This window comes from Klebsiella sp. 141251, assembly GCF_050600725.1.
Lineage (GTDB): Bacteria > Pseudomonadota > Gammaproteobacteria > Enterobacterales > Enterobacteriaceae > Klebsiella > Klebsiella aerogenes.
The window spans coordinates 57,524-242,903 of the sequence record NZ_JAQIRG010000009.1 but is presented as its reverse complement, the minus strand read 5'-3'; the positions used below and the strand labels follow the sequence as shown (position 1 = coordinate 242,903).

Sequence of the window (185,380 nt, the reverse complement as noted above, 5' to 3'; positions counted from 1 at the left end):
GACTTGGTATTCATTTTTCGTCCGAGGACGTTAAGAATCCATGTCACTTTGAGTGCCCACACAGATTGTCTGATAAATTGTTAAAGAGCAGTTGCGACGCGCTTTAGCGCTCTGTCGCGAGGTGGCGTATATTACGCTTTCCTCTTTCAGAGTCAACCCTGAATTTCAGAATTTTTCTCTTCAACCGAACCGGCTGTTTGTGTGAAGTGATTCACATCTGCCGTGTCAGTGGGTGCGCATTATAGGGAGCTGCTGAGATATAGCAAGCCTTAAAATACAAAAAACTTATCAAGCGCTCATTAATTAAACTTTTCACGTTTATCCTCGTTAAGACAGAACCGATAAAACCCAGTATTCATGCGGCCTGCAGCGCATTCTCTACCGAAACTACTTTTTTGCGAAAACGCGATTTTTCTCGTTCACCCACCGCCGCTATCACGCCAATGGTGAATTAAGCACCACTCTTGACCCATGACAAAGCGCTCAACTTCCTCTCCTTTCTATAATCAGAGCCGTTTCTTCCTATTGGTAATAATCTATGGCTTATCAACTCAACATTAACTGGCCCGAGTTTTTAGAGAAGTACTGGCAAAAGCAGCCGGTCGTATTAAAGAAGGCGTTTCCGAACTTCATCGACCCCATTACGCCAGACGAACTGGCCGGGTTAGCCATGGAGCCGGAAGTCGATAGCCGGCTGGTCAGCCTGGTTAACGGTAAATGGCAGGCCAGTAACGGTCCATTTGAGCATTTCGACGGGCTGGGCGAAAGCGGCTGGTCATTGCTGGCCCAGGCGGTAAACCACTGGCATATGCCGGCCGCCGAACTGGTGCGCCCGTTCCGCGTGCTGCCTGACTGGCGTTTAGACGATCTGATGATCTCCTTCTCCGTCCCCGGCGGCGGTGTGGGCCCGCATATCGATCAGTATGACGTCTTTATTATTCAGGGCATGGGCAGCCGCCGCTGGCGCGTGGGCGATAAGCTGCCGATGCGTCAGTTCTGTCCGCATCCGGCACTGCTGCACGTCGATCCGTTCCCACCGATCATTGATGAAGATCTGGAGCCGGGCGACATCCTCTATATTCCACCGGGATTCCCGCACGACGGCGTGACCCACGAAACGGCACTGAACTACTCCGTCGGCTTCCGCGGGCCAAACGGCCGCGACCTGATCAGCAGCTTCGCCGACTATGTGCTGGAAAACGACCTCGGCGGCGAACACTACAGCGATCCTGATCTCACCTGCCGCGAGCATCCGGGCCGGGTTGAAGAGTATGAACTCGAACGTCTGCGCAACATGATGATCGACATGATTCGCCAACCCGAAGACTTCAAGCAGTGGTTCGGCAGTTTCGTCACCACGCCGCGTCACGAGCTGGACATTGCTCCGGCGGAACCGGCATATGAAGAAGCGGAAGTGGTCGATGCGCTGCTGGGCGGCGAAAAGCTTTCTCGCCTGAGCGGCCTGCGCGTTCTGCATATCGGCGACAGCTTCTTCGTACATAGCGAACAGCTGGATACCACTGATGCCGAGGCGCTGGATGCATTGTGCCGCTATACCTCATTAGGTCAAGAAGAGCTCGGCAGCGGCCTGCAAAATCCGGCATTCGTTAGCGAACTGACGCGCCTGATTAATCAGGGCTACTGGTACTTCGAAGAGTAAGAGAACGGCAATACTGCGGGCAGCCGCCTGGCGCTGCCCGCTATCTCTCAGACATTATCCAGACAACTCGCCCCCATCACCTCCACCACTGATTAGAGAGCTGGAATTTGTTGGCGATGCGCTTTTGCTTCCGCCTGATGGGCAAACGCCTGGCCATTATTCAGCGATTCATGAAATACCGCAGCCTGTTCATGTTCATTCATTTGTGAAAAAGAACGCGGCTGTTTCGGGGAGGCAGGATTGTCGCCCACCTGCGCAAGATGCCCCTGCGCCATCTGCTGATGGGCCGGCGACTGCCCGTTATTTATCATCTCATGCGCCAACGCCGCGTTGTGATGGGTCATTTCCGCAGCATTCGCCACACTTGCTGCAAAAATAACGCTGATAGCCACGATAGTGCGTACTGTGTTCATTCTATTACTCCCTGCAGATTAACAAATAGTGAGTCATCAACAGGAAGGATAAAATAATGGCTCTGTCGCCAGCGTGACCGCATTATGACGAAGCCGTCAGATGAGGTCGTTATTGCGCATATTTTGGTAATACCACAATAAAACGCGTAGATCGTTGATCGGACTGCACCGTCACGCTGCCGTGATGGGCGCTGACAATAGATTTCACAATCGCCAGACCGATGCCGCTGCCCTCGCCTTTGCGCTGGCGCGAGGGGTCGACGCGATAGAAACGGTCAAACAGGCGCGGCAAATGTTCAGCGGCAATCGGCGCGCCGGGGTTCTCCACCACCAGGCGAATCTTCTCGGCGCTTTCGCTCAACTGAATGGTCACCGCCTGGCCGGCAGGGGTATAGCGGATCGCGTTCGACAGCAGGTTGCTGATTGCCCGCCGCAGCATCAGCGGGTCGCCAATCACCCGGCAGTGGCTACCGACAAAACGCAGCGCCACCTCTTTCTCTTCCGCCCACGCTTCAAAGAACTCAAACACCTTATTCACTTCCTCGGCCAGATCCAGCGCCCGCTGTTCAGGGATCAGCTGGTTATTATCCGCCTGGGCGAGGAACAACATATCGCTGACCATCCGCGACATGCGCGAAAACTCTTCGAGGTTGGAATAGAGCACTTCTTCCAGCTCCTGCTGGCTGCGGCTCTGGCTTAAGGCGATTTCGGTTTGCGTCACCAGGTTGGTAATCGGCGTACGGATTTCATGGGCGATATCGGCGGAGAAATTAGACTGGCGGGTAAAGACATCCTCTATCCGCTCCAGCATATGGTTAAACGACAGCGCCAGCCGTTCCAGCTCGATGGGCACCGCCTGTGGGTCAAGGCGTACATCGAGATCCCGCGAGGTAATATTCTGGATCTGGCGGCTGATCTGGCGAATCGGCTTATGCCCCTGATAGACCACAAACAGCACGATGGCGATAATCAACAGGCTGATTATCGACGCCGCGGAAATCAGCTTTGCTTTGAGCTCATTAATATAGTGCAGGTGAAAGTCGATCGATAAAGCCATCAGCAGATGCCAGGCCGGTTTACCGTCCGCCTGTTTGCCCAGCGGCAACATGATTAGCCGCCAGGAGCGGGTCTCCATTTGATGATTATCATGAACCATTTCCCGCGGCTGCGGGTCGGTCCATGAAATCACATTACCGTCGCGCAACTTCATCGCCAGCCCCGGCGTGCTCATAATATGGCTGAGTTCCGGGCCGTCTGGCGACTGAAACAGAATATTGCCCTCGGCATCATCCAGACAGATAAAGACGTTAGCGTAGCCGCCGATCACGTTTTTTAAGATCTCCAGCCGCCGCTCCTGCGGATAGTCGGCATGGTTGAGCACCGTCTCAAGCGTGGTACTGAGCTGCTTGAGGTCGTGAACGTCGCGCTCTTCAAAGTGAGCCTTCACCGAATGGATCATGATCCAGGTGAAGGCAAAGAAAGCGATGATGGTGGCGAGGCTGATAAAGAAGGTCAGCCGGGTGGCCAACGAAAAGGGGCGCTTAGCGGCCATCCGGCACCTCAAGCATATAGCCGACGCCGCGCACGGTCTGGATAAGCTTCGGCTCGAAGTCGTTATCGATTTTGGCGCGCAGCCGCTTCACCGCCACGTCGATGGCGTTAGTGTCGCTGTCGAAATTCATATCCCACACCTGCGACGCGATCAGCGAGCGGGGTAGCACCTCGCCCTGATGGCGCAAGAAGAACTCCAGCAGAGTGAATTCTTTACTGGTCAGGGTGATACGAGTCGCGCCGCGCATCACCTTGCGGCTGACCAAATCAACGCTGAGATCGGCCGCCTGAAACTGGCTTTCTACTATTACCGCCGCCCCGCGACGCAGCAGAGTACGTACCCGCGCCAGCAGTTCCGCAAAAGCAAAGGGCTTCACCAGATAGTCGTCGGCGCCCAGCTCCAGCCCCTTCACCCGATGCTCGATAGTGCCAAGCGCGGTGAGCAGCAGGATCGGCATCCCTTTATTGGCGGCGCGCAGCATGCGCACGATATCCCAGCCGTTGACGTCCGGCAGCATGATATCGAGGATCAGCAGATCGTAATCGCTGGTCATCGCCAGGTGATAACCGTTAAGGCCGTTGTCGGCCAGGTCGACGACTAATCCGGCTTCGGTAAGACCTTTGGTCAGGTACTCCCCGGTTTTCTTCTCATCTTCGACAATCAAAATCTTCACGGCTGGCTCCTTCACGCGCGCTCTGTGCGGGTATTCAATTTTAGAGGAGCCCCTCCGGATAGCAATGAAATATCAGGAAAATGACAGCTTTGTCATTTTCCTGTCACGCGTTGAACAGAGCCCGCTGCGTAAAGTATCCGCCATTGATAAATCGCCGAAAACCGTCTGTCGCCATGCGCCCAATTAAGCTTCTTTCTCTCAGCGTGATATTCGCCTTAACAGGCTGTCTGTCACTTGCTCCGGACTACCAGCGCCCCGCAGCGCCGGTGCCGCAGCAGTTCTCTCTCAGCCAGAACAAACTGGTTACTGCGACAGCGGGCTACCAGGAGACTGGTTGGCGCACCTTTTTCGTCGACCCACAGGTAAAAAGCCTGATTAGTACCGCGCTGACCAACAATCGCGATCTGCGGATGGCGACGCTGAAAGTGCAGGAGGCCCGCGCCCAGTACCGGGTCACCGACGCCGACCGCTACCCGCAGCTTAACGGCGACGGCAGCACCACCTATGGCGGCAAGCTCAAAGGCGACACCACCACCAGCAGCGATTATGCCGCTGGCTTGAATCTCAGCTACGACCTCGACTTCTTTGGCCGGTTGAAAAACCTTAGCGAGGCCGACCGACAGAACTTCTTCGCCAGCGAAGAGGCGCGGCGCGCGGTGCATATCCTGTTGATTGCTAACGTTTCACAAAGCTACTTCAATCAGCGGCTGGCGGCGGCGCAGCTGCAGGTGGCGAACGACACCTTACAGAACTATCAGCAGTCTTACGCCTTCGTCGAAAAACAGCTGCTGACCGGCAGCACCACCGTTCTGGCGCTGGAACAGGCGCGCGGCATGATCGAAAGCACTCGCGCCGATATCGCCAAACGGCAAGGTCAACTGGCGCAGGCCAATAACGCCCTGCAACTACTGCTCGGCAGCTATCAACGGCTGCCGGACGATAGCGCCAGCAGCGCGGTGGATCTGAAAGGCGTAACCCTGCCGCCGTCGCTCTCCTCAGAGATCCTGTTGCAGCGGCCGGATATTTTAGAGGCCGAACACAGCCTGTTGGCAGCCAACGCCAATATCGGCGCCGCGCGGGCGGCTTTCTTCCCATCGATTACCCTGACCAGCTCGCTCTCCGGTAGCAGCAGCGAGCTCTCCAGCCTGTTTAACGCCGGCAGCGCGATGTGGAACTTCATCCCCAAAATCGAACTGCCGATTTTCAACGCCGGGCGTAATCAGGCCAACCTCGATCTGGCGGAGATCCGCCAGCAGCAGCAGGTGGTCAACTATGAGCAAAAAATACAGTCCGCCTTTAAAGAGGTGGCCGACGCGCTGGCCCTGCGCCAAAGCCTGGCCGATCAGATTGCCGCCCAGCAGCGCTATCTCGCTTCACTAAATATCACCCTGCAGCGCGCGACTGCGCTCTATCGTCACGGCGCGGTCAGCTACATCGAAGTCCTGAGCGCCCAGCGCGACATTTTCACCACCCGACAAACCCTGCTGGAACTCAACTATTCCCGTCAGGCTAATGAAATCACCCTGTTCACCGCCCTCGGCGGCGGCTGGATGGAATAACCCGAGGAGTCTTGATTATGAATTCACTGTCTAAAATCGCCCTGTTCACCCTGTTCTCTGGCGCAGTGTTCGCGGCCCAGGCCGCCGACCCGCACGCCGGTATGGCAATGCACGAACAGCCCGCAGCCACGCAGACGCAAAGCATCACTGGCAAAGGCGTCATTAAAGCCATTGACATGGATAGTAAAAAAATCACCATCGCCCACGACGCCATCCCGGCGGTGAACTGGCCGCCGATGACCATGCGCTTCACCATCACCCCGCAGACGCAGCTCAACAATGTGAAGAACGGCGACAGCGTGGACTTCACCTTCGTTCAGCAGGGCAATCTGTCGCTGTTACAGGATATCCGCGCCCAATAACGGCCCGGCGACGGTAGGCTCCTCAACAACTGAATGGACGACACATGGCATCCCTGACACTGAAAAATACGGCTCTGATCCTCGGCAGCATGGTAATTGGCGGCGCGCTTACCGCGGCGCTGTATACCCGACTGACGCCGCCCCTGACTAGCGCATCCGCGACCGAGCAGCAGCGCAAAGTGCTGTTCTGGTACGACCCGATGTACCCGAATACTCGCTTTGATAAACCGGGTAAATCGCCGTTTATGGATATGGATCTGGTGCCGAAATACGCTGATGAGGAGAGTGCCGCCGCCGGTGCGCCGGGGGTGCGTATCGACCCGACGCAGACCCAGAATCTCGGCGTAAAAACCGCCGCGGTCAGCCGCGGGCCGTTGCGCTACGCCCAGACCTTCCCGGCCAACATCAGCTATAACGAGTATCAGTACGTGATTATGCAGGCGCGGGCGGCGGGCTTTATCAATAAAGTCTATCCGCTGACCGTCGGCGACAAAGTCAAGCAAGGCACGCCGTTACTCGAGCTGACCATCCCGGACTGGGTGGAAGCGCAGAGCGAATATCTGTTGTTGCAGGAGACCGGGGGCACCGCCACGCAGGTCGAGGGGATCCTCGAGCGTTTGCGCCTCGCCGGAATGCCTGATGACGATATCCGCCGCCTGAAAACCACACGTAAAATCCAGACCCGCTTTACCCTCAAAGCGCCGATCGATGGCGTTATTACCGCCTTCGATCTGCGCGCCGGAATGAATATCGCCAAAGATAATGTGGTGGCGAAAATTCAGGGCATGGACCCGGTGTGGGTCAGCGTGGCGGTGCCGGAATCCATCGCCTGGCTGATTAAAGACGCCTCGCAGTTCGCCATTCAGGTTCCCGCCTGGCCGGGAAAAACCTTCAGCATCAACAAATGGACCATTCTCCCCAGCGTCGATAGCGCCACCCGTACCCTGCAGCTGCGCCTGCAGGTCAACAACCCGGATGAAGCGCTGAAGCCGGGGATGAACGCCTATCTGAAACTGACCAGCGAAAGCGCGCCGATGCTGCTGATCCCATCAAAAGCGTTGATCGACAGCGGCAGCGAGCAGCGAGTGATTACCGTGGATAACGAGGGGCGCTTCGTGCCGAAACGCGTGCAGGTATTCCATGAATCCGCCGGCGTTACGGCCATTCGCAGCGGTCTGCAGGAGGGCGAAAAAGTCGTCGCCAGCGGCCTGTTCCTGATCGACTCGGAAGCCAATATCTCCGGCGCGCTGGAGCGCATGCGCGCGCAGGCTTCTGATGTCACGGCTCCTGCCGCCCACGCGCACTGAGGAACGGAACAATGATTGAATGGATTATCCGCCGCTCGGTGGCCAACCGTTTCCTGGTGATGATGGGAGCGTTGTTTCTCAGCATCTGGGGAACCTGGACCATCATCCACACCCCGGTAGACGCCCTGCCGGACCTTTCCGACGTGCAGGTGATCGTCAAAACCAGCTATCCGGGGCAGGCGCCGCAGATCGTCGAGAACCAGGTCACCTGGCCGCTGACCACCACCATGCTGTCGGTACCCGGCGCCAAAACGGTGCGCGGCTTCTCGCAGTTCGGCGATTCCTACGTATATGTAATATTTGAAGACGGCACCGATCCTTACTGGGCGCGCTCGCGGGTGCTGGAGTATCTCAACCAGGTGCAGGGCAAACTGCCCGCCGGGGTCAGCGCCGAAATGGGCCCGGACGCCACCGGCGTCGGCTGGGTCTTCGAGTACGCGCTGGTCGACCGCAGCGGCAAACATGACCTCGCCGAACTGCGTTCGCTACAGGACTGGTTCTTAAAATATGAGCTGAAAACCATTCCTAACGTCTCGGAAGTGGCGTCGGTAGGCGGCGTGGTCAAGGAGTATCAGATTGTCGTCGACCCGATGAAGCTGACCCAGTACGGCATCAGCCTCGGCGAGGTGAAATCGGCCCTGGACGCCTCTAACCAGGAGTCGGGCGGCTCTTCCGTCGAACTGGCGGAAGCCGAATATATGGTGCGCGCCAGCGGCTACCTGCAGACGCTCGACGACTTCAAAAATATCGTGCTGAAAACCGGTGACAACGGCGTGCCGGTGTATCTCGGCGACGTTGCGCGGGTGCAGATAGGCCCAGAGATGCGCCGCGGTATCGCCGAGCTTAACGGCGAGGGCGAAGTGGCCGGCGGCGTGGTGATCCTGCGCTCCGGCAAGAACGCCCGCGAGGTGATCTCGGCGGTAAAAGAGAAGCTGGCGTCGCTGCAAAGCAGCCTGCCAGAAGGGGTTGAAGTGGTCACCACCTACGACCGCAGCCAGCTTATCGACCGCGCCATCGACAACCTCAGCCACAAGCTGCTGGAAGAGTTTATCGTTGTCGCGCTGGTCTGTGCCCTGTTCCTGTGGCACGTGCGCTCGGCGCTGGTGGCGATTATTTCGCTGCCGCTCGGCCTGTGCTTCGCCTTTATCATGATGCATTTCCAGGGGCTCAACGCCAACATCATGTCGCTGGGCGGGATCGCCATTGCGGTGGGGGCGATGGTCGATGCCGCCATCGTGATGATTGAGAACGCCCATAAGCGGCTGGAGGAGTGGGAACATCAGCACCCGGGAGAGAAACTTAGCAACGACATCCGCTGGAAAATCATTACCGATGCGTCGGTGGAGGTCGGCCCCGCGCTGTTTATCAGCCTGCTGATCATTACCCTGTCGTTTATCCCGATTTTCACCCTCGAAGGCCAGGAGGGCAAACTGTTCGGCCCGCTGGCCTTCACCAAAACCTGGTCGATGGCCGGGGCGGCGCTGCTGGCGATCGTGGTGATCCCGATCCTGATGGGCTTCTGGATCCGCGGCAAGATCCCAGCGGAGAACAGCAACCCGCTGAACCGCTTTTTAATCCGCATTTATCACCCGCTGCTGCTGAAGGTGCTGCACTGGCCGAAGACTACCCTGCTGATTGCGCTCCTGGCGATCCTGACGGTGATTTGGCCCCTTAACCGGGTCGGTGGCGAGTTTCTGCCGCAGATTAACGAAGGCGATCTGCTCTATATGCCGTCAACGCTGCCGGGGATCTCCGCTGCGCAGGCGGCGGATATGCTGCAGAAAACCGATAAGCTAATTATGACGGTGCCGGAAGTGGCGCGGGTGTTCGGCAAAACCGGCAAGGCCGAAACCGCCACCGACTCGGCGCCGCTGGAGATGGTAGAGACCACGATTCAGCTCAAGCCACAGGATCAGTGGCGACCGGGGATGACTATGGAGAAGATCATCGAGGAGCTGGATAAAACCGTGCGTCTGCCGGGGCTGGCGAACCTGTGGGTGCCGCCGATCCGCAACCGCATCGACATGCTCTCCACCGGCATCAAGAGCCCGATTGGCATTAAAGTTTCCGGCACTAATCTGGCCGATATCGACACCATCGCCGAACAAATTGAAGTAGTGGCGCGCACCGTGCCGGGAGTCACTTCGGCACTAGCCGAGCGGCTGGTCGGCGGGCGCTACCTCAACATTGATATTCATCGTGAGAAGGCGGCCCGTTACGGCATGACCGTCGGCGACGTGCAGCTGTTCGTCTCGTCCGCCATCGGCGGCGCGATGGTTGGTGAAACGGTAGAGGGCGTCGAGCGCTATCCGATCAACATCCGCTACCCGCAGAGCTATCGCGACAGCCCGGAGACCCTCCGCCAGCTGCCGATCCTCACGCCGCTGAAGCAGCAGATCGTGCTCGGCGACGTCGCCGAGGTTAAAGTCGTTACCGGGCCATCGATGCTGAAGACCGAGAACGCCCGCCCGACCAGTTGGATCTACATCGACGCTCGCGGCCGCGACATGGTGTCGGTGGTGCGCGATCTGCAGCAGGCCATCGGCAAAGAGGTGAAGCTGAAGCCGGGCATCAGCGTTTCCTACTCCGGGCAGTTTGAGCTGCTCGAGCGTGCCAATCAGAAGCTGAAGCTGATGGTGCCAATGACGCTAATGATTATCTTCGTGCTGCTGTACCTGGCGTTCCGCCGCTTCGGCGAGGCGTTGCTGATTATCACCAGCGTGCCGTTCGCCCTCGTCGGCGGGATCTGGTTCCTCTACTGGATGGGGTTCCATCTGTCGGTGGCCACCGGTACCGGCTTTATCGCCCTCGCCGGGGTGGCGGCGGAGTTTGGCGTGGTGATGCTGATGTACCTGCGCCATGCCATCGAGGCGGAGCCATCGCTGGAGAACCCGCAGACCTTCAGCGCCGATAAGCTCGACGAGGCGCTGTACCAGGGCGCGGTGCTGCGCGTGCGGCCAAAGGCGATGACCGTGGCGGTGATTATCGCCGGCCTGCTGCCGATTTTATGGGGCACCGGCGCCGGGTCAGAAGTGATGAGCCGTATCGCCGCGCCGATGATTGGCGGGATGATCACCGCGCCGCTGCTGTCGCTGTTTATCATTCCGGCGGCATATAAGCTGATGTGGCTGTATCGGCATCGGGGCAAGCGCGGAGAATAAATAAAGGCAGGCCCGTTGGTATTTCACCGGCGGGCCTTTTTATTATTAGACCCACAAGCAATTACCTCATTTAACCCTCACCCGCTCTCATATTATCTCATCCTCTGCGCCAATCGACCTTCACTCCTCGTTATCCCCTTTAGCTTCATTGATTTTCCTGCTCACCCAGGCTGCGTATTTATCACGCGGAGAAAAGGTGGGCCTTAAATTAATGAGCGCTATCGATGAACCTGAATCCTTTTCCACCCTGTTTATTTTTGCTGTTATTACTTTCCACCCTGAGCACGATATCCCCCTGCCATGCCGCGACAGTAAAGGTGGATAATTGTGAAGTTGGCTGCCCGACCGGCGGCAGCCAACAAACGCTTTTCCGCGCGGCCTACACGCTGAACAATAACCCCAGTCGTAAACTGGCCAACTGGGTAGCGTATAAAATCACCCGCGCCAGCGAGGCCAGTAACCGTAAGAGAGTGTGGAAACAGGATCCCGATTTACCTGCCGCCGATACCCTGGCGCCCGCCGACTATCGCCGGGCCAACACCTTACTGGCGGTCGATCGCGGCCATCAGGCGCCGCTGGCGAGCCTCGGAGGCGCGGCGGACTGGCCTGCGCTGAACTATTTGTCGAATATCACTCCGCAGGAAGCGGCGCTGAATCAGGGGGCATGGGCGCGGCTGGAAGACGCGGAGCGCGCGTTAGCCGAGCGCCCGGAGGTGACGGTGGTTTATGCGGTCACCGGGCCGCTGTTCGAGCGGCATATTGCCACGCTGCCCGCCGCGCCGGACGTGGAGATCCCCAGCGGTTACTGGAAGATTATTTTCCTCGATAGCGGCCCACAGAGCGGCCAGTACGCGGCATTTGTGCTGGACCAGGCAACGCCGCGCGATGCCAATTTTTGCGACCATCAGGTGACGGTGGAAGAGATCGAGCGCCGCACCAGTCCGCACTTGACGCTGTGGTCGGCACTGCCGGCCTCTGTTTCTACATCGCTAAAGACTCTGCCGGGGACGCTGGCGCGGGAGATGGGTTGCAGGTAGGGAACGGAGGGGTAAAGTTGTCGACCTGTCGCGATTAACAATCGGCGTCTTACCGCCAGCCAGCAAACCAGGTATAGTTGCCGTCTCTGCCACCGCTAAGCGCTGTTGATATCGTATGAAGCTCGGTTATTTTTGTTACTTCCTGCTGGCCATCGCCGCCGTCGGCAGCCTGTTGCTGCCCCATTCCATCGCCATGTGGTTCCTGCTGGCGAACGTGCTGACCTGGCTTATCTACGGCATCGACAAATTAGCCGCCCGTAAAGCCTGGAGCCGGATCCCGGAATCCACCCTGCTGACGTTCGGCCTGCTTGGCGGATGGCCGGGCGCGATTGCCGGGCAGCAGTGTTTTCGCCACAAAACCCAGAAGCAGCCATTTAGGACATATTTCATTATTAGCATCGTGCTGAATGTTGTGGTGCTGGTTGGCGGATATTGGCTGTATCGGGATTATGGGGTGTAAGGTTGGTTAGTTGAATCATAGCTAAGCAAACTATTAACGAGAAAGCGGAAGTAGATCGACAGGTTTATTGGATGATGGGCGAGAATCGTAACTAAATGAAGATGAGGACTGGGACAGTTACTACTTTTAGCCCACCCGCTGATAATCGTTCTCCCTTGATCCCACGGCCACACAGCATGCGCTCACCATACTGATGTAATAATGAGAAGGATTAGGAAGTTGTTCCATCAGCCACGGCTGCTCAGTTGAATATTCGCAATCAGTGGTAGCAACCCACCACACCGGCTCGCCATCCAGCATCATCGGCTGGGCTTCATGATAATGTTCATCCCAACCGCGACCACTCGTATCAGCATAGGCTTTAGCTATAGCAATAGCCTGTTCGCGGGAAATCATCGTTGGACTCCGTACCAAACACTATACATTATTCCTCCCACCGTGATTGGCCCTAAAAGCATGCCAGCAGCTTCATGCCTCAATAAGGAGAATGTTATCTCATAAGTATTACCTAGCGGAAATTTAAATCCCTGAATGATGTACTCTCTACTCATACCTCTGGCTCTTAACAAACCAATAGTTTCAGCAAGGGCCTCTTCAAGATAACGTAATATATAGGATTTAGAATAAGCCGACTGCCTCATGAATACACGCAACTCACGTAATAAATAAAACTTAGGTGCGATCGCCATATGAACTCGTTCATGATACAACGTCGTCAGCATTTTCAGATAGGCTTCATCCTTTGACATTACGTTAGGATAATAGTTACGCCCAATAGTTGCATCCCCCCAAATTTTCGTCGCCCCCTGCTCCACATCCTTATATTTGGTTATTTTTATAGTGGGTGTATAACGCCAACCTCCATTTCTTGGAAGACTCATGCGTTTAGCTATTTCGTTACTATATTGGGGCATCGAAGCCCCCCTGAAAGGCCTTTTAAACGTATCGGCTGGTTTCGCTTTAAGTAAAATGACAAAAATAGTATTCACTCCAACCAACATGATTGCTTCTGAAAGATCTCTTGCCGCATCCTCAAGCTCATCTTCTGTTTTAGCATTGATGGTTTTTATTGCAAAGGTATACAATAACTTCCCTGCATTAAGAGCAACTCCACCTATTGCAACCCATCCTGCACAGAGGAGTATCACATCAGCGATTTCACCAACTCCAAAAAAATGAGCACTTCCCCAAACTATTAATACTCCAGACATTGTCGCTAATGCCTGCGGAGTTAACATCGTTAAAAGATAGTTTCCAATATCGACAGGTAGGTGATTAGCTGTTTTTGTTAGGACAATCTGTAACTTTGCTTGCAAATCCATGCGCAAAACATCCATTTAGACCCCTGGGTTAAGTTATAATTTCAGCTCTATTCCATTCAGAGAGAACACTATGATAGAACACAAACACCATACTAACTGATTAATAGTTATGATTTCATGCTTTATTTTCCCTTGCTCTTATCAAAAACAAGCTATCAAAGATGATAACTAACGGATCATTTTATATAAATAATTAATCAACCACATCACAGAACTATTAGCAGATTAGTTAACAGTAACTTTTATCTGCAATCGTAGGGGAATAATAGACTCATATTTATTATACAAAAAAGGGCAATTATAATGACTATCAAAGAAAGAGATCTATTCGATGCCGGATTCACTGAGAGCGATGTCGAGAGTCTGCATCGCAGGCTTGCAGCAGCAGAAGGAACTTTGGATGAACTGATTTCGGTGCTATCCCGCCGATTTCGGGTGGCATTTTGGGTTACCGTTACCCTGGTTGTGGTTATGTTCGTCACCACCTTATGCGGCCCCCAGAAATACCTCATCTCTGGAGGTCTGGGTACTGTTGTAGTACTGGCTATTACCTGGGGTACATTCTCACCATTCCTGGCCTGGAAGGCTAACCGGCTGCAGAAAAAAATATCTCATCAAACAAATAGATAGTGGTCTCTCTGTATAACAACGCCATTCAGTCGCTACCTCACTCTGCCAGCATCTGCGCTTTAAGCTCGTCCGGCGTATATGGCGGGTTTCGCCGATGCAGCATCGCGTGACAGTTGGGGCAAACTGGGATCAGGTCAGTTTTCGGATCCAGACGATAGTCCTGTTTAATCTCCGATAGCGGCACCAGATGATGAATGTGGATAAAGCCCTGGCCGATGTCACCGTAGCGCTTAGCCATATCAAGGCCGCACACCTGACACCGAGTACCGTGATAGCGCAACGCGGCCTCGCGGGCCTGGCGATCGCGCTCATAGCGGTTAACCATAACCTGAACCGCAGCCCCTTCCATAAACTCACTTTTCGTCTGTAGCTCGTCGGGAAAAAGGGTAATGCCGGCATCATCTACTCGCTCCTGAACGATCTTGAATCCTTGTTCCAGCAACAGACGGACGCATTTGGATTTGATCCCACCGCTGAAATCCGCCGGCGTGAACTCCGTTTTCGTCGCCATGGTGGCCGCTATCCCAACGATAGCTTTAGAGGGATAACGACGTCCTTCGAATTCGACTTCATACAAACGCGCATCTTTAAACTGATGCGCTATACCCTCGTCGTACGCGCAGATGGCTTCGATGATGCATTCTCGCGATAGATGATCTGGCAACCGTTTCATATGGCTGAGCTATTTGATGATGAGTGACTTCATTATAGATAGAAAGCGGAATAAATTTCGAATAGATAAATCATGGTGATAGTTGAAAAGAGACCTGGGTTGGATATCGAATCCCGGTGGCTTGATCGGCAGCAGTTTTGCGAGCATCATCGCAATTATTTAGCAAAAAACGTAACGCGATGCCTTCCAGTAAAACTCTGCAACAAGCGATCGGCAATATCACTATCTGGCGCAAAGGCGAACAGCGTGCGCCGCATAAACCTCTGCTGTTGTTGCACGTGCTATCGCATTACCAGCACGGACATACGCGGATGTTCGATTACGCCTCAGAGGTTCGTGATGAGTTACATAGCCTGCTGGAGCGTTTTGGTCCACAGCGCGCGCAATACCGCCCCGATATGCCTTTCTGGCGTCTAAAAGGCGACGGCTTCTGGGAATTACGCAACGCTGAGCAATGCTCAACTGAAGGCAGCAGACAGCCTCCCTCTAAAGAACTGGAAACCTATCACGTCGCGGGCGGCTTTGACGAAGAACACTTCGCGCTGCTGAGCAAGAATAAGAGGCTGATTAACACCCTGGCGCATCAGATCCTGCAGGCCCATTTCCCGGAGAGTATTCAGGAAGAGATCGCCGATGAGATGGGGTTTGATATCCAGCAAATTCGCAAAGAACGCGACCCGCTGTTCCGCCAGCAGGTGCTACGCGCTTATAACTATGAATGCGCTATCTGCGGCTTTAATATGCGCCATGACAACACCTCCGTCGCGCTGGAGGCTGCGCATATCAAATGGAAGCAGCACGGCGGCCCATGTGAAATTCCCAACGGCCTGGCGCTATGCGCCATTCACCACAAAGCATTTGATAAAGGTTCGATTGGCCTGGATGAGCATATGCGGGTACAGATTTCTCCCGCGGTTAACGGCGGCGGGATTGTCGGAAAGCTGTTCTGGGATTTTGATGGTAAGCAAATTGGATTGCCTCAGGGGAAGGACTGTTACCCGAAAGAGGGATTTGTGGAGTGGCACAGGAGAGAGGTATTTAGGGGGTGAGGTAAGGCACGCGACTATATGTCACGGAGTCACCCCTCCGCTATTTAGTCAACGTCCCAGCACTATCAATAAAGAATTCATGAACATATTTTTTATTATTTAAACCGTAGTTAATGACATAAGTATGATTCTTCTTCCATTCAATATCGATGCAATTGTCAGGATATGATGACATTAACTTGTCATAACCAGAACTCATTACCGTTTGCGTCTTACCGTTTTCGCCTGAATCAATAGTGTAGTAATTCAATACATCCCTTTTATCCAAACTAAAGCAAAGATGCTCTCCATTAATAATGGTATCTCTTGGGTGTGGCGCAGGATTACCACCAGGACAACCGGAAATAAGAAAAGTTAAAGGTAAGATAGCGAATCTCTTCATTGTGGAAATCCCTTCATAACTAATTTATATTTTTGAAGCAATGTATAGTCAGATTCTTTATGATCATAATCTCGTAATGCAGGCAGATACAGATAATTTTTAAAACCGTAAGCTTGCAACAACCAGTAATCACTAACTAATGAAGCCTGCTGTTCTAAGCTATAATGTCGTATGTTCTCCTTGTCTAAACTGTAACTGTAATCAGCAAATCGGGAGAACAACCCTCTGGTTCTAACAAACATTCCGTGCTGCGCTTGCCATACATGCATTAACTCATGCATGAATCTATGTTTTTTCTGCACATCAACTTCCATTGAAAAATCATGGGAGTAGGTGTCTTCCCTAAACCACATTTCTCCGTTAGGACTCATAGCAATATCAGTAGGCTGCAGATTGAACGGCAAATAACTTTCCCGATGAATCCACACTGTATTGTACCGGAGACCGTAGCTGTATAGCGTTCTTGCTAACCCAATCTCACCAGTGGTTATAAGCCTCGTTCCACCGGGCTTAATACGTGTCCCGGATGTCGCGTTAATCCTCTCGTTTACAGGCATTCAAAATCCCTCTGAATTGCAGCGGTATTGTTTATTTATCGTACGCCAATGCAATCGACAAGGGAAAGATTTTTATCCGAAAAAATTTGCAGCTGACTTAGCATAGTTAATGGGAATACAATACTCACATGCGTTACACGAAGTGTTTAAACAGATACTGAATTTCCGGCACAAAAAGATGCCTTCAGGTGAATTGGTTGCCGATTGGGTGCGAAGGCCGGACTCGCCTTTTCGTTTAATTCATTGAAAATTAATGGGTTGTGAGATTTTATTTTGGGGATTTGCCCCCAAAATGGGACATAAAATTGAATACTGGGTGGAAGATCACAAAGTTGCGTGATTATTTTCCAGGACCGAAACGCATTCCAAAGTAAGGCTTCTCACGGCATTGCGCCAGTCGAGATGCTAAATCTCCCATATGTAGCTCCAGCTTGTGGCCATCCGGGTCAAGAAAATAAAAAGATTGCCCTTCGCTTTTATTGTCTTTCCAGACCGTCACCCCCGCCTGTTTCAGCTTATACGAGAACGGCTCAAAATCCTCTGGCGCGATGCTGAATGCGTAGTGGGTATAGTCGCTTTCCTGAGGAGTTACGTAGTTACGGGATACGTCGTAAGAAAGGCGGACCCAAAGGTCACCACAGGTAAGGTAAGCACCGATATCGAGACTTCGGACTGCTCACTGACGCAGGTTCGTAAAGCCCTACCGCTAGCAAGAAGCTCTTATCAAAAGTACAATCAAAACCCTAAAACAGCCCTTTTCGAATTAGAATTGCTTTTAACAGGATTTATAGTGAATAAACAACAGCTTGCTGCAAAAATCTGGGAATCTGCCAACCAGATGCGGTCTAAAATTGAAGCCAACGAATACAAAGACTACATACTCGGCTTTATCTTCTACAAGTATCTAAGCGATCAGTTGGTGCAGTTTGTCACCAGACAGGGGATGACACCCGAAGACATCAAAGCCCTCAATGAAGAAGATGCTGACATCGTTGAATACGTGCAAAGCAACCTGGGTTACTTTATTGCCTATGATAATCTGTTTTCTACATGGATTGATCCAACGTCCGAATTTAACGAATCTAACGTGCGTGATGCACTTTCGGCCTTTAGCCGTTTGATTTCGCCAACTTACAAAAAACTGTTTGACGGTATCTTTACCACCTTAGAAACAGGTTTAAGCAAACTGGGTGAAAGTGCGGGTAAACGTACCAAAGCTATCAGCGACTTACTACACCTGATTAAAAGCATCCCCATGAATGGCAATCTAGGGTATGACGTACTGGGCTATATTTACGAATACCTGATTGAAAAATTTGCCGCCAATGCTGGTAAAAAAGCGGGGGAGTTTTATACGCCTCATGAAGTTTCTGTATTGATGTCGAACATCATCGCCCATGAGTTGAAGCACAAAGATACTATTAAAATTTACGACCCGACTTCCGGCTCTGGTTCGTTGCTGATCACTATCGGTGAAGCATTCGAGAAATACGCGAAAAATAAAGACTGCATCACCTATTACGCCCAAGAGTTAAAAGCCAACACCTACAACCTAACCCGTATGAACCTCATCATGCGCGGTATTAAAGCCAGCAACATTAAGACCCGTAATGGCGACACCCTGGAAGACGATTGGCCGTATTTTGACGAAAGCGATCCACAAGGTTCTTACTACGCCTTGCATGTCGATGCTGTGGTGTCCAACCCTCCTTACTCACAAAATTGGGACCCCAGCTTTAAAGACAGCGATCCACGCTATTCACGTTTTGGCCTAGCACCTAAAACTAAAGCCGATTTTGCTTTTTTGCTGCACGATCTCTATCACCTAAAGCCCGATGGCATTATGGCTATCGTGCTACCTCATGGTGTCTTGTTCCGTGGCGGTGAAGAAGGTGAAATTCGCAAGCAATTGATTGAACAGAATCATATTGATACTGTTATTGGACTACCAGCCAATATCTTTTTTGGCACCGGCATTCCCACTGTGATTTTGATACTCAAGCAAAAACGCCAAAATACCGATGTATTGGTGGTCGATGCCTCCAAACATTTTATGAAAGAAGGCAAAAACAACAAATTGCAAGCCAGTGATATCAAGCGCATTACTGATGCGGTGATTAACCGAGAAAGTATCGACAAGTTCTCGCTACTGGTGAGCAAACAAACCCTGCGTGACAATGGTTACAACCTCAACATACCGCGCTATGTAGATTCCTCTGCGGCAGCAGAAAGCTGGGATTTACACGCCACTATGCTCGGCGGTATTCCCAATAGCGAGATTGCCGAGTTAGACAGCTTTTGGCAAGCCTTCCCACAATTGCGCAGGACTTTATTTACGCCAAAATCTGCCGCTTACAGTGAACTGGCCATTGCCAGAAAAGACGTTAACGCCAGCATTAGCGCGCATCCGCAAGTGCTACAGTTTATCCGCGCCTACAACCAAGCCTTTGATGGCTTTGATGACCACCTAAACACCGAGTTAATACAAAACTGGAAAAACGTACAGCGTAACCAACAAGAGGCAGTGTTAAGTACCGAGTTATTTGCTCGCTTAGCCCCGATTACCTTGATCGACAAATACCAGGCTTATCAATGTCTGAACAACCAATGGCAACTCATCAGCGCTGATTTAGAAATGATGCAAACCGAAGGCTTTGCTGCCACTAAACAAGTTGATCCTAACATTATTATAAAGAAAAAAAACGGCCAGGACAGTGAAGTACAAGATGGCTGGAAAGGCCACATATTGCCATTTGATTTAGTGCAACAAATCTACTTAAGTAATGACTTACAAGCTCTGGCGGCTAAAGAATCTCGCCTGACGGAAATCGCTAGCGCTCTGGAAGAAATTTTAGAATCCCTGACCGAGGAAGAAAAAGAACAAGATACGGTCAAAGAAAACAAAGATGGCTTTGCCAATGCCGAATTAAGCAAAGCCGCTAAGGCCTTCCTGAAAGAACAGAAAGACAGTAAAGTTGAATTCGCAGATGAAAGTTATGAAGCCAAAATCATTCGCGCGAACGAATTAATTGATGAAGAAAAAACTCTGAAAAAAACGGTCAAAGATGCCGCAACTACATTGCACTCAAAAACCAAAACGACCATCGAAACATTAACTGATGAGCAAGTTAACAACCTGCTGCACCTTAAATGGATTGCTCCATTAAGCACCGAACTCGCAGCCATGCCAAACGCAGTGATTAGCCAACTCACTAGCCAAGTACAAGCCCTTGCCGATAAATACGCCGTCACCTATTCGCAAGTCTCCCATGCGATAAAAACCACTGAGCAAGAGCTAGTGGAAATGATGAATGAACTCACAGGCAATGAGTTTGATATGCAGGGCTTAGCTGAGCTCAACAGCTTATTGAAGGGTGAATAAGATGATTATGGATAATATGGTACCGGAAATTCGGTTTAAAGAATTTAGTGGGGAGTGGGTTGAAAATAACTTGGGAGAATTAATTGATATTAGGTCCGCTGCAAGAGTACACAAAAAGCAATGGACTGACACAGGTGTGCCATTTTTTAGAACAAGCGATGTTGTCTCTATTTATAAAGGAGAAGAGAATACTAAAGCCTATATTTCTCACGAAATTTACCAAGAGCTATCTGAGAAAATCGGCAGGGTGACAAGAGATGATCTACTTATAACTGGCGGTGGTTCCATTGGTATTCCTTACCTAGTTCCGAACGATAATCCTTTATATTTCAAGGATGCAGATTTACTTTGGCTAAAGAACAATAAAAAATGCAATGGATACTTCCTATATACATTTTTCTTTAGCGAAACTTTCAAAAAACACATTAAAAGTATTTCTCATACAGGAACGATTGCACACTACACAATTGAACAAGCTAAAGCAACCCCAATAAATACATGCAATGACGAAGAACAAACCCAAATCGGCAACTACTTCCAAAAACTTGACACGTTCATCAACCAACACCAACAAAAGCATAACAAACTCAGCAACATTAAAAAAGCAATGCTGGAAAAAATGTTTGCCAAACAAGACGAAACCATTCCAGAAATACGTTTTAAAGGATTTAGTGGTGAGTGGGAAATGAAAGAATTGAGTGAAATTGGTAGTTTCTCATCTGGAGTGGGATTTAGCGAAAGTGAACAAAGTGGTAAGTCAGGCATCCCATTTTTTAAAGTTTCAGATATGAATCTTATGGGGAATGATTGTTATATGACTAGCGCCAATAATTATGTAAATGAAGAACAAATTTTACGTCTAAATTATACTCCGATCCGCGAAAACTCAATTTTATTTGCCAAGGTTGGTGCTGCGATATTTTTGGAACGCAAGAGGATTGCCAAAGATTTTTTAATTGATAATAACATGATGGCATTTTCACCCACTCAAGATATTATTTTCATGAAGCAGTGGTTCGATAGTATTAGTTTATCAAAGCACACACAGGTCGGGGCATTACCTTCACTTAAGGCATCCGATTTAGGAAAGATAAAAATTAGAATTCCAAAGCGAGAAGAGCAAATTAAAATCGGCAACTACTTTCAAAAGCTCGACGCACTGATTAATCAACACCAACAACAAATCACCAAACTCAATAACATCAAGCAGGCCTGCTTAAGTAAAATGTTTGTCTAACAGGGAGCGCCATCATGATCACTTTTAAAACAGAAGCGCAATTTGAGCAAGCCTTTATTGAGGTACTGACCCACAAGGGTTGGGAAACAGAGATACTCAAAAACAAAACCGAAGCAGATTTGCTACAAAACTGGGCATCCATTTTGTTTGAAAATAATCGCCAGCGGGATCGCTTAAACGATGTCCCGCTTACCGCGACTGAAATGCAACAAATTATTGAGCAAATTAAAGAACTTAAAACACCGCTCAAGCTCAACGGCTTAATTAACGGCAAAACCGTGGCCATTAAGCGCGATAATCCAGCCGATACTTTGCATATGGGTAAAGAAGTCAGCTTAAAAATATACGATCGCCAGGAAATTGCCGCAGGTCAAAGCCGTTACCAAATTGTACAGCAGCCTAAATTTGAACGCGGCAGCCCTTTGCGTAACGACAGACGAGGTGACGTGTTGCTACTGATTAACGGCATGCCGGTGATCCATGTAGAGTTAAAGCGTAGCGGGATCCCGGTTAGCCAAGCCGTAAACCAAATTGAAAAGTACAGTACAGAAGGCTTATTTAACGGCCTGTTTTCGCTCATCCAAGTGTTTGTAGCTATGGAGCCAAACGAGACCAAATACTTTGCCAACCCGGGACTAGACGGCAAGTTTAACCCCGATTATCAGTTTAACTGGGCCGATTTTAATAACGAACCCATGAACTACTGGAAAGACATCGCCTCTACCTTGCTTTCTATCCCTATGGCGCATCAGTTGATTGGTTTTTATACCGTCGCCGACGATACCGACGGCGTGCTTAAGGTAATGCGCAGTTATCAGTATTACGCCGCCAATGCGATATCAGACAAAGTAGCCAAAACCAACTGGCAACAGCTGGGTAGCGCTAATAACCCTGATCGTCTCGGGGGTTATGTGTGGCATACTACCGGTTCGGGAAAAACCATGACCAGTTTCAAATCGGCACAGTTAATTGCACAATCGAAAGATGCCGATAAAGTGATTTTTTTAATGGACAGGATTGAGCTGGGTACCCAATCTCTGACGGAATATCGCAATTTTGCTAGCGATGGTGAAACCGTTCAAGCTACAGAGAATACTCATGTACTCATTACCAAATTAAAAAGCAGTGCAACTTCCGATACGTTAATTGTTAGCTCCATTCAAAAAATGAGTAATATTTTTGAAGAAGCTGATGATGAGGGAACAGCAACAAATTCAGCTGATATAGAAAACATCCGTGCTAAGCGCCTGGTATTTATTATTGATGAAGCACATCGCTCAACGATGAGCGGAGGCAAAGAAAATAAACTAGGCATGCTGGTAAGCATTAAAAAAACATTCCCTAAGGCACTCTTTTTTGGTTTTACCGGCACGCCAATTCATGATGAAAATAAAATCAATAGCAATACTACCGCTGATGTATTTGGTAACGAGTTGCATCGCTATAGCATAGCAGATGGTATACGTGATGGTAACGTTTTGGGATTTGATCCTTACAAAGTACCTACTTTTAGAGATAGCGAACTAAGGAAAGAAGTTGCATTAGAACAAGCTAGGGCTGAATCGGTTGCTGATGCGATGGCTGAACCAGCAAAAAAGAAAAAGTTTAATCACTTTTTATATGACGTACCGATGGCTGGCTATAAAGATGCCACAGGCAAATACCATAAAGGCATTGAAGATTATGTACCCAAAAGCCAATATTTAACGGCTACCCACCAGGAAAAAGTCGTCAGTGACATTTTAGATAAATGGGATGTACTCAGTCAAGGCAATAAATTTCACGCGATTTTAGCCACAAATAGCATCGCTGAAGCGATTGACTATTACCGGCGTTTAAAAGCGGCCAAACCTGAGCTAAAAATCTCAGCCTTGTTTGACCCAAATATTGATAACGACGGTAGTGGTGACCGAGGCCCAACCTTTAAAGGCGATGGGCTGGATGAAATTATGAGTGACTACAATAAGCGCTATGGTCACGATTTTGATTTTTCCCGCCACGCGGCTTTTAAAAAGGATTTAGCGGCACGTCTGGCACATAAAAAACCCTACGAACGTATTCATACCGAGTCTTCGAAGCAATTAGATTTATTGATTGTAGTGGATCAAATGCTTACTGGTTTTGATTCTAAATGGCTTAATACTTTGTATTTAGACAAGGTAATTAAATACCAAAATATAATTCAAGCGTTCTCACGTACCAACCGCTTGTTTGGTCCCGACAAACCCCACGGTATCATCCGTTATTACCGCTATCCGCATACAATGGAGCAGCACATTAATGCTGCAGTAAAACTCTATTCCGGCGATAAGCCTATCGGCTTGTTTGTTGACAAGTTAGAAAGCAATCTTAAAGCCATAAATGAATTAGTAGCTGAAATTACCGAGCTGTTTGTTACCGCTGGCGTAGAGAATTTTGAAAAACTGCCAGACGATATAGAAGCCTGTGCCCAATTTGCCAAGTTGTTTAATACCTTTAGCCAGCACCTGGAAGCGGCTAAAGTACAAGGCTTCCATTGGGAACAGTCGGTCTATTCCTTTACTGAAAATAATGCAGAACATGAAGTAACGCTAGCTATAGACGAACAAACTTACCTGAGTCTGGTCCTGCGCTATAAAGAATTAACAGCCAAAGGTGAGCACGATGGTGCAGGTGGTGGCGATGTGCCTTTTGATATCAGTGGTTATTTAACTGAAATAAATACCGGCAAAATCGATGCCGACTATATGAACAGCCGCTTTGATAAATACTTAAAAGAGCTGAACAAACACCAGGACCCAGCGAGCATTGAAACTACATTAAATGAGTTGCACAAGTCGTTTGCATCGCTCACCCAAATCGAGCAAAAGTATGCCAAACTCTTCTTGCACGACTTACAGCGCGGTGATGCACAGTTAATTGAAGGCCATACTTTCAGAGACTACATCAACATCTACAAAGATAACGCTGAAAATGCGCAAATAAACGCCGTTGTTAATGCTCTTGGTTTAGATATAAGATTACTCACAGCATTAATGGCTGATAATGTTAATGATAAGAATCTCAATGATTTTGGTCGCTTCGACGCATTAAAAGAATCGGTAGATAAGGCAAAAGCAAAAATCTATTTTGAAAAACAAGATGGCGTAAGCATACCTTTATTTAAGTTGAATATACGCATTGAACAATTTTTAAAACAGTTTATTTTTGCACAAAAAAATGATTTTTTAAATGACACTGATGTTGTTGGTGATGTGATGTGATGTGATGTGATGTGATGTGATGTGATGGATTTTATTCACTCGGCATAAATCTTACCACATTTATGCTGAGTGTTCTTATTTCAGAGGTACTGCATCATGAACTCGATAAAAGTTATTGGTATCGTTCTGGTTAAATCTGCCTTTCAGATCTGCATTTACTTTTTTGCCCAATACGTCTTTGATGGTGGAGACAGTAACGCCTGTTTAAAAAACAGGCGTCAAAACTCATGCAGGTAAATACGTTTTCTTAAGTGGAACCAATAACTTAGTCTCAATATCCACTTGCTCATAGTTTTCCACTAACGCGCGTACTAAATCGTCCAGAGTCCATAGCGTCAAAGGGATTGTAGAACGATCGGCCTCATAACGTGCATCCTTGCTGAATCCGCCTGTGCTGACATACAGCCCGCGATCGTCTTTATGACGGCCACCAATAAAGCTACGGATTTGCTGGCTGCTCATCTGTTCCCGCCGGTGCTTCACCTCCACAATAATGCGCGGATTTTCGAAGCCAAAACCGTCAGGGGAAGCAATGATATCTTTCCCACGGTCAGCACCAGCAGGCGATACCTGAGTTTTATATCCCATGCTGCGTAACACGCCTGCGACCAGGTTCTGCATCTCATCCCAGTCGAGACGGTTGATACGATCCTTGATACCTTCAAAAGCGATCATCTCCATGTCGCGCAGAGGATTAGAAACAACCTCATCCTCTCCATCTGAAACAGGTACTTCCGGCACGACATCTGAGACAGGCTTTTTGCCCTGCACTAATTCATTCACGGCAAAATCAGGCACCTGAAAAACCGTCAGCGTAGAGCCAAGGGTGTTTCTGGTTGCATCGCTCAGACTATCGCGCTTAATCTCTTCCGCGTTCCACTTCACTTTACGGGCGATGCCCATGCCATCTTCAAGCCACTCGGCATGAAACTCAAAATCTGAGGCGATTTTCCCTATTAAATAAGTCCGATTAGAAGGTGAATAAGTGATAGCCCAGTCACCTTTCTGCATTTCATTCACAAAGCGCCAGACCTGGGAAGCACCGGAACGAACTGTCCCTGGCTTAGTCTGTGGCTCAAGCTCCTGATACCGGGTAATCAACTGCTCTCTTGAGCATCCCGGTTTCACATAGGGAGCGAGCTGCGACCAGCCGATTGCAACAACCTGTTTGTCCCTGAAGTCATCGTACAATTTTCCGCCATCACCGCGGATCATCCACATTTTAGTCGCCACAATAATTCCTTCTGAAAATGCCTCACCGTACGGGCAGAAACTGTCTACCAGGATATGGTCATTCCATTCAGCCATCTTACGCTGGAAAACAGTCGATAAGATGGCCAATCAAATTCCTACCCTAAACCTGACGCCTCTCAAGGCTACTATAAATAGCCTCAATTTCACCTTTCAGGTTATCACCGCAATAAACCATCGATGTATCGTATCGTTCATATCGCGCTTCACGTGTCGCGCTAAACCAGTTGAACGATCCCACGCACAGCAAACCTTCATCACCAATAACAATTTTGCTATGAACACGATTGACCAGTTTTGTCGCAATACCAAGGGCATTCAGTTTCTCCAGCGCCGCTTTGAGGTTCTGCTGCTTCTCTTTTCGCTTCTCAAAATCATTATGTTCAGTGTTGTAGCTTCTGTCAGTGACAATCGTGACGTTAATACCACGTGAACACGCCGCAATCATAGAATCAAGAAAACCGGTTTGTTCAAGCTTTTGCCAGGTTAGCCACGGAGAAACTATCGTGATGTGTTTACCAGTATTTTCAAACGTCTGATTCAGGAAATTATCATGCTGCTCCACACCATGGAGTGTGTAGATTTTGGTCTCGGAAGTTTTTAAATCCTTACGCTCTTTATAATCAAAAGTGAGCGCATTCTTCTCTGACTCAAAGAGATATTTTGCCAGTAATCCCCGCGGAGATGAGGCTGGCTGGATCTCAAACAGGTCCATATCGCCGAAGACCAGGAAACTATCCTTCGCACGGGAGACAGCAACGTTCAGCATGCTGTTATCGCTATCAATAAACCCGCCATCCTCATGCTTTGAATAGACTGGCGAGAATATAACAATCGCTCTTTCCGCCCCCTGAAGAGAATGCACGGTGCCCACCGTGAGCGACTTTTCATTCGCGCCTGTACTGATACCTTGTTTACCCAGCGCCTGTTTGATGGTCGATACCTGCGCGCTAAAAGGCGTCACGATACCGACAATTTCATGAAGCGATTTGCCGTAATGCGCTTCAATATCTTGCTGGTTATCTGTCAGCCAGGCAGCTATCGTTTCAGCCTCCAGCAAATTATATCGACTACCGCTACTTACCAACTCTCCTTTACCATCTATATGGAGATAACCCATTGCGGGCATTAAATTACTCTCTTCACGCCCTCTTTTAGGCAACAACTTACCGTGATAGCAGAGCGTATTGCAGTATCCAATAATATTATCGAAACACCGGCGGTGCTCATATAAGTACATACCACGAGCCAGTTCAGGATCATATTGATAGCGTGAAGCACACTGCGCTATTTTCATGACGCTACCAGATGCGGCGCTTTTACCAAGCTCTGCGATTGCCGTATATTTCTCAGTAATCTCTTCTTGTGTACTGCCTGACAGAATTTTTTCCGCCAGCATGTTACCTATATCAATAGCAGGAGCAATACTCCATATTGGCGGGATCTGTACCGTATCACCAATCACTAATGCCTTTTTAGCTAAGGCAAACGAGGCAGCAGCCACTTCAGGAAGCACCTGCCCGGCTTCATCGACAATGAGTAAATCGGCAAAATCATATAAATAACTTTTCTCGAATTTACGCTGACCTTTGTGTTCGCTTATCTGCATATTGCCGGGCAACATATAGCAGGTCATGACTACGCATGGAGTAAGTTTCATTCGGCGTTGCCAGCGAGCAGTTGCCCCTTTAGCACCTTTCTTGCCCTTCTCTTTCTGCAGATCATCAATCTTCGCCATATCCATTAGCCAACGACCTTCCCAGTAGTGGGTCGTCAGTAAGAATGCAGGGAAGCGAATCTGCGTATCAGCCAGTTCATCTACCTGTGAGAAGCTCAGTTCCTTGTCGCCCTCATACCCTAAATCGAGTGCCAGCCTCTGCCATTCCTGAGCCGCCTGCTGTTCTTTAAGAACAATTTCATGGGCGGAGTCAATCTGCTGCCGGTATGTTGTTTGCTCGCGCTCAGCGGAGTTGAGCAGTCCATCTATATTACGTTCGATGGTTTCAGGATCAGACAACTTATTTCCCGCAATCAGCGCACCTAATTTATCTTCGAGAAACAGTTGTATTTGGTACTGCCGTTTACTGCGAACCGCTGGGAGCCAAGAAAATAATGAATAGACCAGTGATTCACTGGCCCGATATTTTTTCCATTCCGCTTTAGCACTCTTCAGTAGCGTAATTTTTTGTTCTTGCCCGGAGAGTAATTTATTTAGATTATCGAGATATTGCTCAATGTCGTTAGCAATAAGCTCACGCGCAGTCCGAACCTGGCTTAACGTTTGCCATGTTGCGTTCAGTCTTACCAGTTGCTCGGATTTTGCTGCCAACTGACCGTGCAGGAGTTCAATGACCTTTTCAGGGGAAGAACAATCTTTTTCAGGAAAGGCTGCCTTAGCTTTCTCCAGATAAAACAGCAGTGCATCTTCTACATACTCTTTCGACTCAACCTGGTTGAAGAAATCTTCAGTTTGGTATTTTTTGGCTGCCTCGGCTTTACGAGTGCTTGAGGGGAAATAAGCGCCGAAGCTTTTCAGCTCTGGCAACCATCGTCCGGCCATTGCACCAGTACCCTGGGAAAAGTCTTTCCCGAACGCCTCGATAATGTTCGTTACAGCCTGGTTATTCGTTGAAGTCGCGATAATAACCGGAGGTTCCGCTTTTTCGAGAGCCGCTCTGGCCCACTGCGTGGCGATAATAGAAAGCACCAGCGTGGTTTTCCCGGTTCCCGGAGGGCCGTTAACGGCAAGGATATCGCCATGCCTGGCATCCAGAAAATGGCTTAAGGCATCGCGCTGAGCCTTTGCCAGTGGGAACTTATCTCCGGAGTGTCCAAGCCTGTCGCTGAATTTTGCTTCCGGAGCGAGCAAAGACTCTGCTGCATGAACCTCCCGCGAGGCGAAACGATTGAAAAGCGGCACATCCTTTTTGCAAACAAGCAGGTGATCATAAAGAGAAAGAATATGGAAACTGGCACCGCCAGATTGCGCCGTTTTAACAATATAACCGTGCTCAGCGAGTTCATATTGCTCGGGATTTTTAATCCAGTCGCCGACAACGTTCTTCAGTAGCCTCTCTGAATCATCCAGATATTGACGCCAATCCTGCTGCCAGGCTGCATATCGTGCTTCTCGTTCTTCATCCGTTTCGGCGGTCTTATCAACGCCATCATCAAAGTCGATAGAGAATGACGTATGGGTCGTTTTGTATTTGTCATACTGCTCAATCTCACCAATCGAAAATGCCCCTTTTGGCAAAGGTTCAAGCAGGTCTCTGGGAATGGAAGTCGCTGGCGTCGGATATAAAAAACCTTCACGGCTCAACAGGGCTGGCGTCACTATCGGGGTAACAATATCAGGCGCACCAGCGGAACGGTCCTTTCCATGCTGCAGTAACCGGAAATAAACCTTTGGCCGCAAGATGACATCGACTGTATCGACGTCGTCTTTTTCTCCTTCAAAAAATTTATCGACGATCTCTTCGTCAAGACGTCCCGCCGCTATCCCATGCCAGTGAGTGAAATTTTTGGCGTCTTTCCGTTCAAAACTGCCCTTTCCTGACTCAGCATCTGCCAGCGAGTTGCGCCAGTATGAGGCAAACCCTAAAGCATTTTCATCCATTACCAGTCCTATGACTCAATGAAATCCATTGATTTATCGAATATAAAATCACCGTATGGATAACTATTGTCCACGTTGAAAGGCTGGCTGCAATGTTTTGTTCACGCTTCGATACAAATACTCAGGTTATACGGAGTTCAGAAAACGACCATATCCTGCTGCATGGCACATAAAAGCTGTATAACTGAAGCAGCAGAGGACTACCGGTTGCACAGCACGCTCCAGAAGCCCGTGAGCCCTACTGGACAACGTTCAATGCAATATTGGAACTTGTAATTTCAGAAAATAGCGCTGTCGAAGATGGTTCTGTACGTAGGCTCTCCAGCTATTGTTTTGTCCGATGCTTACGAATAAAAGCATTCAAAATGTCGCCTTCACCATGCATGACAGAAAAAGAATATTCACATTCTTTCTTTATCAAGATTCCACATAATTCTTTGTGCAAATCTACATTAACACCCTTTCCTTTCTGCGCTTTCTTCACACCGAGCTCACATGAACTGATTAATTCAACGTTACAGGGTTTCTTCAAACAATTCACACCATCAATAAAGCCCTGGAGAATGCATCTATTTGCGGTTGTATCACTGTAGGAGAAGGTCAGATATTTTATTTTCCCTTCACATTCCAGCACAACTTCCGCCGAACCTTCACGTGTTGCAGCATCACAACTTCCTGTTGAATATATTTTTACCATCTTCATTTTGTACCTTGCCCCTTACCAAACGAATCACGACATCCTATATCAAAGGCATTTTCGTCAAAACTTAATTATCTCAGTAGTCACTGAGCTTATACGGCTTGCCACAAGGCTTGGCGTGGACTATAGCGCGATCTGTTAGTGCCATTTGGGGGCCTCACTATTATCGAACTACGTCTAAGCCCCCAATTTGGCCCCCAAATCTTGTGGATGTCAATGGATGAAAAATGACCAACACGGAAATACCACAAAACACATATGGTTATTATCGAAAAATAAATTATCTTTGAATTACAGACGGATATGGACGAATTTGGACGAAAATGGACACAAAAAAAGCCACCCTTAGGTAGCTAATTATTGCATCACTTGGTGCCGAAGGCCGGACTCGAACCGGCACGTATTTCTACGGTTGATTTTGAATCAACTGCGTCTACCGATTTCGCCACTTCGGCACTGAAGGGATACGGAAAACGTTTTGGATTATACCTGTCGATAGCCGCCATGCAAGCGACAGCGTGCATCAGTAGTGCTAAGTGTTGAAAAAAACAGCGTAATCCTACAAACGAGCGGTGTGGCGTCACATTTTTCAGCCATCAATGCGCAACAAACCGGCTCCCTGGCCTTCACTTCCCTGCCCCTACGACCAACACATCACCAATCCCGCCCCAATTTTTCTCAAATCCATCTCACATTACACCCTCATCGCGCCAACGTTTTATCGCCGCCCACCATAAGTATTTACGCTTCCTCGAGCACTCAATATAAGATTCCAGAATAATTAATGTAATTAATTTATATATTCCATAAAAAACTACTCCATCGCTTTTTCTTATTACCGCAATCCTTAAGAATTTATTAATTACGTCAATATTTTTATAACTTTACATTAATGAAAAGTTTTGTGTTCGTACTTTATTCCAGGATTTTCCTCAGGCGTGAAAGTTCCGGTAAATACTATTTTTACTAGTCGCTGTACGAGTCTCGATGGACATCTTCACTCGGTGAATTAAATCAGGAGAAAGACTGTGACTACCCTAAAACCTTTACTGGCGCGTAACCGCAGCTGGGCGCTGCAGAAGTGCCAGCATGACCCGGAATATTTTGAAAAACTGGTGGCCGGGCAGCGGCCACATTCGCTGTGGATTGGCTGCTCCGATAGCCGCGTTCCCGCCGAAGTGCTCACCGGCAGCCATCCCGGCGAACTCTTCGTCCACCGTAATATCGCTAACATGATTGACCCTGCCGACGACAACTTTATGAGCGTACTGCAATATGCCCTCCACTATCTCGAGGTCGAACGGGTGGTGCTCTGCGGCCACTACGGCTGCGGCGGCGTGCAGGCGGCGCTGTCGTTGCCGGAGATGCCGCTGGCCCACGAGTCCTCGGCGCTGGCCCGCCGCATCGGCTCACTGCGCGATACCCTGCAGGGTGATATTGCTGCTCTGACGCCCACTGACACTGACGCCGACGCGGCCGAAGCGCTCAACGCCCTGGTGGAGGCCAACGTTCGCGCCCAGTTCAGCCACCTGCTTGACTGTGAACCCGTACAGACGCTGCTCGCCAGCGGACGGCCGCTCAGCCTGCACGGCTGCGTCTACGATCTGGCATCCGGCCATCTGACCACTCTCGTCGAACACCTCTCACCTCAGGAGCATGCCCCATGAATACTCTTCGTCAGGACTCTCTCGCAGGCATTGTCGTCTTCCTTGTCGCCCTGCCGCTGTGCCTCGGCATCGCCCAGGCCAGCGGCTTACCGCCCTTTGTCGGTCTGTTGACCGGTATCATCGGCGGCCTGGTCGTCACCGCCCTCAGCCCTTCCCGCTTCGCCGTCAGCGGCCCCGCCGCCGGACTGGTCACCATCGTCGTCGCCGCCATCGAATCCCTAGGTTCCTTCTCCGTCTTCCTGATGGCGCTGGTGCTGGCCGGCGTGCTGCAGCTGCTGTTCGGCATCCTGCGGGCCGGGCGCTTTATCTCGCTGGTTCCCGCTAGCGTCATCAAAGGTATGCTGGCGGCGATCGGCATCCTGCTGATTATGCAGCAGATCCCCGTCGCGCTTGGCAGCGCAGAAGAGACCGGGCTCACCGATATCGTGCAGGGTAACGCCACCTTCTCCCTCAGCGCTATCGCCGTCGCCCTGGGCGGCCTGCTGGTGCTATGGCTGTGGGGTTCGCCGCTTATCCGCCGGGTGAAGAGCCTGCGCTGGATCCCCGGCCCGCTGATCGCTGTCCTGCTCGGTTGTGTCACCACCGTATTAATGACCCAGGCCGCGCCGCAGCAGCTTGCCGCCCTGCCGCGCATTACCCTGCCGGAGTTCGGCACCCTCGGCGGCCTGCTGGGCGAGCTGGAGTCTCCTGCGTGGAGCGCGTGGCGTAATCCGTCGGTGTGGGTGGTGGCGCTGACCCTAGCGCTGGTCGCCAGCCTCGAAACTCTGCTCAGCCAGGAGGCGCTGAAAAAACTGCGTCCGCAAAATCCGCCGTCTTCGCCGAACCGCGAAATGGTCGCCCAGGGCGTCGGCAACCTGCTCTCCGGCGTACTCGGGGCGATGCCGATCACCGCGGTCATCGTTCGCAGCTCGGTCAACGTCAGCAACGGCGCGCAGAGCAAACTGTCGATCTTTATCCACGGCGTGCTGCTACTGATCTGCGGACTGTGGTTTAGCGGCCTGCTGACGTTAATCCCACTCGCCAGCCTCGCTGCCGTGCTGCTGTATACCGGCTATAAGCTGGCGACGCCGCGGCTGTTCATTGAACAGTTTCGCCAGGGCGCTGCACAGTACGTCCCCTTCCTTGCCACCATTGGTGGGATTATCGGCTTCGGCATGCTGGCGGGGATCGGGATTGGCCTCGCCACCCAGGTGGCATTCAGCATCTGGCGTAGCCATCGCCATTCGCTGCAATTGGCCCGTTACGACGACCACTACGTGCTGCGCATCCAGCAGAACCTGACCTTTTTACACAATCCACATCTGCTGGCGCTGCTGGCGAAAATTCCGGAAAAGAGCGTGGTGATCGTCGAGCACGATAACGTCGGCTACCTTGACCCGGATGTGCAGGCGGTGCTGGATGATTTTGCCGAGAGCGCGCCGCAGCGCGGTATCCGCCTCAATCAGTGGCCACTTGCCAGCCGCTGACCGTCTCCCGGGCGGCTGGTCCGCCCGCTTATCCACCCCTCCTAATGCCAAGCGACGCCTGTTGCCATGCTCTACACTTTCTTCGTTACTACGCCAACCCCAAGGAAACAAACATGAGCATCATTAAAAGTTACGCCGCCAAAGAAGCGGGCGCCGATCTGTCGCTGTGGGAGTACGATGCCGGCGAACTGTTGCCGGAAGATGTTGAAGTCGAAGTGGAGTACTGCGGGATTTGTCATTCGGACCTGTCGATGATCGACAACGAATGGGGCATGTCGAGCTACCCGCTGGTCGCCGGTCACGAGGTTATTGGTCGGGTGGCGGCGCTGGGCAGCGCGGCGCAGGATAAAGGGCTGAAGATTGGTCAGAAGGTCGGGATCGGCTGGACGGCGCGCAGTTGCGGCCACTGCGACGCCTGTATCAGCGGCAATCAGATCAACTGCCTGGAAGGCTCTGTGCCGACCATTATGAACCGCGGCGGCTTCGCCGATAAGCTGCGCGCCGACTGGCAATGGGTGATCCCGCTGCCGGAGAGCATCGATCTAGCTTCCGCCGGCCCGATGCTGTGCGGCGGTATCACCGTCTTCAAACCACTGCTGACCCACCACGTGACCGCCACCAGCCGCGTCGGCGTGATTGGTATCGGCGGCCTCGGCCATATCGCGATTAAACTGCTGCGGGCGATGGGGGCGGAAGTGACCGCTTTCAGTTCCAACCCGGCTAAAGAGCAGGAAGTGCTGGCAATGGGCGCCGATCGCGTGGTGAACAGCCGCGATCCGCAGGCGTTAACCGCGCTGGCCGGTCAGTTCGATCTGATCATCAACACCGTGGCGGTGGATCTCGACTGGCAGCCGTACTTCCAGGCGCTGGCTTACGGCGGCAACTTCCACACCGTCGGCGCGGTGATGAAGCCGTTCCCGGTACCGGCCTTTACCCTTATCGGCGGCGACCGCAGCATCTCCGGCTCGGCGACCGGTAACCCGTCCGAACTGCGTAAGCTGATGAAATTCGCCGGGCGTAGCAAAGTGGCGCCAACCACCGAACTGTTCCCGATGTCGCAAATTAACGAAGCGCTGAAACACGTGCGCGAAGGTAAAGCCCGCTATCGCGCGGTACTAAAAGCCGACTTCTGATTGGTATTTACCGCCGGGCGTCCCATGCGCCCGGCGCTTTTCTTCTTGCTTCATCAAACCGTCATCTCCCCGCCATTCCCCTGTAGTCATCGCTTCCCACAATCCGGGCTTCCATAAACGCCTGAACGAGACGCCCGTCACCATGAATAAGCGCTGGCTCCCCTGGCTGATACTGTCGCCTTCCCTGTTGTTTTTACTGCTGTTTACCTGGTTTCCGCTTGGCCGTTCGGTCTATGACAGCCTGTTTGATACCCGCATGGCCAGCGACGGCGCACAGTACGTCGGGCTGGATAACTTCGCCCGCCTGTTTGCCGACGGCGTTTTCTGGCAATCGCTGGTCAATAATCTGCACTATATCCTGCTGACGGTGGTACCCGGCGTGACGCTCGCCCTGCTGCTGGCGGTGGCGCTGAGCGAGAATCACCGCGTCAACCGCTGGCTGCGCACCGCCTTTTTCTTCCCGATGATTATCCCGATGGTCAGCGCCGCCGCGCTGTGGCTGTTTATTTTTATGCCCGGCCTCGGCCTGCTCGATCACTATCTGGCGAAGCTATTTGGCCCTCAGAACAACAACTGGCTGGGGCGCAGCAACAGCGCGCTGCTGGCGCTGGCGCTGATTGGCGTGTGGAAATTCGCTGGCTACTACATGCTGTTTTTCCTCGCCGGGCTGCAGAGCATTCCGGCCTCAACGCGGGAAGCAGCGCTGATGGAAGGGGCCAGCCGCACCCAGGTGTTTTTTAAGGTCACGCTGCCGCTGCTGCGCCCGACGCTGAGCTTTGTTATCACCACCGCGCTGATTTACTCCATTACCCAAATTGATCACGTCGCGGTGATGACGCGCGGCGGGCCGGATAACGCCACGACCGTGCTGCTCTATTACATCCAGAATCTCGCCTGGGATACCCACGACCTCGGCAAAGCCTCCGCCGCCACTTTCCTGACGCTGGCCGGGCTGTTTGCCTTCTCGCTGATTAACCTGAAATTGCTGGAAAAAGGAGCCCACTATGAGCGCTGAAATCTCGCCGCTGATGGTCCGCTCGCCCGCCGCTGCGCGTCCGCTGTGGTTGCGCCTGCGTCGCTCACAGCCCTTTACCCTGACGGTAATCATGTGCTGCCTGGCGCTGCTATGGGTGAGCCCGTTTATCTGGATGCTGGCGACCTCGTTCAGCGCCACCACCTTCGGCGAAGATATGGCCTCATTGCTGCCCCGTCTGCCGCTGACTCTCGATAACTTCCGCGACGCCTGGGACAGCGCCGACTGGCTGAGCCTGTACGCCAACACCCTTATCTTTACCTTCGGCACTTTCTTCGTGCAGCTACTCACCATCACCACCGCCGGCTACGTCTTCGCCTGCCACGAATTTCGCGGCAAGAAAACGCTGTTTCTGCTGTTCCTCGTCCAGCTGATGATCATGCCGGTGGTGATGATGGTGCCGAACATGCTGACTCTGAAAACCTTCGGCCTGCTCAACACTCTGACCGGCGTGATGATGCCTTACTTTACCTCGGCGTTCGGCGTGTTTCTGATGCGCCAGGCGTTCCTCGCCATCCCGAAAGAGCTGGAAGAGGCAGCGTTGATGGAGGGCTGCCTCTGGTGGCAGGTGCTATTCCGCGTACTGCTGCCGATCTCCTGGCCGTCGGTGCTGGCCTTCGCCACCGTCAGCATTACCTACCACTGGAACGAGTACCTGTGGCCACTGATGATGCTCAACGATCCCGATAAGCAGGTGCTGACCGTCGGGCTGGTCTCTTTCGCCATGGGCGCTGAATCCGGCGGCCAATGGGGCACCATCGGCGCCGGGACGCTGATGGTCTGCCTGCCGCTGATGCTGGCGTTCATCCTTTTCCAGAAACAGTTCCTGCGAAGCTTCGGCTTCTCCGGGATCAAATAAGGAGTTATTCATGCTGTTAGCGCACATTTCCGATACCCATTTCCGCAGCCGCGGCGAAAAGCTGTACGGTTTTATCGACGTCAATGCCGCCAATGCTGATGTGGTTTCTCAACTTAACGCGCTGCGCGAACGCCCGGATGCGGTGGTGGTGAGCGGCGATATCGTCAACTGCGGCCGCCCGGAGGAGTATCAGGTCGCTCACCAGATCCTCGGCAGCCTGAATTATCCGCTGTATCCGATCCCCGGCAACCACGATGATAAAGCGCTGTTTCTGGAGTACCTGCAGCCGCTGTGCCCGCTGCTCGGCAACGATGCCAATAATATGCGCTATGCGGTTGACGACTTCGCTACCCGCCTGCTGTTTATCGACTCCAGCCGCGCCGGCACTTCAAAAGGCTGGCTGACCGACGAGACCATCAGCTGGCTGGAGGAGCAGCTGTTCGAGGGCGGCGACAAACCGGCAACGGTGTTTATGCACCACCCGCCGCTGCCGCTGGGCAATGCGCAGATGGACCCGATTGCCTGTGAAAACGGCCACCGTCTGCTGGCGTTGGTGGAGCGTTTCCCGTCGCTGACGCGCATCTTTTGCGGACATAACCATAGCCTGACCATGACCCAGTATCGCCAGACGCTGATCTCCACCCTCCCCGGCACTGTCCATCAGGTGCCTTACTGCCACGAAGACACTCGCCCGTATTACGATCTCTCGCCGGCTTCGTGCCTGATGCACCGCCAGGTCGGCGAGCAGTGGGTAAGCTACCAGCACTCGCTGGCCCACTACGCCGGGCCGTGGCTGTACGACGAAAACATCAGTTGTCCAACGGAAGAGCGCTAACCGCCATGCTCAGTCTGCAAAACATCAGTAAACATTTCGACGGTAAACCAGCGCTCAGCGCGCTGTCGCTTGATATCCACGAAGGCGAATTTGTGGTGCTGGTCGGCCCGTCGGGCTGTGGTAAAAGCACCCTACTGCGCCTGCTTGCCGGGTTGGATCAGGTCAGCGAAGGCGAAATCTGGCTGCATGATGAGAACATCACCGACACCACGCCGCGCGAACGCAATTTTGCGATGATCTTCCAGAACTATGCGCTGTTTCCACATCTCTCTGTGCGCGACAACATCACCTTCGGCATGAAGGTACGCAAGGAAGAGAAAAGCGGCTGGCAGCCGCGGGTAGATAAAGTCGCGCAGATGCTGCAGCTGGAGGCGCTGCTCGATCGCAAACCGGCGAAGCTCTCCGGCGGCCAACGGCAGCGGGTAGCGATGGCGCGGGCGATCGTGCGTAATCCGCGGCTGTTCTTAATGGATGAACCGCTGTCCAACCTCGACGCCCGCCTGCGCAGCGAAGTCCGTGACAGCATTATGGACCTCCACCAGCAGTTGAAAACCAGTACCGTCTACGTCACCCACGATCAGACCGAGGCGATGTCGATGGCCGACCGCATCGTGGTGATGAACGGCGGCCACGTGCAGCAGGTAGGACGGCCAGAATATCTGTATGCCAACCCGGCCAATCTGTTCGTGGCCGGATTTATCGGTTCGCCAGCGATGAACCTGCTATCGCTCCCCTGCGTTGACGGCAACGTTCAGCTTGGCGAACTACGCCATCCGCTACCGCCGCGCCACCGCAGCCAGACCCGCGTCTGGCTGGGCATTCGCCCGGAACATATTACCGACCGCGTGGAGCAAGGCCATCTGCGCCTGCCGGGCACCGTCCTGCAACGAGAACTGATGGGAGCCGATTATTTGCTCCACGTCAGCACCCCGATCGGCACCCTGCGCTTTAGCCGCCGCCACCGCGGCGCAGTGCCGGAAAAAGGCGAATCGCTGATCCTCGGCTTCTCGCCTGCCGATGTGCATCTTTTTCATGCTGAGACCCAGCATAATTTACTGATGGAGACAGACCATGTTTAACCCCCTCACCGCCCTGACGGTTGGGCTCAGCCTCGCTCTGAGCGGCGCGGCGCTGGCGAAAGAGAAAATAGACTTCATGTTCCCGGCCCCGGTAGACGGCAAGCTGACGATGGAGATGACACGCGTTATTAAAACGTTCAACGACTCGCAGCAGGATGTCGAAGTTCGCGGCATCTTCACCGGCAACTATGACACCACCAAGATCAAAGCCGAATCCGCACAGAAGGCCGGGCAGCCGCCGGCGCTGGTGATCATGTCCGCCAACTTCACCACCGATCTGGCGCTGAAGGATGAGATCCTGCCGATGGATGAGCTGTTTAAATACGGCGATCAAAAGGCTGGCGATTTTCTGCAAAAGGAATTCTGGCCCGCGATGCATAAGAACGCCCAGGTGATGGGCACCACCTATGCGATCCCGTTCCATAACTCGACGCCAATTCTCTACTACAACAAGACGCTGTTCGATCGGGCTGGGATCGCCCAACCACCGCAGACCTGGGCCGAGCTGCTGTCTGATGCCAAAAAGCTGACCGATGAGAGCAAAGGCCAGTGGGGGATCATGCTGCCGTCGACCAACGACGACTACGGCGGCTGGATCTTCTCGGCGCTGGTGCGCGCCAACGGCGGTAAATATTTCAATGAAGACTATCCGGGTGAGGTTTATTACAACTCGCCGACCGCTATCGGCGCTCTGCGCTTCTGGCAGGATCTGATCTACAAAGACAAAGTGATGCCTTCCGGGGTACTGAATTCGAAACAGATCAGCGCCGCATTCTTCTCCGGCAAGCTCGGAATGGCGATGCTCAGCACCGGCGCGCTGGGCTTTATGCGCGAGAACAGTAAAGATTTTGAACTCGGTGTCGCCATGCTACCAGCCAAGGAGCAGCGCGCGGTGCCGATCGGCGGCGCCAGCCTGGTAAGCTTTAAAGGCATCAACGACGCGCAGAAGAAAGCGGCCTACCAGTTCCTGACTTATCTGGTAAGCCCGCAGGTGAACGGCGCGTGGAGCCGCTTTACCGGCTACTTCTCGCCGCGTAAGGCTTCGTATGATACGCCGGAGATGAAAGCATATCTGCAGCAGGACCCGAGGGCGGCGATCGCCCTTGAACAGCTGAAGTACGCGCATCCGTGGTACTCCACCTGGGAGACCGTCGCCGTGCGTAAGGCGATGGAGAACCAGCTGGCGGCGGTGATCAACGATGCCAAAGTAACGCCGGAAGCAGCGGTACAGGCGGCGCAGAAGGAAGCTGACGCGCTAATGAAACCTTATGTTGATAAGACCGCGCTGGGAGAAGTGAAGTAGCGCAGTTCTGTAGCGGGGCGCCCGGCTTGCGGCGTAAACGCCCAGGCCGGGTGACCAACCGCCCCCAGCGCAGGATGCGCCGGGGAGATTTTGCGAAGCCTTAGATTTTATCCGCCTGCGACGAAGCCCAGGATTTACGCGCGTAGGCTTTTCCCGCCGGGCTGGTATCCAGCTTCTCGCGCAGATAGTGCTCGATCTGCTCAAGGCTGCGGTTGCGCGTTTCCGGCACGCATTTGATCACGAAGATCGCGCCGAAGATGCCGATTGCCGCAAAGATAAAGAAGGTTCCGGACAGGCCGACCCACGACAGTAGCATCGGGAAGAACAGCGAGATCAGGAAGTTGGCAATCCACATTGAGAACACCGCCCCGCCCATAAACATCCCGCGCATCCGGGTTGGGAAAATTTCCGACAACAGCAGCCAGGTCACCGGCGACAGCGCCCCCTGCTGGAAGCTCAGGAACAGCAGCATTCCCGCCAGTACCATATAGGCGCGCAGCGCATCCGGCTGACCATTGACCGTTTCCGGCAGCAGGTAGCTCACCGCGCCGATAAACACCAGGCAGGCGGTACAGCCGAACTGGCCGATCATGGTCATCGGGCGACGGCCTATCTTCCCCAGCATCCAGATGCCGACAAAGGTCATCAGTACCGAAACCACGCCGTTGGCAATGGTGGCGAACAGCGCGGCGTTATCGGTCATACCGACCGAGGTCAGCACCGTCGGCGCATAGTACATAATGGTATTGACGCCGGTAAGCTGCTGAATAACCGCCACGCCGATACCGATCATGAACAGCTTAAACAGCCACGGAGTCATGATTTCACGAATTTTTGGCTTACCGAGATTGCGCTGCTCGTCGAGAGTTTCCGTAATCTCCATTAGCTCCCATTCGACATCATCTTTACGCCGCGTACGCTCCAGCACCCGGCGCGCTTCCGCCAGTCGGCCTTTCATCGCGTACCAGCGCGGGGTATCCGGCATAAACATCATGCCAAACCACAGCAGCACGGCAGGCAGCGTCGCCACCGCCAGCATCCAGCGCCAGGTGCTTTCTCCGCCCCACAGCTCATGGAAGGTGGCGTTAGAGATATAGGCCAGCAGTTGACCGGAGACGATCATCAGTTCCTGCAGCGTGACCAGTTGCCCGCGTTTGTTGGCGGGCGCCATCTCAGCGATATATACCGGCACCGTTGCCGCCGCGCCGCCAACCGCTACGCCGAGAACCAGGCGGAAGAAAATCATCCAGTTGACGTCCGGCGCGAGGGCAGTACCCACCGCGCCGATAGCGAAGATCACCGCCAGCCAGAGGATGATTTTCTTTCTGCCTGCGGCGCTGGCCAGATGGCCAGAAAGCAGTGCGCCGAATGCGGCGCCGAACAGCAGCGAGCTGGTCACCAGCCCAGTGGTAAACGGCGTAAGGTGCAGTTCCTTACCCATAAACAGCAGGGCGCCGGAAATCACCCCGGTGTCGTAGCCAAAGAGTAAACCGCCTAAGGTCGCAATCAACGCAACGATCTTAACAAACGGCGTTGCCGGGGCGTCGCTATTCGGCCCCGACGCTTTATTGAGTGTGAGATATTGTTCCTGTGACATAGAAGACTCCAGTAACCTACCTTGTAGGGGGAAGATATGCTCTTGTCTGAATACAGAGGCCTCCTGCCTCACGGACGTGTCGTTCTCGTGTGGTTCTCTTGAGGTTTAGAAAAAGCAGGCCACGCAGCTGTGTGGCCCGAAATGCATCAACGATCAGATTCCTGCCGTTTCGCGGATGTACTTACGCGCCTTTACGGCGTATTCGAAGGGGTTCGCCAGCGCGGGGTCTTGTTCGGCTTCCACCACCATCCAGCCCTTGTAGCCGTAGTCATCCAGCAACTGGAAAACCGGACGGAAATCGATGGCGCCATCTCCCGGTACGGTAAAGGTGCCTTTCTTGACGCCGTCGAGGAATGAGAGCCCTTCGCGGCGCACCTGCTCAATCACCGCGGGGCGGACATCTTTCAGATGCACGTGGTTGATGCGCGGCAGATATTTTTTCAGGATCGCCAGCATCGGCGCCTCGCCGCCCTCTGAATACCAGGCGTGACCGGTGTCGTAGAGCAGGAAGACGCGTTCGTCCACCAGCGACATAAACTTGTCGATCTCCGCGGCAGTCTGAATGCCGGTGCCCATATGGTGGTGTAGGCAAACCTGCATCCCCTTCTCTGCCGCCAGTTTGCCAAGCGCGTTATAACCTTCAGCTACCCGCTGCCACTCTTCGTCGCTAAAGCACGGTTTTACATCGCCGAGAATCGGTTTATCGAGCCCCTGGATACTGCCGCTTTGTTCAGAGCAGCCAATCACCTTCGCGCCCATCGCATGGAGGAAATTCATGTGGTTAACGAATTCATCGATGGTTTTTTCTCTTTGGCCATTCGCGAAGAAGGTGCTGAACCAGGCGTTGCAAATCTGCATGCCGCGAATATCCAGCATCGGCTTCAGCACCGCCGGATCGCGCGGATATTTGCTGCCGACTTCGCTGCCGGTAAACCCGGCCAGCGCCATTTCGCTGACCGTTTGCTGGAAGGTGTTTTCGCTCCCCAGCTCAGGCATATCATCGTTAGTCCAACCGATAGGGGCGATAGCCAGTTTGACGTTGTCTTTGTTCATTTTGATGCTCCTGCCGCTGCGCCTTACCGGCGCAGCAGTTCACGTTCGATAAGTTCACGCGTTTCCACGGCCTGGTATGTCATCTTTTCCGGGTAACCAAACAGCGAGGTGCAGACGATCGGTTCACCGCCAACTTTGAAGGTCTGTTCAGCGAAGCGCATATCTCGCAGGGTGCGGAACAGAGCATCGAAATCGACATCCCCCTCGCCGACGCCGACGTGCTGGTGTACGGCGGCGTCAACGCCCGGCGGATTAACGATATAGCGGCAGTGTTTGGTGTGATTGCGGGTATCGGCAATCAGCACGTGCGACAGGTCCTGACCGGCATAGCGCAGCATCTTCTCGACTTCACCTTTACCTTTGTCGTAGAAGAAGGTGTGCGGCACGCTGTAGACGTACTTCACGTTGTCGCTACGGAAGGACTTCACGATATCCACCGTCTCGTTGTTTTCTTCGCAGAAGTCCCACGGGTGGGCCTGGATTTCGACGCGGATACCTTCACGTTCGAATATCGGCAGTAATTCTTCCATCGAGCGGTAGAACATTTCTTCGCAAATTTCCGGCTGGTTAGGATCGCCAGAAAATTCGGTGTTGATAACCTGCACGCCCATCTCTACCGCTACTTCGATGAGCCGCTTCCAGTTCTTCACCGCCGCCTGACGGCGCAGCTCATCCGGGCCGGACCAGCGATAAACGCAGATGAACGAGGAGAGTTCAACGCCGTTGTCACGCAGCGCCTGCTTATACTCGGCCATGATCTCCCGGCTGGCGCGCGGATGTTTGTAGAATGGGTTAATCTGCGGGTGCGGCGACTGTTCAATGTATTTGTAGCCCCACTCCGCCACCTGCTGAACCATTCTGGTGATCCCGAGATCGCGAATCACATCGACATCAAAAGCAATTTTCATCGTCGTTACCTGTTTGAAACGTTACGTCGGTGAAGGAGGATTTAGCGTTGGTAGAATGCCGGGCACTCAGGTAGCGATACTGCTACCGGTTCGTTGCACTCTTGCGCCTTCAGACAGGCGTCGGCGGCAACCGATGCCGCATAGCCGTCCCAGGCTGAGGGGCCCTGCAGCTTGCCGGCTTTCACATCATTGATAAATGCCTGCAGTTCGACGTCGTAGGCTTTGATGAAACGGTCTTTCCAGTCGGTAAGGATGGCTGTCGACAGGCTGGCGGCTTTACGCATCTCCACCGCCGACGGTTCCGGCAGGCGCGCAATGCCCGTTTCGCCAACGACTTCGCACTGGATGTCGTAGCCGTACTGGCAATTTACGAAGACTTCGACGTCGATCAGGGTGCCCTTTTTCGTTTCAAACGAGACGATCTGTGGGTCTTTCAGCCGCGCATGGGTATGGGAGGTCGAGCGCGGGAAGCGTACCTGTACGGAGCGGTAGTCGTCATTTAGCAGCCAGCGCAGCACGTCCAGTTCGTGGATCAGGGTGTTGGTGATCGCCATATCGGTGGTGTAGTTCTCGCCGACCGACTGGTTGCGGTGGGCGCAGCGCAGCATCAGCGGCGCGCCGATATCGCCGTCATCAATGACTTTCTTCAGCGCCAGATAGCCTTCATCGTACGGGCGCATAAAGCCGACCTGAACGAGGCGACGCCCGGCTTTCATTTCAGCATCAACGATGCGGCGGCAGCCTTCCGCGCTCATCGCCAACGGCTTTTCGCAAAAGACGGGCTTACCGGCCTCAATAGCCGCCAGGGTGTACTCTTCATGGGTTGGATCCCAGGAGGTCACCAGCACGGCGTCAACGTCGCTGGCTTTAATCACATCATGACCGTCGGCGTAGACTTCCGCCTGCACGCCCGGCAGCGCTACTGCCGCACGGGCGTTATCGGCGTTGATATCGGAAACGGCGACCACAGTCGCCCCCTGTAAGACCTGGGTGCAGCGACGGATATGTTCTTTACCGATGGCGCCTGCGCCGATGACACCTAATTTGAGTGACATGATGGTTCTCTCCGTAGTTCTGTAGGGTTCAGGGTTCGTGTTCTTTGTTAGTAATCCCGCGCCTGGGCGCGTTTTTCATTAATCATTTCAGCGACTTTACGGATACGTTCCGACAGCGCCGCCTGCGCCACGCCAACGTTCCACCAGCTACCGTATTTGTGGACCATGGTTTTCGGCAGTACTTTAATGTCGATAAGCGTGCTGACGGTTTCACGGCGAGCGGCATCCAGCGCGTGGCGAAGCTCATCGAGGGTGGTGACCCGCCAGGTCTTGCAGCCGTAGCCGGAAGCGATCGTGGCGAAATCCACCGGTACCAGCCCGCCCTGCAGCTGGCCGTTTTCCGCCGAGCGGTAGCGAAACTCGGTGCCGAAGCTATCCATACCGTGTTCCAACTGCAGGTTGTTGATGCAGCCGTTCGCCATGTTGTCGAGCAGGATGACGTTGATCTTCGCCCGCTCCTGCAGGGAGGTGACCAGCTCAGAGTGCAGCATCATGAAGGAGCCATCGCCGACCAGCGAATAGACCTCGCTCTGCGGCTGCGCCAGCTTCACGCCGAGAGCGGCGTTGACTTCATAACCCATGCATGAGTAGCCGTACTCGACGTGATAGGTATTCGGCGCCCGGTTGCGCCAGACGCGTTGTAAATCCCCCGGCAGGCTGCCCGCCGCCGCCACAATGACCGCATCCGCCGCCAGCGACTCGTTCAGCAGGCCAAGAACGCTGCTTTGCGTCAGGGTAGAATCCGTGATTTGACGGAATTCGCGATATACCGATTCGCGGTCAATATGGTCATCAATTTCTGGTACGAAATCCGTTTCCTGCCAGACCGCCTGATAGACGCGCTGGGTCTCTTTCATCTGCCGGCTCTGGACGCTTGCAATCTGCGCGCCCCATTCTGCCTGCCAGGGCTCGTTCGACAGCGCAGCGCTGAGCGCGCTTAGCGCCTCGCGGGCGTCCGCCAGCATTGGGATGCCGTCCAGCTTCCAGGCATCAAAATTACTGACGTTAACGTTAAGAAAGCGCACGCCAGGGGATTGGAATATCCATTTCGAGGAGGTAGTGAAATCGCTAAAGCGTGTGCCGATACCGATGACCAAATCGGCCTCTTTCGCCAACAGGTTGGCAGCCAGACAGCCCGTTTCGCCAACGCCACCGACGTTCAGCGGATGCGATGAAACCACCGTGCCCTTACCGGCCTGCGTTTCCGCAAACGGAATCCCGTAACGTTCGGCGAAGCTCACCAGCGCATCGCCTGCCGCGGAATATTTCACGCCGCCGCCGCAGACGATGAGCGGTTTACGGCTGGCTTTTATTGCCGCTACCGCATCAGCCAGCTGCGCCGCGCTTGGCGGACGGCGATCCAGACGGTGGACGCGGCGGGCAAAAAAGGACTCGGGATAATCCCAGGCTTCACCCTGCACGTCCTGCGGCAGACACAAGGTGACGGCGCCGGTTTCCGCCGGATCCGTCAGCACGCGCATGGCATTAATGCAGGCGCTCATGAGCTGTTCCGGGCGGGTAATACGATCCCAGTACTTACTCACCGCGCGAAATGCGTCGTTAGTCGTGATACTCAGATCGTGGCTCTGTTCGATTTGCTGCAGTACCGGATCCGGCTGACGGGTGGCAAATACATCGCCCGGCAGTAATAACAACGGGATACGGTTGGCCGTAGCCGTCGCCGCGGCGGTGATCATGTTGGCCGCCCCGGGACCGATGGAAGAAGTGCAGGCAATGATCTGCCGGCGCAGTGATTGACGGGCGAAGCCGGTGGCCGCATGGGCCATGCCTTGTTCATTACGCCCCTGGAAAACCCGCAGTTCGCCGCTGTTCTCTTCCAGCGCCTGGCCTAAGCCCAACACGTTGCCGTGACCAAAGATAGCGAAAATCCCTTTCACGAATTTCTGCGCTTCGCCGTCCACCTCCAGATACTGGTTATCAAGGAACTTCACCAGCGCCTGCGCCATTGTCAGTCTCAGTTTGCCCATGTTGCCTAATCCTTATCGTTCAGTATTTGTCGTGTGAGTTAGCGCTTTGCTCGCCAAAGAAGATGGCGTAGGTGCGGGAAAGCCGTTAACGTCCACTGGAATATTTTTGGATTATAGGCAAACATTTTTTTCATTAAACACAAATACAGAAGAAATGTTTCATTTTGCGAGAAGGATCAAACTCTCTACCCATTTCACACGTTTCACTTACATCTCCTTCGCGAGAAGGCTTCCAAACAAAAGAGGAAAAACAAAATTATCTACATGAAAATTATGGATAATATTGATATTAAAAAAAGGGGAACATGGGTAAACGGGACACAGACAGCATGTATGAGCAGGCAGCTGCTCAGCCGCGCAGAGTGGTAGATCCTTCACACTTTTGGTTTTTTAATTTCGATTAGATTTGAAAATGAAATATTTATTTCTCAAACTAGAGATAACCAATAACCATCAGGCTGTTCACGGCAGACCGTCACTCGAGCGACCTTCTCCTGGCAGCAAATATGCAAAAGGAAACCCAAGCGATGAATGCAGCAGTTAAGCGGCTCGACGTCATCTGTATTGGCCGGGTGGCCGTCGATCTCTACGCCCAGCAGATAGGGGCAAGGTTGGAAGATGTGGCGAGTTTCGCCAAATATCTCGGCGGCTCCTCAGGCAACGTCGCCTTTGGCACCGCGATTCAGGGGTTGAAATCAGCGATGCTGGCCCGCGTTGGCGATGAACACAACGGTCGCTTCCTGCGTGAAACCCTCAGCCGCGCAGGGGTCGATACCGAATACCTGATCACTGATAAAGACCGGCTGACCGCATTGGTGATGCTGGGAATCAAGGATCAGGATACCTTCCCGCTCATTTTCTACCGTGACAACTGCGCCGATATGGCGCTGACGCCTGACGATATTAATGAACAGTACATCGCTTCTTCCCGCGCTCTGGCGGTGACCGGCACGCATCTTTCACATGCCAATACCCGCGAAGCGGTGCTGAAAGCGCTGGAATACGCCCGCCGCCACGGTCTGCGTACCGCACTGGATATCGACTATCGCCCGGTGCTGTGGGGGCTGACTTCACTTGGCGACGGTGAAACGCGTTTCATTGAATCCGGACCGGTGACCCGCCAGCTGCAGGAAGTTCTGCATCTGTTCGATTTAGTCGTGGGCACCGAAGAGGAGTTTCATATTGCCGGCGGCAGTACCGACACCCTCACCGCGCTGAAAAACGTGCGCCACGCCACTAACGCGACGCTGGTCTGCAAGCGCGGGCCGATGGGTTGCGTGGTGCTGGAAGGCGCGATCCCGGATAGCTGGGATAGCGTCCCGCTGCAGCAGGGCGTTCGCGTCGAGGTGCTTAACGTGCTCGGCGCCGGCGACGCCTTTATGTCCGGCCTGCTGCGCGGCTGGCTGAATGATGAAGGCTGGGAACAGGCCTGCCGCTACGCCAACGCCTGCGGCGCGCTGGTGGTTTCGCGCCACGGCTGCGCGCCGGCGATGCCGACGAAAGTCGAACTTGATGATTATCTATCGCGGGCAGATGCCGTTCCGCGCCCGGATATCGATGCGCGGCTCAATCACTTGCACCGGGTGACCAGCCGCCGCCAGCCGTGGCCAGAGCTATGTATCTTCGCCTTTGACCACCGCAAACAACTGGCGGACCTGGCGTTAGAAACCGGCCGCGATCCGGCCTGCATTCCCCGGCTCAAGCTGCTACTGTTGGCAGCCGCCGAAGCCGCAGCCGCTGAGGCCGGGCTTGAACAGCGTAGCGGTATCCTGGCCGACGGCACCTACGGCCAGCGTGCGCTTAACGCCATTACCGGTAAAGGCTGGTGGATCGGCCGGCCGATCGAGCTCCCCAGTTCACGTCCGCTGCGCCTTGAGCATGGCAATATTGGCTCGCAGCTGATCGACTGGCCGCTGGAGCACGTCGTCAAATGTCTGGTCTTTTACCATCCGGACGATCCGGCGGCGCTGCGCGCCGAGCAGGACGCGCTGCTGCTGGAAGTATGGCAGGCCTGTAATAAGTCCGGGCACGAACTGCTGGTGGAAGTGATCCTACCGGAGAACGGGCCAGACAAAGACGAACGCCACTACCACACCATGCTGGAGCACTTCTATCAGTTAGGCATCCAGCCAGACTGGTGGAAGCTGCCGCCGCTGGCCAGCGCGCAGTGGGAGCGGATCTCCGCGCTTATCGAGCGTGAAGACCCGTGGTGTCGCGGGATCCTGCTCCTGGGGCTGGATGCGCCATCGGATCGTCTGCGCGCCGGTTTTGCCGAAGCGGCCAGACACCCAATGATCAAAGGCTTCGCCGTCGGCCGCACCATCTTTGGCCAACCTTCGCGCCGCTGGATGCAGGGCGAACTGGATGATGCTGCGCTGATCGATGAAGTAAAGCGTAACTATCTGCGGCTCATTGGCTACTGGCGCGAAGCGCGCGGCTAACCTCCTTCAGGCCCGCCTCTTCCTTGAAAATGGCGGGCCTGCGGTTTCTTCGTGAAATGAATCGCGTATTTCATCGCAAAAAATGAAAAATTCGCTTCATTTGGTACACTGGAAGCCATATTCCTTCCATTTTCTCAGAGCGCAACTTATGGCTAATAATCCGACCCAACTGACCATCCTGCAGGATGAAATCAGACGGCGCTACGACACGCTCAGCAAACGTCTGAAGCAGGTGGCGCGCTATATACTGGATAACAGTAATAGCGTTGCTTTCGATACCGTAGCCTCCATTGCGCAACAGGCTGACGTTCCGCCCTCAACGCTGATTCGCTTCGCTAACGCCTTTGGCTTTAGCGGCTTTAACGAAATGAAGCAGATGTTCAGGCAGCATCTGATGGAAGAGACCGCCAACTACACCGAGCGCGCGCGTCTGTTCCGCCAGACCACTAACGACGAAACGACGCCGCCGGAAACGCCGACGGAAATCCTCAACATGTTCAGCATGGTCAATACCCAGGCGCTGCAGCAACTGGCAATGCAGACCTCCGGCGAAGACCTCAACCGCGCGGTAGATTTACTGGCGGATGCGGAAAATATCTATGTCATCGGCCTGCGTCGTTCGTTCAGCGTCGCCTCTTACCTGACCTACGCGCTGCGCCATCTGGATCGCAAAGCCTTCCTGATTGACGGCCTCGGCGGGATGTTCACCGAGCAGCTCAGTCTGGTGGGGCCGAAGGATGTGGTCGTGGCGGTGAGTTTCTCGCCTTATGCCCGTGAAGTGGTGGAGCTGGTTGAGCTTGGCGCCCAGCGCAAGGCGCGACAAATCGCCATTACCGATAGCCAGGTAAGCCCGCTTGCCGCCTTCAGTGATGTGTGCTTTGTGGTGCGTGAAGCGCAGGTAGATGGTTTCCGTTCGCAGGTGGCCTCGCTGTGCCTGGCGCAGACGTTGGCGGTATCGCTGGCATTGAATAGCAGCAAAGAGCCACAGCAGCACCGCGCCTGATTACCCGTTGCGCTACGCTGTAAACAACGGCAATCAACAGACAAAAAAGCCGGGACATCCCCGGCTTTTCTCGTTTATCGCGCCCTATGAATAGCGATCGCTGTTGATCCAGGCGTGATCGTCTTCCCAGGTAAATAGCCACTTACGATCCGGCCCCGCCATTACGTTCAGATAGTAGCTGTTGTAACCGGCGATCGCCGCTACCGGATGATAGCCGCGCGGCACCATCACCACATCATGGTTATAGGGCGCCATACAGGCATCCAGGCTGCGGTCATCGGTGTACACTCGCTGAAAGGCAAAGCCTTGCGGCGGATCGAAGCGGTGGTAGTAGGTCTCTTCCAGCTGGGTTTCCTGCCCCGGCAGCGCGGTATCGTGCTTGTGCGATGGCCAGGAGCTAGTCGCCCCTTCTTCGGTGTAGACTTCCACCACCAGCAGGCAATCCGCCTGCGCATTATCCGGCAGAATATTGTGCACCAGGCGCTGGTTGCGCCCTTTACCGCGATGCTCTACGCCGACATCCTCAGGCCGTATCACTCGCGCCGGGAAGCTGCCTTTGCCCGGCGCGCTGCAAACCGCCAGCTCAAGATCGGAATCTGCAGTGACCTCGACCTTATCGTGCGGCGGCACATAGACCGAACACGGCGGCGTACGCTCGAATGGCGACATGCGTTTACCAAGGTCGGGAAAATCGGCGTGCTGAGTTTTGATCGAGGCCAGCCCGGAAACCAGTACCAGACATAGCTCACGCTCGCCGCTCTCCAGAGTCACGGTTTGCCCCTGTTTTAACATCCAGACATCAAAGCCAATATACTGCCACCCCGCGCTCTGCGGGGTGATGTGCTGGATATGTCCCTCTTTTTGCGCTTTAGCCAATAACGACATAGCGTTCTCCTTCGCCGATTAACCTAACGTCGGCATACTGAATTCAGATACGGTTTGCTGCCCCTGCGGCCAGCGCACGGTGGCAGTTTTCATACGGGTATAGAAGCGGACGCCGTCCGGCCCGTGGACGTTCAGCGCGCCAAATACCGAGCGCTTCCAGCCGCCGAAGCTATGGAAGGCCATCGGCACCGGCACCGGTACGTTGACGCCAACCATGCCGGCCTGTACGTCATGGACGAACTCGCGGGCGGTATGGCCGTTGCTGGTAAAGACGGCGCTGCCGTTGCCAAATTCATGGCTGTTAACCAGCGCCAGCGCACTTTGGTAATCAGCGACGCGAACGATCCCCAGCACCGGACCAAATATCTCTTCGCGCCAGATGGTCATTTCAGGAGTGACGTGGTCAAACAGCGTACCGCCAACGTAATATCCGTCCTCATGCCCGGCTACGCGCAGCCTGCGGCCATCCACCACCAACGACGCCCCTTCGCTGACGCCCTTATCAATATAGCCGAGTACTTTTTTCTGATGCGCTTCGGATACCACCGGCCCCATTTCGTTTTCGTCTTTGCCGCGCAGGCAGCCGGGACCGACTTTCAGCGACTCAACTAATGGTTTCAGGCGGGCGATTAACTTATCTGCGGTCTCGTCACCGACGGCCACCACTACCGGCAGGGCCATACAGCGCTCGCCAGCGGAACCATACGCGCCGCCCATAATGGCATTCACGGTCGCATCAAGATCGGCGTCCGGCATCACGATGGCATGGTTTTTCGCCGCGCCAAACGCCTGGACGCGTTTTCCGTGAGCGCTGGCGGTTTTATAGATATATTCCGCCACGCCGGAGGAGCCGACAAAGCTGACGGCGGCAATACGCGGGTCGGTATAAAGCTGCTCGGCATCTTCATTGCTGCAATGGATGACGTTAAAGACGCCATCCGGCAGACCGGCTTCTTTCAGTAACTCAGCCATGCGTACCGCCGCGGTTGGCGCCAGCGCCGGTGGTTTCAGCACGAAGCTGTTGCCGCAGGCCAGCGCGATGGGGAACATCCACATCGGCACCATCGCCGGGAAATTAAACGGCGTTATCCCCGCCACCACGCCCAGCGGCTGCATGAGCGAATAGCTGTCGACGCCGGTACCCACGTCGGAAGAAAACTCACCTTTAATGAGATGCGGAATACCGCAGGCGAACTCAACCACTTCCATGCCGCGGGTCAGCTCGCCCAACGCATCGGACCACACTTTGCCGTGCTCGCTAACGATAATTCCCGCCAGTTCATCGACGTGCTGTTCGAGCAGCATTTTAAAATTGAACAGCACGCGGGCGCGGCGCAACGGCGTGGTACGGGACCAGCTGTCAAAAGCGTCGCGAGCGACCTGGATTGCGTCGGAAACCTCCTGCGCGGTGGAAAGCGTGACTTCGCGAACTACATCGCCAGTGGCCGGGTCGTACACCGGCATCGTTTCGCGGCTGCTGCTGGTTACCGTTTTCCCACCAATAAAGTTACCTGTGATAGTCATCTTCTCGCCTCATAGTGTAGAAGGCCGTTCAAGTTACGGCCCGTCGCTGATTGTGCTGTGCTATAACCGTAGTAAAATGAAATTTATATTTCAATAAACAGATAAAATGAAATTCCACTTTGGTGATAGCTGTCGCATTTTTCAGCAAGCCTCTCTCTATGTGATTTCATATCACAGCAGTATAGAAGGTGAGATTTTATGCGGTTAGCTTTGATGTAAACCATGAAATGGCGCAGCAACTATTTTGCGATCGTGCTCAAATAACCATCATTTCATCCATTGCTAATGATGAAATAAACATTTTAACTATCTGGCAATCGAACTAAACCAGTCAACATCTTGTCAGGAGTGTCAAATGGCCATTGCCCCGCAGCGTTTCTGTATCAATCGTAAAATTGCGCCGTCGCTCAGCATTGAGGCGTTTTTCCGTCTGGTGAGCGAACTCGGGCTGCATAAGGTCGAGCTGCGTAATGATTTACCCAGCGGTAAAGTCACCGACGCGCTTACCCACCAGCAGGTGCGCAGGCTGGCCGACCGATACCAGCTTGAAATTCTGACGATCAACGCCGTCTATCCCTTCAACCGCCGCAGCGCTGAAGTACGTCACCTGACGGAGTCGCTGCTAAAAGAGGCGCAGGCTATTGGCGCCAAATCGCTGGTGATGTGCCCGTTAAACGATGGCACCACCGTAGCGCCGCAAGAAACGCTTGCCGCTATGCGCGAGCTGGCGCCGCTGTTCGAACAATATGGCATTCAGGGTCTGGTCGAGCCGCTGGGCTTCCCACAAAGTTCGCTGCGCTCGGCGGCGCAGGCGCAGGCGCTTATTCGCGACGCCCAGGTACCGTTTAAGATATTAATTGATACTTTCCACCATCATCTTTATCCACAAGCTGAAGAGGAATTCAGCCAGCTGGACATTACTGATATAGGCCTGGTGCATCTCTCCGGCGTCGACGATCCCCGCCCGCGCGAACAGTTGACCGACGACGAGCGCATCATGCTGACACCACAAGATAGGCTGCTGACCTGCCAGCAGATAAAACATCTCGAAGCCCGCGGATATCGTGGCGATTACGCCTTCGAGCCTTTCGCCCCGCAGCTGGCGTCATGGCGTGAAGAGGATATTCGCCGCGAGATTGAACAGAGCATTGCGCTGATTCAACGCCACTGCGCGTGAGATTAAACGTTGAGAGTTATCGATTTCCTCCCTCTTTTTGCTGTCAGGTTGCCTATAATCGACGCAGGATAAATGGAGGAATCGATCATGAGCTCACCCCTGCTAATTGCACGCACGCTGGACAAACAGCTCCACCTGCTGCCGGCAATGGCCAACCGTCACGGCTTAATTACCGGCGCCACCGGCACCGGTAAAACCGTTACTCTGCAAAAGCTGGCGGAGTCGTTTTCTGAGATCGGCGTGCCGGTCTTTATGGCCGATGTGAAAGGCGACCTGACCGGTATCGCGGAGGCAGGCCAGAGCTCTGAGAAACTTCAGGCGCGTCTGGAAAAAATCGGCGTTACCGACTGGGAGCCGCACGCCAACCCGGTGGTTGTTTGGAATATCTTTGGTGAAAAGGGCCACCCGGTGCGCGCCACGGTATCTGACCTCGGCCCCCTGCTGCTCGCCCGCTTGCTCAACCTGAATGAAGTACAAAGCGGCGTGCTGAACATTATTTTCCGTATCGCTGACGATCGCGGTCTGCTGCTGCTCGACTTTAAAGATCTTCGCGCCATTACCCAGTTTATTGGCGATAACGCCAAAGCTTTCCAGAATCAGTACGGCAACATCAGCAGCGCGTCGGTAGGCGCTATCCAACGTGGGCTGTTGACCCTGGAGCAGCAAGGCGCAGAGCACTTCTTCGGCGAACCGATGCTGGATATTCAGGACTGGATGCGTGTCGATGCCAGCGGTAAAGGGGTGATTAATATCCTCAGCGCCGAAAAGCTCTATCAGATGCCGAAGCTGTACGCCGCCAGCCTGCTGTGGATGCTCTCCGAACTCTACGAGCGCCTGCCGGAAGCCGGCGACCTCGAAAAACCGAAGCTGGTGTTCTTCTTCGACGAAGCCCACCTGCTGTTTAACGATGCGCCGCAGGTACTGCTGGATAAAATCGAGCAGGTGATTCGCCTTATCCGTTCTAAAGGAGTCGGCGTCTATTTTGTCTCGCAGAATCCGTCGGATATCCCGGATGCCGTGCTCGGCCAGTTGGGCAACCGCGTGCAGCATGCCCTGCGAGCCTTTACCCCGAAGGATCAAAAAGCGGTGAAGACCGCCGCCCAGACCATGCGCGCCAATCCGGCGTTCAGTACCGAGCAGGCCATTCAGGAGCTCGGTACCGGCGAAGCGCTGATCTCCTTCCTCGACGAAAAAGGCAGCCCGTCGGTCGTCGAGCGTGCGATGGTCATCGCCCCATGTTCACGGATGGGGCCGGTCAGCGATGATGAGCGTAATGGCCTGATTAACCACTCGGCGCTGTACGGCAAGTATGAAGAAGAGATTGACCGCGAGTCGGCCTTCGAAATGCTGCAAAAAGGGGTGCAGGTCGCCACAGAGCAGCAGTCGGCACCGCCGGCAAAAGGCCAACAAAGCGGCGATGACGACGGGCTGCTCGGCGGACTGAAAGATATTCTGTTCGGCACGACCGGCCCGCGCGGCGGTAAACGAGACGGTATCGTACAGACCGCGGCCAAAAGCGCCGTACGTCAGGTCACCAACCAGATTGTCCGCGGCATGCTGGGCAGCCTGCTTGGCGGAAGGCGCCGTTAACGTCAGTGTCGAGCCCCGGATTGCGGCGCGCTGCGTCCGATCCGGGCGACAACAATACAGGGCATTACACTGCGGATAGCCACTCAAACGGCAGGCACAAAAAACCCGGCGTTGCTTGCGCTTGGCCGGGTCATTTATCGAACTACGCTTTTCTCATCATCAGCCAAAGGCTTATCAGGAAGAAGCTTGCGCTTGGCAGCAGCGCGCCGATGATTGGCGGTATGCCGTAAACCAGCGTCAGTGGGCCAAATATCTGGTCGAGGACGTAGAAGATAAAGCCAAAGCTAATCCCGGTAACAACCCTCACGCCCATCGCCACGCTCCGCAATGGACCAAAAATAAACGACAGCGCCATCAGCATCATCACGGCCACCGACAGCGGCTGGAAGATTTTGCTCCACATGTTGAGCTGGTAACGGCCCGGATCCTGACCGCTGGACTTCAGATAGGTCACGTAGTTATGCAGGCCGCTGATTGACAGCGCATCCGGATCCAGCGCAACCACGCCGAGTTTATCCGGCGTTAGTTTGGTCTTCCAGGTACCGCTGACCATCTGGGTGCCGGTTACCTGCTTCGGATCGGTCAGGTCGGACTCATCAACCTGCGACAGACGCCAAACCTTAGCTTCATTATCAAACTTAGCGGAAGCGGCGTAACGGACAGATTGCAGACGACGGTTATCGTTAAACTGGTAGATGCTCACCCCGCCCAGCTCATCGTTACCCTTTACTCGTTCAATGTAGACAAAATTATGCCCGTCTTTCGCCCACAAACCCTGCTGGGTCGACAGCAGCGAACCGCCGTACATCTGCTGCGCTCGGTAGTTACGCGCCATCTGTTCGCCCTGCGGCGCCACCCATTCACCCATCGCCATGGTCAACAACACCAGCGGGATCGCCGTTTTCATCACCGCCAGCGCCACCTGCATACGGGTAAAGCCGGAAGCCTGCATCACCACCAGTTCGCTACGCTGCGCCAGCATCCCCAGCCCCAGCAAAGCCCCAAGCAGGGCCGCCATCGGGAAGAAGATTTGCACATCTTTTGGCACGCTGAGAATGGTATAGAGTCCTGCTCCCAGCGCATCATAGCTGCCCTGCCCGGCTTTTTTCAGCTGGTCGACAAACTTAATAATGCCGGAGAGCGACACCAGCATGAACAGCGTCATCATGATGGTGTTAAAAATGGTTTTACCGATATAGCGGTCAAGTACGCCAAACGCCTGCATCACACCGCTCCTTTATTAAACCGGGCACGGAAACGACGCATCGGCACCGTATCCCACAGGTTAAGCAGCACCGCCAGCGCGAAGTAGAGCAGGTTCACGCCCCACATCCAGATGGCGGGGTCCATTTTGCCTTTACCCGCGTTCGATTTGATCGACGTTTGCAGCAGGAAAAACACCAGATACAGCAGCATCGCCGGCAGCATCGACAGCACGCGGCCCTGACGCGGGTTCACCACGCTGAGCGGGACAACCATCAGCGCCATCATGAACACCGCCGCCACCAGCGTGAAGCGCCAGTGCAGTTCGGCGCGGGCGCGATCGGTGTCGGTACGCCACAGGGTGCGCATATTCATCTGTTCGGTGTCGCTGGGATCGGCCGCTACCGCCTGATGGCCAATAACCGCCTGGTAGTTTTTGAAGTCGGTAATACGGAAATCGCGCAGCATCGCCGTGCCTTCAAAACGCGTCCCCTGGGTCATGGTGACCACCTGGGAGCCGTCTTTTTTCTGCGACAGCTCGCCGGAATCCGCCACCACCACGGAAGGACGCGCGTTGCCTTTAGGCCGCAGTTGCGCCAGGAACACGTCGCTAAAGCGGTTGCCGTTGACGTTTTCGATAAACAGCACCGCGCTGCCGTCGCTGGCCTGCTGGAACTGGCCCTGAGCCAGCGCCGCCATTCCAGGGTTGGCTTTGGCTTCCGCCAGTACTTCGTCCTGATGGCGCGACGACCACGGCCCCGCCCACATCACGTTGACCGCCGCGACGGCGCCGGTAAACAGGGCGAGGATCATCGCCGCCTTAATCAATACGGCTTTACTTAAGCCGCAGGCGTGCATCACCGTAATTTCACTTTCGGTATACAGTTTGCCGAGCGTCATCAACAGCCCGAGGAAAAGACTCAGGGGCAGAATGAGCTGCGCCATTTCCGGTACGCCCAGCCCTAACAGCGAGAGCACCAGGTTGGTCGGGATATCGCCATCTACTGCGGCGCCGAGGATCCTGACGAGTTTCTGACAGAAGAAAATCAGCAACAGGATGAATAGGATCGCCAACTGGCTTTTCAGCGTCTCACGAACCAGATATCTTATGATTATCACTATAAATACGCCCGTAAAAACCCGTCTTATTGCAGGAAAATTGCTTGTTTCATGGCTTAAACGTCATTTATTCTCTTTTGTCGTCGAAAACATCGCTAAGATTAAATGACTCATCGGTTCTGCGTATCAGGATCTTTTCTGACGAACCAAAGCCGTAATAACGTTAAGATTAACACGAAGTCACCGCAACAGCGGACATGAGTTACGAAAGCTTGCAATTATATACTCAATGGATTTCGAGTTGTAGAAAGGCGGCAGGACTGTGAAGCCCCGGAGCGGCATCAGCCAGCGTCAGGGGTAAGCAGGCGTAGCCAACGCATCTGCAACTGGAAAGGCGACGAGTATAGCCGTAGCCACCACTGTTGTCTTTAAGATTCAGGAGCATAGTGCATGGAGTTCAGTGTAAAAAGCGGTAGCCCGGAGAAGCAGCGGAGTGCCTGTATCGTGGTCGGCGTCTTCGAACCACGTCGCCTCTCCCCCATCGCCGAACAACTCGATAAAATCAGCGACGGTTACATCAGCGCCCTGCTGCGTCGCGGCGAGCTCGAAGGCAAGCCTGGCCAGACCTTGTTACTGCACCATGTGCCGAACATCCTGTCTGAGCGCATTCTGCTCATCGGCTGTGGTAAAGAGCGCGAACTGGATGAACGTCAGTATAAACAAGTTATTCAGAAAACCATTAATACTCTGAATGACACTGGTTCGATGGAAGCCGTCTGCTTCCTGACCGAACTGCACGTTAAAGGTCGCAACAACTACTGGAAAGTTCGCCAGGCCGTTGAAACCGCCAAAGAGACGCTGTACAGCTTCGATCAGTTGAAGACCAACAAAAGCGAGCCGCGTCGTCCGCTGCGTAAAATGGTCTTCAACGTGCCGACTCGCCGCGAGCTCACCAGCGGCGAACGCGCCATTCAACATGGCCTGGCGATCGCAGCCGGTATCAAAGCGGCGAAAGACCTCGGCAACATGCCGCCGAATATCTGTAACGCGGCTTACCTTGCTTCCCAGGCGCGCCAGTTGGCCGACACTTACAGCAAGAATGTTATCACCCGCGTGATCGGCGAACAGCAGATGCGCGAGCTGGGGATGAACTCCTATCTCGCCGTCGGTAACGGTTCGCAGAACGAGTCGCTGATGTCGGTCATCGAGTATAAAGGCAACCCGTCTGAAGACGCGCGCCCTATCGTGCTGGTCGGTAAAGGCCTGACCTTCGACTCCGGCGGTATCTCCATCAAGCCTGCCGAAGGCATGGACGAGATGAAGTACGACATGTGCGGCGCGGCGGCGGTTTACGGCGTAATGCGAATGGTTGCCGAGCTGCAGCTGCCGCTCAACGTCATCGGCGTGCTGGCGGGTTGTGAAAACATGCCTGGCGGCCGCGCGTATCGCCCGGGCGATGTTCTGACCACCATGTCCGGACAGACCGTTGAAGTGCTGAATACCGATGCCGAAGGCCGTCTGGTGCTGTGCGACGTGTTGACCTACGTTGAGCGCTTCGAACCGGAAGCGGTTATCGATGTCGCAACGCTGACCGGCGCCTGCGTGATTGCCCTCGGTCATCACATCACCGGCCTGATGTCGAACCATAACCCGCTGGCTCATGAGCTGATCGGCGCCTCCGAACTGGCCGGCGACCGCGCATGGCGTCTGCCGCTGGCCGACGAGTTCCAGGATCAGCTGGAGTCCAACTTTGCGGATATGGCCAACATCGGCGGCCGTCCTGGCGGCGCGATTACCGCTGGCTGCTTCCTGTCACGCTTCACCCGCAAGTACAACTGGGCGCACCTCGACATCGCCGGTACCGCCTGGCGTTCCGGGAAGGCCAAAGGCGCAACCGGTCGTCCGGTGGCGCTGCTGTCTCAGTTCCTGCTCAATCGTGCGGGTTTTAACGGCGAAGAGTGATTGCCGTCTGATGCCCGGTGGCGCTACGCTTACCGGGCCGACGGAAAGATGCCGTTTGTAGGCCGGGTAAGCGTAGCGCCACCCGGCTTTGCATTTAAATCCACAACAAGAAGCCCCATATATGAAAAACGCAACGTTCTATCTTCTGGACAACGAAGACACCGTCGACGAGCTCAGCGCCGTCGAACAGCTGGTGTGTGAAATTGCCGCAGAACGTTGGCGCAACGGCAAGCGCGTATTGATCGCCTGTGAAGATGAACAGCAGGCTATTCGCCTCGACGAAGCGCTGTGGACGCGGCCGCCGGAGAGCTTTGTACCGCATAACCTGGCGGGCGAAGGCCCGAGAGGCGGCGCGCCGGTAGAAATTGCCTGGCCGCAAAAGCGCAACAGCAGTCCGCGGGATATTCTTATCAGCCTGCGGCTAAACTTTGCAGATTTTGCCACCGCTTTCACAGAAGTGATAGACTTTGTCCCTTACGAAGATTCTCTGAAACAACTGGCGCGCGAACGCTATAAAGCGTACCGCATGGCTGGTTTCAACCTGAACACGGCAACCTGGAAATAATGGAAAAGACATACAACCCACAAGATATCGAACAGCCGCTTTACGAGCACTGGGAAAAGCAGGGCTATTTCAAACCGAATGGTGATGAAAGCCAGGAGAGCTTCTGCATCATGATCCCGCCGCCGAACGTCACCGGCAGTTTGCATATGGGTCATGCCTTCCAGCAAACCATCATGGATACCATGATTCGCTACCAGCGCATGCAGGGTAAAAACACCCTGTGGCAGGCCGGTACCGACCACGCGGGTATCGCCACCCAGATGGTGGTTGAGCGTAAGATTGCCGCTGAAGAAGGTAAAACCCGCCACGACTACGGTCGCGATGCCTTCATCGATAAAATCTGGCAGTGGAAAGCGGAATCCGGCGGCACTATTACCCGCCAGATGCGCCGCCTCGGCAACTCCGTAGACTGGGAGCGCGAGCGCTTCACAATGGACGAAGGCCTGTCCAACGCGGTGAAAGAGGTCTTCGTTCGCCTGTACAAAGAAGACCTGATTTATCGCGGCAAGCGCCTGGTGAACTGGGACCCGAAACTGCGCACCGCCATCTCTGACCTGGAAGTAGAGAACCGCGAATCGAAAGGTTCCATGTGGCACATCCGCTATCCGCTGGCCGATGGCGCGAAAACCGCTGACGGTAAAGATTACCTGGTGGTCGCCACCACTCGTCCGGAAACCCTGCTGGGCGATACCGGCGTGGCCGTAAACCCGGAAGACCCGCGCTACAAAGACCTGATTGGTAAATTCGTGGTGCTGCCGCTGGTTAACCGCCGCATTCCGATTGTTGGCGACGAACACGCCGATATGGAAAAAGGCACCGGCTGCGTGAAAATCACCCCAGCGCACGACTTTAACGACTACGAAGTTGGCCGCCGTCATCAGCTGCCGATGATTAATATTTTGACCTTTGATGGCGACATCCGCGAAAGCGCGGAAGTCTACGATACCAAAGGCAATGAATCCGACGTCTATTCCAACGAGATCCCGGCTGAATTCCAGAAGATGGAACGTTTTGCCGCGCGTAAAGCGATGGTTGCCGCCGTCGACGCGCTGGGCCTGCTGGAAGAAATCAAACCGCACGACCTGACCGTGCCTTACGGCGACCGCGGCGGCGTGGTTATCGAACCGATGCTGACCGACCAGTGGTACGTGCGTGCGGACGTGCTGGCCAAGCCGGCAGTTGAAGCCGTTGAGAATGGCGACATTCAGTTCGTGCCGAAGCAGTACGAAAACATGTACTTCTCCTGGATGCGCGATATTCAGGATTGGTGTATTTCCCGTCAGCTGTGGTGGGGTCACCGCATCCCGGCATGGTATGACAACGACGGCAACGTCTACGTTGGCCGTAGCGAAGACGAAGTGCGTCAGGAAAACAACCTGAGCGCCGACGTTGCCCTGCGTCAGGACGAAGATGTTCTGGATACCTGGTTCTCTTCCGCGCTATGGACCTTCTCCACCCTCGGTTGGCCGGAAAACACCGACGCGCTACGTCAGTTCCACCCGACCAGCGTGATGGTGTCCGGCTTCGACATTATCTTCTTCTGGATTGCCCGCATGATCATGATGACCATGCACTTCATCAAAGATGAAAACGGCAAGCCGCAGGTTCCGTTTAAGACCGTCTACATGACCGGCCTTATCCGCGACGACGAAGGCCAGAAGATGTCCAAATCCAAGGGTAACGTCATTGACCCGCTGGATATGGTTGACGGCATCACCTTGCCGGAGCTGCTGGAGAAACGTACCGGCAACATGATGCAGCCGCAACTGGCGGAAAAAATCCGCAAGCGTACCGAGAAACAGTTCCCGAACGGCATCGAGCCGCACGGCACTGACGCCCTGCGCTTTACCCTGGCGGCGCTGGCCTCTACCGGCCGCGACATCAACTGGGATATGAAGCGTCTGGAAGGTTACCGTAACTTCTGCAACAAGCTGTGGAACGCCAGCCGCTTCGTGCTGATGAATACCGAAGATCAGGATTGCGGTTTCAACGGCGGCGAGATGGTGCTGTCCCTGGCCGACCGCTGGATCCTGGCTGAATTCAACCAGACCGTGAAAGCGTACCGCGAAGCGCTGGATAACTTCCGCTTCGATATCGCCGCGGGCATCCTGTATGAGTTCACCTGGAACCAGTTCTGCGACTGGTACCTCGAACTGACCAAGCCGGTCATGAACGGTGGCAGCGAAGCGGAACTGCGCGGCACTCGCCATACGCTGGTGACCGTGCTGGAAGGTCTGCTGCGCCTGGCGCATCCGATCATCCCGTTCATCACGGAAACCATCTGGCAACGCGTGAAGGTCATTTGCGGTATTAACGCTGACACCATCATGCTGCAGCCGTTCCCGCAGTATGAGGCTTCTCAGGTTGATGAAGCGGCGCTGGCGGATACCGAATGGCTGAAGCAGGCGATCGTTGCCGTACGTAACATCCGGGCGGAAATGAATATTGCTCCGGGTAAACCGCTGGAACTGCTGCTGCGCGGCTGTAGCAAAGATGCCGAGCGTCGTGTTAACGACAACCGCAGCTTCCTGCTGAACCTGGCGCGTCTGGAAAGCATCACCGTGCTGCCTGCCGATGATAAAGGTCCAGTTTCCGTGACCAAGATTATCGACGGCGCCGAGCTGCTGATCCCGATGGCGGGTCTTATCGACAAAGAAGCCGAGCTGGCGCGTCTGGCAAAAGAAGTGGCGAAAGTCGAAGCGGAAATCGGCCGTATCGAAAGCAAGCTGTCCAACGAAGGCTTTGTGGCCCGCGCGCCGGAAGCGGTTATCGCCAAAGAGCGTGAGAAGCTGGAAGGCTATGCAGAAGCGAAAGCGAAACTGATTGAACAGCAGGCGGTGATCGCCGCGCTGTAATAACTCGCCAAAGCATAAAAAGCCGGAGCTTGCTCCGGCTTTTTTACATTATAAGAACGGCAGGTTAGGTAAAAAACCGCTGAACAATTTGCCAGGTACTGGCGGTTTATGGGCCTCATCTTGCTGCAGGTCGAGCGTTTCAACGTCACCCATTACCTCGGTGTTGGCGGCAATATAGCGCATCAAATTAATCTTTAACCAGGGGTACGCCAGACCCAATGTCAGCAGAGAAAGAAACGTCAGAGCCAATAAACGCGGGGCAAGACCAAAAAACGTCAGAGTAGAACGAAAATGAATGCTGTCGCCAAGCACCAAATTATTCCAAGCGTGATTACGTAAAGCTACCTGGATATACGTCATGGCTAACACGATGCCGATGGTGAGAAATAAATTTCCTCCTGCCACCGTTCCAAGATGCCGTAATGCCATAAACAGAACCGTATTTTCATTACACAAGCCGAACATACATCCTGTAATCATTTGCATGAATGCGGAAACGAAAAACCCGAAAAACAGTATAATAAATGGCAATAGAATTACCATTGCCCATAAAAAAGCCACGACGCAACGCTTAGTGCTAATATAAATATTAAATTTATTTTTGCCTAAGCTTGCGCCTTTGCCGATCAGTTCAAGCCAGTGGCTGTAAACCACCCCGCTGGCGACGGCCATCACACACAGCGCCAGTAAAACCAGCACAACGAAACCCACTAGCATGCCATTTATGCCATAGCCTAACCAGAGACGACTTCCAGGAATGGAGAGGATAACCACCATTAGCACGCCAATCAGCAATGGTAACCCAAGCATAATCCACCATGCGCGCAGCAGATTACATTTAAACCCGAAACGAATATTAGCGAATGAGGTCATATTCGCGTGGTAGCTTAACCCCTTCATTACCATGACTGGCAGCAGGATAAGATATGCTAACGTCACCCATTCTTCGCTGCCGTGAGAGAAAATGGCAAGCGCCAGACTGAGTAAAACCAGCACGATAAACATTAGCAGCCAGCTAAGTAAAATCGTGAAACCCTTCCCGTGGTAAGCAAAACGGTTACCGTTAACCTCCATATTTTCACAAAGGTAACGGCGACTACGTACCCATGCCCAGGGAATGAATATCCCTAAAGTAATTACTGACAGTATAATATTGACCAAACAAATAAAGAAATAGGGGCGAGCCCGTCCGTGAAAGACAAAATAATGACTAGCACGCGGCTTCTTCCCTAAAGTAATATCCATAACCCCGCCATCCTTGTACTTTAAATTATATATATAAATAATAAGTCAGAATAACCATCATTAAATATGCAGAATATATTATTTTGAAATTACTCGGCAATATATTTATGCACGCCTTGCGTCGGTTAAAGAATAATGGTATTAAAACAATGTATGGTTATTTAAGCTAAAATTGAGTGATTCTATGAATCTTGCTGCGCCACAGACCTTTACTTTACGCCGCATTACGGCGGCAGATAATGCCGCCATCGCCCAAGTTATCCGCCAGGTCTCCGCGGAATACGGCCTGACCGCCGATAAAGGCTATACGGTCGCTGATCCCAACCTGGATGAACTCTATGAACTTTATAGCCAACCGGGCTCCGCCTATTGGGTTGTGGAGCAAAATGGCGAAGTGGTTGGCGGCGGCGGCGTGGCGCCGCTCTCGTGTAGTGAGTCCGATATCTGTGAGCTGCAGAAAATGTACTTTATGACCGCGGCGCGCGGCAAAGGGCTGGCGAAAAAGCTGGCGCTGATGGCGATGGATCACGCCCGCGAGCAGGGTTTTAAACGCTGCTATCTGGAGACCACCGCTTTTTTGAAAGAGGCGATTGCCCTTTATGAACATCTCGGATTTGAACACATCGACGGGCCGCTGGGCTGCACCGGCCACGTCGATTGTGAAGTGCGGATGTTGAAAACGCTGTAACGCCTCGATAGCGCAGGCGTCCCCGGTAGCGCTACGCTTACCGGGGCTACAGTTCGGTAGCCCGGCTAAGCGTAGCGCTAGCCGGGGGATGTCCCGGGCTCGCGGTGCCATTTTTTGTCGGGTGGCGGCTAACGCCTTACCCGACCTACGGCCCGTACCATTACGAGCTAAAGCTCTCAACGCTATCTCTCCCCATGACTACTGAAACTGCCAGTATTAGTGGCTACCGGGTCCGAAAATCGCTGACTACGGCGCCGTCGGTACGCCGCTGTGAAAGCGGAACTCGGGCTCCGGGCGGAGAATCAATGCCGCTTCCGCCTCGCCAAGCTGGCGCACCCGCTCGCTGATATCTTCCCCCGCTATCTTCTGCGCCAGGTCCAGGTAATCCTGATAATGACGGGCCTCGGAGCGCAGCAACGACAGATAAAACTTCTGTAAATCATCATCCAGCCACGGCGCCAGCGCGGCAAAACGCTCGCAGGAGCGCGCTTCGATATAAGCGCCGCAAATCAGCTTATCGATCAGCATCACCGGCTCGTGCGATCGCACCTCCCGACGCATACCGCGGGCATAGTTGCTGGCGGTGATTTTGACGTAAGGGATATCCCGCGCCAGCATGATCTCACGCACCTGCCAGAAGTGATGCAGCTCCTCTTTGATCAACAGAATCATGCTGTCGAGCAACTGGTTACCCCACGGGTCGTTGGTTCGCGGCATAGCGCTTTTGTTGATCCGTTTATGCAGAGCGACAAAATCCGGCTCCGGCCCACGGCGATAGGTAAAGTCTTCGTACGGTTTCAGGCATTCCAGCAGCTCGTCGGCGCCGTCTTTATCGGCGACGTAGCGGCGTACCAGCAGCATGGCGTTTTGCGCCGCTTTCAGCTCGCATACCATATGGTCGGTCAGCAGCAGCGGCAGGTTTTCCGGTTTACGGGCTTCGTCAATCCACGCCTGCGGCGTAGGACAGTGAAGAAATGCTAAAATCGGGGAGAGTATTTGCGGGTAATCCATTGAAGCTCCAGGCTATACCCTAATCAGGACGGGTATATACGGCGGCAGACGCCGCCGTATCCGTTGACGACTTAGTGGCGTACGCCGTTGTCGTCTTCGTCAATTAAATCTTCGTCATCTTCGCCGTCATCGTCTTCGCCGTTCGGGTCTTCGTAGTAGGTACCCCAACCGTCATACTCAACGTTGAATTTTTCCGCCAGGTTCATCAGCTGTTCAACCTGGGCGTCGATCAGATCGGCGTTGAGCGCGCTTTCGCTCAGGATATCGCAGCAGATCACCACTTCGCCTTCTTCGACTTCCAGCTCTTCCGGCTCGGTGACTTCATAACCCATCTTGAAGGCCTCTACCGCCACTTTTTCCAACGTTTCGAAATCATCGGCAGAGAGATGATGCTCAATGGTATACAGCGCGTCCGGATCGCTGCCATCTTCCAGCAGCTCTTCGATAATCAGACGCGTTTCCTCACGCTGTTCTTCCAGTAGTTCCGGGTTTGCCATGGCTCGTTCCTCATAATGTGCGGCAGATACTCCTATTGTCACATACCGCCGTGATTGCCTCCACCTTCTGTGTAAAAGATTTCTAACTCGGGGTTGCAAATGAATATTCATACATATAAAGTGAATTTTAATTCAATAGTGGCGTTTGCCAGGTGAGGGAATTATGTCCGCGTTATATCAGAAGCATTTCTTGAGATTACTGGATTTTACTGCTGCAGAAATTACCGGCCTTGTCGACCTGGCCGCGCAATTAAAAGCCGATAAGAAAAACGGCATCGAGGCCCAGAAACTGAAGGGCAAAAACATCGCGCTCATCTTCGAAAAAGACTCAACCCGCACACGATGCTCTTTCGAAGTTGCCGCTTACGACCAGGGCGCCCGCGTGACCTATCTCGGTTCCAGCGGAAGCCAAATTGGCCACAAAGAATCCATGAAAGATACCGCCCGCGTGCTGGGCCGCATGTATGACGGTATTCAGTATCGCGGCTACGGCCAGGAGCTGGTGGAAACCCTGGCGGAGTATGCCGGCGTGCCGGTGTGGAACGGCCTGACTGATGAATTCCACCCGACGCAGCTCCTGGCCGACCTGCTGACCATGCAAGAGCACCTGCCGGGTAAGGCATTTAATGAAATGACGCTGGTCTACGCTGGCGACGCGCGTAACAACATGGGTAACTCGATGCTGGAAGCCGCCGCGCTGACCGGACTGGACCTGCGCCTGGTGGCGCCGAAAGCCTGCTGGCCGGATGAAGGTTTAGTAGCGGAATGCACTGCGCTGGCGAAAAAGCACGGCGGCAATATTACCCTGACGGAAGATATCGCAGCGGGCGTAAAAGGCGCCGATTTCATTTATACCGACGTGTGGGTATCGATGGGCGAGGCGAAAGAGAAATGGGCGGAGCGCATCGCCCTGCTGCGCGGCTATCAGGTGAATAAAGCCATGCTGCAATTGACCGGCAACCCGCAGGTGAAATTCCTGCATTGTCTGCCCGCGTTCCACGATGACCAGACCATTCTCGGCAAACAGATGGCGGCGGAGTATGGACTGCACGGCGGCATGGAAGTGACCGATGAAGTCTTTGAATCGCCGGCGAGCATCGTCTTCGATCAGGCGGAAAACCGTATGCACACCATCAAAGCGGTGATGGTGGCGACGCTTGGGAAATAGCCATTAACCACGGTAGATTCCCGGATAGCGCGCTACGCGTATCCGGGCTACCCGTTTTAAGCCATCAATACCTTCACCACCGCTTTACGCACCTTCGCCGGCGCCCCGACCGCACAGAGCGGTTTATGCACTTCGCCTGGATAAAACACCACAAAATCCCCCTCGTTAAGGATAACGGTTTTCTCCTGCGCTCCCTCGGCGAGGAAGGCGATGTCTTTGTCCGCCAGCCAGTCAGTCTGCGGCTCGCCTGCCGGTAAGGTGCTGAAAGTCATCCCTTCCTGACCACGCAGCACAATCTGGATATCCAGATAGCTGGCGTGATACTCGGCGCGACGTTCGGCCTGCGGTTCGGTGCTGTCTTCAGAAATCAGATAGAACAGATTGTTGCCGTCGATATCGTGCTTGCCGAGCGGCGTCGCCTCGTTGACGTGAGCCTTAACATGCTCAATCGCCTGACGCAGCGCGTCCGGCAGCCAGGATTGCAGATGATGAATATTGCCGATAAGCATAAGAACCCTCAAATATAAAACAGCTTTTCATTTTGGTTTTATACGCCGCTTACCACTGCCAGACCACATTTTTATCGCGGTTTTTTGCGCTGGAGCAGCCTTCGCAGGCAAACGTTTCCCTGATTGTGGATTAATCGCTTGATTGCTCATCAAAGCTGCGTATAATGCCAGCCGTTTTGCCGGGAGGAAATATGGTCAATTGCGTACGACATTGCTGTGTCTTACCGCGTCTGAAAGCAGGCGCTGGCCTGGCGTTTTTCTTTCCGTTGCTCAATGAATTCTCGAAGCCCCTTATTTAAGGGGCTTTTTTTTTGCTCAGGCGTCAGGAGATAAGCATGGCTAACCCGCTATATCAAAAACATATCATTTCCATAAACGATCTCAGCCGCGAAGACCTCGAACTGGTGCTGGCGACGGCCGCAAAGCTGAAAGCCAATCCGCAACCCGAGCTGCTGAAGCATAAGGTTATCGCCAGCTGTTTCTTTGAAGCCTCCACTCGTACTCGTCTCTCTTTTGAAACCTCCATGCACCGCCTCGGCGCCAGCGTGGTCGGCTTCTCCGACAGCAGCAACACCTCGCTCGGTAAGAAAGGCGAAACCCTGGCCGACACCATTTCGGTTATCAGCACCTACGTCGATGCTATCGTGATGCGCCATCCGCAAGAAGGCGCCGCGCGTCTGGCAACCGAATTCTCCGGCGGCGTGCCGATTCTCAACGCCGGCGACGGCGCCAATCAGCATCCGACACAAACCCTGCTCGACCTGTTCACCATTCAGGAAACTCAGGGCCGCCTTGAGAATCTTAATGTCGCGATGGTCGGCGACCTGAAATATGGCCGTACCGTACACTCGCTGACCCAGGCGCTGGCCAAATTCAACGGCAACCGCTTTTACTTCATCGCCCCGGACGCGCTGGCGATGCCGCAATATATTCTCGATATGCTGGATGAAAAAGGCATCGCCTGGAGCCTGCATAGCGCCATCGACGAAGTGATGGCAGAGGTCGATATTCTGTATATGACGCGCGTGCAGAAAGAGCGCCTTGACCCATCGGAATACGCCAACGTGAAGGCGCAGTTCATACTGCGCGCCGCGGATCTCGAAGGCGCGCGCGCCAACATGAAAGTGCTGCACCCGCTGCCGCGCGTTGATGAAATCACCACCGATGTCGATAAAACGCCGCACGCCTGGTACTTCCAGCAGGCCGGCAACGGCATCTTCGCCCGCCAGGCGTTACTGGCACTGGTATTGAATAGCGAGCTGGCACAGTAAGGGGGAATGAGAGATGACACACGACAATAAACTGCAGGTAGAAGCCATTAAGCGCGGCACCGTGATCGACCATATCCCGGCCCAGGTCGGCTTCAAACTGTTGACCTTGTTCAAGCTGACCGAAACCGACCAGCGCATCACCATCGGCCTGAACCTGCCATCCGGTGAGATGGGCCGTAAAGATTTGATTAAAATCGAGAACACCTTTCTGACCGATGAGCAGGTCAATCAGCTGGCGCTGTATGCGCCGGACGCAACGGTTAACCGTATTGATGATTACGAAGTAGTGGGCAAATCCCGCCCGAGCCTGCCGGAGCGCATCAACAGCGTGCTGGTCTGCCCGAACAGCAACTGCATCAGTCACGCTGAGCCGGTTTCGTCGAGTTTCGCAGTGAAAAAACGCGCCGATGACATTGCACTCAAATGCAAATACTGTGAAAAAGAGTTTTCCCATTATGTGGTGCTGGCCAACTAATTGCGGTTGGTATTAATACCGGCCCTCCCTATAATGGCTACGACCTAATTACTGCAGTTCATCTGGAGATATTATGAGCAAAACTATTGCGACGGAAAAGGCACCAGCAGCTATCGGCCCATATGTACAAGGTGTTGATCTGGGTAGCATGATCATCACTTCCGGCCAGATCCCAGTAGACCCGAAAACCGGCAGCGTGCCGGAAGATGTCGCCGCGCAGGCGCGTCAGTCCCTGGACAACGTAAAAGCTATCGTTGAAGCCGCTGGCCTGAAAGTGGGCGATATCGTGAAAACCACCGTTTTCGTGAAAGATCTGAACGATTTCGCCACCGTGAATGCCGCGTATGAAGCGTTCTTCACCGAGCATAACGCCACTTTCCCGGCGCGTTCCTGCGTAGAAGTCGCGCGTCTGCCTAAAGACGTGAAGATTGAGATTGAAGCTATCGCGATCCGTCGCTAAGCGCTTCTCTGCCCTCACCCCAGGCGCTTGCGTCATCCACGGGGTGAGGGAAATGCCCTATTTTATCTTCGTTGCCCGCAGCAGTTTCTCCAGCGGATAGACCGCCGCAATCACCAGCTCATCCTGGGTTTTCGCCGCCGTATCCAGTTGCGCCTGGATTGAGGCGTACTCTTTATCGTCCAGCGTTCCCTGCCGCGCCACCAGATCGGTCAAGCGCAGCCCGAGGCTCGCCAGCTTATCAACCTGCTGCACCACCGGTTTAATCGCCGCCAGCTGATAGTTATTGTCGGTCAGCGCCAGCGCATCGCCGCTGTTGTTCTGCCAGCGGGTAAAGACGTGGCGCAGCGCATCGGCGCTCTCAGTGTCTTCGGCATCGCTGATCAGCCGCTCCGCCCACTGGTTCAGGCTGCGTACGGTGTCGCTCTCCGCCGGTAACGCATCGGCCAGCCGGTTAAGCGGTTCAAATTGATGGTAATTGTTCGCCTGGAACTTGAGATGCTGACGGGTGTAGTAATGCGCCGGCTCCAGCGCCTCGGCGAGGATCTGCAACGCCAGCGTATGGCTGCTGTTCGCCAGCCGGGTGAACTGCTCCAACTGCTGAGCGTGCTGCTGCAGGCCGACGGAGACCGTTGACCAGCTGTCCATCGCCTGCAGGCGCTGATACATATTGTCGCTGTCTTTGACGTCCTCGGCCGACCACAGACGCTCCGCTACTGCAAAAGCGCGCGGCCACAGCTTGATATCGATGACCGGCGCGGCGACGTTCTCCGCCCACAGCGCCGCCTCACCGCCCAGCAGATTCTTCTGTTGCTGCGCGTCGGGCAGCGTCGGCTGAATGCCCTGCGGCACGGCATCCAGCCGCTTGCCGTCAATGGGATAACGGGTGTTGCCAAGCAGGAAGTAACCTGCGAGCTTGTCATCGTTAATGGTCAGCACCGGGCGGGTTTCGCCCATCCAGGTATCGACGCGGAACGTGACCTGATTGTCGCCGAGCCATTCAATCTCCTGCACGGCACGCCGTGATTTACCTTTAAAATCAATAAATCCCCGCCAGCCGCTATCGCCTTTTACCAGCGTAAAGCTGCCCTCAACCGCGCTGCCCTTCAGCCGCGGCATCGAAAAATGCCAGCTCTGGGCGCTGTCGCTATCGGTAATCGTATCCACGCCGTTAAGCCCCTGCGGGATAATTTCATTACGATAGTGATAGGCGGTGTACTGCGGCTGGTCGAGGTAAAAACCGGTGGAGAGAATACCGCGATAGCCGTGTTTGGCGACGTCGCCTAATGCGTCCTGCCCCTGCCATGACTGGATCAGAATGCTCTTCGGTAAATCAGGGTGGTAGATCTCATCCCAGCCGACCATCTGCCGGTGATGTTTCTCGAGCAGCTTCTCCAGGCGCCGGTTGAAGTACGCCTGTAGCGCGTGGCTGTCCGCCAGCCCCTTCTCTTTGAGGAATTTCTGAATGGCCGGATTGGCGCGCCACTGGCTGTCATCGACTTCATCACCGCCGATATGCAGATACGGATCGGGGAAGATAGCCGCCAGTTCGCTGACCATCGCCTCGGCAAACGCGTAGGTGGCCTCTTTTGTTGGGTCGAGTACCGGTTTCAGCACGCCCCAGTGGCGCTCCATCGCGTAAGGCCCCGGCGCGCTCATCAGTTCCGGATAAGCCACGGCGATCGCCGAGGCGTGGCCCGGCATATCGATTTCCGGCACCACGCGAATACCGCGTTCAGCCGCGTAACGCACAATGTCTTTCATCTGCGCCTGGGTATAAAACAGGCCGTCGCTGGCCTGCTGCTGCAGCTTCGGATAGCGGCTGGAGGCGAAACGCCAGCCCTGATCGTCGGTCAGATGCCAGTGCAGTACGTTAAGCTTCGCCGCCGCCATACCGTCAATCTGCCGTCTGATCGCCGACAGCGGCATAAAGTGACGGGCGGAATCCAGCAGCAGTCCACGCCACGGGAAGCGCGGCGCATCGTCAATGGCGACATAAGGAATGGTGGTGCCGTCAGGACCGTTTTGTACCAGCTGTAGCAGCGTTTCCATGCCGCGCAGCGCGCCAAAACGCGTATTGGCTTTCAGGGTCGCGCCTTCGGCGTTAACGGTTAGCTGATAGCTTTCGTCGCTATCAGGCTGCGGCAGGAAAGGCACTTTCTTATTGACGATCACGTTAATGGTTGGGCTTTTTGCCGGCGCCGTCTGCGGCTGGAGCGTCCAGCCGGTTTGCCGCGCAAGACGTTCACGCCAGCGAGTTGCCGCTTCGCCAAGATCGTCGCCGCTGACGTTGATCGTCAGCTGATTATTTAGCGCCAACGCCCCCTGCGCCTGCGGGCGCTCCACATGGGCGGGCCACGGCATCAGCGGCAGATCGCCCGCCGGGGCGGCAAGCGCCATGCTGCTCAGTAATATTCCGCTGGTCAGCAGACTGTAACGCACGGTGTTAATCATCAATGTTCCTTTTTATGACGGGCCAAAAAAAGCAAAACATTGGGTTAACATGCGCACAAAATTGCGTCAATACATGGCGTTGACGGGCTTCACAACTTGATGAGATTTAAGAGAAATACCGGTAAGCCCCTCTGCCCTACGGCAAAGGGGCGAAACCTCTACTGCCAGCCGTAACGACGGCTGTAGAAGCCTTTAACGGTCTGGGTCAACACCATGTAACCCGCCAGAATCGCCACCAGCCATGGGAAATAGCTGAGCGGCAGCGCCTGCAGCTGCAGGTAGCCCGCCAGCGGCGAGAACGGCAGCGCGATACCCACCGCCATCACCAGCAGCGTCATCGCGAACAGCGGCCACGCGGCGCGGCTCTGGACGAACGGAATGCGGCGGGTACGGATCATATGCACAATCAGCGTCTGCGACAGCAGCCCTTCAATAAACCAGCCGGACTGGAACAGGGTCTGCATCTCGACGCTGTTGGCGTGGAACACCCACCACATCAGGCTGAAGGTGAGGATATCGAAAATCGAGCTGATCGGCCCGAAGAAGACCATAAAACGCCCGAGATCGGCCGGGTTCCAGCGCTGCGGTTTACGGATCTGCTCATCATCGACGTTATCAAACGGAATCGCCACCTGGGAGACATCGTACAGCAGGTTCTGAATCAACAGGTGCAGCGGCAGCATCGGCAGGAACGGCAGGAAGGCGCTGGCCACCAGCACGCTGAAGACGTTGCCGAAGTTGGAGCTGGCGGTCATTTTGATGTACTTGAGCATGTTGGCGAAGGTGCGGCGGCCTTCGATAACCCCCTCTTCCAGTACCATCAGGCTTTTTTCCAGCAGAATGATATCCGCCGCCTCGCGGGCGATATCTACCGCGCCGTCAACGGAAATGCCAATATCCGCCGCGCGTAGCGCCGGGGCGTCGTTAATACCGTCACCCATAAAACCCACCACGTGACCTTCGCGTTTCAGCAGCGTCACGATGCGCTCTTTATGCAGCGGCGCCAGGCGCGCGAACAGCGTGGTGCGTTTCGCCAGCGCCGCCAGTTCGTCGTCGCTCATGGCTTCAATCTGGCTGCCAATCACCACTTCGCCCGCATCCAGACCCACTTCATGACACACTTTCGCCGCCACCAGTTCGCTGTCGCCGGTGAGGATTTTCACCGTAATGCCGCTGGCCTTCAGCGCTTTCAGCGCCGGGGCGGTAGTCTCTTTCGGCGGATCGAGGAAGGCGATGTAGCCTTCGAGGATCAGGTCGGACTCATCCGCACGTTGATAGTCGCCTTCCCGCGCCGGCAGGTATTTGGTCGCCACCGCCACCACTCGCAGCCCCTGACGGTTCAGGGTATCGGTCACCCGGCGAATACGGCGCAGCATGGTGTCGTCCAGTGGTACGATTTCGCCGTTGTAGCGCACCTGGGTCGAGACGTTGAGGATCTCCTGCAGCGCCCCTTTACAGATCAGCTGATGCGCGTCGTCCTGCTCTTTCACCACCACCGACATGCGGCGACGTTCAAAATCAAACGGGATCTCATCCACCTTCTGCCAGCGCTCCGCGAGACCGCGAGCGGCATCCAGCTCCACGCCTTCCAGCACCGCGGTGTCGAGCAGGTTTTTAAGCCCCGTCTGGTAATGGCTATTGAGCCAGGCGGTGTGCAGGACTCTCTCGCTGGATTTACCGGAAACATCGGTGTGGTTCTCCAGCACGATTTTGTCCTGGGTCAGGGTGCCGGTTTTATCGGTGCAGAGGATATCCATCGCGCCAAAGTTTTGAATGGCGTCGAGGTGTTTGACGATAACCTTTTGTTTTGACAGCTTCACCGCCCCGCGCGCCAGCGTCGAGGTGACGATCATCGGCAGCATCTCCGGCGTCAGGCCGACCGCCACCGACAGCGCGAACAGCGCCGCTTCCCACCAGTCGCCTTTGGTGTAGCCGTTGATCAACAGCACCACCGGCGCCATCACCAGCATAAAGCGGATCAGCAGCATGCTGACCCGGCTGATGCCTTTTTGAAAGGCGTTCGGCTCGCTTTCCTGCTCGCTGACGCGCCCGGCAAGCTGGCCGAACCAGGTGTTGCCGCCGGTGGCGTAGACGATGGCCTGCGCCGAGCCGCTCACCACGTTGGTCCCCATAAAGCACAGGGTGTCACATTCCAGCGGATTGGTTTGTAGCGGATCGCGGGTGCGCGCGACTTTTTCAACCGGCAGCGATTCGCCGGTCAGCGAGGCCTGAGCGACAAACAGGTCGCGCGCCACAATGATGCGCAGGTCCGCCGGGATCATATCTCCCGCCGACAGCCTGACGATATCGCCCGGCACCAGTTGGTCGATAGGCAGTTCGAGCCAGCGGCTCTCGCCCTGCTCGTTGATAACCCGCAGCACCGTGGCGGTATTGCTGACCATCGCCTTCAGCGCATCCGCCGCTTTGGTCGAGCGCGCTTCCTGGATGAAGTTAAGCAGCGTCGAGATGCCGACCATCAGCGCGATAACGCCCGCGGCGAACAAATCTTCAGTGGAATAGGAGACGATGCCGAGCACCGTCAACAGCAGGTTGAACGGGTTGCGATAGCAGGTCCACAGATGAACCCACCACGGCGACGGCTTCTGCGCCGGGATTTGGTTATCGCCGTGCAGGGCGATTTTCGCCGCCACTTCGACGTCGTTCAGCCCTTCAGGGTGGCTGTCGAACGCGCGCCAGATTTCATGCTCATCCATGGCCGCCACGTCCAGACAGCGCTTGCCGAGTGAATCCGGGATCGGCGCGCTGGCCAGGTTACGGGCGTCGGGCAGCGGATCGCGCTGGATCAAACGATGGGGTAAATGACGGCTAAGCTGCGCGAACAGCTGCCGGGTAAAATTTTTCAGCATAAACAGTCCCTCCGCGCTCGCGCGAGCGAACGCAGCGTTGCCAACAGGCGTGGCAAAGCCTTACCTGTCAGGCATTATTTTTATAGGGCAGGGACATCGTGGACGTCACTGCTTTACGCTTTCCGGTAAAGCAGTGCTAAACAGGCTTACCGGAAAGAAAGGTTGCTCCATCGAGGATGAGGAGTGGGATCGGGGTCCATAAAATTCTCCGGTAAGTAACTCAAGACGGCGCGGAGTATACCGCGACCAGGAAACTATTTGTGGCTATTATGGCTATCATACCGTCCGGCAACTAAACCGGACCTCAACCAGTCTTTGCTCATTGAGGATTCGTTGAGTAGCATTAGACTCACTCAAATCGGACGACGGCGAGAACCTCGTATGCAAAACCGGCTAACAATCAAAGATATCGCGCGTTTAAGCGGCGTCGGAAAATCGACGGTGTCGCGCGTGCTGAATAACGAAAGCGGCGTCAGCGAGCGCACCCGCGAACGGGTGGAAGCGGTGATGCAGCAGCACGGTTTCTCCCCTTCCCGCTCCGCCCGCGCCATGCGTGGTCAGAGCGATAAGGTAGTGGCGATTATCGTCACCCGTCTGGATTCGCTGTCGGAAAATTTAGCGGTGCAGACCATGCTGCCCGCCTTTTATCAGCAGGGCTACGATCCGATCATGATGGAGAGCCAGTTTTCTCCGGCGCTGGTGGAAGAACATCTGGGCATGCTCGCCCGTCGCAATATCGACGGCGTGGTACTGTTCGGCTTTACCGGTATTCGCGAGGAGATGCTCGCGCCGTGGCGCGAAACGCTGGTGCTGCTGGCGCGCGACGCTCCCGGTTTCGCTTCGGTGTGTTATGACGATCATGGCGCGATCAAGTTACTGATGCAGCGTCTCTATGAACGCGGACACCGGCATATAAGCTTCCTCGGCGTGCCGCACAGCGACGTTACCACCGGGGAACGCCGTCATCAGGCGTATCTCGATTTCTGCGCGCAAAAGAAGCTCACGCCGACCGCTGCCCTGCCGGGACTGGCGATGAAGCAGGGTTATGAAAGCGTCGCCAGCGTACTGACGCCCGAGACCCGCGCGCTGGTCTGCGCCACCGATACTCTCGCTCTCGGCGCCAGTAAATATCTACAGGAACAGCGTATCGACACGCTACAACTCGCCAGCGTCGGCAGCACGCCGCTGATGAAGTTTCTGCATCCGGAGATCCTCACCGTCGATCCCGGCTACGCCGAAGCCGGACGCCAGGCGGCGCAGCAGCTGATCGACCAGATCGCCGGCCACGCAGAACCCCGCCAAATCGTCATTCCCGCTGCCCTGAATTAATCTCGTTCGGGCGATTTATGTGATCTTCGCCGAGTTTCGGGAACGTTCCCATTTTGCATTCCCAACGGAACGGTTAGGATGCATGCAAGGTAAAAACGGCATCTCTCCCCTCTGTTTTTGAGGCTTCATCATGAGCAAAGTAAACCAGCAGGACATCGATAAACTGATCGAACTGGTGGGCGGGCGCGGCAACATTGCTACCGTCAGCCACTGTATTACCCGTTTGCGCTTTGTGCTGAACGATCCGGCCATCGCCAAACCGAAAGATATTGAGCAGTTGCGCATGGTGAAGGGATGCTTCACTAACGCCGGGCAGTTCCAGGTGGTCATCGGCACCGAAGTCGGCGATTACTATAAGGCGCTGCTGGCCACCACCGGCCAGGCGTCCGCCGACAAAGAGCAGGCCAAACAGGCCGCGCGGCAAAACATGAAGTGGCACGAACGGTTGATCTCGCACTTTGCCGAGATCTTTTTCCCGCTCCTGCCGGCGCTGATCAGCGGCGGTCTGATCCTCGGTTTCCGTAACGTCATCGGCGATCTGCCGATGAGCAACGGCCAGACGCTGGCGCAAATGCACCCGTCGTTGAAAACGATTTATGACTTCTTGTGGCTGATTGGCGAGGCTATCTTCTTCTATCTGCCGGTGGGGATCTGCTGGTCAGCGGTGAAGAAAATGGGCGGCACGCCGATCCTCGGGATCGTACTTGGCGTCACGCTGGTCTCTCCGCAGTTGATGAACGCTTACCTGCTCGGCCAGCAGGTGCCGGAAGTGTGGAACTTCGGCCTGTTTACCATTGCGAAAGTCGGCTATCAGGCGCAGGTGATCCCGGCTCTGCTGGCGGGGCTGGCGCTGGGCTTTATCGAAACGCGCCTCAAGCGTGTCGTGCCTGACTACCTCTATCTGGTGGTGGTGCCGGTGTGCTCGTTGATTCTGGCGGTGTTCCTCGCTCACGCTTTTATCGGCCCGTTTGGTCGTCTGATTGGCGACGGCGTGGCCTTCGCGGTACGCCACTTGTTAACCGGCAGCTTCGCGCCGATCGGCGCCGCGCTGTTCGGCTTCCTCTATGCGCCGCTGGTGATAACCGGCGTACATCAGACCACCCTCGCTATCGATATGCAGATGATTCAAAGCATGGGCGGCACGCCGGTATGGCCGCTGATTGCGCTGTCGAATATTGCTCAGGCGTCGGCGGTGGTCGGCATTATTATTGCCAGCCGTAAACAGAATGAACGCGAAATCTCGGTACCCGCGGCGATCTCCGCCTATCTCGGGGTCACCGAACCGGCGATGTACGGCATCAACCTGAAGTACCGCTTCCCGATGCTGTGCGCGATGGTCGGATCCGGCCTTGCGGGCCTGCTCTGCGGCCTGAACGGCGTGCTGGCGAATGGCATCGGCGTCGGCGGCCTGCCGGGCATCCTGTCGATTCAGCCAAGCTACTGGCAGGTCTACGCCACGGCGATGGCCATCGCCGTGGTAGTGCCGATTATCCTCACCACCGTGGTTTATCAACGCAAGTACCGTCAGGGCACCTTGCAGATTATCTAACGTCTTCTTTCGGGGCGCCGCTTGCGCCCCCTATATTCGCAGGAACGTAATATGAATACCCTTCCCCGCTGGTGGCAAAACGGCGTTATTTATCAAATCTACCCGAAGAGTTTTCAGGACACCACCGGCAGCGGTACCGGCGATTTACGCGGCGTCACCGCCCGTCTCGACTACTTGAAAAAGCTCGGCGTCGACGCTATCTGGCTGACGCCGTTCTACGTCTCGCCGCAGGTGGATAACGGCTATGACGTGGCGAACTACACCGCTATCGATCCCTCATACGGCACGCTGGAAGATTTCGACCAACTGGTCGCCGGAGCGAAAGCGCGCGGTATCCGCATCGTGCTGGATATGGTGTTTAACCATACCTCGACGGAACACAAATGGTTCCGCCAGTCGTTAAATAAGGCGAGCCCGTATCGCCAGTTCTATATCTGGCGCGACGGCGAGCCGGGAACATTGCCGAATAACTGGCGTTCGAAATTCGGCGGTAACGCCTGGCAGTGGCATGCGGAAAGCGAACAGTATTATTTGCATCTTTTCGCCACCGAGCAGGCGGATCTCAACTGGGAAAACCCGGCGGTACGCGCCGAGCTGAAAAAAGTCTGCGAGTTCTGGGCCGATCGCGGCGTTGATGGCCTGCGCCTTGATGTCATCAATCTTATCTCCAAGGATCAGAACTTCCCGTCCGATACCGTTGGCGATGGACGTCGCTTCTACACCGATGGCCCGCGGGTTCACGAGTTCCTGCGGGAAATGAGCCGCGATGTCTTTACCCCTCGTGGCCTGATGACCGTCGGCGAAATGTCTTCCACTTCGCTTGAGCACTGCCAGCAATACGCCGCGCTGGACGGACGCGAACTGTCGATGACGTTTAATTTTCATCACTTAAAAGTCGATTATCCCGGCGGCGAAAAATGGACCCTCGCCCGTCCGGACTACGTGGCGCTGAAAGCGCTATTCCGCCACTGGCAGCAAGGGATGCATAACCGGGCATGGAATGCGCTGTTCTGGTGTAACCACGATCAGCCGCGCATCGTGTCGCGCTTCGGCGACGAGGGCGAGTACCGGGTGCCGGCGGCGAAGATGCTGGCGATGGTACTGCACGGCATGCAGGGCACGCCCTATATCTATCAGGGCGAAGAGATTGGCATGACCAACCCGCATTTCAGCAACATTAGCGATTATCGCGACGTGGAAAGCCATAATATGTTTATCGAGCGCGCGGCGCAGGGGCAAAGCCCGGATGAACTGCTGGCGATTCTGGCCAGCAAATCGCGCGACAATAGCCGCACACCGATGCCGTGGCACGACGGCGAGAACGGTGGCTTCAGCGATGGAGAACCCTGGATCGCGTTGGGTGATAACTATCGCGAGATTAACGTCGGGGCGGCGCTGGCGGATCCGGAATCGGTGTTTTACACCTATCAGCAGCTGATCGCGCTGCGAAAAACCACGCCGGTGCTGACCTGGGGGGATTATCAGGATCTGCTGCCGGACCATCCGTCGCTGTGGTGTTATCGCCGCCAGTGGCAGGGGCAGACGCTGGTGGTGGCCGCCAACCTGAGCCGTGAGTTCCAGCCGTGGCAGCCGCCGGAGATGTCCGGCGACTGGCGGGCGCTGATTGGCAACTATGCGGAAACGGCCAACCGTCCGGCGGCAATGACGCTGCGGCCGTTCGAAGCGGTATGGTGGGTGCAGGCGTAAAGCTTTTCCCCGGTGGCGCTACGCTCACCGGGGCTACCGGTTCGTGGCACTGGAGATTACGCGCGGTCAGCGTCTGGAAGGATAACACTCTCCTGCGGCTGCGCTGAGGCATGCTCCTCTTTGGCCTTCAGCCGATCCCAGGCGCGGAAGAACGGATAGTAGATCACCAGCGAAATAGTTAAATTCACTACCTGCAGTACGGTGCCGGAAATATGGCCGCCGGTCGCCAGATAGCCGCTGATGAAAATCGGCGTGGTGAACGGCAGCGCGATTCCGGCCGGCGGTGCCACCAGCCCGGTCGCCATCGCGGTATAGGACACGATCACCAGCAGCACCGGCGTTAAAATAAACGGCAGGAAGAAGTAGGGGTTCATCACCAGCGGGATGCCAAACACCATCGGCTCGCTGATGTTAAACAACGCTCCCGGCGCGGCAATTTTCCCCAGCTGTTTCATCTGCTGACTACGGCTGCGCAGCAACATAAAAATCACCAGCCCCAGCAGCGCGCCGGTGCCGCCGGGCGCAATCCACAGGTCGTAAAATTGCTGGGTAATAATATGCGGGATCGGCTGGCCGTTCTGAAAGGCCGTCAGGTTCTCTGACATATTCGACAGCCACACCGGCTGGATAAATACCAGCACAATCGCGTCGCCGTGCAGGCCCAGCGTCCACAAAATACCGATCACAATCACCGAAATAATCATCCCCGGCAGCGTACCGCCGACGTGATGCATCGGAATACCGATCAGGGTGGCGATCATGCTGTTGATGTCGCCGAACGGCGAGGCCTCAACCGCCAGGCGCAGCGCCAGCACCACCGCCAGTACGCAAAAACCAGGGATCAGCGCGAGGAATGATTTCGCCACTGCCGGCGGCACGCCGTCCGGCATGCGGATAACGAGATTGCGACTGGCGACCAAACGATAAATCTCCGTCGACAGCAGCGAAATGACAATAGCGACAAACAACCCCTGGCTGCCGACCATGCTCACCGGGATCACTCCTTTAATCACCTCCGCCGCGCCGTGTACCGGGGTAAACAGGGTGTTTTGCGGGATAGTCATCACAAAGGCCACCAGCGACATCGCCCCGGCGCTCAGCGGGTCGATAGTGCGGTACTTCTCCGCCAGCCGATAGGCGATGCCGAAGCTGGAAATCAGCGCCATAATGTCGTAGGTCGCTTTCACCGGGTACAGCATTTTATCGCGCCAGACCTCGCCAAACAGGCCGCTCATCATGTCGGCATAACCGGGGATCGGCAGGTAGGCGAAAATCAGGAAAAACGAGCCAATCAGCATAAACGGCATATTAAGAATGATGCCATCGCGTACCGACAGGACGTGCTTTTGCCCGGCGATTTTCAGCGCCGCCGGCATGACGTAACGTTCAATCCAGCTTGTATTCGACATGGTGTGCTCCCGAGGGAAATAGCGGTCAGTTAAATTGCGTCAGCCATTGACGGTTTATCGTTAACACTTCATCCAGCAGCGCCTGGGCATCGGTGACGTTACCGACCAGCGGGTTAGCCACCAGCGCCAGCAGCGCGCTCTCGCGGCAGCCGTGTACCGCGGCTTCAATCGTCAGCCGTTCAAAGGCTTTCACCTGCTGCGTCAGGCCGTTCATCGCCGGCGGCAGCGGGCCGAATGCCAGCGGCCGCGCCCCTTGCGCATCAATAATGCTGTTGGTTTCCACCACCGCATCATCATCCAGGCCGTGAATCGCGCCGTTGTTGCGGGTGTTTACCACCATCTCCGCGCCCAGGTTGTTGTGAATCGCATTGATAAGCTCAACGGCCACTTCCGAGTAGTAAGCGCCGCCGCGAAAGCTCAGCTGCTCTGGTTTTTCTTCCAGCTGCGGGTCGGCGTACAGCGCAAACAGCTCCTGCTCGACCTTCATCACCTGCTCGGCGCGGGTGCCTTTGGTTTTCGCTGCGGCGATCTCTTCCGCCAGCATCGCCGGCGTCAGCCAGAAATAACGATGATAAGGGCACGGAATCGCCTTCAGCGCGCGGAGGAATTCCGCCGGCCACGGCAGTTCTTTAATGTTGTTCATCGACAGCGCCTTACCGTCGCAGAGCATATCGATCACTTTACCGGTGACATCCTCGCGCCCCTGTAGCACCTTATGCACCCAAACCATATGGTTGAGCCCGGCAAAGCGCAGTTTCACTTCGGACTCCTGCGCGCCCAACATGCCGACGATCATGTGCTGCATGTTGATCGGTACGTTGCACAGGCCGATGATCTTCGCCTTGCTGTAGCGGCTGACCGCCTCGGTGACGATCCCCGCCGGGTTGGTAAAGTTAAGAATGAACGCTTCCGGCGCCAGCTGTTCCACTTTGCGCGCAACATCGAGGATCACCGGGATCGTCCGCAGCGCCTTGGCGAACCCGCCGACGCCGGTGGTCTCCTGGCCCAATAGATGATATTTGAGACCCAGCCGTTCATCGGCGGCGCGCGCCGCCAGTTGCCCGACGCGTAGCTGCGTCAGCACAAAGCTGGCGCCGCGGATCGCCTCATCGAGCGTAAAGTGGACGCTGACCGCCACCTGCTCCAGCCCTTTATGTTTCAACATCCGCCGGGTCAGCGCGGCAATGATCTCAACCTTTTCCCTGCCGGATTCGACATCCACCAGCGCCAGCTCGGTGACCGGAAGCTGCTCATAACGAACGATAATCCCTTCAATAAGCTCCGGCGTATAGCTGCTGCCGCCGCCGATAACGGCGATTTTCAGTGCTTGCATAGTGACCTCTATTCGCATTTTTCGGCATGCAGATCGCCGCGCGCGATCGCAGGACCGCACGTGAGGGTGATAAAAAACGGGATTAGAAAATTAGCGTTCGAGCAGGGCCAGTGCTTTATCCAGCACCGCGGCGCCGCGCATCATGCCGTAGTCGGCCATATCGATCACCGCTACCGCTTTGCCCTGCGGCGCCGCCAGCGCGGTTAGCCGTCCGGCTTCGTATTTGACCTGCGGCCCGAGCAGGATGACATCGGCGTTCGGCAGTTCACGTTCAAATTCCGCCACCGCCACCGCGTAGATTTCCAGCGCCAGCGCGCGCTGCTGGGCTTCCGCTTTCATTTTATTTACCAGCATGCTGGTCGACATGCCTGCGGCACAACAGAGTACGATTCGTGGCATTGCGCTTCCCCTTTGCGTGTTTATCGCTTCAGCCTTCACGACCTGTGCGACTATATTGTTAATATTGTGTGATAGTGAAGGCTATATGAAAATAATTTTCACCGATGTGATCGAGGCTCAATTTTTGCGCATTATTTCCTCATGTCATTGCCAAACATCGACGCCAGATATAGGAAATCGCCTGCGCAGATGCTATAAAAACGGCTATTCACTACGTGAAAAATATTTTCAATTCCGGGTACTGCCAAAGGGAACATCAGGATGGATATCGTAGGTCAGCTACAGGAAGGATTGATCCGCTTTAGCGCTCAGGAGTCGCGCGTCGCCGCCTTTATTCTGGAAAATCTTAGCTTTACCGCCAGCGCCTCCATTGACGAACTGGCCGCCAGCGCGGGGGTCAGCCCGGCCACCATCACCCGCTTCGCCCGTTCAGTGGGCTGTGATGATATTCGTGATTTACGTAAACAGCTGGCGCAGGCCAGTGAACGGCGCGCCAGCTGGCTCACGCCGGATAGCGCCGCCCTGCCCGTCGCCTGGCGCGACAAACTTAGCAGCCTCGGCGATACGCTAACCCGCCAGCTCGGGCACACCGCCGAAGCGGCGGTGGAAAAGTGCAAATCGCGCCTGCTGAGCGCTCGCGCGGTGCATTGCTTCGCCCTCGGCGCCCAGGACGTGGCGCTGGCGGCGCTGCTGCAGCACCAGCTGCTGCCATCCGGCATCGCGATTAATCTCTGTCAGGAGGCGGCGCTGATGCGAATGACCGCCAGTACCCTCAACGACGATCATCTACTGCTGGTGCTGGCCACCGCCGAAGCCAGTACGGTATTACAGAGCGCGACGCTGCAGGCGCGTACGCAGGGAGTGACGATTATCGCACTGACCCCGGAACAGCATGCGCTGGCCGATATGGCCAGCGCCGTGCTTCCGCTGCCCGCCAACCCGCAACATGCCCGCTACGCCCTGCTACTGCTGGTCGATCTGCTTAACGATACATTGATAGCCTAAATGTTTTGCCCGTTCCTTTAGCGTTCGGGCCCAATTTTTGCTTATATTTTAAGCGCCTAAATTTACATTTACGCCAGCGCCCATCATCCGTACTCTCACCTTTTTACCTTGTTCTGGGTCAATAAAATCGCAAACATCTTTGATGCAAATCACTACATATAGAACTTAAAATGCGCCCCGGCCCTACATATTGTATTAATCGTCTATTATGTCACCATATCTTGTCGTTGTTGGGCGGTGATGAGATGTGGATAAAAAGGGCCGGATCCGAAGGCAAACGCCGCTAGTCGTAGCGTGGCGCGCTTTTGGGAGACCTTCCGCCTCTGTGGATAACCTGTTCTATATATGGAGTGATCATGACACCGCATGTGATGAAACGTGATGGCTGTAAAGTGCCGTTCAAGTCAGAGCGCATTAAAGAAGCAATTCTGCGTGCAGCTAAAGCAGCGGGAGTCGATGACGCAGACTATTGCGCCACCGTCGCAGAAGTCGTTAGCCAGCAAATGCAGGGCCGCGCGCAGGTCGATATCAACGATATCCAGACCGCCGTGGAAAACCAGTTGATGTCCGGCCCGTGGAAACAGCTGGCACGCGCCTATATCGAATATCGCCACGATCGCGATATCGAGCGTGAAAAGCGCGGCCGCCTGAACCAGGAAATTCGTGGTCTGGTCGAGCAAACCAACTCATCGCTGCTCAACGAGAACGCCAACAAAGACAGTAAAGTGATCCCGACCCAGCGCGATCTGCTGGCCGGTATCGTGGCCAAACACTATGCCCGTCAGCATCTGCTGCCGCGCGATGTCGTACAGGCGCACGAGCGCGGCGAGATCCACTACCACGATCTCGACTATTCGCCGTTCTTCCCGATGTTCAACTGCATGCTGATCGACCTGAAAGGCATGCTGACGCACGGCTTTAAAATGGGCAATGCCGAAATTGAGCCGCCGAAGTCTATCTCTACCGCCACCGCGGTCACGGCGCAGATTATCGCCCAGGTCGCCAGCCATATTTACGGCGGCACCACCATTAACCGTATCGATGAAGTGCTGGCGCCGTTCGTCACCGAGAGCTTCAAAAAGCATCGTAAAATTGCCGAAGAGTGGCAGATCCCGGATGCCGAAGGCTATGCCCGTACGCGGACCGAAAAAGAGTGCTACGACGCGTTCCAGTCGCTGGAATATGAGGTCAACACGCTGCATACCGCCAACGGCCAGACGCCATTCGTCACCTTTGGTTTTGGCCTCGGCACCAGCTGGGAGTCGCGCCTGATCCAGCAGTCGATTCTGCGCAACCGCATCGCCGGTCTCGGCAAAAACCGCAAAACGGCGGTATTCCCGAAACTGGTCTTCGCCATTCGCGACGGCCTGAACCATAAATTCGGCGATGCGAACTATGACATCAAACAGCTGGCGTTAGAGTGCGCCAGCAAGCGCATGTACCCGGATATTCTCAACTACGATCAGGTCGTGAAAGTTACCGGGTCGTTTAAAACGCCGATGGGCTGCCGCAGTTTCCTCGGCGTGTGGGAAAACGAGAACGGCGAACAGGTACACGATGGGCGCAACAACCTCGGCGTTATCAGCCTGAACCTGCCGCGTATCGCGCTGGAAGCGAAAGGCGACGAAGCCGCCTTCTGGACGCTGCTGGACGAGCGCCTGCTGCTGGCGCGCAAAGCGCTGATGACCCGTATAGCTCGTCTGGAAGGGGTGAAAGCCCGCGTCGCGCCAATTCTGTATATGGAAGGCGCCTGCGGCGTGCGTCTGAAAGCCGACGACGACGTCGCGGAAATTTTCAAAAACGGCCGCGCGTCCATCTCCCTGGGCTACATCGGGATTCACGAGACCATCAACGCGCTGTACAACAATCAGCATATGTACGATAGCGAAGCGCTGCGTGAAAAAGGCATCGCCATCGTGCAGCGTCTGCGCGACGCCGTTGAACAGTGGAAGGAAGAGACCGGCTACGGCTTCAGCCTGTACAGCACGCCGAGCGAAAACCTGTGCGATCGCTTCTGCCGCCTCGATACCGCCGAATTCGGCGTGGTACCGGGCGTGACCGAGAAAGGCTACTACACCAACAGCTTCCATCTCGACGTCGAGAAGAAGGTGAACCCGTACGACAAGATCGATTTTGAAGCGCCGTATCCGCCGCTGGCCAACGGCGGCTTCATTTGCTACGGCGAATATCCGAATATCCAGCATAACCTCAAGGCGCTGGAAGACGTGTGGGATTACAGCTATCAGCACGTACCGTATTACGGCACCAATACGCCGATCGATGAATGCTACGAGTGCGGGTATACCGGCGAGTTCGAGTGCACCAGCAAGGGCTTTACCTGCCCGAAATGCGGCAACCACGACGCCGCCCGCGTATCGGTGACCCGCCGGGTATGCGGTTATCTCGGCAGCCCGGACGCGCGTCCGTTCAACGCTGGCAAGCAGGAAGAAGTGAAGCGCCGCGTGAAGCACCTGGGCAATGGGCAGATCGGTTAAGTTCTGCACAGGGTTCTCACCCTCACCCTAACCCTCTCCCTCAAGGGAGAGGGAACCGTTCAAACCCGGCATTAAGCCCGGCGCTGGTTTTCCCCTCTCCCCGCGGGAGTGGGAACCGTTCAAGCACGGCGCTGGTTTCCCCCCTCTCCCCTTGGGAGTGGGAACCGTTCAAGCACGGCGCTGGTTTTCCCCCTCTCCCCGTGGGAGTGGGAACCGTTCAAGCCCGGCGTTGAGCCCGGCGCTGGTTTTCCCCCTCTCCCCGTGGGAGAGGGAACCGTTCGAGCACGGCGTTGAGCCCGGCGCTGGTTTTCCCCCTCTCCCCTTGGGAGAGGGAACCGTTCGAGCACGGCGTTGAGCCCGGCGCTGGTTTTCCCCCTCTCCCCTTGGGAGAGGGCCGGGGTGAGGGTATCAGCCCCTGGTAGCCCGGCCGAGCGCAGCGACGCCGGGAAATGGCCGCACGCCTGCGTTTTCGCAAAGCAATTAACGTCAGAGCAAGGCGGCAAACGAAGGAATCTCCAGGAGCGTACATTCAGTACGTGACTGGGATGAGTGAGCGCAGCCAACGCCGCTATGACGTTAATTGAGAAGCGAAAATGAATTATCACCAGTATTACCCCGTCGACATCGTCAACGGCCCCGGCACCCGCTGCACCCTGTTTGTCTCCGGCTGCGTCCACGAGTGCCCCGGCTGCTACAACAAAAGCACCTGGCGGGTGAATTCCGGCATGCCGTTCACGACCGGGATGGCCGACCGCATCATTGCCGACCTCAACGATACCCGCATCAAACGCCAGGGGCTTTCACTCTCCGGTGGCGATCCGCTGCATCCGCAAAACGTCGCGGAGATCCTCAAACTGGTGCAGCGCGTACGCGCCGAATGCCCCGGTAAAGATATCTGGGTCTGGACCGGCTATAAGATTGATGAACTGAACGCCGGGCAGATGGAAGTCGTGAACCTGATTAACGTGCTGGTCGACGGTAAGTTTGTGCAGGATTTAAAAGACCCGGCGCTTATCTGGCGCGGCAGCAGCAACCAGGTCGTGCATCATTTGCGATAGCGTTTAGAGCCGTTTATTCGCCTGATGATAAACGGCCGCTTTCTCTCTTTTGCCAATGGCAATAACGTAAACCACCACCACACTATCTCGTACTTGATACACCAGCCGATAACCTGACGCCTTAAGCTTGGTTTTGTAGCAATCCGGCAAATCGCTCAGCCTGGCCGACTCAATTCGCGGATTCTGCACAACCTGCTGGAGCTTATTTTTGAACTGTTTTTTGACCGTCTCGCCAAGCTTCTGCCATTCGCGCAAGGCTCGTGGATCAAACTCCAGTTCATAGGTCATCCAGACTCACCTTAACCCCCGGCCGTGGGTTTTCCAGCCGCTCACGAACGGTGCGTAACAACGCCGCTTCGCCATCGCTGATGGTCATACTTTTCACCGGCATGCGGCCATTTTCCGCAATGTATTGAAACAGCAAGCGTACCGCCTCCGTTGGCGTCATATCGAGTTTCTCCAGCACGGCATAAGCCTCTTTTTTGAGTTTATCGTCCAGTCGAACATTGAGCGTGGCCATTATGCCTCCAGAAAGGGGAATTTTGTAATGCAGTATAGCATTACATTTGAATTACATTCGAATCTGGAAAACGCCTCTCAAAAGCGGCTGACGCACTCCATGGCCACCGTTTTAAACTCATCGAAGCTGCGGGTCGCGGCGAGGCGGCTCATGGCCCGCTCGCGCAGGAACGTCACGAAAATATCGTAGATCGCCATCGCCTCTTCATACTCGCTCTTGCTGATAGCGAGCAGGAAGATGATATGGGCGATTTCGTCGCCCCAGGCGATGCCCTGCGGAGCAATAACGGTATAGACCACCGTCTTTTTCGCTAACAGACCGAGGGCGTGCGGCAGCGCAATGCCATCGCCCAGCATGGTACTGACGATCGCTTCACGCTCGACCACCGAATCATGAAACTCCGCATCGACAAAACCCTCCTGCTGCAGCTGCTGACACAGCTCGGCGAACAGCGTTTGCTGATCTATCGGCTTATCGATCACCCGGAAGTGGGCGGCATCGAAGTACTTATTCAACATCCACGGACGGGTGCGATCCACCAGCACCAACTTGCCAATCTGATCTAACTGGTAATCGGTGGGGAACGGCGCGATGGTCACCACCGGTTTGTCTTTTTCGCCGATCCGCACCGTTGAGATAACAAAATCCTCATCGATCGCTTCTCGCTGTTCGTACTCGCGCTGGGAAATGGTGGCGGCGATCTCCAGTTGCGGATATTTACGCTGCAGGATCGCTTCGATCATCCGCACCATCGCATTGCTGGTATCGCACACCAGCAGCACGTGCGGCTGGCGCTGGTAGCCGATGTTATAGTGGCGTTCCAGCCCGACGCCGATATGCAGCACCAGAAAGCCGATTTCGTTTTCGCTGATGGTATAAGGCGTGTATTTTCCCCAGCTCGATACCGCGGCGAGGGTCATATCCCATGCCATCGGATAGTGCTGTTTGATGTTATCGAGCAGCGGATTGGGGATCATTATCTGATAGCGCACGCGGGTGATCATGGTCTTAATGTGGGTCAGCAGATCGGCGTGCAGCTGGGCGTCTTCCAGCAGGTTATAGTTATACTGGCTGTTAATGTAACGCAGAATGTAATTGACCAGCGCTTCGTCATCGTCGGCGCTGATGGTTTCCGGATCGACATCCTGTACCTGGCGGGCGGCGATATGCACGCACAGCCACTCTTCCTCGGCGGGCGAGAAGGGTTTTCCGGTCAACCGCTGTAGCTCTCCCGCCAAATCGCGCGCGGCGTCGCGGACGTTTTGCGCCACATCTTCAGCGCTAAAATCGGCCAGCGGATAGCCTTCACTAACGCGGCGCACCACGACCGCGCCGTACAGGCAGATAAAACGCTCGCCGACATCGGTGAGGCGAATATGATGCCGCGTGAGCGTCTCCTGCAGCACCGGCTCCAGTTGCGCCGGGACATCCGCTTCCAGCGCCTCGGCGCTAATCAACGGATTAATGCCGCCCTGCAGCGTCAGCTCCCACAGTAGATCGGTCAGGCAGGCGCGAATCGATACCTCGCTGCCGAACAGCTTCATGCCGTGGCGCGGGCGGGTTTCGAGGGTAAGCTGATAGCGCTGGAAGCGCTCGCGCACCTCGACCATATCATTCTGCAGCGTGGCGCGGCTGATGAACCATTCATCGGCCAGATCTTCCAGCTTGATAGAGAATGCCGAGGTCAGGAAACGCACCAGCAAAAAGTGGATGCGCTCCTGGGCGGTACGCGGCACGTGCTGCGTCTTCGGCGCCGTCTCCTCCAGCGCCTGAAAACGCGATCGGTCGTCAATCTTCAGCTGATAACCGCTACCGCGGTTGAGCGTAAACTGCGCGCCATACTGCGCCAGCAGCGCATTCAGCGCGGTAATATCGGCGCGCACGGTACGGGTAGAAACCGACAGCCGCTGCGCCAGTTCATCCTGCGGCAGCGTTTCATTTCGCAGCAGGGTGAAGAGTTGCGCTAAGCGTTGGTTGGGAAATCGCATGTCAGTTCCTTGTTGTTACGGCTCAGGGTTGGGCGGATATCACCATCTGCGATGGGCTACCGACCGGCGTGTAGTCTGAGGCAAAGGTTAATTTGCCATCCTTCGGCGCCACGCTAAAACGGGTAATATTATCGCTACGCTGGTTCATGACGTACAGCCACTGCCCCTGATTATCCAGGGTCAGCGTACGGGGGTAATCCCCGCGCGTCCAGATATCCTCCTGGTGGCTCAGGCTGCCGTCAGCCAGCACGCTAAAGTGGGCAATGCTGTTATGCAGGCGGTTGGCGACGTATAGCTGTTTGCCATCGTTGCTCAGCACAAGGCCGGCGGCAAAGCTGGTGCCCTTATACTCTTTTGGCAGCGCGGAGACGGTTTTGCCTTCGCGCAGCAGGCCGCTTTGCTTATCAAGATGATAGAAGGTTAGCGTCGACGCTTCTTCGTTAATCAGCCACAGACCGTCGCCCTTTGGCGTAAAGACGAAGTGCCGCGGGCCGGCGCCCGGCGACGAGGCGGCGATAAACGGCGGATCGTTTGGCGTCAGTTTGCCGCTGGCGCTATCCAGACGGTACTGATAGATCCGATCCAGCCCCAGATCGGTGGAGTAAACAAACTTCCCGCTGGGATCGGCGGCGATCATATGGGCGTGCGGGCCATTGTGATCGCTAATGGCAAAGCTGCCCTCGACGGCCGCCGCCGGACGTTCGGCGCCGGCCGGACCTTCATCCTGATGCACATCTACCGCCTCGCCCAGGCTACCATCTTCTTTCACCGGTAGCACGGCGGTGCTGCCGCTAACGTAGTTGGCCACCAACAGATATTTACCATCCGGCGTCAGGGAGAGATACACTGGCCCGGCGCCGCCAGAGGCAACCTGGTTGAGTTCCGTCAGCTCGCCGTTCTTGTCAATTCGCCACGCCTGCACCACGCCTTTTTCGACTTCACTGGCGGCATACAGCGTTTTGCCATCGCGCGACACGGTCAGCTGCGCGACGTTCGGCAACGAGCTTACCAGCGCCTTATCGCGCAGGGCGCCGGTTTTGGCATCGACGGTAAAGCGATACAGACCTTCGCCATTAGGATTATAGGTGCCAATCCAGGCGTAGTGGGTTTGCGCGGCGGCGCCTGCGGCAAGCAGAGACAGTGAAGCAACAAGCAGGTGACGAGCGGTTGGCATGGTAACTCCTTGATGGTTCGGTGGGATAAGTTTCCCCTCACCCCGGCCTTCTCCCAAAGGGAGAGGGAGAAAACCAGATGGTCCCCTCTCCCAAAGGAGAGAGAGAAAACCAGATGGTCCCCTCTCCCAAAGGAGAGAGAGAAAACCAGATGGTCCCCTCTCCCAAAGGATAGAGAAAACCAGATGGTCCCCCCTCCCAAAGGGAGAGAGAGAAAACCAGATGGCCCCCTCTCCCAAAGGGAGAGAGAGAAAACCGGACGGTCCCCTCTCCCAAAGGGAGAGAGAGAAAACCGGACGGTCCCCTCTCCCTTTGGGAGAGGGTTAGGGTGAGGGACAATGGCACTACTTCACTAACTGTTTGGTCATCTGCAGCAACTGGCGAACATCGGCCGGGCGGGTGTTGCCGCTGGCTTTATCGATAATCGAGCTGTAAATATGCGGGATGATTTTACTCACGCCGGCATCCAGCGCGATTTTCAGGATCTCGCTGTAGTTTTCCAGATCGATACCGCCGGTCGGCTCCAGCCAGAAATCGTGTTCAGCGCAGGCTTTGGCGACGGCTTCAAATTCGGCGCGGTGCTTCAGGCCGCCCATCGGGAAGTATTTGATAGAGCTGCCGCCCATATCTTTCAACAGCGCGATGGCGGTTTCCAGCGGAACAATGCCATCCGCCGCGCCGCTGCTCAGCGGGCCGGTTGAGATCTTCACCATTCCCGGCGTACCGGTCGGCGAGACCAGACCATTCACCACGGTCTCGTTCTGCCCGAGCAGCGCGCGGCTGGTAGCCACGCCGGTGAAGACCTGGTTGACGTGCTGCGGCTGCACCTGGCGAGAAATCTCGCTCACCATCGCCGACTGGTTTGGATCCCCTGCGCCCAGCCCGACGGAGAGCGCGTTATCAATCAGCTTCGCGTATTCACGCATATCGGCCACCGCGCTGGCGACGTCCGGATAGTTTTTGGAGAGCACGCCGACCAGTACATGACCTTCCGCCGCGTCGTAAATTTCACGGGCGTTGTCTTTGCTGCCCGCCAGTACGTTCAGGCACACGCGGTCACGGTAAAAATTTGGGGTCAGTTTCATGCTTGTTTCTCCTTATTCAGAACTTCTGCGATGCGGCGAGCGACCACCTCCAGCTGCTGCGCGTTCACGCTGCGGACATCGGCTTCAATAATGCCTTCATTCGCTTTATAGCCGCGGAAGTAAATGGCGTATTCGCCCTGCTTGAGCGCGTTAACCAGATCGCCGGTATTCACGCCAGTGGTCGCTTCATCAAATTTAATTTCGGCGCGGGCGATATCGCGGCCCGCGCTATCCCACACCACCCGCGCGGTCACGCCGTTGAGAGTGTTGAGTTGTTCGATAAACGGCGTCATCTTGTCCACCATCTGCTGACCGCTCTCTTTGGTCGCCGTCAGGTAGTGTTCAATGGCGCAGGTCAGGCCGAGAATGCCCTCTTTACCCACTTTCATCGCCCGGCCAATCCCCATCGACTGGCGCTTAACCCACTCGACGTACTGCGTTTTGCCGATGACCAGCCCGCTGGTCGGCCCTTCAATCGCTTTCGCGCCGCTGTAGATAACCAGGTCTGCCCCCATGCGGTAGTAGCACTGCAGATCTTCTTCCGCCGCCGCATCGACGATCAGCGGCAAGTTATGCTGGCGCGCCACTTCCGCGGCCTGCGCGACGTTGAGCATGCTTTTCTGCACGCAGTGGTGGGATTTGATGTACAGAATCGCCGCGGTGCGCGGAGTGATCGCCGCCGCCAGCTGTTGGGCAGAGCATTCGTTGGCGTAGCCCGCTTCCACCAGCTTACCGCCGCCCAATGCCACCATGGTGCCTACCGGCGCGCCAAAGTTGACGTTGTGGCCCTTCGGCAACACGATTTCGTTATTTTCAATCGGGGTAACGTGCAGATTCTCCAGCAGCCAGTCGCTGTCTTTCACCAGCACCGCCGCTACCGACTGGGCAATCCCCGCCGACGCGCAGGAGACAACGGTCGCCCCTTCCACATCCAGCAGTTTGGCGATGTACTCGCCGGTTTTATTCACCAGGTCTTTCATTTCAAAGTACTGGTTCATACCGGCCATCGCGGCTTCAACCACTTCCGGGCGCGGCGTGGAGACGCCCAGCGCCGTCATCCGGCCTGAAGTATTAATAACTTGTTTTAAATGGTATTTCTCAAAAATCGAAGGCATGTTCCGCGCTCCCTTGTTCGGTCAGATAGCCCTTGCCCGCGCGAATCGCGGCCAGCGGCACCAGAATGTTGTCAGCCTGCAGGCTCTCTTTTTCAGCATCCACCAATAACGTGGGCTGATGCTGCAGGCTAAATAGCGTTAAATCGGCATCGAAGCCCGCTTCCAGGCGCCCTTTACGCGCCAGGCGCAGCCCCTCGGCGGCGCTGACGGTCACGCAGTCAATCACCTGCGGCAGGGTCATGCCGATGGCGAGGAATTTCGACATCACCAGCGCCAGCGAGCGTACTGGGCCGTCGATACGGTTACGGCAGTAAATATCGGAGCTAATGGTGTGCGGCAGAATGCCCATCGCAATCGCCCGCCGCGCCACTTCAAAGCTGAAACTGGCGGTACCGTGGCCGACATCGAGGCGCACGCCGCGCTGCAGAGCACGAGTAATGGAGCTGCGCAGCTCGCCGGCAGGATTAAGAATGCGGTTCGGCTTGCCGTTATAGCAGTGGGTAATGATGTCGCCGCTGCTCAGCAGATCGGCGATTTCATCGAGGTTCGGCGGGTTATTGCCGATGTGCACCATCAGCGGCAGATCGCCGTTTTCCTGCTGAATGGCCTTGGCGCGCGCCAGCGGCGTGATGCCGTTTTCGCCGACGACGCTGCTGCTCATCCGCGCCTTCAGGCCGACGATAAAGTCAGGATGACGCTGCGCCGCCTGCTTCACCGCGGCGGCGTCGATATTGGCCATATTCGCCAGCTCATTCTGCGCAATCAGCCCGACTCGGGAGATGTTGAGCAACGCATAAACTTCCGTCGCCGCTTTACGGGTCAGTTGATAGAAGTCATCGACGTCGTCGGCGCCGGTGCTGCCGGCATCGATCACGGTAGTGACGCCGATGGCGATGCCGACGCTATCCGGCTCATCATGATAAATCGGTGAATTCGGGTAGCAGTGAACGTGAGAGTCAATCCAGCCAGCGCTGACGTAAACCTTGCCGTTCAGTTCGATGGTCTTACGGGAGGGCGCGCTAATCTCGCCCAGCGCCGCGATTTTCCCGTCCTGGATGGCGATATCAGTCAGGGTATCGTCGACGAGGCGCGCACGGCGCAGGAGTAAATCAAACATAGCTATCTCCTGATGAAAGAGTGAATCTGTTGCCGGATGGCGGCGTACCGCCTTATCCGGCCTACAAATCGCGCTGACTTGTAGGCCCGATAAACGCAGCGCCATCGGGCGATTAGCTAATCGCAATCGGGAAGATGGAACCGAGGATCATCGCGCCGAGGATGGCGCCGCCGGTGATCGGTTTCTGCCAGATGTAGAACAGCAGTGCGCCAACCAAAGAACCAATCCCGATAGGAATAGACGCCGTCATCGCGCTGAGGATGATCAATGGACCGAGGAAGCGGCCGGAGGCATTACCGGCCCCCATCATCACGTCGGCGCCGTAGGTGGAGTCGCTCTGGTTGATGGTGAACTTACGCGCCAGAATGATGATGTAGCCGACCGCCAGGCCGAGGATCAGGCCGGTTGCCAGCGACGCGGCGAAGTTCGCCACCGGGAAGACAAAGCCCGCGCCGAGCAGTAGCGCCGGCACGCCGAGGCCGATACCGGTCTGGATGGCGCCGCCGATATCCAGAATCCCCACCAGCGAACCTTCGATGATGCGGGCGAACAGGAAGCTCGCGCCGAATGCCGCCACCGCGCCGTACGCGCCGGTATCAATCCCTGCCTTCAACATCGCCACGAAGGCCACTTCGTTAAATGCGCCGATGCCGTACAGGTAGTACATGTGCGTCCCGGCGAAGACGCCGGAGGAGAGCAGGCCAACAAAGATCGGGAACGACCAGTCGGCATACCAAAAACCTTTATTCTGTTCCATTATCAGGCTCCCGTTACTTGCCGCTGAGTGAGTTGTGGATCATGTCCAGCCAGTTCGGCACGGTCAGATGGAAGGATTCGAGCATCTTCATGTCGAAGCCGCGGAAGAAGCCGCTGAGGACGAACAGCGCGACAATGGCGATCATCATCACTTTGGTTACCCGGTTCCAGCCGCTCTCTTCTACGCCTTTACCGATCAGGATCCCCAGTACCAGACCCGGTACGGCGTTACCCATAATCAGCTGCGCCGCGCCGCCGAAAATCGTCGCCCAGAAGCCTGATTTCTTACCGGCATCGATAGCCGCCAGCCAGAAAATCACCGGCATCACGGTATTCACCAGCAGGTTTGCCGCCGGAACCAGTACCTTAACGGCGGTGACCTGCAGCGCTTCCGGCACGGAAGAGGCGGTCAGGTTAAGGAAGGCGACGACGATCATGCCGATGATGCCGCAGGCAATGGCCATTTTTTTCGGATCGTGTAGCGTTTCGCCAACGTTACGATTTTTCACCATCAGCGCCGCCGCGCCCCAGTTCGGGATAATGCGGTGGTCAACGTCCTGGGTGAAGGAGCCTGCTGCAACGGAAGAGGCCCAGGCGTTAAAGAAGAAGCCGAGGCCAAAAGAGAAGTGAGAAGCCGGATCGCCTTCGCAGGAATTCAGCTCGCCCAAGGTACGAAACGCCCCCATCCCTTGCGTGGTGGGCGCGTGAAACATGCGTGCCGCTCCGGCGCCCACGCCGACGCCGACCAGGCCGCCGATGATGAGCGATTTTATTAAAATTATCAGGAACATAGTCTGACCCTTTGGTAACAATCAGGTTTGCGTGACGAAATCCACTTTATCGAGATCGATGGCGGTCACGTTGACGGTGACGTCCAGCTCCACGCTGTAGGTCCGTCGTTCACGGCGCAAAAAGATGAACAGAAACGCCTCTTTTCGTACCGCTTCGCGCGCATGAACAACCGTCACGTCCTGTGGCTCAATACGCAGTAGGATGCGCGATGATGATTTCATCACCGCAGCCTGCACATGGTTAAGGGCATCGGCGAAGGCCCGTGATTTGCTTTCGCCTTTGCCTGCAACCCTCACCGTGGTGGTGAATTGCTCTTTCATACTTATGCGCCGTATTTCTTTTTCCAGGCTTCAACCAGGCGCTCGCCCAGCTCTTCTTTATCCATGAAGCCGAAGCCCAGCACGTTGCAACCTTCGTTGATGGCGGTGACGCCCTCTTCAATAGAACGCATGCCGTATTTTGCTTTGTAGCCGTACTTGGTCTGCGCGGTGATAGCGCCTGCGCCGCCGCTGCCGCAGAAGGAGATGCCGAAAGAGGCGTTTTCCGCTTTCATCATGTCGCCAAGTTTCATATCGGCAGCAACGCCAGGGACGACCACTGCACGTGCGCCGGCTTTTTCTGCGCCTGCCGCGACTTTTTGTCCTTTACCCAGACGGTCGCCAATAACTACGGTGATTTGTTCCATGTTTTGCTCCTTACAGGTTTTCTTTTGCGACTTCGAAGTGGACGGACAGCAACCAGGCCTCTTCATCAGGCAGGTTGCCGAACTGCGCGACCACTTCGCGGGCCAGCATCATTGAATCTTCAGAAATTTCTTCGAACAGACTGGCATCCACTTCCGGTAGCGGTTCGCCGCTGATTGACCGGTGGGCCATGGCCCGCACGTGGGAAGTCAGCATTTGCTCCTGAACGTCGTTAGGGACGATGTCGTGACGGCTTAACAGGGCGAATACCTGCTGTAACATCTTGTTAGCCAGGCGTTCGGTCTGCGCCGCCTGCTCCCCTACGTCGTTTATTACCGCTCCGTTATTCACTTGTGTTACCCCGCTGATGTCTCTGGAATCCAAAGTAGCGCCGGGGGTCAGGAGTTTGTAGCGAGTTGTTTTCCACTTCGAAGTGGAAAGGGAGAAGGCTTAGGTGATCGACTCCACATATTCACCGGATAAATGTAAAAACAGGCGATATGGCGTGATGCGCATCACAACAATGCGCGAGGTTTAGCGGAAAACGACGATGGAAAAACCGGAAAAAGAAAAGGGAAAAATGTGATACGGGTAGGCTTTTAGGCGGGAGACATCGGCTGACGCCTCCCGAAAACGGCGATTAGCGATACTTCTTATGGTAGGTATTGCGGGTAGTTTTGAAGTCCTCCGCGGCGGCCTGCGCCTCTTTGAGCTTACCGGCGTCAGCTAACTTCAGCGCGCCGTCGATCTGGCCGACCAGCGTTTCCAGACCGTGGCGGAAATCTTTCATCTCCGGGCTATCGGCCGCTTTGCCTTCCAGTTTTGGCGGCGTCTCTTTCTGCGCGTCAACCGCAGCAGTACGCATCTTATTCAGCGCCGCTTTCAGCTCGCCAATGTCTGAGGTTTTCTGTACCACCTGCAGATTTTCCGCAAGGGTGTCCATGTCTTCGCCAAGGTCGGCAAACGCCGATGCCGAACCGAGCGCAAAAGCAGAGACGGCCAGCATCGCTAACAGTTTTTTACGCATTGCTCACTTCCTTTTTATTATGAAGATATCAAGCGGGCGCGGCAGGACGCGCCCGGCACACAGGTCATTGACCGGCGATTTTCATCTCCGGCAGCAGCACGGAACCACACTGAATATTGCTGCGCGTTTCGATATCGTCGCCGACGGTGACAATATTACGCCACATTTCTTTCAGATTTCCGGCGATGGTGATCTCACTGACCGGATACTGAATCTCGCCGTTTTCTACCCAGAAACCGGATGCGCCGCGCGAGTAGTCGCCGGTCACGCCACTGACACCCTGCCCCATCAATTCGGTGACCACAAGCCCGGTGCCCATCTCTTTAAGCATCTTTGCAAAACTCAGGCCGCGGCCGTTGATGCGCCAGTTATGGATGCCGCCGGCGTGGCCGGTGCTTTTCATACCCAGCTTGCGCGCGGAATAGTTGGTCAGTAGCCACTGGGTCAGCACGCCGTCTTTGATGATGTCGCGACGTTCGGTGCGCACGCCTTCGCTGTCGAACGGCGTGGAAGCCAGCCCCTTCAGCAGATGCGGATGTTCTTCGATGGTCAGCCACTCCGGCAGGATCTGTTTGCCGAGGGAGTCGAGCAGGAAGGTCGATTTACGGTAGACCGCGCCGCCGGCAATCGCCCCGACCAGATGGCCAAACAGCCCGGTCGCGACTTCGTTGGCGAAGATAACCGGCGCTTTCATCGTCGACAGCTTACGCGGCGCCAGGCGCGACAAGGTGCGGCGGGCGCATTCGTTGCCGACCCACTCCGGGGTCTGTAAATCGCCAAGGGCGCGGCCAATGGTGTAGGCGTAGTCGCGTTCCATATCGCCGTTTTCTTCGGCAATCACGCAGCTGGAGAGCGAGTGGCGAGTCGAACAGTAGCTCTGGAGCATGCCATAGCTGTTACCGAACACTTTAATTCCATAGTGGCTGTTGAAGCTGCCGCCTTCGGTATTGGTAATGCGTTTGTCGGCCTGCAGGGCGGCCTGCTCGGCGCGGGCGGCCAGCTCGATGGCTTCGTCCGGGGAGACCTCCGCCGGATGGAACAGGTCCAGATCCGGGGCGTCAAAGGCCAGCAGTTCTTTATCCGCCACGCCGGCAAACGGGTCCGGCGAAGTGTAACGCGCGATATCCAGCGCCGCCTGCACGGTACGCGCGATAGCGTCCGGGCTCAGGTCGGTCGAAGAGGCGCTGCCTTTACGGTTTTGATGATATACGGTGATGCCAAGCGCGCCGTCGCTATTGAATTCAACATTCTCCACCTCACCGTAGCGGGTGCTGACGCCGATGCCGGTGGTCTTGCTAACGGAGACTTCCGCACCGTCGGATTTGCCTGCCGCCAGTTCCAGTGCCGTACTAACGGCTTCTTCCAGCGTCTTACGCTGCTGTGCAACTTGAGAGATGACTTTCATTGCTAATGCCATAATGTAAGAAGGAGTTAACTGAAGTCTAACAGAGAACCGTTTTTCAGTGCGCGCCTTAACTGGTAACATTAGCCTCTTTTTTAAGGAGCCTGAGATGACAAAGCAGCCCGAAGACTGGCTCGACGACGTGCCCGGTGATGACGTTGAAGATGAAGATGATGAAATTATCTGGGTCAGCAAGAGTGAAATTAAGCGCGACGCTGAAGAACTGAAGCGTCTTGGCGCGGAAATGGTAGACCTCGGTAAGAACGCGCTGGATAAGCTGCCGCTCGATACCGACCTGCGCGACGCCATTGAACTCGCCCAGCGTATCAAGAAAGAAGGCCGCCGCCGCCAGCTGCAGCTGATTGGTAAAATGCTGCGTAATCGCGACGTCGATCCGATTCGCCAGGCGCTGGATAAGCTGAAGAACCGTCACAACCAGCAGGTGGCGCTGTTCCATAAGCTGGAACAAATCCGCGATCGCCTGATTGATAATGGCGATGATGCGGTCGTAGAGGTATTGAACCTGTGGCCAGACGCTGATCGTCAGCAGCTGCGCTCACTGATCCGCAATGCCAAAAAAGAGAAAGAAGGCAACAAGCCGCCGAAATCCGCGCGCCTGATCTTCCAGTATCTGCGCGAACTGGCCGAGAACGAAGGCTAATTCCCACGCTAACCGCCATCTCCCGGATGGCGGCGCGTTGCGCCTTATCCGGGCTACGAATCGGTATCCGGTGGCTAGCTCCGGTCAGCGCATCGCAAACCTTACCTCATGACCTCGTGCCCTAAATCCTCGGCAAACTGCTGATACCGCGCCACATCGATCGGCTGCGGATAGCTCAACACCAGCAGTTCATGATCGTCGATCCCTTGATGATAGGTTGGATGGCGGTGCGCCCAGGCATTGGCATGGAATCCCATCGACTGGTAAAAGCGCAGCCGTTTATGGGCGATTTCGCTGGTGAGCGGATCGATTTCCAGAATAGTCAGCGGCGCGCGCGTCAGGATCTGCGCCAGCAGCTGTTTGCCATAGCCGCGCGAACGCAGGGTGTCGTCAATCGCCAGATGTTCGATATAGCTATAACCGGCAAACTGCCAGCAGCCGCTCAGGCCAATAAATACCCCGTTATCAAACCACGCTTCCAGCGCATAGTGCGGGTTGCTCAACGCCTGAAGTTTGGCGTCGCTTTCACGCTGTTCGTGCCACGGAAAGGCACGGGCGTACAGCGCGTCAAGCGCGGCGAAATGGGGCGAGTCGGTAGAAATGACTTTTTCACAGGTCAGCATCACACAATCCCTGGTGGCGAAAACAAAACTGCCCTCACGCGGAGGGCAGTAACCGGAGGCGTTCGCGCTTACTCTGCCGCGGCCGCTTTTTGCGCCAGTTTATCCAGCAGCTTTTGATGAATACCGCCGAAACCGCCGTTGCTCATCACCAGAATATGGTCGCCCGGATGCGCGGTTTTCACGATCATATCCACCAGCGTATCAACGTCGGCGCTCCAGTGCGCCGGCTGTACGCAGGCTTCCGCCACTTCTGCCACCTGCCACGGGATATGCTGCGGCTGCAGCAGGAAGACTTCATCGGCGCGGCCGAGAGACGGCGCCAGATCGTCTTTACAGACGCCCATTTTCATGGTGTTGGAACGTGGCTCCAGCACCGCCAGAATACGCGCGGTGCCGCCGACTTTGCCGCGCAGCGCCTGCAGCGTCGCGAGAATGGCCGTCGGATGGTGGGCAAAATCGTCGTAGACGGTCACGCCGTTGGCTTCGCCGCGCAGCTCAAGGCGGCGACGGGCGTTGATAAAGCTGCCCAGCGCGTTAGCGGCATCCGCCGGCACCACGCCGACATGACGCGCCGCGGCAATCGCCATCAGGCCGTTGTGCATATTATGCTCGCCGACCAGCGCCCAGTTCACCTCGCCGACCTTTTCGCCGTCGAGCAGGACTTCCCACTGCGAGGCATCGGCGTTGAGTTTCTTCGCCTGCCAGTGCCCCTGCTCGCCCACCTGCTCCTGTTCGCTCCAGCAGCCCATCGCCATCACCTGCTTCAGGTTGATGTCGCTCTCCGGCAGAATAATCTTGCCTTTGCCCGGCACGATGCGCACCAGGTGGTGGAACTGTTTCTGAATCGCTTTCAGGTCGTCAAAGATATCCGCATGGTCAAACTCAAGGTTATTGAGGATCAGCGTGCGCGGGCAGTAGTGAACGAACTTAGAACGCTTGTCGAAGAAGGCGCAGTCATATTCGTCGGCTTCAATCACGAAGAACGGGCTGTCGCCCAGGCGTGCGGAAACATCGAAGTTCCCCGGTACGCCGCCGATAACGAAGCCCGGCTTATAGCCACAGGCTTCGAGGATCCACGTCGCCATGCCGGCGGTGGTGGTTTTACCGTGAGTACCGGCAACGGCCAGCACCCAGCGGTCGCGCAGGACGAAGTCGTGCAGCCACTGCGGGCCGGACATGTACGGAATGTTGTTTTCCAGCACCGCTTCGACACACGGATTACCGCGGGTCATGGCGTTACCGATAATCACCAGATCCGGCTGCGGGTCCAGTTGGCTGGCGTCGTAGCCCTGAATCAGATCGATACCCTGATTTTCCAGCAGGGTGCTCATTGGCGGATAAACGTTAGCATCCGAGCCGGTTACTTGATGCCCGAGGGAACGTGCCAGCATTGCCAGCCCCCCCATAAACGTGCCACAGATTCCTAAAATATGAATGCGCATTCGTTACTTCCCTCATTAATCTGACCCGCATTTTACCCATATGTATGCCCCCTGAGAAATGCATTTCAGGCAAATCTGCATTTGCTGGCGCGATTCACCTGTGCGCAGTTTTTTTATTATTTGTTAAGATTGTTGCGTTCGTTTTACTCAACATAAAAATGCAGGGAACGAGTTATGAAAACGTTAGGTGAATTTATTGTCGAAAAGCAGCACGAGTTCTCCCACGCTACCGGTGAGCTGACTGCTTTGTTGTCGGCAATAAAACTGGGCGCCAAGATCATCCACCGCGATATCAATAAGGCCGGTCTGGTCGATATCCTGGGTGCCAGCGGTGCGGAAAACGTTCAGGGTGAAGTTCAGCAGAAGCTGGACCTGTTCGCGAATGAAAAATTAAAAGCTGCACTGCGCGCACGTGATATCGTCGCCGGTATCGCCTCGGAAGAAGAAGATGAAATCGTGGTCTTCGAAGGGTGCGAACACGCCAAATACGTTGTGCTGATGGATCCGCTGGATGGCTCCTCCAACATTGACGTTAACGTCTCCGTGGGGACTATCTTCTCTATCTACCGCCGCGTCACGCCGGTCGGTACGCCGGTCACCGAAGAAGACTTCCTGCAGCCGGGTAACAAACAGGTTGCCGCGGGTTATGTGGTTTACGGCTCCTCCACCATGCTGGTCTACACCACCGGCTGCGGCGTGCACGCCTTTACCTACGACCCGTCACTCGGCGTCTTCTGCCTGAGCCAGGAGCGGATGCGCTTCCCGGAGAAAGGCAAAACCTACTCCATCAACGAAGGTAACTATATCAAGTTCCCGATGGGCGTGAAGAAGTACATCAAGTACTGTCAGGAAGAAGATAAAGAGACCCAGCGCCCGTACACCTCGCGCTATATCGGTTCTCTGGTGGCCGACTTCCACCGTAACCTGCTGAAAGGCGGCATCTACCTGTATCCTAGCACCGCCAGCCACCCTCAAGGGAAACTGCGTTTACTGTACGAATGCAACCCGATGGCGATGCTGGCGGAACAGGCGGGCGGCAAAGCCAGCGATGGAAAAGAGCGTATTCTCGATATCATCCCGGAAAGCCTGCACCAGCGCCGTTCGTTCTTTGTCGGCAACGACCACATGGTAGAAGACGTCGAGAACTTCATTAAAGAGTTCCCGGACGCTTAATTTCTGCCTTCCCTTCCCGCCTTGCGGGAAGGGAGCTCCCTGTCAGCGATTCACCGCCCCACCCACGCGAGTCACCGCCGCATTCTGGCGATTTTCCCAAAGCACCGTCAGCCCGCGCTGCAGCGCAATGAAGATAAACAGCAGGATACCGATGGCAATCTTCGTCCACCATGAACTGAGCGTACCGTCAAAGTTGATGTAGGTCTGAATAAGCCCCTGAATCGCCACGCCGAACAGCGTCCCCAGCACCGTTCCGACGCCGCCGCTCAGCAGCGTGCCGCCTATCACCACCGAGGCGATAGCGTCCAGCTCCACGCCGACGCCCGCCAGCGCGTAGCCCGCCTGGGTGTAGATAGAGAAGACGATTCCGGCAAGCGTCGCCAGGCCGGTCGACAGCATATAGATGCGAATAGTGGTGCTACGCGTGGAAATGCCCATCAAATTGGCCGACGTGGCGTTGCCGCCGATAGCATAAACCTGGTTGCCAAAGCGGGTACGGTGGGCGAGGAAAATGCCCAGCACCACCACCAGCAGCATCAGCAGCCCCATCGCGCTCAGGCGGCCGCCGCCGGGAATGGTCCACGCCAGCCCGGACAGAGTGTCATACAGCGGATGGTTAATAGGAATCGACTCTTCCGAGACCAGATAGCTCACGCCGCGCAGGAAAAACATACCGGCGAGGGTGATGATAAATGCCGGGATCTTCAGCGCATCGATCAGCAATCCCATAAACGCGCCAAAGGCGCAGCCCATGGCCAGTACCAGCGGAAAGGCCAGCAGCGGCGAGATCCCCCAAAAGCCGATCGCTTTGGCGAGAAACACGCCGGTGAAGGCAATCACCGACCCGACCGACAGATCGATACCGCCGCTGAGGATCACGAAGGTCATGCCAACGGCGATAATGCCAAGGAAAGCGTTATCGGTCAGGATATTGCAAATCACCCGCGTCGAAGCAAACCCCGGAAACTGGGTCAGGCAGTAGAGATAGCCCAGCACAAATACCGCGAGGGTAATCATCAAAGGTAAATTACGTTTTATCACGGCCGCGTACCCCTTTCAGTAGACCGATAAAGCGCGGCGACTGAACGATCAGTACGCACAGCACCACCACCGCTTTCACCACCTGGTTGAGCTCCGGCGGGAAACCGGAGAGTAAAATCCCGGTGTTCATCCCCTGGATAATCAACGCCCCCACCACCGACAGCAGCAGATTGAAGCGCCCGCCCATCAGCGAACCGCCGCCGATCACTACCGCCAGAATGGCATCCAGCTCCAGCCATAATCCGGCGTTGTTGGCGTCGGCGCCGCGGATATCCGCCGCCACGATAATGCCGGCAATCGCCGCGCAGATGCCGCTTAGTACATAGGCCAGCATCACCACGATGCGGGTGTTCACCCCGGCATTTTTCGCCGCGCGGATATTGATCCCCACCGCTTCAATAAACATGCCGAGCGCGGTCCGGCGGGTAAACAGCCAGAACAGCAGCAGCGTTGCGACGGCGATAATCACCGGCGTCGGCAGTAGCAACAGGGAGCCGCTGCCGAGCCAGGAAAGCGCCGGCGAATCAAAGGTGACTATCTGCCCGGAGGTAATCAGCTGCGCAACGCCGCGCCCGGCGACCATCAGGATAAGCGTGGCCACGAAGGGCTGGATCTTCAGCACCGCTACCAGAATGCCGTTCCACAGGCCGGCCAGCGCGCCTGCGCCTAACGCGGCGAGCAGCACCACCGGCAGGCTGTGGCCGGCGACGGTCATTGAGGCGGCGGTCGCCCCGGCGATGGCCATCACCGCGCCAACCGACAGATCGATGCCGCCGGTGGCGATGACCAGCGTCATGCCAATCGCCAGCAGCGCCACCGGCGCCGCGCGGTTGAGAATGTCAATCGGGCTGCCGAACAGCCGCCCATCCTGCAGCAGAATCTGGAAGAAATGCGGCGCCACCAGGCTATCCACCGCCAGTACCAGCAATAGCGCGATAATTTGCGGCATTCCTTTCGGCCAGCTAAAGCGCCGTTTTGGCTGTCCGCTTTGTGAAACAGTTCTGGGCATCATGCTGGGCTCCTTATGCCGCAATCGCGTTCATGATCGCCGGGACCGATAGCTCGGTGAGCGGGATTTCCGCTACCTGCTGGCGATCGCGCATGATAATCACCCGGTCGGCGTAGCCCACCAGTTCTTCAAGCTCCGAGGAGATAACCAGTAGCGCCAGGCCATCGGCGCAGAGGGTTTCTATCAGGCGAATAATCTCGGCGTGGGCGCCGACGTCGATACCGCGCGTCGGCTCATCGAGGATCAGGAACTGGGGTTTGGTCAGCAGCCAGCGCGACAGCAATACCTTCTGCTGGTTGCCGCCGGAGAGAAATTCGATTGGCTGTTCGGCGCTGGGCGTCCTGATACCTAACTGGCGAATAAAGCGTTCGGCGATCTCATGCTGTTCACGGCGCGGGATCGGCCGCAGCCAGCCGCGCTGCGCCTGTAGCGCCAGCACAATATTTTCCCGCACCGAAGCAGCGGCGATGATGCCGTCGGTTTTGCGGTCTTCCGGGCAGAAGCCAATGCCGAGGCAGGAGGCCTGATGCGGCGAGCGCAGCGTTTGCGGCTTGCCCTTGATCCACGCTTTACCGCTGTCGGCGGGCTTGATGCCGAAGATAACCTCCGCCGTTTCAGTGCGACCGGATCCCAACAGCCCGGCCAGGCCGACGATCTCGCCCGGCCGCACCTGCAGAGTAAACGGCGCAATCGTGCCCTTCTTGCCAAAATCTTCAAACGCCGCCACCGGCTTATCGCTGAGCAGCGTGCGCCCGGCGCGCTGCAGCGCCTGATGGTCCAGCTCGCGCCCCAGCATCATTTTGACCAGTTCGATTTGCGGCAGCTCGCGGGTCTCCCGACAGCCGACGAAGCTGCCGTTGCGCAGCACGGTAATACGGTCGCTGACGGCATAGACCTGGTCGAGAAAATGGGTCACGAAAATCAGGCTAACGCCGTTATCGCGCAGCTGGCGCATCAGGGTGAACAGCATTTCCACTTCCTGAGTGTCGAGGCTGGCGGTCGGTTCATCGAGGATTAGTACTTTCGCCGACAGGTCGATGGCCCGGCAGATAGCGACGATTTGCTGCATCGCCACCGAAAAACGGTTTAGCGGTTCGCGCACGTCGAGCGAGAAGCCGTAAGAGGCCATCAGCGCGGTGGCGCGCTTTTCCATCTCTTTGCGCCGCAGCAGGCCAAAACGCTTCGGCTCGCGACCAATAAACAAATTATCCGCCACCGACATATTCGGCAGCAGGTTAACTTCCTGGTAAACGGTACCGATACCCAACTGCTGAGCGTGGGCGGTGTTTTTCGGCGAAATTTGCTGGCCTTCCAGCCAAATCGCTCCGCGTTCGGCATGGTACACGCCGGTGAGCGCTTTAATCAGCGTCGATTTTCCGGCGCCGTTTTCGCCCAGCAGGGCCATGATTTCGCCACGCCGCAGGCTGAAATTGACATTATCCAGCGCCTTCACGCCGGGGAAGAATTTGCTGAGTCCTTCGGTACGAAGGATCTCCTGGTGTTGGTCGCTGGTCATGGTTCCCCCTGCATCACGCCGGATGGCGCTGCGCTTATCCGGCCTACAAAAGAGCGAAATGTAGGCCGGGCAAGCGTAGTGCCCCCGGCATTTTCATGAAGGCTTAGTAACCCATATTTTTCTTCTTCTCTAACTCTTCTTTTGCCGTATCCGGCAGATAAAGAGTTGATTTGGTAATGGTCAGCTTCTCAGGCAGGGTGCCGTCTTTTTTGTATTTTTCCAGCGCATCAAACGCCGGACCGGCCATATTCGGCGTCAGCTCGACGCTGGCATTCGCCTCGCCGGCGATCATGGCTTTATAGATATCCGGCACGCCGTCGATAGAGCCGGTGAGGATATCTTTGCCCGGCTTCAGCCCGGCCTCTTTAATGGCCTGGATCGCGCCAATGACCATGTCATCGTTATGGGCGTAGACCATGCAGATGTTCTTGCCGTTATTCTCCGCTTTGATAAAGCTCTCCATCACCTCTTTCCCCTTACTGCGGGTGAAGTCGCCGGACTGCGAGCGGATAATCTTGATGTTGGGGGCTTTGGCAATCGCCTCGGCGAAGCCTTTCTTACGATCGATAGCGACGCTGGCGCCCACGGTGCCCTGGAGCTCCACAACGTTACAGGGCTTGCCATCGACGGTTTTCACCAACCAGTCGCCAATCAGTTGGCCTTCCAGCACGTTGTTGGCGGTGACCGTGGTCATATACAGCGACTTATCTTTAACGTCGATCGAACGGTCGAGGAGGAACACCGGGATATTGGCCTCTTTCGCTTCTTTCAGTACCGGCTCCCAACCGGTCGCCACCACCGGCGCGATAAAGATCGCGTCCACGCCCTGGGCAATGAACGAGCGCACGGCTTTAATCTGGTTTTCCTGTTTTTGCTGACCGTCGGCAATCTTCAGAGTGATGCCACGCTTCGCCGCTTCTTCCTTAGCAACATTCGTTTCGGCCGCGCGCCAGCCCGACTCAGAGCCGACCTGCGAAAATCCTACGGTCAGGTTGGCGGCTATCGCCATAGACGACATAGCTGCCGAAACCGCGGTGACAAGAAGTAAGCGCTTCCACATAAGATGATCCTCGTAGGGTTATTGTTGGTTAAATGCTCACCTGCGAACAAACTATAGACAATCCGTTATGTAACTGAATGCGTTACATCACACTTCGAAAAAGTAAATAAAATGTTAATTACTGCGATTTATCTGAGCTGAGCGGCGATAAGGCTTCCCGCCCAACGGCATGGCCTGCGCCAATGGCGAAAATTTGTCTTCTGGATAACCGCCGTTCGCGATAATGAAAGCGTTTACACAATTTTATTCAGAATGTAGCTATCTTTATGGATTTTAGGGTTATCTGATGAGGAGAAATTCAGACGCTTCCCCCCATAGCCAGGCAAAAAGAAGCGAAGACATTCGATGTGAGTTGGCTATAATACCGGGCACTTGTTTGCCAAACATTTTTAAAGGAAACAGACATGAGCTTACTCAACGTACCTGCGGGCAAAGAGCTGCCGGAAGACATCTACGTCGTTATCGAAATCCCAGCTAACGCAGACCCAATCAAATACGAAGTTGACAAAGAGAGCGGCGCACTGTTCGTTGACCGTTTCATGTCCACTGCGATGTTCTATCCGTGCAACTACGGCTACATCAACCACACCCTGTCCCTGGACGGCGACCCGGTTGACGTGCTGGTCCCGACTCCGTACCCGCTGCAACCAGGCTCAGTTATCCGCTGCCGTCCGGTTGGCGTACTGAAAATGACCGACGAATCCGGTGAAGATGCCAAGCTGGTTGCGGTACCGCACACCAAGCTGAGCAAAGAATACGATCACATCAAAGATGTGAACGACCTGCCGGAACTGCTGAAAGCCCAGATCACTCACTTCTTCGAGCACTACAAAGATCTGGAAAAAGGCAAGTGGGTTAAAGTCGACGGTTGGGACAACGCTGAAGCGGCGAAAGCTGAAATCGTTGCTTCCTTCGAGCGCGCTAAACAGAAGTAATTCTGTCTCAGGCAGGGTCATCCCCTGCCTGACTGCGGCACGGATTGCCGCAATATCACCATGGAGGGTACCCCGTGAAAAGCACTCGCTATTTCACCCTGAACTATTCCGGTTTCACCACAGCAGCCTCTGAAGGGCAAACCTATTTGCGCCTCATTGCTGGCGAGCATGTCTTTTATACCAATAAACGCCATTTTAGCGATCCCACGCTTTTTGACCGCCTGCAGCTTAACTACCCCCTGCACATCGGCGCCCGCCGCTTGCGTAACGGTTGCTACTGGATCCACTGGTTGAGCGACGGCACAACGCTACTTGAACCTGACCAATTAGCAAAGCCATGGGCCCGGCCGCTGCTGTTGGTTAGCCTACTGGTCCTCATCGCAACGCTCATCCCTGTCATTTACATCGATTCAGAATGGGGAAAGATGGGCTTCGGCATTATCGCGGTACTGGCGTTAATCGCGCTGCTGTCTGGCCTCTGTGAGCTACTGTTTCGCCCGGCGTTAAAACGCCTCCCCGATATGCGCGATCTGCTGGCGAAGATGAATTTGGCGCGCCGCGGCGACTTCTCATTTTGTCAGGCGATACAGGCAACGCCGCCGGTCGTTCGTCAGGCGGCGCTGGCTTTTACCGAAACGCTTCCGCAACGCTATGCCGTCAGGACGGGAAAAATTAGCAATATCATTTTTAAGAAGTGGTTCACGGGAACCCCAACGCGGGAATACCACGGCGTTGGGATGCAATGCGATGCTGCGCCGCTGGCTTTCTTCTGGCAGATCGGTTTCGCCAATTTCGGCCTGCATCCCCTTTTTTACCGCCGTCAACCGCCCTTTCTCGCTATCGGCGATCGGATAGTCGCCGTTTACCAACGGGAAAATAACGACATCCATGCGTTATACAACGTCAGCGACGGGGGCGCTTTTCTGAAAAATCATTCCTGTTATCCCGGCGACCGGCAAATGTCGCTACTCTATAACCTGTTCTATGGCATCGCGCTGGTGCTGTACTTACTCGTACTTGGCATGGAGTTAAATAACCCCTACAAGTCAGGCAGGGATTTTTGGTGGTTGCTTCGCGATTCACTGGACATGTTGTCTCTCTTACTACTTTGCTTCAGCGGAACGCTGGCAATCCTGGAGCTTATCGGCCCAGTTGCCCGCTGTTTGTCACAAAGCGTACGTGACTGGCTGGCGCTGCGAACGGCGGTAAGAGGTTACCTCACGCGAGTCGCCGCCAACACCCCATTACAGGAGATAGCATAATGTTCAGCACCCTAACACGGCGGTTGTCGTTTCTCGCACTCACCACGCTGGCGGCCCTTCTGTTGCTTGGCAAGAGTCATTTTCATTTGTGGTAATGGTATAGCGATTAAACGAGGAATATACGCTGACAGCTGATGGCCACAAGGTAAAAAAACAACGCCACCCGAAGGTGGCGTTGCCGTTTTCAATTACTGGTCTCTGTCCAACCAGTTTCCGCTCTCAATCTGCGCAAACCCCTCGACGGAGCGCTGGTAGACATACATCCACGCGCTGCCGTAAGGCGTTTGGATCAGATGGCGCGCGTATTCACCGCCCTTGGTGCGCAGCGCATCCAGCTCGGCCAGCGTTGATGCGTCGATACGATACACTTCACCATGTACTGTGCCCTCGCCCGGCACCGCGCCTGGATAGTGGCCCAGGCTGTACAGCTGATAATCGTCGACACTATGAGCGCCCAGCAACTGGGCGTTGGTCATCCAGTGGCTGTTGCCTTGTTTGCGTCGTAAACTGCCGTAAACAAATATTCGCATTGCTAAAACTCAAACTGATAGAGCAAATCGAGAGCCTGGTCTACGCCAGACACCGCTTCCATATATAGCTTAGGCATCAGGCGATAACGCAGGGTAAGCGTCGCCAAAGAGTCGAAGATGCCGACGCCGTATTTTACCTGAAGACCCGGCAGCACATAGCCGCTGACCACCACCTGGGAGGAGTCGCCTACCCCCTGGGTATCCAGCGCCAAATTGCTTACGCCAAACGTCTCGCCGATTTTACCCACAACCTGACCACTTTGTGCAACCCCCATTCCAATAAGCATTGAGGTCATCGCCGCACTATCGCTCTGTTCGCTGCCTAAACCCTGGCCGCGCAGCAGATATGAAAGCGCTTCCTGCTGGGACATTGCCGGGTCGGAGAAGATCTCGGCCTTCGGCTGATCGGCAGAACCGGTGACGCGAACGCCGGCGATCACGTCGTCTTCTGTGGCTTCCGGGTTACGAATCGCTTCGATATTAAGCAGCGGCTGATCCGGCGGCCCGGAGAACAGCAGCTCGCCTTTACGCACGATCAGGTCCTGACCGTAAGCGTGGAAACGGCCTTCCGGAATATTAATCTGGCCGTTGAGCCCCAGCCCCTGCTTATCCTGCGCCACTTTCAGATCGCCGGTCAGACGCGCTTTCAGGCCGAAAGCGTCCAGACGCACGTTGTTGCCGACGTGAATCGTCAGGTTGCTGTTGATCGGAATACCGGCGCTCTGCGGCTTAATCGGTTTCAGATCTTTATCCAGCATCACCTCATCGGAAGAGACGCCCACCGCGCTCTCCGGCACCTCGTTCACGACGATGCGCGCCCACGGTACGTCGACGCGGCCATCGAGGTTAAACAGGCTTGGCGTCGCGGTAAACACCACATCCGGAGAAACATCCAGGCGGACCATCGGCGGCACGGTAATGCGCACCCGGCTGCCCTTCGCCGCAATCTGCGCGCGCCAGTTATCGATTTGCGTCCAGTCGGCGTTGCCGCTCAGCGCAATCTGTCCCTGTTTGGTATTCACCGTCCCCTGCAGGGTCGAGCGAGTCCCGTTGAAGTTCATCGCCAGCTGGCTCGGCTGCATATCAAACGGCATAAAGTTGCCGTCGATATCGACGCCGCTCAACTGCATCTGGCCAAACAGCTGCGGGCTCTGCAGATTACCGCCCAGACGCAGACGGGCATTAAGCTTGCCTTCCGCTTTCTCGCCGCGAGCGAAGATCGGGTTAATCATCGCCAGCGAGAAGTTGCTGATGTTGACGTTGCCGCCAAGGTTACGCCGCCCCTGCGGGTCGGTCACTTCCACCTGGCCATCAAGCTGGCCGTTGTTGGTCAGACGTATCAGCCAGCCCAACTGCGCCCGGTTGTTATGCAGGTCGGCGCTGAGGTTAAGCGTATCGAACGCCACCGGCAGCGGCGCGTCGTTGACCGTCTGGGTGACTTTGACGTTGCGCCCGCTGAGGGTGACTTTGCCCTGCGGCAGCCCCTCTTTGGTAGTATCCCAGCTCACATCGGCGTTACCGCTAAACACGCCGCTTGCCTGGGTCGCGTCCGGCATAAACGGCTTCAGCATCGCCAGATCGAAACGGTTGAGATTGACCACCGCGCGCCCGCTGGCGCCGGCATCAATGGTCTGCGGTACGCACAGCTCGGCGTTCGGGTTGCTCCAGCAGTGCGGCCCGATGCTGATTTTCTGTTCCTGATTACGATAATCCAGCGCGATGTTGCGCGTCAGCGCTACCGGCCCGACCGGCGTCTGGAAACGGGTATTGCTCAGGGTGCCCTTCCAGCGCTCCTCTTTACGATCGAAGCTGCCCGCCAGCGTCAACTGGCCCGACACCGGCTCGCCCTGTACGCGCAGCTGTAAATCATGCTGCTTCTCGGTACCTTTGGCATTCAGCTGCACCAAGCTGATGTTGACGCCCGGCTGGCTGATGCGATCGACGCGTACGTCAAGATTACCGCCAATCTGATCGCTGGACTTCACGTCGCCTTTGACGTTGACCTGGGCCACCGTCAGTTCCTGCCAGCGTAAAGCGCGGGCGGTGATATCCGCCAGCAGCTGCGGCGCGTCGATGGTGCCGCGCACCTTCAGCAGACCTTTCGCCGTGCCGCCAAGCCCCGGCAGCGCATTGTCGAGATGCGGCGCGTCGATGGTGGCGTCAAGGTTGAGGTCTTTCACCCCCAGCTCGCCTTTCACATCGGCGCTGTTTGGGCCAAGCGCCAGATGCAGTCCCGGCACTTTCCACTGCATATAGCTGTTACCCTGCAGCGAACCGTGAACATCCACTTTATTCTGCTTCACGTTGCCGGTAATTTTCAGCTCGGGAACCGCCATCTGCCAACTGCTGCCGTACAGGCTACCCTGGGTTTTGATAATCCCGTTCAGCTTCGACGGCCAGTCCGGCACCTCTTTGGCGGTATTAATGCCATCGAGCGTCAATTCACCGCGCCAGCTGATCGCCTGCTGCCAGTCGAGCAACGCTTTCAGTTCGGTTTTCCCCTCCAGCGCCGCCACGGTCAGCTTATCGATATTTACCTGCTGTTCGTTGCCTTTAGCATTAAGGGTAATTTTAGCCGGCGGCAGCGACTGCCCTTTGACCGCGGTACTGAACGCCATGGTGTAGTCGGTCATTTTGCCGCTGAATTTCAGCTGCAGATCATCCGCCTGGAACTGTTTCTCGCCGGTAAACGGCCAGTACAGCTGTTTACTTTTCACTTCCATATTCAGCGGCAGACCAGCTTCCGCCAGCTGCGCTTCGGCGCGCAGGGTCATGGCCACCGAGCCGGCTAAATCCACGCCGACCTGCAGTTTTTTACGCAGCTCGCCGCCTACTTTCAGCTTCACCTTCTCGCCTTTCAGCGGGTCGATGTTCAGCGTGCTGTCGAGGGTGATATCGACCGGCCAGTTATCCTGCAGTTGCGCGGTGCCGGAAGCGGTAACCTTGCCCTGGTCGGAATCGACGTCCAGCGCATCGAGCTTCATCTGCCCGTCGATGCTGCTGACCTTCAGCAGCAGGCTGTAGACGGTCATATCGGTGTCGCCAGTCAGGCGCAGCTGTTCGCCGCGGAACTCCTGAATATTAAGATTCAGCGGCAGATGCACATCGACCATTTCCGGCAGCACCGGCTGCGAGAACAGATCTTTCATCGTCTCGCCGAGCGGCTTCTCTTCCGGTTTCGGATGGTCGATTTTCGGCTCCACGACCTGCTCCTGCGCCACTTTCGCCACCTTCGGCAGGGCGATGAGCAAGCCCTGGAGCGAAGTCGGCGTCAGGGTCAGGTTTTTCTCCTGCCAGTTCAGGCCGGTGGAGAAATCGCGCAGCGAAACGGCGGTGTCGTCGATTTTGACATTGACGTTATGCAGCGCCACGCGGCTGAGGGTAATAGGATATGGCGTCGACAGGTTCAGCGGGCCGGAATCTTCTTCCTCTACCGGCGTCGAAGGCGGCATCTTTTTGGTATCGATAGCGACGTAGATATCGCGCAGCGAGATATCATTAACGCACAGGCTGCTATCCCACAGACAGCGCAACTTGACGCCGAGATGGAACTGGCCGGCCGTCACCGCCACGCCCGGCTGTTCGAAGCGTACGTTCTGTAAGGTCAGGTCGCGCCAGCCGCCGGTGACCTTGCCAATCTCCAGTCCCGGCACCCAGCGGTCCGCCGCTTTCAGTACCAGATGCAAACCGGTAGTGGTGCCGACTAAAAAGCCGACCGCGCCAATCAGCAGCACTAAAAAGAGTAATACGCCGAGGCTTATCTTCTTCCATAAACTCATAATTCAGGCCCCAGACCGATGTAAAACTGTAAACCGTGTTCTTCTTTGTCGCCGATGGGTCGGGCGATATCCAGCTTGATCGGCCCAACCGGCGACTGCCAGCGCACGCCGACGCCCGCGCCGGTTTTAAAATCGCTTTTACGGATATCGCTCACCGCTTCGCCGCTATCGATAAACGCCGCGCCCCACCATTTTCCGGTGACGTTGTATTGATACTCCAGCGAGCCTGTCGCCAGCTTTGACGCACCGATCAGCTTGCCGTCGTCGTCTTTCGGCGAGATCGACTTGTATTTATAACCACGAATGCTGCGGTCGCCACCGGCGAAGAAACGCAGATCCGGCGGGACTTTGCTGAAGTCATCGGCTTCAATCCAGCCGAGGTTGCCGCGCACCACGAAGCGGTGGCGGTCATAGAGGGTGCGGATCCACACGTCCTGCGCCTGCATGACGATAAAGTTAATGTCCGAGCCCCACATGGTGTTGGAGTAGTCCACCGAATAGCGCTGGGAATCGCCCCAGGTCGGCATCAGGCCGCCGCGGGAACGGGTGCGGTTTACCGAGACCCCGGGATAAAGCAGCATGGTGGTATTGGTGACGTTGGCCTGGGTAAAGTGGTCCAGACTCCAGCGCAGGTTAATCGCGCGCTGCCAGCCGCTCGACATCTCCCAATAGCGCGACAGCGCCAGGGTGGTGGAGTCGGCCTTGGTATCGTTAAGGTCGGTACGCTTAAAACCGCCCTGCATCAGGTAATACTGCTCAAGCGGGCTTTTTAACAGCGGGACTTTGTAGCTGAAATCGAGCTGTTGTTCCGGCGCGGAGAGGCTGACGCTGGAGGTCAGGCTGTGGCCGTAGGAGTTCATCCACGGCTTTTTCCACGTTGCTTTCACTCGCGGTCCGACGTCTGTCGAATAACCGATCCCGGTTTCCACGGTGTTCTCTTTGCGTGGCGAAACGACGCCCTGCAGAGGCAGCACCTTGGTTTTACGTGATTTATCAAACTGCGGCGCGACGACCACCGAGTTAAACCAGCCGGTCGCCGCCAGGCGGCGGTTCAGCTCCGCCAAATCCTGTGAGGTGTAATAATCACCCTGTTTAAAGGGCACCAGGTTTTGCAGGTACTCTTCGCGGATCTGCGAACCGGTAAAACTTACCGGGCCAAAGCGGTAACGCTCGCCGCTGTTGTAATCGATGTCCCAGAAAGCCTGATGGCGATCGAGCGATACGCCAAGCTGGCTTTTATTGAACTCGCTATCGAAATAGCCTTTGCGCAGCGCCACCTTGGTGAGCGAGCTCTTGAAGCCGTCATAGTCGCTGTGATTGAGCACCGTGCCAATTGCCGGACGCGTTTTCAGCAGATCCAGGTAATCGTGGTCGGTGCGCGCGCCGCCGCGCAGGATCACCTCGGTACCGCCAATGCGCACCGGCTCGCCGGGAGTTACTTTGGCAATCAGTACCTGGCGCCCTTTCTTGGGCGGCGGACGTAGATCGAAATCGATGGTGGGTTCATAGTAACCCAGCGCTTTCAGCCCCTCGCGGATGGCGTCATCGACGCGCGCGCGAAAACGACGGTCCGGCGTGACTTCATCGCTCTGGATCGTGGATAGTTGGGCGCGGACGTTTTTTTCCAGTTCCCCGGATAACCCCTCAACCTGCAAACGCACATTCGCTGCGCTGGCGACCCCGCTGACCAGCAAAAGGCTGGTAACGCATATCTGGCGGATTTGTTGCACGTGTTCTCCTGAATATCCTTGTTTCCCCCCGAAGGAAACGCAAGTGCCGCTCCACGGCTTAACAAAACCCTAACAACTAAGGGTTGAAAAAGTGACGGTAACCCAAATAATTCTTATGTTTAAATTTAGACGTATTGAGCGTGTTTATTGTCTAAAAAGATACGCGACGTTACAACCTTAACCACAAATTGCGAGGCCAACCGTGAGTCTATTTGATAAAACGCATCTTGTCGCCCAGGCGGATGCGCTGCCGGGGCGCAACACGCCGATGCCGGTAGCAACGCTCCACGCCGTTAACGGCCACTCAATGACCAACGTTCCTGAAGGAATGGAGGTAGCGCTGTTCGCGATGGGCTGCTTCTGGGGCGTCGAGCGTCTGTTCTGGCAATTGCCGGGGGTCTACAGCACCGCGGCGGGCTATACCGGCGGTTACACGCCAAACCCGACCTATCGTGAAGTGTGCAGCGGCGAGACCGGGCACGCGGAAGCGGTGCGCGTGGTATATGACCCGCAGGTCATCAGCTATGAGCAGCTGCTGCAGGTTTTCTGGGAGAATCACGACCCGGCGCAAGGGATGCAGCAGGGTAACGACCACGGCACGCAGTACCGTTCGGCTATCTACCCGCTGACGCCGGAGCAGCTTGAAGCGGCGCAGGCTAGTCTGGAGCGCTTCCAGAAGGCGATGCGCGACGCCAACGATACCCGCGAGATCACCACCGAGATCGCCACGGCAAAACCGTTCTACTACGCCGAGGACGATCATCAGCAGTACCTGCACAAAAACCCGTACGGCTACTGCGGTATCGGCGGGATTGGCGTTTGCCTCCCCCCGCAGGCGTAATCCTGAAGAATAAGGCCGCTGGCGCGAATAATTATCGCTCTGGTGGCTTTACAGACATTTACGCTATACTACGCTGTGTCATAGCCGGTCCAGCGCCTTCGGACCGGTTTTTTATGTATTCCACATTAAAAGAGTTATCCACTTCCCTTCCGAGGATCTGGCCTCAACGGTCAGAAAAGATATGTTAAACAGTATTTTAGTAATACTTTTCCTTATTGCCGTCAGTGCGTTTTTTTCGATCTCTGAAATCTCACTGGCCGCATCGCGTAAAATCAAACTCAAATTGCTGGCTGATGAAGGCAATGTGAACGCGCAGCGCGTTCTCAAAATGCAGGAAAACCCCGGCACCTTCTTCACCGTCGTGCAGATCGGCCTCAACGCCGTGGCCATTCTGGGTGGTATCGTCGGCGACGCCGCCTTTTCCCCTGCTTTCCACAGCGTGCTGAGCCGCTACATGTCGCCGGAGCTTTCCGAGCAGCTGAGCTTTATTTTCTCCTTCACCCTGGTCACCAGCTTGTTCATCCTGTTTGCTGACCTGACGCCGAAACGCATCGGTATGATTGCGCCAGAAGCCGTGGCTTTGCGCATCATCAACCCGATGCGCTTCTGTTTACTGGTCTTCCGCCCGCTGGTGTGGCTGTTTAACGGCATGGCGAACAACATCTTCCGTCTGTTTAAAATCCCGATGGTGCGTAAAGACGACATCACCTCCGATGATATCTACGCGGTGGTGGAGGCCGGCGCGCTGGCCGGGGTGCTGCGTAAACAGGAACACGAATTAATTGAAAACGTCTTTGAGCTGGAATCCCGTACCGTTCCCTCTTCAATGACGCCGCGCGAAAACGTGATCTGGTTCGATCTGCACGAAGACGAGCAGAGCCTGAAGAATAAAGTGGCGGAGCATCCGCACTCCAAGTTCCTGGTGTGTAACGAAGATATCGATCACATCATCGGCTACGTCGATTCCAAAGACCTGCTGAACCGCGTGCTGGCAAACCAGAGCCTGGTGTTAACCGGCGGCGTGCAGATCCGCAATACGCTGATCGTGCCGGATACCCTGACGCTCTCTGAAGCGCTGGAAAGCTTTAAAACCGCCGGCGAAGACTTCGCGGTGATCATGAACGAATACGCGCTGGTGGTAGGGATCATCACCCTCAACGACGTCATGACCACCCTGATGGGCGACCTGGTCGGCCAGGGGCTGGAAGAACAAATTGTCGCCCGCGATGAGAACTCATGGCTGATTGACGGCGGTACGCCAATCGATGACGTAATGCGCGTGCTCGATATCGATGAGTTCCCGCAGTCCGATAATTACGAGACTATCGGCGGCTTTATGATGTTTATGCTGCGCAAGATCCCGAAACGCACCGATGCGGTGAAGTTCTCCGGCTACAAGTTTGAAGTGGTGGATATCGATAACTACCGTATCGACCAGCTGCTGGTCACCCGTATCGATAACAAACCAACGGTGCTGGTACCGAAACTGCCTGATGTCGAAGACGCGGCGAAAAAAGAGAAAGGTGCGGCGTAAGCGGCCCTGAAAACATCAACGGCTCCCATCGGGAGCCGTTTTTTTTCGTGCCGTCATACCACGTTATGCGGTCTCTGTTTGCAGACGCATAACCTGACGATTGACCTCGGACATCACTGAGAAGTGCAGCTTGTCCTTAACCTTCGGGATAAGGATTTTGCCCTTATCAAATTCAAAAGCGCCAACGTCCTTGATGTACAACCGTCCACGAAACAGGATCTTCACGTACTTCGCCACTTGTAGCGGATTGTAGCGTTGGAAAATTTTCATTGTTGTCTCCTGCCAGGGTTACGCTCCTGCGGTGCCACAGTTAGCCCGCGTATCGGGAGCGCAAATTTTAATGCCCTAAAACTATAGTCCAGATTTCCGAAGTCACCCAGTCTGTAGAAGTTTTTTTACCCTTTGATGACAATAATTCAGAATTTTCGTTTCAGGCATACGTAGTTGTTAGTATAAGTTTCCGTTTTTTATTGAATGTGTGCGTTAGCACGCAAACTGGCATCACGCTTGCGGGTAATGGCGACAATTCGCACTTATCATTAAACAAGACCAAGTGGTCGGATCACCTGCATATAAAAAAGGATATCTCATGACCCTACGTAAGTTGCTGGCGGTTTCCGCCCTCCTGTTGCCGTTAATGGCTTCGGCACATAATTTTGTCGACGGTCAACGCGTCGCGCCGGTAGGCATCGCCGACCGCGGAGAACTGGTACTGAGTAACGATAAGTTTAGCTACAAAAACTGGAATAGCTCGCAGCTGGCGGGAAAAGTGCGCGTCATCCAGCATATTGCCGGGCGCACCTCGGCAAAAGAGAAGAATGCCAATCTGATTGAGGCGATTAAGGCGGCTGGCCTGCCGCACGACCGCTACCAGACCACCACCATCGTCAATACCGATGACGCGATCCCCGGTTCCGGAATGTTCGTGCGCAGCAGCATTGAGAGCAATAAACAGCTCTATCCGTGGTCGCAGTTTATCGTCGACAGCAACGGTCTCGCACGCAAAGCCTGGCAGCTCGATGAAGGCAGTTCGGCGATTGTGGTGTTAGACAAAGACGGACGCGTTCAGTGGGCAAAAGACGGCGCGCTGACCCAGCAAGAGGTACAGCAGGTCGTCGACCTGCTGCATAAGTTGCTTAATAAATAGAGACGCGGAAGCCGGGGTTGAGGAAGGATTCACGCGGCGTGTAGTCGAGGGTTTTACCCTGCCAGTCGTGAACGTGCGCCCCGGCGGCTACCGCGACCGCATGACCGGCGGCGGTATCCCAGGTGCTGGTCGGCCCGAAGCGCGGATAGAGCTGCGCCTGACCTTCCGCCACCAGGCAGAATTTCAGCGACGAACCGATTGAGGTGGTCTGGTGCTCGCCCAGTTGCTCCAGATACTCCTGCAGTTCCGGGTCATTACCGTGGGAGCGGCTAATCACCACCAGCGGCGGGCGAGCATCGCGAACCTGAATCTGCTTGCGCACGCCGCACTCTTCTTTCCACGCCTTGCCATTTTGCGCGCTGTACATCACTTTCATCACCGGCGCGTACACCACGCCCAGCGTCGGTTTGCCGTTTTCAATCAGCGCGATATTGACGGTGAATTCACCGTTGCGCTTAATAAATTCTTTGGTGCCGTCCAGCGGGTCCACCAGCCAGTAGCGCTGCCAGTGCTGCCGCACTTCCCACGCCGGCGGATCTTCTTCCGACAGGATGGGGATTGCTGCATCCAGCGCCTGCAGGCCGCTGACAATGACTTTATGCGCGGCGATATCCGCCGCGGTAACGGGAGAATCATCCTTTTTGCTGCTCACATCCATCGGCTGGTTCCCATCGTAGACATCCATGATGGCATCGCCCGCGGTCCGTGCAAGCTGACATACTTGTTCTAACATTCTCCACCTCTTCTGGTTACAGTGGCGTTAACTCGTTGTTTTATTTATATCGCATCATCACCAGTTCCGCTATCTGTGATAACACTAGCGGTTTCCATTCACGCTTTTCTGGCAGAATTCACAATTCTGTAAGCAACAGAATGTAAATACATTTTCTTTTGTGCCATTGCTCATAAAAAAGGACGCCTCTGATGATTAAGTTTAGCGCAACGCTGCTGGCCACGCTGGTGGCGGCCAGCGTCAACGCGGCGACGGTCGACCTGCGGATCATGGAAACCACCGATCTGCACAGCAATATGATGGATTTCGATTACTACAAAGATGCCGCGACGGAAAAATTCGGCCTGGTCAGAACCGCCAGCCTGATTGAAAAAGCCCGCGCGGAAGCGAAAAACAGCGTGCTGGTGGATAACGGCGATGTTATTCAGGGTAGCCCACTGGGCGACTATATGGCGGCAAAAGGACTCAAAGAGGGGGATGTGCACCCGGTTTATAAGGCGATGAACACTCTGAATTACGCCGTCGGCAACCTGGGCAACCATGAATTCAACTACGGTCTCGACTTCCTGCACAAGGCGCTGGCCGGAGCGAAATTCCCCTACGTTAACGCCAACATTATCGATCTCAAAACCGGCAAACCAATGTTTACGCCCTACCTGATTCAGGATACCCAGGTTCAGGATAGCGATGGTCAATCCCATACACTGCGCATCGGCTATATCGGTTTTGTGCCGCCGCAGATCATGACCTGGGATAAAGCCAACCTCAACGGCAAGGTGAAGGTCAACGACATCACTGAAACCGCGCGTAAGTACGTGCCGGAGATGCGCGCGAAAGGCGCTGATGTGGTGGTCGTGGTTGCGCATTCCGGCCTCTCCGCCGACCCCTATCAGGCGATGGCGGAAAACTCGGTCTACTACTTAAGCCAGGTGCCGGGCGTTGACGCCATTATGTTCGGCCACGCCCACGCGGTGTTCCCCGGTAAAGACTTCGCTACCATTAAAGGCGCGGATATCGCCAAAGGTACGCTAAACGGTATTCCGGCGGTGATGCCGGGAATGTGGGGCGATCATCTCGGGGTGGTCGATTTGGTGCTGAATAACGACAGCGGCAAATGGCAAGTAACGCAGGCCAAAGCCGAAGCGCGGCCTATTTACGACCCGGTGGCGAAAAAGTCGCTGGCGGCGGAAGATAGTAAAATGGTGGCGGTGCTGAAAGCCGATCACGACGCCACTCGCGAATTCGTCAGCAAGCCTATCGGCAAGTCCGCCGACAACATGTACAGCTACCTGGCGCTGGTGCAGGACGACCCAACGGTGCAGGTGGTCAACATGGCGCAAAAGGCCTATGTCGAACACTACATCCAGGGCGATCCGGATCTGGCGAAGCTGCCGGTGCTTTCCGCCGCCGCGCCGTTTAAAGTCGGCGGACGTAAAAACGATCCGGCAAGCTTTGTCGAAGTGGAAAAAGGCCAGCTCACCTTCCGTAACGCCGCCGACCTCTATCTCTACCCGAACACGCTGGTGGTGATGAAGGTAAGCGGTAAAGAGGTCAAGGAGTGGCTCGAATGCTCCGCCGGGCAGTTTAATCAGATTGACACCGCCAGCAGCAAACCACAGTCGCTGATTAACTGGGACGGGTTCCGCACCTATAACTTCGACGTGATTGACGGCGTAAACTATCAGATCGACGTGAGTCAACCGGCGCGCTACGACGGCGAGTGCCAGATGATTCACCCGCAGTCAGAGCGCATCAAAGACCTGACCTTTAACGGTAAGCCTATCGATCCGCAGGCCACCTTCCTGGTCGCCACCAATAACTATCGCGCCTACGGCGGCAAATTCGCCGGTACCGGCGACAGCCATATCGCTTTTGCCTCCCCGGACGAAAACCGTTCGGTGCTGGCGGCGTGGATTGGCGCGCAGTCGAAGAAAGATGGCGCGATCCATCCGGCGGCGGATAACAACTGGCGGCTGGCGCCGATCCTCAGCAAAACGCCGCTGGATATTCGCTTTGAGACCTCGCCAGGCGACAAAGCCGCGGCGTTTATCAAAGAGAAAGCGCAGTATCCGATGCGGCAGGTAGCGACCGATGATATCGGCTTCGCTATTTATCAGCTGGATTTGAGTCAGTAATACCTGTTCCCCGGTGGCGCTGCGCTTACCGGGGCTACAAAGCGAAGCTGGCCGGTAGCCCGGATAAGGCGTAAGCCGCTATCCGGGTATAGCTACCCGGTGGCGCTGCGCTTACCGGGGCTACAAAGCGAAGCTGGCCGGTAGCCCGGATAAGGCGCCAGCCGCTATCCGGGTACAGCTCCCCGGTGACGCTGCGCTTACCGGGGCTACAAAGCGAAGCTGGCTGGTAGCCCGGATAAGGCGCCAGCCGCTATCCGGTACAACCCGTACGGCCTGCCGTTAATTTATTCACCATGCTGGCTGAAACTGCCGGTGTTGGTGGCCTCAAAATCGCTGAGACGTTCCCGGAAGGCCGGGGCAGCCCGCATGGATGCGGGCTGAGGGCCGTGTTTTGCACGGACGCTGCCTCGGCCCGACCCGGAGCCTGCCGGGATAAGTCGAAGGCACCACGAAGTGGCGATTTTGGCGGCCAGAGCCCGGGAGTACAGAGGGCGGCGGCGACTGGCCGCCCTCTGTGCGCTCCCCGCGCCATGAGAAACATAACGCAGGAGACAGTTCGGGAGCGCAATGTGCTCTGAATGAATACAAAACAACGGTTTTTCCCGGACCAAAACAGTTGCAAACCGATAACACCGGGTACCCCGGTGGCGCTGTGCTTACCGGGGCTACAAAGCGGAGCTGACTGGTAGCCCGGATAAGGCGCCAGCCGCTATCCGGGTACAGTTCCCCGGTGACGCTACGCTTACCGGGGCTACAAAGCGGAGCTGGCTGGTAGCCCGGGATACATTTTCACTCCCCGTGGTTAGCCAGCACCGCGGGGAGATTCAGCTCGATCCAGTCCGCCAGCGCGGCCACCTTCTCGCTCACCTGCAGGCCGAGCGGCGTCAGGCTATATTCAACATGCGGCGGCACCACCGGATATGAAACACGGTCGATAAAGCCATCCTGTTCCAACGCCTGTAAGGACTGCGCCAGCATCTTTTCACTGACGCCGCCCATTTTGCGCCGCAGATCGCTAAAGCGGTGGGTCCCCTCGCGTAGCGCCACCAGAATCAACACGCCCCAGCGGCTGGTCACGTGTTTTAGCACATCACGCGACGGGCACTGTTCAGCAAACAGATTCCCGCTGCGCAGTTTGTCGCTCAGCGTCGGTTCGGCCATTTTATACTTACCTTTTTGTACGTACTTACTAAAAGTTAGTTAAGGTGTTAGCTTACCACAACTGCCAATGAACACGAAGGAGAAGACCTATGATCGCGATTACCGGCGCTACCGGCCAGCTTGGCCAGCACGTACTGCATGATCTGTTAAAAACCGTTCCCGCCAGCCAGATTGTGGCGATTGTCCGCAACCCGGCAAAGGCGCAAGCGCTCAGCCAGCAGGGCGTCGTCGTGCGCCAGGCCGAGTACGGCGATGAAGCCGCGCTTACCGCCGCGCTGCAAGGGGTTGATAAACTGTTATTAATCTCTTCAAGCGAAGTCGGCCAGCGCGCCGTTCAGCACCGTAACGTCATTAACGCCGCTAAAGCCGCTGGGGTGAAATTTATCGCCTATACCAGCCTGCTGCATGCCGATACCTCACAGCTGGGCCTGGCCGGTGAACATATCGAAACCGAACAAATGCTGGCCGATTCCGGTATTCCTTACGCGCTGCTGCGCAACGGCTGGTATACCGAAAACTATTTGGCCAGCGCGCCGCCAGCGCTGGAACACGGCGTGTTTATCGGCGCCGCCGGCGAAGGTAAAATCGCCTCCGCCACCCGTGCCGATTATGCCGCCGCCGCCGCTCACGTTATCGCCGGTGAGGGCCATGCCGGGAAAGTTTACGAACTGGCGGGAGATAACGCCTGGACCCTGAGCGAACTGGCTGCCGAGCTGAGCAAGCAAAGCGGGAAAAATGTGGTTTATCAAAACCTCAGCGAAGCCGATTTCGCCGCCGCGCTGAAAAACGTCGGCCTACCGGCCGGGCTTGCCGATATGCTGGCGGATTCCGATACCGGCGCGTCGAAAGGCGGACTATTTGACGACAGCCGCACCCTGAGCAAACTGATTGGCCGCCCGACCACGTCGCTTGCCGATAGCGTGAAAGGCATCATCTAATCGCTCCCTGTCAGTTTTTGCGGTTGCTTCCCGGCGCTTCATCTCTAATATTGAAGGGATGAATCGTCGGGAGACACGGCATGCAGGGCGTACCACCACAATTTAGCGATGAAAAAGACCACGCGCGCTTTCGCCATCTCGAACAACTCCCCGGCGTTGAGCTCTATCACGCCCATATTTCCCGCTATGCCTTTGAACCGCATACTCACGAAGCCTTCGGCATCGGCGTGATTGAACAAGGCGCCGAACGCTTTCGCTATCGCGGTAGTCAGCACGTCGCCTCAGCCAATTCCATCGTCACCATGAATCCGGATGAGCTCCATACCGGCGAGGCGGAAACCGCCGAAGGCTGGCGCTACCGGATGATTTATCTGGAGCCGGATCGGCTGGAGGCCTTCACCGGCGTTCGCCACTGGTGGTTCAGCGAGGTCGTGCGCCAGGAGCCGCAGCGCGCCCGGCAAATCGGCCAACTGATTTACGGCCTGTGGCACGCAGACGATCCGCTGGCGCAGCAGGGGATACTGCTCGACCTGGTTGATACCTTCCGCCCGCTGGCTCACCATTCGCCAATGGCGCCGGAAGCGGCGCATCGCTTCGATCGGGTACGCGACTACCTGCACGATAACTATATGCGTGCCGTCAGCCTTGATGAACTGGCGCAGGTCGCGGCGCTCAGCCCCTATCACTTCCAGCGCCAGTTTAAAGCCCACTTTCACGTTACCCCGCACCAGATGCTGATGGCGATTCGCCTGTGGCGCGCCAAGGCGTTTTTGACCCACGGCATGCCCGCCGCCGAAGTGGCCATCGCCGCCGGGTTAACCGACCAATCGCACTTAACCCGCGCCTTCACCCGCCGCTACGGCATTACGCCGGTGCGTTATCAAAAGCAGGTCGCCGGGCGCTAAAGCGCAATCTCATACAATATTCTTTCCCCCACGCCCTTCTACACTTGGCGCAAGCAAACTGAAGATGGATGTCATCATGATTAGCGGCGTGTTGTATGCCCTGCTGGCGGGGTTAATGTGGGGGCTGATTTTCGTCGGCCCGTTGCTGGTGCCGGAATACCCGGCGGTGCTGCAGTCGATGGGGCGCTATCTGGCGCTGGGACTTATCGCCCTGCCGCTGGCGTGGCTCGGCCGCGCGCGTCTACGCCAGCTGAACGGCAAGGACTGGTGGACCGCGCTGGCGCTGACCATGATGGGGAACCTGATTTATTACTTCTGTCTGGCCAGCGCCATTCAGCGCACCGGCGCGCCGGTATCGACGATGATTATCGGCACCCTGCCGGTGGTACTGCCGGTGTGCGCCAACCTGCTTTATAGCCAGCGTGATGGCAAGCTGCCGTGGCGGCGGCTATTTCCGGCGCTAATCTGTATTGCGCTGGGGCTGGTATGCGTCAACGTAGCGGAGCTGCAGCACGGGCTTCCTGATTTCAGCCCGTGGCGCTATGGTTCGGGCATTCTTCTCGCGCTGATCTCCGTCGTCTGCTGGGCGTGGTATGCCCTGCGCAACGCTCGTTGGCTGCGTGAAAACCCGGATAAGCCGCCAATGATGTGGGCTACCGCGCAGGCGTTGGTCACCCTTCCGGTCTCGCTGGTCGGTTATATCGCCGCCTGCGTGTGGCTGCAGAGCCAGCATATCGACTTCCCGCTCCCCTTCGGCCCGCGCCCGGCGGTGTTCATCGTCCTGATGCTGGCGATCGCCGTACTCTGTTCATGGGTCGGCGCACTGTGCTGGAATATTGCCAGCCAGCGTCTGCCGACGGTGATCCTCGGGCCGCTGATCGTCTTCGAGACGCTGGCCGGTTTGCTGTACACCTTCCTTCTCCGCCAGAGCCTGCCGCCGCTGCTGACGCTCAGCGGTATCCTGCTGCTGGTGCTCGGCGTGGTGTCGGCGGTTCGCGCCCGCCCGGATAAACCGGTCCTGCAGGAACTGCGCGTTGAGCCAAAAAAATAGCCTGGTATCCCAAAGGGGTATTCCCATCGATATAAGATGCATTTAATATGCATCTTATATTTTTGATGACGAGGTAATTGCTATGGCTTTCCGTGACCAACCTTTGGGCGAGCTGGCGCTGAGCATCCCGCGCGCCTCCGCACTGTTCCGTCAATACGATATGGATTACTGCTGCGGCGGCAAACAAACCCTGGAGCGCGCGGCGACGCGCAAAGCGCTGGATGTTGCGGCGATTGAAGCCGAGCTGGCGAAACTGGCCGAGCAACCGGTCGAGCGCGACTGGCGCGCCGCGCCGTTCGCCGACATCATCGACCACATCATCGTTCGCTATCATGATCGCCACCGCGAACAGCTGCCGGAATTGATCCTGCAGGCAACCAAGGTTGAACGCGTCCACGCCGATAAACCGAACGTGCCAAAAGGGCTAACCAAATATCTGACCATGCTGCACCAGGAACTCTCCAGCCACATGATGAAAGAGGAGCAGATCCTGTTCCCGATGATCAAGCAGGGCATGGGCGCTCAGGCCGGTGGTCCTATCAGCGTAATGGAAAGCGAGCATGACGAAGCGGGCGAACTGCTGGAAGTGATCAAGCACATCACCCATAACGTGACGCCGCCGCCGGAAGCCTGCACTACCTGGAAAGCGATGTACAACGGCATTAACGAGATGATTGACGACCTGATGGAGCACATCAGTCTGGAAAATAACGTGCTGTTCCCGCGTGCCCTCGCCGGAAAATCATAAAAAAAGGCGCCCGCAGGCGCCCTCTCGACATTGTCAGTTTATTGGCCACTCCGGGTGGCCTTTTTTATTTCGCCAGACGTTTTTTACCGGCAAACAGCCAGCCCGCGCCCAGCAGAACAAACCACAGCGGGGTGACCATCAGCGCTTCGCGGGTATCATCTTCCAGCGTCAACAGCACCAGTACGAAGACGAAGAAGGCCATGCACACCCAGCACATCACTTTACCCAGCGGCATCTTATAGATGGACTTCTCGTGCAGCTGCGGACGCTTTTTACGATAGACCAGATAAGAGCAGAGGATAATGGTCCAGACGAACATGAACAGAATCGCCGACACCGTGGTGATCATGGTGAACGCGGCAATCACGCTCGGGTTGACCATCAGCATTACCACGCCGCCCAGCAGGCACATGCAGGAGAAGGTTAAGCCCTTCGCCGGCACCGCGCGCTTCGACAGCTTGGCGAACATTTTCGGCGCCTGACCTTCCTGCGCCAGACCGAATAGCATACGGCTAGTGGAGAACACTCCGCTGTTAGCGGAAGAGGCGGCGGAAGTCAGTACCACGAAGTTGATCAGGCTGGCGGCAGCCGGCAGACCAACCAGAACAAACAGTTCAACGAACGGACTCTTGCTCGGCACGACGGAGCTCCACGGCGTCACCGACATAATCACAATCAGCGCGAAGACGTAGAACATAATGATACGCAGCGGGATGGAGTTGATCGCCCGCGGCAGCGATTTTTCCGGGTCCTTGGTTTCCGCCGCGGTGGTACCAACCAGCTCAATACCCACGAAGGCGAATACCGCTATCTGGAAGCCGGCAAAGAAACCGCTGAGGCCTTTCGGGAACCAGCCGCCGTCATTCCACAGATGCGCGAATGAGGCTTCGACGCCGGTCGGCGATTTAAAGTGCATCATCACCATCACCAGGCCGACCACAATCAGCGCCACGATGGCGACGATTTTGATCATCGCGAACCAGAACTCCATTTCGCCAAACATCTTCACGGTTGCGAGGTTCAGGCCCAGCAGCAGCAGGATAACCGCTAACGAAGCGACCCAGTCAGAAAGTCCGGGGAACCAGAACTGCGCGTAGGCGGTGATGGCGACAACGTCCGCCATCCCGGTGACCACCCAGCAGAACCAGTAGGTCCAGCCGGTAAAATACCCCGCCCACGGCCCTAACAGGTCGGAGGCGAAGTCACTGAATGATTTATATTCGAGGTTCGACAGCAGTAATTCGCCCATGGCGCGCATGACGAAGAACAGCATAAAACCGATGATCATATAAACAAAAATAATGGATGGCCCGGCGAGACTGATGGTCTTGCCTGACCCCATAAACAGCCCGGTGCCGATCGCCCCGCCGATAGCAATAAGCTGAATATGCCGGTTAGTGAGATTTCGCCGTAGCGATTGTTCAGTCGTCTCCTGCTCGTCGGCAACGACTTTGACCTGATCTACCATGTGATTTTCTTCCTGTTGTACCTGTCTGTGTTGTTCAGGCTCTGTTGGCCTGTCATTTGTCGCAACCCTGGCAAGAGGGTTTATCGATATTAGGTAAGAATCGGAGGGATGAATACTATGATTTAGATATAATGTTAATTTTATGTTTAAAGTGAGTGTTATATCACCAATGTAACGCGAAACAGCTCACAAAAATACACTCAACAAACTTATATGCAATATAAAATTCCAATAAATTTATAACTTAAGGATTTTGCACTATTTTTATTGGCTTCCTCCCCTCTGCGGGAGAGGAAGCCCCCTGGTGCTTAAATAATGTCCAGCAGCTCAACTTCAAAGATAAGAGTGCTGAATGGCGGGATAGAAGCGCCCGCGCCGCGCTCGCCGTAAGCCAGGTTGTGCGGAATGGTCAGTTCCCATTTGGAACCTACCGGCATCAGGGTCAGCGCTTCGATCCAGCCACCGATCACGCCGGTCACCGGGAATTCAGCCGGTTCGCCGCGGGCTACGGAGCTATCGAACACGGTACCGTCGATAAGCTTACCGGTGTAGTGAACGCGTACGCGGTCGGTGCGCGCCGGGATCGGGCCTTCGCCCTGCGTCAGTACGCGGAACTGCAGACCGGATTCAGTGCTGTTCACGCCTTCTTTTTCACGGTTTTCATCGAGGTATTTCTGGCCATCGGCGGCCATCGCCTGGAAGCGCTCGCGACGCACGGCGTCAGCGCGTTCATGGATTTCACGCAGCGCGCGGTGTACGGCTTCAACCGGCACCTGCGGCTGATTGCCTTCCAGCGCATCGGCAATGCCGGCAACCAGCGCTTCCGGCAGCAGCCCCTGCAGGCCGGATTCGCTCAGTTGTTGTCCAACCTGCAAGCCGATACCGTAACTTGCCTGCGCTTCGATAGTGTCAAAAGTCGGGGTTGCCATCTTTGTTCCTTTTTTGGGTGATAAACATCTTGAGAAAAGCGTTCGAAAGCATAACAGCCATAGAGGAATGGGTAAAACTTTGTCGGCGGATGATGACAAATCTCAGCGAAACAGAAACAATAGGCGATATCAGGTTAACCTCTACCTTCAGGACGTTAGCCGTCTATACTCATAAGCAGGATAAAAATATGCGGAGCAGGAGGAAAGCCATGCCCGGGCGCTTTGAACTGACATCTACCCTGGCGAAGATCTGGCACGCCCCGGATCAACTTCGTCTCATGGATCCGCTACCGCCCATGCATCGCCGCGGCATCATCGCCGGCTTCCTGCTGGTGATTATTGGTTTCCTGCTCCCCTCCGGCGATAACAGCACGCCGACCCAGGCAAGCCGTGAAGCCAGTCTCGATTTGCAGTCCCAGTCTCAGCCGCAAGGTTCGGGTAATCAGGCCGTGCCGCTTCCGCCAATCACCAATACGCCGACGGTCAGCGATGCCGATCAGGTTGCGCCTGTGGCGCCTGAAGCCATTCAGGATGAACAGCCTGACCAGCCGCAAACGTCTTCCTCTTCTCAGCCGTATCAACAACCGGCGCAGCAGCAGTCTGCGCCGGGTATTGAACAGCAGTGGCGCACCTACCGGATTGAATCGGGCAAAACGCTGGCGCAACTGTTCCGCGACCACGGTCTGCCAGCCACTGACGTCTACGCCATGGCGCAGGTCGAAGGCGCCGGCAAACCATTAAGCACCTTGCAGAGTGGACAGACGGTGCAAATTCGCCAGAACGCCAACGGCGTCGTCACCGGCCTCACTATTGATACCGGCAACGGCCAGCAGGTGCTGTTCACCCGCCAGTCGAACGGCAGCTTCGTGCGTGCGCGATAAACGCTTCGCTTAGGCCGGGTTGTACGCCCGGCCTAACGCGCCTGGCTTTTGTTCACCCAGCGGATCCCTACACACACCAGGACCAGCGCGATCGCGTACTTCCACTCAAAGATATTCTCGCCAAGAAAGATCGCTGACAGCACCGTCCCGGCCACCGGGATAACAAAGTTAAACGGCGCAATCATACTGACGCGATTGTGCTTGAGCAGCACGCTCCATAGCGCAAAAGCTATCGACGACAGCAAAGTTAAATAGCCAAGGATCATCGCTGCGGTCAGGCTGTGCATCCGTAGCTCCCCGCCGGTCAGATACCCGCCCGCCACCAGCACCAGACCGCCGAAGGCCAGCTGCCAGCCGGTCATCACCGTCGGGTCGACGGTTTGCGAGATGCGCTTGCCGTAGAGCGTCGCCGCCGAGAGGATGAACGCCGCCAGCACGACAAAGCCATCGCCCTGCCAGACAAAATTAAAATCGCCCAATGAGGCGTTGAAGTTCACCAACATCACGCCGACGAAGCCAAGCACGCAGCCGATAGTTTTGTTGTAGCTGAGCCGGTCATTCTGATAGATAAAATGCGCCAGCAGAACGCTGAAGAACGTCCCGGTGGCATTCATGATCGATCCCTTCACTCCGGTGGTGAACGCCAGGCCGACGTAGAAGAAGGCGTACTGGATAGCGGTCTGCGTTAGCCCCAGCATCGCCAGCTGCCCGCACTGGCGGCCATTGAGCCGGGCGATGGGTTTGCGCTGCGCCAGCGCAAACAGCAGCAACAATAAGCCCGCAAACAGAAAGCGATATCCGGCAAAAACAATTTTTGAGGGAACATCATCGGTGGCGATGTGCAGAAGCTCATAGCCGTTTTTTATCGCGGGATAAGAACTGCCCCACAGCAGACAGCATAGCGTCGCGCAGACATAAGCTACTTTTTTATTGGCAAAAATCGAAGGGGTTGGAGAGGAAGCGTCCATTAACTTTACCGGAAATAAAATCGTGTTTTATTTTATTATCCAGAAAGCGGCGAGAATAGCTACCATACCAGATAAAAATCAGGCAGGCGCTAAAAAGCAAAACGCCGGCACAAGGCCGGCGCATCGACGTGAGTTGAGTAAAAAATTACTCAGCTACAACGTTAACAACCAGTTTAGCGAAGACTTCGCTGTGAACCTGGAAGTCTACTTCGTGCTCACCGGTGGTGCGCAGAACGCCGTTCGGCAGGCGAACTTCGCTCTTCGCAACGGCAACGCCAGCTGCAGAAACAGCGTCAGCGATGTCGCGAGTACCGATGGAACCGAACAGTTTACCTTCGTCGCCAGATTTGGACGCGATGGTAACGGTGCCCAGTGCGTTGATTGCTTCAGCACGTGCGTTAGCAGCGGCCAGAACGTCAGCCAGTTTGGCTTCCAGTTCAGCGCGGCGCGCTTCGAAGAACTCAACGTTTTTCTTGGTAGCTGGAACAGCTTTACCCTGTGGTACCAGGAAGTTACGAGCATAGCCCGCTTTAACGTTTACCTGATCACCCAGGCTACCCAGGTTTGCTACTTTATCAAGCAGAATAACTTGCATTACCTTATCCTCTCAAAGTCGTATTAATGGACCGTGACCGATTACTGATGACGATCAGTGTACGGCAGCAGGGACAGGTAGCGTGCGCGTTTGATAGCGCGAGCCAGCTGACGCTGATATTTTGCACGGGTACCGGTGATACGGCTTGGGACAATCTTACCGCTTTCGGTGATGTAGTTTTTCAGCGTAGCGATATCTTTATAGTCGATCTCTTGAACGCCTTCCGCGGTGAAACGGCAGAACTTGCGACGACGGAAATAACGTGCCATATGGCTAGTCTCCAGAATCTATCAATTCAATCTGCTCGGCATGCAGAACCATTTTACTCAAGCCGTTCTTTGCCTTATGGCAACTAATGAACCCTTGAACGGTGACTGCGCTACCGACCGTTATACTGTGAGTAATGGCCTGGTTCTCGTGTCCGCTAATAATAACGGGCATTTGGCACCACGCCTGCCGGTGAAAACCGGCTTCCTCCTGCACAGAACGATGCTCAAGCACGAACTGGCAATGAGGAATTCCTGACGGGCTGACCTTTCGAAGGGGCATCCTGCACACGGTGCCGGACAACACCAGACGGTTGGTCATCAGGATTACTCTTCAGAATCCCCAGCTTCAGAATCATCTGCGGTTTCGTTAGCGAAATCTTCACGACGCTCACGGCGCTCGTCTTTCGCTTTAACCATCGGAGATGCTTCGGTAACAGCGTGCTTAGTACGCATTACCATGCTGCGGATAACGGCGTCGTTGAAGCGGAAGTTAGTTTCCAGCTCATCGATCGCTTCCTGCGGCGCTTCAACGTTCAGCAGAACGTAGTGAGCTTTGTGCAGTTTGTTGATCGGATAAGCCAGCTGACGGCGGCCCCAGTCTTCCAGACGGTGGATCGTACCTTCTGCTGCAGTGATTGCACCAGTGTAACGTTCGATCATGCCCGGAACCTGTTCGCTCTGGTCAGGATGGACCATAAAAACGATTTCGTAATGACGCATCGAATTGCTCCTTACGGATTATTCAGCCTCCTGTCTGGGTCAGCCGCGGCCCATGGAGGCAAGGAACGTGTTAAAGGGCGGCTGAAAAATTGACGCGTCATTCTAATTGCGCCCCCCCAGAAACACAAGCGCATTTGTACAAATAATTCGCACTAAGCGCCAAGCTGGGCTAAGTGGGTGATTTAAAATTAACCAATAAGGAACGCGGCATTTTTTTGAACAACTGCATCAGAAAAGGTCGCTATCAGGCGGCACGCCAGCGATTACAATTTAATCAATAGCCAGACACCAGCAAGAGGAGTCCAGCGTTTTACCCGTACTGTCAGTAAGGAGCGTTCTATGAAAAGCATTATCATCGCCGTAATGGCTGCGCTACTCCTTAGCGCCAACGCGCTGGCAGCCATCAAAATCGATGGGCGTCAGGCTCGCAACATGGACGATGTGCAGAGTCTGGGCGTAATTTATATCAATCATAATATGGCTAGCGAACAAGAGGCCGAACAGGCCCTGAACCAGGAAAGCGATGCCCTGGGAGCGAAGTACTTCCAGCCAATCCTGATTCACGAACCGCAGAGCAATGGCCTTATTCATGCCAGCGCCGCTATTTACCGCTAGCCCAGGTCGATGCTTCGCCTCTCCTCACGAGGGGCGAAGCGAATAACCGATGTAAACGCAATTGAGAATTATTTTCCCAACTGACTTACCAGCGTCATCGCAACCTGATTTAATCATCAATTCACCGTTTGATAATCAGGAGTGATTGATGGTCCCGCGTTTCGCGACCTTAGGTCGTATCCCGAAAGGAGTTTGGGTGCTCGGCGGCGTCAGCCTGCTAATGGATGTCTCGTCAGAGATGATCCACAGCCTGCTCCCGTTGTTTATGGCCACCACGCTCGGCGCCAGCGTCATTATTATCGGTCTTATCGAAGGGCTGGCCGAAGCCACCGCCTTAATTCTCAAAGTCTTCTCCGGCGTCATTAGCGACTACGTGGGCAAACGCAAAGGGCTGGCGCTGCTTGGCTACGGGCTGGGGGCGCTGAGTAAACCGCTGTTTGCCCTCGCGCCGAGCGCCGGGGTGGTATTTAGCGCCCGCATGATCGACCGCGTCGGAAAAGGCATCCGCGGAGCGCCGCGCGATGCGCTGGTCGCCGACGTAACGCCGCCGGAGATCCGTGGCGCGGCCTACGGGCTACGCCAGGCACTGGATACCGTCGGCGCCTTCCTCGGCCCGCTGCTGGCGGTGCTGCTGATGTTTATATGGCATAACGATTTTCACGCTATCTTCTGGGTGGCGGTCATTCCCGCCGTACTATCCATTGCTCTACTGGGCTTTGGCCTGCAGGAGCCGAAATCCGCCATCGCACACAAACGTAGCAATCCGCTGAAGCGCGAAAATCTGAAAAAGCTCTCCGCCGCCTACTGGTGGGTGGTCGCGATTGGCAGCATTTTCACCCTCGCCCGCTTCAGCGAAGCCTTTTTGGTACTGCGCGCCCAGCAGATGGAGATCCCGCTGTTTACTATTCCGCTGGTCATGGTCGCGATGAACCTGGTCTACAGCCTCACGGCTTACCCGTTCGGTAAGCTCTCTGACAGCATGAGCCACAGCAAACTGCTGCAATGGGGGCTGCTGGTGCTGATCCTCGCCGATATCGTGCTGGCGGTCAGCGGCCACTGGAGCACGCTGCTGATCGGCGTCGCGCTGTGGGGGATTCATATGGGGATGACGCAGGGGCTACTGGCGGCGATGGTTGCGCATACCGCGCCGCCGGAACTACGCGGTACGGCATTCGGCATGTTTAACCTGATGAGCGGCCTGGCGCTGCTGCTGGCCAGTACCGGCGCAGGAGTACTGTGGGAAACCTTCGGCGCCGCATCGACGTTTTACGCCGGCGCGATGATTTGCGTGGTCACGCTCATCGGCATGCGCTGTATGCCATCGGCCTATCGTCAGGGTTAAAAACGGCTCCGGGGCCAGACCAGTTGCTTCACCCTGAGGTGAAAGCCCCGGAGCGCGTAGCTTACTTCTGCCCGTAGTAGGCGTCAGGCCCGTGTTTACGCAGAAAATGTTTCTCCATTAGCCAACTGTCGATGGGCTGTAGCTGCGGATTAATGCCGCGGGCGATCCACGCCATTCGCGCCACTTCTTCCATCACCACCGCATTGTGCACCGCCTCATGGGCATCTTTCCCCCAGGAGAACGGCCCATGCTGATAGACCACAATCCCTGGCGTATGTAACGGGTTGGCCTCGCCCAGCGTTTCGATAATCACCTTTCCGGTGTTCAGCTCATAGGCCTCTTCCACCTCCTGTGCGCTGAGCGCCCGGGTACAGGGGATATCGCCGAAGAAGTAGTCCGCGTGGGTGGTGCCTAGCGCCGGGATTGCCAGCCCCGCCTGCGCCCAGGCGGTAGCGTGCGTCGAGTGGGTATGCACCACCCCGCCGAGGCCGGAATAGCGACGATAGAGCGCAAGATGGGTCGCGGTATCGGAAGAGGGACGCCAGCGCCCTTCCACCACGTTGCCCTGCAAATCGACCACCACCATATCATCGACGGTCATTGACTCGTAGGCTACGCCGCTGGGCTTGATCACCACCAGCCCACGCTGCCGGTCGATTGCGCTGACGTTGCCCCAGGTAAAGGTCACCAGCCCGTAACGCGGCAGATCCATATTAGCTGCAAATACCTGCTGTTTAAGTTGCTGCATTATGCCGCCTCCGTCAGGCCCGCGCGCGCCATCCGTGCTTTCACCCAGTCGCGAGCCTTTGCGACTTCCGCCGCCGGGTCATCGGTGGTTTCACTCCACATCTCAATCAGATACGGGCCGCAGTAGCCCGTCTGCTTGAGCGTTTCGAAGCAACGTTCAAAATCGACGACGCCTTCACCGAACGGTACGTTTTTAAAGACGCCGGGCTTCGTATCTTTGACGTGCACCGCCACGATATGCCCCATACCGGCCTGCAGCTCCATCTGTACGTCGTTATCCCACGCCGACAAATTGCCAATGTCCGGATAAAGCTGAAACCATGGATTATTCAGGTAGTGGGCATAACCCAGCGCCTTGCTGATCGAGTTCATCAGCGGATAGTCCATGATCTCCATCGCCAGCGTCACCTGGGCCCGGCTGGCCATCTCGACGCTCTCTTTCAGGCCCTCGCGAAAACGGCGGCGCGTTTCATCGTTCGCCTGCTGATAATAAACGTCGTAGCCCGCCAGCTGGATCACCCGAATCCCCACATCCTGCGCCAGCTGGATGGCTTTACGCATAATTTCCAGCCCCTGATTACGCACCGCGTCATCTTCGCTGCCGAGCGGAAAACGACGATGGGCGCTGAGGCACATCGATGGCACCCGGACGCCGGTTTCGGCTACCGCCTTGACCAGCGCCAGGCGCTGCTCCTGGCTCCAGTCCAGCCGCGCAAGGCGGGTATCGGTTTCATCAAGCGACATTTCAACAAAATCAAAACCCAGCGTTTTCGCCAGCTGTAACCGCTCCAGCCAGCACTCCCCGGCGGGGAGCGCTTTTTCATAGATACCGAGCGGAATGTGTTTCGACAACATAGCCGCTCCTTAACCCCACAGCTGGGCGATAGAGCGTTTAAACTGGCGAGCCGCTTCCACCGGCGAGGCGGCATCGCGGATGCTGCGACCGGCAATAAAGACGTGAATAGGAATACCGGCGAACAGCGGCAGGTCTTCCAGCGCCAATCCGCCGGTCACGGTGACTTTGAAGCCCATATCGGAAAGACGCTTAATCGCACTGATATCCGCCTCGCTCCACGCCACGCCCGCGGCCTGCGCGTCGCGGCTGCGGTGATAGACCACCTGCTGAATACCCGCATCGCGCCACGCCTGCGCCTGCTCCCAGGTCCAGAAGCCGGTCAGTTCAATTTGCACGTCGCCGTTGAACTCTTTGGCGACATCCAGCGCCCCCTTGGCGGTGTTGATATCGGCGCAGCAGATCACGGTCACCCAGTCGGCGTTGGCTTCAAAGCACATCCGCGACAGGATTTTTCCGGCATCGGCGATTTTAGCATCCGCCAGTACGATTTTATGCGGGTACAGCGCTTTCAGATCGCGCACCGCGCGCACCCCTTCGCCGACGCAGAGAATCGTGCCCACTTCAATGATATCCACCTCTTCGGCGATCAGGCGGGTGGTCTCATAGGCGTGAGACAGGGTTTGGTTATCCAGCGCAACCTGCAACATTGGTAACTGAGACATCGTATCAACTCCCTCTTAAACAGCCGCCGCAGTGGCGTTTTCAATTAAATCCAGCACTTCCTGCTCGGTGCGGCAGGCGCGTAAACGGTCGAAATTGGCTTCATCATCAAACAGGTTAACGATCTGCATGATGCCCACCTCCTGGTGGGTGGTGGCGTCAACTGCCGCCATGGTGATCAGAATGTCGACCGGGTCGTTATCTTCGTGATTGAAAATCAGCGGTTTTTTGAGGGTTACCAGCGCAAAGCCGGTTTTCTTAACCCCCTCTTCCGGACGGCCGTGCGGCATCGCCAGCCCCGGCGCGATAACAAAATAGGGACCATGCTGCGCGACGCCATCGAGGATCGCCTGGTAGTAACGCGGTTCCACTACGTCGGCGGCCACCAGCAGATCGACGCCGATTTTCACCGCCTCCTGCCAGCTTTCCGCCTCCGCCTGCAAGCGTATGGAGTGGTTCTGCGCCAGAGAATCATGAAGTTTCATGGCGGCTCCTTATTTCACATCCTGCGGGAAGTGGGCTTTGATCACTTCAAGCAGTTTTGGGCCGAAATCCGCAGGGGACAGCATATTGCGCACGCCAACCACGTATTTATTGCCAGTGACGGTGATTTCGCCGGCGATGTGGGTCGAGGCAATAATGATATCCGCGCCGTTTAGCTCGCTTTTATACTCACCTACCGCGCAGCTGTTCACCGTGTGGTCGATGTTTGATTGCGTCAGGAACTGGTCCACCTTCATTTTCATGATCATGGAACTACCTTGCCCGTTGCCACACACAGCCAGAATACGTACGGTCATAATCAGAACTCCTTATTGAGCAGAGGCTTCTGCCAGTTGTTTTTCCGCGTCTTCCTCGGCGCGCAGCGCGCGGCCGGCGAAGAACATATAAGCCAGTGAAATCAGAATAATGACGGCCATAAACGCCAGCCCTATCGAGGCGAAACCCTGCATCATCGGCGGCGCCAGGATTGACCAATCCGCCATGCCCATCCAGGCGCTCATTCCGGTCAACTTCACCGCCCACACGCAGCCGAAGATTTCAATCATGCCCATCACCAGACAGATCTTGAGCGCCGCGCGCCAGCCGCCGAAGTGATTAGCAAAGACGCCAATCGTCGCGTTAGAGAAGAACATTGGGATAAAGCCCGGGATGATCAGAATGGAGGAGCCAACGCCCACGAGAATACCAACGGCAATCAGTTGGCCGATGGTGCCCCACATAAAGCCCCAGACCACGGCATTCGGCGCGAAGCTATAGATAGCGGCGCAGTCGATCGCCAGCACGGCGCCGGGGATCAGGCGCTGTGAGATACCGTTGAAGGCTTCGGACAGCTCGGCGACGAACATACGCACGCCCTGGGTAATGATGAAAATGGCCACGGCGAAGGAGAAACCGGTCTGCAGGATATAGACCGTCCAGTGGGTTTTGCCCGCCATCGCCTGTACAACATCGATGCCAAAGGAGAGCAGAATGGCGCCAAAGAAAATGGTCATCACAATCGCGGTAGAGACGATGTTGTCGTGGAAAATATTGAGCCAGCCCGGCAGCTTGAGGTCTTCGACGCTCTCCTCTTTTTTCCCCAGATACGGCGCCACTTTATAGGCAATCCACGAGGCAAACTGCTGTTGGTGACCGATAGAGAAGCCGCAGCCGTCGGTAACCAGTTGAGTCGGCTTAAACATCATGTTGGAGGTGATACCCCAGTACAGGGAGACCAGCACCGCGGTGCAGATAATGGTCGTCCACATGGAGTAGCCGAAGATGAAGAAAGAGACCGCAATCAGCCCCGCCTGCTGAAACATGATATGGCCAGTCAGCATGATAGTGCGGATGCCGGTAATGCGGCGCAGCAGGACGTAACAGATATTTAGCGCCAGGGCCAACAGCACCGCATACCCCACCCAGCTATAGGCCTCGCCCATCCGGTCGATGGTCGCCATCATTGAGGCGTAGGTATCGGAAATCGCGCCATTGATGCCATAGACCTCTGACATTTTCGCCACCACCGGCTTAAAGGTGCTGGTAAGAATGCCGGAGCCGGCTTGTAACAGCATGAAACCAATGATGGTTTTGATCGTGCCTTTGATAATCACGCTGACGCTTTTACGCAACAAGATATAGCCAAGGCAGGTCACGATACCCAGCAGCAGCGGGGCATTAGTCATTACCTGATTAAAGAAGACGGTAAAGATGTTGTAGAGGATCTCCATAACACACTCCAGAAGAGGAAGGCTTTGAACGCGCATGACGCTCAGCAGTTGTCGTCTCCCTCACTCTAATAATCAAAAACAATCACAACAAGATTGAATTTGATTAAATGTGACGCATCACGCAAATAATCATATTTTTTGTGCGTGTATTTTCCACTACGTCACGACATAACCAAACAAACCACTAATATCAACAATATACATACATGCTTGATATTAAATTCAGGGTTTATCAGCGCGTTAGCGCAACGCTCTCACCGCTTTTTCTTGAAAATAGTCGATTGCATTCCTGAAAAAACAGTGCCAGTATCAATCAAAACAAATCACCAATTGATTACTTTTGAAATAAAAGAGGAAGAGATCGATGAGTAAAGTGCAAACCATCACCCGTGAATCCTGGATTTTGAGCACTTTCCCGGAATGGGGTAGCTGGCTGAATGAAGAGATCGAACAAGAGCAGGTTGCGCCGGGCACCTTTGCCATGTGGTGGCTGGGATGCACCGGCATTTGGCTAAAATCGGAAGGCGGCGCTAATATTTGCGTCGATTTTTGGTGCGGTACCGGTAAGCAGAGCCACGGTAATCCGCTGATGAAAACCGGCCACCAGATGCAGCGCATGGCCGGGGTGAAAAAACTACAGCCGAACCTGCGCACTACGCCATTCGTGCTCGATCCTTTCGCCATCCGCCAAATTGACGCCGTGCTGGCGACGCACGATCACAACGATCATATCGACGTTAACGTCGCCGCCGCGGTGATGCAAAACTGCGCCGCCGATGTGCCGTTTATCGGACCAAAAACCTGCGTTGATCTGTGGATTGGCTGGGGCGTGCCGGCAGAACGCTGCATCGTCATGAAGCCGGGCGATGTGGTGAAGATCAAAGACATTGAGATCCACGCGCTCGACGCATTCGATCGTACTGCGCTCATTACCCTGCCAGCCGATCAAAAAGCCGCCGGCGTGCTGCCGGACGGCATGGACCAGCGCGCGGTCAACTATCTGTTCAAAACGCCGGGCGGCAACCTGTACCACAGCGGCGACTCACACTATTCCAACTACTATGCAAAGCACGGTAACGAGCATCAGATTGACGTCGCCCTCGGTTCCTATGGGGAAAACCCGCGCGGTATCACCGACAAAATGACCAGCGCCGATATCCTGCGCATGGCGGAATCGCTAAATGCCAAAGTGGTCATTCCGTTCCACCATGATATCTGGTCCAACTTCCAGGCCGACCCACAGGAGATCCGCGTACTGTGGGAGATGAAAAAGGATCGTCTGAAATACGGCTTCAAGCCGTTTATCTGGCAGGTCGGCGGTAAATTTACCTGGCCGCTGGATAAAGACAATTTCGAATACCACTACCCACGCGGATTCGATGACTGCTTTACCATTGAGCCAGACCTGCCGTTCAAATCCTTTTTGTAATCCTATTCCGGCGGGCGCGCCCGCCGGAATTCCCTTTCCACATTAGTATTTAGCGTTAATTTCAAATATCATCTTTGCTTGTCACTTTTAATCGGATTCGCTCATGACTGAAGCGCAAAGACATCAAATTTTACTGGATTTGCTGGCGCAAACGGGATTTGTCACCGTTGAACAGGTAATCTCCCGCCTCGGCATCTCTCCGGCGACGGCAAGACGCGATATCAATAAGCTGGATGAAAACGGCAAGCTGAAAAAGGTCCGTAATGGCGCGGAAGCCATCAGCGAACAGCGCCCACGTTGGTCGCCAATGAACATTCATCAGGCGCAAAACCACGATGAGAAAGTGCGGATTGCCCGCGCCGCCTCGCAACTGGTTTCTCCGGGCGAAAGCATCGTTATCAACTGCGGCTCCACCGCCTTCCTGCTTGGCCGTGAATTATGCGGCAAACCGGTGCAGATCATTACCAACTACCTGCCGCTGGCCAACTATCTGATTGACCAGGAGCATGACAGCGTGATCATTATGGGGGGGCAATATAACCACAGCCACTTCATCACCCTCAGCCCGCAGGGTAGCGAAAACAGCCTGTATGCCGGGCACTGGATGTTCACCAGCGGCAAAGGGTTAACCGCCGAGGGATTGTATAAAACCGATATGTTGACCGCGATGGCCGAGCAGAAAATGCTTAACGTCGTTGGCAAACTGGCGGTACTGGTCGATAGCAGCAAAGTCGGCGAACGCGCCGGGATGCTGTTCAGCCAGGCCAGCCAAATCGACCTGGTTATCACCGGCAAGCAGGCCGATGAAACGATCCTCAAGCAGCTTGAGGATCAGGGCGTGCAGGTTATCCGCGTTTAAAGATGCTGCCGGAAAAAGGCGGTGGTCGCGTCCAGCGCTTCCGGGGTAATGCGGTGGCGTACGCCCTTTTGCCACTGGCAGGTCAGGTTAGTTGCCAGGCCGCTCTGCGTTAACGCCTGCTGCAGGCGAAATGTGTCGCCGGGCGGAACCACGTCGTCTGCGTCGCCGTGCCACAGCAGCAGCGGCTTGTCGGCTAGCGCCGCTAACTGATGAGTCACGTCCCACTCCGCCAGGCTTGCCGTATCGAATCCGGGCGACGGAAACAGCGTCTGCGCGAGGCTGCTGAAATAGCCTGAGCCCATCAGGCAGGCCACGCATTTTAGCTCCGGATGATGGGTCATGATACCGAGCGCAGTCATGCCGCCCATTGATGCGCCGGCCACCGCCAGCCGTTCATCTTCAAGCCATCCCTCTGCGATAATCGCGTCTCGCAGGGCGGGAAATTCAAGAAAATTCTGTCGCAGGATCGGCCAAAAACGCTGCATTCGCCCCTCCTCGTCGCCGCGAAAACGCGCGCCATGTTCGGCGGCATCCGGCATAATCACCCGGAACCCGGCTTCGGCCAGCGCGACGGCGAAGTAGCTGTAGACCAGCCTGGAAGAGGTAAAACCGTGATAGAAGACGATAACCGGCAGAGGCTTATCCGCCATCCCAGCCGGACAGGCATGGATCGCTTCACCGCCTGCCAGATTGCGCATTTCGAGTGTAATCAACTATCGTCTCCTTCTTTATAGTGGCACGGCGTCTCGCACCAAAACATTCGTCAAAGCTTTGCGTTGAGCACGATTTATAATGTTGAGAGCTCGGTTACGCTTTCATAACATTTTCATTCGAAAATCGCGCGATAGATAACAATTCGGGAACATTCCCCAGAAATGATGTTCAGGCTACCACTACACTATCACTATCAGGAAACGAGATATGGTCATGCGTAGGTTTACACCGTGGTTACTGGCTCTCGCCTTAAGCGGATGTAGCGTCCTGCAGGGTACGCCGGAGGCGCCGCCGCCGGCAAGCGATCATCCGCAGGAAATTCGTCGCAATCAGACTGAGGGCCTGCAAAAGATAGGTACCGTCAGCGTGCTGATGTACGGTTCGCCGATGGATGTCGAGACCGCGTTGAAAGCCAAAGCAGAAGCCGCAAAAGCGGATTACTACGTCATCGTTATGATCGATGACACCATGGTTCCCGGCCAGTGGTATTCGCAAGCGATTCTGTATCAAAAATAGCGGTGTGATGCGTTTTTAACCAGCTTTACACTGCTTTGCGTCCATTCACGTTCTCCTGCGCATAATAACGTTCGGCCAGCCTTTTTGGCAGAACGTTAGCAAACGGACTGCCCTCGGGATTACGTGAAATGGAGCTGACGATGAAACGATCACTGACCTTACCCAGCCTGTTGCTGACTACCGCGACGGCCAATACTTCCGCTCAGTCAGCCGAATTCGCCAGTGCGGATTGCGTCACTGGCCTGAACGAAATTGGTCTGATTTCCGTCAATAATATCTCCGGCAGTCAGCAGGATGTCGAGCATGCCATTGCCGTAAAAGCCGATGAGCAGGGCGCTTCCTGGTATCGTATCGTTCAGATGTATGAAGAGCCGCAGCCGGATAGCTGGCGAGTGCAGGCCATTCTCTACGCCTGAGACGGCTGTCGTCCGCGCCCCATCGCCCGTAGCAGCGCATCGTCCAGCAGTTGAGCGTCCAGGCGGATACCTCCTCGCGGATCCAGCATCATCCGGCACCACGCCTGGGCCAGCGGCGGCGATGCAAAGCGCAGCATCTGCGCCCCCGCCCCCAGGCAATACACCAGACGCGCTATTTCTCGTCCCTGCGCCTCAACCGGCCGCCGCAAGAGTTGCTGAAGCTGTCGCCACGCGCGGTCATAATGCCGGTTCTGCCCCTTGACCTCAGCACACTCCGCCGCCAGCATTTCTAACGCCGCCGGCTGCTTGCCAAGCACCCGCATTACGTCGAGGCACATAATATTGCCGGAACCTTCCCAGATACTATTCACCGGCATCTCACGGTATAAGCGCGGGAGTTCGCTCTCTTCGCAATAACCGATACCGCCCAGCACTTCCATCGCCTCGGCGACAAACGGTATACCGGCGCGACAGATAGCAAACTTGGCGGCCGGGGTAAATAAACGAGCCCATAGCACTTCATGCGCATCGTCGCGCCGATCCCAGGCGCGAGCCAGACGGAACAGAAAAGCGGTTTGTCCTTCAAGACGCAGCGCCATCTGGCCCAGCACCTGACGCATCATCGGCTGATCGGCCAGATTCTTGCCGAACGCCTGACGCTGCAGCGCATGGTACAGCGCCACCGAGTATGCGCGGCGCATCAGGGCATGGCTGCCGGCCGCGCAGTCGAAGCGGGTCAGCGCGCCCATCTTGAGAATTTGCCGCACGCCGTCGCCCTCTTCGCCTATCAGCCACCCGCAGGCGTCAAAGAATTCGGCTTCGCTACTGGCGTTAGAGCGGTTGCCTAATTTATCTTTCAGCCTCTCCAGGCGCACGCCATTGCGTTGGCCATCGGGTAAAAAGCGCGGCACAAAGAAGCAGGAGAGCCCGCCCGGCGTCTGGCCTAATACCAGATGCGCATCGCTCTGCGGCACCGAGAAGAACCATTTATGGCCCACCAGCCGATAGAATCCTTCCGCCGTTTTTTCCGCTCGGGTGGTATTGCTGAGCACATCCGAACCGCCCTGTTTTTCGGTCATTCCCATGCCAATCAGCAACCCACGCTTCTGATCGCCCGGTGCGAGATGCGGGTCATAGCGATCGCTGAGTAATGGCGGTAACCAATCGCTGAACACAGCAGGTAACGCGCGCTGCAGCAGCGGCGTTGCGGCGAAGGTCATGGTTATCGGGCATAACGTTCCCGCCTCCACCTGGGCATGCAGCATAAAGCGGGCGGTACGGGCAACAAATGAACCCGCGCGGGCGTCTTCCTGCCAGGCGAGATTATGCACCCGGTTGGCGCACAGTCCCTGCATCAGCAAATGCCAGGCGGGATGAAACCGCACGTCATCCAGCCGGGCGCCGGTGGCGTCATAGCGTAATAGTTCTGGCGGGTTGCTATTCGCCAGTCGCCCCAGCTCCAGCGATTCCGCCGTGCCCAACTGTTGGCCGATGCTGGCGAGCAGATCGCCATCCCAACCGGCGCCTTCACGCACTACCGCCTCACAAAGCGCGGTATCGGACAAAAACAGATTGCTGTTACACAGCGGCGTCGGTTGATTGAATACGGTATGCGTTTGCCAGTGCATGATGTCTCCCTCCGTCAATGGCTCTGACAGTAAGTATGGTCGCCCGCATAGACGGTCACAAAAAAACCGCTACGCCTTCGTGAAGCCCATCACAGGCATAAGAATTTAAAATTTCCTCAGGAAAAATGTATGGAATAATTTATTCATTCGTTACTGTTTTGTATCAGTCGGGGCTTCCTATGCACACCGCCAGCACAACATCAGCGGCGCAAAAACGCGCGCTGATCGCCGGTTCTATCGGTAACTTTATTGAATGGTACGAGTTTGCGGTCTATGGCTTTCTGGCGACCGTAATTGCAAAAAACTTCTTCCAGTTGAACGGGGAAGCGCCGCTGACCGGGCTGATTCTGACTTACGCCTCTTTCGCGATTGCGTTCTTCTTTCGCCCGCTGGGCGCCATCGTTTTTGGCCGTCTCGGCGATCGTATTGGTCGCAAGCCGACGCTGATTATCGTGTTGGTACTGATGACGCTCGCCACCACGGCAATCGGGCTGGTACCGGTTTACGCCAGCATCGGTATTGCGGCGCCACTCCTGCTGACCGGATTACGTATTCTGCAGGGGTTGTTTGCCGGCGGCGAGTATGGAGGAGCGGTATCGCTGATGACCGAGTTCGCCCCTAAAGGTAAACGCGGTCTGTATGGCGCATGGCAATCTTTTACCGTGGCATTAGGGTTGCTGGCAGGCGCAGGCGTGGTCGCGCTGATTTCCGCCGTACTGAGCCCCGAAGCGCTGCATGACTGGGGCTGGCGAATTCCCTTTTTCCTCGCCATACCGATGGGCATCGTTGCGCTATGGCTACGCGTTAAAATGGAAGAGACGCCGGGCTTTTTACGCCAGCAGCAGACTACGCCGCCTGCGGAAACCCGCGCCAGTTGGCGCCAGACGCTCAAAGCGATTTTCACCGGCATTGGCCGGCTGATGGTATGGTCGGCGGCGGGTTATACCTACCTGGTGATCATGCCCTCGTACCTTCAGTCCGCGCTGCACACCGGTTTTAATCAGGCGCTGCTGATTGCGGTGATCTCCAACATTGGCTTCGCCATCACCATCTTGCCTGCCGGGATGCTCAGCGATAAGTTGGGACGTCGGCGGGTGATGGTCGCGGCTGCGGTATTGCTGCTGGTACTGGCGCTGCCGCTGCTGAAAATATTGCAGGCGGAAAGCAGCACGCTGCTGGTGAAAGGTATCGTGGTGCTGATTGCGGGTGGACTGGTGGGGATTCTGGCCGGGCCTGGGCCGGCGATGCTGGCGGAGATGTTCCCTACCAGGGTGCGTTATACCGGGCTGGGGTTAGCCTATTCGCTATCAAATGCCGTGTTTTCCGGCTGCGCCGGATTGATTATTACCGGCCTGATTAAACAGACCGGTAATCTGGATATTCCGGCGTACTACGTGATGGCGACGGCCGTCGTCAGTATTGCCGCGCTGATGACGCTCAATAAGAACGATCATCTGCGCGCGCTGGACGACTAACCTACCGCGCCCGCGGCGGCTTAGCTGCGCTGGCGCACCGCTTCAAACAGGCAGATACCGGTGGCGACGGAGACGTTCAGCGAAGAGACGCTACCCGCCATCGGGATACTGATCAGTTCATCACAATGTTCGCGGGTCAGGCGACGCATACCTTCGCCTTCCGCGCCCATCACCAGCGCCATCGGGCCGGTCATTTTGCTCTGGAACAGCGTATGGTCGGCTTCGCCGGCGGTACCAACGATCCACACGTTTTCTTCCTGCAGCAGACGCATAGTACGCGCCAGATTGGTGACGCGGATCAGCGGCACGCTTTCCGCCGCGCCGCAGGCGACTTTTTTCGCCGTAGCGTTGAGCTGAGCGGAACGATCGCGCGGCACGATCACCGCATGCACGCCTGCGGCGTCGGCGCTACGCAGGCAGGCGCCGAGGTTGTGCGGATCGGTGACGCCGTCGAGGATCAGCAGGAACGGTTGATCGAACTGCGCCAGCAGATCCGGCAGATCGTTTTCCTGATACTGACGTCCCGGCTTCACGCGGGCAATGATGCCCTGATGCACCGCGCCTTCGCTTTTCTCATCGAGGAACTGGCGGCTGGCAACCTGAATCACCACGCCCTGCGCTTCAAGGGCATGGATCAGCGGCAGCAGACGCTTATCCTCACGGCCTTTCAGAATAAAAACTTCCTGAAAACGCTCAGGGGCGCGTTCCAGCAGTGCCTGCACCGCATGGATGCCGTAAATCATTTCACTCATTGATGTACTCGTTTTAGGTTCTGTTATCCGTTCCCTTCACCCCGTTCTGCGCCAGCAGACTTCAGGGCGAAGGGACGTCAATCACTCGGCGATCTTCTTTTTCGCCGCGCGCTTGGCTTTGGTTGCCGCGGCGATTTTCTGCGTTTTCGCCGACGGTTTTTTCGCTTTCTTTTCGCCTTTCGGTTTGGCTTTAGCTTTCTCTTTTTCCTTACGGAAGGCGCTATCCGGCTCGAAGTTTACCTGCTTGCCAACCTGACGACGACGGCCGCCGCCGTTTTTACCCGGCGCGCCCTTCTTCGCTTTTTCGCGTGCGGTTTTGCCAACATTACGCGGACCGCGTTCGCTGGAAATCAGGCTGAAATCAATCTTACGCTCATCCATATTGACCGCTTCGACGCGCACTTCCACGCGGTCGCCCAGGCGGTATGTCTGGCCGCCGGACTCGCCGATCAGCCGCTGCCCGACCTGGTCGAAGCGATAGTAGTCATTATCCAACGAGGAGACATGTACCAGACCATCGATAAACAGATCGTTCAGGCGGACGAAGAAGCCAAAGCCGGTGACGCTGGCGATCACGCCGGAGAAGGTGTTGCCCACCTGATCCTGCATGAAGTCGCACTTCAGCCAGTCTGACACTTCACGCGTTGCTTCATCGGCGCGGCGCTCGGTCATCGAGCAGTGCACGCCCAACTGCAGCATCTCTTCCATGCTGTAGTGCCAGCCGCCGGTCTCAGTGCTATTGCCTTTATGTCCCTGCTCTTTCGCCAGTAAATACTTAATAGCGCGATGCAGCGACAGGTCAGGATAACGACGGATCGGCGAGGTGAAGTGCGCGTATGACTGCAGCGCAAGGCCGAAGTGGCCGCGGTTTTCCGGATCGTAGACCGCCTGCTTCATGGAACGCAGCAGCATCGTCTGCAGCATTTCCGCATCCGGGCGATCGGCGATGGAAGTCAGCAGCTCGGCGTAATCGCGCGGCTCCGGTTTGTTGCCGCCCGGCAGCTCCAGCCCCAGCTCCGCCAGCACGGTGCGGAAGGCGGTAATCGCTTCGGTGCTTGGCTTATCGTGAATACGGAACAGCGCTGGCTCCTGCGCTTTCTCAACGAAACGCGCCGCGGAGATGTTCGCCAGAATCATGCACTCTTCGATCAGCTTGTGCGCATCGTTACGCTGAGTCTGTTCGATACGCTCGATACGACGCTCGGCGTTGAAGATGAATTTAGCTTCTTCACTTTCAAATGAGATACCGCCGCGCTCTTCACGGGCGCCATCCAGCACCTTATAGAGGTTATGCAGCTCTTCAATATGCTTCACCAGCGGCGCGTAGTGTTCGCGCAGCTCTTGATCGCCCTGCAGCATATGCCAAACCTTGGTGTAGGTCAGACGGGCGTGAGAGCTCATCACCGCTTCATAGAATTTAAAGCCGGTCAGGCGACCTTTTGACGAGATCGTCATTTCGCAGACCATACACAGGCGATCGACCTGTGGATTCAGCGAGCACAGGCCGTTGGACAGCACTTCCGGCAGCATCGGTACGACCTGCGAAGGGAAGTAGACTGACGTCCCGCGGCTGCGCGCTTCGCCGTCCAGCGGCGTACCGGGGCGCACGTAGTAACTCACGTCGGCGATAGCCACCCACAGACGCCAGCCGCCGCCGCGTTTTTTCTCGCAGTACACCGCGTCATCAAAGTCGCGGGCATCTTCGCCGTCAATAGTAACCAGCGGTAGAGAGCGCAAATCAACGCGCCCGGCTTTCGCCTCTTCCGGCACCTGCTCTTTGAGGCCGGAGACCTGTTTTTCCACCGCCGGCGGCCAGACGTAAGGGATCTCATGGGTACGCAGCGCCATATCAACGGCCATGCCGGTGCCCATGTTGTCGCCCAGCACTTCAACTATTTTGCCGACCGCCTTGGTACGACGGGTTGGACGCTGGGTCAGTTCGACCACCACCACGTAACCCATGCGGGCGCCCATGATCTCTTCAGGCGGGATCAGGATATCGAAGCTTAGACGGCTGTCGTCCGGCACCACGAAGCCCACGCCGGCATCGGTGAAGTAACGGCCGACGATCTGGCTGGTTTTCGGCACCAGCACGCGAACGATGCGCGCTTCGCGACGGCCCTTACGGTCCGCGCCCAGCGGCTGGGCCAACACCTGGTCGCCATGAATACACATTTTCATCTGCTCAGATGAAAGATACAGGTCGTCTTTGCGCCCTTCGACGCGTAAAAAGCCGTAGCCGTCGCGGTGGCCAATAACGACGCCTTTGACTAAATCGAGACGTTCCGGCAGGGCATAGCACTGACGGCGAGTGAAGACCAGCTGGCCATCGCGTTCCATTGCCCGCAGGCGGCGACGCAGCGCTTCAGTTTGTTCTTCGCCCTCAATATTTAACTCAATCGCCAGCTCGTCACGGCTGGCCGGTTTTTCACGTTTGGTTAAATGTTCGAGGATAAATTCCCGGCTCGGGATGGGATTCGCGTACTTCTCAGCTTCGCGTTCCTGGAATGGGTCTTGTGACATATCGGTTCCTCCGTTGTCATCTCCGATGAAAGTCTGACTGCGTTTTACGCCGCCGCTTTGTGGGTTCTCTTTACGCTGCGGCGCAAATCATTCAGCGCTTTTCTTCCACCAGTAATAATTTATATAGCGGTTGATTCTTTTCAACCAAATCGGCCAGCGTGTAGTTATCCAGTTCCTTCAGGAAACTTTGCGCGGCTTCGGCAAGTGCCTGTTTCAGGCGACAAGCGGGAGTAATGTGGCAAAATTCGCTGCTGCAATTCACCAGCGATAGCGGCTCCAGATCGCGCACAACATCACCCACGCGAATCATTTTAGCCGGCTTGCCAAGGCGAATCCCCCCATTCTTTCCCCGCACGGCCGTCACATAGCCAACACGGCTTAACTGATTGATTATTTTGACCATATGATTACGGGAAACGCCATAGACATCCGTCACCTCGGAAATACTGGTCATTCGGTCATCCGGCAACGACGCCATGTAAATCAGCGCGCGTAATCCGTAATCGGTGAAACTCGTTAACTGCACATCAACCTCAGGGTAAGGGGAAAGCGGTGAATCCGCGGGTATTAACTCTATTGATGATAAACCAGCCAGCGCTCAGGCCGCTAATTTATTTGAAATGGGGCGGGCGAACTGCAAAAACAAGGGCGCCCGAACGGCGCCCCTGGATGATGATTACGCGTCGAACGGATCGCGCAGAATCATAGTCTCAGTACGGTCAGGACCGGTAGAGATGATATCAACCGGCACGCCGGTCAGCTCTTCAATACGCGCGATGTAGTTCAGCGCTGCCTGCGGCAGGCCGCTACGCTCTTTCACGCCGAAGGTGGTTTCGGACCAGCCCGGCATGGTTTCGTAGATAGGCTCGATACCTTCCCAGTTGTCGGCAGCCAGCGGAGTGGTGGTCACTTCACGGCCGTCCGGCATACGGTAACCGACGCAGATTTTCACTTCTTTCAGGCCGTCAAGGACGTCCAGTTTGGTCAGGCAGAAGCCGGACAGGGAGTTAATCTGCACCGCACGGCGTACCGCGACAGCGTCCAGCCAGCCGGTACGACGACGACGGCCGGTAGTGGCGCCGAATTCGTTACCCTGCTTGCACAGGAACTCGCCGGTTTCATCAAACAGCTCGGTCGGGAACGGGCCCGCGCCTACGCGAGTCGAGTAAGCTTTGATGATACCCAGAACGTAATCCACATAACGCGGGCCCAGGCCGGAACCGGTCGCCACGCCACCCGCGGTGGTGTTGGAGGAAGTTACGTACGGATAGGTACCGTGGTCGATATCCAGCAGCGTGCCCTGCGCGCCTTCGAACATCACGAAGTCGCCGCGCTGACGCGCCTGATCGAGCAGATCGGAAACGTCAACGACCATGCTGGTGAGGATGTCGGCAATCGCCATCACATCGTCCAGCACTTTCTGGTAGTCAACCGCTTCTGCTTTATAGAAGTTCACCAACTGGAAGTTGTGATATTCCATCACTTCTTTCAGTTTGTCAGCGAAGGTGGCTTTATCAAACAGGTCGCCAACGCGCAGGCCGCGACGGGCGACTTTATCTTCGTAAGCCGGGCCGATACCGCGACCGGTCGTACCGATAGCTTTCGCGCCACGCGCTTTTTCACGCGCTACGTCCAGCGCGACGTGATAATCGAGAATAAGCGGGCAGGCTTCAGAGAGCAGCAGACGCTCACGAACAGGGATACCACGGTCTTCCAGACCTTTCATCTCTTTCATCAGCGCAGCCGGAGACAGCACAACACCGTTTCCGATGATGCTGGTTACATTCTCACGGAGAATACCTGATGGAATAAGATGGAGGACGGTTTTTTCACCGTTGATTACGAGAGTATGGCCTGCGTTATGGCCACCCTGGTAGCGCACAACATATTTAGCCCGTTCTGTCAGGAGATCGACGATCTTCCCTTTACCTTCGTCACCCCATTGGGTGCCCAGTACGACGACGTTGTTACCCATTTTTTCAAAATCACCGTTTGCTTAAAAATGGATTCTACCATCGCTTTTTCAGAGTTACAGCACTTTTTGCACTCAAAATGAGGGTAATCCGATTATTTTTTGATCAGCCAATCGATTTCCTCAACATGTAGTAGATGACAATGCCAGCCACCACAAGACCGCCGCCAAAGCGACGCAATAAATTATCCGGCAGTTGGCTCATTGTCGCTACCATCTTGCGCCAGGCGCGGGGATAAAGCAGTGGGCCAAGACCTTCGAGAACTAAAACCAGCGCCAGTGCCAGCCAAATTGTTGCATTCATTATTGATGACCCTTATAGAAAAACAAAACCGCCGCCAGTTGGCGCCGGTGAGTATTACCGCAAACCCTTTTTCTTTCTTCACATTCTCCGGCATTTCACAGGCAATATGAAACCACTAGCTGAGAGAAAAATCACAATCTATGGCATGAAAAAAGGCGCCTCTTGCAAGGCGCCTTCTGATTTCACACTGACCCGGCTTATTTACGCACGGAATCCGGTGACTTCATGTAACGGAAGAAATCGCTATCCGGGCTGAGGACCATCACGTCCTGGTTGCTCTGGAAGCTCTTCTCATAAGCGCGCAGGCTACGGATAAAGGCATAGAAGCCCGGATCCTGACTGAATGCATCGGCAAACAGTTTTGCCGACTCGGCATCGCCTTCACCGCGCAGAATACGCCCTTGACGCTCGGCTTCCGCAAGGGTCTTGGTCACTTCATAGTCCGCGGTAGCGCGCAGTTTTTCCGCTTCTTCCTGACCTTGTGAACGATGGCGACGAGCAACCGCTTCACGCTCGGCGCGCATACGGTTGTAGATCGCTTCAGACACTTCAGCCGGCAGGTTGATCTGCTTGATACGTACGTCAACGACTTCAATACCCAGCGCCGCCATACTGTTCGGGTTGATCACCTGAACCTTACCGTTAGTTTCAGCTTCTACACGCTCTGCCGCTTTAGCGATAGCGTCATCGGCTGCCGGCGTCGAGACTTCATCTTCTGTACCAGCAGAACCGGAGTTCAGCGCATCACGCACCTCCAGGGTCAAACGACCGCGGGAATCAGTCACGATGTCTTTCACGTCCAGACGACCAATCTCAGAGCGCAGACGGTCAGAGAACTTACGCTTCAGCAGAACTTCGGCCTGGGAGACGTCGCCGCCGCCGGTCGCCAGATAGTAACGACTGAAGTCACTGATGCGCCACTTGATATAGGAGTCGACGATCAGATCTTTCTTCTCTTTGGTAACAAAGCGGTCAGCCTGGTTGTCCATGGTCTGGATACGCGCATCCAGCATTTTCACGGATTCAATAAACGGGATCTTGAAGTGCAGACCCGGCGCATACACCAGCGGCTTGTTCTCATCGTCGCGCAGAACTTTGCCGAAGCGCAGCGTAATGCCGCGCTCGCCTTCTTTCACCACGAAGACAGACATGTAGAGCACTACCAGCACGACGACAATGATCGCGATAACAGATTTACGCATCGTTATTCCCCCTGACGCTGGTAGTCGTTACGCTGCGCGTTGGCGCGGCGTTGGTCCATAATGGTACCCCCGGTTGAACTCGAGGTTGATGAGGTGCTGGCGCTGCTTGAGCTGGACGCAGGCGGCAGGCGCAGCAGATCGCTTGCGCCACTGCTATCGCTCTTTGCCGGCGCGCCGGTGGCGCCTTTCAGCATCTGATCCAATGGCAGAACCATCAGGTTGCCGCCCTTGCTGTCATTAACCAGCACTTTGCGGGTATGGCTCAGCACTTTTTCCATGGTTTCGATATACAGACGCTCGCGGGTAATTTCCGGCGCGGCTTTATATTCCGGCAGGATCTTCGCAAAGCGAGCGACTTCACCCTGCGCTTCCAGTACGGTCTGGGTTTTATACGCACGCGCCTCTTCGAGGATACGCTGCGCCTGACCGTTAGCACGCGGCTGAACTTCGTTGGTATAGGCTTCCGCTTCGCGGATGTACTGCTGCTCGTTCTCACGCGCGGCAATGGCATCATCAAACGCGGCCTTCACCTCTTCCGGCGGACGCGCCGTCTGGAAGTTGACGTCCAGCAGGGTGATACCCATGTTGTACGGACGAATGGTCTCTTCCAACTCGCGCTGGGTATCGCTACGGATAACGGTACGACCTTCGGTCAGGATACGGTCCATGGTGTACTTACCAATGACGCCGCGCAGGGCGCTGTCGGTGGCCTGACGCAAACTATCGTCGGCGCTGGTCACGCTAAACAGGTAGCGCTCCGGATCGGTCACCCGGTACTGTACGTTCATCTCAACGCGCACGACGTTCTCATCGGAAGTCAGCATCACACCGGATGCGGCCAGTTCACGAACCGACTCGACGTTCACCGCTTGCACATTATCGACAAAGGTTGGCTTCCAGTTCAGACCTGGCTCAACCAGATGACTGAACTTGCCAAAGCGTGTCACCACACCACGTTCCGCTTCCTTGATGGTATAGAAACCGCTGGCTGCCCAGATAATCACCGCCGCTGCAGCAACGATGCCGACAATGCGCCCACCCATTGGACCGCGCGGGCCCTGAGTCACATTACCGCCACCCTGGCCGCCTTTACCGCCGCCGAGACCGCCAAGTTTTTTGCTTAACTTGCGGAAGATATCATCCAGATCGGGCGGCCCCTGATCGCGACCGCCTTTGTTGCCATTTCCCTCAGAGTTGCCGCCATTTTTGCTGCTTCCCCACGGGTCGCGGTCCTGTCCGTTATTACCGGGCTGATTCCACGCCATGTATATGCTCCATATTTGTTTTTGATATCCCCACAGGGGTTAATATCTTCAGGCCAGGTCAAACCACGTAGTCGACCAACGCAGGCTCTTGTTTGCAGAGGCGACGCCAGTCCACGATGGGCATGCGCACTTGCAGGCTTACGCTGCCGTCATCCTCCATCCACTCTTTTTCTATCGCCTGAAGCTGATAGAAACGGCTTCTCAGGCGACCTTCCTGCGGCGGTAAGCGCAGCGTATGCTGCGCCACTTCGCCGGAAAGACGCTCTGTTAACGCCTGAAAAAGCAGTGGTACGCCAATCCCGGTCTGGGCGGAGAGCCAGACCCGAATCGGTTTATTCTCTTCATCCCGATCGATGCGCGGTTCAAAATCGTCAAGCACATCGATTTTGTTCATCACCAGCAATGACGGAATTTCATCGGCCTCGATTTCAGCAAGGACCGTATTTACTGCATCAATATTTTCCTGCACGCGGACATCCGCGGCATCAATGACGTGCAGCAGCAGCGTCGCCTGACGCGTCTCCTGCAGCGTCGCTTTAAACGCCGCCACCAGGTCGTGCGGCAGATGACGAATAAAGCCTACGGTGTCTGCCAGTACCGTTTCGCCGACGTCGGTGACGTTAATACGGCGCAGCGTCGGGTCCAGGGTGGCGAACAGTTGGTCCGCGGCATAGACTTCCGCTTCGGTTATCTGGTTGAACAGCGTTGATTTTCCGGCGTTGGTATATCCCACCAGCGAGACGGTAGGGATATCGGCCTTGGCGCGTGACCGCCGACCTTGCTCGCGCTGTTTTTCTACTTTTTCCAGTCGCGACAGGATCTGCATAATACGGTTACGCAGCAATCGACGGTCGGTTTCGAGCTGGGTTTCACCCGGTCCGCGCAAACCAATCCCGCCCTTCTGCCTTTCAAGGTGGGTCCAGCCGCGTACCAGACGCGTGGCCAGATGGCGCAGCTGCGCCAGCTCAACCTGCAGTTTCCCTTCGTGGGTACGCGCTCGCTGGGCAAAAATATCTAAAATCAGACCGGTGCGATCGATAACCCGGCATTCGCATAGCTGCTCCAGGTTACGTTCCTGGGCCGGACTCAAGGCATGATCGAACAGCACGACCGAGGCGCCGGTCGCTTTTACGGCTTCCGCAATTTCAACAGCCTTACCTTCACCTACAAAATACTTCGGGTGCGGTGCTTTACGGCTACCGGTAATCACCTGCATTGCTTCGACACCGGCGGAAGAGACCAGGGATTCAAACTCCTGGAGATCCTCCATATCTTTGTCTTGCGAAAAATAGATGTGTACCAGTACCGCCTGCTCACCGGCATCATAACGGTCAAACAAGCGTAAACCCCTTATAAAATACCAGCGGGGAACGCAGAAAACCTGGCTCCCCGACGTGGAAAAACAGCATTAGCCTTATTCGGCGTCGTCGCTGTCTTGCTGCGGCGCAGAAGAACCTTGCGCGCTACCACCGTGGTGATAGTTGCTTGCACCGCCGCCAGCATTATTGCTGTGGTGAGACACCGGACGGGACGGGACAACAGTAGAAATTGCGTGCTTATAGACCATCTGACTGACCGTGTTCTTCAACAGGATCACGAACTGATCGAAAGACTCAATTTGCCCTTGCAGCTTAATACCATTCACCAAATAAATAGAAACCGGAACACGTTCCCGACGCAAAGCGTTCAGGAACGGATCTTGTAAAGATTGCCCCTTAGCCATTCTCTCTTTTCCTTATATGTATGCTTGTTTTGTACTCAGAACCTTACGATTCTTAAAAAAAATTACGCACGATACCGTTCAATTGTACACGTTCAGTTCTGGCTAGCACCAACAACCTGTAATACTTTGTTGAGCGCTTGTTCAGGTTGCTCACTGTCTAACCAGTGAACATCTTCCCAACCGCGCAGCCAGGTGACCTGACGTTTAGCTAACTGTCTCGTCGCGCAAACACCTCGATAAACCATTTCATCATACGGGACCTCGCCTTCAAGGTATGACCACATCTGGCGGTATCCGACACAACGAATGGAAGGCATATCCGTATGCAAATCTCCACGGGCAAATAGCGCCCGCACTTCTGCTTCAAAACCTGAAGCCAACATCTGATGAAAACGCTGCTCAATGCGTTGATGTAGCAGTTCACGGCTCGCCGGGGCGATGGCGAACTGATGCACCTGATACGGCAGAGCCTCTCCTGACGTTTGCGTCAGTTCAGTTAAAGTTTTACCCGAAATGAAAAAAACTTCCAGTGCTCGGGAAAGTCTTTGCGGATCATTTGGATGAATACGCGCGGCGGCCACGGGATCGATCTCCTGTAACTGCCGGTGCAATGCGTGCCACCCCTGCTCTGCCGCTTGTTGCTCAATTCTGGCCCTGACTGCGGGATCCGCCGAAGGCAGCGGCGATAACCCTTCCAACAACGCTTTGAAGTACAACATCGTCCCGCCGACCAACAGCGGGATGCGCCCCGCGGCGACGATATCCGCCATTTCCGCTAACGCATCGCGACGAAAATCCGCCGCCGAATACGACTCTGCCGGATCAAGAATATCCAGCAACCGATGCGGCGCAGCGCTAAGCTCCGCGGCATCGGGTTTGGCCGTGCCGATATCCATTCCTCGATAGATGAGGGCGGAATCGACGCTAATCAACTCTACGGGCAAAACTTTACGCAAGGCGATAGCTAATGCGGTTTTACCGGAGGCCGTCGGCCCCATTAAAAAAATTGCCTTAGGCAGGCTCGCCTCAGTTACATCACTCATCTTTCAGGGCTGTCATTGCCGAATGTAAATCAACAGGTTGTAACAGACCACCCGGCGGCGCTTTAATCAGCTGCGGACATAAACGCTCAACGTCCGCCAGAACCGAAATCGCCTGCGCCATGCTCCACTGCGCGTGCTCGCTCGCCAGATTACGCGCTATCCATTGGGCGATGTCGCCGACGTCGAATGCCGTTAGCTGCGCCAGGTAGCCTATCAGTTCAGGAATCAAGATTTGTAAATTTTGTTGTCTTAAGGGTAAAGGCACCGCGCGGACCGTCACGTGCTGGGAATCTGCTTGTAAATCGATACCCAATTCCGCCAGCGCCGGCTGCGCCTTTTCCAACGCTTTGCGTTCTGCTTCACTCACTTTAAGACGCAGCGGGATAAGCAGCGGCTGCGCGCAAACCGCTTCCGCGCCCGGCGTAAGTTGCGCCTGACGTAGCCAGCGTTCCGCCACCGGCAGCGCCAGCAACGCCAATGCGCCGCCGCGCTCAAGCAGCGCGCAATCGCCGCCGATAATAGTTAGCACCCGGCCAAAGCTTTGGCTGTGGGCTGCCAGACTTTCCGCAGGCGTCGGCGCAGGTTGTTTTTTTTCCGCCGCCGGGGTTTGCAGCAGTTGACGATAAAGCGCTCCCTGCTGTTTCTGATAGCCAGGCTGGGCGTGCGGCCAGCTGGCGCCGCCTGAGCTATAGCCGCCGCCGGCGGCGGCAGGTTCCCGCGGCGCGCGAGTATCATAACCAGGCGCCGCCGGTTCCCGGGCAGGCGATGGGCGAGCGAAATGGTTCGCGCCCGCCGCTACGCGGTTCTCCGGCACCTGCCGCGGCGCGGGCGCTTCGTCTTCTTCCGCCAGCGGCGCATCAAGCTGCTGCTGAAGCACGCTCAGTACGCCCTGATAGATAAAGTCATGAACCAGCCGTGATTGATGGAAACGCACTTCGTGCTTCGCCGGATGCACATTGACATCAACCTGATGCGGGTCAATCTCCAGATACAGCACAAACGCCGGCTGCTGGTCAGCGCCCAGTTTATCTTCACAGGCCTGGCGAATAGCATGGTTGATCAGCCGGTCGCGCATCATACGCCCGTTAACGTAACAGTACTGGATTTCCGCTAACGCCGGATTAGTATGCAACGGGTCGGCAACCCAGCCGCGCAGCGTCAGATCGCCATGCTGCCACTCAATTGCCAACGCGTGCTCCAGAAACGCCGCGCCGCAAATCGAGCCGAGGCGGCGCTCGCGCGGGCCGCCTTCCGCCACGGCACGATACTGGCGCATCATTTTGCCGTTATGGCTGAGATTAATCGTCACATCAAAACGCGCCAGCGCGATGCGGCGGACGATTTCATCAATATGATTAAACTCGGTTTTTTCGGTGCGCATGAACTTACGCCGCGCGGGGGTGTTGTAAAACAGATCCAGCACTTCCAGCGTGGTGCCAATCGGATGCGCCGCCGGTTTCACCGTTACCGCCTGGTCTCGACCTTCAGCATAGGCCTGCCAGGCTTCCTGCTGCTCCGCGGTACGCGATGTCAGCGTCAGGCGAGCGACGGAACTGATACTGGCCAGCGCTTCGCCGCGAAAACCAAGACTGATGATCGCCTCAAGGTCATCCAGCGAGGCGATTTTACTGGTGGCGTGACGAGCCAGCGCCAGCGCCAGTTCGTCTTTTTTAATCCCGCAGCCGTTATCGCGAATACGGATAAGCTTCGCGCCGCCGCGTTCAATATCAATGTCGATACGGGTCGCGCCAGCATCAAGGCTGTTTTCGACCAGCTCTTTCACTACCGACGCCGGACGTTCCACCACCTCGCCAGCGGCAATCTGGTTGGCGAGTTGCGGCGGCAGGACCTGAATCGGCATGACCTTCTCCTTAGTTAATCAACGACCCGCCAGGCGAACTGGCGCTGGCGGTTTGCGCAGCCGTGCCGCGCGGCGCTGATTGCAGCGGGTGCTGCATATAATAGTTACGCAGCCCTTTATAAATCGCCTCTGCAATCTGCTGTTGGTAATCATCGCTACCCAGCAGGCGCTCTTCGCCGTTATTACTGATAAAGCCGGTTTCGACAAGGATCGACGGAATATCCGGCGAGCGCAGAACGCCAAGGCTGGCGTGCTCCGGACGGCGTTTATGCAGATTGCCGATCCGCTGCAGCTGGCTCAGTACATCGGTTGCCACATCATAACCGACGCGCTGGGAATGGCCGAACTGTAAATCCAGTACCGCCTGGCTCAGATAAGGATCCGACTGGCTATTCGCCAGCACGTCGCCCGCGCCGCCCAGGAGTTCCGATTGTTTCTCATGCTGTTCAAGCCAACCGGCCATTTCGCTGTTAGCGCGGCGGTTAGAGAGCACCCATACCGATGCGCCGGTCGCGTCGCGATTCGGAGCCGCATCGGCATGGATAGAGACCAGGAAATTAGCGTTTTGTTTCCGCGCCACGTCCGAACGCCCCATGACCGAGATGAAGTAGTCGCCATTACGGGTCAACACCGGTTTAAACTGCGGATCGTCGTTAAGCAACGCTCGCAGTTTATGGGCGATAGCAATCGTGACGTTTTTCTCTTTGGTGCCGCCAGGCCCGATAGCGCCAGGATCCTGGCCGCCGTGCCCGGCATCAATAGCGATAATAATCTTATCGTCAGAAGAGACGGTACGCGCCGCCGGACGGGTAATAGTCTGGTTGTTGGTCATCGCCGGCTGACTGTTGGTCACCACCGTGGTTCTGTCGCTGCCTGAGCTTTTAAACGGATTGCGCGGCGGCTCGCTCGGACGCGGCGACACTACTGGCGCTTCGACCCGCTTCGCTACCACTGGCGGCGGCGGAGGTGGCGGCGGCACATCGGCATTAATGGTAAAGACGACGGTATAGTTGGCGCCGTTTTGCTGCTTCACCGCCCGCGTTTTACCATCTTCCGTCAGATCGACCAACAGACGCAGAGATTGCGTATCCTGAGGCGAGCCGGAGCGAATGCTTTTGACCAGATTATTACCGCTAAACTGCAGCGGCAGCCCCTGAAGCACCCCGGTTTGTTTGATATCCAACGCCACCACGCGCTTACCTTGCGGGGTGAAGGAATATTCGGGATCGCCGACAAAACTTAGCGTTATGCGGGCCTGCCGATCGCCGTTTGAGACCTGGATATCGGATAAACTTGCCGCGGATGCCTGAGTGCCGAACAGCATCAGAGCGGCGGCCAGCCAACTGGTTATACGATACTTCATCCCGTCATCCTATAGGCTAAATGGCTAAACGCGCCAATAAAGACTCACCCAATGAAGAGACCGCCGTTACGCGCGCCTCACGCCCTTGCGCCTGGTAATCCAGGTGAATTTCGACATCCGGGTCAGGCAGTACACCCGCGCCTTGTTGTGGCCATTCCACCAGGCAGATGGCATCGTTAGCGAAGTAATCGCGGATCCCCATAAATTCGAGCTCCTCAGGATCCGCCAGGCGGTACAGGTCGAAGTGATACACCATCAGATTTTCGAGGGTGTAAGGCTCTACCAGCGTATACGTTGGGCTTTTGACATTGCCGCGGTGGCCAAGGGCCTGTAGAAAACCGCGGCTGAAGGTGGTTTTACCCGCGCCTAAATCGCCATACAGATAGATAACCGTCGCGCCGCTACAGGCCTGCGCTACGCGGTTGCCAAGGTCTAATGTCGCCTGCTCGTCGGGTAAAGGAATCACACGGTTAATCATGGTCTAGGTCAATCACATCCGGGTTAACAACACGCCTTAGCGTGCAAAAAAGATCGGTCGCCAGCATCCCGCGGGCACCATCTCTGGCGGCCAGCCGGTCTGCGGCTTCGCCGTGCGCCACGCAGCCTGCGCAAGCGGCATCATACTGGGTCAGCCCCTGTCCCAACAGCGCGGCGATAATGCCGGTGAGCACATCGCCCATCCCGCCGCTGGCCATTCCGGGATTACCGGCATCAATGATACCGATTTCGCCCGCGTCATTCGCCACTACGGTTCCTGCGCCTTTTAGCACCACCACGCCGCCATACCGTTTTACCAGACGCTGTACAGAATGTAAGCGATCGCTTTCAACTTCTGCCACGCTGATATTCAATAAACGGGCGGCTTCGCCAGGATGCGGGGTTAACACGCGATTGTGACGTTTATCGGGATTGATTGCCAGCAGGTTCAACGCGTCGGCATCCCAGACCATCGGTTTGCGAAAATTCTCTACCTGTCGCAGCGCCGCTTTACCCCACTCGCTTAGCCCAAGACCGGGACCAATCGCTACGACATCCGCCCACTCCAGGCTTTCGCTAAGAGAGTCACCGTTCAGCTCATGGACCATCAATTCCGGCCTGGCAGTCACAATGCCCGCGATATTTTCCGCCCTGGTCAGCACGCGTACTAAACCCGCGCCGGCACGTAGAGCGGCCTCGCCCGCCATACGAATGGCGCCAGCAGTGCCGCGATCGCCGCCAATAATCACCAGCCGACCATGCGAACCTTTATGCGACGTCGGACGACGCGGCGGCAGCCAGCCTGCCAGCTGCGCCGCGGAAAAACGGCGAATAGCGGTGTTTTGCCCGGCAAGCCAGCGCTCTAGGCCGAGCGCATGATGATGTAAGCGCCCGACAACGTCGCGGGCATTACCGGTCAGCAGACCGGGTTTTAGCGCGATAAACGTCAGGGTATGGGCGGCGTGGATCGCCGCGCCAGGCGTCGCGCCGGTTTGCGCGTTCAGCCCGGAGGGAATATCAAGCGCAATAACCGGCGCGGGGTAGGCGTTCGCCAGTTCAATCAGCCCGGCGACATTAGCGCGCGGCGCGCTATGCAGGCCGGTGCCGAGCAGCCCGTCAATAATCAATGAGATATCATCAGGCCAGGCGCTATCGGCGGCGTGGATGACGCCGCCGGCATTGAGCCACTCTTCCCGTGCGGCCTGCGCCTCTTCCGGCAGCGGCTTATCGCTTTCCAACGCCAGTAGCGTTACCACGATGCCCTGCGCCTGCGCCAGCCGCGCGACCACGTAGCCGTCGCCGCCGTTATTGCCGTGGCCGCAGAGGATTAACCAGCGCTGGCTGGCGGGATAAAGGCTGCGGGCCAGCTGGAACGCCGCCTCGCCGGCGCGGCGCATCAGTTCAAAAAGCGTCAGCCCGAGACTATCCGCCGCCTCTCTTTCCGCCTGGCGCAGCGTCTCCGCTGACCATACGATGTGTGGTATACTGTCAGGGTTTTTCGTCATTGTATGGTCCATCATGTCACAGCCCCTCGATCTCAATCAGTTAGCGCAACAAATCAAACAATGGGGCACCGAGCTTGGCTTCCAGCAGGTTGGTATTACCGATACCGATCTCAGCGCCAGCGAACCTAAGTTACAGGCATGGCTGGATAAACAATACCATGGCGAAATGGAATGGATGGCTCGCCACGGCATGATGCGCGCCCGGCCGCATGAACTGCTACCCGGTACGCTACGCGTGATTAGCGTGCGTATGAACTATCTGCCCGCCAATGCTGCTTTCGCCAGCACCCTGAAAGATCCCGCGCTGGGTTACGTTAGCCGTTATGCCCTGGGGCGTGATTATCATAAGCTGCTACGTAACCGCCTGAAAAAACTTGGCGAGATGATTCAGGAACAGTGTGCTTCGCTCAATTTTAGACCGTTTGTCGATTCCGCGCCTATCCTGGAGCGGCCCATCGCTGAAAAAGCGGGTCTTGGCTGGACAGGTAAGCACTCACTTATCTTAAGCCGCGACGCCGGATCGTTTTTCTTCCTCGGCGAATTGCTCATCGATCTTCCGCTGCCGGTAGACCAGCCGGTTGCCGAAGAGTGCGGGCGCTGTGTCGCCTGTATGACTATCTGCCCGACCGGCGCCATCGTCGAGCCCTATACCGTCGACGCGCGGCGCTGCATCTCTTATCTGACCATCGAGCTGGAAGGCGCCATCCCGGAAGAATTTCGTCCGCTGATCGGCAACCGTATTTACGGCTGCGATGATTGCCAGTTGATTTGTCCGTGGAACCGTTTTTCGCAGCTTACCGATGAAGAGGACTTCAGCCCGCGTAAAGCGCTACATGCGCCGCAGCTGATTGAGCTGTTCGCCTGGAGCGAAGCCTGGTTCCTGAAAGTCACCGAGGGGTCGGCGATACGTCGTATCGGCCACTTACGCTGGCTACGCAATATCGCCGTCGCGATCGGTAATGCCCCGTGGAATGAAGCCAATCTGGCGGCGCTGGAAAGTCGCCGAGGTGAGCACCCACTTCTCGATGAACACATTGAATGGGCGGTTGCGCAGCAGATCGAAAAGCGAAATGCCAACGTTGTCGAAGTGCAGTTGCCGCAGAAACTACGCCTGGTCCGGGTGGTCGAGAAAGGATTGCCGCGCGACGCCTGATTCATTCACAGGCTGTGAATAAAAACAAAAACACATTGCGTTTCAACGGGCAGACGTACGTCAAGTGATCGAATTAACAGTTTGAAATGAAATTTAAATGTTAAATTTCAATCAGATACGAAAATACTATTTACAAAGTGAAGCATTTGTCGCGCAGTCAGCCAAACGACAGCCTGTGGATAACTCTGTTTACAGTATTTTGGGATAGGCAATGAAAATCATCCCCGGCGCGATTTAGCACTGTGGATAAATTGGATAAAGGAAGAAATTTGGAGCGGGAAACGAGACTCGAACTCGCGACCCCGACCTTGGCAAGGTCGTGCTCTACCAACTGAGCTATTCCCGCTTACATCGGTTTCCAATTTACCTGCTGGTAACCTGAAAACTATGCTTTGGTATGGTGTGTCTTTCAAATTTTGGAGCGGGAAACGAGACTCGAACTCGCGACCCCGACCTTGGCAAGGTCGTGCTCTACCAACTGAGCTATTCCCGCTTACATCGGCTTTCAATCTACCTGCCGGTAGCCTGAAAACTATGTTTTGGTATGGTGCTGCTTTCAAATTTTGGAGCGGGAAACGAGACTCGAACTCGCGACCCCGACCTTGGCAAGGTCGTGCTCTACCAACTGAGCTATTCCCGCGTTACTGCTTTTTTGCCATATTTCGATGGCGTCGTAATTTGCATTTCTGCGTCGTTACGGGAGGCGCATTATACGAGAATTCGATTCACCTGCAACCCCCTGGCGAGCACTTTTTTTCGTTTTTTGTTTGAATGGACATTTTCTCGCCACACAGCCCACTGAATTGTATAAATAACCGCCATAATTAGCAAAATATCTTTTTCCCCCCGCGCGAATGGCGCAAAATCGCCCGCACGACACCGCGGTGGCTATCCGCGAAAAGGTCCACCATGACGACTATCAGGGATTCAGAATGAAAAAAGCGCTTTCCGTCCTGCTGCTGACCACATCGATTATCGGAACGGCTTCCGCTGAGACGCTCCATTTTGGCACCACAACCGCCAATCCGCCGTTTGAGACCGTCAAAGGCAAAGGTCAACCTACGGGTTTTGACATTGATTTGGCCAATGCGCTGTGTAAACAGATGCAGGCGGAATGCAAATTCACGCCGCAGCGCTTTGATACCCTCATCCCGGCGCTACGCTTTAAAAAGTTCGACGCTATTATTGCCGGCGTTGAAGTATTGCCGATGCGTGAAAAGCAGGTTGCCTTCAGCCAACCTTATCGCCAAGAGCTCTCCGGAGTGGTAGTCACGGCAAAAGACGCCGCCCACGGGTTTGCCGACCTGCAGGGTAAAAAGCTCGCCGTCGTCAAAGGTAGCGTCCACCAGCGTTATCTACGCGATAAACAAAAAGGCATTCAAGCCGTCGCCTTTGGCAGCGATAGCGACGCGCTGGCGGCGTTGAAAAGCGGCGAAGTCGACGGCGCGATCGGCGATTTAGCGACGATGGACCAGTGGCTGGCGGATAATCCTGATTACGCCGAGATGAAAGAGCGCGCCACCGACCCGGCCTACTACGGCAAACAATATGCGATCGCGGTACGCAAAGACGACCCGGAATTGCTTAAGCAGATTAACGACGCGCTGGAGGCAGTGAAGGCGTCGCCGGAGTTCCAGCAGATGGAACAGAAATGGTTTAAGTAAGGCAGCAAAAAGAACGGGGCCATGTCGGCCCCGTTTACGCTTCAGAGCTTAATAAAATGCTCGCGATAGTAAGCCAGTTCGGCGACGGATTCGCGGATATCGTCCATCGCCTGGTGAGTGCCCTGCTTTTTAAAGCCATCGAGGATTTCCGGCTTCCAGCGGCGCGCCAGCTCTTTCAGGGTGCTGACGTCGAGATAGCGATAATGGAAGTAAGCTTCCAGTTCCGGCATATATTTGAACAGGAAGCGGCGGTCCTGACCGATGCTGTTGCCGCAAATTGGCGATTTTCCCGCCGGCACCCACTGCTTGAGAAACTCAATAGTGGCCAGTTCCGCTTCGCGGTCGCCCACGGTACTGGCCTTCACGCGATCGACCAGGCCGCTGCCGGTATGAGTGCGCACGTTCCATTCGTCCATTAGCGCCAGCTGAGCATCAGACTGGTGCACGGCAATGGTCGGGCCTTCTGCCAGAATATTAAGATTCGCGTCGGTGACCAGGGTGGCGATTTCGATAATGCGATCGCGCTCGGGATCCAGCCCCGTCATCTCAAGATCGATCCAAATCAGGTTGTTTTCATCTGCACTCATGCTATTTTCCACCCTTCTTGCGTGACTATATTCATCTAAAATAGCGTGTATCATAGAGGTTTTGCCCCATCAGGGCGACCAGGAGCCAGTTCGATTGAGTAAAAATAAGCTCTCCAAAGGCCAGCAGCGCCGCGTCAAGGCCAACCACCAGCGCCGCCTGAAAACGACTTCGGAGAAGGCCGACTACGATGACAACCTGTTTGGCGAGCCTTCTGAAGGTATCGTCATCAGCCGTTTTGGTATGCATGCCGATGTCGAATCCGCGGATGGCACGACCCACCGCTGCAACATTCGCCGGACCATTCGTTCTCTGGTAACCGGCGACCGCGTGGTCTGGCGGCCAGGTAAAGACGCCGCCGACGGGGTCAACGTCAAAGGTATCGTCGAAGCGGTACATGAACGCGCCTCGGTGCTAACGCGCCCGGACTTTTACGACGGCGTGAAGCCTATCGCGGCAAATATCGACCAAATCGTCGTGGTTTCGGCCATTTTACCCGAACTATCGCTCAATATTATCGATCGCTATCTGGTGGCCTGCGAAGCGCAGAATATCGAACCGCTGCTGGTACTGAATAAGATAGACCTGCTGGACGATGACGGCATGGCCTTCGTTAACGAGCAGATGGATATCTATCGCCAGATCGGTTATCCGGTATTGATGGTGTCCAGCCATACTCAGGACGGCCTGAAGCCGCTTGAAGAGGCGCTGACCGGGCGCATCAGCATCTTTGCCGGCCAGTCCGGGGTGGGTAAATCCAGCCTGCTGAACACGCTGCTGGGACTGCGGGATGAGCAAATCCTGACGAACGAAGTCTCCGATGTGTCAGGGCTCGGCCAGCACACCACCACCGCCGCGCGTCTTTATCACTTCCCGCACGGCGGCGATGTGATCGACTCCCCGGGCGTGCGCGAGTTCGGGCTGTGGCATCTTGATGCGGAACAAATCACCAACGGCTTTGTCGAATTCCATGATTATTTAGGCCATTGCAAGTATCGCGACTGCAAGCACGACACCGACCCAGGTTGCGCCATTCGCGAAGCGGTAGAAAAAGGCGCTATCGCCGAAAGCCGTTTCGCCAACTATCACCGCATCCTGGAAAGTATGGAACAGGTGCAGGTAAAAACGCGTAAAAGCTTTTCATCAACCGACGACTGACATTTAAGCTGTCGTCGCTATACGTACTCGCTTTGCCAGCAAGACGGCGCGGATACAATTCGCTGAAGTTTACGTATAGAATCGTCCCCCTTTTCAGTACCCCGCGCCAAAGCGGGGTCAGGAACGACAATTAACGGCCTGGAGGCTACCTTGTTAAACTCGTTTAAACTCTCACTGCAATACATTCTGCCTAAACTGTGGCTCACCCGCCTCGCAGGCTGGGGGGCAAGTAAACGAGCAGGCTGGCTGACTAAACTGGTTATCGATCTGTTCGTCAAATACTACAAGGTCGATATGAAAGAGGCGCAGAAGCCGGATACCGCCGCTTACCGCACCTTCAACGACTTCTTCGTCCGCCCGCTGCGTGATGACGTTCGCCCGCTCAACACCGATCCCAACGTACTGGTGATGCCGGCTGACGGCGTTATCAGCCAGCTTGGCGCTATCGAAGATGACAAAATTCTGCAGGCCAAAGGCCACAATTACACCCTGGAGGCCCTGCTGGCAGGTAACTACCAGATGGCCGACCTGTTCCGTAACGGTAGCTTCGCCACCACCTACCTGTCACCGCGCGATTATCACCGCGTGCATATGCCGTGCAACGGCATCCTGCGCGAGATGATCTACGTTCCGGGCGATCTGTTCTCGGTCAACCACCTGACGGCGCAAAACGTACCGAACCTGTTTGCCCGCAACGAGCGCGTCATCTGCCTGTTCGATACTGAATTCGGTCCAATGGCGCAGATTCTGGTGGGCGCAACGATTGTTGGCAGCATCGAGACCGTCTGGTCCGGCACCGTGACGCCGCCGCGCGAAGGCATTATCAAGCGCTGGACCTGGCCTGCGGGCGAAAGCGAAGGCTCCGTTGCGCTGTTGAAGGGTCAGGAGATGGGGCGCTTTAAGCTGGGCTCAACGGTAATTAACCTGTTTGCGCCAGGCCAGGTGAAGCTGGTTGAACAGCTGCAAAGCCTGTCAGTCACCAAAATCGGCGAACCGCTGGCGGCGGCCGTAGAAGCGGACATATCCGCGGAACCTGCGCCGTTGCCGGAAGAAGAGATCCGCGCCGAACATCGCGCCAGCCCGCTGGTTGACGACAAACAAGACGAAGGTTAATTCCTGACGACAAAGGGTTACGCCGTGCGCCTGATATACACTTTTCTGTTGGCCTTGAGCCTCAGCTTCGGGGCGTACGCAGCGACGGCCCCGGACGTCAAACAAATCACCCAGGAACTGGAACAGGCGAAGGCGGCGAAACCCGCCCAGCCTGAAACCGTTGAGGTCCTGCAAGCCGCGTTGAATGCGCTGGAAGAGCGCAATGCCTCCGTTGAGCGTGCTCGCCAGTACCAGGATGTTATCGATAATTTCCCCAAACTGTTTCAAACTCTCCGCACCCAGTTAGCGAATGTCAGCGAAACGCCTCACCAGGTACCTACCGCCCTCACCGCCGACGCGCTGAATCAGGAGATCCTGCAGGTCAGCAGCCAGCTTCTGGAAGCCAGCCGCCAGGCGCAGCAGGAGCAGGATCGGGCGCGGGAAATTGCCGACTCTCTCAACCAATTGCCTCAACAGCAAACCGACGCCCGCCGCAAGCTTAACGAAATTGAACGCCGCATCGGCGCGCAGCCCGGCAATACGCCGCTGGCGCAGGCGCAAAATCTCGGCCTGCAGGCGGAATCCGCGCGTCTGAAAGCGCTGGTCGACGAGCTGGATCTGGCCCAACTCTCCGCTAACAACCGCCAGGAGCTGTCGCGCATCCGCTCTGAGCTGGCGCAGAAACAGAGCGAACAACTCGATGCCTACCTGCAGGCGCTGCGCAATCAGCAGAACAGCCAGCGCCAACGCGAAGCGGAAAAGGCGCTGGAGAGTACCGAGCTGTTGGCGGAAAACAGCGAAAACCTGCCGCCGGGGATCATCGACCAGTTCAAAATTAACCGCGAGCTATCGCAGGCGCTCAACCAGCAGGTCCAGCGCCTTGATCTGGTTGCCTCGCAGCAGCGGCAGGCAACCAATCAAACGCTCCAGGTGCGCCAGGCGCTGAACACCCTACGCGAACAGTCGCAGTGGCTGGGATCATCGAATCTACTCGGCGAAGCGCTTCGCGCCCAGGTCGCCCGTCTGCCGGAGCGCCCGCGCCCCCAGCAACTGGATACTGAAACGGCCCAGTTGCGCGTGCAGCGCTTGCATTACGAAGACCTGCTCAGCAAGCAGGCGCAATTACGTCTGATTCGCCAGGCCGACGGCGAACCGCTCACCGCGGAACAAAACCGCATCCTGCAGGCGCAGCTGCGTACCCAGAGCGAGCTGCTTAACTCGCTGCTGCGCGGCGGCGATACCCTGCTGCTCGAACTGACGAAACTGAAAGTCGCCAACGGCCAGTTAGAAGACGCGCTGAAAGAGATTAACGAAGCAACCCACCGCTATCTGTTCTGGACCTCGGACGTCAGCCCGATTGGCTTCTCCTGGCCGCTGGAAGTGGTGCAGGATCTGCGTCGTCTGATCTCGCTTGATACCATCAACCAGCTCGGCAAGGCCAGCGTCATGATGCTGACCAGCAAAGAGACGCTGTTCCCGCTGTTTGGCGCGCTGGTACTGGTGGGCTTCAGTATCTATTCGCGCCGCCACTTTACCCGCTTCCTTGAGCGCTCCAGCGCGCGGATCGGTAAGGTGACTCAGGATCACTTCTGGCTGACGCTGCGCACCGTGTTCTGGTCAATTCTGGTGGCATCTCCGCTGCCGGTATTGTGGATGACGCTCGGCTATGGATTGCAGGCGGCCTGGCCCTTCCCGCTGGCGGTCGCCATTGGCGACGGCGTGACCGCCACCGTGCCGCTACTATGGGTGGTGATGATTTGCGCCACCTTCGCCCGGCCGAATGGATTGTTCATCGCCCACTTCGGCTGGCCGCGCAACCGCGTCGCCAAAGCCATGCGTTACTACCTGATGAGCATCGGGTTGATCGTACCGCTGATTATGGCGCTGATCATGTTCGATAATCTCAACGACCGTGAATTCTCGGCCTCTCTGGGCCGCCTGTGCTTCATGCTGATATGCGGCGCGCTGGCGCTGGTTACCTTGAGCCTGAAGCACGCCGGGATCCCGCTGTATCTTGATAAAGCGGGCGACGGCGAGAACATGGTGAACCGTCTGCTGTGGAACCTGCTGCTCGGCGCGCCGCTGATCGCGATGCTGGCGGCGGCAGTGGGCTATCTTGCCACCTCGCAGGCGCTACTGGCGCGACTGGAAACCTCGGTCGCCATCTGGTTCCTGCTATTGGTGGTCTACCATATCATCCGCCGTTGGATGCTGATTCAGCGTCGGCGTCTGGCCTTCGATCGCGCCAAACACCGCCGGGCGGAAATCCTCGCCCAGCGCGCCCGCGGCGAAGAAGATACCGCCCACTCCACCAGCACCGAAGGCTCGGTCGAAGCGGAAGTCAGCGAAGTCGACCTCGACGCCATCAGTACCCAGTCCCTGCGCCTGGTCCGTTCGCTGCTGATGCTGATAGCCCTGCTGTCGGTGATTATCCTGTGGTCGGAAATTCACTCGGCATTCGGCTTCCTCGAAAATATCTCGCTTTGGGACGTGACCTCCACGGTACAGGGGGTTGAAAGTCTTGAGCCCATTACCCTCGGCGCGGTATTGATCGCCATTCTGGTGCTGATTATCACCACCCAGCTGGTGCGCAATCTCCCGGCGCTGCTGGAACTGGCGATTCTGCAACATCTGGATTTGACGCCGGGTACCGGCTACGCCATCACCACCATCACCAAATATCTGTTGATGCTGATCGGCGGACTGGTTGGCTTCTCGATGATTGGTATTGAGTGGTCGAAACTGCAGTGGCTGGTGGCGGCGCTCAGCGTCGGTCTTGGTTTTGGTCTACAGGAAATTTTCGCCAACTTTATCTCCGGCCTGATCATCCTGTTTGAGAAACCAATCCGTATCGGCGATACGGTCACTATCCGTAGCCTGACCGGTAGCGTGACGAAAATAAATACCCGCGCCACCACCATCAGCGACTGGGACCGTAAAGAAATCATCGTGCCGAACAAAGCGTTCATCACCGAACAGTTCATCAACTGGTCGCTGTCGGATTCGGTCACCCGTGTGGTGTTGACTATCCCGGCGCCCGCGGAGGCCAATACGGAAGAGGTTACACAGATTCTGTTGACCGCCGCTCATCGCTGCTCGCTGGTGATTGATACCCCGGCGCCGGAAGCGTTTCTCGTTGACCTGCAGCAGGGGATTCAGATTTTCGAGCTGCGTATTTACGCCGCCGAGATGGGCCACCGTATGCCGCTGCGTCATGAGCTGCATCAGCTGATTCTGGCAGGTTACCGCGCGCACGGCATCGACATGCCGTTCCCACCGTTCCAGATGCGTCTGGAAAGCCTGGATGGTCTGCGCAGCAGTCAGCCGCTGAACTCAGCGGGTAAAAGCAGCCGTACCCCAGGAAGTTTGTAAGCACTAACTAGCCCGGTGAGCGATTCACCGGGCATTCTCTTTCTTAACCCTCCGCCAGGGCTACCTGTACCGCCGTTCTCTGACGATAGTTCTCGTAGATCCCTAATGCCAACAGCGAGAAGAAAATCGGCCCGCCGACCATCCATAGCGTACTGTTCCAGTCACCGGAATCCATCACCGGCTGAATAACGGTGAAGATATTGGCGAACGCTACCACCAGTACCACTATCGTCGTTGCCAGCAGCGTACTTATGCGGCTTTTGAACATCACAAATGGACGATCGAGCTCGGCTTTGGCCTTAAAGAACGGGAACGCGATCGCCAGGAACAGATACGGCAAGGTCATCGAGACGTTAGCCATCAGCGTTAGCTTGTTATAAAACGCCGAGGCGGTATCGCCGCCGAAAGAGACCAGCAGAATAAACAGACTCACCAGCAGGCATTGCAGCCACATGGCGTTAGCCGGCATACCATTGGCGTTGACTTTGGTCATCATCGTCGGCCACAGCGCTTTCGGCGTCCCCTGAATAATCGCCTTCAGCGGTGAATAGCTCAGGGTGAAGAATGCGCCGGTATAGGCCAGGAACATCGACAACCCGGTAATGCGCGCAAACCATACGCCGGTCAGCGCCGCCGCCTGCGGCGACAGATGCAGCGCTTGTCCAAGCGTTGCTCCAAGGCTGGTCATCAACACATAGGTGATATTGCCGAGGTTGGTACTGTGGTTGCTCAATACCTGCTGCCAGTTGGCGCTGACGCCCCACAGCACGATGGCCAGCGAGTAGCCGATCGAAATCACCAGCGCGGCGATAATAATGCCTTTGGCAAAGTTCTTTTCCGGCTTCTCGGTTTTATCCACCAGCCCGCCGACCGCTTCAATCCCGCCATAGGCGAAAATGGCGAACACCACGAAAGACAGCATCGCCAGACCCGATTGATATCCTGGATTCGGCGACGCGGTGAAATCCAGCGGCTGGGCGAAATGACCGCCGTTCAGTAGCACAATCGCCCCGCTCACCAGCAGCAGTACCAGATTCAGGCACATCACCGCGATACCGCCGACGGCGGTAATTTTGGCAATCTTATTTATCCCTTTCGCCGCCACCAGCGTCACCAGCACCATCCAACAGGCGGCCAGTACGCCGACGGTTTGCGTCGAGGTTAAGCCGGCAAAAGCCCAGCTCTGAGTTTTATCCGCGCCGAACAGAAAAGTCGAAAACGGGACCCAAATTTTCGCCGCGGTGCTGACCATCCACACCACATAGGATGAAAACCACATAAAGGTGCCAATAAATGCAAAGCGCGGCCCGACGCTACGGTTCATCCACGAATAGATCCCGCCCTCTTCCTTACGATATGCCGAGCCCATCTCCGCCATCATTAAGGCGAAAGGAATAAAGAAAAACAGCGCCGAGAAAAGATAAAACGGCATCGCGCTATAACCCATCAGATAAAACGCCGAAGGGCTATTGGCAAAGCCAAACACCGAAGTGAAGATCATTAATATCAGCCCAATCAGGCTCATCTTCTTGATTTGTTGAGGCATAAATCGATCCAAACGTGAGCGTCGCCGAACGACGTCGCCAGGTAAGCAGAAATAGAACGCGGATCCTAGCAATATTCCAGTTTGAAATTGTGGTTATTAGGGCTAATGCAGTCGGGAGAACTGTAAAAATCTTTGAATGAAGGGGATAACGCTAACGGCGGGAAACGGCTTCCCTCTCCTCATGAAAGGGAAGCGCAGTTAATCAGGCGCGATCGACGGTGAACGAGATCACTTCGCCGATGGTCTCTACCCCCAGTGCCAACATCACCAGGCGGTCTACGCCCAGCGCGACGCCGGAACAATCCGGCAGGCCGGCTTCCAGCGCGGCCAACAGGTTATAGTCGATGGGCTGCTCCGGCAGGCCGCGGGCCGCACGTTTGCGGTTGTCCTGCTCAAAACGCTGCTGTTGTTCGCGCGCGTCGGTTAGTTCATGGAAACCGTTCGCCAGCTCCATCCCCTTGTAGTAGACCTCAAAGCGCTCGGCGACGCGGTGATCTTCGGTGCTGATCTGCGCCAACGAAGCCTGGCTTGCCGGGAAGTGATAGACGAAAGTCGGACGTTCTTTACCGATGTGCGGCTCTACGCCCATGGTGAACAGCAGCTGCAGCAGCGTATCGCGATCTTCTTCCGTATCAGCGATATTACTGAGATCGAGTTTTGCCGCCACTTCACGCAGCTGGGTTTTGTCCGCCGACAGCGGATCGATCTCCAGATAGCGCTGGAAGGCCTGTTGATAAGAGAGGCTTTCCGCGGGTTGGCACTCGAGCACCTGCTGCAGTAAATCGTCAACTTCGTTAATCAGACGGTACATGTCGTAGCACGGACGGTACCACTCCAGCATGGTGAACTCTGGATTGTGGTGGCGGCCCATCTCTTCATTGCGAAAGCTTCGGCACAGCTGAAATACCGGCCCGCACCCGGCGGCCAGCAGCCGCTTCATGTGGTATTCCGGGCTGGTCATCAGATACAGATTCAGACCCTGAGAGTGGCCGGGGCCGACGAAACGGGTTTCAAACGGGAACATGTGGATATCGGTCACCGTTGCCTGACTCATACAAGGCGTTTCCACCTCCAGCACGCCGCGGTCGGTAAAGAAACGGCGAATTTCCGCCATTACAGCCGCACGTTTTAACAGATTTGGAATGGATGCGCTCGGCTGCCAGGTTGCCGTCTCGCTCATGGTACTTTTCTCCGATTTCATACAAGGGCACGAAGTCTACTCGCAACCGTCGAGTGAAACAAATTTTGTGCAATCCGGCGGCGATATTACATCCTGATAATTTATTGCTAACTTAATTGCATAAATAAAATTGATAAATCAGCGCACGGATTGATAAAAAAATCGAACGCGTCAATTTTCCCCAACATCCCTATGGCTATACTCATTTACCTATAAAGGAGCAGTGATACTTTTTCGCCAGCCCGGCGGCGAAATACACAAAAACTGGAGGAATGTCGTGCAAACTTTTCAAGCCGATCTTGTCGTCATTGGCGCAGGCGGAGCAGGTCTTCGCGCAGCCATCGCCGCTGCGCAGGCTAATCCAAAAGCCAAAATCGCACTGATTTCAAAAGTCTATCCAATGCGTAGCCATACCGTCGCCGCCGAAGGCGGTTCTGCGGCGGTCGCGCAGGATCACGATAGCTTTGAATACCATTTTCACGACACCGTCGCCGGCGGCGACTGGCTCTGTGAACAGGATGTCGTAGACTATTTCGTACACCACTGCCCCACGGAAATGACCCAGCTTGAGCTGTGGGGCTGCCCGTGGAGCCGCCGCCCGGACGGCAGCGTCAACGTTCGCCGCTTCGGCGGGATGAAAATCGAACGTACATGGTTCGCCGCCGATAAAACCGGCTTCCATATGCTGCATACCCTCTTCCAGACCTCCCTCCAGTTCCCGCAAATTCAACGTTTCGACGAGCACTTCGTGCTGGATATTCTGGTCGATGACGGCCAGGCCCGCGGCCTGGTGGCAATGAATATGATGGAAGGCACGCTGGTGCAAATTCGCGCCAATGCGGTCGTCATGGCTACCGGCGGCGCTGGCCGCGTCTATCGCTATAACACCAACGGCGGCATCGTCACCGGCGATGGCATGGGCATGGCGCTGGGCCACGGCGTCCCGCTGCGCGACATGGAGTTCGTCCAGTATCACCCAACCGGCCTGCCGGGCTCGGGGATCCTGATGACCGAAGGCTGCCGCGGCGAAGGCGGTATTCTGGTGAATAAGAACGGCTATCGCTACCTGCAGGATTACGGCATGGGGCCGGAAACGCCGCTCGGCGAGCCGAAAAACAAATACATGGAACTCGGCCCGCGCGATAAAGTTTCTCAAGCCTTCTGGCACGAGTGGCGCAAAGGCAACACCATTCCGACGCCGCGCGGCGACGTGGTTTATCTCGACCTGCGTCATCTCGGCGAGAAGAAACTGCTTGAACGCCTACCGTTCATCTGCGAACTGGCGAAAGCCTATGTTGGCGTCGATCCGGTGAAAGAGCCCATTCCGGTGCGCCCGACCGCCCACTACACGATGGGAGGCATCGAAACTGACCAACAGTGCGAAACCCGCATCAAGGGCCTGTTCGCCGTCGGAGAATGTTCCTCCGTCGGTCTCCATGGCGCCAACCGTCTGGGATCCAACTCGCTCGCCGAGCTGGTGGTCTTTGGCCGCCTTGCCGGTGAGCAAGCCATGCAGCGCGCAATGGCCGCGGGCGAAGCCAACAACGCGGCGCTGGATGCGCAGGTCAACGACGTTGAAAACCGTCTTAAAGATCTCGTTAACCAGCAGGGCAATGAAAACTGGGCCAAAATCCGCGATGAAATGGGTATGTCGATGGAAGAAGGCTGCGGTATCTATCGCACGCCGGAGCTGATGCAGAAAACCATCGATAAGCTGGCCGAGCTGCAGGAGCGCTTTAAGCGCGTGCGTATCACCGACACCTCCAGCGTGTTTAATACCGACCTGCTCTACACCATTGAGCTGGGCCATGGTCTCAACGTCGCCGAATGTATGGCGCACTCCGCTATCGCGCGTAAAGAGTCACGCGGCGCCCACCAGCGCCTCGATGAAGGCTGCACTGAACGCGACGACGTCAATTTCCTCAAGCATACGCTCGCCTTCCGTGAGGCCGACGGCAGCACGCGCCTGGAGTATGGCGATGTGAAGATTACCACTCTGCCGCCTGCTAAACGCGTCTATGGCGCCGAAGCGGAAGCCGCTGAGAAGAAGGAGACGACCCATGGCTGAGATGAACAAACTGAAAGTTGAAGTGGTGCGCTACAACCCGGAAGTCGACACCGCGCCGCACAGCGCTTTCTATGAAGTCCCCTACGACGAACAAACCTCGCTGCTCGACGCGCTGGGCTATATCAAAGATAACCTCGCGCCGGATTTAAGCTACCGCTGGTCGTGCCGCATGGCGATCTGCGGCTCCTGCGGCATGATGGTCAACAAGGTGCCCAAACTGGCCTGTAAAACCTTCCTGCGCGATTATACCAAAGGGTTGAAGGTCGAAGCGCTGGCCAACTTCCCGATTGAGCGCGATCTGGTGGTCGATATGACCCACTTTATCGAAAGCCTGGAAGCGATTAAGCCGTATATCATCGGAAATAACCGCACGCCGGATCAGGGGCCAAATAAACAAACTCCGGCGCAGATGGCGAAATACCATCAGTTCTCCGGCTGCATCAACTGTGGTCTGTGCTATGCCGCCTGTCCGCAGTTTGGTCTGAATCCGGAGTTCATTGGCCCGGCGGCGATCACCCTCGCCCATCGTTACAACGAAGACAGCCGCGACCACGGCAAAAAGGAACGTATGGCGCAGCTCAACGGCCAGAACGGCGTGTGGAGCTGTACTTTCGTTGGCTTCTGCTCCGAAGTTTGTCCGAAGCATGTCGACCCGGCGGCCGCCATTCAGCAGGGTAAGGTAGAAAGTTCGAAAGACTTCCTGATCGCCACCCTGAAACCACGCTAAGGAGTGCACTATGACGACTAAACGCAAACCCTACGTGCGGCCCATGACCTCCACCTGGTGGAAGAAGCTGCCGTTTTATCGCTTCTATATGCTGCGTGAAGGGACGGCGGTGCCGACGGTCTGGTTCAGCATCGTGCTAATTTACGGCTTGTTCGCCCTCAAGCACGGCGCCGAAAGCTGGGATGGCTATGTGGCCTTCCTGCAAAACCCGATTGTGGTGATCCTCAACCTGATCACCCTCGCAGCCGCGCTGCTGCACACCAAAACCTGGTTTGAGCTGGCGCCGAAAGCCGCCAACATCATTGTTAAAGGCGAGAAAATGGGGCCTGAGCCGCTGATTAAAGGGCTGTGGGCGGTTACGGCGCTGGTCAGCATCGTGATCCTGTTTGTCGCGTTGTTCTGGTAAGGAGGCTGATATGATTAATCCCAATCCAAAACGTTCCGATGAACCGGTGTTCTGGGGGCTATTTGGCGCAGGCGGTATGTGGGGGGCGATTATCGCGCCGGTGATGGTGCTGCTGGTCGGCATTCTACTGCCGCTGGGGCTCGCGCCTGGCGATGCTTTCAGCTACGAACGCGTTTACGCCTTCGCCCATAGCTTCATCGGTCGCCTCTTTATCTTCCTGATGATTGTTCTGCCGCTGTGGTGCGGCCTGCACCGTATCCACCATGCGATGCATGACCTGAAAATCCACGTGCCGAACGGCAAATGGGTCTTCTATGGCCTGGCGGCGATTTTAACCGTCGTCACCCTGGTCGGCGTGTTATTTATCTGATGCAACATCTCGCCCGGTAGCAATCTGTTACCGGGCTCGCTTATCGACAAAATCACCCTACTTTTTTCCTGCCGCTATCTACACTTAGAGAAAAAGCGGTAAGGAAAATACCTATGCGTCTGCTGCCAGTGTTAACCGTGGTTATCGCGTCATTGCTGAGCGTTGCGTGCAGCAATCCCGTTCCTCCCGCTGGCGTGACCGTCGTCAGCCCATTTGAAAGCCAACGCTTCCTCGGCACCTGGTATGAAATCGCCCGCTTCGATCATCATTTCGAAAGCGGGCTGGAAAAGGTTACGGCGACTTACAGCCTGCGCGGCGATGGCGGCATTGATGTGGTCAATAAAGGTTATAACCCTGACCGCGGCATCTGGCAGAAAACAGACGGCGTTGCCTGGTTCACCGGCGATCCCAACCGCGCGGCGCTGAAGGTCTCTTTCTTCGGCCCCTTCTATGGCGGCTACAACGTCATTGCGCTGGATAAAGAGTACCGCCATGCGCTGGTTTGCGGGCCGGATCGTGATTACCTGTGGCTACTGGCGCGCACGCCGAAGATTTCGCCGCAGGTGAAACAGCAGATGCTGGATATCGCCACCCGACAGGGCTTCGACGTAAGCAAACTGATTTGGGTTAATCAGCGCTATTAATGCGCGCTCATTTTCAGCCCGATAATGCCGATCACAATACAGGCCAGGCTCGCGATACGCATCGGGCTTGCGGATTCGCCCAGCAGCACAATGCCGGTTATCGCTGCGCCAACGGCGCCGATCCCGGTCCACACCGCATAAGCGGTACCCACCGGCAGTGATTTCATCGCCCACGATAGCAGCGCCATACTGACGACCATAGCAGCAATAGTAATCACGCTTGGCAGCAGACGGCTAAATCCATGGGTATATTTGAGGCCGACGGCCCACACGACTTCCAGCAAACCGGCGATAAAGAGAATGATCCAGGACATAAGGCTCCAGTAATGGGGCCGTCCCCGAATGAGATACGCTCACGGGTCGTCCCGCAAGGTGGTTGAAAACGCCGGGATTATAAACAACGGCGCCGTGAATGTGAAGACCGGTACGGCGCAAGGCCGTACCGGTAATGTTTAATTCTGAGCTTTGGTCGCCGCGCCAGAGATAGCGCTGCCGCCGTCAGAGATGTCTTCACCGATACCACGCGTGGTGTTACATGCGGTGAGCACAGAGGAAAGGACCAAAACAGTAAAGAACGCCGCAATCGTTTTTTTCACCATAATATCATCCTTATAAACAGTTTTTGTTTTCTTGCCCTATAAGCATAGCCAAACTGATTCAGAATGAAGGGATAGTCGCGTTTTTTAAGAGAAAAAGAGGTTCAGGGTGAACTGAGCAAAATGAATTGCAGGGAAGGCAGATGAAATGAGACTAGCTAACGGCGTGAGAAATCGCGTGCCCCAGCCCCTGGATATCCTCGCCAATACCGCGGGCGGTATTGCATCCAGTAAGCAGCGCGCCGCTGAGCAGCAGCAAGGCAAGAAGTTTGAGCATCTGGTTCATGTTAGTTCTGGCGCGAAACTGAAGGCGCAGCAGCAAGGCTGCGCCCACCGTCTCAAAGCATGAATTACTTCACGCGAGATACGTATTCGCCGGAGCGGGTATCTACTTTGATGACTTCGCCAATCTGAACGAACAGCGGAACTTTAACCACAGCGCCAGTGGACAGAGTCGCCGGCTTGCCGCCAGTACCTGCGGTGTCGCCTTTCAGACCCGGATCGGTTTCAACGATTTCCAGTTCAACGAAGTTAGGCGGGGTCACAGCGATAGGCTGACCGTTCCACAGGGTTACGATGCACTCAGCCTGATCCAGCAGCCATTTAGCATTGTCGCCGATAGCTTTAGCATCAGCAGACAGCTGTTCGAAGGTTTCGTTGTTCATGAAGTGCCAGAACTCACCGTCGTTGTACAGGTAAGTCAGGTTCATATCGACAACGTCCGCGCCTTCTGCAGAGTCGGTGGACTTGAAAGTTTTTTCTACACGGGTGCCGGTCAGCAGGCGACGCAGCTTAACGCGTGCGAATGCCTGACCTTTACCTGGTTTAACGAATTCGCTGGCTTCAACCGCATACGGTTCGCCATCCATCATGATTTTAAGACCAGCACGAAAATCGTTGCTATAGTAAGTCGCCATAAGGCCCTCTGAAATTGTTTAACTTGGTAGCTAAGCCACAAAATGGCGCATATTGTAACCCTAAATACCCCATCCAGAGAAGATTGGATCACGCAACTTGCCGATGTTGTGACCAGTCCCGATGAACTATTGCATCTTTTAGATCTGGAAACAGATGCAAACCTATTGGCGGGACGTGATGCGAAGCGTCTCTTCGCGCTGCGCGTGCCGCGCGCGTTTATTGCACGAATGGAGAAAGGAAATCCCCACGATCCTCTTCTTCGTCAGGTACTTACCGCGCAAGAAGAGTTTATTGCCGCTCCTGGTTTTTCCACCGATCCGCTGGAAGAGCAACACAGCGTGGTGCCCGGCCTACTGCATAAATATAGCAACCGGGCGCTATTGCTGGTGAAAGGCGGCTGCGCGGTCAACTGCCGCTACTGCTTCCGCCGTCACTTCCCCTATGCCGAGAACCAGGGTAATAAACGCAACTGGCAGGCGGCGCTGGAGTACATTGCCGCCAATCCGCAATTAGATGAGATTATTTTCTCCGGCGGCGATCCGTTGATGGCGAAAGACCACGAACTGGAGTGGCTGCTGACGCAACTGGAAGCTATCCCGCATATTAAACGGTTACGCATCCATAGCCGCTTGCCGATTGTCATTCCGGCGCGGATCACCGAAGGGCTGACGGCTCGCTTTAGCGCCTCCTCGCTGCAGATATTGTTAGTTAACCATATCAATCATGCCAACGAGATCGGCCCGGAATTCCGGGCGGCAATGGCGCTGCTACGGCAAGCGCGCGTGACGCTGCTCAACCAAAGCGTCCTGCTGCGCGGTGTTAACGACAATGCACAAACCCTGGCGAATCTCAGTAATGCGCTGTTCGATGCCGGGGTAATGCCCTACTACCTGCACGTGCTCGATAAAGTCCAGGGCGCGGCTCATTTCATGGTAGAAGACGAGGAAGCTCGTGCCATCATGCGTGAGCTATTAACGCTGGTATCCGGATATATGGTGCCAAGATTGGCACGTGAAATAGGCGGCGAACCGAGTAAAACGCCGCTGGATTTAGGTTTAAAGCAACAAAACTAAGTTTTTCTGCCGGCCCTGTCCGGCAGATACCTAAATGACAAATGCGTTTGCCTGGCAAATAATAGATATAAAATTTTTCACCAGCGTTATCCAGAAGGCAGTGTTTGCTTAACATTTATAATTATATATACGCGTATCTATTAAATGATGCGCTAATAAGACATCTAAAAAAGCAGTGAAAGTATATTGGTTGCAACCATAACAATAAACATCACCACAATCCATCTGGGTAATTTAAATGCTGTCCCTCTGCGACTTTCGATTCGATTATCACTTACAGTATCTATAACTTCGTACCTTTCACTCTCCTCGCACTCTCTATCACTTACAGGATCCTCTACATTCGCTGATAGACTCGCTTTCACCTCTTCCGCTTTGGTCACTGGTGTGATCACAGCATCCGTAGCAAGGATAAATCCGCGTTGTCTGACGGTAATAATGATATCCTGAGATAATCCAGCCTTTACCAGTGATTTTCTGAGCAATGATATATTTTGGTAAAAGGTGTTTTGCGCAACTATTACCCCCCTTGTTTTCCAGACTGTTTCCAGAAATTCCTCACGTGAAATGATCCTTCCATTACTTTCTATTAGCAACAATAAACAACGAGCGGTCGGCCCATTTAAGTTAACGGTAGTGCCATTTTCATTAACAGTTCGCAACTCACTCATATTCACATCAAAAATAACTTCATCGTTAATGATGAATTCACTAAATGCCATAATGTCTTCCCTTTTTCATTAGCTATGTGAAATAAACATGAAATTAATGAAATTCCATCTTTAATGTTGAGCGAATAGCCTTGAACAGGCCTGCTATTAGATGGCTTCACATATCAATCATTGAGTCTCGATTTTGCATCCAGGATAAGACTAACATGATATTTAAACTGAATGGAAGCCAGAGACACCGCACAACATTCATCGAATCAACGCTATCACTTATAGTTCAAATAAAAATGTGAATCGTTCCTTTGAACATTAAAAAATTTATTCAATTAAAATTCACATGCATTTTCCCTAACGGCGAATTAGATTCCTCAGTGCTCCCGTCTTAAGCTAAATGCAGGCCACCATCTGCTTATTAGCCTAAGGGACAACAAGGAGTACAGAGATGGGATAGTGTAGTTCTTGGGCAATTATCGGATAATTAGACAAACCAATAATTAGCAATTAGAGCGATATCTATTTCAAGGATTACGTATTTATACATGGACAAATAAATGAAAAAAACAATCGTAGCTGTTATGGTTGCTGCATCTGCAGTTCTGAGCGCTCAGGCAATGGCAGCTAACACTGCTGAAGTGACCGTTCTGGGTGAAGTCAATGACTCCTCCTCTTCTTGCGTAGTCACCCCGACAGGTACTCTGAACAACGGCATCGTTCGTCTGACTTCTGTTACCACCAGCGAAGCGAACGCGCAGGCTGCAAACACCCTTTTCAAAAGCCAGAAGTTTGGTTTTGATGTTTCTGATTGCGCCAAAGGCAGCAGCGATCCGGCAACTGGCCTGACTGTTGCTGTTACTGGTACAACCAGCAGCGATGCGGCCATTCTGGACAACACCGCTGACGACGGCGCAGCTGGTATCGGTATCGGTATCGCGAAAGTAAGCGACGGTTCTCGTGTTAAGTTCGATGGTTCCAACACCATGTCTGAAACCTACACTGATGGTTCCGTCACTTCCCTGAACTACTATGCTGGTTATGTGAAAGTAAATGCCACAACTGCTGTAACCGAAGGTCCAGTTAAAGGCGTTGCAACCTTTACTATCGATTACACCATCTAATTCTATTTTAAAGGGCTCGCCGTCTGGCGAGCCCTTTTTTCCGTTTAGAGAAATGCTATGTTAAGCACCGTATTTAAACTTTTCATTCCCTTTTTTTTATTGATTAGCGGTTTTGCACATGCTGGCATCGTCATCGAGTCAACTCGCTATCTCTACAAAGAGGGTGCCCGCGAAATCACCGCCCAGATAGAGAACAAAGACGGTATTCCTTACTTAATTAAGTCCTGGATTGAGACCCCAAAAGGGCAAACACCATCTTTCACGGCTACTCCGCCGCTATTCCGACTTGAAGCAAAACAGCAAAATACCGTGCGTTTGTTTTCAACCAATAATGTCACAGCGCCAACCGATCGTGAATCTGTATTTTATTTCAACGTTATGGCTATCCCGCCCGCTGATGAGACCAACGCCAAAAACAATACGATTCAGCTGGCTGTTCGCCACCGTATGCGTCTGGTGTATCGGCCAAAATCGCTGTTTGATATGAAACCGAATGAGGAAGCGGCAAAACTCCAATGGAGTAAATCAGGCAATAAATTGTTCATTAAAAACCCGACACCTTTCTTCTATTACTTCAACACAATAAAAATTGGCAGTGCCGAAATAAAAAATGAAGTAAACACGGTCCCACCGATGGAAACAAAAGAAGTAACGTTAAAGGGAAATATAAACGCATCAAGCGTGACATGGAAAATAGTTAATGATTATGGTGGGGCTGGATCGCTCTATTCATCACCGTTGTAATTGGGAACTTTTATTAACGTTATAGGGATGTGTTTATGCAAAATAAAAATAAAGAGCTATTCAAACTATCAACGCTCTGCATCACTTTGTTGCCAGCGTTTTTTTGTGGTTTGGATAACAAAGCGCAAGCACGTGATTTCTTCGATCCCTCATTCATCAATTCATTGAATGGTAGCGATCCTTCAAACGCCCCAGATTTATCTATTTTTGAAGCCAGGAACGCTCAGGCACCCGGGGATTATCGGGTGGATATTGTCTTCAATGGCCAATATCTGGATACCCGTACCATCAAGTTTGTTATTGATAGTCATACTACCGACAAGAGTGATGATATCAAATTAGCCCCCTGTTTCACTCTTAAAGACCTGGCGGAATATGGTGTCAGAGTGAAATCCTTCCCAGCGCTGAAAGAAGATGCCAATAACTGCGTTAATCTAACAGCAATACCGGATACAAAAGCGGATTTCGATTTTACTGCACAACGGTTAAATATCTCTATACCACAGGCAGCATTATCCACCGTCGTGCAAGGCTTTATTCCGGAAGATCAATTTGATGAAGGTATTAACGCGCTGTTAATGAATTACCAGTTCAGCGGCTCGAATGATTTCGAATCAGAAGATGAATACTATAGCCTTAACCTCCAGTCCGGTTTAAATCTTGGTCCATGGCGTATCCGAAATTTGAGCACATGGAATAAAACGAAAGGTGAATCCAGCAACTGGGAATCAGCTTACCTGTACATGCAGCGCAGCATTCGCCCTCTTAATAGTAATCTGGTAATGGGTGAAAGCTCCTCGCTTTCCAGTATCTTTGATAGCGTGCCGTTTACCGGGATTCAAATGGCAACGGATACTTCCATGCTGCCGGAGAGCCTTCGCGGCTATGCGCCAATTATCCGTGGGATTGCAAAAACCAACGCCAGGGTGATCGTTAAGCAGAATGGCTACCAGGTATATCAGACCTACGTCGCGCCCGGCGCCTTTGAAATCACCGATATGTACCCAAGCGGCGGTAGCGGCGATCTGTACGTTACGGTAGAAGAATCGGATGGCTCAAAGCAAGAATTCATCGTGCCGTTCGCCACGCTGCCGGTGATGGTACGCGAAGGCCAGCTGCAATATGAAATCACTTCAGGTAAATATCGTCCATATGATGACGGTGTCCATGAAACGCCATTCACCCAAGCAACGATAAGCTACGGTGTATCCAGTAGCCTGACGGCCTACGGCGGGATGCAAATGGCCTCACATTATCAGGCATTGTCATCCGGTCTCGGCTATAACCTCGGCGATTTCGGCGCCGCGTCAGCGGATGTCACCCAGGCCTGGTCAAAAATGCAGGATCGGGAAAAGACTTCGGGACAGTCCTGGCGAATCCGCTACGGTAAAAACATCCTTGATACCGGAACCAACATTACCATCGCTGGCTACCGGTACTCTACTGAGGGATTTAACACTTTATCCGAGGTGCTGGATAGCTATGCTAATGACGGTAGTATACCACCCGTTCATTACGCAATCGAACCAACCTGACACTCAACCAAAGCCTGGGTAAAGGGCTCGGAAGCCTCTCTATTAGTGGTCTGGTAGAGGATTATTGGGATGATAAACGCACCAATAAATCTATCAGCGTTGGCTATAACGGTGGGTTTAAAAACGTGAACTTCTACCTGGGTTATAGCTATAGCCGCTACACCTGGGGCGGCAATAGCTCTAATAAAGATGCCCAGGACGATCAGCGTATAACCCTGACCGTTACCCTACCGATCAGCAACTGGCTTCCTGGCACCTATACCAGCTACCAGCTCACAAATAGCAATCCAGGCTCAACGGATCAATCGGTTGCAATCGGCGGCGTCGGACTGGAAAACGATAGTCTGGACTGGAGTATTCAGCAAGGATACAGCAACCGCGAATATTACAGCGGCGACATGCGCGCCACTTATAACAGTTCTCAAGGAAGTGTTAACGCCGGTTATAGCTACGATCGCGATAGCCAAC

Annotated in this window: 166 protein-coding genes, 4 tRNA genes and 2 pseudogenes (1 of these 172 only partly in view); 74 read left to right on the top strand and 98 right to left on the bottom strand. The window is 55.4% G+C overall.

Features of this window, described 5'->3' with window-relative positions:
- The first annotated feature begins 538 nt into the window (after positions 1-538).
- Positions 539-1,660 (top strand): JmjC domain-containing protein, encoded by a 1,122-nt coding sequence (locus tag PGR09_RS20180; RefSeq protein ID WP_430916461.1) that lies wholly within the window; start codon positions 539-541, stop codon positions 1,658-1,660.
- A gap of 92 nt (positions 1,661-1,752) precedes the next feature.
- On the opposite strand, the gene PGR09_RS20175 is transcribed toward PGR09_RS20180, so the two are convergent.
- The 3 genes from PGR09_RS20175 to cusR all read right to left on the bottom strand — a co-directional run bounded on the left by PGR09_RS20175 (position 1,753) and on the right by cusR (position 4,298).
- Positions 1,753-2,073: a hypothetical protein gene (locus tag PGR09_RS20175; RefSeq protein WP_047046101.1), complete on the bottom strand. Its 321-nt coding sequence runs from the start codon at positions 2,071-2,073 to the stop codon at positions 1,753-1,755.
- Positions 2,074-2,182: 109 nt separating this feature from the next.
- A complete protein-coding gene (locus PGR09_RS20170) occupies positions 2,183-3,625 on the bottom strand; it encodes a Cu(+)/Ag(+) sensor histidine kinase (RefSeq protein ID WP_045394791.1) in 1,443 nt (480 codons plus the stop codon).
- The gene (gene cusR / locus PGR09_RS20165; protein WP_047078541.1) at positions 3,615-4,298 is read right to left on the bottom strand and encodes a copper response regulator transcription factor CusR; all 684 of its coding nucleotides are present in this window, start codon (positions 4,296-4,298) and stop codon (positions 3,615-3,617) included. Before cusR ends, PGR09_RS20170 begins: the two co-directional genes overlap by 11 nt.
- Positions 4,299-4,362: 64 nt before the next feature.
- Here cusR and PGR09_RS20160 point away from each other — a divergent pair, with 64 nt between their 5' ends.
- The 7 genes from PGR09_RS20160 (at position 4,363) to PGR09_RS20130 (ending at position 12,184) form a co-directional block, all read left to right on the top strand.
- Positions 4,363-4,485 (top strand): hypothetical protein, encoded by a 123-nt coding sequence (locus PGR09_RS20160; RefSeq protein WP_257394921.1) that lies wholly within the window; start codon positions 4,363-4,365, stop codon positions 4,483-4,485.
- Positions 4,472-5,857: an efflux transporter outer membrane subunit gene (locus tag PGR09_RS20155; RefSeq protein ID WP_047078542.1), complete on the top strand. Its 1,386-nt coding sequence runs from the start codon at positions 4,472-4,474 to the stop codon at positions 5,855-5,857. Before PGR09_RS20160 ends, PGR09_RS20155 begins: the two co-directional genes overlap by 14 nt.
- A 17-nt stretch (positions 5,858-5,874) precedes the next feature.
- Positions 5,875-6,219 carry a cation efflux system protein CusF gene (gene cusF / locus PGR09_RS20150; RefSeq protein ID WP_047078543.1) on the top strand — a complete coding sequence of 115 codons (345 nt, stop codon included), beginning with the start codon at positions 5,875-5,877 and terminating at the stop codon, positions 6,217-6,219.
- Between the two features lie 44 nt (positions 6,220-6,263).
- Positions 6,264-7,526 carry an efflux RND transporter periplasmic adaptor subunit gene (locus PGR09_RS20145; RefSeq protein WP_047078544.1) on the top strand — a complete coding sequence of 421 codons (1,263 nt, stop codon included), beginning with the start codon at positions 6,264-6,266 and terminating at the stop codon, positions 7,524-7,526.
- Between the two features lie 11 nt (positions 7,527-7,537).
- Positions 7,538-10,687, top strand: coding sequence for a CusA/CzcA family heavy metal efflux RND transporter (locus PGR09_RS20140; RefSeq protein WP_430916460.1), 3,150 nt, complete (start codon positions 7,538-7,540; stop codon positions 10,685-10,687).
- Between the two features lie 224 nt (positions 10,688-10,911).
- Positions 10,912-11,724 (top strand): DNA/RNA non-specific endonuclease, encoded by an 813-nt coding sequence (locus tag PGR09_RS20135; protein ID WP_227505036.1) that lies wholly within the window; start codon positions 10,912-10,914, stop codon positions 11,722-11,724.
- Between the two features lie 115 nt (positions 11,725-11,839).
- Positions 11,840-12,184 (top strand): DUF1294 domain-containing protein, encoded by a 345-nt coding sequence (locus PGR09_RS20130; protein ID WP_047078546.1) that lies wholly within the window; start codon positions 11,840-11,842, stop codon positions 12,182-12,184.
- Between the two features lie 126 nt (positions 12,185-12,310).
- On the opposite strand, the gene PGR09_RS20125 is transcribed toward PGR09_RS20130, so the two are convergent.
- Positions 12,311-12,580: a hypothetical protein gene (locus tag PGR09_RS20125; protein ID WP_042894158.1), complete on the bottom strand. Its 270-nt coding sequence runs from the start codon at positions 12,578-12,580 to the stop codon at positions 12,311-12,313.
- The gene (locus PGR09_RS20120) at positions 12,577-13,521 is read right to left on the bottom strand and encodes a hypothetical protein (RefSeq protein ID WP_042894160.1); all 945 of its coding nucleotides are present in this window, start codon (positions 13,519-13,521) and stop codon (positions 12,577-12,579) included. Before PGR09_RS20120 ends, PGR09_RS20125 begins: the two co-directional genes overlap by 4 nt.
- A gap of 288 nt (positions 13,522-13,809) precedes the next feature.
- Here PGR09_RS20120 and PGR09_RS20115 point away from each other — a divergent pair, with 288 nt between their 5' ends.
- Positions 13,810-14,136: a hypothetical protein gene (locus tag PGR09_RS20115; RefSeq protein ID WP_047078547.1), complete on the top strand. Its 327-nt coding sequence runs from the start codon at positions 13,810-13,812 to the stop codon at positions 14,134-14,136.
- A gap of 37 nt (positions 14,137-14,173) precedes the next feature.
- On the opposite strand, the gene PGR09_RS20110 is transcribed toward PGR09_RS20115, so the two are convergent.
- Entirely contained in the window at positions 14,174-14,809 is a 636-nt protein-coding gene (locus PGR09_RS20110; RefSeq protein ID WP_430916459.1) for an HNH endonuclease, read from the bottom strand.
- Between the two features lie 179 nt (positions 14,810-14,988).
- On the opposite strand from PGR09_RS20110, the gene PGR09_RS20105 reads away from it, so the two are divergent.
- Positions 14,989-15,858, top strand: a complete 870-nt coding sequence (locus tag PGR09_RS20105) for a phosphorothioated DNA-binding restriction endonuclease (protein WP_430916458.1) — start codon at positions 14,989-14,991, stop codon at positions 15,856-15,858.
- 40 nt (positions 15,859-15,898) lie between these two features.
- On the opposite strand, the gene PGR09_RS20100 is transcribed toward PGR09_RS20105, so the two are convergent.
- From PGR09_RS20100 to PGR09_RS20090, 3 genes and pseudogenes are all read right to left on the bottom strand, one after another.
- Positions 15,899-16,240: a putative T6SS immunity periplasmic lipoprotein gene (locus PGR09_RS20100; RefSeq protein WP_047075944.1), complete on the bottom strand. Its 342-nt coding sequence runs from the start codon at positions 16,238-16,240 to the stop codon at positions 15,899-15,901.
- Complete coding sequence (locus PGR09_RS20095; protein ID WP_045364741.1) at positions 16,237-16,797, bottom strand: hypothetical protein; 561 nt, start codon at positions 16,795-16,797, stop codon at positions 16,237-16,239. Before PGR09_RS20095 ends, PGR09_RS20100 begins: the two co-directional genes overlap by 4 nt.
- Positions 16,798-17,137: 340 nt before the next feature.
- Positions 17,138-17,458 (bottom strand): annotated as a pseudogene (locus PGR09_RS20090) (VOC family protein); the annotation flags it as partial.
- A gap of 129 nt (positions 17,459-17,587) precedes the next feature.
- Here PGR09_RS20090 and PGR09_RS20085 point away from each other — a divergent pair.
- The 3 genes from PGR09_RS20085 to PGR09_RS20075 are packed head-to-tail and all read left to right on the top strand — an operon-like array spanning position 17,588 to position 24,658.
- Positions 17,588-20,179 carry a type I restriction-modification system subunit M gene (locus PGR09_RS20085; RefSeq protein WP_047078551.1) on the top strand — a complete coding sequence of 864 codons (2,592 nt, stop codon included), beginning with the start codon at positions 17,588-17,590 and terminating at the stop codon, positions 20,177-20,179.
- A 1-nt stretch (position 20,180) separates the two neighbouring features.
- Positions 20,181-21,416, top strand: a complete 1,236-nt coding sequence (locus PGR09_RS20080) for a restriction endonuclease subunit S (RefSeq protein ID WP_430916457.1) — start codon at positions 20,181-20,183, stop codon at positions 21,414-21,416.
- A gap of 14 nt (positions 21,417-21,430) precedes the next feature.
- A complete protein-coding gene (locus PGR09_RS20075) occupies positions 21,431-24,658 on the top strand; it encodes a type I restriction endonuclease subunit R (RefSeq protein ID WP_047078553.1) in 3,228 nt (1,075 codons plus the stop codon).
- Positions 24,659-24,883: 225 nt separating this feature from the next.
- Here PGR09_RS20075 and PGR09_RS20070 read toward each other — a convergent pair whose 3' ends face one another.
- From PGR09_RS20070 to PGR09_RS20055, 4 genes are all read right to left on the bottom strand, one after another.
- Positions 24,884-25,873, bottom strand: coding sequence for a restriction endonuclease (locus PGR09_RS20070; RefSeq protein WP_155960293.1), 990 nt, complete (start codon positions 25,871-25,873; stop codon positions 24,884-24,886).
- Positions 25,874-26,012: 139 nt separating this feature from the next.
- Entirely contained in the window at positions 26,013-29,528 is a 3,516-nt protein-coding gene (locus tag PGR09_RS20065) for an AAA domain-containing protein (RefSeq protein ID WP_047078554.1), read from the bottom strand.
- Positions 29,529-29,853: 325 nt separating this feature from the next.
- On the bottom strand, positions 29,854-30,231 hold the full coding sequence (locus tag PGR09_RS20060) for a hypothetical protein (protein WP_032724090.1): 378 nt from the start codon (positions 30,229-30,231) through the stop codon (positions 29,854-29,856).
- Between the two features lie 367 nt (positions 30,232-30,598).
- Positions 30,599-30,683 (bottom strand) — tRNA-Leu (locus PGR09_RS20055).
- Positions 30,684-31,256: 573 nt separating this feature from the next.
- Here PGR09_RS20055 and PGR09_RS20050 point away from each other — a divergent pair.
- The 8 genes from PGR09_RS20050 to PGR09_RS20015 all read left to right on the top strand — a co-directional run bounded on the left by PGR09_RS20050 (position 31,257) and on the right by PGR09_RS20015 (position 39,603).
- The gene (locus PGR09_RS20050) at positions 31,257-31,895 is read left to right on the top strand and encodes a carbonic anhydrase (RefSeq protein ID WP_315712417.1); all 639 of its coding nucleotides are present in this window, start codon (positions 31,257-31,259) and stop codon (positions 31,893-31,895) included.
- The gene (locus PGR09_RS20045) at positions 31,892-33,361 is read left to right on the top strand and encodes a SulP family inorganic anion transporter (RefSeq protein WP_315712416.1); all 1,470 of its coding nucleotides are present in this window, start codon (positions 31,892-31,894) and stop codon (positions 33,359-33,361) included. Before PGR09_RS20050 ends, PGR09_RS20045 begins: the two co-directional genes overlap by 4 nt.
- A gap of 113 nt (positions 33,362-33,474) precedes the next feature.
- Complete coding sequence (gene ahr / locus PGR09_RS20040) at positions 33,475-34,494, top strand: NADPH-dependent aldehyde reductase Ahr (RefSeq protein ID WP_032709732.1); 1,020 nt, start codon at positions 33,475-33,477, stop codon at positions 34,492-34,494.
- 142 nt (positions 34,495-34,636) lie between these two features.
- Positions 34,637-35,509, top strand: a complete 873-nt coding sequence (locus PGR09_RS20035) for a carbohydrate ABC transporter permease (protein WP_315712415.1) — start codon at positions 34,637-34,639, stop codon at positions 35,507-35,509.
- Positions 35,499-36,386, top strand: a complete 888-nt coding sequence (locus PGR09_RS20030) for a carbohydrate ABC transporter permease (protein ID WP_315712414.1) — start codon at positions 35,499-35,501, stop codon at positions 36,384-36,386. Before PGR09_RS20035 ends, PGR09_RS20030 begins: the two co-directional genes overlap by 11 nt.
- 10 nt (positions 36,387-36,396) lie before the next feature.
- Positions 36,397-37,221, top strand: a complete 825-nt coding sequence (locus PGR09_RS20025) for a phosphodiesterase (RefSeq protein ID WP_430916456.1) — start codon at positions 36,397-36,399, stop codon at positions 37,219-37,221.
- A 5-nt stretch (positions 37,222-37,226) separates the two neighbouring features.
- Positions 37,227-38,300, top strand: a complete 1,074-nt coding sequence (locus PGR09_RS20020; RefSeq protein ID WP_289578031.1) for an ABC transporter ATP-binding protein — start codon at positions 37,227-37,229, stop codon at positions 38,298-38,300.
- Entirely contained in the window at positions 38,293-39,603 is a 1,311-nt protein-coding gene (locus PGR09_RS20015; protein WP_430916455.1) for an ABC transporter substrate-binding protein, read from the top strand. The genes PGR09_RS20020 and PGR09_RS20015 overlap by 8 nt, the downstream gene beginning before the upstream one ends.
- A 100-nt stretch (positions 39,604-39,703) precedes the next feature.
- On the opposite strand, the gene PGR09_RS20010 is transcribed toward PGR09_RS20015, so the two are convergent.
- The 5 genes from PGR09_RS20010 to iolD all read right to left on the bottom strand — a co-directional run bounded on the left by PGR09_RS20010 (position 39,704) and on the right by iolD (position 46,204).
- Positions 39,704-41,200 carry a sugar porter family MFS transporter gene (locus PGR09_RS20010; RefSeq protein ID WP_015368530.1) on the bottom strand — a complete coding sequence of 499 codons (1,497 nt, stop codon included), beginning with the start codon at positions 41,198-41,200 and terminating at the stop codon, positions 39,704-39,706.
- Positions 41,201-41,353: 153 nt separating this feature from the next.
- Positions 41,354-42,253: a myo-inosose-2 dehydratase gene (gene iolE / locus PGR09_RS20005; RefSeq protein WP_430916454.1), complete on the bottom strand. Its 900-nt coding sequence runs from the start codon at positions 42,251-42,253 to the stop codon at positions 41,354-41,356.
- A gap of 23 nt (positions 42,254-42,276) precedes the next feature.
- Positions 42,277-43,161 (bottom strand): sugar phosphate isomerase/epimerase family protein, encoded by an 885-nt coding sequence (locus PGR09_RS20000; protein ID WP_047055726.1) that lies wholly within the window; start codon positions 43,159-43,161, stop codon positions 42,277-42,279.
- A 41-nt stretch (positions 43,162-43,202) separates the two neighbouring features.
- Complete coding sequence (locus PGR09_RS19995; protein WP_015704222.1) at positions 43,203-44,216, bottom strand: Gfo/Idh/MocA family protein; 1,014 nt, start codon at positions 44,214-44,216, stop codon at positions 43,203-43,205.
- Between the two features lie 47 nt (positions 44,217-44,263).
- Complete coding sequence (gene iolD, locus PGR09_RS19990; protein WP_430916453.1) at positions 44,264-46,204, bottom strand: 3D-(3,5/4)-trihydroxycyclohexane-1,2-dione acylhydrolase (decyclizing); 1,941 nt, start codon at positions 46,202-46,204, stop codon at positions 44,264-44,266.
- A gap of 527 nt (positions 46,205-46,731) precedes the next feature.
- Here iolD and PGR09_RS19985 point away from each other — a divergent pair.
- Positions 46,732-48,645, top strand: coding sequence for a bifunctional 5-dehydro-2-deoxygluconokinase/5-dehydro-2-deoxyphosphogluconate aldolase (locus PGR09_RS19985; RefSeq protein WP_063415873.1), 1,914 nt, complete (start codon positions 46,732-46,734; stop codon positions 48,643-48,645).
- A 148-nt stretch (positions 48,646-48,793) separates the two neighbouring features.
- Positions 48,794-49,648 carry a MurR/RpiR family transcriptional regulator gene (locus PGR09_RS19980; RefSeq protein WP_015368536.1) on the top strand — a complete coding sequence of 285 codons (855 nt, stop codon included), beginning with the start codon at positions 48,794-48,796 and terminating at the stop codon, positions 49,646-49,648.
- 84 nt (positions 49,649-49,732) lie between these two features.
- On the opposite strand, the gene iolB is transcribed toward PGR09_RS19980, so the two are convergent.
- The gene (gene iolB, locus PGR09_RS19975) at positions 49,733-50,533 is read right to left on the bottom strand and encodes a 5-deoxy-glucuronate isomerase (protein WP_430916452.1); all 801 of its coding nucleotides are present in this window, start codon (positions 50,531-50,533) and stop codon (positions 49,733-49,735) included.
- A gap of 18 nt (positions 50,534-50,551) precedes the next feature.
- On the bottom strand, positions 50,552-52,057 hold the full coding sequence (locus PGR09_RS19970) for a CoA-acylating methylmalonate-semialdehyde dehydrogenase (RefSeq protein WP_015368538.1): 1,506 nt from the start codon (positions 52,055-52,057) through the stop codon (positions 50,552-50,554).
- Positions 52,058-52,412: 355 nt separating this feature from the next.
- Here PGR09_RS19970 and PGR09_RS19965 point away from each other — a divergent pair, with 355 nt between their 5' ends.
- Together PGR09_RS19965 and PGR09_RS19960 are read left to right on the top strand one after the other, a co-directional pair.
- Entirely contained in the window at positions 52,413-53,234 is an 822-nt protein-coding gene (locus tag PGR09_RS19965) for a TIM barrel protein (protein WP_315712406.1), read from the top strand.
- A gap of 87 nt (positions 53,235-53,321) precedes the next feature.
- Positions 53,322-54,824, top strand: coding sequence for a helicase HerA-like C-terminal domain-containing protein (locus tag PGR09_RS19960; RefSeq protein ID WP_430916451.1), 1,503 nt, complete (start codon positions 53,322-53,324; stop codon positions 54,822-54,824).
- A 142-nt stretch (positions 54,825-54,966) separates the two neighbouring features.
- Here the strand turns inward: PGR09_RS19960 and lptG are convergent, their stop codons facing one another.
- Together lptG and lptF are read right to left on the bottom strand one after the other, a co-directional pair.
- Positions 54,967-56,049 carry an LPS export ABC transporter permease LptG gene (gene lptG, locus PGR09_RS19955; protein WP_045394714.1) on the bottom strand — a complete coding sequence of 361 codons (1,083 nt, stop codon included), beginning with the start codon at positions 56,047-56,049 and terminating at the stop codon, positions 54,967-54,969.
- Positions 56,049-57,146, bottom strand: coding sequence for an LPS export ABC transporter permease LptF (gene lptF / locus PGR09_RS19950; protein WP_113374820.1), 1,098 nt, complete (start codon positions 57,144-57,146; stop codon positions 56,049-56,051). The genes lptG and lptF overlap by 1 nt, the downstream gene beginning before the upstream one ends.
- Positions 57,147-57,536: 390 nt before the next feature.
- Between lptF and pepA the strand changes: the two genes are divergently transcribed.
- The 3 genes from pepA (at position 57,537) to PGR09_RS19935 (ending at position 62,468) form a co-directional block, all read left to right on the top strand.
- A complete protein-coding gene (pepA, locus tag PGR09_RS19945) occupies positions 57,537-59,048 on the top strand; it encodes a leucyl aminopeptidase (protein ID WP_008807121.1) in 1,512 nt (503 codons plus the stop codon).
- A 121-nt stretch (positions 59,049-59,169) separates the two neighbouring features.
- Positions 59,170-59,613: a DNA polymerase III subunit chi gene (gene holC, locus PGR09_RS19940; protein ID WP_020079783.1), complete on the top strand. Its 444-nt coding sequence runs from the start codon at positions 59,170-59,172 to the stop codon at positions 59,611-59,613.
- Positions 59,613-62,468: a valine--tRNA ligase gene (locus PGR09_RS19935; protein ID WP_045394712.1), complete on the top strand. Its 2,856-nt coding sequence runs from the start codon at positions 59,613-59,615 to the stop codon at positions 62,466-62,468. Before holC ends, PGR09_RS19935 begins: the two co-directional genes overlap by 1 nt.
- Before the next feature lie 48 nt (positions 62,469-62,516).
- On the opposite strand, the gene PGR09_RS19930 is transcribed toward PGR09_RS19935, so the two are convergent.
- Positions 62,517-63,713 (bottom strand): YjgN family protein, encoded by a 1,197-nt coding sequence (locus tag PGR09_RS19930; RefSeq protein ID WP_430916450.1) that lies wholly within the window; start codon positions 63,711-63,713, stop codon positions 62,517-62,519.
- Positions 63,714-63,897: 184 nt separating this feature from the next.
- On the opposite strand from PGR09_RS19930, the gene PGR09_RS19925 reads away from it, so the two are divergent.
- Entirely contained in the window at positions 63,898-64,401 is a 504-nt protein-coding gene (locus PGR09_RS19925; protein ID WP_045394710.1) for a GNAT family N-acetyltransferase, read from the top strand.
- A 246-nt stretch (positions 64,402-64,647) separates the two neighbouring features.
- Here PGR09_RS19925 and miaE read toward each other — a convergent pair whose 3' ends face one another.
- Together miaE and rraB are read right to left on the bottom strand one after the other, a co-directional pair.
- Positions 64,648-65,412 (bottom strand): tRNA isopentenyl-2-thiomethyl-A-37 hydroxylase MiaE, encoded by a 765-nt coding sequence (gene miaE, locus PGR09_RS19920; RefSeq protein ID WP_430916449.1) that lies wholly within the window; start codon positions 65,410-65,412, stop codon positions 64,648-64,650.
- Between the two features lie 71 nt (positions 65,413-65,483).
- Complete coding sequence (gene rraB, locus PGR09_RS19915) at positions 65,484-65,909, bottom strand: ribonuclease E inhibitor RraB (protein WP_015368550.1); 426 nt, start codon at positions 65,907-65,909, stop codon at positions 65,484-65,486.
- A 163-nt stretch (positions 65,910-66,072) separates the two neighbouring features.
- On the opposite strand from rraB, the gene argF reads away from it, so the two are divergent.
- A complete protein-coding gene (gene argF / locus PGR09_RS19910; protein WP_045378488.1) occupies positions 66,073-67,077 on the top strand; it encodes an ornithine carbamoyltransferase in 1,005 nt (334 codons plus the stop codon).
- A 56-nt stretch (positions 67,078-67,133) separates the two neighbouring features.
- Here the strand turns inward: argF and PGR09_RS19905 are convergent, their stop codons facing one another.
- Positions 67,134-67,586, bottom strand: a complete 453-nt coding sequence (locus PGR09_RS19905; protein ID WP_320482891.1) for a YhcH/YjgK/YiaL family protein — start codon at positions 67,584-67,586, stop codon at positions 67,134-67,136.
- Between the two features lie 164 nt (positions 67,587-67,750).
- Here PGR09_RS19905 and PGR09_RS19900 point away from each other — a divergent pair, with 164 nt between their 5' ends.
- The 4 genes from PGR09_RS19900 (at position 67,751) to ridA (ending at position 69,792) form a co-directional block, all read left to right on the top strand.
- The gene (locus PGR09_RS19900) at positions 67,751-67,885 is read left to right on the top strand and encodes a pyrBI operon leader peptide (RefSeq protein ID WP_072201274.1); all 135 of its coding nucleotides are present in this window, start codon (positions 67,751-67,753) and stop codon (positions 67,883-67,885) included.
- A gap of 36 nt (positions 67,886-67,921) precedes the next feature.
- Complete coding sequence (pyrB, locus tag PGR09_RS19895) at positions 67,922-68,857, top strand: aspartate carbamoyltransferase (RefSeq protein WP_045394707.1); 936 nt, start codon at positions 67,922-67,924, stop codon at positions 68,855-68,857.
- A 13-nt stretch (positions 68,858-68,870) separates the two neighbouring features.
- On the top strand, positions 68,871-69,332 hold the full coding sequence (gene pyrI, locus PGR09_RS19890; RefSeq protein WP_015368555.1) for an aspartate carbamoyltransferase regulatory subunit: 462 nt from the start codon (positions 68,871-68,873) through the stop codon (positions 69,330-69,332).
- 73 nt (positions 69,333-69,405) lie between these two features.
- Positions 69,406-69,792 carry a 2-iminobutanoate/2-iminopropanoate deaminase gene (ridA, locus tag PGR09_RS19885; RefSeq protein ID WP_020079786.1) on the top strand — a complete coding sequence of 129 codons (387 nt, stop codon included), beginning with the start codon at positions 69,406-69,408 and terminating at the stop codon, positions 69,790-69,792.
- A 57-nt stretch (positions 69,793-69,849) separates the two neighbouring features.
- Here ridA and PGR09_RS19880 read toward each other — a convergent pair whose 3' ends face one another.
- From PGR09_RS19880 to mgtL, 3 genes are all read right to left on the bottom strand, one after another.
- Positions 69,850-72,243, bottom strand: coding sequence for a beta-N-acetylhexosaminidase (locus PGR09_RS19880; protein WP_430916448.1), 2,394 nt, complete (start codon positions 72,241-72,243; stop codon positions 69,850-69,852).
- 158 nt (positions 72,244-72,401) lie between these two features.
- Positions 72,402-75,110 carry a magnesium-translocating P-type ATPase gene (gene mgtA, locus PGR09_RS19875; protein WP_063415133.1) on the bottom strand — a complete coding sequence of 903 codons (2,709 nt, stop codon included), beginning with the start codon at positions 75,108-75,110 and terminating at the stop codon, positions 72,402-72,404.
- A 146-nt stretch (positions 75,111-75,256) separates the two neighbouring features.
- Entirely contained in the window at positions 75,257-75,310 is a 54-nt protein-coding gene (gene mgtL / locus PGR09_RS19870) for a mgtA regulatory leader peptide MgtL (protein ID WP_219340445.1), read from the bottom strand.
- A gap of 181 nt (positions 75,311-75,491) precedes the next feature.
- Between mgtL and treR the strand changes: the two genes are divergently transcribed.
- The 3 genes from treR (at position 75,492) to treC (ending at position 79,695) form a co-directional block, all read left to right on the top strand.
- Positions 75,492-76,439, top strand: coding sequence for a trehalose operon repressor TreR (treR, locus tag PGR09_RS19865; RefSeq protein ID WP_045394704.1), 948 nt, complete (start codon positions 75,492-75,494; stop codon positions 76,437-76,439).
- 130 nt (positions 76,440-76,569) lie between these two features.
- Positions 76,570-77,988, top strand: coding sequence for a PTS trehalose transporter subunit IIBC (gene treB / locus PGR09_RS19860; protein ID WP_430916447.1), 1,419 nt, complete (start codon positions 76,570-76,572; stop codon positions 77,986-77,988).
- A gap of 51 nt (positions 77,989-78,039) precedes the next feature.
- Positions 78,040-79,695, top strand: coding sequence for an alpha,alpha-phosphotrehalase (gene treC / locus PGR09_RS19855; RefSeq protein WP_430916446.1), 1,656 nt, complete (start codon positions 78,040-78,042; stop codon positions 79,693-79,695).
- Positions 79,696-79,751: 56 nt separating this feature from the next.
- Here the strand turns inward: treC and celB are convergent, their stop codons facing one another.
- The 3 genes from celB to PGR09_RS19840 form a co-directional block, all read right to left on the bottom strand.
- Positions 79,752-81,104, bottom strand: a complete 1,353-nt coding sequence (gene celB, locus PGR09_RS19850) for a PTS cellobiose transporter subunit IIC (RefSeq protein ID WP_348876736.1) — start codon at positions 81,102-81,104, stop codon at positions 79,752-79,754.
- Between the two features lie 25 nt (positions 81,105-81,129).
- Complete coding sequence (locus tag PGR09_RS19845; RefSeq protein WP_047078413.1) at positions 81,130-82,437, bottom strand: 6-phospho-beta-glucosidase; 1,308 nt, start codon at positions 82,435-82,437, stop codon at positions 81,130-81,132.
- Positions 82,438-82,527: 90 nt separating this feature from the next.
- A complete protein-coding gene (locus PGR09_RS19840; protein ID WP_020079792.1) occupies positions 82,528-82,836 on the bottom strand; it encodes a PTS sugar transporter subunit IIB in 309 nt (102 codons plus the stop codon).
- A gap of 261 nt (positions 82,837-83,097) precedes the next feature.
- Here PGR09_RS19840 and PGR09_RS19835 point away from each other — a divergent pair, with 261 nt between their 5' ends.
- From PGR09_RS19835 to nrdG, 3 genes are all read left to right on the top strand, one after another.
- Positions 83,098-83,841, top strand: coding sequence for a MurR/RpiR family transcriptional regulator (locus tag PGR09_RS19835; protein ID WP_045394700.1), 744 nt, complete (start codon positions 83,098-83,100; stop codon positions 83,839-83,841).
- 356 nt (positions 83,842-84,197) lie between these two features.
- Positions 84,198-86,336 (top strand): anaerobic ribonucleoside-triphosphate reductase, encoded by a 2,139-nt coding sequence (gene nrdD / locus PGR09_RS19830; protein ID WP_032713553.1) that lies wholly within the window; start codon positions 84,198-84,200, stop codon positions 86,334-86,336.
- A gap of 593 nt (positions 86,337-86,929) precedes the next feature.
- On the top strand, positions 86,930-87,394 hold the full coding sequence (nrdG, locus tag PGR09_RS19825; protein ID WP_032715486.1) for an anaerobic ribonucleoside-triphosphate reductase-activating protein: 465 nt from the start codon (positions 86,930-86,932) through the stop codon (positions 87,392-87,394).
- A gap of 3 nt (positions 87,395-87,397) precedes the next feature.
- Here nrdG and PGR09_RS19820 read toward each other — a convergent pair whose 3' ends face one another.
- The 14 genes from PGR09_RS19820 to pmbA form a co-directional block, all read right to left on the bottom strand.
- The gene (locus PGR09_RS19820; protein WP_315712385.1) at positions 87,398-87,682 is read right to left on the bottom strand and encodes a type II toxin-antitoxin system RelE family toxin; all 285 of its coding nucleotides are present in this window, start codon (positions 87,680-87,682) and stop codon (positions 87,398-87,400) included.
- A complete protein-coding gene (locus tag PGR09_RS19815; protein ID WP_002886901.1) occupies positions 87,672-87,914 on the bottom strand; it encodes a type II toxin-antitoxin system RelB/DinJ family antitoxin in 243 nt (80 codons plus the stop codon). Before PGR09_RS19815 ends, PGR09_RS19820 begins: the two co-directional genes overlap by 11 nt.
- A 77-nt stretch (positions 87,915-87,991) precedes the next feature.
- A complete protein-coding gene (locus tag PGR09_RS19810; RefSeq protein ID WP_289578016.1) occupies positions 87,992-89,902 on the bottom strand; it encodes a BglG family transcription antiterminator in 1,911 nt (636 codons plus the stop codon).
- Positions 89,903-89,924: 22 nt separating this feature from the next.
- Positions 89,925-91,076: a lactonase family protein gene (locus tag PGR09_RS19805; RefSeq protein WP_087858329.1), complete on the bottom strand. Its 1,152-nt coding sequence runs from the start codon at positions 91,074-91,076 to the stop codon at positions 89,925-89,927.
- Positions 91,077-91,418: 342 nt separating this feature from the next.
- Positions 91,419-92,159 (bottom strand): 2-dehydro-3-deoxy-phosphogluconate aldolase, encoded by a 741-nt coding sequence (gene dagF / locus PGR09_RS19800; protein ID WP_430916445.1) that lies wholly within the window; start codon positions 92,157-92,159, stop codon positions 91,419-91,421.
- Positions 92,156-93,274 carry a DgaE family pyridoxal phosphate-dependent ammonia lyase gene (locus PGR09_RS19795; RefSeq protein WP_023342476.1) on the bottom strand — a complete coding sequence of 373 codons (1,119 nt, stop codon included), beginning with the start codon at positions 93,272-93,274 and terminating at the stop codon, positions 92,156-92,158. Before PGR09_RS19795 ends, dagF begins: the two co-directional genes overlap by 4 nt.
- Positions 93,258-94,391: an amidohydrolase/deacetylase family metallohydrolase gene (locus PGR09_RS19790; RefSeq protein ID WP_430916444.1), complete on the bottom strand. Its 1,134-nt coding sequence runs from the start codon at positions 94,389-94,391 to the stop codon at positions 93,258-93,260. Before PGR09_RS19790 ends, PGR09_RS19795 begins: the two co-directional genes overlap by 17 nt.
- Positions 94,392-94,503: 112 nt before the next feature.
- Entirely contained in the window at positions 94,504-95,148 is a 645-nt protein-coding gene (locus tag PGR09_RS19785; RefSeq protein ID WP_015368573.1) for a DUF4310 family protein, read from the bottom strand.
- A gap of 13 nt (positions 95,149-95,161) precedes the next feature.
- On the bottom strand, positions 95,162-95,938 hold the full coding sequence (locus PGR09_RS19780; RefSeq protein ID WP_015368574.1) for a DUF4311 domain-containing protein: 777 nt from the start codon (positions 95,936-95,938) through the stop codon (positions 95,162-95,164).
- A 21-nt stretch (positions 95,939-95,959) separates the two neighbouring features.
- Complete coding sequence (locus PGR09_RS19775) at positions 95,960-96,259, bottom strand: DUF4312 family protein (RefSeq protein ID WP_015368575.1); 300 nt, start codon at positions 96,257-96,259, stop codon at positions 95,960-95,962.
- 2 nt (positions 96,260-96,261) lie between these two features.
- Complete coding sequence (locus tag PGR09_RS19770) at positions 96,262-96,624, bottom strand: SFCGS family glycine-rich protein (RefSeq protein ID WP_015368576.1); 363 nt, start codon at positions 96,622-96,624, stop codon at positions 96,262-96,264.
- Positions 96,625-96,634: 10 nt separating this feature from the next.
- Positions 96,635-96,973, bottom strand: a complete 339-nt coding sequence (locus PGR09_RS19765; protein WP_430916443.1) for a glycine dehydrogenase — start codon at positions 96,971-96,973, stop codon at positions 96,635-96,637.
- 289 nt (positions 96,974-97,262) lie between these two features.
- Positions 97,263-97,649 (bottom strand): cytochrome b562, encoded by a 387-nt coding sequence (gene cybC, locus PGR09_RS19760; protein ID WP_015368578.1) that lies wholly within the window; start codon positions 97,647-97,649, stop codon positions 97,263-97,265.
- 64 nt (positions 97,650-97,713) lie between these two features.
- Positions 97,714-99,066, bottom strand: a complete 1,353-nt coding sequence (gene pmbA, locus PGR09_RS19755; RefSeq protein ID WP_045360325.1) for a metalloprotease PmbA — start codon at positions 99,064-99,066, stop codon at positions 97,714-97,716.
- A 94-nt stretch (positions 99,067-99,160) separates the two neighbouring features.
- Between pmbA and yjgA the strand changes: the two genes are divergently transcribed.
- Positions 99,161-99,712, top strand: coding sequence for a ribosome biogenesis factor YjgA (gene yjgA, locus PGR09_RS19750; protein ID WP_015368580.1), 552 nt, complete (start codon positions 99,161-99,163; stop codon positions 99,710-99,712).
- A gap of 101 nt (positions 99,713-99,813) precedes the next feature.
- On the opposite strand, the gene PGR09_RS19745 is transcribed toward yjgA, so the two are convergent.
- Together PGR09_RS19745 and mpl are read right to left on the bottom strand one after the other, a co-directional pair.
- A complete protein-coding gene (locus PGR09_RS19745) occupies positions 99,814-100,335 on the bottom strand; it encodes a GNAT family N-acetyltransferase (RefSeq protein WP_047046241.1) in 522 nt (173 codons plus the stop codon).
- A gap of 68 nt (positions 100,336-100,403) precedes the next feature.
- Positions 100,404-101,777 (bottom strand): UDP-N-acetylmuramate:L-alanyl-gamma-D-glutamyl-meso-diaminopimelate ligase, encoded by a 1,374-nt coding sequence (gene mpl / locus PGR09_RS19740; protein WP_213292850.1) that lies wholly within the window; start codon positions 101,775-101,777, stop codon positions 100,404-100,406.
- 174 nt (positions 101,778-101,951) lie between these two features.
- Here mpl and fbp point away from each other — a divergent pair, with 174 nt between their 5' ends.
- Positions 101,952-102,950 (top strand): class 1 fructose-bisphosphatase, encoded by a 999-nt coding sequence (gene fbp, locus PGR09_RS19735; protein ID WP_015368583.1) that lies wholly within the window; start codon positions 101,952-101,954, stop codon positions 102,948-102,950.
- A 42-nt stretch (positions 102,951-102,992) separates the two neighbouring features.
- On the opposite strand, the gene yjfF is transcribed toward fbp, so the two are convergent.
- The 4 genes from yjfF to ytfQ all read right to left on the bottom strand — a co-directional run bounded on the left by yjfF (position 102,993) and on the right by ytfQ (position 107,576).
- Complete coding sequence (gene yjfF / locus PGR09_RS19730; RefSeq protein WP_015368584.1) at positions 102,993-103,991, bottom strand: galactofuranose ABC transporter, permease protein YjfF; 999 nt, start codon at positions 103,989-103,991, stop codon at positions 102,993-102,995.
- On the bottom strand, positions 103,978-105,003 hold the full coding sequence (gene ytfT, locus PGR09_RS19725; RefSeq protein WP_047065993.1) for a galactofuranose ABC transporter, ATP-binding protein YtfT: 1,026 nt from the start codon (positions 105,001-105,003) through the stop codon (positions 103,978-103,980). Before ytfT ends, yjfF begins: the two co-directional genes overlap by 14 nt.
- Positions 105,004-105,013: 10 nt before the next feature.
- Positions 105,014-106,516, bottom strand: coding sequence for a galactofuranose ABC transporter, ATP-binding protein YtfR (gene ytfR / locus PGR09_RS19720; RefSeq protein ID WP_430916442.1), 1,503 nt, complete (start codon positions 106,514-106,516; stop codon positions 105,014-105,016).
- A gap of 103 nt (positions 106,517-106,619) precedes the next feature.
- Positions 106,620-107,576, bottom strand: coding sequence for a galactofuranose ABC transporter, galactofuranose-binding protein YtfQ (gene ytfQ / locus PGR09_RS19715; RefSeq protein ID WP_047046248.1), 957 nt, complete (start codon positions 107,574-107,576; stop codon positions 106,620-106,622).
- 404 nt (positions 107,577-107,980) lie between these two features.
- Here ytfQ and ppa point away from each other — a divergent pair, with 404 nt between their 5' ends.
- Together ppa and PGR09_RS19705 are read left to right on the top strand one after the other, a co-directional pair.
- Positions 107,981-108,511, top strand: coding sequence for an inorganic diphosphatase (ppa, locus tag PGR09_RS19710; RefSeq protein WP_015368588.1), 531 nt, complete (start codon positions 107,981-107,983; stop codon positions 108,509-108,511).
- 74 nt (positions 108,512-108,585) lie between these two features.
- Positions 108,586-109,773, top strand: coding sequence for a hypothetical protein (locus tag PGR09_RS19705; RefSeq protein ID WP_430916441.1), 1,188 nt, complete (start codon positions 108,586-108,588; stop codon positions 109,771-109,773).
- 188 nt (positions 109,774-109,961) lie between these two features.
- On the opposite strand, the gene PGR09_RS19700 is transcribed toward PGR09_RS19705, so the two are convergent.
- The 3 genes from PGR09_RS19700 to tamA are packed head-to-tail and all read right to left on the bottom strand — an operon-like array spanning position 109,962 to position 115,812.
- Entirely contained in the window at positions 109,962-110,303 is a 342-nt protein-coding gene (locus tag PGR09_RS19700; protein ID WP_015704194.1) for a gamma-glutamylcyclotransferase family protein, read from the bottom strand.
- A 2-nt stretch (positions 110,304-110,305) separates the two neighbouring features.
- Positions 110,306-114,082: an autotransporter assembly complex protein TamB gene (gene tamB, locus PGR09_RS19695; RefSeq protein ID WP_047078405.1), complete on the bottom strand. Its 3,777-nt coding sequence runs from the start codon at positions 114,080-114,082 to the stop codon at positions 110,306-110,308.
- Entirely contained in the window at positions 114,079-115,812 is a 1,734-nt protein-coding gene (gene tamA, locus PGR09_RS19690; protein ID WP_045396922.1) for an autotransporter assembly complex protein TamA, read from the bottom strand. Before tamA ends, tamB begins: the two co-directional genes overlap by 4 nt.
- A gap of 202 nt (positions 115,813-116,014) precedes the next feature.
- Between tamA and msrA the strand changes: the two genes are divergently transcribed.
- On the top strand, positions 116,015-116,653 hold the full coding sequence (msrA, locus tag PGR09_RS19685; protein WP_320482885.1) for a peptide-methionine (S)-S-oxide reductase MsrA: 639 nt from the start codon (positions 116,015-116,017) through the stop codon (positions 116,651-116,653).
- 181 nt (positions 116,654-116,834) lie between these two features.
- Entirely contained in the window at positions 116,835-118,187 is a 1,353-nt protein-coding gene (locus PGR09_RS19680) for a hemolysin family protein (protein ID WP_045411099.1), read from the top strand.
- A 63-nt stretch (positions 118,188-118,250) separates the two neighbouring features.
- Here the strand turns inward: PGR09_RS19680 and PGR09_RS19675 are convergent, their stop codons facing one another.
- Positions 118,251-118,457, bottom strand: a complete 207-nt coding sequence (locus PGR09_RS19675; RefSeq protein ID WP_015368594.1) for a DUF1107 domain-containing protein — start codon at positions 118,455-118,457, stop codon at positions 118,251-118,253.
- Positions 118,458-118,776: 319 nt separating this feature from the next.
- Here PGR09_RS19675 and PGR09_RS19670 point away from each other — a divergent pair, with 319 nt between their 5' ends.
- A complete protein-coding gene (locus PGR09_RS19670; RefSeq protein WP_045396912.1) occupies positions 118,777-119,334 on the top strand; it encodes a YtfJ family protein in 558 nt (185 codons plus the stop codon).
- Here the strand turns inward: PGR09_RS19670 and cysQ are convergent.
- Positions 119,324-120,067: a 3'(2'),5'-bisphosphate nucleotidase CysQ gene (cysQ, locus tag PGR09_RS19665; protein ID WP_015704189.1), complete on the bottom strand. Its 744-nt coding sequence runs from the start codon at positions 120,065-120,067 to the stop codon at positions 119,324-119,326. The two genes, PGR09_RS19670 and cysQ, sit on opposite strands and share 11 nt — an antisense overlap.
- A gap of 191 nt (positions 120,068-120,258) precedes the next feature.
- Here cysQ and cpdB point away from each other — a divergent pair, with 191 nt between their 5' ends.
- Positions 120,259-122,202, top strand: coding sequence for a 2',3'-cyclic-nucleotide 2'-phosphodiesterase (gene cpdB / locus PGR09_RS19660; RefSeq protein ID WP_430916440.1), 1,944 nt, complete (start codon positions 120,259-120,261; stop codon positions 122,200-122,202).
- A gap of 789 nt (positions 122,203-122,991) precedes the next feature.
- Here the strand turns inward: cpdB and PGR09_RS19655 are convergent.
- Positions 122,992-123,363: a winged helix-turn-helix transcriptional regulator gene (locus tag PGR09_RS19655; RefSeq protein WP_430916439.1), complete on the bottom strand. Its 372-nt coding sequence runs from the start codon at positions 123,361-123,363 to the stop codon at positions 122,992-122,994.
- Positions 123,364-123,452: 89 nt separating this feature from the next.
- Here PGR09_RS19655 and PGR09_RS19650 point away from each other — a divergent pair, with 89 nt between their 5' ends.
- The 4 genes from PGR09_RS19650 (at position 123,453) to ytfE (ending at position 127,005) form a co-directional block, all read left to right on the top strand.
- Positions 123,453-124,301 carry an SDR family oxidoreductase gene (locus tag PGR09_RS19650; RefSeq protein WP_430916438.1) on the top strand — a complete coding sequence of 283 codons (849 nt, stop codon included), beginning with the start codon at positions 123,453-123,455 and terminating at the stop codon, positions 124,299-124,301.
- An 80-nt stretch (positions 124,302-124,381) separates the two neighbouring features.
- Entirely contained in the window at positions 124,382-125,206 is an 825-nt protein-coding gene (locus PGR09_RS19645) for an AraC family transcriptional regulator (protein ID WP_032709687.1), read from the top strand.
- Between the two features lie 76 nt (positions 125,207-125,282).
- Positions 125,283-126,257 carry a DMT family transporter gene (locus PGR09_RS19640; RefSeq protein ID WP_430916463.1) on the top strand — a complete coding sequence of 325 codons (975 nt, stop codon included), beginning with the start codon at positions 125,283-125,285 and terminating at the stop codon, positions 126,255-126,257.
- 82 nt (positions 126,258-126,339) lie between these two features.
- Positions 126,340-127,005 carry an iron-sulfur cluster repair protein YtfE gene (gene ytfE / locus PGR09_RS19635; protein WP_045396903.1) on the top strand — a complete coding sequence of 222 codons (666 nt, stop codon included), beginning with the start codon at positions 126,340-126,342 and terminating at the stop codon, positions 127,003-127,005.
- 64 nt (positions 127,006-127,069) lie between these two features.
- On the opposite strand, the gene cycA is transcribed toward ytfE, so the two are convergent.
- Positions 127,070-128,473 (bottom strand): D-serine/D-alanine/glycine transporter, encoded by a 1,404-nt coding sequence (gene cycA / locus PGR09_RS19630; protein ID WP_015368603.1) that lies wholly within the window; start codon positions 128,471-128,473, stop codon positions 127,070-127,072.
- A 308-nt stretch (positions 128,474-128,781) separates the two neighbouring features.
- Positions 128,782-129,402, bottom strand: a complete 621-nt coding sequence (fklB, locus tag PGR09_RS19625; protein ID WP_002886687.1) for an FKBP-type peptidyl-prolyl cis-trans isomerase — start codon at positions 129,400-129,402, stop codon at positions 128,782-128,784.
- A gap of 209 nt (positions 129,403-129,611) precedes the next feature.
- On the opposite strand from fklB, the gene PGR09_RS19620 reads away from it, so the two are divergent.
- The gene (locus PGR09_RS19620) at positions 129,612-130,283 is read left to right on the top strand and encodes a LysM-like peptidoglycan-binding domain-containing protein (protein WP_047046269.1); all 672 of its coding nucleotides are present in this window, start codon (positions 129,612-129,614) and stop codon (positions 130,281-130,283) included.
- Between the two features lie 32 nt (positions 130,284-130,315).
- Here PGR09_RS19620 and PGR09_RS19615 read toward each other — a convergent pair whose 3' ends face one another.
- From PGR09_RS19615 to rpsF, 5 genes are all read right to left on the bottom strand, one after another.
- Positions 130,316-131,251 (bottom strand): DMT family transporter, encoded by a 936-nt coding sequence (locus tag PGR09_RS19615; RefSeq protein ID WP_047046271.1) that lies wholly within the window; start codon positions 131,249-131,251, stop codon positions 130,316-130,318.
- Positions 131,252-131,396: 145 nt separating this feature from the next.
- Positions 131,397-131,846, bottom strand: coding sequence for a 50S ribosomal protein L9 (gene rplI, locus PGR09_RS19610; protein ID WP_015368607.1), 450 nt, complete (start codon positions 131,844-131,846; stop codon positions 131,397-131,399).
- Between the two features lie 41 nt (positions 131,847-131,887).
- Positions 131,888-132,115: a 30S ribosomal protein S18 gene (rpsR, locus tag PGR09_RS19605; RefSeq protein WP_000135199.1), complete on the bottom strand. Its 228-nt coding sequence runs from the start codon at positions 132,113-132,115 to the stop codon at positions 131,888-131,890.
- Positions 132,116-132,119: 4 nt separating this feature from the next.
- Positions 132,120-132,434, bottom strand: a complete 315-nt coding sequence (gene priB, locus PGR09_RS19600) for a primosomal replication protein N (RefSeq protein WP_015704181.1) — start codon at positions 132,432-132,434, stop codon at positions 132,120-132,122.
- Positions 132,435-132,439: 5 nt separating this feature from the next.
- Positions 132,440-132,835, bottom strand: a complete 396-nt coding sequence (gene rpsF / locus PGR09_RS19595) for a 30S ribosomal protein S6 (protein ID WP_004098001.1) — start codon at positions 132,833-132,835, stop codon at positions 132,440-132,442.
- Positions 132,836-133,174: 339 nt separating this feature from the next.
- On the opposite strand from rpsF, the gene PGR09_RS19590 reads away from it, so the two are divergent.
- Together PGR09_RS19590 and PGR09_RS19585 are read left to right on the top strand one after the other, a co-directional pair.
- On the top strand, positions 133,175-133,450 hold the full coding sequence (locus tag PGR09_RS19590) for a DUF1471 domain-containing protein (protein WP_045396896.1): 276 nt from the start codon (positions 133,175-133,177) through the stop codon (positions 133,448-133,450).
- A 148-nt stretch (positions 133,451-133,598) separates the two neighbouring features.
- The gene (locus PGR09_RS19585; RefSeq protein ID WP_213797771.1) at positions 133,599-134,792 is read left to right on the top strand and encodes an MFS transporter; all 1,194 of its coding nucleotides are present in this window, start codon (positions 133,599-133,601) and stop codon (positions 134,790-134,792) included.
- Positions 134,793-134,853: 61 nt separating this feature from the next.
- On the opposite strand, the gene PGR09_RS19580 is transcribed toward PGR09_RS19585, so the two are convergent.
- From PGR09_RS19580 to ulaA, 6 genes are read right to left on the bottom strand one after another with little or no spacing between them, the layout of a single operon-like run.
- Positions 134,854-135,540, bottom strand: a complete 687-nt coding sequence (locus PGR09_RS19580; protein ID WP_015704178.1) for an L-ribulose-5-phosphate 4-epimerase — start codon at positions 135,538-135,540, stop codon at positions 134,854-134,856.
- Positions 135,540-136,394, bottom strand: a complete 855-nt coding sequence (locus PGR09_RS19575; RefSeq protein ID WP_430916437.1) for an L-ribulose-5-phosphate 3-epimerase — start codon at positions 136,392-136,394, stop codon at positions 135,540-135,542. The genes PGR09_RS19580 and PGR09_RS19575 overlap by 1 nt, the downstream gene beginning before the upstream one ends.
- A gap of 9 nt (positions 136,395-136,403) precedes the next feature.
- A complete protein-coding gene (gene ulaD, locus PGR09_RS19570) occupies positions 136,404-137,057 on the bottom strand; it encodes a 3-keto-L-gulonate-6-phosphate decarboxylase UlaD (protein ID WP_015368613.1) in 654 nt (217 codons plus the stop codon).
- A 15-nt stretch (positions 137,058-137,072) separates the two neighbouring features.
- Positions 137,073-137,540 (bottom strand): PTS ascorbate transporter subunit IIA, encoded by a 468-nt coding sequence (gene ulaC / locus PGR09_RS19565; RefSeq protein WP_015368614.1) that lies wholly within the window; start codon positions 137,538-137,540, stop codon positions 137,073-137,075.
- A 9-nt stretch (positions 137,541-137,549) separates the two neighbouring features.
- Positions 137,550-137,855: a PTS ascorbate transporter subunit IIB gene (ulaB, locus tag PGR09_RS19560; protein WP_001577590.1), complete on the bottom strand. Its 306-nt coding sequence runs from the start codon at positions 137,853-137,855 to the stop codon at positions 137,550-137,552.
- 12 nt (positions 137,856-137,867) lie between these two features.
- Positions 137,868-139,268 carry a PTS ascorbate transporter subunit IIC gene (ulaA, locus tag PGR09_RS19555; RefSeq protein WP_015368616.1) on the bottom strand — a complete coding sequence of 467 codons (1,401 nt, stop codon included), beginning with the start codon at positions 139,266-139,268 and terminating at the stop codon, positions 137,868-137,870.
- A 364-nt stretch (positions 139,269-139,632) separates the two neighbouring features.
- Between ulaA and ulaG the strand changes: the two genes are divergently transcribed.
- On the top strand, positions 139,633-140,697 hold the full coding sequence (gene ulaG, locus PGR09_RS19550) for an L-ascorbate 6-phosphate lactonase (RefSeq protein ID WP_045396887.1): 1,065 nt from the start codon (positions 139,633-139,635) through the stop codon (positions 140,695-140,697).
- Between the two features lie 103 nt (positions 140,698-140,800).
- Positions 140,801-141,556 (top strand): HTH-type transcriptional regulator UlaR, encoded by a 756-nt coding sequence (gene ulaR / locus PGR09_RS19545; protein ID WP_015368619.1) that lies wholly within the window; start codon positions 140,801-140,803, stop codon positions 141,554-141,556.
- Here the strand turns inward: ulaR and yjfP are convergent.
- Entirely contained in the window at positions 141,553-142,269 is a 717-nt protein-coding gene (gene yjfP, locus PGR09_RS19540) for an esterase (protein ID WP_047046276.1), read from the bottom strand. The genes ulaR and yjfP overlap by 4 nt on opposite strands.
- Before the next feature lie 208 nt (positions 142,270-142,477).
- On the opposite strand from yjfP, the gene bsmA reads away from it, so the two are divergent.
- Positions 142,478-142,786 carry a biofilm peroxide resistance protein BsmA gene (gene bsmA, locus PGR09_RS19535; RefSeq protein WP_047046278.1) on the top strand — a complete coding sequence of 103 codons (309 nt, stop codon included), beginning with the start codon at positions 142,478-142,480 and terminating at the stop codon, positions 142,784-142,786.
- Positions 142,787-142,926: 140 nt separating this feature from the next.
- On the top strand, positions 142,927-143,202 hold the full coding sequence (gene yjfN / locus PGR09_RS19530; protein ID WP_020079815.1) for a DUF1471 family protease activator YjfN: 276 nt from the start codon (positions 142,927-142,929) through the stop codon (positions 143,200-143,202).
- Here the strand turns inward: yjfN and PGR09_RS19525 are convergent.
- On the bottom strand, positions 143,193-144,830 hold the full coding sequence (locus tag PGR09_RS19525; RefSeq protein ID WP_045396883.1) for an isovaleryl-CoA dehydrogenase: 1,638 nt from the start codon (positions 144,828-144,830) through the stop codon (positions 143,193-143,195). The genes yjfN and PGR09_RS19525 overlap by 10 nt on opposite strands.
- Before the next feature lie 179 nt (positions 144,831-145,009).
- Here PGR09_RS19525 and PGR09_RS19520 point away from each other — a divergent pair, with 179 nt between their 5' ends.
- Positions 145,010-146,305, top strand: a complete 1,296-nt coding sequence (locus PGR09_RS19520; RefSeq protein ID WP_045396880.1) for an MFS transporter — start codon at positions 145,010-145,012, stop codon at positions 146,303-146,305.
- A gap of 20 nt (positions 146,306-146,325) precedes the next feature.
- Here the strand turns inward: PGR09_RS19520 and rlmB are convergent, their stop codons facing one another.
- The 14 genes from rlmB to nnr all read right to left on the bottom strand — a co-directional run bounded on the left by rlmB (position 146,326) and on the right by nnr (position 162,295).
- Positions 146,326-147,057, bottom strand: coding sequence for a 23S rRNA (guanosine(2251)-2'-O)-methyltransferase RlmB (gene rlmB / locus PGR09_RS19515; RefSeq protein ID WP_015704174.1), 732 nt, complete (start codon positions 147,055-147,057; stop codon positions 146,326-146,328).
- 81 nt (positions 147,058-147,138) lie between these two features.
- Positions 147,139-149,580 (bottom strand): ribonuclease R, encoded by a 2,442-nt coding sequence (gene rnr / locus PGR09_RS19510; RefSeq protein ID WP_430916436.1) that lies wholly within the window; start codon positions 149,578-149,580, stop codon positions 147,139-147,141.
- Between the two features lie 91 nt (positions 149,581-149,671).
- Entirely contained in the window at positions 149,672-150,106 is a 435-nt protein-coding gene (nsrR, locus tag PGR09_RS19505) for a nitric oxide-sensing transcriptional repressor NsrR (RefSeq protein WP_045379682.1), read from the bottom strand.
- 150 nt (positions 150,107-150,256) lie between these two features.
- Positions 150,257-151,555 carry an adenylosuccinate synthase gene (locus tag PGR09_RS19500; RefSeq protein WP_045396875.1) on the bottom strand — a complete coding sequence of 433 codons (1,299 nt, stop codon included), beginning with the start codon at positions 151,553-151,555 and terminating at the stop codon, positions 150,257-150,259.
- Between the two features lie 103 nt (positions 151,556-151,658).
- Positions 151,659-151,856, bottom strand: a complete 198-nt coding sequence (locus tag PGR09_RS19495) for a DUF2065 domain-containing protein (RefSeq protein WP_015368629.1) — start codon at positions 151,854-151,856, stop codon at positions 151,659-151,661.
- A gap of 197 nt (positions 151,857-152,053) precedes the next feature.
- On the bottom strand, positions 152,054-153,058 hold the full coding sequence (gene hflC, locus PGR09_RS19490) for a protease modulator HflC (RefSeq protein WP_015368630.1): 1,005 nt from the start codon (positions 153,056-153,058) through the stop codon (positions 152,054-152,056).
- A 2-nt stretch (positions 153,059-153,060) separates the two neighbouring features.
- Positions 153,061-154,323, bottom strand: a complete 1,263-nt coding sequence (gene hflK / locus PGR09_RS19485) for an FtsH protease activity modulator HflK (protein ID WP_015368631.1) — start codon at positions 154,321-154,323, stop codon at positions 153,061-153,063.
- Between the two features lie 58 nt (positions 154,324-154,381).
- On the bottom strand, positions 154,382-155,662 hold the full coding sequence (hflX, locus tag PGR09_RS19480) for a ribosome rescue GTPase HflX (protein ID WP_032713510.1): 1,281 nt from the start codon (positions 155,660-155,662) through the stop codon (positions 154,382-154,384).
- 75 nt (positions 155,663-155,737) lie between these two features.
- On the bottom strand, positions 155,738-156,046 hold the full coding sequence (gene hfq, locus PGR09_RS19475) for an RNA chaperone Hfq (RefSeq protein ID WP_045396870.1): 309 nt from the start codon (positions 156,044-156,046) through the stop codon (positions 155,738-155,740).
- Positions 156,047-156,138: 92 nt separating this feature from the next.
- Positions 156,139-157,089, bottom strand: a complete 951-nt coding sequence (miaA, locus tag PGR09_RS19470) for a tRNA (adenosine(37)-N6)-dimethylallyltransferase MiaA (protein ID WP_032706712.1) — start codon at positions 157,087-157,089, stop codon at positions 156,139-156,141.
- Entirely contained in the window at positions 157,082-158,950 is a 1,869-nt protein-coding gene (gene mutL / locus PGR09_RS19465; RefSeq protein ID WP_430916435.1) for a DNA mismatch repair endonuclease MutL, read from the bottom strand. The genes miaA and mutL overlap by 8 nt, the downstream gene beginning before the upstream one ends.
- A gap of 10 nt (positions 158,951-158,960) precedes the next feature.
- On the bottom strand, positions 158,961-160,313 hold the full coding sequence (amiB, locus tag PGR09_RS19460; protein ID WP_047078398.1) for an N-acetylmuramoyl-L-alanine amidase AmiB: 1,353 nt from the start codon (positions 160,311-160,313) through the stop codon (positions 158,961-158,963).
- 16 nt (positions 160,314-160,329) lie between these two features.
- Entirely contained in the window at positions 160,330-160,791 is a 462-nt protein-coding gene (gene tsaE / locus PGR09_RS19455; RefSeq protein WP_032715469.1) for a tRNA (adenosine(37)-N6)-threonylcarbamoyltransferase complex ATPase subunit type 1 TsaE, read from the bottom strand.
- Entirely contained in the window at positions 160,784-162,295 is a 1,512-nt protein-coding gene (gene nnr, locus PGR09_RS19450; RefSeq protein WP_196796547.1) for a bifunctional ADP-dependent NAD(P)H-hydrate dehydratase/NAD(P)H-hydrate epimerase, read from the bottom strand. The genes tsaE and nnr overlap by 8 nt, the downstream gene beginning before the upstream one ends.
- Positions 162,296-162,308: 13 nt before the next feature.
- On the opposite strand from nnr, the gene queG reads away from it, so the two are divergent.
- A complete protein-coding gene (gene queG / locus PGR09_RS19445; RefSeq protein WP_045396859.1) occupies positions 162,309-163,448 on the top strand; it encodes a tRNA epoxyqueuosine(34) reductase QueG in 1,140 nt (379 codons plus the stop codon).
- 270 nt (positions 163,449-163,718) lie between these two features.
- Here queG and PGR09_RS19440 read toward each other — a convergent pair.
- From PGR09_RS19440 to PGR09_RS19430, 3 genes are all read right to left on the bottom strand, one after another.
- A tRNA-Gly gene (locus tag PGR09_RS19440) sits at positions 163,719-163,794 on the bottom strand.
- Positions 163,795-163,865: 71 nt separating this feature from the next.
- Positions 163,866-163,941, bottom strand: a tRNA-Gly gene (locus tag PGR09_RS19435).
- Positions 163,942-164,012: 71 nt separating this feature from the next.
- A tRNA-Gly gene (locus PGR09_RS19430) sits at positions 164,013-164,088 on the bottom strand.
- Positions 164,089-164,380: 292 nt separating this feature from the next.
- Between PGR09_RS19430 and PGR09_RS19425 the strand changes: the two genes are divergently transcribed.
- Complete coding sequence (locus PGR09_RS19425; RefSeq protein WP_430916462.1) at positions 164,381-165,112, top strand: arginine ABC transporter substrate-binding protein; 732 nt, start codon at positions 164,381-164,383, stop codon at positions 165,110-165,112.
- 41 nt (positions 165,113-165,153) lie between these two features.
- On the opposite strand, the gene orn is transcribed toward PGR09_RS19425, so the two are convergent.
- A complete protein-coding gene (gene orn / locus PGR09_RS19420; RefSeq protein WP_015704162.1) occupies positions 165,154-165,699 on the bottom strand; it encodes an oligoribonuclease in 546 nt (181 codons plus the stop codon).
- A 94-nt stretch (positions 165,700-165,793) separates the two neighbouring features.
- On the opposite strand from orn, the gene rsgA reads away from it, so the two are divergent.
- The 3 genes from rsgA to mscM all read left to right on the top strand — a co-directional run bounded on the left by rsgA (position 165,794) and on the right by mscM (position 171,319).
- A complete protein-coding gene (gene rsgA, locus PGR09_RS19415; RefSeq protein WP_430916434.1) occupies positions 165,794-166,855 on the top strand; it encodes a small ribosomal subunit biogenesis GTPase RsgA in 1,062 nt (353 codons plus the stop codon).
- A gap of 150 nt (positions 166,856-167,005) precedes the next feature.
- On the top strand, positions 167,006-167,968 hold the full coding sequence (gene asd, locus PGR09_RS19410; RefSeq protein ID WP_063414415.1) for an archaetidylserine decarboxylase: 963 nt from the start codon (positions 167,006-167,008) through the stop codon (positions 167,966-167,968).
- Positions 167,969-167,992: 24 nt separating this feature from the next.
- Positions 167,993-171,319, top strand: a complete 3,327-nt coding sequence (gene mscM / locus PGR09_RS19405) for a miniconductance mechanosensitive channel MscM (RefSeq protein WP_213797877.1) — start codon at positions 167,993-167,995, stop codon at positions 171,317-171,319.
- Between the two features lie 43 nt (positions 171,320-171,362).
- On the opposite strand, the gene yjeM is transcribed toward mscM, so the two are convergent.
- Entirely contained in the window at positions 171,363-172,865 is a 1,503-nt protein-coding gene (yjeM, locus tag PGR09_RS19400; protein ID WP_380377811.1) for a glutamate/gamma-aminobutyrate family transporter YjeM, read from the bottom strand.
- Positions 172,866-173,067: 202 nt separating this feature from the next.
- The gene (gene epmA, locus PGR09_RS19395) at positions 173,068-174,045 is read right to left on the bottom strand and encodes an elongation factor P--(R)-beta-lysine ligase (protein WP_045380118.1); all 978 of its coding nucleotides are present in this window, start codon (positions 174,043-174,045) and stop codon (positions 173,068-173,070) included.
- A 277-nt stretch (positions 174,046-174,322) separates the two neighbouring features.
- On the opposite strand from epmA, the gene frdA reads away from it, so the two are divergent.
- The 5 genes from frdA (at position 174,323) to PGR09_RS19370 (ending at position 178,260) form a co-directional block, all read left to right on the top strand.
- Entirely contained in the window at positions 174,323-176,113 is a 1,791-nt protein-coding gene (gene frdA / locus PGR09_RS19390) for a fumarate reductase (quinol) flavoprotein subunit (protein WP_032713498.1), read from the top strand.
- A complete protein-coding gene (gene frdB, locus PGR09_RS19385; RefSeq protein WP_045362546.1) occupies positions 176,106-176,840 on the top strand; it encodes a fumarate reductase iron-sulfur protein in 735 nt (244 codons plus the stop codon). The genes frdA and frdB overlap by 8 nt, the downstream gene beginning before the upstream one ends.
- 10 nt (positions 176,841-176,850) lie before the next feature.
- A complete protein-coding gene (gene frdC, locus PGR09_RS19380; protein WP_045396402.1) occupies positions 176,851-177,246 on the top strand; it encodes a fumarate reductase subunit FrdC in 396 nt (131 codons plus the stop codon).
- A gap of 10 nt (positions 177,247-177,256) precedes the next feature.
- Complete coding sequence (gene frdD / locus PGR09_RS19375) at positions 177,257-177,616, top strand: fumarate reductase subunit FrdD (protein ID WP_015368650.1); 360 nt, start codon at positions 177,257-177,259, stop codon at positions 177,614-177,616.
- Between the two features lie 113 nt (positions 177,617-177,729).
- A complete protein-coding gene (locus tag PGR09_RS19370) occupies positions 177,730-178,260 on the top strand; it encodes a lipocalin family protein (protein WP_047046300.1) in 531 nt (176 codons plus the stop codon).
- Here the strand turns inward: PGR09_RS19370 and sugE are convergent.
- From sugE to efp, 4 genes are all read right to left on the bottom strand, one after another.
- Positions 178,257-178,574, bottom strand: coding sequence for a quaternary ammonium compound efflux SMR transporter SugE (gene sugE / locus PGR09_RS19365; RefSeq protein ID WP_045380130.1), 318 nt, complete (start codon positions 178,572-178,574; stop codon positions 178,257-178,259). The two genes, PGR09_RS19370 and sugE, sit on opposite strands and share 4 nt — an antisense overlap.
- A 138-nt stretch (positions 178,575-178,712) precedes the next feature.
- On the bottom strand, positions 178,713-178,859 hold the full coding sequence (gene ecnB, locus PGR09_RS19360) for a lipoprotein toxin entericidin B (RefSeq protein ID WP_015368653.1): 147 nt from the start codon (positions 178,857-178,859) through the stop codon (positions 178,713-178,715).
- Positions 178,860-179,010: 151 nt separating this feature from the next.
- Entirely contained in the window at positions 179,011-179,142 is a 132-nt protein-coding gene (locus PGR09_RS19355; RefSeq protein ID WP_047066041.1) for an entericidin A/B family lipoprotein, read from the bottom strand.
- 64 nt (positions 179,143-179,206) lie between these two features.
- On the bottom strand, positions 179,207-179,773 hold the full coding sequence (efp, locus tag PGR09_RS19350; RefSeq protein WP_003855940.1) for an elongation factor P: 567 nt from the start codon (positions 179,771-179,773) through the stop codon (positions 179,207-179,209).
- Positions 179,774-179,815: 42 nt separating this feature from the next.
- On the opposite strand from efp, the gene epmB reads away from it, so the two are divergent.
- The gene (epmB, locus tag PGR09_RS19345; RefSeq protein ID WP_045396412.1) at positions 179,816-180,847 is read left to right on the top strand and encodes an EF-P beta-lysylation protein EpmB; all 1,032 of its coding nucleotides are present in this window, start codon (positions 179,816-179,818) and stop codon (positions 180,845-180,847) included.
- 164 nt (positions 180,848-181,011) lie between these two features.
- On the opposite strand, the gene PGR09_RS19340 is transcribed toward epmB, so the two are convergent.
- Positions 181,012-181,569 (bottom strand): winged helix-turn-helix domain-containing protein, encoded by a 558-nt coding sequence (locus PGR09_RS19340; RefSeq protein WP_047078495.1) that lies wholly within the window; start codon positions 181,567-181,569, stop codon positions 181,012-181,014.
- Positions 181,570-182,069: 500 nt separating this feature from the next.
- Between PGR09_RS19340 and PGR09_RS19335 the strand changes: the two genes are divergently transcribed.
- From PGR09_RS19335 to PGR09_RS19325, 3 genes and pseudogenes are all read left to right on the top strand, one after another.
- Complete coding sequence (locus tag PGR09_RS19335; RefSeq protein ID WP_430916433.1) at positions 182,070-182,633, top strand: fimbrial protein; 564 nt, start codon at positions 182,070-182,072, stop codon at positions 182,631-182,633.
- 57 nt (positions 182,634-182,690) lie between these two features.
- Positions 182,691-183,377: a fimbrial biogenesis chaperone gene (locus PGR09_RS19330; RefSeq protein WP_045396422.1), complete on the top strand. Its 687-nt coding sequence runs from the start codon at positions 182,691-182,693 to the stop codon at positions 183,375-183,377.
- Between the two features lie 35 nt (positions 183,378-183,412).
- Positions 183,413-185,380, top strand: a pseudogene (locus PGR09_RS19325) (fimbria/pilus outer membrane usher protein); it runs 575 nt beyond the window's last position.

Bases quoted from the DNA above. Each gene is read 5' to 3' on its own strand.
- celB (WP_348876736.1), bottom strand. From the start codon at position 81,104: ATGTCGAATACAAGCTGGATTGAACGTTACGTCATGCCGGCGGCGCTG.
- PGR09_RS19970 (WP_015368538.1), bottom strand. From the start codon at position 52,057: ATGACTATCACAGGTAACTTTATTGGTGGGAAAACGGTAACCAGCAGC.
- epmA (WP_045380118.1), bottom strand. From the start codon at position 174,045: ATGAGCGAGACGGCAACCTGGCAGCCGAGCGCATCCATTCCAAATCTG.
- rplI (WP_015368607.1), bottom strand. From the start codon at position 131,846: ATGCAAGTTATTCTGCTTGATAAAGTAGCAAACCTGGGTAGCCTGGGT.
- ulaR (WP_015368619.1), top strand. From the start codon at position 140,801: ATGACTGAAGCGCAAAGACATCAAATTTTACTGGATTTGCTGGCGCAA.
- PGR09_RS19905 (WP_320482891.1), bottom strand. From the start codon at position 67,586: ATGCTTATCGGCAATATTCATCATCTGCAATCCTGGCTGCCGGACGCG.
- tamB (WP_047078405.1), bottom strand. From the start codon at position 114,082: ATGAGTTTATGGAAGAAGATAAGCCTCGGCGTATTACTCTTTTTAGTG.
- PGR09_RS19335 (WP_430916433.1), top strand. From the start codon at position 182,070: ATGAAAAAAACAATCGTAGCTGTTATGGTTGCTGCATCTGCAGTTCTG.
- PGR09_RS19965 (WP_315712406.1), top strand. From the start codon at position 52,413: ATGGCCATTGCCCCGCAGCGTTTCTGTATCAATCGTAAAATTGCGCCG.
- PGR09_RS19775 (WP_015368575.1), bottom strand. From the start codon at position 96,259: ATGAAAGAGCAATTCACCACCACGGTGAGGGTTGCAGGCAAAGGCGAA.
- ulaB (WP_001577590.1), bottom strand. From the start codon at position 137,855: ATGACCGTACGTATTCTGGCTGTGTGTGGCAACGGGCAAGGTAGTTCC.
- treB (WP_430916447.1), top strand. From the start codon at position 76,570: ATGAGCAAAGTAAACCAGCAGGACATCGATAAACTGATCGAACTGGTG.
- PGR09_RS20160 (WP_257394921.1), top strand. From the start codon at position 4,363: ATGAAATATCAGGAAAATGACAGCTTTGTCATTTTCCTGTCACGCGTT.
- iolB (WP_430916452.1), bottom strand. From the start codon at position 50,533: ATGTCGTTATTGGCTAAAGCGCAAAAAGAGGGACATATCCAGCACATC.
- PGR09_RS20065 (WP_047078554.1), bottom strand. From the start codon at position 29,528: ATGGATGAAAATGCTTTAGGGTTTGCCTCATACTGGCGCAACTCGCTG.
- PGR09_RS19330 (WP_045396422.1), top strand. From the start codon at position 182,691: ATGTTAAGCACCGTATTTAAACTTTTCATTCCCTTTTTTTTATTGATT.
- PGR09_RS20100 (WP_047075944.1), bottom strand. From the start codon at position 16,240: ATGAAGAGATTCGCTATCTTACCTTTAACTTTTCTTATTTCCGGTTGT.
- hflC (WP_015368630.1), bottom strand. From the start codon at position 153,058: ATGCGTAAATCTGTTATCGCGATCATTGTCGTCGTGCTGGTAGTGCTC.
- PGR09_RS19785 (WP_015368573.1), bottom strand. From the start codon at position 95,148: ATGGAACAGAATAAAGGTTTTTGGTATGCCGACTGGTCGTTCCCGATC.
- PGR09_RS20010 (WP_015368530.1), bottom strand. From the start codon at position 41,200: ATGTCACAGGAACAATATCTCACACTCAATAAAGCGTCGGGGCCGAAT.
- ulaC (WP_015368614.1), bottom strand. From the start codon at position 137,540: ATGAAACTTCATGATTCTCTGGCGCAGAACCACTCCATACGCTTGCAG.
- PGR09_RS19425 (WP_430916462.1), top strand. From the start codon at position 164,381: ATGAAAAAAGCGCTTTCCGTCCTGCTGCTGACCACATCGATTATCGGA.
- PGR09_RS20145 (WP_047078544.1), top strand. From the start codon at position 6,264: ATGGCATCCCTGACACTGAAAAATACGGCTCTGATCCTCGGCAGCATG.
- cysQ (WP_015704189.1), bottom strand. From the start codon at position 120,067: ATGTTAGAACAAGTATGTCAGCTTGCACGGACCGCGGGCGATGCCATC.
- ytfT (WP_047065993.1), bottom strand. From the start codon at position 105,003: ATGATGCCCAGAACTGTTTCACAAAGCGGACAGCCAAAACGGCGCTTT.
- PGR09_RS20095 (WP_045364741.1), bottom strand. From the start codon at position 16,797: ATGCCTGTAAACGAGAGGATTAACGCGACATCCGGGACACGTATTAAG.
- efp (WP_003855940.1), bottom strand. From the start codon at position 179,773: ATGGCGACTTACTATAGCAACGATTTTCGTGCTGGTCTTAAAATCATG.
- PGR09_RS19370 (WP_047046300.1), top strand. From the start codon at position 177,730: ATGCGTCTGCTGCCAGTGTTAACCGTGGTTATCGCGTCATTGCTGAGC.
- PGR09_RS19930 (WP_430916450.1), bottom strand. From the start codon at position 63,713: ATGGATATTACTTTAGGGAAGAAGCCGCGTGCTAGTCATTATTTTGTC.
- ulaG (WP_045396887.1), top strand. From the start codon at position 139,633: ATGAGTAAAGTGCAAACCATCACCCGTGAATCCTGGATTTTGAGCACT.
- PGR09_RS20175 (WP_047046101.1), bottom strand. From the start codon at position 2,073: ATGAACACAGTACGCACTATCGTGGCTATCAGCGTTATTTTTGCAGCA.
- PGR09_RS19355 (WP_047066041.1), bottom strand. From the start codon at position 179,142: ATGAACCAGATGCTCAAACTTCTTGCCTTGCTGCTGCTCAGCGGCGCG.
- PGR09_RS19900 (WP_072201274.1), top strand. From the start codon at position 67,751: ATGCCAGCCGTTTTGCCGGGAGGAAATATGGTCAATTGCGTACGACAT.
- PGR09_RS20060 (WP_032724090.1), bottom strand. From the start codon at position 30,231: ATGAAGATGGTAAAAATATATTCAACAGGAAGTTGTGATGCTGCAACA.
- PGR09_RS19810 (WP_289578016.1), bottom strand. From the start codon at position 89,902: ATGCGATTTCCCAACCAACGCTTAGCGCAACTCTTCACCCTGCTGCGA.
- miaE (WP_430916449.1), bottom strand. From the start codon at position 65,412: ATGGATTACCCGCAAATACTCTCCCCGATTTTAGCATTTCTTCACTGT.
- PGR09_RS20135 (WP_227505036.1), top strand. From the start codon at position 10,912: ATGAACCTGAATCCTTTTCCACCCTGTTTATTTTTGCTGTTATTACTT.
- PGR09_RS20130 (WP_047078546.1), top strand. From the start codon at position 11,840: ATGAAGCTCGGTTATTTTTGTTACTTCCTGCTGGCCATCGCCGCCGTC.
- PGR09_RS19880 (WP_430916448.1), bottom strand. From the start codon at position 72,243: ATGATTAACACCGTGCGTTACAGTCTGCTGACCAGCGGAATATTACTG.
- PGR09_RS19580 (WP_015704178.1), bottom strand. From the start codon at position 135,540: ATGCAGCAACTTAAACAGCAGGTATTTGCAGCTAATATGGATCTGCCG.
- PGR09_RS19985 (WP_063415873.1), top strand. From the start codon at position 46,732: ATGAATGCAGCAGTTAAGCGGCTCGACGTCATCTGTATTGGCCGGGTG.
- PGR09_RS20140 (WP_430916460.1), top strand. From the start codon at position 7,538: ATGATTGAATGGATTATCCGCCGCTCGGTGGCCAACCGTTTCCTGGTG.
- PGR09_RS20045 (WP_315712416.1), top strand. From the start codon at position 31,892: ATGAATACTCTTCGTCAGGACTCTCTCGCAGGCATTGTCGTCTTCCTT.
- ecnB (WP_015368653.1), bottom strand. From the start codon at position 178,859: ATGGTGAAAAAAACGATTGCGGCGTTCTTTACTGTTTTGGTCCTTTCC.
- pyrB (WP_045394707.1), top strand. From the start codon at position 67,922: ATGGCTAACCCGCTATATCAAAAACATATCATTTCCATAAACGATCTC.
- PGR09_RS20030 (WP_315712414.1), top strand. From the start codon at position 35,499: ATGAGCGCTGAAATCTCGCCGCTGATGGTCCGCTCGCCCGCCGCTGCG.
- PGR09_RS19835 (WP_045394700.1), top strand. From the start codon at position 83,098: ATGGATATCGTAGGTCAGCTACAGGAAGGATTGATCCGCTTTAGCGCT.
- PGR09_RS19805 (WP_087858329.1), bottom strand. From the start codon at position 91,076: ATGCCAACCGCTCGTCACCTGCTTGTTGCTTCACTGTCTCTGCTTGCC.
- PGR09_RS19645 (WP_032709687.1), top strand. From the start codon at position 124,382: ATGCAGGGCGTACCACCACAATTTAGCGATGAAAAAGACCACGCGCGC.
- PGR09_RS19590 (WP_045396896.1), top strand. From the start codon at position 133,175: ATGAAAAGCATTATCATCGCCGTAATGGCTGCGCTACTCCTTAGCGCC.
- rpsF (WP_004098001.1), bottom strand. From the start codon at position 132,835: ATGCGTCATTACGAAATCGTTTTTATGGTCCATCCTGACCAGAGCGAA.
- yjeM (WP_380377811.1), bottom strand. From the start codon at position 172,865: ATGCCTCAACAAATCAAGAAGATGAGCCTGATTGGGCTGATATTAATG.
- ulaA (WP_015368616.1), bottom strand. From the start codon at position 139,268: ATGGAGATCCTCTACAACATCTTTACCGTCTTCTTTAATCAGGTAATG.
- rlmB (WP_015704174.1), bottom strand. From the start codon at position 147,057: ATGAGTGAAATGATTTACGGCATCCATGCGGTGCAGGCACTGCTGGAA.
- ytfQ (WP_047046248.1), bottom strand. From the start codon at position 107,576: ATGTGGAAGCGCTTACTTCTTGTCACCGCGGTTTCGGCAGCTATGTCG.
- mutL (WP_430916435.1), bottom strand. From the start codon at position 158,950: ATGCCGATTCAGGTCCTGCCGCCGCAACTCGCCAACCAGATTGCCGCT.
- tsaE (WP_032715469.1), bottom strand. From the start codon at position 160,791: ATGATTAACCGTGTGATTCCTTTACCCGACGAGCAGGCGACATTAGAC.
- PGR09_RS19500 (WP_045396875.1), bottom strand. From the start codon at position 151,555: ATGGGTAACAACGTCGTCGTACTGGGCACCCAATGGGGTGACGAAGGT.
- cpdB (WP_430916440.1), top strand. From the start codon at position 120,259: ATGATTAAGTTTAGCGCAACGCTGCTGGCCACGCTGGTGGCGGCCAGC.
- pyrI (WP_015368555.1), top strand. From the start codon at position 68,871: ATGACACACGACAATAAACTGCAGGTAGAAGCCATTAAGCGCGGCACC.
- PGR09_RS20105 (WP_430916458.1), top strand. From the start codon at position 14,989: ATGCCTTCCAGTAAAACTCTGCAACAAGCGATCGGCAATATCACTATC.
- PGR09_RS20120 (WP_042894160.1), bottom strand. From the start codon at position 13,521: ATGGATGTTTTGCGCATGGATTTGCAAGCAAAGTTACAGATTGTCCTA.
- PGR09_RS19495 (WP_015368629.1), bottom strand. From the start codon at position 151,856: ATGAATGCAACAATTTGGCTGGCACTGGCGCTGGTTTTAGTTCTCGAA.
- PGR09_RS19650 (WP_430916438.1), top strand. From the start codon at position 123,453: ATGATCGCGATTACCGGCGCTACCGGCCAGCTTGGCCAGCACGTACTG.
- PGR09_RS20125 (WP_042894158.1), bottom strand. From the start codon at position 12,580: ATGATTTCCCGCGAACAGGCTATTGCTATAGCTAAAGCCTATGCTGAT.
- PGR09_RS20070 (WP_155960293.1), bottom strand. From the start codon at position 25,873: ATGATCCGCGGTGATGGCGGAAAATTGTACGATGACTTCAGGGACAAA.
- PGR09_RS19745 (WP_047046241.1), bottom strand. From the start codon at position 100,335: ATGCTGACCTGTGAAAAAGTCATTTCTACCGACTCGCCCCATTTCGCC.
- PGR09_RS19960 (WP_430916451.1), top strand. From the start codon at position 53,322: ATGAGCTCACCCCTGCTAATTGCACGCACGCTGGACAAACAGCTCCAC.
- PGR09_RS20035 (WP_315712415.1), top strand. From the start codon at position 34,637: ATGAATAAGCGCTGGCTCCCCTGGCTGATACTGTCGCCTTCCCTGTTG.
- yjfN (WP_020079815.1), top strand. From the start codon at position 142,927: ATGAAACGATCACTGACCTTACCCAGCCTGTTGCTGACTACCGCGACG.
- mpl (WP_213292850.1), bottom strand. From the start codon at position 101,777: ATGCGCATTCATATTTTAGGAATCTGTGGCACGTTTATGGGGGGGCTG.
- frdB (WP_045362546.1), top strand. From the start codon at position 176,106: ATGGCTGAGATGAACAAACTGAAAGTTGAAGTGGTGCGCTACAACCCG.
- ppa (WP_015368588.1), top strand. From the start codon at position 107,981: ATGAGCTTACTCAACGTACCTGCGGGCAAAGAGCTGCCGGAAGACATC.
- queG (WP_045396859.1), top strand. From the start codon at position 162,309: ATGTCACAGCCCCTCGATCTCAATCAGTTAGCGCAACAAATCAAACAA.
- dagF (WP_430916445.1), bottom strand. From the start codon at position 92,159: ATGAAACTGACCCCAAATTTTTACCGTGACCGCGTGTGCCTGAACGTA.
- PGR09_RS20015 (WP_430916455.1), top strand. From the start codon at position 38,293: ATGTTTAACCCCCTCACCGCCCTGACGGTTGGGCTCAGCCTCGCTCTG.
- fbp (WP_015368583.1), top strand. From the start codon at position 101,952: ATGAAAACGTTAGGTGAATTTATTGTCGAAAAGCAGCACGAGTTCTCC.
- mgtA (WP_063415133.1), bottom strand. From the start codon at position 75,110: ATGCTGAAAAATTTTACCCGGCAGCTGTTCGCGCAGCTTAGCCGTCAT.
- fklB (WP_002886687.1), bottom strand. From the start codon at position 129,402: ATGGCAACCCCGACTTTTGACACTATCGAAGCGCAGGCAAGTTACGGT.
- yjgA (WP_015368580.1), top strand. From the start codon at position 99,161: ATGACAAAGCAGCCCGAAGACTGGCTCGACGACGTGCCCGGTGATGAC.
- lptG (WP_045394714.1), bottom strand. From the start codon at position 56,049: ATGCAGGCGTTTGGCGTACTTGACCGCTATATCGGTAAAACCATTTTT.
- nnr (WP_196796547.1), bottom strand. From the start codon at position 162,295: ATGACGAAAAACCCTGACAGTATACCACACATCGTATGGTCAGCGGAG.
- cycA (WP_015368603.1), bottom strand. From the start codon at position 128,473: ATGGTAGATCAGGTCAAAGTCGTTGCCGACGAGCAGGAGACGACTGAA.
- PGR09_RS19770 (WP_015368576.1), bottom strand. From the start codon at position 96,624: ATGGAACAAATCACCGTAGTTATTGGCGACCGTCTGGGTAAAGGACAA.
- miaA (WP_032706712.1), bottom strand. From the start codon at position 157,089: ATGAGTGATGTAACTGAGGCGAGCCTGCCTAAGGCAATTTTTTTAATG.
- nrdD (WP_032713553.1), top strand. From the start codon at position 84,198: ATGACACCGCATGTGATGAAACGTGATGGCTGTAAAGTGCCGTTCAAG.
- ridA (WP_020079786.1), top strand. From the start codon at position 69,406: ATGAGCAAAACTATTGCGACGGAAAAGGCACCAGCAGCTATCGGCCCA.
- PGR09_RS20155 (WP_047078542.1), top strand. From the start codon at position 4,472: ATGCGCCCAATTAAGCTTCTTTCTCTCAGCGTGATATTCGCCTTAACA.
- PGR09_RS20170 (WP_045394791.1), bottom strand. From the start codon at position 3,625: ATGGCCGCTAAGCGCCCCTTTTCGTTGGCCACCCGGCTGACCTTCTTT.
- PGR09_RS20080 (WP_430916457.1), top strand. From the start codon at position 20,181: ATGATTATGGATAATATGGTACCGGAAATTCGGTTTAAAGAATTTAGT.
- PGR09_RS19935 (WP_045394712.1), top strand. From the start codon at position 59,613: ATGGAAAAGACATACAACCCACAAGATATCGAACAGCCGCTTTACGAG.
- epmB (WP_045396412.1), top strand. From the start codon at position 179,816: ATGGCGCATATTGTAACCCTAAATACCCCATCCAGAGAAGATTGGATC.
- PGR09_RS20180 (WP_430916461.1), top strand. From the start codon at position 539: ATGGCTTATCAACTCAACATTAACTGGCCCGAGTTTTTAGAGAAGTAC.
- PGR09_RS19675 (WP_015368594.1), bottom strand. From the start codon at position 118,457: ATGAAAATTTTCCAACGCTACAATCCGCTACAAGTGGCGAAGTACGTG.
- frdC (WP_045396402.1), top strand. From the start codon at position 176,851: ATGACGACTAAACGCAAACCCTACGTGCGGCCCATGACCTCCACCTGG.
- PGR09_RS19520 (WP_045396880.1), top strand. From the start codon at position 145,010: ATGCACACCGCCAGCACAACATCAGCGGCGCAAAAACGCGCGCTGATC.
- PGR09_RS19640 (WP_430916463.1), top strand. From the start codon at position 125,283: ATGATTAGCGGCGTGTTGTATGCCCTGCTGGCGGGGTTAATGTGGGGG.
- pmbA (WP_045360325.1), bottom strand. From the start codon at position 99,066: ATGGCATTAGCAATGAAAGTCATCTCTCAAGTTGCACAGCAGCGTAAG.
- orn (WP_015704162.1), bottom strand. From the start codon at position 165,699: ATGAGTGCAGATGAAAACAACCTGATTTGGATCGATCTTGAGATGACG.
- PGR09_RS19620 (WP_047046269.1), top strand. From the start codon at position 129,612: ATGCCCGGGCGCTTTGAACTGACATCTACCCTGGCGAAGATCTGGCAC.
- PGR09_RS19815 (WP_002886901.1), bottom strand. From the start codon at position 87,914: ATGGCCACGCTCAATGTTCGACTGGACGATAAACTCAAAAAAGAGGCT.
- ytfE (WP_045396903.1), top strand. From the start codon at position 126,340: ATGGCTTTCCGTGACCAACCTTTGGGCGAGCTGGCGCTGAGCATCCCG.
- PGR09_RS20000 (WP_047055726.1), bottom strand. From the start codon at position 43,161: ATGAAAATTGCTTTTGATGTCGATGTGATTCGCGATCTCGGGATCACC.
- PGR09_RS19655 (WP_430916439.1), bottom strand. From the start codon at position 123,363: ATGGCCGAACCGACGCTGAGCGACAAACTGCGCAGCGGGAATCTGTTT.
- frdD (WP_015368650.1), top strand. From the start codon at position 177,257: ATGATTAATCCCAATCCAAAACGTTCCGATGAACCGGTGTTCTGGGGG.
- bsmA (WP_047046278.1), top strand. From the start codon at position 142,478: ATGGTCATGCGTAGGTTTACACCGTGGTTACTGGCTCTCGCCTTAAGC.
- amiB (WP_047078398.1), bottom strand. From the start codon at position 160,313: ATGAAGTATCGTATAACCAGTTGGCTGGCCGCCGCTCTGATGCTGTTC.
- PGR09_RS20025 (WP_430916456.1), top strand. From the start codon at position 36,397: ATGCTGTTAGCGCACATTTCCGATACCCATTTCCGCAGCCGCGGCGAA.
- rnr (WP_430916436.1), bottom strand. From the start codon at position 149,580: ATGTCACAAGACCCATTCCAGGAACGCGAAGCTGAGAAGTACGCGAAT.
- PGR09_RS19925 (WP_045394710.1), top strand. From the start codon at position 63,898: ATGAATCTTGCTGCGCCACAGACCTTTACTTTACGCCGCATTACGGCG.
- PGR09_RS19680 (WP_045411099.1), top strand. From the start codon at position 116,835: ATGTTAAACAGTATTTTAGTAATACTTTTCCTTATTGCCGTCAGTGCG.
- hflK (WP_015368631.1), bottom strand. From the start codon at position 154,323: ATGGCGTGGAATCAGCCCGGTAATAACGGACAGGACCGCGACCCGTGG.
- PGR09_RS19525 (WP_045396883.1), bottom strand. From the start codon at position 144,830: ATGCACTGGCAAACGCATACCGTATTCAATCAACCGACGCCGCTGTGT.
- PGR09_RS20020 (WP_289578031.1), top strand. From the start codon at position 37,227: ATGCTCAGTCTGCAAAACATCAGTAAACATTTCGACGGTAAACCAGCG.
- PGR09_RS20075 (WP_047078553.1), top strand. From the start codon at position 21,431: ATGATCACTTTTAAAACAGAAGCGCAATTTGAGCAAGCCTTTATTGAG.
- PGR09_RS19790 (WP_430916444.1), bottom strand. From the start codon at position 94,391: ATGTTTGATTTACTCCTGCGCCGTGCGCGCCTCGTCGACGATACCCTG.
- PGR09_RS19615 (WP_047046271.1), bottom strand. From the start codon at position 131,251: ATGGACGCTTCCTCTCCAACCCCTTCGATTTTTGCCAATAAAAAAGTA.
- ahr (WP_032709732.1), top strand. From the start codon at position 33,475: ATGAGCATCATTAAAAGTTACGCCGCCAAAGAAGCGGGCGCCGATCTG.
- PGR09_RS20115 (WP_047078547.1), top strand. From the start codon at position 13,810: ATGACTATCAAAGAAAGAGATCTATTCGATGCCGGATTCACTGAGAGC.
- holC (WP_020079783.1), top strand. From the start codon at position 59,170: ATGAAAAACGCAACGTTCTATCTTCTGGACAACGAAGACACCGTCGAC.
- rpsR (WP_000135199.1), bottom strand. From the start codon at position 132,115: ATGGCACGTTATTTCCGTCGTCGCAAGTTCTGCCGTTTCACCGCGGAA.
- argF (WP_045378488.1), top strand. From the start codon at position 66,073: ATGTCCGCGTTATATCAGAAGCATTTCTTGAGATTACTGGATTTTACT.
- ytfR (WP_430916442.1), bottom strand. From the start codon at position 106,516: ATGACCAGCGACCAACACCAGGAGATCCTTCGTACCGAAGGACTCAGC.
- PGR09_RS19795 (WP_023342476.1), bottom strand. From the start codon at position 93,274: ATGCCTTCGATTTTTGAGAAATACCATTTAAAACAAGTTATTAATACT.
- iolE (WP_430916454.1), bottom strand. From the start codon at position 42,253: ATGAACAAAGACAACGTCAAACTGGCTATCGCCCCTATCGGTTGGACT.
- priB (WP_015704181.1), bottom strand. From the start codon at position 132,434: ATGACCAACCGTCTGGTGTTGTCCGGCACCGTGTGCAGGATGCCCCTT.
- PGR09_RS19980 (WP_015368536.1), top strand. From the start codon at position 48,794: ATGGCTAATAATCCGACCCAACTGACCATCCTGCAGGATGAAATCAGA.
- PGR09_RS19840 (WP_020079792.1), bottom strand. From the start codon at position 82,836: ATGCCACGAATCGTACTCTGTTGTGCCGCAGGCATGTCGACCAGCATG.
- PGR09_RS19820 (WP_315712385.1), bottom strand. From the start codon at position 87,682: ATGACCTATGAACTGGAGTTTGATCCACGAGCCTTGCGCGAATGGCAG.
- nrdG (WP_032715486.1), top strand. From the start codon at position 86,930: ATGAATTATCACCAGTATTACCCCGTCGACATCGTCAACGGCCCCGGC.
- PGR09_RS19670 (WP_045396912.1), top strand. From the start codon at position 118,777: ATGACCCTACGTAAGTTGCTGGCGGTTTCCGCCCTCCTGTTGCCGTTA.
- treC (WP_430916446.1), top strand. From the start codon at position 78,040: ATGAATACCCTTCCCCGCTGGTGGCAAAACGGCGTTATTTATCAAATC.
- PGR09_RS19340 (WP_047078495.1), bottom strand. From the start codon at position 181,569: ATGGCATTTAGTGAATTCATCATTAACGATGAAGTTATTTTTGATGTG.
- hfq (WP_045396870.1), bottom strand. From the start codon at position 156,046: ATGGCTAAGGGGCAATCTTTACAAGATCCGTTCCTGAACGCTTTGCGT.
- pepA (WP_008807121.1), top strand. From the start codon at position 57,537: ATGGAGTTCAGTGTAAAAAGCGGTAGCCCGGAGAAGCAGCGGAGTGCC.
- PGR09_RS20110 (WP_430916459.1), bottom strand. From the start codon at position 14,809: ATGAAACGGTTGCCAGATCATCTATCGCGAGAATGCATCATCGAAGCC.
- sugE (WP_045380130.1), bottom strand. From the start codon at position 178,574: ATGTCCTGGATCATTCTCTTTATCGCCGGTTTGCTGGAAGTCGTGTGG.
- ulaD (WP_015368613.1), bottom strand. From the start codon at position 137,057: ATGTCTCAGTTACCAATGTTGCAGGTTGCGCTGGATAACCAAACCCTG.
- cybC (WP_015368578.1), bottom strand. From the start codon at position 97,649: ATGCGTAAAAAACTGTTAGCGATGCTGGCCGTCTCTGCTTTTGCGCTC.
- rraB (WP_015368550.1), bottom strand. From the start codon at position 65,909: ATGGCAAACCCGGAACTACTGGAAGAACAGCGTGAGGAAACGCGTCTG.
- cusF (WP_047078543.1), top strand. From the start codon at position 5,875: ATGAATTCACTGTCTAAAATCGCCCTGTTCACCCTGTTCTCTGGCGCA.
- PGR09_RS19780 (WP_015368574.1), bottom strand. From the start codon at position 95,938: ATGTTCCTGATAATTTTAATAAAATCGCTCATCATCGGCGGCCTGGTC.
- PGR09_RS19585 (WP_213797771.1), top strand. From the start codon at position 133,599: ATGGTCCCGCGTTTCGCGACCTTAGGTCGTATCCCGAAAGGAGTTTGG.
- PGR09_RS19995 (WP_015704222.1), bottom strand. From the start codon at position 44,216: ATGTCACTCAAATTAGGTGTCATCGGCGCAGGCGCCATCGGTAAAGAA.
- PGR09_RS19700 (WP_015704194.1), bottom strand. From the start codon at position 110,303: ATGCGAATATTTGTTTACGGCAGTTTACGACGCAAACAAGGCAACAGC.
- PGR09_RS19575 (WP_430916437.1), bottom strand. From the start codon at position 136,394: ATGTTGTCGAAACACATTCCGCTCGGTATCTATGAAAAAGCGCTCCCC.
- iolD (WP_430916453.1), bottom strand. From the start codon at position 46,204: ATGGGCAAACTGAGACTGACAATGGCGCAGGCGCTGGTGAAGTTCCTT.
- treR (WP_045394704.1), top strand. From the start codon at position 75,492: ATGCAAAACCGGCTAACAATCAAAGATATCGCGCGTTTAAGCGGCGTC.
- PGR09_RS19845 (WP_047078413.1), bottom strand. From the start codon at position 82,437: ATGCAAGCACTGAAAATCGCCGTTATCGGCGGCGGCAGCAGCTATACG.